The organism is Brevibacterium permense (genome assembly GCF_013280495.1).
In the GTDB taxonomy this organism is placed as follows: Bacteria; Actinomycetota; Actinomycetes; order Actinomycetales; family Brevibacteriaceae; genus Brevibacterium; species Brevibacterium permense.
Window position 1 is genome coordinate 113,724 of record NZ_JABSSX010000003.1, and the last position, 230,686, is coordinate 344,409.

The 230,686-nt window shown below is 64.1% G+C and carries 214 protein-coding genes, 5 tRNA genes, 1 pseudogene and 1 riboswitch (2 of these 221 only partly in view); of the genes and pseudogenes, 152 read left to right on the plus strand and 68 right to left on the minus strand.

Going from position 1 to position 230,686, the window contains the following annotated elements; all coding sequences use genetic code 11:
* A protein-coding gene (locus HK353_RS05485; protein WP_173153545.1) for an SDR family oxidoreductase crosses the window boundary here: on the plus strand, nt 1-112 show its final stretch. The gene continues 575 nt to the left of window position 1, outside the view; only the last 112 of its 687 coding nucleotides appear in the window; its start codon lies off the left edge, out of view; it ends in the stop codon at nt 110-112.
* A 137-nt stretch (nt 113-249) separates the two neighbouring features.
* Here HK353_RS05485 and HK353_RS05490 read toward each other — a convergent pair whose 3' ends face one another.
* Complete coding sequence (locus HK353_RS05490; RefSeq protein ID WP_025778123.1) at nt 250-888, minus strand: dihydrofolate reductase family protein; 639 nt, start codon at nt 886-888, stop codon at nt 250-252.
* 120 nt (nt 889-1,008) lie between these two features.
* On the opposite strand from HK353_RS05490, the gene HK353_RS05495 reads away from it, so the two are divergent.
* Nucleotides 1,009-1,521, plus strand: a complete 513-nt coding sequence (locus HK353_RS05495; protein ID WP_173153548.1) for a winged helix-turn-helix transcriptional regulator — start codon at nt 1,009-1,011, stop codon at nt 1,519-1,521.
* A gap of 11 nt (nt 1,522-1,532) precedes the next feature.
* On the opposite strand, the pseudogene HK353_RS05500 reads toward HK353_RS05495, so the two are convergent.
* Nucleotides 1,533-2,018 (minus strand): annotated as a pseudogene (locus HK353_RS05500) (sigma-70 family RNA polymerase sigma factor family protein); the annotation flags it as partial.
* Between the two features lie 74 nt (nt 2,019-2,092).
* Here HK353_RS05500 and HK353_RS17555 point away from each other — a divergent pair.
* From HK353_RS17555 to HK353_RS05510, 3 genes are all read left to right on the plus strand, one after another.
* Nucleotides 2,093-2,305, plus strand: coding sequence for a DoxX family protein (locus HK353_RS17555; RefSeq protein WP_425350538.1), 213 nt, complete (start codon nt 2,093-2,095; stop codon nt 2,303-2,305).
* A 98-nt stretch (nt 2,306-2,403) separates the two neighbouring features.
* The gene (locus tag HK353_RS05505) at nt 2,404-2,604 is read left to right on the plus strand and encodes a hypothetical protein (RefSeq protein ID WP_173153553.1); all 201 of its coding nucleotides are present in this window, start codon (nt 2,404-2,406) and stop codon (nt 2,602-2,604) included.
* A complete protein-coding gene (locus tag HK353_RS05510; RefSeq protein ID WP_173153569.1) occupies nt 2,601-3,071 on the plus strand; it encodes an SRPBCC domain-containing protein in 471 nt (156 codons plus the stop codon). The genes HK353_RS05505 and HK353_RS05510 overlap by 4 nt, the downstream gene beginning before the upstream one ends.
* Here HK353_RS05510 and HK353_RS05515 read toward each other — a convergent pair.
* Nucleotides 3,061-3,963: a carbohydrate kinase family protein gene (locus tag HK353_RS05515; protein WP_173153572.1), complete on the minus strand. Its 903-nt coding sequence runs from the start codon at nt 3,961-3,963 to the stop codon at nt 3,061-3,063. The two genes, HK353_RS05510 and HK353_RS05515, sit on opposite strands and share 11 nt — an antisense overlap.
* 119 nt (nt 3,964-4,082) lie before the next feature.
* Here HK353_RS05515 and HK353_RS05520 point away from each other — a divergent pair, with 119 nt between their 5' ends.
* From HK353_RS05520 to HK353_RS05540, 5 genes are read left to right on the plus strand one after another with little or no spacing between them, the layout of a single operon-like run.
* Nucleotides 4,083-4,541, plus strand: coding sequence for a DUF2695 domain-containing protein (locus HK353_RS05520; protein ID WP_173153575.1), 459 nt, complete (start codon nt 4,083-4,085; stop codon nt 4,539-4,541).
* Between the two features lie 27 nt (nt 4,542-4,568).
* On the plus strand, nt 4,569-5,729 hold the full coding sequence (locus tag HK353_RS05525; protein ID WP_173153578.1) for a nucleoside hydrolase: 1,161 nt from the start codon (nt 4,569-4,571) through the stop codon (nt 5,727-5,729).
* Entirely contained in the window at nt 5,726-6,604 is an 879-nt protein-coding gene (locus HK353_RS05530) for a histidine kinase (RefSeq protein ID WP_173153581.1), read from the plus strand. Before HK353_RS05525 ends, HK353_RS05530 begins: the two co-directional genes overlap by 4 nt.
* Entirely contained in the window at nt 6,601-7,440 is an 840-nt protein-coding gene (locus tag HK353_RS05535; RefSeq protein WP_173153584.1) for an energy-coupling factor transporter transmembrane component T family protein, read from the plus strand. The genes HK353_RS05530 and HK353_RS05535 overlap by 4 nt, the downstream gene beginning before the upstream one ends.
* A gap of 1 nt (nt 7,441) precedes the next feature.
* The gene (locus HK353_RS05540; protein WP_173153602.1) at nt 7,442-8,848 is read left to right on the plus strand and encodes an ATP-binding cassette domain-containing protein; all 1,407 of its coding nucleotides are present in this window, start codon (nt 7,442-7,444) and stop codon (nt 8,846-8,848) included.
* A 39-nt stretch (nt 8,849-8,887) separates the two neighbouring features.
* On the opposite strand, the gene HK353_RS05545 is transcribed toward HK353_RS05540, so the two are convergent.
* On the minus strand, nt 8,888-9,175 hold the full coding sequence (locus HK353_RS05545; protein ID WP_139466864.1) for a YrhK family protein: 288 nt from the start codon (nt 9,173-9,175) through the stop codon (nt 8,888-8,890).
* Between the two features lie 113 nt (nt 9,176-9,288).
* Between HK353_RS05545 and HK353_RS05550 the strand changes: the two genes are divergently transcribed.
* The 4 genes from HK353_RS05550 (at nt 9,289) to HK353_RS05565 (ending at nt 13,291) form a co-directional block, all read left to right on the plus strand.
* Nucleotides 9,289-9,930 (plus strand): hypothetical protein, encoded by a 642-nt coding sequence (locus HK353_RS05550; RefSeq protein ID WP_173153607.1) that lies wholly within the window; start codon nt 9,289-9,291, stop codon nt 9,928-9,930.
* Nucleotides 9,931-9,990: 60 nt separating this feature from the next.
* Complete coding sequence (locus HK353_RS05555) at nt 9,991-10,746, plus strand: PepSY domain-containing protein (protein WP_245395813.1); 756 nt, start codon at nt 9,991-9,993, stop codon at nt 10,744-10,746.
* A complete protein-coding gene (locus tag HK353_RS05560; RefSeq protein ID WP_173153610.1) occupies nt 10,739-11,398 on the plus strand; it encodes a thymidine kinase in 660 nt (219 codons plus the stop codon). The genes HK353_RS05555 and HK353_RS05560 overlap by 8 nt, the downstream gene beginning before the upstream one ends.
* A 102-nt stretch (nt 11,399-11,500) precedes the next feature.
* Nucleotides 11,501-13,291: a DUF222 domain-containing protein gene (locus HK353_RS05565; RefSeq protein WP_217278291.1), complete on the plus strand. Its 1,791-nt coding sequence runs from the start codon at nt 11,501-11,503 to the stop codon at nt 13,289-13,291.
* A 34-nt stretch (nt 13,292-13,325) separates the two neighbouring features.
* Here the strand turns inward: HK353_RS05565 and HK353_RS05570 are convergent, their stop codons facing one another.
* Complete coding sequence (locus tag HK353_RS05570) at nt 13,326-13,970, minus strand: uracil-DNA glycosylase family protein (protein ID WP_173153613.1); 645 nt, start codon at nt 13,968-13,970, stop codon at nt 13,326-13,328.
* A gap of 23 nt (nt 13,971-13,993) precedes the next feature.
* On the opposite strand from HK353_RS05570, the gene HK353_RS05575 reads away from it, so the two are divergent.
* The gene (locus HK353_RS05575) at nt 13,994-14,509 is read left to right on the plus strand and encodes an SRPBCC family protein (protein ID WP_173153616.1); all 516 of its coding nucleotides are present in this window, start codon (nt 13,994-13,996) and stop codon (nt 14,507-14,509) included.
* Nucleotides 14,510-14,545: 36 nt separating this feature from the next.
* Here the strand turns inward: HK353_RS05575 and moeB are convergent, their stop codons facing one another.
* The 4 genes from moeB to thiO all read right to left on the minus strand — a co-directional run bounded on the left by moeB (nt 14,546) and on the right by thiO (nt 17,937).
* Nucleotides 14,546-15,760: a molybdopterin-synthase adenylyltransferase MoeB gene (moeB, locus tag HK353_RS05580; protein WP_173153619.1), complete on the minus strand. Its 1,215-nt coding sequence runs from the start codon at nt 15,758-15,760 to the stop codon at nt 14,546-14,548.
* On the minus strand, nt 15,757-16,524 hold the full coding sequence (locus HK353_RS05585; protein ID WP_173153622.1) for a thiazole synthase: 768 nt from the start codon (nt 16,522-16,524) through the stop codon (nt 15,757-15,759). The genes moeB and HK353_RS05585 overlap by 4 nt, the downstream gene beginning before the upstream one ends.
* A gap of 1 nt (nt 16,525) precedes the next feature.
* Nucleotides 16,526-16,783 carry a sulfur carrier protein ThiS gene (gene thiS / locus HK353_RS05590; protein WP_173153625.1) on the minus strand — a complete coding sequence of 86 codons (258 nt, stop codon included), beginning with the start codon at nt 16,781-16,783 and terminating at the stop codon, nt 16,526-16,528.
* A complete protein-coding gene (gene thiO, locus HK353_RS05595; RefSeq protein ID WP_173153628.1) occupies nt 16,780-17,937 on the minus strand; it encodes a glycine oxidase ThiO in 1,158 nt (385 codons plus the stop codon). Before thiO ends, thiS begins: the two co-directional genes overlap by 4 nt.
* A riboswitch (TPP riboswitch) is annotated at nt 17,927-18,030 on the minus strand. (Overlaps the previous gene by 11 nt.)
* 11 nt (nt 18,031-18,041) lie before the next feature.
* Here thiO and thiE point away from each other — a divergent pair.
* Nucleotides 18,042-18,725, plus strand: coding sequence for a thiamine phosphate synthase (gene thiE / locus HK353_RS05600; protein WP_245395814.1), 684 nt, complete (start codon nt 18,042-18,044; stop codon nt 18,723-18,725).
* Nucleotides 18,722-19,687, plus strand: coding sequence for a ketopantoate reductase family protein (locus HK353_RS05605; RefSeq protein WP_173153633.1), 966 nt, complete (start codon nt 18,722-18,724; stop codon nt 19,685-19,687). The genes thiE and HK353_RS05605 overlap by 4 nt, the downstream gene beginning before the upstream one ends.
* Here HK353_RS05605 and HK353_RS05610 read toward each other — a convergent pair.
* Nucleotides 19,641-20,216, minus strand: a complete 576-nt coding sequence (locus HK353_RS05610) for a histone deacetylase (protein ID WP_173153636.1) — start codon at nt 20,214-20,216, stop codon at nt 19,641-19,643. The genes HK353_RS05605 and HK353_RS05610 overlap by 47 nt on opposite strands.
* A 192-nt stretch (nt 20,217-20,408) precedes the next feature.
* Between HK353_RS05610 and HK353_RS05615 the strand changes: the two genes are divergently transcribed.
* From HK353_RS05615 to HK353_RS05635, 5 genes are all read left to right on the plus strand, one after another.
* Nucleotides 20,409-20,618, plus strand: coding sequence for a response regulator transcription factor (locus tag HK353_RS05615; RefSeq protein WP_281063452.1), 210 nt, complete (start codon nt 20,409-20,411; stop codon nt 20,616-20,618).
* Complete coding sequence (locus HK353_RS05620) at nt 20,615-21,868, plus strand: alpha-hydroxy acid oxidase (RefSeq protein ID WP_173153639.1); 1,254 nt, start codon at nt 20,615-20,617, stop codon at nt 21,866-21,868. The genes HK353_RS05615 and HK353_RS05620 overlap by 4 nt, the downstream gene beginning before the upstream one ends.
* A 66-nt stretch (nt 21,869-21,934) precedes the next feature.
* Nucleotides 21,935-22,087: an NAD(P)-binding protein gene (locus tag HK353_RS17280; protein ID WP_173153642.1), complete on the plus strand. Its 153-nt coding sequence runs from the start codon at nt 21,935-21,937 to the stop codon at nt 22,085-22,087.
* A 312-nt stretch (nt 22,088-22,399) separates the two neighbouring features.
* A complete protein-coding gene (locus HK353_RS05630) occupies nt 22,400-23,878 on the plus strand; it encodes an amino acid permease (protein WP_281063450.1) in 1,479 nt (492 codons plus the stop codon).
* 121 nt (nt 23,879-23,999) lie between these two features.
* Nucleotides 24,000-24,935 (plus strand): ABC transporter substrate-binding protein, encoded by a 936-nt coding sequence (locus HK353_RS05635; RefSeq protein ID WP_342589825.1) that lies wholly within the window; start codon nt 24,000-24,002, stop codon nt 24,933-24,935.
* Nucleotides 24,936-24,971: 36 nt separating this feature from the next.
* On the opposite strand, the gene HK353_RS05640 is transcribed toward HK353_RS05635, so the two are convergent.
* Complete coding sequence (locus HK353_RS05640) at nt 24,972-25,430, minus strand: NUDIX hydrolase (RefSeq protein WP_173153647.1); 459 nt, start codon at nt 25,428-25,430, stop codon at nt 24,972-24,974.
* Nucleotides 25,431-25,521: 91 nt separating this feature from the next.
* Here HK353_RS05640 and HK353_RS05645 point away from each other — a divergent pair, with 91 nt between their 5' ends.
* The 6 genes from HK353_RS05645 (at nt 25,522) to HK353_RS05670 (ending at nt 30,864) form a co-directional block, all read left to right on the plus strand.
* Entirely contained in the window at nt 25,522-26,310 is a 789-nt protein-coding gene (locus tag HK353_RS05645; protein ID WP_173153650.1) for an alpha/beta fold hydrolase, read from the plus strand.
* A 72-nt stretch (nt 26,311-26,382) separates the two neighbouring features.
* The gene (locus HK353_RS05650) at nt 26,383-27,291 is read left to right on the plus strand and encodes a rhodanese-like domain-containing protein (protein WP_173153653.1); all 909 of its coding nucleotides are present in this window, start codon (nt 26,383-26,385) and stop codon (nt 27,289-27,291) included.
* Nucleotides 27,291-27,776 (plus strand): SufE family protein, encoded by a 486-nt coding sequence (locus tag HK353_RS05655; protein WP_173153656.1) that lies wholly within the window; start codon nt 27,291-27,293, stop codon nt 27,774-27,776. The genes HK353_RS05650 and HK353_RS05655 overlap by 1 nt, the downstream gene beginning before the upstream one ends.
* 96 nt (nt 27,777-27,872) lie before the next feature.
* Nucleotides 27,873-28,940: an iron chelate uptake ABC transporter family permease subunit gene (locus HK353_RS05660; RefSeq protein ID WP_173153659.1), complete on the plus strand. Its 1,068-nt coding sequence runs from the start codon at nt 27,873-27,875 to the stop codon at nt 28,938-28,940.
* Nucleotides 28,941-29,026: 86 nt separating this feature from the next.
* Nucleotides 29,027-30,040, plus strand: coding sequence for a FecCD family ABC transporter permease (locus tag HK353_RS05665; protein ID WP_173154396.1), 1,014 nt, complete (start codon nt 29,027-29,029; stop codon nt 30,038-30,040).
* Nucleotides 30,037-30,864, plus strand: coding sequence for an ABC transporter ATP-binding protein (locus tag HK353_RS05670; protein WP_173153662.1), 828 nt, complete (start codon nt 30,037-30,039; stop codon nt 30,862-30,864). The genes HK353_RS05665 and HK353_RS05670 overlap by 4 nt, the downstream gene beginning before the upstream one ends.
* A gap of 18 nt (nt 30,865-30,882) precedes the next feature.
* On the opposite strand, the gene HK353_RS05675 is transcribed toward HK353_RS05670, so the two are convergent.
* The 3 genes from HK353_RS05675 to HK353_RS05685 are packed head-to-tail and all read right to left on the minus strand — an operon-like array spanning nt 30,883 to nt 32,690.
* On the minus strand, nt 30,883-31,893 hold the full coding sequence (locus HK353_RS05675; protein WP_173153665.1) for a DUF808 domain-containing protein: 1,011 nt from the start codon (nt 31,891-31,893) through the stop codon (nt 30,883-30,885).
* On the minus strand, nt 31,894-32,214 hold the full coding sequence (locus HK353_RS05680) for an META domain-containing protein (protein ID WP_173153668.1): 321 nt from the start codon (nt 32,212-32,214) through the stop codon (nt 31,894-31,896).
* A complete protein-coding gene (locus HK353_RS05685; protein WP_245395816.1) occupies nt 32,211-32,690 on the minus strand; it encodes an META domain-containing protein in 480 nt (159 codons plus the stop codon). The genes HK353_RS05680 and HK353_RS05685 overlap by 4 nt, the downstream gene beginning before the upstream one ends.
* Nucleotides 32,691-32,936: 246 nt before the next feature.
* Between HK353_RS05685 and HK353_RS05690 the strand changes: the two genes are divergently transcribed.
* The gene (locus tag HK353_RS05690) at nt 32,937-34,901 is read left to right on the plus strand and encodes a S1 family peptidase (RefSeq protein ID WP_173153671.1); all 1,965 of its coding nucleotides are present in this window, start codon (nt 32,937-32,939) and stop codon (nt 34,899-34,901) included.
* Nucleotides 34,902-35,368: 467 nt separating this feature from the next.
* Here HK353_RS05690 and HK353_RS05695 read toward each other — a convergent pair whose 3' ends face one another.
* The gene (locus HK353_RS05695) at nt 35,369-35,809 is read right to left on the minus strand and encodes a hypothetical protein (RefSeq protein ID WP_173153674.1); all 441 of its coding nucleotides are present in this window, start codon (nt 35,807-35,809) and stop codon (nt 35,369-35,371) included.
* Between the two features lie 282 nt (nt 35,810-36,091).
* On the opposite strand from HK353_RS05695, the gene HK353_RS17420 reads away from it, so the two are divergent.
* The 7 genes from HK353_RS17420 (at nt 36,092) to tpx (ending at nt 41,415) form a co-directional block, all read left to right on the plus strand.
* Entirely contained in the window at nt 36,092-37,462 is a 1,371-nt protein-coding gene (locus HK353_RS17420; protein ID WP_342589827.1) for an LPXTG cell wall anchor domain-containing protein, read from the plus strand.
* A 135-nt stretch (nt 37,463-37,597) separates the two neighbouring features.
* Nucleotides 37,598-37,774 (plus strand): hypothetical protein, encoded by a 177-nt coding sequence (locus HK353_RS05705; RefSeq protein WP_245395817.1) that lies wholly within the window; start codon nt 37,598-37,600, stop codon nt 37,772-37,774.
* Nucleotides 37,775-37,856: 82 nt separating this feature from the next.
* On the plus strand, nt 37,857-38,675 hold the full coding sequence (locus HK353_RS05710) for a thioesterase family protein (protein WP_173153680.1): 819 nt from the start codon (nt 37,857-37,859) through the stop codon (nt 38,673-38,675).
* Nucleotides 38,676-38,782: 107 nt separating this feature from the next.
* Nucleotides 38,783-39,154, plus strand: a complete 372-nt coding sequence (locus HK353_RS05715) for a VOC family protein (RefSeq protein WP_173153698.1) — start codon at nt 38,783-38,785, stop codon at nt 39,152-39,154.
* Between the two features lie 55 nt (nt 39,155-39,209).
* On the plus strand, nt 39,210-39,728 hold the full coding sequence (locus tag HK353_RS05720) for a DinB family protein (protein ID WP_173153701.1): 519 nt from the start codon (nt 39,210-39,212) through the stop codon (nt 39,726-39,728).
* A 44-nt stretch (nt 39,729-39,772) separates the two neighbouring features.
* A complete protein-coding gene (locus HK353_RS05725) occupies nt 39,773-40,780 on the plus strand; it encodes a DUF368 domain-containing protein (protein WP_173153704.1) in 1,008 nt (335 codons plus the stop codon).
* A gap of 134 nt (nt 40,781-40,914) precedes the next feature.
* On the plus strand, nt 40,915-41,415 hold the full coding sequence (tpx, locus tag HK353_RS05730) for a thiol peroxidase (protein WP_173153706.1): 501 nt from the start codon (nt 40,915-40,917) through the stop codon (nt 41,413-41,415).
* Between the two features lie 147 nt (nt 41,416-41,562).
* Here the strand turns inward: tpx and HK353_RS05735 are convergent, their stop codons facing one another.
* Nucleotides 41,563-42,279 carry a PIG-L deacetylase family protein gene (locus tag HK353_RS05735; protein WP_173153710.1) on the minus strand — a complete coding sequence of 239 codons (717 nt, stop codon included), beginning with the start codon at nt 42,277-42,279 and terminating at the stop codon, nt 41,563-41,565.
* A 104-nt stretch (nt 42,280-42,383) separates the two neighbouring features.
* On the opposite strand from HK353_RS05735, the gene HK353_RS05740 reads away from it, so the two are divergent.
* Nucleotides 42,384-43,046: a hypothetical protein gene (locus HK353_RS05740; protein WP_173153713.1), complete on the plus strand. Its 663-nt coding sequence runs from the start codon at nt 42,384-42,386 to the stop codon at nt 43,044-43,046.
* Here HK353_RS05740 and HK353_RS05745 read toward each other — a convergent pair.
* The 4 genes from HK353_RS05745 to HK353_RS05760 form a co-directional block, all read right to left on the minus strand.
* A complete protein-coding gene (locus HK353_RS05745) occupies nt 43,016-44,251 on the minus strand; it encodes an NAD(P)-binding domain-containing protein (RefSeq protein WP_173153716.1) in 1,236 nt (411 codons plus the stop codon). The two genes, HK353_RS05740 and HK353_RS05745, sit on opposite strands and share 31 nt — an antisense overlap.
* A 91-nt stretch (nt 44,252-44,342) precedes the next feature.
* Nucleotides 44,343-44,696 (minus strand): hypothetical protein, encoded by a 354-nt coding sequence (locus HK353_RS05750; RefSeq protein ID WP_173153719.1) that lies wholly within the window; start codon nt 44,694-44,696, stop codon nt 44,343-44,345.
* A gap of 494 nt (nt 44,697-45,190) precedes the next feature.
* A complete protein-coding gene (locus HK353_RS05755) occupies nt 45,191-45,838 on the minus strand; it encodes a hypothetical protein (protein ID WP_173153722.1) in 648 nt (215 codons plus the stop codon).
* 159 nt (nt 45,839-45,997) lie between these two features.
* A complete protein-coding gene (locus tag HK353_RS05760) occupies nt 45,998-46,585 on the minus strand; it encodes an HhH-GPD-type base excision DNA repair protein (RefSeq protein WP_173153725.1) in 588 nt (195 codons plus the stop codon).
* Between the two features lie 53 nt (nt 46,586-46,638).
* Here HK353_RS05760 and HK353_RS05765 point away from each other — a divergent pair, with 53 nt between their 5' ends.
* The 6 genes from HK353_RS05765 to HK353_RS05790 all read left to right on the plus strand — a co-directional run bounded on the left by HK353_RS05765 (nt 46,639) and on the right by HK353_RS05790 (nt 51,831).
* Nucleotides 46,639-47,022: a YchJ family protein gene (locus tag HK353_RS05765; RefSeq protein WP_245395818.1), complete on the plus strand. Its 384-nt coding sequence runs from the start codon at nt 46,639-46,641 to the stop codon at nt 47,020-47,022.
* A 195-nt stretch (nt 47,023-47,217) separates the two neighbouring features.
* A complete protein-coding gene (locus tag HK353_RS05770) occupies nt 47,218-47,697 on the plus strand; it encodes a DUF2087 domain-containing protein (RefSeq protein ID WP_173153728.1) in 480 nt (159 codons plus the stop codon).
* Between the two features lie 59 nt (nt 47,698-47,756).
* A complete protein-coding gene (locus HK353_RS05775) occupies nt 47,757-48,260 on the plus strand; it encodes a phosphoribosyltransferase (RefSeq protein WP_025778180.1) in 504 nt (167 codons plus the stop codon).
* A gap of 9 nt (nt 48,261-48,269) precedes the next feature.
* Nucleotides 48,270-49,571, plus strand: a complete 1,302-nt coding sequence (locus HK353_RS05780) for a carboxylesterase family protein (RefSeq protein WP_173153731.1) — start codon at nt 48,270-48,272, stop codon at nt 49,569-49,571.
* Between the two features lie 101 nt (nt 49,572-49,672).
* On the plus strand, nt 49,673-50,782 hold the full coding sequence (locus HK353_RS05785) for a winged helix DNA-binding domain-containing protein (RefSeq protein WP_173153734.1): 1,110 nt from the start codon (nt 49,673-49,675) through the stop codon (nt 50,780-50,782).
* A gap of 35 nt (nt 50,783-50,817) precedes the next feature.
* Nucleotides 50,818-51,831 (plus strand): diacylglycerol/lipid kinase family protein, encoded by a 1,014-nt coding sequence (locus HK353_RS05790; protein WP_173153737.1) that lies wholly within the window; start codon nt 50,818-50,820, stop codon nt 51,829-51,831.
* On the opposite strand, the gene HK353_RS05795 is transcribed toward HK353_RS05790, so the two are convergent.
* From HK353_RS05795 to pdxS, 3 genes are read right to left on the minus strand one after another with little or no spacing between them, the layout of a single operon-like run.
* Entirely contained in the window at nt 51,814-53,415 is a 1,602-nt protein-coding gene (locus tag HK353_RS05795; protein ID WP_173153740.1) for a helicase HerA-like domain-containing protein, read from the minus strand. The genes HK353_RS05790 and HK353_RS05795 overlap by 18 nt on opposite strands.
* A gap of 10 nt (nt 53,416-53,425) precedes the next feature.
* Nucleotides 53,426-54,007 (minus strand): pyridoxal 5'-phosphate synthase glutaminase subunit PdxT, encoded by a 582-nt coding sequence (gene pdxT / locus HK353_RS05800; protein ID WP_342589828.1) that lies wholly within the window; start codon nt 54,005-54,007, stop codon nt 53,426-53,428.
* Nucleotides 54,004-54,885 (minus strand): pyridoxal 5'-phosphate synthase lyase subunit PdxS, encoded by an 882-nt coding sequence (pdxS, locus tag HK353_RS05805; protein WP_139466913.1) that lies wholly within the window; start codon nt 54,883-54,885, stop codon nt 54,004-54,006. Before pdxS ends, pdxT begins: the two co-directional genes overlap by 4 nt.
* A 218-nt stretch (nt 54,886-55,103) precedes the next feature.
* Between pdxS and pdxR the strand changes: the two genes are divergently transcribed.
* Together pdxR and HK353_RS05815 are read left to right on the plus strand one after the other, a co-directional pair.
* The gene (gene pdxR, locus HK353_RS05810; RefSeq protein WP_173153743.1) at nt 55,104-56,498 is read left to right on the plus strand and encodes a MocR-like pyridoxine biosynthesis transcription factor PdxR; all 1,395 of its coding nucleotides are present in this window, start codon (nt 55,104-55,106) and stop codon (nt 56,496-56,498) included.
* Nucleotides 56,495-56,884 (plus strand): hypothetical protein, encoded by a 390-nt coding sequence (locus tag HK353_RS05815; protein WP_173153746.1) that lies wholly within the window; start codon nt 56,495-56,497, stop codon nt 56,882-56,884. The genes pdxR and HK353_RS05815 overlap by 4 nt, the downstream gene beginning before the upstream one ends.
* 183 nt (nt 56,885-57,067) lie before the next feature.
* Here the strand turns inward: HK353_RS05815 and HK353_RS05820 are convergent, their stop codons facing one another.
* The 3 genes from HK353_RS05820 to HK353_RS05830 form a co-directional block, all read right to left on the minus strand.
* Complete coding sequence (locus HK353_RS05820) at nt 57,068-57,712, minus strand: 4'-phosphopantetheinyl transferase family protein (RefSeq protein WP_173153749.1); 645 nt, start codon at nt 57,710-57,712, stop codon at nt 57,068-57,070.
* 3 nt (nt 57,713-57,715) lie between these two features.
* Nucleotides 57,716-58,174 carry a LapA family protein gene (locus tag HK353_RS05825; protein ID WP_173153752.1) on the minus strand — a complete coding sequence of 153 codons (459 nt, stop codon included), beginning with the start codon at nt 58,172-58,174 and terminating at the stop codon, nt 57,716-57,718.
* 102 nt (nt 58,175-58,276) lie between these two features.
* The gene (locus HK353_RS05830; protein WP_173153755.1) at nt 58,277-60,505 is read right to left on the minus strand and encodes an NADP-dependent isocitrate dehydrogenase; all 2,229 of its coding nucleotides are present in this window, start codon (nt 60,503-60,505) and stop codon (nt 58,277-58,279) included.
* Nucleotides 60,506-60,662: 157 nt separating this feature from the next.
* On the opposite strand from HK353_RS05830, the gene HK353_RS05835 reads away from it, so the two are divergent.
* The 4 genes from HK353_RS05835 (at nt 60,663) to HK353_RS05850 (ending at nt 64,035) form a co-directional block, all read left to right on the plus strand.
* Nucleotides 60,663-61,304 carry a thymidine kinase gene (locus HK353_RS05835; protein WP_173153758.1) on the plus strand — a complete coding sequence of 214 codons (642 nt, stop codon included), beginning with the start codon at nt 60,663-60,665 and terminating at the stop codon, nt 61,302-61,304.
* A 95-nt stretch (nt 61,305-61,399) separates the two neighbouring features.
* A complete protein-coding gene (locus HK353_RS05840; RefSeq protein WP_173153761.1) occupies nt 61,400-62,179 on the plus strand; it encodes an alpha/beta fold hydrolase in 780 nt (259 codons plus the stop codon).
* An 82-nt stretch (nt 62,180-62,261) separates the two neighbouring features.
* Complete coding sequence (locus HK353_RS05845) at nt 62,262-63,332, plus strand: NADH:flavin oxidoreductase/NADH oxidase (protein ID WP_173153764.1); 1,071 nt, start codon at nt 62,262-62,264, stop codon at nt 63,330-63,332.
* Between the two features lie 49 nt (nt 63,333-63,381).
* Nucleotides 63,382-64,035 (plus strand): MBL fold metallo-hydrolase, encoded by a 654-nt coding sequence (locus HK353_RS05850; protein ID WP_173153767.1) that lies wholly within the window; start codon nt 63,382-63,384, stop codon nt 64,033-64,035.
* 14 nt (nt 64,036-64,049) lie between these two features.
* Here HK353_RS05850 and HK353_RS05855 read toward each other — a convergent pair whose 3' ends face one another.
* On the minus strand, nt 64,050-64,634 hold the full coding sequence (locus HK353_RS05855) for a hypothetical protein (RefSeq protein WP_173153770.1): 585 nt from the start codon (nt 64,632-64,634) through the stop codon (nt 64,050-64,052).
* Nucleotides 64,635-64,892: 258 nt separating this feature from the next.
* Between HK353_RS05855 and HK353_RS05860 the strand changes: the two genes are divergently transcribed.
* The 7 genes from HK353_RS05860 (at nt 64,893) to HK353_RS05890 (ending at nt 76,497) form a co-directional block, all read left to right on the plus strand.
* Nucleotides 64,893-66,701, plus strand: a complete 1,809-nt coding sequence (locus HK353_RS05860) for an ABC transporter substrate-binding protein (RefSeq protein ID WP_173153773.1) — start codon at nt 64,893-64,895, stop codon at nt 66,699-66,701.
* A gap of 103 nt (nt 66,702-66,804) precedes the next feature.
* Nucleotides 66,805-68,349, plus strand: a complete 1,545-nt coding sequence (locus tag HK353_RS05865) for an ABC transporter permease (protein ID WP_173153776.1) — start codon at nt 66,805-66,807, stop codon at nt 68,347-68,349.
* Nucleotides 68,346-69,377, plus strand: coding sequence for an ABC transporter permease (locus tag HK353_RS05870; RefSeq protein ID WP_173153779.1), 1,032 nt, complete (start codon nt 68,346-68,348; stop codon nt 69,375-69,377). Before HK353_RS05865 ends, HK353_RS05870 begins: the two co-directional genes overlap by 4 nt.
* On the plus strand, nt 69,377-71,299 hold the full coding sequence (locus HK353_RS05875; RefSeq protein ID WP_173153782.1) for an ABC transporter ATP-binding protein: 1,923 nt from the start codon (nt 69,377-69,379) through the stop codon (nt 71,297-71,299). The genes HK353_RS05870 and HK353_RS05875 overlap by 1 nt, the downstream gene beginning before the upstream one ends.
* A gap of 106 nt (nt 71,300-71,405) precedes the next feature.
* On the plus strand, nt 71,406-73,316 hold the full coding sequence (gene typA, locus HK353_RS05880) for a translational GTPase TypA (RefSeq protein ID WP_139466927.1): 1,911 nt from the start codon (nt 71,406-71,408) through the stop codon (nt 73,314-73,316).
* 52 nt (nt 73,317-73,368) lie between these two features.
* A complete protein-coding gene (locus tag HK353_RS05885) occupies nt 73,369-74,688 on the plus strand; it encodes a PIG-L family deacetylase (RefSeq protein WP_173153785.1) in 1,320 nt (439 codons plus the stop codon).
* Nucleotides 74,689-74,736: 48 nt separating this feature from the next.
* On the plus strand, nt 74,737-76,497 hold the full coding sequence (locus HK353_RS05890) for a VanW family protein (RefSeq protein ID WP_245395819.1): 1,761 nt from the start codon (nt 74,737-74,739) through the stop codon (nt 76,495-76,497).
* Nucleotides 76,498-76,530: 33 nt separating this feature from the next.
* On the opposite strand, the gene HK353_RS05895 is transcribed toward HK353_RS05890, so the two are convergent.
* The gene (locus tag HK353_RS05895; RefSeq protein ID WP_173153787.1) at nt 76,531-77,616 is read right to left on the minus strand and encodes a GNAT family N-acetyltransferase; all 1,086 of its coding nucleotides are present in this window, start codon (nt 77,614-77,616) and stop codon (nt 76,531-76,533) included.
* Nucleotides 77,617-77,806: 190 nt separating this feature from the next.
* Here HK353_RS05895 and fdxA point away from each other — a divergent pair, with 190 nt between their 5' ends.
* From fdxA to HK353_RS05910, 3 genes are all read left to right on the plus strand, one after another.
* Nucleotides 77,807-78,133: a ferredoxin gene (gene fdxA / locus HK353_RS05900; RefSeq protein WP_025776980.1), complete on the plus strand. Its 327-nt coding sequence runs from the start codon at nt 77,807-77,809 to the stop codon at nt 78,131-78,133.
* Between the two features lie 3 nt (nt 78,134-78,136).
* Entirely contained in the window at nt 78,137-79,258 is a 1,122-nt protein-coding gene (gene dapC, locus HK353_RS05905; protein WP_173153790.1) for a succinyldiaminopimelate transaminase, read from the plus strand.
* A gap of 234 nt (nt 79,259-79,492) precedes the next feature.
* The gene (locus HK353_RS05910) at nt 79,493-80,776 is read left to right on the plus strand and encodes a citrate synthase (RefSeq protein ID WP_101544913.1); all 1,284 of its coding nucleotides are present in this window, start codon (nt 79,493-79,495) and stop codon (nt 80,774-80,776) included.
* Between the two features lie 636 nt (nt 80,777-81,412).
* On the opposite strand, the gene dapD is transcribed toward HK353_RS05910, so the two are convergent.
* Nucleotides 81,413-82,357: a 2,3,4,5-tetrahydropyridine-2,6-dicarboxylate N-succinyltransferase gene (gene dapD / locus HK353_RS05915; protein ID WP_173153793.1), complete on the minus strand. Its 945-nt coding sequence runs from the start codon at nt 82,355-82,357 to the stop codon at nt 81,413-81,415.
* Between the two features lie 41 nt (nt 82,358-82,398).
* Here dapD and dapE point away from each other — a divergent pair, with 41 nt between their 5' ends.
* The 6 genes from dapE to HK353_RS05945 all read left to right on the plus strand — a co-directional run bounded on the left by dapE (nt 82,399) and on the right by HK353_RS05945 (nt 87,245).
* The gene (gene dapE, locus HK353_RS05920; RefSeq protein WP_173153796.1) at nt 82,399-83,565 is read left to right on the plus strand and encodes a succinyl-diaminopimelate desuccinylase; all 1,167 of its coding nucleotides are present in this window, start codon (nt 82,399-82,401) and stop codon (nt 83,563-83,565) included.
* Between the two features lie 5 nt (nt 83,566-83,570).
* On the plus strand, nt 83,571-84,434 hold the full coding sequence (locus tag HK353_RS05925; RefSeq protein ID WP_173153799.1) for an LOG family protein: 864 nt from the start codon (nt 83,571-83,573) through the stop codon (nt 84,432-84,434).
* Nucleotides 84,431-85,330: a dihydropteroate synthase gene (gene folP, locus HK353_RS05930; RefSeq protein ID WP_217278293.1), complete on the plus strand. Its 900-nt coding sequence runs from the start codon at nt 84,431-84,433 to the stop codon at nt 85,328-85,330. The genes HK353_RS05925 and folP overlap by 4 nt, the downstream gene beginning before the upstream one ends.
* A gap of 35 nt (nt 85,331-85,365) precedes the next feature.
* Nucleotides 85,366-85,701 carry a DivIVA domain-containing protein gene (locus HK353_RS05935; protein ID WP_173153802.1) on the plus strand — a complete coding sequence of 112 codons (336 nt, stop codon included), beginning with the start codon at nt 85,366-85,368 and terminating at the stop codon, nt 85,699-85,701.
* Nucleotides 85,698-86,933, plus strand: a complete 1,236-nt coding sequence (locus HK353_RS05940; RefSeq protein ID WP_173153805.1) for a hypothetical protein — start codon at nt 85,698-85,700, stop codon at nt 86,931-86,933. The genes HK353_RS05935 and HK353_RS05940 overlap by 4 nt, the downstream gene beginning before the upstream one ends.
* A 141-nt stretch (nt 86,934-87,074) precedes the next feature.
* Nucleotides 87,075-87,245: a DUF3117 domain-containing protein gene (locus HK353_RS05945; protein ID WP_064485784.1), complete on the plus strand. Its 171-nt coding sequence runs from the start codon at nt 87,075-87,077 to the stop codon at nt 87,243-87,245.
* Between the two features lie 78 nt (nt 87,246-87,323).
* On the opposite strand, the gene HK353_RS05950 is transcribed toward HK353_RS05945, so the two are convergent.
* Together HK353_RS05950 and HK353_RS05955 are read right to left on the minus strand one after the other, a co-directional pair.
* The gene (locus HK353_RS05950) at nt 87,324-87,959 is read right to left on the minus strand and encodes an O-methyltransferase (RefSeq protein WP_173153808.1); all 636 of its coding nucleotides are present in this window, start codon (nt 87,957-87,959) and stop codon (nt 87,324-87,326) included.
* A gap of 36 nt (nt 87,960-87,995) precedes the next feature.
* A complete protein-coding gene (locus tag HK353_RS05955; protein WP_173153811.1) occupies nt 87,996-88,328 on the minus strand; it encodes an MGMT family protein in 333 nt (110 codons plus the stop codon).
* A gap of 82 nt (nt 88,329-88,410) precedes the next feature.
* Here HK353_RS05955 and HK353_RS05960 point away from each other — a divergent pair, with 82 nt between their 5' ends.
* Nucleotides 88,411-88,866 carry a twin-arginine translocase TatA/TatE family subunit gene (locus HK353_RS05960; protein WP_173153814.1) on the plus strand — a complete coding sequence of 152 codons (456 nt, stop codon included), beginning with the start codon at nt 88,411-88,413 and terminating at the stop codon, nt 88,864-88,866.
* A gap of 85 nt (nt 88,867-88,951) precedes the next feature.
* Here the strand turns inward: HK353_RS05960 and HK353_RS05965 are convergent, their stop codons facing one another.
* The 4 genes from HK353_RS05965 to HK353_RS05980 all read right to left on the minus strand — a co-directional run bounded on the left by HK353_RS05965 (nt 88,952) and on the right by HK353_RS05980 (nt 93,394).
* Nucleotides 88,952-90,373, minus strand: a complete 1,422-nt coding sequence (locus tag HK353_RS05965) for a polysaccharide deacetylase family protein (protein ID WP_173153817.1) — start codon at nt 90,371-90,373, stop codon at nt 88,952-88,954.
* Nucleotides 90,374-90,377: 4 nt separating this feature from the next.
* Nucleotides 90,378-91,499 carry an Mrp/NBP35 family ATP-binding protein gene (locus HK353_RS05970; RefSeq protein ID WP_173153820.1) on the minus strand — a complete coding sequence of 374 codons (1,122 nt, stop codon included), beginning with the start codon at nt 91,497-91,499 and terminating at the stop codon, nt 90,378-90,380.
* Nucleotides 91,500-91,568: 69 nt separating this feature from the next.
* On the minus strand, nt 91,569-92,117 hold the full coding sequence (locus tag HK353_RS05975) for a DUF1003 domain-containing protein (RefSeq protein ID WP_229663902.1): 549 nt from the start codon (nt 92,115-92,117) through the stop codon (nt 91,569-91,571).
* Nucleotides 92,118-92,119: 2 nt separating this feature from the next.
* Nucleotides 92,120-93,394, minus strand: coding sequence for a magnesium transporter MgtE N-terminal domain-containing protein (locus HK353_RS05980; RefSeq protein ID WP_101544936.1), 1,275 nt, complete (start codon nt 93,392-93,394; stop codon nt 92,120-92,122).
* 216 nt (nt 93,395-93,610) lie between these two features.
* Here HK353_RS05980 and HK353_RS05985 point away from each other — a divergent pair, with 216 nt between their 5' ends.
* Nucleotides 93,611-95,536: a calcineurin-like phosphoesterase C-terminal domain-containing protein gene (locus HK353_RS05985; RefSeq protein ID WP_173153823.1), complete on the plus strand. Its 1,926-nt coding sequence runs from the start codon at nt 93,611-93,613 to the stop codon at nt 95,534-95,536.
* A 110-nt stretch (nt 95,537-95,646) separates the two neighbouring features.
* Here the strand turns inward: HK353_RS05985 and HK353_RS05990 are convergent, their stop codons facing one another.
* Nucleotides 95,647-96,738, minus strand: a complete 1,092-nt coding sequence (locus HK353_RS05990; protein ID WP_173153826.1) for a P1 family peptidase — start codon at nt 96,736-96,738, stop codon at nt 95,647-95,649.
* Nucleotides 96,738-98,264, minus strand: a complete 1,527-nt coding sequence (locus HK353_RS05995; protein WP_173153829.1) for an aminopeptidase P family protein — start codon at nt 98,262-98,264, stop codon at nt 96,738-96,740. Before HK353_RS05995 ends, HK353_RS05990 begins: the two co-directional genes overlap by 1 nt.
* 78 nt (nt 98,265-98,342) lie before the next feature.
* On the opposite strand from HK353_RS05995, the gene HK353_RS06000 reads away from it, so the two are divergent.
* Entirely contained in the window at nt 98,343-99,200 is an 858-nt protein-coding gene (locus HK353_RS06000; RefSeq protein ID WP_173153832.1) for a PHP domain-containing protein, read from the plus strand.
* A gap of 228 nt (nt 99,201-99,428) precedes the next feature.
* On the opposite strand, the gene HK353_RS06005 is transcribed toward HK353_RS06000, so the two are convergent.
* Nucleotides 99,429-100,961, minus strand: a complete 1,533-nt coding sequence (locus tag HK353_RS06005; RefSeq protein WP_173153835.1) for a DEAD/DEAH box helicase — start codon at nt 100,959-100,961, stop codon at nt 99,429-99,431.
* Between the two features lie 60 nt (nt 100,962-101,021).
* On the opposite strand from HK353_RS06005, the gene HK353_RS06010 reads away from it, so the two are divergent.
* Nucleotides 101,022-101,654 carry a ferritin-like fold-containing protein gene (locus HK353_RS06010; RefSeq protein WP_039210607.1) on the plus strand — a complete coding sequence of 211 codons (633 nt, stop codon included), beginning with the start codon at nt 101,022-101,024 and terminating at the stop codon, nt 101,652-101,654.
* 157 nt (nt 101,655-101,811) lie between these two features.
* Here the strand turns inward: HK353_RS06010 and HK353_RS06015 are convergent, their stop codons facing one another.
* Together HK353_RS06015 and HK353_RS06020 are read right to left on the minus strand one after the other, a co-directional pair.
* The gene (locus tag HK353_RS06015; RefSeq protein WP_173153838.1) at nt 101,812-102,033 is read right to left on the minus strand and encodes a DUF3107 domain-containing protein; all 222 of its coding nucleotides are present in this window, start codon (nt 102,031-102,033) and stop codon (nt 101,812-101,814) included.
* Between the two features lie 120 nt (nt 102,034-102,153).
* On the minus strand, nt 102,154-102,747 hold the full coding sequence (locus HK353_RS06020) for a TetR/AcrR family transcriptional regulator (protein ID WP_228281793.1): 594 nt from the start codon (nt 102,745-102,747) through the stop codon (nt 102,154-102,156).
* A gap of 115 nt (nt 102,748-102,862) precedes the next feature.
* Here HK353_RS06020 and HK353_RS06025 point away from each other — a divergent pair, with 115 nt between their 5' ends.
* Nucleotides 102,863-106,183 carry a PD-(D/E)XK nuclease family protein gene (locus HK353_RS06025; protein ID WP_173153841.1) on the plus strand — a complete coding sequence of 1,107 codons (3,321 nt, stop codon included), beginning with the start codon at nt 102,863-102,865 and terminating at the stop codon, nt 106,181-106,183.
* A complete protein-coding gene (locus HK353_RS06030; protein WP_173153844.1) occupies nt 106,183-109,362 on the plus strand; it encodes an ATP-dependent helicase in 3,180 nt (1,059 codons plus the stop codon). The genes HK353_RS06025 and HK353_RS06030 overlap by 1 nt, the downstream gene beginning before the upstream one ends.
* 2 nt (nt 109,363-109,364) lie before the next feature.
* Here the strand turns inward: HK353_RS06030 and HK353_RS06035 are convergent, their stop codons facing one another.
* Nucleotides 109,365-110,591 (minus strand): protein kinase family protein, encoded by a 1,227-nt coding sequence (locus HK353_RS06035; RefSeq protein WP_245395821.1) that lies wholly within the window; start codon nt 110,589-110,591, stop codon nt 109,365-109,367.
* A gap of 158 nt (nt 110,592-110,749) precedes the next feature.
* Between HK353_RS06035 and nudC the strand changes: the two genes are divergently transcribed.
* Entirely contained in the window at nt 110,750-111,727 is a 978-nt protein-coding gene (gene nudC, locus HK353_RS06040) for an NAD(+) diphosphatase (protein ID WP_173153847.1), read from the plus strand.
* Complete coding sequence (locus HK353_RS06045) at nt 111,724-113,763, plus strand: ATP-dependent DNA helicase UvrD2 (RefSeq protein ID WP_173153850.1); 2,040 nt, start codon at nt 111,724-111,726, stop codon at nt 113,761-113,763. Before nudC ends, HK353_RS06045 begins: the two co-directional genes overlap by 4 nt.
* On the opposite strand, the gene HK353_RS06050 is transcribed toward HK353_RS06045, so the two are convergent.
* Entirely contained in the window at nt 113,740-114,642 is a 903-nt protein-coding gene (locus tag HK353_RS06050) for a hypothetical protein (RefSeq protein WP_173153853.1), read from the minus strand. The two genes, HK353_RS06045 and HK353_RS06050, sit on opposite strands and share 24 nt — an antisense overlap.
* A 569-nt stretch (nt 114,643-115,211) precedes the next feature.
* Between HK353_RS06050 and HK353_RS06055 the strand changes: the two genes are divergently transcribed.
* A complete protein-coding gene (locus HK353_RS06055) occupies nt 115,212-115,763 on the plus strand; it encodes a YgjP-like metallopeptidase domain-containing protein (protein WP_173153856.1) in 552 nt (183 codons plus the stop codon).
* Here the strand turns inward: HK353_RS06055 and HK353_RS06060 are convergent.
* Nucleotides 115,747-116,301 carry an NUDIX hydrolase gene (locus tag HK353_RS06060; protein WP_173153859.1) on the minus strand — a complete coding sequence of 185 codons (555 nt, stop codon included), beginning with the start codon at nt 116,299-116,301 and terminating at the stop codon, nt 115,747-115,749. The genes HK353_RS06055 and HK353_RS06060 overlap by 17 nt on opposite strands.
* Entirely contained in the window at nt 116,302-117,738 is a 1,437-nt protein-coding gene (locus HK353_RS06065; RefSeq protein ID WP_173153862.1) for a zinc-dependent metalloprotease, read from the minus strand.
* A gap of 171 nt (nt 117,739-117,909) precedes the next feature.
* Here HK353_RS06065 and HK353_RS06070 point away from each other — a divergent pair, with 171 nt between their 5' ends.
* Nucleotides 117,910-119,049 (plus strand): YlbL family protein, encoded by a 1,140-nt coding sequence (locus HK353_RS06070; protein WP_173153865.1) that lies wholly within the window; start codon nt 117,910-117,912, stop codon nt 119,047-119,049.
* Complete coding sequence (locus HK353_RS06075) at nt 119,049-122,069, plus strand: UPF0182 family membrane protein (RefSeq protein ID WP_342589829.1); 3,021 nt, start codon at nt 119,049-119,051, stop codon at nt 122,067-122,069. Before HK353_RS06070 ends, HK353_RS06075 begins: the two co-directional genes overlap by 1 nt.
* 412 nt (nt 122,070-122,481) lie before the next feature.
* On the opposite strand, the gene HK353_RS06080 is transcribed toward HK353_RS06075, so the two are convergent.
* Nucleotides 122,482-122,555: transfer RNA gene (locus HK353_RS06080), tRNA-Met, on the minus strand.
* A 161-nt stretch (nt 122,556-122,716) separates the two neighbouring features.
* Here HK353_RS06080 and HK353_RS06085 point away from each other — a divergent pair.
* The gene (locus HK353_RS06085; protein WP_173153868.1) at nt 122,717-123,265 is read left to right on the plus strand and encodes a YceI family protein; all 549 of its coding nucleotides are present in this window, start codon (nt 122,717-122,719) and stop codon (nt 123,263-123,265) included.
* Between the two features lie 218 nt (nt 123,266-123,483).
* Here HK353_RS06085 and HK353_RS06090 read toward each other — a convergent pair whose 3' ends face one another.
* Genes HK353_RS06090 through HK353_RS06110 form a run of 5 tightly spaced genes read right to left on the minus strand, consistent with a single transcriptional unit; the run spans nt 123,484 to nt 128,488 of the window.
* Nucleotides 123,484-124,749, minus strand: a complete 1,266-nt coding sequence (locus tag HK353_RS06090; RefSeq protein WP_173153870.1) for an aminotransferase class I/II-fold pyridoxal phosphate-dependent enzyme — start codon at nt 124,747-124,749, stop codon at nt 123,484-123,486.
* Nucleotides 124,749-125,540, minus strand: a complete 792-nt coding sequence (gene hisN / locus HK353_RS06095) for a histidinol-phosphatase (RefSeq protein ID WP_173153873.1) — start codon at nt 125,538-125,540, stop codon at nt 124,749-124,751. The genes HK353_RS06090 and hisN overlap by 1 nt, the downstream gene beginning before the upstream one ends.
* A 9-nt stretch (nt 125,541-125,549) precedes the next feature.
* Nucleotides 125,550-126,653, minus strand: coding sequence for a ribosome small subunit-dependent GTPase A (gene rsgA / locus HK353_RS06100; RefSeq protein WP_173153876.1), 1,104 nt, complete (start codon nt 126,651-126,653; stop codon nt 125,550-125,552).
* Between the two features lies 1 nt (nt 126,654).
* The gene (aroA, locus tag HK353_RS06105; RefSeq protein ID WP_217278295.1) at nt 126,655-127,998 is read right to left on the minus strand and encodes a 3-phosphoshikimate 1-carboxyvinyltransferase; all 1,344 of its coding nucleotides are present in this window, start codon (nt 127,996-127,998) and stop codon (nt 126,655-126,657) included.
* Entirely contained in the window at nt 127,991-128,488 is a 498-nt protein-coding gene (locus HK353_RS06110) for a DoxX family protein (protein WP_173153879.1), read from the minus strand. The genes aroA and HK353_RS06110 overlap by 8 nt, the downstream gene beginning before the upstream one ends.
* A 144-nt stretch (nt 128,489-128,632) precedes the next feature.
* Here HK353_RS06110 and HK353_RS06115 point away from each other — a divergent pair, with 144 nt between their 5' ends.
* Nucleotides 128,633-129,289 carry a sigma-70 family RNA polymerase sigma factor gene (locus HK353_RS06115; protein ID WP_413774235.1) on the plus strand — a complete coding sequence of 219 codons (657 nt, stop codon included), beginning with the start codon at nt 128,633-128,635 and terminating at the stop codon, nt 129,287-129,289.
* Nucleotides 129,286-129,543 carry a mycothiol system anti-sigma-R factor gene (rsrA, locus tag HK353_RS06120; protein WP_039210641.1) on the plus strand — a complete coding sequence of 86 codons (258 nt, stop codon included), beginning with the start codon at nt 129,286-129,288 and terminating at the stop codon, nt 129,541-129,543. Before HK353_RS06115 ends, rsrA begins: the two co-directional genes overlap by 4 nt.
* A 97-nt stretch (nt 129,544-129,640) precedes the next feature.
* On the opposite strand, the gene HK353_RS17560 is transcribed toward rsrA, so the two are convergent.
* The 3 genes from HK353_RS17560 to HK353_RS06130 all read right to left on the minus strand — a co-directional run bounded on the left by HK353_RS17560 (nt 129,641) and on the right by HK353_RS06130 (nt 134,222).
* Nucleotides 129,641-129,715 carry a 50S ribosomal protein bL37 gene (locus HK353_RS17560; RefSeq protein ID WP_098731028.1) on the minus strand — a complete coding sequence of 25 codons (75 nt, stop codon included), beginning with the start codon at nt 129,713-129,715 and terminating at the stop codon, nt 129,641-129,643.
* Nucleotides 129,716-129,888: 173 nt separating this feature from the next.
* Complete coding sequence (locus HK353_RS06125; RefSeq protein WP_173153885.1) at nt 129,889-130,503, minus strand: GDSL-type esterase/lipase family protein; 615 nt, start codon at nt 130,501-130,503, stop codon at nt 129,889-129,891.
* Entirely contained in the window at nt 130,500-134,222 is a 3,723-nt protein-coding gene (locus HK353_RS06130; RefSeq protein WP_173153888.1) for a multifunctional oxoglutarate decarboxylase/oxoglutarate dehydrogenase thiamine pyrophosphate-binding subunit/dihydrolipoyllysine-residue succinyltransferase subunit, read from the minus strand. Before HK353_RS06130 ends, HK353_RS06125 begins: the two co-directional genes overlap by 4 nt.
* A gap of 102 nt (nt 134,223-134,324) precedes the next feature.
* Between HK353_RS06130 and guaB1 the strand changes: the two genes are divergently transcribed.
* The 29 genes from guaB1 (at nt 134,325) to murA (ending at nt 165,788) form a co-directional block, all read left to right on the plus strand.
* Nucleotides 134,325-135,782 (plus strand): GMP reductase, encoded by a 1,458-nt coding sequence (guaB1, locus tag HK353_RS06135; RefSeq protein ID WP_173153891.1) that lies wholly within the window; start codon nt 134,325-134,327, stop codon nt 135,780-135,782.
* 131 nt (nt 135,783-135,913) lie between these two features.
* Nucleotides 135,914-137,245, plus strand: coding sequence for a hemolysin family protein (locus HK353_RS06140; RefSeq protein WP_173153894.1), 1,332 nt, complete (start codon nt 135,914-135,916; stop codon nt 137,243-137,245).
* Nucleotides 137,242-138,303, plus strand: coding sequence for a hemolysin family protein (locus tag HK353_RS06145; RefSeq protein ID WP_173153897.1), 1,062 nt, complete (start codon nt 137,242-137,244; stop codon nt 138,301-138,303). Before HK353_RS06140 ends, HK353_RS06145 begins: the two co-directional genes overlap by 4 nt.
* A 416-nt stretch (nt 138,304-138,719) precedes the next feature.
* The gene (locus HK353_RS06150; protein ID WP_173153900.1) at nt 138,720-139,757 is read left to right on the plus strand and encodes a M15 family metallopeptidase; all 1,038 of its coding nucleotides are present in this window, start codon (nt 138,720-138,722) and stop codon (nt 139,755-139,757) included.
* Nucleotides 139,758-139,870: 113 nt separating this feature from the next.
* Nucleotides 139,871-139,946: transfer RNA gene (locus HK353_RS06155), tRNA-Arg, on the plus strand.
* A 122-nt stretch (nt 139,947-140,068) separates the two neighbouring features.
* Complete coding sequence (locus HK353_RS06160) at nt 140,069-140,842, plus strand: ABC transporter ATP-binding protein (RefSeq protein ID WP_173153903.1); 774 nt, start codon at nt 140,069-140,071, stop codon at nt 140,840-140,842.
* Nucleotides 140,839-143,388, plus strand: a complete 2,550-nt coding sequence (locus tag HK353_RS06165) for an FtsX-like permease family protein (protein WP_173153906.1) — start codon at nt 140,839-140,841, stop codon at nt 143,386-143,388. The genes HK353_RS06160 and HK353_RS06165 overlap by 4 nt, the downstream gene beginning before the upstream one ends.
* 49 nt (nt 143,389-143,437) lie before the next feature.
* On the plus strand, nt 143,438-144,613 hold the full coding sequence (locus tag HK353_RS06170) for an MFS transporter (protein WP_173153909.1): 1,176 nt from the start codon (nt 143,438-143,440) through the stop codon (nt 144,611-144,613).
* Between the two features lie 84 nt (nt 144,614-144,697).
* Nucleotides 144,698-145,525, plus strand: a complete 828-nt coding sequence (locus HK353_RS06175; protein ID WP_173153913.1) for a DALR anticodon-binding domain-containing protein — start codon at nt 144,698-144,700, stop codon at nt 145,523-145,525.
* On the plus strand, nt 145,525-146,964 hold the full coding sequence (lysA, locus tag HK353_RS06180; protein WP_173153916.1) for a diaminopimelate decarboxylase: 1,440 nt from the start codon (nt 145,525-145,527) through the stop codon (nt 146,962-146,964). The genes HK353_RS06175 and lysA overlap by 1 nt, the downstream gene beginning before the upstream one ends.
* 35 nt (nt 146,965-146,999) lie before the next feature.
* A complete protein-coding gene (locus HK353_RS06185) occupies nt 147,000-148,307 on the plus strand; it encodes a homoserine dehydrogenase (protein WP_173153919.1) in 1,308 nt (435 codons plus the stop codon).
* A gap of 2 nt (nt 148,308-148,309) precedes the next feature.
* The gene (gene thrC / locus HK353_RS06190) at nt 148,310-149,395 is read left to right on the plus strand and encodes a threonine synthase (protein WP_173153922.1); all 1,086 of its coding nucleotides are present in this window, start codon (nt 148,310-148,312) and stop codon (nt 149,393-149,395) included.
* Between the two features lie 2 nt (nt 149,396-149,397).
* Complete coding sequence (gene thrB, locus HK353_RS06195) at nt 149,398-150,300, plus strand: homoserine kinase (RefSeq protein ID WP_342589830.1); 903 nt, start codon at nt 149,398-149,400, stop codon at nt 150,298-150,300.
* A 224-nt stretch (nt 150,301-150,524) separates the two neighbouring features.
* On the plus strand, nt 150,525-152,519 hold the full coding sequence (gene rho / locus HK353_RS06200; protein ID WP_173153925.1) for a transcription termination factor Rho: 1,995 nt from the start codon (nt 150,525-150,527) through the stop codon (nt 152,517-152,519).
* 1 nt (nt 152,520) lies between these two features.
* Nucleotides 152,521-153,597, plus strand: a complete 1,077-nt coding sequence (prfA, locus tag HK353_RS06205) for a peptide chain release factor 1 (RefSeq protein ID WP_173153928.1) — start codon at nt 152,521-152,523, stop codon at nt 153,595-153,597.
* Nucleotide 153,598: 1 nt separating this feature from the next.
* Nucleotides 153,599-154,534 carry a peptide chain release factor N(5)-glutamine methyltransferase gene (gene prmC, locus HK353_RS06210; protein ID WP_173154423.1) on the plus strand — a complete coding sequence of 312 codons (936 nt, stop codon included), beginning with the start codon at nt 153,599-153,601 and terminating at the stop codon, nt 154,532-154,534.
* 74 nt (nt 154,535-154,608) lie between these two features.
* Complete coding sequence (locus HK353_RS06215; protein ID WP_173153931.1) at nt 154,609-155,259, plus strand: L-threonylcarbamoyladenylate synthase; 651 nt, start codon at nt 154,609-154,611, stop codon at nt 155,257-155,259.
* Nucleotides 155,260-156,369: an MraY family glycosyltransferase gene (locus HK353_RS06220; protein WP_139907914.1), complete on the plus strand. Its 1,110-nt coding sequence runs from the start codon at nt 155,260-155,262 to the stop codon at nt 156,367-156,369.
* Complete coding sequence (locus HK353_RS06225; protein WP_173153934.1) at nt 156,366-156,812, plus strand: Cg1360 family ATP-synthase-associated protein; 447 nt, start codon at nt 156,366-156,368, stop codon at nt 156,810-156,812. The genes HK353_RS06220 and HK353_RS06225 overlap by 4 nt, the downstream gene beginning before the upstream one ends.
* A gap of 329 nt (nt 156,813-157,141) precedes the next feature.
* Nucleotides 157,142-157,888 (plus strand): F0F1 ATP synthase subunit A, encoded by a 747-nt coding sequence (gene atpB, locus HK353_RS06230; RefSeq protein WP_039211199.1) that lies wholly within the window; start codon nt 157,142-157,144, stop codon nt 157,886-157,888.
* An 81-nt stretch (nt 157,889-157,969) separates the two neighbouring features.
* On the plus strand, nt 157,970-158,197 hold the full coding sequence (gene atpE, locus HK353_RS06235) for a F0F1 ATP synthase subunit C (protein WP_173153937.1): 228 nt from the start codon (nt 157,970-157,972) through the stop codon (nt 158,195-158,197).
* A gap of 11 nt (nt 158,198-158,208) precedes the next feature.
* Nucleotides 158,209-158,760, plus strand: coding sequence for a F0F1 ATP synthase subunit B (locus HK353_RS06240; protein ID WP_173153940.1), 552 nt, complete (start codon nt 158,209-158,211; stop codon nt 158,758-158,760).
* On the plus strand, nt 158,760-159,566 hold the full coding sequence (locus HK353_RS06245; protein ID WP_173153943.1) for a F0F1 ATP synthase subunit delta: 807 nt from the start codon (nt 158,760-158,762) through the stop codon (nt 159,564-159,566). Before HK353_RS06240 ends, HK353_RS06245 begins: the two co-directional genes overlap by 1 nt.
* An 81-nt stretch (nt 159,567-159,647) precedes the next feature.
* Entirely contained in the window at nt 159,648-161,282 is a 1,635-nt protein-coding gene (atpA, locus tag HK353_RS06250; RefSeq protein ID WP_173153946.1) for a F0F1 ATP synthase subunit alpha, read from the plus strand.
* A gap of 31 nt (nt 161,283-161,313) precedes the next feature.
* On the plus strand, nt 161,314-162,246 hold the full coding sequence (locus HK353_RS06255) for a F0F1 ATP synthase subunit gamma (protein ID WP_173153949.1): 933 nt from the start codon (nt 161,314-161,316) through the stop codon (nt 162,244-162,246).
* A 26-nt stretch (nt 162,247-162,272) separates the two neighbouring features.
* Entirely contained in the window at nt 162,273-163,721 is a 1,449-nt protein-coding gene (gene atpD, locus HK353_RS06260) for a F0F1 ATP synthase subunit beta (protein WP_101545512.1), read from the plus strand.
* 3 nt (nt 163,722-163,724) lie between these two features.
* Nucleotides 163,725-163,985 (plus strand): F0F1 ATP synthase subunit epsilon, encoded by a 261-nt coding sequence (locus tag HK353_RS06265; protein WP_173153952.1) that lies wholly within the window; start codon nt 163,725-163,727, stop codon nt 163,983-163,985.
* Between the two features lie 22 nt (nt 163,986-164,007).
* The gene (locus HK353_RS06270) at nt 164,008-164,475 is read left to right on the plus strand and encodes a DUF2550 domain-containing protein (RefSeq protein WP_025776910.1); all 468 of its coding nucleotides are present in this window, start codon (nt 164,008-164,010) and stop codon (nt 164,473-164,475) included.
* On the plus strand, nt 164,475-165,788 hold the full coding sequence (murA, locus tag HK353_RS06275; protein ID WP_173153955.1) for a UDP-N-acetylglucosamine 1-carboxyvinyltransferase: 1,314 nt from the start codon (nt 164,475-164,477) through the stop codon (nt 165,786-165,788). The genes HK353_RS06270 and murA overlap by 1 nt, the downstream gene beginning before the upstream one ends.
* A 778-nt stretch (nt 165,789-166,566) precedes the next feature.
* On the opposite strand, the gene nucS is transcribed toward murA, so the two are convergent.
* A complete protein-coding gene (gene nucS / locus HK353_RS06280) occupies nt 166,567-167,262 on the minus strand; it encodes an endonuclease NucS (protein ID WP_173153956.1) in 696 nt (231 codons plus the stop codon).
* Between the two features lie 30 nt (nt 167,263-167,292).
* On the opposite strand from nucS, the gene HK353_RS06285 reads away from it, so the two are divergent.
* A complete protein-coding gene (locus tag HK353_RS06285) occupies nt 167,293-167,589 on the plus strand; it encodes a hypothetical protein (protein ID WP_245395823.1) in 297 nt (98 codons plus the stop codon).
* A gap of 186 nt (nt 167,590-167,775) precedes the next feature.
* On the opposite strand, the gene HK353_RS06290 is transcribed toward HK353_RS06285, so the two are convergent.
* Nucleotides 167,776-169,404, minus strand: coding sequence for a coiled-coil domain-containing protein (locus HK353_RS06290; RefSeq protein ID WP_173153959.1), 1,629 nt, complete (start codon nt 169,402-169,404; stop codon nt 167,776-167,778).
* Between the two features lie 233 nt (nt 169,405-169,637).
* Here HK353_RS06290 and HK353_RS06295 point away from each other — a divergent pair, with 233 nt between their 5' ends.
* The 9 genes from HK353_RS06295 (at nt 169,638) to ettA (ending at nt 178,522) form a co-directional block, all read left to right on the plus strand.
* Nucleotides 169,638-170,828 carry an acetyl-CoA C-acetyltransferase gene (locus tag HK353_RS06295; protein ID WP_173153962.1) on the plus strand — a complete coding sequence of 397 codons (1,191 nt, stop codon included), beginning with the start codon at nt 169,638-169,640 and terminating at the stop codon, nt 170,826-170,828.
* A gap of 87 nt (nt 170,829-170,915) precedes the next feature.
* The gene (locus HK353_RS06300; protein WP_173153965.1) at nt 170,916-171,230 is read left to right on the plus strand and encodes a thiamine-binding protein; all 315 of its coding nucleotides are present in this window, start codon (nt 170,916-170,918) and stop codon (nt 171,228-171,230) included.
* Nucleotides 171,231-171,318: 88 nt separating this feature from the next.
* Nucleotides 171,319-171,525 carry a hypothetical protein gene (locus HK353_RS06305; protein WP_139466994.1) on the plus strand — a complete coding sequence of 69 codons (207 nt, stop codon included), beginning with the start codon at nt 171,319-171,321 and terminating at the stop codon, nt 171,523-171,525.
* A 121-nt stretch (nt 171,526-171,646) separates the two neighbouring features.
* Nucleotides 171,647-171,720: transfer RNA gene (locus tag HK353_RS06310), tRNA-Arg, on the plus strand.
* A 124-nt stretch (nt 171,721-171,844) separates the two neighbouring features.
* On the plus strand, nt 171,845-173,542 hold the full coding sequence (locus HK353_RS06315; RefSeq protein ID WP_173153968.1) for a dynamin family protein: 1,698 nt from the start codon (nt 171,845-171,847) through the stop codon (nt 173,540-173,542).
* Entirely contained in the window at nt 173,539-175,119 is a 1,581-nt protein-coding gene (locus HK353_RS06320; protein ID WP_173153983.1) for a GTPase, read from the plus strand. The genes HK353_RS06315 and HK353_RS06320 overlap by 4 nt, the downstream gene beginning before the upstream one ends.
* A gap of 190 nt (nt 175,120-175,309) precedes the next feature.
* Nucleotides 175,310-175,903: a single-stranded DNA-binding protein gene (locus HK353_RS06325; protein ID WP_173153986.1), complete on the plus strand. Its 594-nt coding sequence runs from the start codon at nt 175,310-175,312 to the stop codon at nt 175,901-175,903.
* A 101-nt stretch (nt 175,904-176,004) separates the two neighbouring features.
* On the plus strand, nt 176,005-176,730 hold the full coding sequence (locus tag HK353_RS06330; RefSeq protein ID WP_173153989.1) for a DUF6993 domain-containing protein: 726 nt from the start codon (nt 176,005-176,007) through the stop codon (nt 176,728-176,730).
* A 109-nt stretch (nt 176,731-176,839) separates the two neighbouring features.
* Complete coding sequence (ettA, locus tag HK353_RS06335) at nt 176,840-178,522, plus strand: energy-dependent translational throttle protein EttA (RefSeq protein ID WP_173153992.1); 1,683 nt, start codon at nt 176,840-176,842, stop codon at nt 178,520-178,522.
* Between the two features lie 168 nt (nt 178,523-178,690).
* Here ettA and HK353_RS06340 read toward each other — a convergent pair whose 3' ends face one another.
* Nucleotides 178,691-178,936: a hypothetical protein gene (locus HK353_RS06340; RefSeq protein ID WP_342589831.1), complete on the minus strand. Its 246-nt coding sequence runs from the start codon at nt 178,934-178,936 to the stop codon at nt 178,691-178,693.
* A complete protein-coding gene (locus tag HK353_RS06345) occupies nt 178,933-179,841 on the minus strand; it encodes an acyl-CoA thioesterase (protein ID WP_173153995.1) in 909 nt (302 codons plus the stop codon). Before HK353_RS06345 ends, HK353_RS06340 begins: the two co-directional genes overlap by 4 nt.
* Before the next feature lie 95 nt (nt 179,842-179,936).
* Here HK353_RS06345 and HK353_RS06350 point away from each other — a divergent pair, with 95 nt between their 5' ends.
* A complete protein-coding gene (locus HK353_RS06350; RefSeq protein WP_173153998.1) occupies nt 179,937-180,479 on the plus strand; it encodes an acyl-CoA thioesterase in 543 nt (180 codons plus the stop codon).
* Nucleotides 180,476-181,147, plus strand: a complete 672-nt coding sequence (locus HK353_RS06355) for a DUF8185 domain-containing protein (protein ID WP_173154001.1) — start codon at nt 180,476-180,478, stop codon at nt 181,145-181,147. The genes HK353_RS06350 and HK353_RS06355 overlap by 4 nt, the downstream gene beginning before the upstream one ends.
* A gap of 28 nt (nt 181,148-181,175) precedes the next feature.
* Here the strand turns inward: HK353_RS06355 and HK353_RS06360 are convergent, their stop codons facing one another.
* The 3 genes from HK353_RS06360 to pepN are packed head-to-tail and all read right to left on the minus strand — an operon-like array spanning nt 181,176 to nt 185,343.
* The gene (locus HK353_RS06360; protein ID WP_173154004.1) at nt 181,176-181,577 is read right to left on the minus strand and encodes a globin; all 402 of its coding nucleotides are present in this window, start codon (nt 181,575-181,577) and stop codon (nt 181,176-181,178) included.
* Complete coding sequence (locus tag HK353_RS06365; RefSeq protein WP_173154007.1) at nt 181,561-182,652, minus strand: mechanosensitive ion channel family protein; 1,092 nt, start codon at nt 182,650-182,652, stop codon at nt 181,561-181,563. Before HK353_RS06365 ends, HK353_RS06360 begins: the two co-directional genes overlap by 17 nt.
* Before the next feature lie 12 nt (nt 182,653-182,664).
* The gene (gene pepN / locus HK353_RS06370) at nt 182,665-185,343 is read right to left on the minus strand and encodes an aminopeptidase N (protein ID WP_173154010.1); all 2,679 of its coding nucleotides are present in this window, start codon (nt 185,341-185,343) and stop codon (nt 182,665-182,667) included.
* A gap of 193 nt (nt 185,344-185,536) precedes the next feature.
* Between pepN and HK353_RS06375 the strand changes: the two genes are divergently transcribed.
* The 3 genes from HK353_RS06375 (at nt 185,537) to HK353_RS06385 (ending at nt 187,835) form a co-directional block, all read left to right on the plus strand.
* The gene (locus HK353_RS06375; RefSeq protein ID WP_139467006.1) at nt 185,537-186,142 is read left to right on the plus strand and encodes a mycothiol-dependent nitroreductase Rv2466c family protein; all 606 of its coding nucleotides are present in this window, start codon (nt 185,537-185,539) and stop codon (nt 186,140-186,142) included.
* Between the two features lie 90 nt (nt 186,143-186,232).
* A complete protein-coding gene (locus HK353_RS06380; RefSeq protein ID WP_173154013.1) occupies nt 186,233-186,706 on the plus strand; it encodes a ribose-5-phosphate isomerase in 474 nt (157 codons plus the stop codon).
* Nucleotides 186,707-186,722: 16 nt separating this feature from the next.
* Nucleotides 186,723-187,835, plus strand: a complete 1,113-nt coding sequence (locus HK353_RS06385; RefSeq protein WP_173154016.1) for an alcohol dehydrogenase catalytic domain-containing protein — start codon at nt 186,723-186,725, stop codon at nt 187,833-187,835.
* A 153-nt stretch (nt 187,836-187,988) separates the two neighbouring features.
* On the opposite strand, the gene HK353_RS06390 is transcribed toward HK353_RS06385, so the two are convergent.
* Nucleotides 187,989-188,062: transfer RNA gene (locus HK353_RS06390), tRNA-Pro, on the minus strand.
* A gap of 165 nt (nt 188,063-188,227) precedes the next feature.
* Between HK353_RS06390 and HK353_RS06395 the strand changes: the two genes are divergently transcribed.
* The 7 genes from HK353_RS06395 (at nt 188,228) to HK353_RS06425 (ending at nt 195,607) form a co-directional block, all read left to right on the plus strand.
* Nucleotides 188,228-188,301: transfer RNA gene (locus HK353_RS06395), tRNA-Gly, on the plus strand.
* A gap of 62 nt (nt 188,302-188,363) precedes the next feature.
* On the plus strand, nt 188,364-189,782 hold the full coding sequence (locus HK353_RS06400) for a glycoside hydrolase family 15 protein (RefSeq protein ID WP_245395824.1): 1,419 nt from the start codon (nt 188,364-188,366) through the stop codon (nt 189,780-189,782).
* 212 nt (nt 189,783-189,994) lie between these two features.
* Nucleotides 189,995-191,356, plus strand: coding sequence for a trigger factor (gene tig, locus HK353_RS06405; protein ID WP_173154019.1), 1,362 nt, complete (start codon nt 189,995-189,997; stop codon nt 191,354-191,356).
* A 204-nt stretch (nt 191,357-191,560) separates the two neighbouring features.
* Complete coding sequence (locus tag HK353_RS06410; protein ID WP_101545567.1) at nt 191,561-192,157, plus strand: ATP-dependent Clp protease proteolytic subunit; 597 nt, start codon at nt 191,561-191,563, stop codon at nt 192,155-192,157.
* Nucleotides 192,158-192,183: 26 nt separating this feature from the next.
* Nucleotides 192,184-192,828, plus strand: a complete 645-nt coding sequence (locus tag HK353_RS06415; RefSeq protein ID WP_139467010.1) for an ATP-dependent Clp protease proteolytic subunit — start codon at nt 192,184-192,186, stop codon at nt 192,826-192,828.
* A 196-nt stretch (nt 192,829-193,024) separates the two neighbouring features.
* The gene (clpX, locus tag HK353_RS06420) at nt 193,025-194,308 is read left to right on the plus strand and encodes an ATP-dependent Clp protease ATP-binding subunit ClpX (RefSeq protein ID WP_173154022.1); all 1,284 of its coding nucleotides are present in this window, start codon (nt 193,025-193,027) and stop codon (nt 194,306-194,308) included.
* 12 nt (nt 194,309-194,320) lie between these two features.
* A complete protein-coding gene (locus tag HK353_RS06425; protein WP_173154025.1) occupies nt 194,321-195,607 on the plus strand; it encodes an MFS transporter in 1,287 nt (428 codons plus the stop codon).
* A 66-nt stretch (nt 195,608-195,673) separates the two neighbouring features.
* Here HK353_RS06425 and HK353_RS06430 read toward each other — a convergent pair whose 3' ends face one another.
* From HK353_RS06430 to valS, 4 genes are all read right to left on the minus strand, one after another.
* Nucleotides 195,674-196,078 carry an SRPBCC family protein gene (locus tag HK353_RS06430; RefSeq protein WP_173154028.1) on the minus strand — a complete coding sequence of 135 codons (405 nt, stop codon included), beginning with the start codon at nt 196,076-196,078 and terminating at the stop codon, nt 195,674-195,676.
* 10 nt (nt 196,079-196,088) lie between these two features.
* Nucleotides 196,089-196,430 (minus strand): ArsR/SmtB family transcription factor, encoded by a 342-nt coding sequence (locus HK353_RS06435; protein ID WP_342589832.1) that lies wholly within the window; start codon nt 196,428-196,430, stop codon nt 196,089-196,091.
* A gap of 379 nt (nt 196,431-196,809) precedes the next feature.
* Nucleotides 196,810-197,502 carry an AIM24 family protein gene (locus HK353_RS06440; RefSeq protein WP_173154033.1) on the minus strand — a complete coding sequence of 231 codons (693 nt, stop codon included), beginning with the start codon at nt 197,500-197,502 and terminating at the stop codon, nt 196,810-196,812.
* A gap of 257 nt (nt 197,503-197,759) precedes the next feature.
* Entirely contained in the window at nt 197,760-200,405 is a 2,646-nt protein-coding gene (valS, locus tag HK353_RS06445) for a valine--tRNA ligase (protein WP_173154036.1), read from the minus strand.
* 243 nt (nt 200,406-200,648) lie between these two features.
* Here valS and HK353_RS06450 point away from each other — a divergent pair, with 243 nt between their 5' ends.
* From HK353_RS06450 to ndk, 6 genes are all read left to right on the plus strand, one after another.
* The gene (locus HK353_RS06450; protein ID WP_245395825.1) at nt 200,649-201,824 is read left to right on the plus strand and encodes an acyltransferase; all 1,176 of its coding nucleotides are present in this window, start codon (nt 200,649-200,651) and stop codon (nt 201,822-201,824) included.
* Nucleotides 201,825-201,903: 79 nt separating this feature from the next.
* On the plus strand, nt 201,904-202,659 hold the full coding sequence (locus HK353_RS06455) for an SDR family oxidoreductase (RefSeq protein ID WP_173154042.1): 756 nt from the start codon (nt 201,904-201,906) through the stop codon (nt 202,657-202,659).
* A 311-nt stretch (nt 202,660-202,970) separates the two neighbouring features.
* Nucleotides 202,971-206,234, plus strand: coding sequence for an isoleucine--tRNA ligase (ileS, locus tag HK353_RS06460; RefSeq protein WP_173154045.1), 3,264 nt, complete (start codon nt 202,971-202,973; stop codon nt 206,232-206,234).
* Nucleotides 206,231-207,733 (plus strand): bifunctional folylpolyglutamate synthase/dihydrofolate synthase, encoded by a 1,503-nt coding sequence (locus HK353_RS06465; protein WP_173154048.1) that lies wholly within the window; start codon nt 206,231-206,233, stop codon nt 207,731-207,733. Before ileS ends, HK353_RS06465 begins: the two co-directional genes overlap by 4 nt.
* On the plus strand, nt 207,730-208,095 hold the full coding sequence (locus HK353_RS06470; protein WP_173154051.1) for a DUF4233 domain-containing protein: 366 nt from the start codon (nt 207,730-207,732) through the stop codon (nt 208,093-208,095). The genes HK353_RS06465 and HK353_RS06470 overlap by 4 nt, the downstream gene beginning before the upstream one ends.
* 82 nt (nt 208,096-208,177) lie before the next feature.
* Nucleotides 208,178-208,597, plus strand: coding sequence for a nucleoside-diphosphate kinase (gene ndk, locus HK353_RS06475; RefSeq protein ID WP_173154054.1), 420 nt, complete (start codon nt 208,178-208,180; stop codon nt 208,595-208,597).
* Between the two features lie 105 nt (nt 208,598-208,702).
* On the opposite strand, the gene HK353_RS06480 is transcribed toward ndk, so the two are convergent.
* Nucleotides 208,703-209,350: a vitamin K epoxide reductase family protein gene (locus HK353_RS06480; protein ID WP_173154057.1), complete on the minus strand. Its 648-nt coding sequence runs from the start codon at nt 209,348-209,350 to the stop codon at nt 208,703-208,705.
* A 301-nt stretch (nt 209,351-209,651) separates the two neighbouring features.
* Between HK353_RS06480 and HK353_RS06485 the strand changes: the two genes are divergently transcribed.
* A complete protein-coding gene (locus HK353_RS06485) occupies nt 209,652-212,642 on the plus strand; it encodes an Rne/Rng family ribonuclease (RefSeq protein WP_245395826.1) in 2,991 nt (996 codons plus the stop codon).
* 94 nt (nt 212,643-212,736) lie between these two features.
* On the opposite strand, the gene HK353_RS16955 is transcribed toward HK353_RS06485, so the two are convergent.
* Nucleotides 212,737-214,134, minus strand: coding sequence for an SPFH domain-containing protein (locus tag HK353_RS16955; RefSeq protein WP_245395827.1), 1,398 nt, complete (start codon nt 214,132-214,134; stop codon nt 212,737-212,739).
* Nucleotides 214,135-214,274: 140 nt separating this feature from the next.
* Here HK353_RS16955 and HK353_RS06495 point away from each other — a divergent pair, with 140 nt between their 5' ends.
* The 12 genes from HK353_RS06495 to HK353_RS06550 all read left to right on the plus strand — a co-directional run bounded on the left by HK353_RS06495 (nt 214,275) and on the right by HK353_RS06550 (nt 224,586).
* Nucleotides 214,275-215,804 carry an alanine/glycine:cation symporter family protein gene (locus HK353_RS06495; protein ID WP_173154063.1) on the plus strand — a complete coding sequence of 510 codons (1,530 nt, stop codon included), beginning with the start codon at nt 214,275-214,277 and terminating at the stop codon, nt 215,802-215,804.
* 112 nt (nt 215,805-215,916) lie between these two features.
* Entirely contained in the window at nt 215,917-216,234 is a 318-nt protein-coding gene (locus HK353_RS06500) for a chorismate mutase (protein ID WP_173154066.1), read from the plus strand.
* Nucleotides 216,235-216,482: 248 nt separating this feature from the next.
* Nucleotides 216,483-216,791, plus strand: a complete 309-nt coding sequence (gene rplU / locus HK353_RS06505) for a 50S ribosomal protein L21 (protein ID WP_025776790.1) — start codon at nt 216,483-216,485, stop codon at nt 216,789-216,791.
* Nucleotides 216,792-216,806: 15 nt separating this feature from the next.
* The gene (gene rpmA, locus HK353_RS06510) at nt 216,807-217,058 is read left to right on the plus strand and encodes a 50S ribosomal protein L27 (protein ID WP_025776788.1); all 252 of its coding nucleotides are present in this window, start codon (nt 216,807-216,809) and stop codon (nt 217,056-217,058) included.
* 100 nt (nt 217,059-217,158) lie between these two features.
* On the plus strand, nt 217,159-218,724 hold the full coding sequence (gene obgE / locus HK353_RS06515) for a GTPase ObgE (RefSeq protein ID WP_173154069.1): 1,566 nt from the start codon (nt 217,159-217,161) through the stop codon (nt 218,722-218,724).
* Nucleotides 218,721-219,887 (plus strand): glutamate 5-kinase, encoded by a 1,167-nt coding sequence (gene proB, locus HK353_RS06520; protein ID WP_173154072.1) that lies wholly within the window; start codon nt 218,721-218,723, stop codon nt 219,885-219,887. The genes obgE and proB overlap by 4 nt, the downstream gene beginning before the upstream one ends.
* 3 nt (nt 219,888-219,890) lie before the next feature.
* A complete protein-coding gene (locus HK353_RS06525) occupies nt 219,891-221,180 on the plus strand; it encodes a glutamate-5-semialdehyde dehydrogenase (RefSeq protein ID WP_173154075.1) in 1,290 nt (429 codons plus the stop codon).
* Between the two features lie 176 nt (nt 221,181-221,356).
* Nucleotides 221,357-221,518 carry a hypothetical protein gene (locus tag HK353_RS06530; protein WP_167443897.1) on the plus strand — a complete coding sequence of 54 codons (162 nt, stop codon included), beginning with the start codon at nt 221,357-221,359 and terminating at the stop codon, nt 221,516-221,518.
* Nucleotide 221,519: 1 nt separating this feature from the next.
* Entirely contained in the window at nt 221,520-222,125 is a 606-nt protein-coding gene (nadD, locus tag HK353_RS06535) for a nicotinate-nucleotide adenylyltransferase (protein ID WP_173154078.1), read from the plus strand.
* Complete coding sequence (locus tag HK353_RS06540) at nt 222,118-223,569, plus strand: hypothetical protein (protein ID WP_173154081.1); 1,452 nt, start codon at nt 222,118-222,120, stop codon at nt 223,567-223,569. Before nadD ends, HK353_RS06540 begins: the two co-directional genes overlap by 8 nt.
* Before the next feature lie 46 nt (nt 223,570-223,615).
* The gene (rsfS, locus tag HK353_RS06545; RefSeq protein WP_173154099.1) at nt 223,616-223,993 is read left to right on the plus strand and encodes a ribosome silencing factor; all 378 of its coding nucleotides are present in this window, start codon (nt 223,616-223,618) and stop codon (nt 223,991-223,993) included.
* On the plus strand, nt 223,990-224,586 hold the full coding sequence (locus HK353_RS06550; RefSeq protein WP_173154102.1) for a histidine phosphatase family protein: 597 nt from the start codon (nt 223,990-223,992) through the stop codon (nt 224,584-224,586). The genes rsfS and HK353_RS06550 overlap by 4 nt, the downstream gene beginning before the upstream one ends.
* 93 nt (nt 224,587-224,679) lie before the next feature.
* On the opposite strand, the gene HK353_RS06555 is transcribed toward HK353_RS06550, so the two are convergent.
* The gene (locus HK353_RS06555) at nt 224,680-225,819 is read right to left on the minus strand and encodes a glycosyltransferase family 4 protein (protein WP_173154105.1); all 1,140 of its coding nucleotides are present in this window, start codon (nt 225,817-225,819) and stop codon (nt 224,680-224,682) included.
* Nucleotides 225,820-225,941: 122 nt separating this feature from the next.
* Here HK353_RS06555 and HK353_RS06560 point away from each other — a divergent pair, with 122 nt between their 5' ends.
* The 3 genes in view from HK353_RS06560 to HK353_RS06570 are tightly spaced (each overlapping or abutting the next) and all read left to right on the plus strand, a layout consistent with a single transcriptional unit that may run on beyond the window.
* Nucleotides 225,942-228,980 (plus strand): DUF4040 family protein, encoded by a 3,039-nt coding sequence (locus tag HK353_RS06560; protein ID WP_173154108.1) that lies wholly within the window; start codon nt 225,942-225,944, stop codon nt 228,978-228,980.
* Nucleotides 228,977-229,309: a sodium:proton antiporter gene (locus HK353_RS06565; protein WP_139467048.1), complete on the plus strand. Its 333-nt coding sequence runs from the start codon at nt 228,977-228,979 to the stop codon at nt 229,307-229,309. The genes HK353_RS06560 and HK353_RS06565 overlap by 4 nt, the downstream gene beginning before the upstream one ends.
* Nucleotides 229,306-230,686 carry the 5' portion of a monovalent cation/H+ antiporter subunit D family protein gene (locus tag HK353_RS06570; RefSeq protein WP_173154111.1) on the plus strand. 137 nt of this gene lie beyond the right edge of the window, so only the first 1,381 of its 1,518 coding nucleotides appear in the window; the start codon lies at nt 229,306-229,308; its stop codon lies beyond the right edge, outside the window. Before HK353_RS06565 ends, HK353_RS06570 begins: the two co-directional genes overlap by 4 nt.

The window sequence follows — 230,686 nt, forward strand, 5'->3', positions numbered from 1 at the left end:
ACGCGACCTCGTCGCCGACGTCATCACCCACGTCATCGCCGAGTCCGCTGCGGTGCGCGAGACCGTGAACTTCTATGACGGGCAGACTCCCATCGCCGAGGCGATCCGCTGACCTGAGTCCGACCGCTCCGAGCCGTCACCCGGGTCCGAGCGGCCCACTGACCCGATGGCCCGCCGTTCCGATAGGGAACGGCGGGCCATCGGCATTGTCGCACCGGCAGGGACCGGACCCCTGAGTCCTCGGGCAGATCAGCCTCGGTGATTCCACAATTGATGGGTCAGGCCGCTGGCCGTGGTGAGGCTCTCGATCGTGAAATCCTTCTCAAGTCCCTCGAGGCCCTCCCAGAGCCAGACCCCGCGGCCGAGGGTGACCGGGACGATGACGAGGTGCATGAAGTCGACGAGGCCGTCCGCAAGGAACTGTCTGACCATTGAAGGACCGCCGCCGATGCGGACATTGCCGCCGTCAGCGGCAGCGCTCGCCTCGGCCAGTGCCTCCGCGGGCGAGGCGTCGATGAAGTGGAAACTCGTGCCGTTGTCGAACTCCATCGGCTCCCGCTGATGATGAGTGAGAACGAAGCACGGGGTCTTGAACGGCGGCTCCTCACCCCACCAGCCACGCCAGCCGTCGTCAGGCCACGGCCCAGTCTGGGGGCCGAACTTCTTCCGGCCCATGATCTCGGCTCCGATACCCTGCCCCCACATGGCGAACAGAGCGCGGTCTGCGGTCACCGGGGCGTCGACCTTGTCCACTCCCTCGATGCCGCGGCCGTCAAAGAAAGAGAACAGTGCTTGGGCTTCGCCGATCGGCTGATCGAAGGTGACGAACTCGCCGGCAGCGAATCCGTCGAGGGAGACGAAGAGGTTGTTGACACACGCTTTGGCCATGTGCACTCCAATGTGATGGTTCGGCTGATGTCGTCAGTCCGGCGAATTGCGTGGGTTCCGGGGAAGTGGACCCAGTGTAAGATTAAGTAGTTTCAGAATGCAATCACTGGAGGTGGGGCAATGCCTGCACAGCCGCGTTCAGGATGTGCGATCAATGCCGCCGTCGAGGTCCTCGGTGACAACTGGTCGCTCATCGTCCTGCGCGACATCATCTTCGGCAATCGTCGGCACTTCCGTGAGCTGCTCACCTGCAATGATGAGGGCATAGCCTCGAACGTGCTCGCCAGTCGTCTGAGGAAGCTCATCGACGAAGGGCTGCTGACAAAGGCGGAAGCCGCACGCGGGCAGCGAGCCCAGTACACCCTCACCGAGGCTGGAATCCAGACTCTGCCGGTCATGGTCGCCCTCGGAACGTGGGGGATGACCCACCGGGAGACCTCACCGGAGCTGACGATCCGATCCAGAACCATGGCCGATGACCCCCAAACCATGGCCGATGACCCCCAACTCGTCGCCGGTCTCATGGATGAGCTTCGAGAGACCCACCTCGGGGTGCCGCGCCCGAATCCTGACGAACCGCGTTCCTCGGAGCGACTGCAGGCCGCCTACGAGGCGGAGATCTCCGGAAGCTGATTCGGGTGGGGCTACTGCCCGGGCAGTCTCAGTCGCTCCAGCAGCTTCCTTGAGGTGATCGAGACGATGCCGACCAAGCTGCCGTCCGCCTCGGTGCATGCCATGAGTACCAAACGGTGACCGCATGCGGTCAGAACGAGCAGACCCGGCTCGCCGTTGACGTCGACCTTGCGAACTTCGATCCTGTCCGGATCGCCGCGCCGAATCGCTGCGAGCACTTCGTTCGCACCCATCCGGACCATGTGGCCGCGGGCGTTGCTGCGGTGCCACGTCAGTCCAGGGTTGAGAAGGTGCAGCAGAGCGTCGAAGTCTCCAAGCCGTGCGGCAGAGAGGAATGCGTCGACGACAACGCGACGCTGTGAGAGTTCTCCGGCCGGTGGTGGTGTGTCCTTGACCTTGCGCCGGGCCCGACTGGCGGCCATCTTCGCGGCGCCTTCCGAGGATCCGATGACGGCCGCGATTTCGGCAAAGGGCACTGAGAACATGTCGTGGAGGACGAACGCGACTCGCTACTCCGGGCGCAGGGTGCGTCTTCAGAGTGACAGTCCGCGCGGGCTCTTCCGGCAAAAGAGTGATCGGACTGATCGTGCCGCAGCCGGCGGGAATCCTCCCGGTTCTCTCGCCGATCGCGGCGTGTGGACTCATGCTGGTGATGGCAGGGGCGACGCCACGATTTCGGCGCAGCGAATGGGGCCTGATGGCGGGGAACACTGCATACCGGCTGGTGTTTGCGCTTCTCGCATGGGGCCGGTCTGCGTTGGCCCCGTTCGGGGGTTTGAGCTGAACATCGGTCTTGTTCCCAGGGCCGATATGTGGTTCCATGAAATAAGTGATTGCAGGCTGCAATCACTTAATCTCAAGACTGATCCCGAAGGAGCGATCATGATCACAGGACTCATGGCCAATATCGTTGTCACCGGTGAGAAGGAATCGACCGAATGGTATTCCCGACTCTTCGAAAGACAGCCGGATGACAAGCCCATGGCGGGGCTGGCCCAATGGCTCTTCGACGAGAGTTTCGGAATCCAGATCTGGGAGGACCCGCAGCGAGCCGGACGGAAATCAGGTGGTGTTCTTCGGTGAGTGAGGCAGCATCCGACCAGGGCGCGCCGGTGACCGCGAGGATCAGCCTCGGCGCTGATTTCGAGCATCCGGTCTCGAAGGTCTGGAACGCCTTCGCCGATTCGGATCAGCGCGTGCAGTGGGGAGTGCCCGAGGGAGAGGAGATGGTCTGCGACATCGACGAATTCCGTCCGGGCGGAGCGATCCGGGCCCGCTGCGGGCCACCGGGAGAACTCGATTTCGTCTCCACCGGGCAGTACTGCTCACTTGCGCCGGGACGTCACATCGCCACAACGGAGACTCTCACCAAAGACGATGAGATCCTCTCGACGGCCAACATCACCTGGACCCTGACCGCTATCCCGACAGGCACCCGGGTCGAGCTCGTCGACCAGGTCGTGTCCTTCGTCGGTCAGGGAATGATCGACGGACACCGCAACGGCCACGACATCTGCCTGCGACAGCTCTGCGACTTCCTCAGTTCCTGAGATCCGCGGCCCACGGCAGATCCGCACCCTCACAGCTGACCGTGATCGCCGCAAGCGCCGATGCACGATCTCCCAGGGCCGTGAGCTCTGCCGTGCTGAGATCGGACACAGCGTTCTCCTGAGCATTCAGGTCGTGGATGAGCGAGACCATGAACGTATCCCCGGCCCCGATTGTGTCTTTGACTTCCACCTTCCTTGAGGTCACCGATGCCAGCGCCGAAGCGGTCGCCACGATCGCACCCTCACCACCGCGAGTCATGGCGACCAGATTCGCCCCGAGGCTGAGAAGGCGGTCGACCTGTGCGGACTCGTCGAGATCGGGATAGAGCCAGTTCGCATCGACGTCGCTGAGTTTGAGAACGTCGACTCGACGAGCCAACTCCTCGAATCGCGGCAGCGCTTCTTCGCGGGAGCCGATGATCGACGGTCGGATATTCGGGTCGAAGGAGATGAGCGGACGAGGATGCGTACCGGAAGCCCTGGTCGCAGAGGCGAGGACATCATCGATGACTGCGGAGCCGGGCGAAAGGAATGCCGCAATCGATCCGAAATGCACAACGGAGCGAGGTGCGTCCGTGAGCAGGGAAGAGTCAGGATCCCACCGCAGGTGGAACTCGTACTCGGCCTCGCCGTCATCGGCGAGGCGAGCCAGAGCAGTGGACGTGGCGCCACGTGGTGAGGCGAGCACAGTGACCTGAGACTTCTGAAGATGAGCGAGGAGGAATCCGCCATGGAAGTCATCACCGACATCGGTGAGGAACTCGACATCGTCGCCGAGGCGGCCCAGCCCGAGAGCGACATTGGCTGGAGCTCCACCCGGTGCATATCGGTTTGGACTCCCGGGCGTGCTGACGATGTCGATGAGGGCCTCACCGATGACGAGAATGCTCATGGGCACGATTCTAAGGTGAAAAGTCTTCTCCATCTGTGACCTGCAGAAATAGGACGTAAATCGGAGAATTAAGCCAATCGAACGCGTTTCGTGTCAGTGCCGTCTGGAACCGTGTGGCCATGGACAAGAACACCATTGACGACGACGTCAGAACGATCATCGACGAGGAGACCGCCCGTGTCTTCGCCCCGCGCCCCGGCGAATGCCTGGCCTGCTACGTGTTCCGACAACTCGGAGAATTCGGCTGCAACGGCACCCACCGGTTCGTGGAAGGCTTCCGCGACCGTACGGCTCCACGCGCCACGGCACTGCTCGCGCGGCTGAGCCGCATGGGTGCCTGCTGCTGCGACTGTGAAATGTTCCTCAACGCCTTCACCTTCGCCGCCAAACCGTGGATCACCAGCATGCCGTTCGGTGAGGTCATCGGCACTCCCTTCGCCAGTGAGGAAGCCATCGACATGAGAGAAAGGTTCGGAATCGACGAACCTCCCTCGACGAAGCTCTACCTCTGCTGCCGACTGGTGACACGGGGATCCACCCAAGCCTGCGGAAACTGGGCCCGCATCCGACGGTGGTGACACAGCCGGATCCGGCAGAATAGAACCATGCCTGCCGCTCTGCCGCTCTTCCTCGACTGCGACCCCGGAATCGACGATGCTATTGCACTGGCCTACCTTTGCTGCCAAGACGACGTCGACGTAGTCGGCATCGCCGCATCCGGGGGCAACGTCGCCACCGCACAAGTCGTCGAGAACACCCGCGGGTGGCTGTCGCTGGCCGGACGCAGCGACATTCCCGTCCACGCCGGCCACAGCCTTCCGCTGGCACGGCGGGTCCTGCGGATGGATCCGCAGGCAGCGGAGACGGCAACGGGCGAAGCCCTGGAATATGCCGACCTCACCCATGGCGAGACTGGGCGGGGATATGCGCGGCTGCCGGCCCCGAGCACGCCGGTGAGTTCGGTGACGGCGGCTCAGGCCTGGGTCGATGCTGCCCACGCCCATCCCGGACAGCTCCTCGGTGTCGTCATCGGTCCAGCCACGAATCTCGCCCTGGCCCTCGAAATCGACCCGGAACTCCCGAGCCTGTTCAAACGTCTCTTCATCATGGGCGGAGCGTTCAACTACCGGGGCAACACCCGCCCGACGACGGAATGGAATGTCACCTTCGACCCCGAGTCCACCGCCCAGGTGCTCGCCGCTTTCGACCGCACCGAACAGGAGGAGAGACTGGCCCACCTTCCAGTCATCGCCCCGATCGAAGCGACCGAAGCCGTTGAGATGACACCCACGCGTCTCGCCACCATCCTCGACGGAGCCTCTGCCGATGGTGCCGATGACCGATGGCAATCAGTACTCGCACAACTGGCCGAGGCGCTTCGGTTCTACTTCGAATTCCACGAAACCGACGGGCTCGGCTACCTCGCCCACATCCACGACCCGTTCGTTCTCGCCTGCGCTTTGTCCTGGGCGCGAAAGCACACCACTGCGTCGACCGGAACAGGTCCCGAAGAATCGGACTCCGACGTCCGGGAAGCATCCGCCCCGGTGCCCGTGAGGGGAAGTGCGGGGGACCTGCCATGGGCGTCGACGCTGTGGGCACCTGTCGATGTCGAACTCACGGGTACACTCACACGAGGCGAAACCGTCGCCGACTGGCTGGGGCGGTGGGGCCGCCCCGTGAACGCAGAGATCATCCGCGCCATCAACGCTCCTGCCTTCCTCGACCACCTCAGCGCCACCCTGATGAAAGGACCACCCGCATGACCGCACACTCCAGACAGTCTGGGCAGGGGCCGACCACCACGGTCGGTCCCGAACAAAACCGCAACCGCACTCTTCCCCTCATCCTCACACTGCTCGGCACCCTCATCGTCATCGGCACCTACGTAGCCGTACTCCTCACCCAACCTGCCAACCTCGGCGTAGACCTCGGATACACCACTCTGTGGGTCATGCTCGGCTATCTCGGCGGAGGAGTTCTGCTCGCCGCAGGCACTCTCCCGCTCATTCCTCGCAGCGTTCTCGCGCTCATCCCGGTCGCCATCGCCCTCAACGTCGTCGTCGGCCAGATCATCGGCAACTACACACCCGTGCCCCTTTACCTCGACTCCATCGGAACCGTGCTCATCGGCGTCCTTGCGGGCCCAGCAGCAGGTGCCTTCACGGGAATCATCTCGAACCTCATCTGGGGCGTGGCTCTGAGCCCCAGCGTCATCGCCTTCAGCTCCGGTGCCGCCTTCATCGGCGCTGCCGCCGGCTGGGCAGCAAGGCTCGGAGTCTTCCGCACACCCTGGACCGCGATCATCGTCGGCGCCGTCGCCGGTGTTCCCGCCGGCGCCATCGGAGCACCCGTCGCCGCCTATGTCTTCGGCGGCGGGCTGGGTGCCGGCACCGGGGGAGTCGTCGCGATCCTCCAAGCGGCAGGACTCGAGATGTTCAACGCCACCTTCGCTCAGAGCATGGTCTCCGACATCGTCGACAAGGCGCTCATCTTCGCCCTCGCCTATGTCGTCATCCAGTCGCTGCCCAAACGCATCGTCGGTCGCTACGAGTTCGCCGCTCACAGTCGCCCCCGGACGAAGAAGACCGACGGCCCTGATCTGACCAAACAGGCCGAATCGGCACAGCCGGCGGAATGAGTCCCGCCTCTTCCGACACGCACACCGCCGTTGACGCTGCTGAGGCTCACCGCCCGAAGCGTCGTCTGCACCCTGCCACGGAATTGACCATCCTGGCCTGCAGCCTGCTGCTCGTCTTCGGAATCCCCTCTCCGATCGTGCCGGTCATCATCCTGACCGGCACGGTCGTGACCGTGACAGTCTCACCCGTCGTTCGACTGCGGGCATGGGCGATGACAGTAGGTCTCCTGTGCCTGCCGACTCTGGTTGTGCTCATCGTCGTGCAGGGGCTGTTCTACCCCGGAACCGATGTGCATGTGCTCAGGCAGGCCGGACCCGCTCGCCTCAGCGTCGAAGGACTGAGCATCGCCGTCCAGATCTGGCTGCGGGTGAGCGCCTTGATCGGGCTGTGCGCGCTGTTCGGTCTGGGTGCCGACTCCGCTCGCCTCTTCGACGGACTGCGTCGACTTCGTCTGCCCTCGGCAGTCGCCTATATGTGCGCCTCTGCCATCGGTCTCATCCCAATGATCGGCGCACGCACCCGACACATCATCGAAGCCAGACAGGCCCGCGGCTGGGCCACCGACTGCTGGCGGGTGCGCATCCGACTGCTGCCTGGAATCGTCACAGGACTCGTCACCGCGATCCTGCTGACCGTCGACCAACGTCACGACGTGCTCGAATCCAGCGGACTCAATGCGAACGCGACCGCGACTGCGCTCCAGGACCACACGGACGGGACAGGGCAGAGCCTCCTGCGGATACTGACTCCGCTCGTGACCATCGGACTCATCGTCGCCTCGGTGACGGGAGTCCTCCCGCTGCCGGGCGCCGCGCAGCTGATCGGCGGTGCCTGAGATGACCGTTGCGATCACGGACGCGTGGTTCACCTATCGTGGAGAGGACACTGCCGCGCTGAGCGGAATCACTTTCGACGCTGTCAGCGGCACCATGACCGCAGTGCTCGGACCGCTCGGATCGGGAACGTCGACTCTCTGCCGCCTGTTGGCCGGACAGCTCGTCTCCCGGGGAGCCCTGACCGGCACCATCGACCGGAACGGAACCGTGGCGCTGCTCGGCGATGACCCGGAAGCGCAGCTGAGCGGAATGACCAGCCACGTCGGTGACGAGTCCCAGCTGGCGTGTCGACTGCACGGGCATGATCCGGCCGATGCCCACCGCCGAGCCCGAAACCTGCTCGAGCTCCTCGGCATCGAAGACCTATGGAACCGACGGCTGGACACGCTCTCCGGAGGGCAGAGGCAACTGGTCGCGGTGGCACGGATCCTCGCACCCGGGCCCGACCTGCTCGTTCTCGACCAACCAGCACAGTCCTTGGATCCGCAGATGCGTGTGCGTCTGGCGACAGTGCTGCAGGAATTCTGTGATCGGGGAGGGGGTGTGCTCATCACCGGTCATCAGACCGACGAACTGACCCGGATCTGCGAAGAAGTCCGCTTCCTTGACGCCGGTCGGCTGCAGACGGCGACTCCCACGGTTCGATCCGTCGGGATCTGGGACAGCCGCCCGAACGATGATGCGACCCTCTCGACGGTGCCGAGGTCACAGGCAGATCCGCTGCTCACCGTTCGCGACCTCACCGTGGATCGGGGGAGCAGCCGAATCCTCGACGGCCTTGACTTCGATCTGCGGCCCGGCGAACTCACCTCTGTCACCGGAGCCAACGGGGCCGGCAAGTCCACGCTTCTGCGGGCCCTCCTCGGCCTGCTCGACCGGTCGGCGTCCGTGACGGGGTCGATCACGGTCAGCCGCCTCGGCGAGATGACCCGGTTGGACACCCTGCCCGCCCACGCGCGCAGTGCTCACCTCGGATGGGTGGGACAGGATGCGGGACTGCAGCTCTCCGCCGCCACAGTGGTACGCGAGCTGCTTCACGCCGCGCCGCTGCCGCCGCATCGACGGCGAGACCGAAAGCGAGTGCGCAGCCATCGCCTGTCGGACGCGGACAGCGTCCTCGCCGAGGCGGACCTGACCGGGGTCGCCGACGACCATCCCTTCGACCTCGATGTGGCCAGGCGCAAAGACATCGTCATCGCCTCGGCGCTGATGACCGAGGCGACGGTGCTGCTGCTCGACGAACCGACGATCGGGCGCGATCTCGCGGCGATGAATCAGCTGAACGCGATCATCGATTCGTTCCTCAACCGTGGCGGTGCTGTCCTGGCGACAACGCACGATGAGCGCTGGGCGAACGAGTTCGCGCACCGCAGACTGCGGCTTATCGAAGGGCGAGCCCGGTCATGATGGAATGGCGTAGGGATGCTTGCCAGCGGATGACAGCGGTCAGTAGTCGAAGGAGTCGTCTCCGGCGGCCGCGGGGCTGCGCAATCTCTGCAGGTGCAGATGCCTGATGAGGCGGATCACCGGGCGAATGAGCATCTCGACACTGCCGATGACGAACAGCCAGGTTCCCGAATAGGTCAGTGATTCGGAGAAGAACATGAAGCTGCCGATGAGGAACCACAGGCCGATGAGCACATCATTGGCGATGCTGATCACCTGGTAGCGCTGCCGGACGACGAGTTCCTCCCGTCCGATCCGCAGATGAAGATCCGGATTGTGCTCGGTCAACATTCCCTCATTTCCCGCTGAATCTGTCTCACTGCGAGCCTACCGTCGCCGCCCGGGTACGAACTCCGACCGGCGCCGAATCTCGTGTCAGGGGTTGCCTCTACCGTGAGGACATGGATCAGAAGTCGAAACTGTTCGATTCCCACGCTGCCGAGTCGCTTGACCGTCACTTTCCGATGTCATGGGACCAGCTGCTCGCCGCTGTTCGTCGATCCCCGCAGCTCTCCGCGGTCGAGGCGGCCCACACTGTGAGGCTACGGTCCGATCTCACGACCGATGGGCTCAGTCCTCTGCCGGCAGCCGGCACACCCACCTGGGACGGACTGCACACAGTCATCAACACGCTGCACCGGAAGAACCTGCTGCCGTACGACCTTCCGCACACACGCAGCCCCTCTGTCATGCTCACCCATCTCCTCACCGAACTCGCCCTCTGCCTCTCCGGCCACCGCGGGACAGGGTGCGACCTCGGTGCGGCGGCGGTCGAGCTGCGGGCTGAGGGTGCGCAGGAGCGTTTCGAAACCGAATGCATCACCTGGCTCATCACCGGGCGCCTCGGTGTGAGGGCCGCCGCGACAGGATCACTGAAGGGCTATCTCAAACACGGAGAGCTCATGCCTGAGTTCTCCCGGGACCGGGTGCTGCAGACCGTCGACACGATCGAGGGACTCTTCGGAGGTGCGCTCGCCTTCGGGATCGTGATCCGAGAGGAGATGCCGAGCCTGTTCGAACTCGATGACAGCTTGGCTGTCTGAACCCTGGCAAAGCGCCCTCGACCCTGGTGCCCAGCCGCCCACCGGAGCAGAATGACCATCATGTCCACCTCACCACAGCGCTGGAGCATTGCCACCGTCTACCCCGATATGACGAGGTTCCTTGCTAGCGTGGCAACCATGAAGACGAATCGCATGGCAATGAGTACAGTGGCAGGACTTGCGGCACTCACTCTCGGCCTGGCCGGGTGTGGCGGAAGTGATTCCGGAACCGATGAGACGCAGAACTCGCCCGCGGCAAGCGAATCGGCCCAGGCCAGCCCTGCCGGAGGCGACGAGCAGAGCGAGGACACCGACAACGTCAAGGATGATAAGAACGAATCGTCTCAGGATGCGTCGGGGGAGGGCCTGACCGCTGATGCCGACCTGAGCAAAGAATCGCCGTCCATCAGCGCCGAAGACGCGATCAAGACTGCCGAGGAGGAAGTCGGGAACGGAATCGTTCACGGCATCGAGCTCGACTGGGACGACAAAGAAGAGGCCTGGCAGTACGACGTCTCGATCCTCGACGGCGCCACCGACCACGACGTCGAGATCGACGCCGACTCCGGACAGATCGTCGAACACGAGCAGGATTCGACCGACGACAAAGAAGAGCCCATCGACCTCAACGACCCGATGACCGTCGACGACGCACTCAAACTCGCGCAGGAGAAGGCGTCCGGCAAGCTCGTCGGCTGGAAGCTCGAATACGACGACAGCATGCTGGAATACCAATTCGACTTCTCCGATGGCGGGGAGGAGACGGAAATCACCGTCGACACCGACACCAGACGCGTCACCGTCGACGATGCCTGACACCGGTCGCCTCATCGTCATCGCCGGGCCCATGTTCTCCGGCAAGTCCGAGGAGCTCATGCGCCGGGTGAGGAGGGCGACCATCGCCGGTGTCGCCGTCCTCGTGGTGTCCCATTCGCTCGACACCCGCTCGCCGCTCTCGACGATCACCTCACATATCGGAGCTCACATCCCCGCGGTGCCGCTGTCGGACGTGAACTCCCTCGCCGAGGCGGCCCGCTCTGCCGACTATGATCTCGTCGCCATCGATGAGGCGCAGTTCTTCGGACCCGAGCTCGTCCCCGTTGTCGAGGCGCTCCTTCGCGACGGGATCGACGTCATCGTCGAGGGGCTGTGCGTGACCTTCGACGGAGAGCCATTCGAACCGCTGCCGAGTCTCATGGCCGTGGCCGAAGAAGTGCTCAGGCTCACCGCGGTCTGCACGATCTGCGGCCGCGATGCCGTCTTTCATCAACGGCTCAAAGACTCGCAGCGCGGATCGGGTGCTGCAGAGGCATCGGAGGCGGCCTCGGATGAGGACCCACCGAGTGTTGCCGCCACCGCCATCGATGCCAGCCACGTCGGGGGCCTCGACACCTATGTCGCCCGCTGCCGCGAACATTTTAATCGAGGTCGTGCCACAACGTCAGCCGTCAGCAGTTCTCAGACATAGCCGGTGACAGGACTCTCGCCTTTGCCGGTGGGGTGTTGCTTCTGACATGGGAGAACGTCGGTCAGGATTCTCATGTCAGTGGCGATCGATAGTGTTTTGGGCATGGAAGCAGAGCAGGTTCCAGACGTTCTCACCGAGATCCGTCGGTGGCGTGTCAGTCTGTCCGAGCTGCCCCCGGCGAAGACCGAGGAAGAAGCCATCGATCGCATCACTGCACTCGAGGAACTCGCGTCGGCGAGTGCGGCCGCGCAGGCCCGTGAGACCCTGACGTTCGACATGCTCCGCCGCAATCGCGAAGCCGAAGACGGTGTCGCCAGCAAGAAGCAGGGACGTGGCCTAGGAGCCGAGGTGGCCCTGGCGAGGAAGGTCTCGCGCTCCCGCGGAGACGCACTGTTGAAGTTCTCCCGGACTCTGCTCATGGACCTGCCGAGGACGTTTGCGGCGATGAAGGGCGGTGACATCTCGGAAGAGAAAGCGCGGGTTGTTGCCAAGGAGTCCGACTGGCTGCCGAGGGCGAAGAAGCATGAGCTCGATGAGTGCATGGCCGAACGCCTTTCCGAGGTGGGTGTCAGGCGACTCGGCAACGAGGTGCGAGCGCTTGCGCAGAAGCTCGACCAGCAGGCCGCGGTCGACCACTTGGAACGCTGCATCGAAGAGCGTTCGGTGAGTGTGCGTCCGGCTCCGGGGAACATGGCCTACCTGACCGCGCTGCTGCCGATGCCGCAGGCGGTTGCCGCTTTTGCGAACCTGACGAAATCGGCACAGTCTGTCATCGCCACGGGTGAAGCCGACGGTCGCTCGCAGAGTCAGATCGCGGCAGACCTGCTGGTCGAACGCCTGACCGGGCAGGAATCGGCCAAAGCCGTGCCGACGGAGGTGCACCTGATCATGCAGGCGAGTAGTCTGTTCGCACCGGGGGAGGAATCGGCATGGTTCCCCGGAGTCGGACCGATCCCGGCCGAGGTTGCCAGAGATTTCGTGGCCGAGAATGATGCTCCGGTGTTCCTACGTCGCCTGTACACGCGGCCGGAGGACGGACAGCTTGTGCGGATGGATTCTCGCCGCAGGGAGTTTGCCGGACTGCTCCGGCGCATGATCGTTATGCGTGATGATGTGTGCCGCTCGCCCTGGTGCGACGCGCCGATCAAGCAGGCCGATCACGCGGTCTCCTTCGCCACCGGCGGAGACACCGAATGGGAGAACTCCTCCGGCCTGTGCGCGGCCTGCAATTATGCGAAGGAACTCGCGGGGTGGCGGCATAGGGCAACGCCGGATGCGCTCGAAGTGGTCACGCCTACGGGTCACCGCTACCGCTCGCGCACCAAACCGATCAGCGAGCCCGACCCGGGCCTGGTCGGCGGCGAGAGCGTCGCCGAGACGACTGCTCCGCCGGGTATCCTCGCAGGAACCGGTCCGCCGAACCCGGCAGTCGATTCCGACCCACCAACTGTTGAGGGCGGACCAAGACCACCGGCCGAGACGGCCGAAGACAGCACAGCTGCAGGTCCTGTAGCTGCAGACACCGCACCCGGTTCAGGTGCGCCTGCGTCGGGCGAGTCGTCTGCATCGGGCGAAGCGCCTGCATCAGGAGAGGTCGAGGGTGCTGACGAAGATCCCGACGACCAGCAGCGGCGGATCTTACTGCCGTGGCGGTTCATTCGCCGGGCCGAGCAGCCGCCACCGCTGAGAATCGGCAGCACCACCGTCAGCGTTGATGTCTACGACGCGGACTTCGAGCAGCTGAGCCCGGTCGAGGAGCTGCTGCTCACCGGCATCCGGGAGCATGTCGGATCCCGGCGAGCCGAGGCAGTGGCTGGAGGTCGTGGTGGCAGCCAACCTGCATTCAGCTACTTTTTCCACAATTCTGCTGGGCGGAAGTCCAAAGGCGATTGAACGTGCCCTCCATCCTCGACAACGGGTCTCCGTGTCAGTCGTCGATGCTCTCCCACACCTCGCGCCAGATGCGTGCGAGGTCTGGGATCTGATAGTGGGCGTTGAGGCCGCTCGGCTGCGGAACCACATGCAGCGCCACATCAGCCGGCCACCCGTCGATCAGCGTCGTATCCTGCCGGCCGAGCTGAGCTTTCGGCACCTGAAAGCCGGTGCGGAACGCTGTGATCCCGGCGATCGCGACCGCCCGGGGCCGGATATCGGCAAGACGCTCGATGAGGTGAGCCGCACCTTCACGCAGCTCCTGCCGGGAGAGTTCGTCGGCACGGACAGTGGCTCGCCCCACGAGGTTGGTCAGACCGATTCCATGACTGAGCAGCTGCAGCTCATCCGCAGGCTCGAGCCCGCACGAGGCATCGACTTGGTGATCGGTGAGACCCGCCTGATGCAGAGACGGCCAGAACCGGTTGCCGGGACGTGCGAACGGCGCATTCACCGCGGCCGTCCACAGCCCCGGGTTGATGCCGACGATGAGCAGCTTCAGCCCGGAGGAATCGGTCGGCAGAATATCGTCGATCGCATTCGGGTCGTCCGTGGCGAAAGCCGCGAGATCGTCCTTGGTCGGTTTGCGACCGCCCAGAGGGGATGGCCGACGATTGCTGACGAAGTTGTCCTCACTCACACCTTTCACACTACCGTCGTACCATGAGCCACGATCATGTGACCCCACAGCCCGGAGAGTCCGCACCCTTCCATTTCAACGACCGCTGGATCACCGACGCCGGATCCGAATCGGTGTGGGCGGTTCTGGAACAGGTCGACGAGTGGCCTGGGTGGTGGCCGGGACTGACCGCTGCCGAGAGGGTCGTGGACGCACAGGCCGACGTTGACGCCGCCGATCTGCCGGTGACCCCCGGCCGCCGAGCCCGCCTTCAGGTCCGGGCACCGATCGGGTGGTCTCTTCGGTTCTCCATCGAAGTCGACGAGGTCGCTGCACCCCATCACATCCGGTTCCGGGCGAGCGGTGATCTCCGCGGCGAAGGCCGATGGACTCTGACCGCTACCGAGGGGGTGACAACAATCGATTCTCTGTGGTGCGTGACGACGAGCAGACCGATCATCAGAGCGATGCGACCGCTGTCCGGACTCATGCACGGAGCAGTGATGAGAGCCGGCGAACGGGGGCTGCGATCACGACTGGCCGACCGGTCCGGCTCCTGAGCGAACCGGTACCCAGGTCCTCGAATCTGCCGGTCGCTAGTCTCTCTGGTCTGCCGAGGCCCGACCGGCGGCCTCCCACGCCTCGATGCCCCCGGCAAGAGAACGCAGACGGACTCCGGCCGGCACCGATCCGGACAGAATCCGGACGGCCTCGGCCGATCGGACCCCGGACTTGCAGTGGATGACGATATCGACCGGTGTCTCAGCCCGGCCGGTGGCACCGATCAGCGACTCAAGCACCTGCCACCCGCCGTCTCGGAGGCCGCTGAGGGGCAGGTGCACTGAGCCGGGGATGGCCGCCAGCTCACGTTCCCAGTCCTCCCGCACATCGACGACGGACACATTGTCTTCGACGGACAGGAATTCGGCGACGCCGATCTCATCGGCCGCAGGCTCTGCCATGCCGCCGGCGTCGAGGTCCGCAGCACAGGCGGCAGCCACCTCGGTGAGGTCGGTGACCGGGGGACGGTCGGGATCGGAGGAGAACCGCAGGGTCGAGTACTCCCCGGTCAGCGCCTCATAGCGCAGCAGTCGACCGATGTATGGGGCACCGATGCCGCAGATGAGCTTGATCGCCTCGGTCGCCATCGCCGAGCCCACGGTTCCGCACAGCACTCCGAGGACTCCGCCCTCGGCGCAGTTGGGCACCGAATCGGGTTCGGGGATATCCGGGAACAGGTCGCGCAGCATCGGCCCGTGACCGGGAACGAACGTGCTCACCTGACCGGCGAAGCGGAAGATCGTGCCCCACACCAGCGGGGTGCCGGTGAGTTCGGCGGCATCATTGGATAAGTACCGAGTGGCGAAGTTGTCCGCCCCGTCAACGACGACATCGTGTTCAGCGAAGAGACCGAGCGCATTCTCCGGACTCAGCCGTTCCTCGATCGTGCGCACCTCGAAGCTCGGATCGAGCCGGTGCACGGCATCGGCGGCAGAGACGACCTTCGGTCGGCCCACATCGGCGTCCCGGTGGATGATCTGGCGCTGCAGGTTCGAAGCTTCCACCACGTCATCGTCGATGATCGTGATCAACCCGACCCCGGCGGCCGCGAGGTAGCTGAGGACTGGAGCCCCGAGCCCGCCGGCGCCGATGACCAGCACCGAGGCGGCCCGCAGACGCCGTTGTCCCTCAAGTCCGAAGCTCGGCAGGCTCAGGTGCCGGGAGTAGCGTTCCAGCTCCGTCCGTGACAGAGATTCCACGGGGTCGACGAGAGGCGGCAGCGACGGAGGGTTGGCGGCAGCGGTGGTCATTGTGCTGCGACCATTCCATCGAACGGCGATGACGCCAATGCCAACGGTCGTTTGGGAATCCTCCCGGCTCCGGCCGCCAGATGACCGGCCTCGACAGCCAAAGCCATCGCCCGGGCCATGGCGTGAGCATCGTGGGCGCGGGTGACCGCCGAGGCCAGCAGCACCGCGGTGCACCCGAGCTCCATGGCCAGAGCGGCATCGGAGGCGGTGCCGACACCGGCGTCGAGGATGACGGGCACCTGAGCACGGGAGACGATGGTCTCGACGTTGTGAGGGTTGAGGATGCCCAGCCCGCTGCCGATCGGAGCACCGGCCGGCATCACCACAGCCACACCAGCGTCCTCCAGACGCTTCGCCAGGGCCGGATCGTCGTTCGTGTAGGCGAAGACCGTGAACCCGTCGAGGACGAGCTCCTCGGCTGCGGCGAACAGTTCGATGGGATCCGGCAGCAGGGTGTCCTCATCGGCGATGACCTCGAGCTTCACCCAATTCGTCTCCAGCGCCTCTCGGGCCAGTCGGGCGGTGAGCACGGCGTCTCGGGCCGTATAGCAGCCGGCGGTGTTCGGCAGCACCCGAATCCCCAGACGCTGGAGCATTGTGAACACCGAGTCCCGGGACTCGGCGTCGAACCGGCGCATCGCCACTGTGGTCAGCTCGGTTCCCGAAGCCACGAGTGCGTCTTCGAGGATGCTCAGGGAACTCGCCCCTCCTGTGCCCATCACGAGGCGAGACGCCATCTCCACATCATCGATCGTCCAGGTCATCTCAGCCTCCCTGCACGGCGGTGACGATGTCGACGGTGTGCCCGTCGGCCAGGGTGTAATCGGACCAGGCACCGCGACGGATGACTTCACCGTCGACGGCCAGGGCGATTCCCAAGCGGCCGCCGTCGGCAGGTGTTCCATCGGGGTTCAGTTTCCGTCCGGTGACCTCGGCAATGAGGTCGAGCGCCGAGGCGGCACCCGGCAGCTCATGGCGATCGCCGTTGAGGACGATGGTCGGTGAGTGGTCGTGGTCGGTCATGAGATGCTCCTCATCGGGTAGGCAGCGGTGTGGTCTGTGGTGAAGCGGTGTGGGGACACGGACTCGAGCGACCCGTCAGGAGGCCAGTCGGACACGGCTCCCAGTGCGAGTTCGGCGCCGAGCCTGCCGCCGAACGGGGCCAAGAGGATGCCGTGGCGGAAGTACCCGGTGCTCACGACGCAGCCGGGATCGATGCGCCCGATCATCGGCAGGTCATCGGGCGAGCCTGGCCGGGCACGGGTGGTGATATCGGTGATCTCCGCGTCGAGGATGCCCGGGACGAGTCGCTGCCCGTCGGCGAGCAGCCGGTGAATCGCCCCGGCCGGAGTGCCGAAGAGTCCGTCCTCACGGGAACTGGCACCGAGCACGATCTCGCCGTCGGGGCGGGGGACCAAGTAGACGGAGCGACCGTTGACCAGCCCGCGGATGGTGCGGCTCAGCAACGGAGTCGCCTCGGTGGGGGCACGCAGTCGCAGAACATCACCCCAGACCTCACGCAGAGGCAGAGCCGGGGCACCGACGATCGCGGACACAGCGCTGCCGGCGCAGATGATCACCTGATCGGCCTCCAACCGGCGGCCATCGCCCAGTGCGACTCCCACAGTCGTATCGCCGTCCTTGATCAGTTCGGCCGCCGGCTGCCGAACGAAGCGCCCTGAATCAGGGGACAGGACAGTCAGCAATGCGGCAGTGAGCCGACGGGGGTCGATCGAGTGATCGCCTGGAATGTGCACGGCCCCGGCGACGGCAGGCGACAACGACGGCTCAACCCGGCGGGCAGCACTGCCGGTGATGAGCTCGGTGGCGAATCCGGATCGCGATTGTGCATCGCGCAGCTCCCGCAGAGCCTGCAGATCTGCTCGGTCACCGGCGCATACCAATGTTCCGGCATCCGAAAAACCGAGATCGCTGCCGGCGGCGCTCGCCACCTCGCCGGAGAACTGAGGATACATCTGTGCGGAGGCCCGCATCAGCGGATACAGGGGAGTCTGCCCCCAGACCACCTCGGCGGCGGGAGCGAGCATCCCTGCGGCCGCATGACTCGCACCCTGGGCGGGCGCAGGATCGATGATGGTGACTTCGGCACCGAGGCGGCGCAGATACCAGGCCGTGGACAGGCCGATGATCCCGGCGCCGACGACAATGACTCTCATAGCTTCTCCCTCCGGCGGCATGATCCGCATCAGGTCTGACGGTCGGCTCTTACGCCCTCTCAGCCTCGTTGGGAGGCTCCCGCGAACTCCTCTACTCTATGACCATGACCACACAGATGCCACCGTGCACCGCAGCGCGGCAGACGAAGAGAGCCTGGAGAGAGGCCCGACTGGCAGAGGCGAAGCTCTACCTGTGCACCGATGCCCGGACCGTTCAAGGCGACCTCGCCGAGTTCCTCGACGCCGCCTACCGTGGGGGAGTCGACATCATCCAACTGAGAGACAAGAGCCTCGAAGCTCGCGCCGAGATCGCGGCATTGGAGATCCTCAAAGATGTTGCCGCCCGTCACGACAAGCTCTTCTCCGTCAACGACCGTGCCGACGTCGCACTGCTGACCGACGCCGATGTCTTCCACGTCGGTCAAGGCGACCTCACCAGTGCTCAGGCCAGGGCCGTGCTCGGACCCGATATCATCCTCGGCCGCTCGACCCATTCCCTCGAGCAGGCGCTCGCCGCCGAGGCGGACCCGGAGACCGACTATTTCTGTGTCGGGCCGGTGTGGGAGACCCCCACGAAGCCCGGACGTGCCGCTGTGGGGACGGCGATGCTGACCGCCGCCGCCGCCGAGGCGGCCAAACCGTGGTTCGCGATCGGTGGTATCGCGACAGCGGAGAGGCTGGACGCGATCCGTCAAGCGGGCGCGAGGCGTGCCGTCGTCGTCCGTGCGATAACCTCGGCTGAGGATCCCGCTGCGGCCGCGCGGGAGCTCAAGGAGGAGTTGGAATGACCCACGCAGCTGACAGCGCATCCGACGGAATCGGTGCTGGTGCCGACCTGTCGATTCTCATCGCCGGGGCGGGGGCCACCGGCGGAGCGTTCGGCACCTATCTGCAGGAGGCCGGACGCGATGTCACTTTCCTGCTCCGACAGGCACGGGCGGAGACGGTCCGCGCGGAGGGACTGCGCTTCACTGCACCCGGTGATGATCGGACGAATCAGGTCGATGTCATCACCGCTGAGGAGCTCGCAGCCGCACCACGAACTTTCGACCTCGTCCTCGTCGCGGTCAAAGCGGGTGGACTCGACTCGGTCATCGCCGACATCGGACCGGCTGTCGGCGAACAGACGACGATCATCCCGTTCCTCAACGGTATGGCTCAGATCGAGAAGCTGCAGAGCAGATACCCCGGACAGGTGCTCGGAGGGTTCGTCAAGATCGTCGGCACCATCAGGGGCGGAGCTGTCGTTCAGCTCACCGACTTGGCCGTGATGACCATCGGAGACCTCCACGGTGCCGAAGTGCCCACACGAATCGTCGAGGCGCTCGATGTGCCCGGATTCAAACTCCAGACCGTCGGTGGAATCATCGATGGGCTGTGGGAGAAATGGACTTTCATCGCCGCGGCGGGAGTCGTCACCTGCCTGTTCCGAGCCCCGGTCGGAGCGATCATGGAAGCCGGCGGCAGATCGCACGTGCATGCCATCGTCGATGAACTCGAAGCCGTAGCAGCTGCGGCCGGACACTCGGTGTCGGAGGCCTCCCACGCCACGACAATCAAGATGCTCACCGAGGACGGTTCGGCCTTCACCTCGTCCCTCTACCGGGACGTGACGGCAGGGCTGCCGAGCGAAACGGAGCACATCCTCGGCGACCTATCGCTCAAGGCAGAGGAACTGGGAGTGGCGACGCCGCTGCTCGACCTCACGCTTGTGCAGCTGCGGGCAGGGGAAGCCCAGAAGCAGCTCTGACTTCGGCAATGCCGGTGCGCAGCATCGCCAGATACGGCTCCTGCGGCTGAGTGTGTTCGACGTCGGACGAACCATGCGCGGCGGTGAACGTGACCATGGGGACGCCGTCGACATCGTCGAGGACGAGCAGCGTCTCGTAGCCGCCCGGACCCAGAGAGTGGGAGCTGCCGGCTGCCAGATCGAAGACGAGGCGTTCCAGCGGACTGTCTGGTTCGGGCGGTCGGTGCATCTCCTGTGCCGCCACATCGGCGAACTGTTCGGCAGTGATGAGGTAGGCCTTGGCGGGGGTCGGTCCGGGGACGAAATGATCGTAGAAGGCCATGCCGCCGCCCCACACCTTGGATTCGCCGGCGAAATAGATCGTTCCGGGCAGTTCGATTCCGGCTTCTGCGCGGGGCAGTGTTGCGTCCCTGGCACCTGGATAGGTGACCATCGCCCCGGGCGGTCGCCCGCCCTGCAGATAGCAGGCGAGCCGATCGCGAGCCATGTTCGATCCGTAGCTGACGTACCACACATATGTTTGAGACATCCGTGCCATCGTGACATCTCGGTCTTGGAATTCGGTGAATCGGTGCCGTGTGCGTCCTCTCCCGCGCCGGCGTAATCGGCGGACGAGCTCGGCGCTGCCGGTGATGGCCAGGGCGATGCCGATGCCCACGGCGACCCCGACGTCGTCCGGCAGCTGCTCACCACCTCGGAGAGGCAGAACACACTGCCGACCCTGACTTCGCGAGAGAGTGAAGTGCTCGAGGCGATGGCCGAAAGACTGTCGAACCAGGGAATCGGGGAACGGCTCTTCGTCTCGGTCAGCTCCGTCGAAAAGGCGATCAGCTCTATCTTCGATAAACTCGGCCTCCAGGCAGGGGAGACCACGAGCCGTGGTGTCGCGGCAGTGCTCGCCTGCCTCAGCCGAGAACGAGGAGAGAAATGAAGCGCCGACTGCCCGATCTGAGAGAACTCGCCCCCTTGCTGCAGTTCGACCTGCCCCGACTCGACCGGGTCGCAGCCAGGTTGGAGTCGGCCGCCGACATCTGGGACCTTCGCCGCATCGCCAAGCGCGTGACACCGACCGCGCCGTTCGACTATGTCGACGGTGCCGCTTTGGACGAACGGACCTTGACGAAGAACCGTGAAGCGCTCGGCAACGTTGAGCTCCGTCCGCGCATCCTCCACGGAGTCGACGCGCCGGACACGTCGACGACGATCGCCGGTGCCCGGACCCGGCTGCCCTTCGGCATCGCCCCGACCGGCTACACCCGCATGATGCACTCCGAAGGCGAGGCCGCCGGAGTGCGTGCCGCGGCGAAGGCCGGAATCCCGTTCTCACTGTCGACGATGGGCACGACCTCGGTCGAAGACGTCGCACAGGCGGCACCGGATTCCACCCGGTGGTTCCAGCTCTACCTGTGGAAGGACCGGCAGCGCAGCCTCGACCTGATCCAACGGGCCGCCGCCAGCGGTTACGAAACCTTGCTGGTCACCGTCGATACTCCGATCACCGGTCAGCGTCTGCGCGATCACCGCAACGGTCTGACGATCCCGCCCCGGCTGACGCTGGGTACAATTCTCGATGCCTCCTATCGTCCCGGCTGGTGGTTCAACTTCCTCACCACCGAACCGCCGAAATACGCATCGCTGTCGAACACCTCCCAGTCCCTGGCGGAGATGACGAAGACGATGTTCGATCCGACACTCGACCTCGATGACCTGCGGTGGATCCGTGAACAGTGGAATGGACGGCTGTTCGTCAAGGGGATCCTCACTGCCGAGGATGCTCGGCGTGCTCAATCCGTCGGAGCCGATGGACTCGTCGTCTCCAATCACGGTGGCCGACAGCTCGATCGGGCTCCGGACTCGCTGACCTCGCTGGCCGAAGTCCGTGCGGAGGTCGGACCGGAGATGGAGCTGATCTTCGATTCCGGGATCATGTCCGGCACCGACGTCGTCACCGCACTCTGCGCCGGAGCCGACTTCGTGCTCATCGGGCGGGCGTACCTGTACGGGCTCATGGCCGGAGGCCAACGCGGAGTCGAGAGGGCAATCGAGCTCATCGAACAGGAGATCCTCACCGCCATGGGACTCATGGGTGCCCGCAGCATCACCGATTTGGGTCCCGAGCTCGTCCGCGGGCTCCCTCAGGCACCGGCCGCCGACCGGGAGCTGCGGACCGACGCTGTCTGAGCCTCGGCCCGACGATGGAGTCCACGCAGGATCAGCGCGGCAACGGTCAACGAACAGCTGAAGCGCGTGGACTCGGACGAGCCGCGCATCCTCATCGTCGGAGCCGGAATCGCCGGAATAACCCTGGCGCAGCTGCTCCGGGGGCGCGGGATGCACCCGATCCTCATCGACCGATCGGCCGATTCCGGTCGGATGATCGGTGACAACCGAGCCGGATAAATGCTCGCCCTCACGCCCTTGGTCGATCCCATCATCGAAGAATTCGAGTGCCGGGAAGCCTACCTCGAGGCCAGCGTCGGCATCGATCGCTAGATTGCCCCGTCATCGCCGACGGAATGAATTCCCACACCCGCGGGCTCGTGACGCCCGAGCACCAGCCGCCGCAACAGTCGCGAGCTGCTCGAATCTCCGCCGAAGAGGATGTGACCCTCCTCCCACCCTGCCTCTTCGTCGGCCGCGGGCGCCCCCGTTGTGGTAGGAATGGCCAGGGTCCTCGTGCGCGGACCTGCCGAACCACGAACGAGGATGACCATGGGAATGCCAGCCGCCTCGGCGAACGAAGAACGCCGACTCCGACGGGGACTGAAGTCCCGTCACCTGCAGATGATCGCCATCGGCGGCGCCATCGGCACCGGGCTCTTCCTCGGCTCCGGCGGCACGATCTCTCAAGCCGGCCCCGGAGGTGCCCTGCTGGCCTACGCCGCGATCGGCATCATGGTCCTCTTCGTCATGCAGTCCCTCGGCGAGATGTCGACCCACCTGCCCGTCGCCGGATCGTTCCACACCTACGGAACCAAATACGTGAGTCCCTCGTTCGGCTTCGCCATGGGCTGGAACTACTGGTTCAACTGGGCGATCACCTTGGCCGCCGAACTCGTCGCCGCCGGCGTCATCATGTCCTTCTGGTTCCCCGACGTGCCGTCGTGGATCTGGGCGGCGGTCTTCCTCATCCTGCTGGCCGGGCTGAACTTCCTGTCGGCGAAGGCCTTCGGCGAAGGCGAATTCTGGTTCGCCGCCATCAAGGTCACGGCCGTGCTGGCGTTCCTCGTCCTCGGTGTGCTCATGATCGCCGGCATCCTCGGCGGAACCGCACCCGGGGTGAGCAATTGGACGACGGGAGAAGCTCCGTTCGTCGGTGGATGGATGTCTGTCATCAGTGTGTTCATGATCGCCGGGTTCTCGTTCCAGGGCACCGAGCTCGTCGGCGTCACCGCGGGGGAGTCGGAGAACCCGCGCACGGACATGCCGCGCGCCATCCGCACCGTGTTCTGGCGCATCATGCTCTTCTACATCGGCGCCATCGCCGTCATCGGCTTCCTGCTGCCCTATACCGATCCCTCGCTGCTGGCCTCGGCAAACAATGAGGACATCACGGCCTCACCGTTCACCCTCGTCTTCGAGCGCGCCGGAATCGCCGTGGCCGCCGGGATGATGAATGCCGTCATCCTCACCGCAATCCTCTCCGCCGGCAACTCCGGCCTCTACGCCTCCACCCGCATGCTCTACGCCATGGCCAAAGAGGGAACCGCGCCGAGGCTGTTCGCCCGACTCAATGAACGCGGAGTCCCCGTCATGGCGCTGCTGGCCACCGCCGTGATCGGACTGTTCGGATTCCTCACCGAGATCATGGGCGACGGCGGCGCCTACACCTGGCTGATGAACGTCTCCGGGCTCTCCGGCTTCATCGTCTGGGTCGGCATCGCTTGGTGCCACTTCCGGTTTCGCCGCGCCTATGTGCGGCAGGGGCATTCTGTTGCGGACCTGCCGTATCGGGCGCCGCTTTTCCCGATCGGCCCGATCATCGCACTCATCATGCTCATCGTCGTCATCATCGGCCAGAACGTGCAGGCCATCGTCAATGGGCAGCTGCTTCAGGTCGCCAGCGCGTATGCCGGGCTTCCGGCGTTCCTGCTGCTGTGGGTCATCCACCGCATCGTCACGGGTCGACGCTCACGCATGGTCGCCCTCGACGACATGGACGTCGAGGGACTCGAGATCAAGGCTCCCTGATCCCTCGGTTGATCCCTCGCCGAGGCGGCCGTGCGGTCGGATTCGAACCGCCGGAAAAATGGGTTAAGATAGGCTCGCCTAACTACTCAAGAAGGATTCCATGCGCCGTATTCTCGCCCCAGTGATTGCCTCAGTTCTCGTCCTCGCCGGCTGCGGCGGAGGAGCAGATTCAGCCGACGAGGCCTCGGGGCCCACAGTCGACACGAAGTTCGGCGCCGTCGAGGTGCCCGCCGACCCGCAGAAGGTCGTGGCGCTGGGATGGGGCGATGCCGAGACCGCTCTGGCGCTCGGAGTCCAGCCCGTCGGCGCCTCGGACTGGGTCGATTTCGGCGGCAAGGGAGTCGGCCCCTGGGCCGAACACCTCTACGACGAAGCCCCGGAGATCATCGCGACGATGGAACCCGACTACGAGGCCATTGCCGCACTCGAGCCCGATGTCATCCTCGACACGAACAGCTCCGGAGAGAAGGAGCGCTACGACCGTCTCTCCGAGATCGCTCCCACGGTCGGAGTGCCAGAAGGCGGCGACAACTACCTGACGACGATGGACCAGCAGGTCGACCTCGTCTCCCAGGCGCTCGGCAAGGAAGACGACGGGAAGAAGCTGCTCGACGACCTCGATGAGACCTACGCCGATGCGCGCGAAGCCCATCCGGAGTTCAAGGACAAGTCCGTGACCGTGGCAGCGAAGACCTCAGAGGGCTGGGGTGCCTACGTCGAGGAATCAGGTCGCGTGCAGGTCATGAAGCAGCTCGGCTTCAAGCAGTCTGAGACGATCGCCGGAATGAAGGCGGACGGCTTCTCCGTGCCGATCTCCGAGGAGAACCTCGATCAGCTCGATGCAGACCTGCTGCTGACGTTCCCGATCTACATCGAGGATTCCGATGTCACCGATGATCCTGCCTATAAGCGCGTTCCTGCCGTCAAAGACGGGCACGACCTCGTTCTGACCAAGGACAATGACGACATCCGAAAGGCATTCTCGCTCAATTCGATCCTCTCGGCGAAATACACCGCAGAAGAGCTCCCGGATCTCATCGCAGACAAAGTGAAGTAAACGGCGGTCGAGTGCAGCTGCGCCTCTGCGCAGAACTCACACAGCGGCGCGCCACGCATTCAGTCCGATGTCGATGATGCGGGCGTGCCGCACCTCTGGCAGGGAACTGATCGGCAGCCATTCCGCCCGATCCGTCGTCCCATCGACTTCGAGCGTGCCAAGGGTGCCGCCTGTGATTCGTGCCTCGTAGACGACCCGTACGCCCTTGAAGGGGCGATCCGTCGAATCGCTGAAGATCGGATTGCGACGTGGTTCGGTGAAGGAATGAGTGGTCAGAGGGCGGACGATCTCAGCGTCGAACCCGGTCTCCTCTTTGATCTCCCGGACCGTGCCGGCTTCGATGCTCTCGTCGAACTCGATTCCGCCGCCGGGCAGCGTCCAGATCGCGTGCAGCCGGTCCTTTCCGCCGTTGAACCAGCTGAGGAGGATTTCGTCGTCGTCATTGACGATGACCGCGTATCCGGCAAGTCGGGTGTCATATTCGGAGAAGTGCATGACCTCACCCTACCCGGGCCAGCAGTGACCGTCGCGGGAGAAACTCAATAGGGCTGCTGTTATGCAGTACGTCACGGGCTAGGCTGAGATCGTGACCACCATCAACAGCACTCGAATCGGCGAGTCCGGGCGCCTGGTCGTCTTCCTCCACGGCCTGTTCGGCCGAGGCAAGAACTTCACCCGCATCGCCAAGGACATCGAGCCCGAATTCTCCAGCCTTCTCATCGACCTGCCCAACCACGGCGAGTCCGAATGGACCGAGAGCTTCGACTATGTCGAGCTCGCCGATGCCGTGGCGGCCCATATCGCCGAGGCGGTCGACCCCGAAGATCAGCCTGTGCACCTGGTCGGACATTCCCTCGGTGGGAAGGTCGCCATGGTGCTCGCCCTGCGCCACCCGGAACTCATCGACCGCCTCGTCGTCGTCGACATCGGCCCCAATGCCGGTGGGTCCACCGGAGTCTTCGACCATCTGCTCTCCAGTCTCGCCGCCCTCGATCTCGACCGGATCGAATCGCGCACCGACGCGGATGAGGCGCTTCGGGACCCGATCCCCGAGGCCGCGATCAGGGGATTCCTGCTGCAGAACCTGCGCCCCACCTCGGCGGGGTATTCCTGGCAGCCCAACCTCGCACTGCTGCATTCTAGCCTTGACGTCATCGGGGACTTCCCGGACATGGGCGGTGCCGTCTTCGACCATCCGGTCCTCTGGGTCGCCGGTGAGAAATCGGACTACGTCGATCGTGACGACCTTCCGAAGATGCGCAGTCTGTTTCCCCGCACCACCCTTCTCACCGTCAAGGGTTCGGGGCATTGGGTGCATTCGGAGAAGCCGCGGGAGTTCGTCTCAGCACTGACGGCATTCCTCAGCCGCCCCTGAAAAGGAATATGCTGAACGCGCTCGACGTTGCCACAGCGAGCACAGTTGGACTCAAACCCTCAGGAGGAATGCGTGAGCACTTCGATCCCGGCCGATCCCGCAGAGAAGTTCGCTGAATACGCGGACGGAACCCGACTGGTCAGCACCGATTGGGTGGCTGAGCGTGCAGGCGATCCCGGACTCGTCATCGTCGAAAGCGACGAAGACGTGCTGCTCTACGAGACGGGGCATATTCCCGGAGCGGTCAAGGTCGATTGGCACACGGAACTCAACGACCCGGTCACCCGTGACTACGTCGACGGCGAAGGATTCGCCGCACTCATGTCCGCCAAGGGCATCTCGCGCGATGACACCATCGTCGTCTACGGCGACAAGTCCAACTGGTGGGCCGCCTACGCGCTGTGGGTCTTCACTCTCTTCGGCCACGAAGACGTTCGCCTCATGGACGGCGGTCGCTCGAAATGGCAGGCCGAGGGCCGCGAGATGACCACGGGCAAGCCGCGCCCCGAACCCACCGAATACCCCGTCGTCGAACGCGACGACTCGGTCATCCGCGCCTTCCTGCCCGAGGTCCGCGACAGCCTCGGCGACCTTCCGCTCATCGATGTGCGCAGCCCGGAAGAATACACCGGCGAACGTACCCACATGCCTGCCTATCCGGAGGAAGGCGCGCTGCGCGGCGGACATATCCCCGGCGCGAAGTCTATGCCCTGGGGCAAGGCGGCCAACGAAGACGGCACCTTCAAGTCCGCCGCCGAACTCAAGGAGCTCTACACCGAGCAGGCAGGGCTGGGCACCAGCGACGAGGTCATCGCCTACTGCCGGATCGGCGAACGCTCCAGCCACACCTGGTTCGTCCTCAAGCACCTCCTCGGATACGAGAACGTGCGCAACTACGACGGCTCCTGGACTGAATGGGGCAATGTCGTCGGCGTGCCGATCGTCACCGGAGCGGAGCCCGGAGAGGTGCCAGGACGCTGATGACCGAGACGACGACGCCCAAGACCGACGATCTGCCGGAGGCGCTGGCAGAGATCGTCACGGATTTCGCCGAAACCCCGGCCGATGACCGCCTCCAGGTGCTGTTGGAGTTCGCGACTGACCTTCCCGACCTTCCGGAGAAGTACACGGACCACCCGGAGCTGCTCGAGCCCGTGCCCGAATGCCAGTCGCCGATCTTCCTCGTCACCGAGGTGGCCGACCCCCAGGCGGGGGAGCGGGCGGAAGTGCGCCTGCACTTCTCCGCACCTCCGGAGGCGCCGACGACGCGAGGCTTCGCCGGGATCCTGCACGAAGGGCTCGACGGAGCCACCGCCGAGGCGATCCTCTCGGTTCCAGCCGACCTGCCCCTGCGGCTGTCGATGTCGGAGATCGTCAGCCCGCTGAGGCTGCGCGGAATGAGTGGAATGCTCTCGCGGATCCAGCGGCAGGTGTCCGAGAGGATCGGTAAGATCACAGCCGAGTGAGACGTCTCTCGCTTGGCTGAGGTGGTCCAGTGAGTTACAGTGTGGTTAGCCTGCCCTTAGTCACCTGACCACTACCTCACTCAAAGGACCACCTCGATGACCGGTTCCGCCACCTCTGCCGAGGCGAAACCGCATACCGACACCAGTCATCCGACCGGTGGGAGCCTGCGTATCAGAAGAGTGCTGGGACTGGTCGCAGCGATCATTGCGCTCATCGTCGTGATCGCAGCCTCCTTGGCGATCGGCGCCAGGGACATGCCGATCTCGGAAGTGCTCGCCGCCTTCTTCGCGCCTACCGGAAGCGACGATCAGCTCGTCGTCCTCGAACTGCGCCTGCCGCGGACCGTGCTCGGCATCCTCGTCGGAATGGGATTGGGCCTGGCCGGCGGTCTCATCCAAGCACTGACGCGCAACCCCCTGGCCGATCCGGGCATCCTCGGCGTCAACGCGGGTGCGTCCCTGGCGATCACTATCGGCGTCGCATTCTTCGGGATCTCCTCGATCACCGGTTACATCTGGTTCGCGTTCGCCGGCGCCCTCGTCGCCACTGTCGGCGTCTATGTCATCGGATCCGCAGGCCGCAGCCGCACGGTCGATCCGATCCGCCTGACTCTGGCCGGAGTCGCCGTCGCTGCCGTGCTCACCGGACTGACCAAAGCGATCCTGCTGACCAACGAACGCGCCTTCGACGCTTTCCGATCCTGGGACGTCGGCGCGATCGCCGGCCGCGATTTCGATACGATCACCGCGATCCTGCCGTTCATGGTCATCGGCACCGTGCTCGCACTGGCACTGTCCCACTCACTCAACGCCGTGGCCCTCGGCGACGATCTGGCCGCCAGCCTCGGCACCTCGGTCAACCGCACCCGAGTGCTCTCCATCCTCGCAGTGACCCTTCTTGCCGGAGCCGCTACGGCCGCTGCCGGACCGATCGGATTCATCGGCCTGATGATTCCGCACATCGCCCGATGGATCGTCGGTCCCGACCAGCGCTGGATCCTCGGCTACTCGCTCGTGCTGTCACCCATTCTGCTCCTGGCCTCGGATGTCATCGGCAGAGTCGTGATGAAACCCGGCGAACTCCAAGTCGGAGTCGTCACCGCGTTCGTCGGTGCTCCGGTGCTCATCGCCCTTGTCCGTCGAAAGAAGGCGAGCGGCCTGTGAAGACCACCAACCTCGCGGTCACCGACCGCAGCCTCACCGCGCACCCGCATGCACTGCCGGGGGAGAAAGTCGACTTCGGCCGGCCCATGCTGCGCGTCTTCGGGTTCCGCATCGACCTGCGGGTCGTCATCAGCGCCGGTATCATCACTCTTCTGGCATTGGCCTGCGGCTTCGCCGGTCTCATGCTCGGCAAGTTCTCGCTGACTCCGACCGAAGTGTTCCAGGGACTGTTCGGCGCCGCGGAGAAGCGCATCGTCAATACCGTCGTCGGGGAGTGGCGGGCACCGCGCATCATCGCCGGCATCGTCCTCGGCGCCGGACTCGGAGTCTCCGGAGCCGTGTTCCAATCGCTGACACGAAATCCTCTCGGCTCCCCGGACATCATCGGCTTCTCGACCGGTGCCTACACCGGCGGCATCGTCACGATCATCGTCTTCGGTACGAGTTTCGTCTCCACTGCAGCCGGTGCGATCATCGGCGGACTCCTCACCGCCGTGGTCGTCTACCTGCTCACGTGGAAAGGCGGGGTGCAGGGCTTCCGGCTCATCATCGTGGGTATCGCACTCACGGCGATGCTCAACGCCTTCAATACCTGGCTGATCATGCGCGCCGATCTCGAGCTCGCCATGGCCGCTGCCACCTGGGGTGCCGGAACCCTGAATGGAATGGGCTGGTCGACGATCGCACCGGCGGCTGTGGCCACCATAGTCCTCGCCCTGGCCTGCGGACTCTTCTCCCGTGATCTCGGCACACTGGAACTCGGCGACGATACGGCGAAGGCGCTGGGCGTACGCAATGAGCCCATCCGTGCCGTTCTCATCGTCATCGCCGTCGCCCTCGTCGCTGTGGTCACGGCCGCGGCCGGTCCGATCGCCTTCGTCGCCTTGGCCGCACCGCAGATCGGGCGGCGGATCGCGCGGGCGCAGGGCACCAGCCTGCTGACCTCCGCGGCTGTCGGAGCACTGCTCCTCGTCGCCGCCGACCTCATCGCCCAGCATGCGTTCGGCGACATCCAACTGCCCGTCGGCGTGATCACCGTGAGCATCGGCGGCATCTACCTCATCTGGCTACTCATCCAAGAAGCTCGGAAGGCATCATGAGCATTCCCCACTCTGCAGGCGCAGCCTCCCCGCTGATCGCCGAGAACCTCGATCTGGCCTATGACCAGCGCCAGATTGTCAGCGATCTCGACGTGAGCATTCCCGACGGAAAGTTCTCGATCATCGTCGGCCCCAACGCGTGCGGCAAATCAACCCTGCTGCGGGCCCTCGCGCGACTGCTGCCGCCGACGAAGGGAACTGTGCTTCTCGATGGGAACAACATCGAGAAGATGAAGACGAAGAAGATCGCCCAGCGGTTGGGTCTTCTCCCGCAGTCGTCCATCGCCCCGGACGGGATCACAGTCGCCGAGCTCGTCTCCCGCGGGCGGCACCCGCATCAGTCGTTCCTGCGCCAATGGACCGACGCTGATGAAGCAGCCGTGCTGTCGGCGCTGCGGGCGACGAACACCGAAGAGCTTTCCTCACGGCTCGTCGATGAGCTCTCCGGCGGTCAGCGCCAGCGCGTCTGGGTGGCCATGGTGCTCGCCCAGGAAACTTCCCTCCTGCTGCTCGACGAACCGACGACCTTCCTCGACGTTGCTTACCAGATCGAACTGCTCGACCTGTTCTCCCAGCTCAACCACGAATACGGACACACACTGGTCGCTGTCCTCCACGACCTCAACCAAGCCTGCCGGTACGCCGACGAGATCATCGCCATGAAGAACGGTGCGATCGTCGCGCAAGGGGCTCCGGAGACCATCATCACCTCAGAACTCGTCAACGAGGTCTTCGGCATTGACTGCACAGTCATCGACGATCCGGTCACGGATGCTCCGATGATCGTGGCGGGAGCACCGAAGAAGACCTTCGCTCAGCGCTGACCGGGGTCGACCGGAGGACTATGTTCGTGTCTGATCCGAATGCGGCCCCGCCTCGGCGGGCGTGTGCGTCCTATCGGAAGTGCTCTTGCCTTTGAAGAGCGCTTTGACGCCGAAGATCACGCCGACGACGATGCCTCCCCAGATCGCACCGAGGATGAGGGAGAAGAACGTGTTGACGAGCCATCCCAGGGAGCCGCCTATGACCGTGATCGCGGCGACGGGCTCTTCGAGGTGGTGGACGAAGCCGTAGAGGGCGTGGAAGCCGAGCTCATCGGTGCCGACGAGAATGATGTGACCTCCAACCCACAGCATGGCGAAGGTGCCCACCACAGAGAGCAGAGCGAGCAGCTTCGGCATGGCCTCGACGAGGAACCGTCCGAACTTCTGCTGCCCGGGCGAGTCCTTCTTCGCCATGTGCAGACCGATGTCATCCATCTTCACGATGAGCGCGACGACACCGTAGACGCCGACAGTGATCGCGACGCCGACGACGGCGAGGATGATTGCACGGCTGGTCAGGGACTCGCCGGCCACCTCGTTGAGGGCGATGACCATGATCTCGCAGCTGAGGACGAAATCGGTGGTGATGGCCGATCGCACGACCTTCTTCTCTGCCGCCTTGCCATCGGTCGACTGTTCGGCGGCCGGGGTCTCTTTCTCGTGGTGGGCGATCCACCCGAACTTCTCGAAGACCTTCTCCGCGCCCTCATAGCAGAGGTAGGTGCCGCCGAGCATGAGCAGCGGGGTGAGGAGCCAAGGCAGAAACTGGCTGAGAAGCAGAATGATCGGGAGAATGATGACGAGCTTATTGAACAGCGATCCCAAGGCGATGCGCTGGATGATCGGAAGCTCGCGTCTCGGGTCCACTCCTTCGACGAACTTCGGCGTCACCGCAGCATCGTCGATGACGACCCCAGTCGCTTTCGCACCGGCTCGCGATGCACCAGCGGCGACGTCGTCGAGGCTGGCTGCCGAAAGCTTGACGAGCGCGGCGACGTCGTCGAGAAGCGCGATCAGACCCCCGGCCATCTAACGACCGCCGAGCTTGTGAGTTGGGCCGGGCGGCTGACGATGAAGGTCGCCGAGGTGGTTCTCGGCCGCGTCGAAGAGGTGCAGACGGTCTCCGTCGGGTTCGACCCTCCTGGCTTTGGGAACCCAGGTGACCATTCCGGGCGCGGCCTTGAGCGTCATCATCGAAGACTTGATCATCAAACCTTCGGGTTCAGCCGACCATGAGGTCACAAGGTTGTTAGCACCGTCGCTGCCGCGCAGTGAGCCGTCCTCGGAGAACTCGAGGAAGGCCCGCTCGTTCGTCTCGGCCGTCCAGCGGTCGATGAGTTCCTGTGTCATTTGTCTTCCTTCTCCAGTCCGCCGATGACTTTCCCGTTGCTGTCTTTGACCTTCATGACATCGCCTTCGATGGTCGCCGTTGAGGCTTTGCTCAGCCAGGTGTCGACGCCTGCGCAGGCTTTCTGAGTCGACATGAAGGAATCGATGGTGATCTCGTCACCTTTGAGCTTCCAGGTTGTGACGATCGCGTTGCAGCCGTCAGAGCCTTCGAGCGAGCCGTCTTCAGCGAATTCGAGGAACGGGTCGCCCTTCTCCGGTGAGGTCCACTTACCGGTGGGATCGAGCCTGGAGGCGTCGTCACTGGGGGAGGCCGTTTCACTGGATTCGGTGGGGGACGGCGAGCCGGGGTTTCGGGGGTCGTTGCCGGTGTCGCAGGCGGCCAGCGGCAGCGTGAAAGCAAGGGCAGCGAGTCCGAGTGCGAGCCTTGAGGCAGGTTTCGCAGGGACCAGGGTGCGAAGCATTGTGTGGTTCGGCATGCCCCTGATCATAACGGCACCGGTTTGAAGCGACCTGGAAGAGCACAGGACAGCTTGTGTAGTCCGACTTCTGTAAGTTGTGTTCACCTGCGACATTGACGGTTTTTGCATTGCGTCGTGATCAAACCGTAACCTTTCACACGGTTGGAAATCTGACACCGGAAGCATGAACCGCCGAGTCGCGGCGAAGGCTGTTGACGGAGTCGGGCAATCGAAGCATCGACAACGATCAAGGGAATCAACCTTATGCAGAAGAAACTCGTGCAGAGTTCACTGGCGATCAGCGCCGCTGCGGCGCTGAGCCTGAGCGGCGCGCTCGTCGCCTCGCCGGCGATGGCTGACAACGCCCCGCAGAAGCTGGACCTCCAGAGTGAAGCTCACGTCCAGAAGGCACTGTCCGGCATCGAAGGCGTCAACGCCTACGGCACCGACGGCGGCGAGCTCAGCATCGGCGTTGCCAAGAAGACCGACGAGATCAAGAAGCTCGAAAAGAAGTACCAGAACATCAAGGTCACCGAGGGCGTCCAGGAACTGAAGCCCTACGCGAAGAACGACCTCGCCGGCGGTGCCGGCTACCTGGTCAAGGCCGGCGAGAGCGGCGGAGCCTGCTCGACCGGCTTCTCCGGTTGGGACGGAGACGGCAAGCCCGTCGTCCTCACCGCCGGACACTGCTCGAAGATCATCAACGAGCAGACCAACGAGTTCGACGGTGACACCACTGTCGACCAGACCGAGAAGCCCTCGGTCTCCCAGGCAAACGGCGGCGAAGGCTTCCAGGCCTCCGGCAGCGGCGTCATCGGCAAGTGGGGCTTCGCGAACTTCGGCGGCGACCTGCTCGAAGGTTCCGACCAGGACAAGTGGCCCGAGCCCAGCGAGTCCGACATCGACTTCGCAGTCATCGACGTCGACGAGTCGAAGTACAACGTCAAGAACGGCATCACCGACTGGTCGACCGCCGATTCGGACGATCTGGCCAAGTCGACCACTGAGATCACCGAGGTCGGTGCGCACAAGGACGGCGCTATCAGCAAGTCCGGTCGTACCACTGGTAAGACCGAGGGCAAGGTTCTGCCCCGTTCGGAGTACGACTTCGACTACCAGAACGTCGGCGGTCGTTGGGTCCACGGATTCGGTGTGACTGCACCGGCTGACAAGCCGTTCTCGCAGCCGGGCGACTCCGGCGGCGGCGTCTACCAGGGCAACACCGCTGTGGGTGTCATCTCCGGCGGCGGCGACCTCGATGCGAACACCTCGTTCACCTGGGTTGCCGATCTGGATCACTCGCTAGAGGAGTCCGGCACGGACTTCAACCTCGAGAAGCCGGGCGAGGAGACCCCTGAGGCTCCTGCCGCTCCGAAGGCCGAAGACCAGACCATCGAGCCCGAGGGCAAGATCAAGGGCAAGGCCGAGGCTGGCGCCATGGTCGAGGTCAAGTGGGAAGCCGTTGAAGGTGCTCAGGCAGCCAAGAACGGCTCCGAGACCGTCACGGCCGATGACAAGGGCAACTTCTCCGCCGAGGGCCCCAAGGCCGAAGGCAAGTACAAATCCACTGCGACTGCGACCGTCGATGGACAGGAGTCCAAGAAGACCGAATTCGACGTGACCGTTGAGAAGGACGAGTCCGAAACCCCCGCTCCTGCAGAGCGTGAGATCAGCATCGATCCCAAGGAGATCGCCGCTTCTGACTTTGTGCAGGAAGACGAAGGCGTGACCATCACCGTCAAGGGCTTCGACGAGGGCGAAAAGGTCAACCTCGAGGTTGCCAGCGGACCCGAAGGCGTCGAAGGCATCGAGCTGGAAGAGACCGCCAACGAGAACGGTGCTGCCGCATTCTCGATCTACGGAACCAGCGCCGAGAACCCAGAAGCGTACCTTGGAGACTATGACCTCGAAGTCACCGGTGCCAACGACACCGCTGAAGAAGAGGCCCTGACCGGTCAGTTCGACGTCCTTGCTGACGAAGACGGTACTGGCGGCGGCTCCGAAGGAAATGAGGACGGGAACGCTGACGGTGGAGACGCCGATGGCGGAAACGCCGACGGTGGTTCGGGCGATGGAAGCAACGATGACGGAAACGGTGACGGCGGATCGGATCTGCCTCGCACCGGTGCCGAGATGACCGGCCTGGCTGCCGGCGCTGGCCTGCTCCTCGTGGGCGGAACTGCGGTCGTTCTGACGATGCGTCGCAAGAACAACAACTGTGTGCAGTGATGCTGACCGTCTGACGGTCTGCTGAACTCTCACTGACGATGCCCCCGGTCTTCTGACCGGGGGCATCGTCTATTCAACGACGGCCGGCGCTGTCGGCTAAGCGCAAGGTGCTTTGTACATCTGCTGAAGTTTCGGTCATTAAGTTCACAGTTTTCGACCTACTTTTTTGGTAGTTCCTGAGTGTCGCCCGTAACCTTATCGTGACTTAGGTCATCAACTTGTGACATTGATCCCTCAGAACAGAGAGACAACAACTTATGCAGAAGAAACTCGTGCAGAGTTCGCTAGCCATGGCAGCGGCTGCGGCTCTAGGCTTGGGCGGAGCGTTTGCCGCTGCGCCCGCAAGCGCTGACCAGGTTAAGTCGGAGATGAGTGCGCAGGCGGCGAGCCAGGCGGCAAAGAAGATCGCCGTTGTGAACGCGTTTGGATTTGACGAGGTCACCAAGACTCTCAGCCTTGGAGTTGAGTCAGCTGACGAAGTTGACTCGAAGCAGATTGAAGAACTGAAGAACAAGTATGGTGCCGACAGTGTCAAGGTAACAGCTGGCGTACCTGAAGGTCAGGCATACGCAGGCAATGACGCTGTGGGTGGCATGGGCTACTTGGTGGATGACGATTCCGGATCTGAGCAACCAGCTGGAGCTTGCTCGACCGGGTTTGCTGGTTGGGACAAAGCTACAAAGAAGCCAATCGTCCTGAGCGCTGGCCACTGCGCGGAAGAGATTTTCTCTGATCCAGATGATCCCGAACATCCCGATACGGGCAAGCATCTTGGCTGGACAACCGTGCGCGATGCCGAAAAGCCTTCGACTGCACCCGGCGCTGGCAATGGCGGAGAGGGCTTCCAGGACAAGGGCATTGGATCGCTGGGTGAGTGGAAATACAAGAAGTTCGGTACTCTTGCTCAACCCGGTGAAACCACGGGTAACGACGGAGATATCGACCTCTCGGTTATCGACCTCGATACTACGAAGTACGGAGTCAAAGCTGGAGCCACTGACTGGACCAGTGCTTCAAGCGACGATCTGTCAACTAAGGTGAAGCCGATCGCTTCAGTTGGGTCGCATACTGACGGTGCAATTGAGAAGTCAGGTCGCACGACTGGCCTCACAAATGGCGAGGTCATTCCGAAAGAGCAGGCCAACTTCGACTTCATGGTAATCAGTGGTCGGTGGGTACACGGATTTGCAGTGAAATCGCCCGTTGATAACCCATTCTCCGAACCAGGAGACTCCGGCGGAGGAGTATTCCAGGGTGATACGGCTGTTGGTGTGATCTCCGGCGGTTCACCGAAGACCACGTTTGTTGACGAAGAGGGCAACCCCGTCGGTGATCCTTTTGCTCTGGGATGGGTCGCTGACCTCGACTATGCACTGGATGCAGCTGATGTCGACATCACCTTCGAAGATCCGAATGAAGAGCCTCCGGGCGAGGACGACAAGGACGCAGACGCTAATGCTGAAGCGGACGCCGGTGCTGAAGCCGATGGCGGTTCGGCAGCCGAGGGCGCAGAGGCTGAGAAGGACGGATCGGCCGGTGCCGACGGTGAGGACGCAGATGCTTCCGCCGCGGCCGAGGGCGACGATGCCAACGCTTCCGACAACGCTGACGCAGACGCCAAGGAAGCCGACGCTTCGTCCGCTGCAGAAGGCGACGACGCTGAAGCTTCGGCCGACGCAGACGGAGCAGAGGCAGACGCTTCAGCTGCCGCAGGCGGCAAGGATGACGAGGCAGATTCCGATGCTGACGGCAACGAGAAGCCCGTACAGCCCGACTTCAATAAGACTACTGTCGAAGAAGGCGGAACGATCACCGGAACGGCCGAGCCGAACGCTGAAGTTCAGCTGACTTGGAACTCCGCTGACGCCAACGCCGGTTCATCGCAGGTGGATTCCCAGGCTGTCCCGGCCAAGGGAAGCACAACTGTGAAGACCGACGCTAAGGGCAACTTCTCCTTCGAGGCTCCGGCTGAAGCTGGTGTCTACAACTACACTGCCGTCACTCACGCGAGCGGACAGTCCTCTGCTCCAGCAGAGTTCACCGTGACAGTGACGGAGAGGAAGACCGAGGCCCCTGCCGAGCGCAAGCTGACTGTCGAGCCTAAGGAGATCGCTGCTTCGGACTTCGTCCAGCAGGACAAGGGCGTGCAGATCACTGCCGAAGGCTTCGAAGAAGGCGAGGAAGTGACTCTCAAGGTCGTCAACGGTCCTGAAGGAGTCAAGGACTACCAGATGACAGAGACTGCCAAGGCTGACGGAGTCGTCGGATTCTCGATCTACGGCACCAGCGCTTCGAACCCCGAGGCGTACCTCGGTAAGTACGACCTCGAGGTCACCGGCGCCAACGACACCGAAGACGAGTCCGCTCTGACCGGTTCGTTCCAGGTCGTTGCCGATGAAGACGGCACCGGCGGCGGCAACGATGATGGAAACGGTGACGGCGGAGGATCCGATCTGCCTCGCACCGGTGCCGAGCTGACCGGCCTGGCCGCCGGAGCCGGACTGCTCCTCGTCGGTGGAGCCGCTGTTGTTCTGACTATGCGTCGCAAGAAGAACAACTGAAACACACTCTGACGGTCACTCGTTGACTGAATGAGCGAAGGTGCCCCTGACCGGCTGGTCAGGGGCACCTTTGCTGTACTTGAATCACCGTCGAAGTTAATTAGTCCCGAATCAATTGACGAAGGAGTCAAAACAGTGAGCCTTGAAGACGATCCATTCGACTACCAGGTCACCAAATCCGGAGTCCACCTCATTCGCCGAGGCGGCCGCACCGTCATGGAGCTGGGCGGAAAGAAGGCTGCCGCGCTCATCCCCAAACTCGGCCAAGATGATGACACCGACCCAGCAGCTGTTGGCACGGGCGACAGATAACTATCGCCACGGCAACGAACGACAGTCCGGTCGGGATTGAATCTGGCTGGACGTTCGTTCAGTTGTTGGTACTGTATGTGATATGAGTCAATCGACCGTCAGTGAGTTCTCACAAGCCACCGCAGTCACCCGTCAAGGCGACCACAGCTTCACCGCCGAGCTCGACGCCGGCTGGAAAGTCGCCGGAGCGATCAACGGTGGCTATCTCCTTGGCGTCGCCGGCCGGGCTCTTCGCGCCCTCCACCCGAGCACCCCGGACCCCCTCGTCATCTCCACCTTCTATCTCGGACCAAGCAAAGAAGGCCCGGTCGACATCACCACGCGCACGCTCCGCGAAGGTCGATCCACGGCGAGCTACGGCATCGAACTCTCCCAGAACGGGGCACCGACGATCTCGGCGATGGCCACGATGGGCAACCTCGGCGAGCTTCCCGACGACGTCGGCACGACAGCCACCCCGCCCCAACTTCCCCCACCGGAAGAATGTGTTGGTGTCGCCGAAGCCAGCGAGGACTTCAAGAAGGCGGCGCCGCTCATCGAACGCTTCGATATGCGCCTCGATCCGGCCACCGCAGGATTCGCGGTCGGCAAACCCAGCGGTCGCGGGGTGCTGCAAGGTTGGATTCGGTTCATCGACGGGACCGAACCGGACCCGCTGTCATTGCTGACTTTCCTCGACTCGTTTCCGCCGGTGATGTTCGACCTCGGTCGCTTCAACTGGGCGCCGACGATGGAACTGACCGCACACGTCCGCGCCCTGCCCGCCCCCGGCTGGATCAGCGCGCGACTGTCCACTCGGAACATCGCCGGCGGAATGTTCGAAGAGGACTGCGAACTGTGGGACTCGGCCGGTCGCCTCGTCGCTCAGTCGCGGCAGTTGGCGCGCCAACCCCGCGGGTGACGCGACGATGACGGCGGATAACCGACGATGACGCCTTCGATTGGTCATGTCTGTGGGGTGCCCTAGAGTCGGGTCAATACCTATCCGACTGCGAAAGGACCACGCTCATGGCGTCGCTGGCATCTTTGAGCATCACCTTCGACTGCCTCGATGTGGAAGCACAATCGATCTTCTGGGCAGACCTCCTCGGTGCCGACATCGATCCCGGCGCCAACGAGTTCGTTGCGAGCATCGGGGGAGTCCACAACAGCGAGTCACCGACCCCGGGAATGCTCTTCCTCAAGGTCGACGAACGGGCAGAGGGGAAGAACCCGCTACACATCGACCTCGACGATCCGCACTATCCGGCGGACGTCGACCGCGCGGTCTCCTTGGGCGCACATAAGCTCGCGTCTTTCGACGAATACGGGATCGAATGGACGACCTTGAGAGATCCCGAAGGAAATCTCTTCGACATCGGTCGGCGAAAACTAGACTGAGCCTCGTACACCTGGTTCGAACATCAGGCCGTCTGCATGATCAGAGAGGCTCAGCATGACCCTGCCATTGACCGATCCGAGCAATGCCCCGAACGAACGTCGTGGGCTCGAAGAATTCGTCGAGTACTTCCGACAGGTGGTCAGACGCAAGGTCGATGGGCTGACGCCCGAGCAGCTTGACCACACCGTGGCCTCATCGTCTCTGACGATCGGCGGCATCCTCCGCCATCTCACGCTCGTCGAGGAGAGCTGGTTCGTCGAAGTGCTGCAGGGCAGAGAGCTGGGGGAGCCATGGTCGAGCGTCGACTGGAACAGCGACCGTGATTGGGACTTCGAGTCGGCGTCAGGGATGACCGCGGACGAGCTCCTGGCTGACCACGAGCAGGCCTGTGAGAAGTCCCGTGAAATCCTCGCCGAGGTGGCCGACCTCGACACGCTCACCGAACGAGGAGACCGTGACGGAGAGAAGTTCAACGTCCGGTGGATACTCATCCATCTCATCGAAGAGTACGCTCGTCACGCAGGTCATGCGGACATCCTGCGCGAAGACGTCGATGGTGAGATCGGCGACTGAGCCGCGACTCATCTGCACGGGGTGGATCAAATAGGCTGGAAGGTATGACGAACCCCCCGCCGACCGATACCTACACTGCGCCGAAGAGATCCAAAGGGCTCCTCCCGCTCGACCTGATCCGCGGCTTTCTCATCGGCAGCGCGGAACTCGTTCCCGGGGTCTCCGGCGGAACCATCGCCTTGGTCACCGGCGTCTACGACCAGCTCATCGACTCCGCATCTCACGTCGTTTCGGCCGCGAAGACCCTCGTGACAGGACCGAACCGTGCCGAGGGGGCACTGGTGGAACTGCGGCGCACCGACTGGTTCCTCGTCATCCCTGTTCTGTTGGGCATGGCCGCGGCAGTGTTCACCATCGCCGGTGTCATGGAAGGCTTCGTCACCAGCAACCCCGAACTCTCCCGGGGTCTGTTCTTCGGTCTTGTCGCCGCCAGCATCGCAGTGCCGTTGAGAATGTTGCCGGCCCGCTCCTCACGGCAGCCCGTGCTCCTCGGCGTGCTTGCCTTCATCGCCGCCGCCGCACTCGCGTTCTGGATGACGAGTCTGGCGGGTGGGGCAGACGTGGAGAATCCACCGCTCATCGCCGTCTTCTTCGTCGCCTCGATCGCCATCTGCGCTCTCGTCGTGCCCGGAGTGTCCGGATCGTTCTTCCTGCTGGCAGTGGGTATGTACTCGACCACTCTGCGGGCCGTCGATTCCCGCGATTTCGGGTACCTCGGAATCTTCATGCTCGGCGCGATCCTCGGCCTGGCGGTCTTCGTCAACATTCTCAAATACTTCCTGCACAACCACCGGTGGTGGACCCTTATCGTCATGGCAGGACTGATGTTCGGTTCCCTCCGCGCGCTCTGGCCGTGGCAGTCATCTGCAGAGGTGGGCGCCGACGGCGAAGAACACGGAGCGGGCGGCCTGCTGGCCCCCGTCGATCCGGTACTCGGTCCGATCCTGCTTGCGGTCCTCGGCGCGGCCGTCGTCGTCATCCTCATCATCGTCGAGGCGAAATCTGCGTCTGCGAAGGATGAGGCCGGCGGCGCCGATTCCTCTGTCCCGTGAGCATCGGTAAACCGGCACTCAGTTGGTCGAAGGGCGGTCGAGCGTCCGGTCCATGTTCGTCGGGTTCGCCTCGGCACCGTCTCACGTAGAGTGAGGGTGACAGCAGTCAGCTCTGAAGAAGGAGAGAGTCAAGCATGGCCAACACAGCATTTCAGGGATCTCCGGTCAAGACCGTCGGCGAACTGCCCGCCAAGGGCGAACAGGCCCCGGCATTCAGCCTCGTCGGCACCGACCTCGGTGATGTGAACTCACAGGACTACGCGGGTAAACGAGTCGTGCTCAATATCTTCCCCAGCCTCGATACGGGAGTGTGTGCCGCCTCGGTGCGCAAGTTCAACGAACTCGCCTCCGGCCTGGAGAACACCACTGTTCTCTGCGTGTCCAACGACCTTCCGTTCGCCCAGGCTCGCTTCTGCGGCGCCGAAGGCATCGAGAACGTCGTGACGGCGTCCGGATTCCGCAGCTCGTTCGGCAAGGACTTCGGAGTGACTATGGTCGACGGTCCGCTCGCCGGTCTGCTCGCCCGATCCGTCGTCGTCCTCGACGAGAAGGGCACCGTGACGTACACGCAGCTCGTTGACGAGATCACCACCGAACCCGACTACGACTCGGCGATCGCAGCTCTGGGAGCCTGATCTTCTCCCGCGAGTCGAAGGTTCGACTCGTGAAGTACGAACCGGGTGGGAAGCACACGCGTCCCACCCGGTTGTTCTCTATCCGCAGCGCGCCGGTCGAAGTGGTTCGGAGCACCGGCTGCTGACAAGGCGCAATTGGCGAAGTGCTCACATACCGACGACTGTGATCGGCAAGGCGTAGTCGACGCCGGCGAGTTCTCCACCGCTCGTGGCGATGCCGGGGATCATGTCCTTCGGCGCAGGATGATCGCCGAGGGCGTCCAAATAGACCTTGTGCGCCTCAAGCGATCGCACACCACGGTCGACGTGCGCAGCAGTGAGCGCCACGGCGTGAGTGGGCTGGGCACCATTGATGAGCAGCCGATCAGCCTTCCACGCTTCAAGTCCCTCATCCTTGAGATCGGTGAAGACCCAAGGATTGTCCGCATCGCGAATAGCATCGACGGTGGCAATGCCGGCATGCCGATGGTCGACATGATTGAGTCCCCACTGCACTCGGAGGTCGAAGGTCGTCACGACAACTGCATTCGGGCGGAACTCGCGGATCTTCCGCGCGATTGCCCGACGCAACTCGTGCGTGGGTTCCAGCAGACCATCCGGGAAGTCGAGGATCTCCAGATCGTCGACGCCGACGATATTGCATGCCCGACGCTGTTCCTCTGCGCGCAGTGGTGCCACTTCCTCCGGGCTCATGTCCCGGATTCCTGCTTCCCCTCGGGTGAGCAGAAGATAGGCGACTTCTTTTCCCTCATCGGTCCATTTCGACACGGCTGCCGACCCCCCGTATTCCATATCGTCGGGGTGGGCGACCACGCAGAGCACGCGGTTGATATCGGAGTCATCGAAAATCGGGATCTCAGTCATGAGTCCAGGCTAGGCGGCAGTTGACGCTTGCGCCAGAGACCGGGGACGACCAGATGATTGGGTACGATGTGGAGGACCCACCGATCGAGTGAAGGCAGACGATGATGAACAGACCACTCGTAGCGGTGACGCTGGCCCTGGGTCTGACTCTCGGCGGATGTTCGGCAATCCGGGTCAGCAGCTCCGAAGATGCAGGATCCAAGCCGGCGAATGTGGGAATCGGCGACGGGCAGTCACCTTCGCCGACGGCAACCGGCCCGTCGATTCCCGAGGGGATGAGCGAGACCACTGTCGACCTGGGCGGACAATGTCCCATCGAAGTCAGTTTGGCTTTGGGCGCCGACTGGGCCAATGGCTCCGGCTACGACGGCTATCGGCTTTACGAAGCTGATTCTGGCGCGATCATCACTGTCAACTGCATTGATGACGACGAATCGTCTCCTCAAGAATTGGTGGACAAGGCGCGGGAAAGGATGTTCAGCACCTCGGGATCGTCCATGACCAGTGAGTCCACCGGATCACTCAGCGGTGGAGAGTACTGGGTCTTCCACGGCACCTTGGCAGCCGATGACATGCGAGCTGTCGACAAAGAGGACTCCGTGATGTTCGGTGCAGTTGCCGGAATATCTGTCGACGGTCGGCTCTTCAAGGTCAGCGTCGACATGCTTGCGCAAGCCGATGGCACAGAGGCTCAAGACCAGTTCCGACAGATGCTGCCGACGGTTCGCCTCGACAATCAGGTGCTCAAAGCCCCAGACCTGCGCTGAGGCTGCCGACTGCCAGACATGCGTTTGAGCAGTTCTCGGGCCGCTATCCTTCCGGCCCTGGTCGCGCCGACCGTAGAACTGGCCGATCCGTAGCCGACGAGGAACAGCCGTGGATCGTCCTTGACCGCGACCTCGGTTTCCATGGAGATTCCGCCATCAGGTGTGCGAAGACGCAGCGGTGCAAGGTGTTTGACTGCCGCTCGGAATCCGGTATTCCAGAAGATCACGTCGACCTCTTCGTCACGGGGTTCGTCGAACGGCGCCCATGATTCGGGCACTGCCAGGTGGTCGCTGGCCGAAGGACCCAAGCCTTCAGAAGTGGGCGGCAGCTCGGTGTCGCCGATTCCGGGGAAGTGGACGCCGTGGGGAAGGATGCGGTCGAACATGCCTCGAGACACCAGGACTCCCGAGTCGATTCCTTCCCGGAACTCCCGACGGATCGGCAGTCCGGTCGTGCGGACGACGCTGGCTGGGGCCAGACCGGACAGAGTTCGTTCGCGAACGGCTCGTTCGACCTCAAGTCCCCACTGGCCGTCGAACTCCCTGGACGTGAAGTTCGGGGGACGGCGTGTGGCCCAAAGAGTGTCGGTCACTTCGGCGAGTTCGAGGAGAAACTGCGTGGCGGAGATTCCGCCGCCTACGACGAGCGTGCGCAGTCCCCGGAAGTCCTCGACGTCACGGAAGTTCACGGTATGCAGCTGGTGGCCCTCGAACTCAGCGATGCCGGGGACGAAGGGGACGTAAGGCTGGGTCCAGGTGCCGGTTGCGTTGATGAGGTAGTCGCTGGAGAGCGTCACGTCTCCACGGTCAATGGTGGCAGTGATGGTGAACCGTCCCTGTCCGGGTTCTTCGGACCGGACGGTGTCCACTTCAGCCGGGCGGATGACGCAGAGTTCGAGTTCGCGTTCGAACCGGGAGTAGTAGTCGGACACGACCTCCGAGGCGGGGACGTTCGGGTCGGGCCGTCCGAGAGGAAACCCAGGCAGGTCAGAGATGTGGTTGGTGGTGCCCAGGGTCAATGAGTCCCACCGTTCTCGCCAGGCACCACCGGGGCCGTCTCCGGCGTCGAGGATGATGAAATCTTTGCCCGGGGCGAGGCCGTCGCGCCACAGGTAATGTGCTGCGGACAGTCCGGCTTGGCCCGCGCCGATGATGACGATAGGCCAATGAGAGTCGATCAGGAGCTCGTTGATTCGGCACACCATGGGGCCATTGTTTCAGGTTTCTCTCGTCAAGGGCTCACTGAACATGACCGGGCGATAAGATGACGGTTTCCTGCTGGAGATGGCTGCGGACTCACCGGGCTGATTGGGCGCAGTCGGGCCCGCGGGGATTTGAGTAGCAGTCTTCGTCGACAAGGTAGCGGTGGTATCGGTAGACCTCGATGCCGATGTCGTTGCTGGCGACGTGGGCGAATCCATCGATCGGAAGCCAGGGGCCGCCGTCGACCGAAAATTCTCCGCTGAATGTCGCGGTCATCGAAGCCGATACTTTGCCGGATTCTTGATATTCGTGTCCAATCTGGGGTGTGCCACCGGGCAGGGGCTTCGCACCCTTTGCAGTGGTGGTCGTGCCCGAGCCGTCTCCGAAGTCCCAGTTGAAACGCTCTGGAGTGACTTTGACCCTGACCGCATAGGTCAGCAGGGTCATGTCGATATAGCTGACGTCGACGTCCGTCCAGAAGGCGGCCGGTTTGCCGACGACAGCCCAATCCTTCGGCCAGGCGTAGATTGTGGGAGCCGGAATGTCGAAGTTCTGAAACTGTGATTCCGGGATGCGCGTCGGGGGATCGGGCCGAGCCGGAGCGTCGCCACCGCCCCCTCCGCCACCCGGGCCGGGCTCGCTCACACACAGGTAACCGACGTCTTCAGTGGGGCAGTCAGGCTGTCCGCCTCCTCCGCCCGCGCCACCGCCGCCGCCGTTGCCGCCTCCACCAGAGCCGCCACCTCCGGAGCCTCCATCACCGGAGCCCCCGCCGTCAGATCCCCCTCCGCCCGGAGGAGGTTGAGGAGCAGGGGGAGGTTTTACTACTCCACAGTCGCGAGCGTCCATAGAACCACAACTTGGACCGGAAGAATACGCTGGCCCCAAGCCGCCCAACATCAGGGCTAACGTGACAATCGCCAATAAAACGACAACAGATCTCAATCGGCCCCGCACGTCTTACTCCGTAAGAATTGATTAGCCACTTTCCAGTCGTTGTCGGCATGGGTGATGTCGTGCTGCATAGTTAGTCCTTTGGGCACCGTAGAGGGGAGTGGCTCGCCTTCCGGCACTACACTCCACTCTGAATCTTTGGTGCAAAACAGCACAGAGACCGTGCCTTGTTTTGGATTCGACTGATCCAAATCGACGCTTTCAACTACTAAGTCGTAAGCCTTGTACTCTCCCGCCATGTACTCATTCGACGCCCGCATGGTCTTTGCTTCCGAGTTCAATGACTTTAGCGATTCACCTCTCGCATAGGCGTCGGCCTTCTTTGTGTCTTTCCCGCCTGAAGAAAATACCCGATTGATTGTGTCGATGTATCCGACGAACGCAACCAGCGCGCCCTCGACGGCCTTCTTTTCCTCTTTGTCGAGGTCGAGGTCGGTTTCGTAGTCGGGGATGGCCACCTCGGCGGGATTATCGGACGACCCTCCGTCGGGCTGCTGCGCGGGCAGGGTCGACGTCGGCGCGGCTACCGGAGAATTGTCGGCGCAGCCGACGACCGAGACCAGACTCAGCGCGGATAAAACGGCAACGAATATTTGGGAAGGTCGACGATACGGTCGGGACGATCCAGTTCTCATTCCACGCCTCTGTGGTCTGCAACTGCGGCGCGACCCCGTCGGCCGACACCCGGATTCCCTACATTATTCGACAGGCGCGCCTTTTAGAACAGGCGAAGTCGAATCTGTGGATAACTTACGCCTGAGTGCGTGTGAGCACGGATCTATTGGCGACCACGTCTATTTGTTCGCAGCCTTCGCCGCCTTGGCCGCAGCCTTCTGCTGCTTCTTGAAGGCACGCACCTCTTGCAGAGTGACGTCATCGACGACGTCGGCGATCGATCGGCGGGCGTCTGCGTCACCGTAGTCACCGGCAGCCTCCTGCCAGCCTTCGGCCTGGAGTTCGAACTGCTTGCCGAGCAGAGCCAGGAAGATCTTGGCCTTCTGATCGCCGAATCCGGGCAGCTTCTTCAGCCGTTTGAGGACTTCGGCACCGCTGGGGTCACCCTCAGTCCAGATCGCCTCGGGATTACCGTCGTACTCGTCGACAATGGCCGCCGCCAGCTTCTGCACTCGGCCAGCCATCGACTTCGGGAACCGGTGAACCGCGGGAGTCCGCGCGAAGATGTCGAGGAAGTCATCCGGGTTCATCTCGGCGATCTCGTCGATGTCGAGCTTGCCCAGTCGATCTGCCAGCTTGGCCGGCCCGGCGAAGGCGCTCTCCATGGTCACCTGCTGGTCGAGCAGCATTCCGACGAGCAGAGCGAAGCGGTCTTCGGCCAAGAGTTCATCGGCCTTCGGATCTCCAGACAGGAACAGTGAAGTCATGACCCCATCTTCGCACGCCGCCTGCGGCTGTCCACTGCCGATATCATCGACTGATGATCTGCCCCTGCTCCGGAATGCCTCCCGGCACCGCCTACGACGACTGCTGCCGCCCAGCCCTCGACGGTGAGACCTGGCCCACCACCGCCGAGGCGCTCATGCGCTCCCGCTACACCGCCTTCGTCCGCGGCAACGAAGACCACCTCTTCCGCACCTGGCATGCCAAGACCCGACCCGACGATGTCGGCGTCGATGACGCCACCACGTGGCTCGGCCTCGAAATCGTGTCCACGATGGGTGGGGGAATCGACGATGCCACCGGCACCGTGCACTTCCGTGCGCGATTCCGGGACCACCTCGGCGATCACGTCCTCGAGGAGAACTCCTCCTTCGTCCGCCGAGCCGGACGGTGGATGTACCTCGAAGCGCTCGAGAGCTGACAACCGGCATCTGCTTCGAACGCTGACCACTGTGTCTATACTGGTGTTCGGCGCATCCAACGCCCAGCCGAGGTCGTGTTCCCAGCACACCGACCGCATGGCGAAGGGGAGAGAATCCTCGGACGAAACCGGCACGGTGATTTCCTGACCAGGTTTCGTGCTGGGGGAGACTTGGTCGTTTGAGGAAGTGACACCATGACCAAGGACAAGGATTTCAAGAAGCTCGTTCGCACGCGGATGACCGAAACCGGTGAGAACTACACCACGGCCCGCACCGCGCTGGTCGCCGCGAACCAGGGGCCAGGATCCAACAGAGATTCCCGCAGCGAATCCGTCATCGCCCCGGAGATCGCAGGGTTTCGGGCGAAGACTCTGAAGTCGTTCATGCCTAACGGTCGCATCGTCGCCATTCCGACGAAACGCCGCGCCCTCGTGCTCGTCCTCATCGAAGTCCTCGCCGCCTTCGACCCGGACCAGGTCTACGACGAGAAACGGCTCAACGGCATCCTCGGGGAATTCCATCCGGACTTCGCCCTGCTGCGTCGCGAACTCATCGACTACCGCCTGCTCGACCGCAATGCCCACACAGGGGAGTACTGGGTCAATCTGAACCCGCCCACCCATACCGGACCACAGGCGCAGGAGATGGCCGGACTCGAGGTATTTCTGCGCTGAACCGGCGACAGCGTATCCTTGAAGCTCGAACCACAAATGGGCAGACACGAGGAGCATCCATGGCCTATCACGCCGATTCGACCGATCTCGACGAAAAAGAGATTCTCAGCTGGGACATGTTCGGCCGATCGGCGCGTGAGATGGCGCAGACCATCGCGGATTCCGACTACGATCCCGAGATCGTCATCGCCGTGGCCCGCGGTGGACTGCTGCCCGCCGGAGCACTGGCCTATGCGCTGGGGCTCAAGCTCTCGGACGCCATCAACGTCGAGTTCTACACCGACGTCCATGAGACCCTGCCCGACCCCATCCTGCTCGCCCCGATGCTCGACATCGAAGCGATCAAGGGCAAGAAGCTGCTCGTCGTCGATGACGTCGCCGACTCCGGCCGCACCCTGGCCCTCGTCCTCGAACTGCTGCGCAAACACGGCGCGGAAGCCCAGTCGGCCGTCATCTACGCGAAGTCCGCATCGATCATCGACCCGGACTTCGTGTGGAAGCGCACCGATCAGTGGATCGTCTTCCCCTGGTCGGCCGAACCCCCGGTCGAACCCAGCAAGTAAGCTGACCAAATGGAGGAGACACGGGACATCGCCGCCCCGTGCGGACGCGTGCGTGCCTACGTCAGCGATGACGTGATCCGCGCTCGAGGCATCCGCTACGCTCGCGCAGGTCGCTTCCTCCCTCCCGTCGATGAACCTCCGGTGGACTTCATCGACGGCGGTCAACCCGGCCCGGCAAGCCCGCAGCTGCGCCGCGACCCGAACGCCGGAATGACCTTCGACCAGCTCGGCGGGCTGCCCATCAGCGAAGACTGTCTGCGCGTGAGCGTAACCATGCCGAAGGACACCACCACCGAGGCGGGGCTTCCCGTCCTCGTCTGGATCCACGGCGGAGCCTACGTCGCCGGTGCCGGGGACGCGGAGATCTACGATCCGCACGCCCTGGCCGCCGAGCAGAACATCATCGTCGTCTCCGTGACCTACCGCCTCGGCGTCCTCGGATACCTCGGAACTGGGCGAGACGCACACCTCAACCTCGGAGTGCTCGACCAGATCTCCGCCTTGCGTTGGGTGCAGACGAATATCTCCGCCTTCGGCGGCAACCCGGACAATGTCACGATCGCCGGGCAAAGCGCCGGGGCAGACGCCTGCGCCCACCTCATGATCGCCGAAGGCACCGCAGGACTCTTCCATCGTGTAGTCATGGCCTCAGCACCCTTGGGGCTCGCCGGCGGCACCGACGCAATGAACTGGGCGATGGGGAAAGTCGCTGCGAAGATCGACCCTCAAGCTGGCGTCGACGACATCCTCCGAGCGCAGGAGGAAGTGCACAAGGCCGCCCTCGTCGGGGGTCTGCATGCCGGAATGTGCTTCGGAGTCCGCTACGGTCAGTACCCGCTGCCATCACGAGCGAAAGCAGCCGAAGCCTGGGCCGCGGTCGCCCCGAAATTCGACGTGCTCATGACCCGCACGGAACGGGAGATGGCATTCTTCGCCGGTTTCGTTCCCGCACTGCGTCGCCTCCACGACCGCACCCTGACCTCCCCGATGCTCGAATCCCTCATCTCCGGCATCACCTCGGCGGTCTATACCCGGGCCGGACGCGAATTCTACGACCGCCACCGGATGTCCGGCGGTCAAGGCGCCCGCCTGCTCATCGTCTCCCGCGGAGACGGCAGCTTCTTCGACGCTGCCCACTCCGGAGATCTGCCGCTGATCTTCCCCGGCGAGATCTGGCACGATTCCTTCCTCGACTACGGTGCGACCACTGATATCGCCGGTCCCGAGCTGCGCCGGACCTGGGGTGAATTCGCCTCCTCGGGCACACTGCCGCGGGTGCGGGTGCCCGGGCTCATCGACATCATGGGCTGAACGGTCAACTGTACGATCGCCGTCTGCGATCCCAGTCTGCGAACCCAATGCTGTCGCCTTTTCACAACCGCCGTGTCACCGGCGTGCACTACCGTTGGAACATGGACGCTCATCAGATCTCGGCAGCCCGTCTGATCTCGCAGGGACTCATCGGACCTCCACCCGAGTCACCGACAGGAGCCGACCTCTCAACCGCCGGCGCAGTCGTCGAGCATCTCGGTTGTGTCCAAGCTCAAGCTCTCGGCGGTGCACTGGTCTCCATCGCCCTGCGCTTAGGACCGGATTTCACTGACGGTGTGGCCGCGGTCCGTGCCGCCATCGATTCCGGAGAGATCGTGCGTTCCTGGACCCAGCGCGGCACCATCCATCTGACCACGGCCAAGGACATCGGGTGGATCCTCGGCCTCACCGGGGCACGGATCATGAAATCCACGGCCAAGCGGCGCGAGTATTTCGGCATCACCGAGGCGATGCTCGATACTGCAGCGGAACTCGCCACAGCGGCCATCCGGGACCGGGGACCGCTGACGCGCGAAGAGCTGCTCGAAGCGTTCGCTCCCATCGGTGCCGGAGACGAATACGGCCACGCCCGTTACCTCATCACGTCCCTGGCGCTGCAGAACATCATCGTCCAAGCCCCCTTGATCGAGGGCAAAGATGACATGAAATACGTGCTCACCGCCGATTGGGTGCCCACACCTACAGACCTGGACGCCGAGGCGGCCGACCGCGAATGGATGAGACGCTTCGTCACCAGCCACGGACCGGTCACAGTCGATGACGCGACACGGTGGACTGGACTGCCGAAGACGAGAATGAGAAAGGCCATCCAGGCCGGAATCGATGCCGGAGAGATCGTGAGCACCGACATCGACGGTACCGACTACGTTCTCGCCCCGGATCTGGAGGACCGACTGGCCGAATGGGAGACGGCGGCGCAGGAGACCATGCTGCTGCCGGGATTCGACGAGATCATCCTCGGGTACAAGGACCGCAGCGCCACACTCGACCCTGCGAATGAGAAACTCGTTGTGCCCGGAGGCAACGGAATGTTCAAGAACACGGTGGTGACCGGCACCCGTGCACGCGCGACCTGGAAACGATCACCCCGCAAGACCGGTCCGCGAGTCAGCGTCGACACCTTCCCAGGGGAGAGAGTTGACCTGGCGGCCATTGAGTCGGTGAGTGCAACCCACCCGGCCTTCGTCTGAGCACGCAGAGACGACCGACGGTGGACGATCGCCATATGCCACTCGAACAGGTGTCCGGCCGGGTGGATGAGGACGACCGCCCGGCATCGCCGGCGGGCCGAGTTGCCGTCGGGATCGTCCTCAATCCCAAACATCCGGAGACCCTGCGATCGTATGCCGAGCTCGTGCCGGAACTGCGCAATGCCGGCGCGCGCTACCGAAGCATGACCACCAGCGTCGACCGTTCCGGTCGCTGGCAGGCCGAACAGCTCGTCAAATGGGGCGCCGACATCGTCATCATCCTCGGTGGCGACGGCACCATTCGAGCGACAGCGCCGGTACTCGCCGAGGCGGACATCCTGACGTTTCTCGTCCCGACCGGAACCGCGAACGTGCTCAGCCGCCATATCGGCCTCCGATCCTCCCGGCACGCCATTGACTATTGCAAGCGCACGATCGCATCGATCATCCGTGACGGCTATCCGCCGAACCTTTGGAACGTTCCGATCAATACTGCGGAGTACCAGACGGCCGACGGCGCTCGACATCGCACCGAGTTCATCGGTCTCGCAGGAATCGGGGGAGACGCCCGGGCCGTCGCCCACCACCGTGCCTCGCTCGGGCTGCTCGGCTACGCCAGGGGAGCCGCGCAGGCCCTCTTCGCCGCAGATTTCGCCGCGAGCTCGGGAGGCACAGCAAGCACAGGGGAGCGAACCGCCTCGACACCGGTATGGTCGGTGATGGCGTCGAAGGTGGCCCGTCCTGCAGGACCCATCGCCGTGTTCCCCGAAGCGCACATCGATGCTCCGGCCTTCTCCGTGCTCACCGTCGGCCCGTTTCCGCACTCACCCATGGCGCGGTGCCGAGCATGGGCCGGAATCGCCGCGGCATGCCTTCAGGGCAGACCGGATGTCCACCCGCTCATGAACTATCGCCGTACGACCGAGACGAGGGTCACCGTCGAATCTCCGGTACCAGCACAACTCGACGGAGACCTCATCGGCGACTGCCTGGAGCTGCGGGTGAGCGCCGGTGAGAAGACACTGCGGGTATCAGCGCCGGCGTCGTGAGGTGCCGAAGATTCCGCGTGCGATCTCGCGTGCCGCGGTCCTAGTGAACTGCTTGAACGCCGAGGACTTCACGACCTGGGACAACAGGTTCTCGTCGTCCTTCTTCGCCGACTTCTTCCCGGAGCCGCCGGACTCCTCCGGGAAATCGATCTTGTCCGCTGAAGCGTCGCGACCCTGACTCTCGGCGGGCGCATCGGCAGGAGCTGACTTCCGTTCCTCGGCGTGAGCTTCTGACCCGCCTTCGAGGCGCTTGGTGAGGATCTCGCGGGCAGATTCGTTGTCGATCGCGGTCCCGTACTTCTCATGCTGGGGCGACTTCGCCACAGCCGCTTTGATCTCGTCCTCGCTCATCGGCCCCATCTTCGACTCCGGGGCACGCATTCGCGTCGGTGCCACCGGGGTCGGAGCACCATCGGGGTCCATGACGGTGACCACGGCTTCGCCGATGCCGAGCGAGGTGAGCAGCTCTTCGAGGTCGTAGTCGGACTTCGGGAAGGTCTGCACGGTCGCTTTGAGCGCCTTCGCGTCGTTGGGTGTATGTGCCCGCAGCTGGTGCTGAATGCGCGAACCCAACTGTGCGAGCACATCTTCGGGAACATCCTTCGGCGTCTGAGTGACGAAGAAGATGCCGACGCCCTTCGAGCGGATGAGCCGCACGGTCTGCGTCACCGACTGGAGGAAGGCCTTCGACGCGCCGGCGAAGAGCAGGTGGGCTTCGTCGAAGAAGAACACAAGCGAGGGCTTGTCCGGGTCGCCGACCTCCGGCAGGTCCTGGAACAGGTCGGCCAGCAGCCACATGAGGAACGTGGAGAACAGGGCCGGCGACTGACTGAGTTTCTGCAGTTCGAGCACAGAGACGATTCCGGCACCGTTGTCGTCGGTGCGCAGCAGATCAGCGGTGTCGAATTCCGGTTCGCCGAAGAACACGTCGCCGCCCTGGGCAGCGAGTTCGGAGATCTTGCGCAGGATGACGCCGACGGTGGCCTTCGACGCCCCGCCGATGCCTTCGAGATCGGCCTTTCCTTCGTCAGAAGTGAGGAAGGTGAGGACGGCCTTGAGGTCGGAGAGGTCGAGCAGCGCCAACCCTGCCTGATCGGCATAGTGGAAGACCAGAGAGAGGACGGATTCCTGAGTGTCGTTGAGTTCGAGCACCTTTGCCAGCAGAATCGGCCCGAACGAGGTCACCGTCGCTCGCAGGGGAGTGCCGAGCCCCGAATCACCGAGAGTGTAGAACTCGGTCGGATTGGACCGCGACTGCCAGTCCTGACCGGCGGCATCGAGGCGCTTGCGCAGCTTGTCGGATTCGACGCCGGCAGCGCCGATGCCCGAGAGATCGCCCTTGATGTCCGAAGCGAACACCGGCACTCCGGCCCGTGACAGCTGCTCGGCGAGCACCTGCAGGGTCACGGTCTTACCGGTACCCGTGGCACCGGCGACGAGGCCATGCCGATTGAGCATGGACAACGGGATGGAGATCGGGGTCTCCTTCGAGGGTTCTTCACCGTTCAGGGCGACCCCAAGATCGAGTGTCTCGCCGTCGAAGGTGTATCCGTCTTTGAGTGTCTGCAACGCCTGCTCAGTCATGAGTCAATCTTTACACAGCGGCACCGAGGTGGTGGAGGAATTCTGCATGGATTCGTCCGTCGGTGCCCAATTCCGGGTGGAAGCTGGCACCCCAGACCGAGCCCTGCCGGACGAGGACGGGCACGTCGTCGTGACGGGAGAGTACCTCGGTGTCGGGTCCGAGCTCGAGGATCTGCGGGGCACGAATGAATGTGCCCTCGACCGGTTCGTCCAGTCCGCGTACGGTCAGCGGGGCGGTGAAGGACTCGCGCTGTCGACCGTAGGCGTTGCGGGCCACAGTGACATCGAGCCCGCCGAGGCGGTCGTACCCACCCAGCGAATCGTCGCTGAGCCGGTCGGCCAGGAGAATGAGTCCGGCACAGGTGCCGAAGACCGGCAGACCGCCGGCCATGCGTTCGCGCAGAGTCGCGAAGAGATCCGTGCCGGAGGCGATGCGCACCATGGCTGTGGACTCACCGCCGGGCAGAACGAGCGCATCGAGGTCCGCGAGGTGTTTTGATCTGGTGACTTTGAGGGTGTCGACCCCCAGGGAGCCGAGCATGAGCAGGTGCTCACGGAAGGCTCCCTGGAGGGCGAGGACGCCGACTCTCACCAGCCGCGCTCGGCCAGGCGGTGCGGTGCGGGGACGTCGGCGACGTTGATGCCGACCATCGCATCGCCGAGTCCGCGGGATGCCTCGGCCACGGCCTGCGGGTCATCGAAGTGCGTGGTCGCCTCGACGATGGCTTTCGCGCGGGCCTCCGGGTTGCCGGACTTGAAGATGCCGGAACCGACGAAGACACCGTCGGCACCGAGCTGCATCATCATCGCTGCGTCTGCCGGGGTGGCAATGCCGCCGGCGACGAAGGTCACGACGGGCAGACGGCCGAGGCTGGCGACCTGCTTGACCAGGTGGTACGGGGCGGCGATCTCCTTGGCCGCGACGTAGAGCTCGTCTTCGCTCTTCGCTCCCAGCGCACGGATCTCGGAGTTGATGGTCCGCAGGTGGCGCATCGCCTCGGAGACGTCGCCGGTTCCTGCCTCGCCTTTCGAGCGGATCATCGACGCGCCCTCCTGGATCCGGCGCAGAGCCTCACCGAGGTTGGTCGCACCACAGACGAACGGCACCTTGAAGACGGACTTGTCGATGTGGTTGACGTAGTCGGCGGGGGAGAGGACCTCTGATTCGTCGATGTAGTCGACACCGAGGGTCTCGAGGATCTGGGCCTCGACGAAATGGCCGATGCGGGCCTTAGCCATCACCGGGATGGACACGGCGCTGATGATCGAGTCGATGAGGTCGGGGTCGCTCATCCGGGCGACTCCACCCTGCGCGCGGATGTCGGCGGGGACGCGTTCGAGGGCCATGACTGCGGAAGCGCCGGCCGCCTCGGCGATGCGTGCCTGCTCTTCGTTGACGACGTCCATGATGACGCCGCCCTTGAGCATCTGAGCCAGTCCGGTGTTGAGCAGGGTCTGTGTTTCGGTCATTGTGGTGTAGATCCATTCACTGTCGCGGAGTCGATCCGGGTCGCCACGGGGAACAGAACAGAGGGATCTCTGTCTGCTGCCGGAGGTCGGAGGGATCGTGGTTCTTCGGGGTGAACGGCCGTTCCCGACCAGCCTAAGCCGATGAGTGGCTCATTGAGAGAGCCAGTAGTATGCAAGTATTTTAGGCCAGATGATCGTGATCGCTCTATGATCGACTGATGGTCACGAAGTCACAGAACGGCACTCAGGCCGAGGGCATCGCTCTGCCGGTGAACGTCGACAAGGGGCTGTCGACTCCACTGCCGGATCAGCTCACTCAGGAGCTGCGTCGTCTGATCGCGGACGGGACTCTGCGCCCGGGGGATGCTGTGCCCTCGAGCCGTCGGTTGGCCAAGCATCTTGGAATCTCTCGCGGCAGTGTGGAGACAGCGTATGCGCAGCTCGCTGTGGAGGGGTTCCTCATCGCCGCCGAACGATCGGCCACGCGGATCAATCCCGACCTGCCCGCCGCCTCGACGACGGTGCGTCCCAAGCACCGAGTTCCGGACTCGCCGAGGCGGCGTCTGCGCAACTATGTCGACCTGCGCCCGGGGTTCGGCGGTGACGATCCCCTGCGCGAGCCGGCCTTTCGGCGGGCCTGGAGAGAATCACTCGACCTCGACCCGGGTCCGATCGATCCCTTGGGCCAGCCCCGAGCCCGGTGGGCGATCGCCGACTATCTGCGACTGACTCGTGGGATGGCCGTCGACCCCGACGAGATCATCCTCACCAGCGGGTCTCGCGATGGTCTGCGACTGCTGCTGAGCCTCGGCGTCTCCGGATCCATCGCGGTGGAGAATCCCGGTTTCCCGGGTCTGCGCCAGGCGATGACCGACCAACACCTCGTGCCCCTGGACTTGGTCGGCTCCTCGCCGGCACGGGCCGATGTGGCTGCGGCCGTCGTGACACCGAATCACCAGTTCCCGCACGGAACACCGATGCCGGTCGACCAGCGTGCCCGCCTGCTGGACTGGGCAGCTCGAGGAAACGTCCTCATCGTCGAGGACGACTACGACAGTGAGGCCCGCTTCACCCGCACAGTGCTGCCGACCCTCTTCGACCTCGCATCATCCACCGGCAGCAGCGCTCAGGTCGTCCACATCGGCACCTTCTCCGCTCTGCTGACCTCGGCCGTATCGACCGGATACGTCATCGCTCGCGGACCGATCTCGGAGGAGCTCATGAGCCTGCGCGCGGCACTCGGACCGGCGTACTCTCCGATCCTGCAGATGGCCATCGCCTCCTACCTCGGCTCCGGTGGGCTGCGTCGTCGCATCTCCCGGGGACGGCGGCGACTCCGGGCCGCCGAGGAGGTCGTGTCCGAGATCGGCCCGATCCCCGGTCTCGTCCACGAGGGACGCACCCTCGTCATCGAAACGTCTCAGACCCAGGCCGCAAGGCTCCTGCGGGAGCTGGCCGAGCGCGGCATCCTCGTCGCCTCGTTGGCTCGCGGCTGGACCGGTGGTGACGAGATTCGACACGGTCTGGTCATCGCCCATTCGAACGTCGAGGCCCCTGTGCTGCGAGAGGCACTGGGAGAGGTGAAGACCCTGTTGAGTAGGATTCAGTCATGAGGAATTCCGGATTTGCAGTCGACGGCATCATCAAGCTGCTGCTGGCCGTGGTCGGCTTCATCTTCATCGGCGGGCTCGAGGACTTCTTCCTCGCCCCACGCTGGTTGGTCGTCACCGCACTGGTGCTTCTCTTCCTCAGCGCCGCCACCCAGATCTCCTATGCCGTGACCAAGGGGGAGAAGCGCTATCTGAAGTTCCCGATGGTCTTCGACGCGCTCCTCATCGTCGCGGTCGTCGTCGGCCTCATCCTCGCCGCTGCGAGCAACCCTGCTGGCGCATGGATCCTCTTCGGGTTGGTCGGAGTGGGCTCGCTGGGTATCGCCGTGGTCTTCACGACCGGTGAGAACGGCCCGTCCTTCAGCGAAGACGAGCCGCAGAGTTCCTGACCGCTCCCGCACGCGGCTTTCCACCGATCAAGCGTTCCCGCACGGCGTTCTCCATCGATCAAGCACTTCCGCAAGCCGCTTTCCGCCGATCAAGCGTTGCCACACATTCGTGGACGTCTACGGGTACATATCCGCGGCAGCGCTTGATCGGCGGGGAATTCTCGCTGTGGTGCGACGGGACGCTCAGCGGTTGAAGGCGATGGCCGCGATATGGCCGTCGGGAATACCGGTCTCGAGATCGTGGATGTCGACATCAGGATGCGGTGAGTTCGGTTCCGGCCCGGCGCCGATGTAGTCGAGACCCGGATCGCGAGCCAGGCCCGTGCTCAATGCCTTGAGGAAAGCTTCGGTGCGTGCCCACACACGGACGAAGCCGGCAGCGAAGTCATCATCGGGAAGCGCTTCGAGCTCCGCCCGTTCCCTCTCATGGAGCAGCTGCATCGCCTCGAGCGCGACCTCCCTTTCGGGGATCGCCTCGATGTCGAGCCCGACCGGATTGTCGGAGACAGCGACGAGGACGAGGCGACGAGACCTGGACACCGAGAACTCGCACTCGTCGTGACGCGGTTTGCCCGCCGAATCGAGACGGATCTCGATGGCAGCGGGATCCTGATCCAGATGGGCCCCGAGCACATGGCGGAGGACGACACGGCCCGCAGACCAGGTGGCGGCCGCCTCGGCGTCGAATTCCTTCGCATAGTTGCGTTCCTGCTCGGTGAGCACGGAACCGTCATCCCGCGCCCAGGCCGCTTCGGCCGAGGTATCGGCGAGGATGAGAGTGACGGGCAGTTCGGTGGGCAGTTCGGTGAAGCTGGGGTGGTGCGCCATCGATCAGCGGCCCAGGGCCTTGTTGATCTTCTTCAGCTTGCGGCCCAGCACGAAGATCCGCACCGAACCGATGATTCCGGCGATGAGGATGCCGCCGATCGCAGCGAAGAGCATCGCCACGCCCAGGGGCAGTTCGAACTGCCAGCCGAAGTACTTGAACTCGGCCGGGACATTGTTCTGCAGAATGAAGATGAGCAGCAGGACGACGATGACGGCCCCGAGAATGAGGGAGCCCCACATTCCCGCCGACATTCCGGATCCGGCCTTCGTCGACGGCAGTTCACCGGTGTGTCCCGACGGTGGCTGAGTCTGCTCATGCCTCTCCTGCGGGGACATCTCTCGGGTCTTGTCCACCGCAGCGGTCTCGCCCGTCGCGGGAGTATCGCTGCCGAGGACTGAATCGGTTTCGGCCAGGAGCTCTTCGGGCGTCTGCGAATCGCCACGCGGGTCTTGAGTACTCATGCGCCCCATCATAACTGCTGATGGGGCGCATAAGGCAGGTTTGCAGAAAGAGTCCCGGCAGCGGCTGCCGGGACTCTTTCCTAAGCGTTGTCGATCAGTTGATCAGACGGTCTTGCTCAGCGAGGAGATGATCTCATTGAGCGTGGCCGAAGGGCGCATGACGGCTTCGGTCTTCGCGTCGTTCGGGTAGTAGTAGCCACCCAGGTCGACCGGGCTGCCCTGAACCTCGAGGAGCTCGGTCACGATGGCGTCCTCCTTCTCAGCCAGTGCCTTCGCCACGGGGGAGATGGCCTCGGCCAGAGCTTCGTCCGCGGTCTGCTCGGCCAGCTGCTGCGCCCAGTACAGAGTGAGGTAGAAGTGGCTGCCGCGGTTGTCGATCTCGCCGACCTTGCGCGACGGCGACTTGTTCTCTTCGAGGAACTTGCCGGTCGCGGCGTCGAGGGTGTCGGCCAGCACGCCGGCCCGCTCGTTTCCGTGGACGTTGAACTCGTGACGGAAGGACTCTGCCAGAGCGAGGAACTCACCGAGGGAGTCCCAGCGCAGGTGGTTCTCCTCGACGAGCTGCTCGACGTGCTTCGGAGCCGAGCCGCCGGCACCGGTCTCGAACAGTCCGCCGCCCGCGATGAGGGGAACGACGGAGAGCATCTTCGCCGAGGTGCCGAGCTCGAGGATCGGGAACAGGTCGGTGTTGTAGTCGCGGAGGACGTTGCCGGTCACCGAGATGGTGTCCTTGCCCTCACGGATGCGGTCGATGGAGAACTGAGTGGCCTCCACCGGGTTCATGATGCGGATGTCCAGACCCTCGGTGTCGTGGTCCTTGAGGTATTCCTCGACCTTCGACATGATGTTGCGGTCGTGGGCGCGGGTCTCGTCGAGCCAGAACACGGCCGGAGTCTCGGACAGGCGGGCACGGGTGACGGCGAGCTTGACCCAGTCGCGGACGGGGATGTCCTTCGTCTGGCAAGCACGCCAGATGTCACCGGCAGCGACCTCGTGGCTCATGAGCACATCGCCGGCTGAGTTGACGACCTCGACGGTTCCGGCCTCCGGGATCTCGAAGGTCTTGTCGTGGCTGCCGTACTCTTCGGCCTTCTGCGCCATGAGACCGACGTTGGGCACGGTGCCCATGGTCCGCGGGTCGAAGGCGCCCTTGGCCTGGCAGTCCTCGATTACGGTCTGGTAGACGCCGGCATAGGAGGAGTCGGGGATGACGGCCAGGGTGTCCTGGGTCTGGTCATCCTTGTTCCACATCTTGCCGCCGACGCGGATCATCGCCGGCATCGAGGCATCGACGATGACGTCGGAGGGCACGTGGAGGTTCGTGATGCCCTTGTGCGAGTTGACCATGGCCAGGTCGGGCCCGTCGGCCAGACCCTTCTCGATTCCGGCTTTGACTCCGGCAGCTGCGTCGGCAGGCAGGGTGTCGAGCCCGGCGAGAATGGCGGCCAGTCCGTTGTCGGAGGTCAGTCCCGCCTCGGCGAGGACGTCACCGTACTCGGCGAAGACGTCGGGGAAGAAAGCTTCGATGACCTTGCCGAAGAGGATGGGGTCGGAGACCTTCATCATCGTGGCCTTGAGGTGGACGGAGAAGAGGACGCCGTCGGCCTTGGCCGCGGCGATCTGGTCCTTGACGAATTCGTCGAGGGCGGCGGCGTTCATCTTCGTCGAATCGACGATCTCGCCGGCCAGGACGGGCAGGGACTCCTTGAGGACCTTCGTCTCTCCCGCAGCGGTGCGCAGGCGGATCGACAGGGTGTCATCGGCCTCGATGATCACAGACTTCTCGTTGTCGCGGAAGTCGTCTGCGCCCATCGTGGCGACGCGGGTCTTCGAGTCCTTGGACCATTCGCCCATCGAATGCGGGTGGGCCTTGGCGAAGTTCTTCACTGCCTGCGGAGCGCGACGGTCGGAGTTGCCCTCACGCAGCACCGGGTTGACGGCCGAACCCTTGACCTTGTCGTAGCGTGCCCGAACGTCCTTCTCCTCATCGGTCGAAGGCTCTTCCGGGTAGGCGGGCAGGTCGTAGCCCTGGGACTGCAGTTCGGTGATCGTCGCCTTCAGCTGCGGGACGGAAGCCGAGATGTTGGGAAGCTTGATGATGTTGGCATCGGGGGTCTTGGCGAGATCGCCCAGCTCCGCGAGTGCGTCGCCGACCTGCTGGTCTTCAGGCAGACGGTCGTTGAACTGGGCCAGCACGCGTGCGGCGAGAGAGATGTCTCTGGTCTCAACCTCGACACCGGCCGACGTGGCGAAGGCTTCGATGATCGGCTTGAGCGAATACGTCGCCAGAAGCGGCGCTTCATCCGTGCGCGTGTAAATGATTTTAGCCATAGTTAAGGACCACTCCGCATCTTCTTGGGGTTTATCGCCCTCCATCCTACCTTCTGGGCCATTTCGGTAGGCGGCCGCGGCCGATGATGGTGCTCACATCCCCAGGTGGCACCCGGTAGTCTTCTGTGTCGGCACGGACAACAGAAAGAGGACGACAGTGGCCAAACTCTACTTCCGGTACGGGGCGATGAATTCCGGCAAGTCGACCGCTCTTCTGCAAGCGGCCTTCAACTACGAGGAACGCGGCCAGCGCGTTCTGCTGGCCAAGCCGCTGATCGACACCAAAGGCGCATCGCAGATCGTGTCCCGATTGGGCGTCACCCGTGAGGTCGACTTCGTCATCCCCGCCGACGGTGACGTGGAGCGGATCTATGCCGAACATGCCGACTACGTCGACCACGATGCCCTCATCGAATCCATCGACGCCCCGAAGATCCCGGTCGCGTGCCTGCTCATCGACGAAGCGCAGTTCCTCAGCCCCGTCCAAGTGGATTCGCTCATGCGGATCGCCACCACCGCCTCGGTGCCGGTGATGTGCTACGGAATCCGCACAGACTTCCAGACGAAGGCATTCCCCGGTTCAGCGCGACTGCTCGAGATCGCCCACACCCTCGAGGAACTCAAGACGATCTGCCGCTGCGGCCGCAAGGCGATGTTCAACGGCCGCCTTGTCGACGGAGCGTTCATCTTCGACGGCGATCAGGTTGCCATCGACGGCAATTCCGTGACCTATGAGTCACTGTGCCCGAGCTGTTATCTCGAGTACTCCGGCGGTAGGCTGTCAACGACAGACTCCTGACCGATCCCGACACAGCTTCCCCGTCGAATCCAGTTCGTCGATTTCCGTCGATCCAGTCGAAACTCCCTCGCATCCTCAGTTCTCAAGGAGCCTCCATGCGCATCGCCGTTCGTGCCTTCAACGACAATCCCGGTTCTCCCGTCCTCGTCTTCGGCAACGCCCTGGGCACTCGGATGCCTTTGTGGACCTCCGTGGCCGCGCGTCTGGCCGACGATTTCCAGATCTACCTCACCGACCTTCCCGGACATACCCTTCCTGCCGGCGACTCCCTCGCCGAGGCGGCCGCCCCGCTGACAGTCGAAGCGCTGGCTTCCGGTGTCGTCGAGTCCCTCGCCGAGCTCGGGGTGGAGTCCTTCGTCTACTGCGGAGTCTCGATCTCCGGCGGCGTCGGTCTGACCCTGGCGCTCAACCACCCCGAATCGCTGACCGGACTCGTCGCCTGTGCGACGGCCGAGAAGTTCGGCACTCCGGAATCCTGGGACGAACGCATCGGAGAAGTCCGCGCCGACGGCACCAAGGGACTTGTCGATGACACCGCCGATCGGTGGTTCGCCGCCGGGTTCCTCGGCGAGGACATCGCCACCGGTCACCTCATCCTGTCCGACCTCGCCCTGGTCGATGACGAGGCCTACATCACGGCCGCCTCGGCGCTGAAGACCTACGATCTGAGCGGAAAGCTCGGCTCGATCACCACCCCGACGCTCGTTATGGCCGGCGCCCAGGACCCCGGCTGCACCCCCGAAGCGATGTCGTCCTTGGCCGAGCAGATCGAGGACGCACGCTTCGTCACGATCCCGGACTCCGCTCACCTGCCGATGGTCGAACACCCCGAGATCGTCGTCGACCACATCCAGGAGTTCTGCGGCCAGCTCTAATGGGGCGCGGACCGCGGCATCTTCGCCGTTCCGGTATTCGGGACCGGTGTCTGATTCCGGGCGGAACTGGCAGACTGAAATCATGACTGAGCTATTCGAACCGCTGACCCTGCGCGGAACCGAGATTCCCAATCGCATCTGGCTCTCCCCGATGTGCCAGTACTCCTGCGAAGCTGAAGACGGCATGCCCGGCCCCTGGCATCTCGTCCATCTCGGTGCCCGGGCGCAGGGCGGATTCGGGCTCATCCTCACCGAAGCCTCCGCAGTCGTCCCCGAAGGTCGAATCTCACCACAGGACGCCGGAATCTGGAATGACGACCAGGCAGAGTCATGGTCGGCCGTCGTTGACTTCGTACACTCCCAGGGCAGTATCATCGGCATTCAGCTCGCCCATGCCGGCCGCAAGGCCAGCACCTATCGTCCTTTCACCGGTGAACCGAAGGGCAGCGTCCCCGAGTCCGAGGGCGGATGGTCGACACTCAGCGCCAGCCCCATCGCCTATCCGGAGCTGGCAGAGCCCGTGGAGATGACGAAGGACGACATCGCCGAGGTAGTCGCCGCCTTCGCAGCTGCTGCCCGCCGTGCGATCGACGCCGGGTTCGACCTCGTCGAACTCCACGCGGCCCACGGCTATCTGCTCCATTCCTTCCTGTCACCACTGTCGAACCAGCGCAGCGACGAATACGGCGGCGATCTCGCCGGCCGGTCCCGACTGCTCCATGAGATCTATACGGCCGTGCGCGCCGAAGTCGGTGACGAGGTGCCCGTCTTCGTGCGCATCTCGGCCAGCGAATGGACCGACGGAGGATTCGACATCGCCGAAGCCGCAGAGGTCAGTCGTGCGCTGTCGGAGGCCGGAGTCGACCTCATCGACGTCTCCTCGGGCGGCAACTATCCGGCGCGGATCCCCATCGGTCCCGGATACCAGGTGTCGCTGGCCGCCGCGATCCGCGCCAAGGGCGTGCCGACCGGCGCCGTCGGACTCATCACCGATCCGAAGCAGGCCGAGACCATCCTCAGCACGGGACAGGCCGATGCGATCTTCATGGCCCGAGCAGCCCTGCGTGAACCTTCCTGGCCGCAGCGGGCCGCCCATGTCCTCGGAGTCGAACCCGGACCCTACCCTCCGCAGTACACCCGCGGAGCCTGGTGACCTGTCCCTGAACAGTTCGCAGCATCAGCACAGATTGAGGAGTTTGGAAATGCACACGATCGAAACCGAGCACGTCATCATCCGCTCTATCGCGGTCTCCGAGATGGCGAACAACGTCTATCTGCTCACTGCCAAAGAGACCGGTTCCCAGGTGCTCATCGACGCCGCCGACGACGCCGAGGCGATCACCGAACTCATCGACTCGGGTGCCCAGGACACCGAGGCCGACTCGAAGCTCAGGGCGATCATCACCACCCACCAGCACTGGGATCATATTCGGGCACTGCCGGCCACCTCGGCGAACTATCCGGAGGCGATGACGATCGCCGGTGCCGCGGACGCGGCCGCCATCACCGAGGCGGAAGGAGTGGAGATCGCGCATTCTGTCGACCACCTCGACGTCGGGGACTTCGGCGGATTCGTCCTCCAGGCAATCGCTCTGCGCGGGCACACTCCCGGTTCGATCGCGCTGCTCCTGCGCGACGGGGGCCAGACGATCCTGTTCTCCGGTGACTCGCTGTTTCCGGGCGGGCCGGGCAAGACCTGGTCGGCGGAGGACTTCACTTCTCTCATGGACGACCTCGAGGAGCGGGTCTTCGGCGAACTTCCGGACGAGACTCTCGTTCTGCCCGGACACGGGGACTCGACGACCCTGGGCGAGGAACGTCCGAAACTGGGGGAATGGCGCGAACGCGGCTGGTGACCGCAGTTCGCCCGTCAGCGCGGCAGTGCTGCGAAGCCGAAGAGCGCCCAGACGATCGCGAGGAGACCCATGGCGATGATGCCGATGTTCCATCTCGTCTCGATGACACGCTGCCCACCGGGGTTGGCGAGTTCTGCGTCGCTGAGCGACGAATAGCGCTCGAGCACGGTGTCGACGGCCGGGCTCGGATTCTCGACGAGCCGGCGCATACCGTGCTCGTCTTTCTCCCACTTCTTGCCCTTGCCGGCCAGCGGCCATGATGCGAACTTCTTCTCATGGGTGCGCACGCTCAGACCGAAGTGGGTCTCGAAGCCGTCGACGAGGTTCCACGGAATCGTCACGGTCTGCAGCGGATTGACCAAGATGAGCTGCTGTCTGTGCAGCTCGACGCGGGGATGCCGATAGCAGACGAAGACCAAGGTGCCGACGGCCAGAGGGATGCCTGCGGCGGCCAGACCGCGCAGCGTGAAGTCGCCGAAGAGGATTGAGAGCACGCCTAAGGCGCAGAGCCCTCCGACGATGAAGAAGAGGGCCGTCGAGCTCGTCGTCCGTACGACGGTCGGCTCGGTCTCATTGCGATCTATCTCACTGTCAGCCACCTGATCATCCTATCCATTGAGACTGGGCAAAACTTGTCCGTTCCCTTGGTTTCGAAACGGTAACAATTCAGAATATTGCTCATTATGTGGACTCGGTCACAGTCTCGGGTGAATTAACTTTGATGCATTCCATGTGAAAAACATGAACGCGGTCACATGCGCTTCGGTCTCTGCCGAACCGTTTCACGTGACCGGAATGCACTCCGGTTTGGGGTGCAAGTACGAGGGTGACTCGCCCTAGAACAACAAGGAGAGAACGTGAACAAGCGCTTCCTCGCGGCCGGTGCCTCTGTGGCTGCCGCTGCAATGGTGCTCACCGCCTGCACACCCCCTGGTGGAGGCGACGACAGTGAATCGTCGAAGAACTCCCAGCTGAACATCGGTTGGAACGAATCGTTCCGATCGATGAACACACAGACTGCCAACGGCAACGCTGTGTCGAACGCCATTCTCACCTATATGATGAATGACAACTTCGGCTACTACGACGACAACCTCGAGGTCCAGGACGGCGCGCTTGGCAAGCTCGAGAAGGTTTCAGACGACCCGTTGAAGATCAAGTACACCTTCAACGACGATGCAAAGTGGTCGGACGGCACCCCTGTCGACGCAGCGGACCTCGCTCTGACCTGGGCGGCCACGTCGTCGAACTTCAACACCGTCGAATCGAACAACAAAGACGACGGATCGGTGAAGGAGAACGACGCGAAGACGGTCTATTTCGACTCGGCGTCTATCGGCCCTAAACTCGTCAAGGACTTCCCCGAGATCTCTGACGACGGTAAGGAAGCCACTTTCGAGTTCTCCAAGCCGTTCGCAGATTGGCAGACCGGATTCGCCGGCATCGGGCCCAACGGAGTGGGAGTTCCCTCCCATATTGTTGCGAAGAAGGCTCTCGGGATCGACGACCCGGAGAAGGGCAAGGAAGCGATCCTCAAGGCCATCAAGGACAAGGACACCGAGAAGCTCTCGAAGATCTCGAACACCTGGAACACGGGGTTCGACTTCACCTCGATGCCGGAGGACGAGGACCTGCTCGTCCATAACGGCCCGTACAAGATGACGAAGTTCGAAGAGGGCCAGTACGTCACCCTCGAACTCGATGACAAGTACACCGGCCCGACCAAGCCGAAGGTCAACACCGTGACCGTCCGTTACAACGGAGATCCGATGGCAATGGTTCAGGCGATCGAGAACGGCGAGGTCGACTTCACCCAGCCGCAGGCGACCGCGGACGTGCTCTCTGCCGCGGAAGACATCGACGGCGTCAACGTCGATTCTGCCGATGGTGCGACCTATGAGCATGTCGACTTCACTTTCGATAACAAGGGACCCTTCGACCCGGCCGCCAACGGCGGGGACGAGGACAAGGCGAAGAAGGTTCGTCAGGCCTTCCTCAGGACCGTCCCTCGTCAGGACATCGTCGACAAGATCATCAAGCCCCTCAATGACAAGGCCGTCACTCGTGACTCCTTCAATCAGGTCCCCGGCTCCCCAATGTACGACGAGATCGTCAAGGGCAACGGTATGGAAGACCTCAAGGAAGTCGACGTCGACGGTGCGAAGAAGCTGCTCAAGGAGGCCGGAGTCTCCAGCCCGACAGTTCGCGTCATGTACGACAATACGAACTCGCGTCGTCAGCAGGAGTTCCAGCTGATCAAGGAATCGGCCGAGAAGGCCGGCTTCAAGATCAAGGACGTCGGCGATGTCAACTGGGGCACCCGCCTCGGCGACGGTACCTACGACGTCTCGTTGTTCGGCTGGCAATCGGAGTCGACCGGTATCACTGATTCCGATGCGAACTACCGCACCGGAGCTCAGAACAACTACGGCGGCTACTCGAACAAGAAGACGGACAAAATTCTCGACAAGATCGTCGGAGCTCCCGAATCCGAGCACGCGAAGCTGTCCACCGAGTTGGAAAAGCAGCTGACCGAGGACGCTTTCGGCGCACCGCTGTTCCAGCATCCAGAGCTCGTCATTTACCGGGACAAGCTGAAGAATGCCAAGTCGACTACTGTTTCGCCGACAATTTTTTGGAACTACTGGGAGTGGGAAGTCAACTGATCCGCGTCTGACGCGATCGGTTCTTCTCCAGCCTTGCTGCTGTGGGGATCACTGTGTGGTCCCCACAGCGGCGTTTTCGGAAGATTGAAACGGAAGCCCCATTATGATCAGATTCATCCTCAGACGACTGCTGTCGACGGCACTCGTGCTGCTCGTCGTCACCTTCGTCCTCTACCTGCTGCTCAACGTCGCCCTCGACTTCTTCTGGGATCTGCGTTCGAGCACCTCACCGAACATCGAGGCTCTCTACGAGTCGCGTCGACGTCTCCTCGACCTCGACACTCCCGCCGTCGTCCGCTACTTCAAGTGGCTGGCAGGCGTCGGCGGCTGCGCCATCGGCCAATGTGACTTCGGCATCGCCTGGAAGTCCGGCCAAGAGGTCACCGACCAGCTGCAGGGCGCTATCGTCAACACGATCAAGCTCATCACCGCCTCGACGATCGTGGCCATCATCCTCGGCATCGCCGTCGGCATGATCTCGGCCATCCGCCAGTACTCGGGCTTCGACTACTTCATCACCTTCGTCTCGTTCCTCCTCTACTCGCTGCCCGTATTCTGGGTGGCGGTGCTGCTCAAGCAGTACGGAGCGATCGACATCAACAACTTCATCAACGATCCGACCTTGGAATCCTGGTGGCCGATCATCATCGGCTGTGTGGCCATGGGGCTGTTCTGGATGGGTGCGCTCGGCGGCAACGCGAAGCGTCGCATGATCACCTTCGTCGCCGCAGCGGTCATCACCTTCGGAACCATCTACTACATCCTCGCCAGCGGCTGGATGCAGCACCCGACGATCGGCCTCCTCGGCGTGGTCGTCATCGGCGCCGGTGCGGCCATCGTCATGACGTACCTGTCGACGGGCCTGAAGAACCGCCGCGTCCTCTACGCAACGCTGACCACAGTCGTCGTCGGCGCGCTGCTGTACTGGCCGCTGATGAACCTCTTCTACTACGTCGACATGAACTGGCTGTGGATGTTCGGGCTCTTCATCGTTGCGATCGCCGTCGCCGTCGGCATCGGTCTGGCATTCCGTGGCCCGGATCCCTGGGATACCGCGCGCACGACGAGCTTCACGGCCATCATCGTGGCAGTGCTCATCTTCGCCGACAAAGTGCTGCAGGGCTGGCAGGAGTATTCGGACGACCCGGCCATCAACAATCGTCCGATCGCGACGATCGGTGCATCGGCGCCGAATATCGACGGCGACTTCTGGATCACGAACCTAGACTCGTTCACTCACCTGCTGCTGCCGTCGATCGCCCTCGTCCTCATCTCCTTCGCCTCGTACACCCGCTATACCCGCGGCTCGATGCTCGAGGTCCTGGGCCAGGACTACATCCGCACGGCACGAGCCAAAGGTCTCAACGAACGTACGGTGATCATGCGGCACGCTATGCGCAATGCGCTGCTGCCATTGGCCTCCGTCGTTCCCGTCGACATTATCACGATGATCGGCGGCGCCGTCATCACGGAGACGATCTTCGGCTGGAACGGCATGGGCAAGCTCTTCATCGACTCGCTGAGACAGGCAGAGCTCGACCCGGTCATGGCCTACATCCTCATCACCGGCCTGCTCGCCATCATCGCCAACCTGGTCGCGGACTTCCTCTACGCCGTCCTCGACCCGAGAATCCGAGTGAACGCATGAGTACCAACAACGACAAACAGAACGCTCTCGCCCTCGACGAAGTCGGGGACAATGCGATCGAGTCGAAGGAGACCGAAGGTCTCTCCCAGGGCAAGATCGTCCTGCGCAAGTTCCTTCGCCACAAAGGCGCGATGATCTCGATCGTCGTCCTCGTGCTGGTGGCGATCTTCGCCTTCAGCGCACAGGGATTTGCGGGAATTCCCGGTTGGTGGAAGTTCAGCCATACGGCGTCCGGGCCCGTGGTCAATCCTGGCGGAGCCCCGACCTGGTCGTTCGCGAACTTCTTCTCTCTCGGCGATCACCCGTTCGGTCAGGACGAGATCGGTCGTGACAACTTCGCCCGAGTGATGAAGGGGACGCAGATCTCGCTGGTCGTCATGTTCATCATCGGCATCGTCTGCCTGATCATCGGCACGGTCATCGGTGCCGTTGCGGGCTACTACCGCGGTTGGGTCGACTCGGTGCTCATGCGCATCACCGACGGCTTCGTCATCCTGCCGGTCATCGTGGTCGGATCGATCCTCGGTGTGCTCGTCGGCGGAGCGAACGGCCCGCTGCTCGGTGTGGCGCTGGGCTGCATCCTCTGGGTGGGTCTTGCACGTCTCGTCCGCGGTGACTTCATGTCGCTGCGCGAACGCGAGTTCGTCGACTCGGCTCGCGTGGCCGGCGCCAGCGACTTCCGGATCATGTTCAAGCACATGCTGCCCAATGCCATGGGCGTCATCATCGTCAACACGACGCTGATCATGAGTCAGGCGATCGTGCTCGAAGCCTCGCTGAGCTACCTCGGCTTCGGCATCAAACCGCCCGGCATCTCGTTGGGACAGCTCATCAGCGAATACCAGACCTCCTTCGCCACTCGTCCGTGGCTGTTCTGGTGGCCCGGCCTGTTCATCATCGTCATCGCTCTGTGTGTGAACTTCATCGGCGACGGTCTGCGCGACGCGTTCGATCCGCGGATGAAGACCATCCCGAGCTGGAGGAAGATGAAGAAGGCCGAGCGCATGGCACAGAAGGAGGCCAAGTGATGGCCGAGAAGAAAGCACACAACCAGCCGAAGAAGGGCTCCCCGATCCTCGAGGTCAATGACCTCGGAGTCCAGTTCTGGGTCAGTGACGAATGGTGGATGGCCGCCGAACACCTCGACTACACGGTCAATGCCGGCGAGGTGCTGGCGATCGTCGGCGAGTCCGGTTCGGGCAAGTCGCAGTCGAGCATGTCCCTGCTCGGTCTCCTGCCGAGCAACGGCCGTGCGACCGGCTCAGCGAAGCTGGGCGGACGTGAACTCATCGGCATGCCGCGGGAGAAGATGCAGGCCGTGCGCGGCAACGACATCTCCGTGATCTTCCAGGAGCCGATGACTGCGCTCAACCCGGTCTACACCGCCGGATACCAGATCGTGGAGACGCTTCGCGTACACCTCGACATCGGTCCCAGTGAGGCGAAGCAACGGGCGCTCGAGCTCATGCGGCTGGTGGAGATCCCTGATCCGGAGGATCGGTTCCATTCGTTCCCGCACCAGCTCTCCGGCGGTCAGCGTCAGCGCATCATGATCGCGCAGGCTCTGGCCTGTCAGCCGAAGCTGCTCATCGCCGATGAGCCGACCACGGCGCTCGACGTCACGGTGCAGGCCGAGATCCTCAAGCTCATGCGCGAACTGAAGTCGAAGCTCGATGCGGGCATCATCCTCATCACGCACGATATGGGTGTGGTGGCGGATATGGCCGATCGCATCATCGTCATGCGCGCCGGCAAGGTGGTCGAGTCGGGTACTGCGGAGGAGATCTTCTACAACCCGCAGCATCCGTATACGAAGCAGCTGCTCGAGGCTGTGCCCCACCTCGGTGCGGGTACCGACAGCGAAGCATTCGGCGGCAGCATCGACGATGTCGAAGCCTCGCTGTCCGATATCACCTCCGATCAGGCGTCGCACGCCGATGACCCGGTCGGCCAGCCGGACGCCGGGGCCGGCGGCGACGGTCTCTCCGAGGCAGGGGCCGCCGATATGGCCGTGGCCGAGGCGCGTGCTCAGGTGACGGCACAGGACCGCCCCGATATCGAGATGGACTCCACGGAGACGTACTACCATCCAGGTTCGCAGGCGGACTTCTCGAAGCCCTCCGCCCTGCAGCTGCGTGATGCCGCGATCGAGTACCCCGCAATCGGACGGAAGAAGGCCTTCCGCGCCGCTCACCACATCAATCTCATGATCGCCCCCGGTGAAGTCGTGGGCCTGGTGGGGGAGTCGGGGTCGGGTAAGACCACGATCGGACGCGCAGCTCTCGGACTGCTGCCCACCGTCGAAGGCGACATGGTCGTCAACGGCACGAGCATCAAGGGCCTGAGCAATAAGCAGATGAGGCCCCTGCGCAAGGAAGTCGGGATCGTGTTCCAGGATCCCGGTTCCTCGCTCAATCCGCGACTGCCGGTCGGAGAGTCGATCGGTGAGCCGCTCTACCTCCACGAGGGGATGAAAGGGCCGGCGCTGAGCAAGCGGGTCGAGGAGCTGCTGACCGCGGTCGAACTGCCGACCTCGATGCGCAACCGCTATCCGCATGAGCTCTCCGGCGGTCAGCGTCAGCGTATCGGTATCGCCCGTGCCCTGACCCTGAGACCGAAGCTGCTCATCGCCGATGAGCCGACCTCGGCGCTCGACGTGTCCGTGCAGGCGAAGGTCCTCGACCTGTTCGAAGGCCTGCAGAAGGAATACGGCTTCGCGTGTCTGTTCATCAGCCACGACCTGGCCGTGGTCGAGCGCATCGCCGAGCGCATCGCGGTGATGCGCCACGGCTACCTCGTCGAGATCGGCAAGTCCTCACAGGTCGTGTCGAACCCCGTCCACCCGTACACACAGCGTCTGCTGTCTGCGGTTCCGGTTCCGGATCCGAAGGAGCAGCGCAAGCGTCGGGAGGCCAGGGATGCGGTCCTCGAAGCCACGATGAACGCCTGAGTCCGCCCAAGCTGACGGCCACCTGCACGCGAGAGCGTGCGGGTGGCCGTATAATTGTCTGTTGGGTCCGGGCTGGACCGATCTCTCTATCTCAAAAAGGTTCTTGATGACTGAAGCCATCACACGACGGGAAAACCGCCGAAACGTAGCAATCGTCGCACACGTCGACCACGGCAAGACCACGCTGGTCGATGCCATGCTCCGGCAGACCGGTGTGTTCAGCGAACACGGCGACTTCGCCGAACGCGTCATGGATTCAGGCGACCTCGAACGCGAGAAGGGCATCACCATTCTCGCGAAGAACACCTCGGTCCTCTACAACGGCCCCTCGGCCGGCGAGGACCCCATCGTCATCAACGTCATCGACACCCCCGGCCACGCCGACTTCGGCGGTGAGGTCGAGCGCGGACTGTCCATGGTCGACGGAGTCGTCCTCCTCGTCGACGCTTCCGAAGGTCCGCTGCCTCAGACCCGCTTCGTCCTGCGCAAGACGCTGGCCGCGAAGCTGCCCGTCATCCTCGTGATCAACAAGACCGACCGTGCCGATGCCCGCATCGACGGAGTCGTCGAGGAAGCTCAGGACCTGCTCCTGGGTCTGGCCTCCGACCTCGCCGACGAAGTCCCCGACCTCGACGTCGACTCCGTCCTCGACGTGCCCGTCGTCTTCGCCGCCGCGAAGGCAGGTGCCGCCTCCCTCGAACAGCCCGCCGATGGAGCGGTCCCGGACAACCCCGACCTCGAACCGCTGTTCAAGACCATCCTCGAGACGATCCCGGCACCGGAGATCAACTCCGACGGCATCCTCCAGGCACACGTCACGAACCTCGACGCCTCGCCGTTCCTCGGCCGTCTGGCTCTGCTGCGCATCTTCGGCGGCACGCTGAAGAAGGGCCAGCAGGTCGCCTGGGCCCGCGGTGACGAGATCAGCTCGGTGAAGATCACCGAACTGCTCGAGACCCAGGGTCTCGACCGGGTGCCCGCCACGGAGGCCTCGGCCGGTGACATCGTCGCAGTGGCCGGCATTCCCGACATCATGATCGGTGACACGCTCACCGACATCAACAATCCGAAGCCGATGCCGGCGATCGTCATCGACGATCCGGCGATCTCGATGACCGTGGGTATCAACACCTCCCCGCTGGCCGGCCGTGAGAAGAACACGAAGGTCACCGCCCGCATGGTCAAGGACCGCCTTGACCAGGAGCTCGTCGGCAACGTCTCGCTCAAGGTCGTCCCGACCGAACGCCCTGACGCCTGGGAGGTCCAGGGTCGCGGTGAGCTGGCCCTGGCCATCCTCGTCGAGCAGATGCGCCGTGAAGGATTCGAACTCACGGTCGGCAAACCTCAGGTCGTGACCAAGCAGGTCGACGGCAAGGTCCACGAGCCCTTCGAAGAGCTCACGGTCGACGTGCCGGAGGACTACCTCGGCGCCGTGACTCAGCTGCTGGCTGCCCGCAAGGGCGTCATGTCGACCATGACGAACCACGGTACCGGCTGGGTGCGGATGGAGTTCAAGGTTCCCGCCCGCGGCCTCATCGGCTTCCGCACTCGGTTCCTCACCGAGACCCGCGGCACCGGAATCGCGAACACGATCTCGGCCGGATACGGACCGTGGGCCGGCAATATCGAGTTCCGCATCAACGGCTCTCTCGTGGCCGACCGAGCGGGAACAGTGACCCCGTACGCGATGATCAACCTGCAGGACCGGGGAACCTTCTTCGTCGAACCGACCTCCGAGGTCTATGAGGGCCAGATCGTCGGCGAGAACTCGCGCGCCGACGATATGGACGTCAACATCACGAAGGAGAAGAAGCTGACGAACATGCGTTCGGCTTCTGCCGACAGCTTCGAGAACCTCACTCCGCCGCGCAAGCTGACCCTCGAGGAGAGCCTCGAGTTCGCTCGTGAGGACGAGTGCGTCGAGGTCACCCCGGGTGCCATCCGCATCCGCAAGGTCGAACTCGATCAGAAGGAACGCGCAAAGCTCTACGCGAAGATGCGCCGCCAGAACGCCTGAGCCGGAATCCTTGATCCGGCAGCACCGAATGACCTCGAGCACCCAGGAACCAATGACTGTTACGCCACGCGTCCTCTTCGTGCACGCTCATCCCGACGATGAGACGATCACGACGGGCGGCACGATCGCCGAATTGGTCTCCGAGGGTGCCGAGGTCATGGTGCTCACCGCCACCCGCGGTGAGGGCGGCGAGGTCATCCCCGCAGAGCTGAAGCAGCTCGAGGGCGATCGGGGCGGTCTCGCCCGGGTCCGGGAGCAGGAGATCGCCGAGGCGATGCGTGCTCTCGGTGTGCGCATGCACACCTTCCTCGGCGGGACCACGCGCACCTTCGAGGATTCGGGAATGGAATGGGGGCCGGACGGTCATGCCCGGCCCGCGTCATCGATGACCGACAACGCCCTGTGCGCAGCTGACATCACGACCGTGGCCAGACACATCGCTGCCGTCATCGATGCCTTCGAACCGCATGCGATCATCACCTACGCCGCCAACGGGGGCTATGGTCACCCCGACCACGTGCGGGTGCATGAGGCCACGACCGCGGCGGTCGACTTCGCCGAATGGCGGACCGGTCGACTGCTCTACGTCGACACCCCCACCGAGGTTGCCCGTCGTTCGTTCGACCCGCACCAGGCAGGCTTCGCAGGCACCGGCTTCGCCCCCGCCGAGACGATCCCGGCCAAACCGCCGGTCGGTCAGCTCGTCATCGACCAGGACGTCAGCGCGGTGCTGTCGGCCAAACGGGCGGCACTCGAGGCTCATCGCACCCAGGTGAGCGTGTCCGGCGGCTTCTTCGCCCTGTCGAACGGTGTCGGTCAGAAGATCGGCGACCGCGAATACTTCTCGATCGGGGCAGGCACTCCGATCCCGTCCGAGATCCTCAACACCGGACCGGCCCCGCACGTGCTCACCGGCCTCGACATCGCAGCGGTCGAAGCTCAGGAGAATACAGCGGCTCAGCCCCTGCGACGGAGTCGCGCACCGCGGAAGCCGGGAATCTTCGCCTACCTCCACTCCGCTGTGCTCGGACTGCTCATCGCCTTCCTCGGCACCATGCAGCACCTCAACGTCACGGTCGTCAGCCTCGGCGGCACCCCGATCATCCTGCCATGGGGACTCGCGCTGGCCCTGGCTCTGGCCGCTGCGGGGCTGTGGCACCTGAAGACGATGTATCGCAGCAGCGCCCCTATGCTGGTCGCCGCCGTGATCATTGCCGTACTGTCCTTCGTCTTCGGCCAGCCCAAGTGGCTGCCCGGCGCCGATATGATCGTCACCGGACTGCTTCGTTCAGTTGTGTGGCTGCTCGGACCGATGGTCCTGGCTGCTGTCTTCTCCTTCATCAACGTGCGCGGGCGCGATCGCACTCGCTAGACTCGTGCGAACCGCACCGAATCAGTCGTTATCGACACCCTCGGGAGAATGATGCCGACCAATACCCTGTCCGATGGAACCTCAAACGCAGGCGGGCCCGATCCGTCCGGCAGCGCTGCCCGGAAGAAGTCGGTCTGGCCCTTCATCCTCATGGCCGTCGTCGTGCTGGCCGCCATCTATGTGGTGATCGGCTTCTTCAGCGGGCGTATGCTCGCACCGGGGACGACCGTGGCCGGAATCGACATCGGCGGCAAGTCCGCGACAGACGCCGAGAACACCCTGCGCAACGACCTGCGCGATGACGCGGAACAGGACATCGTCCTCAAGGCCGGAGAGCCGACGGCGAAGCTCAACCCGGAGAAGGCCGGAATCACCTTAGACGCGGAAGCGACAGTCGAGCGCATCACCGGCTTCAGCCTCGACCCCACCGTCATCTGGGACCGCCTGTTCGGCGAAGATGAGGTCGACCCAGTCATCAAGGTCGACGAGGAGAAGTTCGACAAGGAAACCGCGAAGGTCACCGAGTCACTGGCCGTCGAACCCAAAGACGCCGAACTCGAGTACGACAAGACCACACCGAAGGTCAAGGACGGCAAGAACGGCCAGACCGTCGACACCGCCGCCGTGCGCGCCGCCGTCGACGATCATTGGCTGCGCACCGAGGATACTCTCCCGGTCAGTCCGACGAGTATCGATCCCGATATCACCACGTCCGAAGCCGAAGACATGGCTGACGGATTCGCGAAAGACGCCGTGAGCAAGGACCTCACGATCACGGCGAAGCCTGCGAAGGATGCGGACTCGGAGGTCAAAGGCGGCGACCTCACCGTGTCCCCGAAGACCGTCGCGAAGACTCTGACGTTCAAAGCCGAGGACTCGAAGCTCAAGCCTGTCTTCGATCAGGAGGCTCTCCAGAAGGCCGTGCTGGCCGCCAACAAGGACATCGGACGACCGGCCGAAGACGCGAGCTTCGAGATCAAGGACGGCAAGCCCGAGGTCGTGCCATCCCGCAATGGAATCGGAATCAAGGCCAAGGAACTGACCGGGGCGGTCACCGACGCCATCAACGGCAAGGAGGACAAGCCCACGGTCACACTGGCCTCGGTCAAACCCGAGTTCACGACGAAGGATGCGAAGAAGGCCGATGTCTCCGACACCGTGTCACACTTCTCCACCGGCTACAGCTCGGAACCCAACCGCGATACGAACCTACGGGTGGCCGCGAAGAGGGTCTCCGGCACGGTTCTCAAGCCCGGTGAGCAGTTCTCCCTCAATGAAGCTCTGGGCCAGCGCAACGCCGCAAACGGCTACAAACCTGCCGGCGTGATCTCCGAAGGGCAGATGAAGGAAGACTACGGAGGCGGCGTCTCACAGGTGTCGACGACCCTGTTCAATGCGGCGTTCTTCGCCGGCTTCGAACTCGACGAACACCAGGCGCATTCGCGCTATATCTCCCGCTACCCGGAGGGCCGCGAGTCGACCCTCGACTGGTCGTCGATCGATATGAAGTTCACGAACAACTCGAAGACTCCGGTCGTCCTCGACATGTACCTCAAAGACGGAGAGGTCCACGCTAAGGTCTTCGGCGTCAAGAAGTACGATGTGTCGGCAGACGCCTCGGACCGGTTCAACCACACCTCACCGGGGTCGGTCACCGAGAGCGGGCCATCGTGCTCTCCGCAGTCACCTAAGGGCGGATGGTCGATCCGGATCACCCGAACAATGAAGGACATCGCTTCGGGCAAGACCACGAAGGACGGCTTCACCACGGTCTACCGGCCGGTGAACAAGGTCGAGTGCAAGGGCTGAGCCCTCCTCACAGGATTCCGTCTGGCTGACCGTTCAGCGTGTTTCGGCGAACCAGGACCGGTGACGCACTGTCGCACCGAGAGAGGCGAAGAGGCCCAGCGACGCCTCATTGCTCGACTCGACGTCGACGAGGTAGGACCTGACCCCCCGCTGAGCGAGCAGCGCCGCCGAGGCAGCGACCACCGAACGCCCGGCACCGCGTCGTCGCAGATCGGGACGAGTGATGAGGTTGGTGATGACACCCCATTTGCTGCGCTCGACCACCCTGCAGGCCGCCACCATAGTCCGGGATCCATCGGGATGCTCGGCATAGGCGGTGACGAACTCACACGGCTGATCGGCTTCGATGAGTGTCTTGAACGCCTGAGCCGAACCCGAATCCTCACCGGGGCTGCGCTGTGACGTCCATGCGGCGAAATGCTCGGAGGTCGGCGCATCGGAGACGTCGATGATCAGACCTGACGCGGCCGCCCCAGCGGGGGAGGAGGCACCGCCGGCTGCCTCCGCCGTGGCACCGGTGAGCAGAAGGGTGGCCTCGGAAGGGATGTAGCCGCGAGCTGAGAGCAGGGGAGCGAGCCCCTCACATTCTGGTGCCAGCGTCGAGGAATCGTCAGCGGAATAGATCTGGACGCGGCTCGGCTTGCCTCGGGCCCGATACCACTCCTCGACGGCATCGAGTCCCTGTTCCCACCCGAGTCCGGTGTCGGTCACGGGCAGGCAGGAATTGGCGCGCCGGGTCGCGGATTCCGAATGCCGCAGCAGCCAGCCCTTCTGCAGCAGGCTGACCTCGGCGGCCGCCTCGGTGCCTTCGTTGCGCAGATTCTCCACGTGCAGCCAGGACACGTCGTGGGGAAGCCAGGCGGCGGCCGAGATGCGCCGCAGATCCACGGCGGAGACGATCTCATGCGTGCGCCCGGCCTTCGTCGGAGCCGGGGGCACCTCGTGGACGAGGAGGATCTGGTCGCGAGCGATGCGCAGGGGCCCGCGCTTCGTATCGATCTCGAGTCCCGCCTCGTCGACGGCTGTGACGACGCCGAGGGCGTCCGACGTCGAATGGGTGTCACCGGGTGCGAGCGAATACCGCACGACCACTCGTCTGCCGGGCTGCAGATCGTCCACTTCTGGCCTTCCTCCGCGAAATTGATGCCCTCCCACCCTATGACACGCACGCCCCGGTCCGGTGCAGGCGTGGGTCGGGATCTCAGATGCAATGCGAATCACTTGAGACCGGTGGTCACGGGAATCGGGCGAAGGCGTATTGTGGGATGTATATGCGCACCATCTGTGAGTCTTTCGAGGAGTCAGCCCAGTGACGTACATCATTGCCCAGCCCTGTGTCGACCTCAAGGACAAGGCCTGCATCGACGAATGCCCCGTCGACTGCATCTACGAGGGCGAACGCAGCCTGTACATCCACCCCGACGAATGCGTCGACTGCGGTGCATGCGAACCGGTGTGCCCCGTCGAGGCCATCTTCTATGAGGACGATGTGCCCGATGAGTGGGAAGAGTACTACAAGGCCAACGTCGAATTCTTCGACGACCTCGGTTCGCCCGGCGGTGCCGCGAAGCTCGGAAACACAGGCAAGGACCACCCGATCATCTCCGCCCTGCCGCCGCAGAACCACGACGACTGACCGATGACGAACGCCTTCGGACTCAACCTCCCGGACTACCCCTGGGACCGGCTCACGGAATACCGCGACCGGGCCGCAGAGCATCCCGACGGAGTGTGTGACCTCTCCATCGGCACTCCGGTGGACCCCACCCCCGAGGTGATCCGGCGTGCTCTGTCGGACGCAGGGGATGCGCACGGCTACCCGACGACCGCGGGAACCGCACAGCTTCGTGAAGCCATCGCCTGGTGGTACGAGAACTGGCATTCGGTTCAGCTCGATCCCGCCACCGAGATCCTGCCGACTGTGGGTTCCAAGGAGCTCGTAGCCTGGCTGCCGACCCTGTTGGGGCTGCGTGAGCGGGGACTGGCCGTCGCCTGTCCCTCCGCCGCCTACCCGACCTACGAGATGGGTGCGACGATCGCGGGTGTCGAATGCCGCCGTCTCGACGCCGCGCAGATCGTCGACGGGGAGTCATTGGACGGTGTCGGTCTGCTGTGGATCAACACACCGAGCAACCCGACCGGGGAGGTTCTCGACGTCGACACCCTCGCCGAGGTGGTTCGCCGTGCTCGTGCCGCCGGAGTCGTCGTCGCATCGGACGAATGCTACGGACTGCTCAATTGGGCATCCGATGCGCCGGCGCCGAGCGTACTTGCAGCTGCGGGGGAGTCGAATGCCGGTGTGCTGAGTGTGTACTCGATGTCGAAGCAGTCGAACCTCGCCGGCTACCGCGCGGCGTTCGTCGCCGGTGATGCCGAGCTCATCTCCGATCTCACCCGCTCACGCAAGCACGCGGGAATGATCGTGCCGTTCCCGATTCAGGAAGCCATGGTCGCCGGACTCCGCGACACCGAGCACGTGCTGGCGCAGAAGGAGACCTACCGGTCACGGCGCGAGCAGCTGCGAACTGGTCTCGAAGAGTACGGATTCCGCATCGACCATTCGACCGCCGGTCTCTACCTGTGGTCGACCGTGGACAAGAACTGCTGGGAGTCCCTGGCCGACCTTGCCGAACTCGGCATCGTGGCGGGTCCCGGCGAGTTCTACGGAGCGGCGGCTGCAGACCATGTGCGGATTGCGCTGACCGCCACCGACGAACGCATTCGCGCCGCGGCCGAGCGTCTTCGGGCCGCCGCGAGATGATTGCGGGGGTGGGACACCGTGCGCGGAAGTTGCCGGTTTCCGAGCGTCCGCTAAGTTCCTGCTCAGACTTCATGCAGGGCGAAAAACTGTTATCTGCCCTGTTCAGACGTATTACCAGCCAGTAAATGAAGCGTGCAGCGATTTTTTGATTCCCGCAGTTGTCGGTAGTCTTTGAAAGAACTGTGCAAAACACCTCAGGAAGTTCTTGGGGTCGGTCAACGGTGAGGAGATCGAATGACTTCGGAGGCGAACCTCAGGATCGCTGATACGGAGCTGACACTGCCCGAGGTGTCAGCAACAGCGGGCAACAACGGATACCGTATCGGTTCTCTGCTCAAAGAGACCGGCGCGGTCACATACGATCCCGGGTTTGCCAACACTGCAACCACCTCGTCGTCCATCACCTACATCGATGGTGACAACGGTGAGCTGCAGTACCGCGGTTACCCGATCGAACAGCTCGCGGAACAGTCGAACTTCGTCGAAGTCTGCTACCTCCTCATCTACGGTGAGCTGCCGACTCAGGAACAGTACGATGCCTTCGACGCTCGCCTGCGCGGACACACCATCGTCCACGAGGACCTGCGGCGCTTCTTCCGTGCGTTCCCGTACGACGCTCATCCGATGCCTATGGTTGCAGCTGCCGTCGCGGCTTTGTCGACGTTCTACCAAGATGACCTCGATGTCTTTGACGAAGACCAGATCGACACCTCGTCGTTCCGTCTGCTCGCGAAGATGCCGACCATCGCGGCACTTGCGCATCGGAAGAACATGGGCCTGCCGGTCATCCACCCGGACAACTCGCTGAGCCTCGTGGAGAACTTCCTGCGGGTGAACTTCGGTGTTCCTGCTGAGGAATACGAACCGGATCCGCTGGCGGTCAAGGCCATGGATCAGCTGTTCATCCTCCACGCCGATCACGAGCAGAACTGCTCGACCTCGACGGTTCGCCTCGTCGGCTCGTCGCAGGCCAACGTGTTCCAGTCGATCTCAGCTGGCGTCAACGCTCTGGCCGGACCGCTGCACGGCGGCGCGAATTCCGCAGTGCTCGAGATGCTCGAGCAGATCGCGGCCTCCGATGACGGACCGAAGAAGTTCATGGAGCGCGTGAAGAACAAGGAAGACGGCGTTCGTCTCATGGGCTTCGGCCACCGCGTGTACAAGAACTACGATCCGCGCGCGAAGATCATCAAGAAGACGGCTGACGAGGTTCTCGCCCGGTCCGGCGGCGACCCGCTGCTCGAATTGGCTCAGCAGCTCGAAGAGATCGCACTGGCCGACGACTACTTCGTCGAGCGCAAGCTCTACCCGAACGTCGACTTCTACACGGGCCTCATCTACAAGGCTCTCGGATTCCCGACGAATATGTTCACCGTGCTCTTCTCGGTCGGCCGGCTACCCGGCTGGATCGCCCAGTGGCGCGAGATGATCAAGGACCCCGAGACGAAGATCGGCCGTCCCCGCCAGATCTACACGGGCGAATACAACCGTAACTACAAGGACATCAGCGAACGCTGAGCCCCCGCAGACGCAACGGCGTCGGAGCAGAATCTTCTGCCCGGCGCCGTTGTGCATTGACCGGCCCGGCACAGTCGTAACTTCCCAGGTCCGTCCCGCGCCGCTGCTCTTTTCCCCTCCCGCACCGGCTGCGCCGTCCCGCGCCGCTGCCCTTTCCCCGCACCGGCTGCGCTGTTCCGCGCTGCCTTTTTCGCAGGTGCATTTCTCCGGCAGGCCTCCCGCCGCCATCACGTCCTCGCCGTGGGCCTTCGTTCGCCATCACGCATCGGTAGAGCCACTGTGCGTTGGTGGTGGCTTCTCCTACACGCACCTGGGCATGCGTCACCGTTGGTGCCACAACCTCCTGCAGGAACGGGGCGTTATGGCACGCGCAACGTGTTTTGCCACCAGCAGGGTGACTCGCAGCGAAGAGCGTGGGGTGGCTCAGGCGAAGCCGCAGAAGTGGTGGATTGGGATTGACTCGGAGGGTGAACGCACGGGCGTGAATGCGCTGAGGGCGCGTCCACATGATGTGAACGCGCCCTCGGCTGCTCACCGCAGGCGATTCGGCTACAGCCAACTCGCCAGCTCAGCGCTACAACGACGTAGCGCCGCAGCGCCGCGGCGCGGTGTCGCTGCGAACGGCCAGCCTGCCGATCAGTGGAGGTCGGGGTTGAGCTCGATGCCCTTTGAGTCGCGAGCGATCGCCTCGACGGTGCCGGTGACCGAATTGCGGCGGAAGAGGATGTTGTTCTTCCCGCTGAGCTCGGCGGCCTTGACCACGGCATCGTCTTCGCCGGGGACCGTCACGCGAGTGCCTGCAGTGATGTAGAGACCGGCTTCGACGACGCAGTCATCGCCGATGGAGATGCCGACACCGGCGTTCGCGCCGAGGAGGCTGCCCGAGCCGATGGAGATGCGGTGCGTGCCGCCGCCGGAGAGGGTACCCATGATCGAGGCTCCGCCGCCGATATCCGATCCGTCTCCGACGACGACGCCCTGGGAGATGCGGCCTTCGACCATGGCCGAACCGAGCGTCCCGGCATTGAAGTTCACGAAGCCTTCGTGCATGACGGTGGTGCCGGGAGCCAGGTGAGCGCCGAGGCGGACACGGTCGGCGTCGGCGATGCGCACACCGGAGGGGATGACGAAGTCCGTCATCCGCGGGAACTTGTCGAGCCCGTACACGGCAACAGGGCCGCGGGCGAGGAGCTTGGCGCGAGTGGCCTCGAAGTCCTCGGGGGAGCAGGCGCCGAAGGAGGTCCACACGACATTGGCGATATGGCCGAAGATTCCGTCGAGGTTGACGTCGTTGGGGGCCACGACGCGGTGGGACAGTGCGTGCAGACGCAGGTAGGCGTCGGCCGCCGAGGCGGGACCGGCGTCGAGATCGATCGTGGTGGTGACGACCTCTGAGCGGGTGCCGCGAGCTTCATCGGTGCCCACAAGGGCGTCGAGACCGTCGTCGGCGGCGCGAGCGGTGGCGGCCGCCTCGGCGGTGTCGTGGGTATCGCCGGTGCTCAGTACCGGGTACCAGACGGAGAGGACGGTGTCGGAATGGATCGTGGCGAGTCCACGTGCGGAAACGATGCGTTCTGTCATGCCTTAAGCCTAGACGGTGGCACCGTACTAGGCTAAGAGACATGACTGTCGATCCATCTGCTGAGACTGATGCCATGTTCGCGCCCGTCGGCGACCTCGGCGAGTACTTGTTCGCCGTGGTGGGTGACCCGGCCGAACTCACCGGCCGACTGTGCGCCATCGAATCCGTGTCCGGGAACGAAACCGTCCTCGCCGATGCCGTCGTCGCTGTCCTGGAGAGGATCAGCGCGGGTCCGGGACCGGACCTGGAGATCCTCCGCGACGGAGACACCGTCATCGCTCGCACGAACCTGGGGCTGGCCGAGCGCATCGTCGTCGCCGGCCACCTCGACACCGTTCCCGTCGAAGACAACCTTCCGCCCGTGCGCACCCACATGTCCGGAGACGAGTACCCCGATGATGAGGTCATCTGGGGGCGGGGCGCCTGCGATATGAAGGCCGGAGTGGCGATGCAGCTGTCCACCGCGGCCGCGCTGACCAATCCGAACCGCGATGTCACCTGGGTCTTCTACGACCATGAGGAGGTCGATGCCTCACTCAACGGACTCGGCCGCGTCTCCCGCGACCATCCTGATTGGCTGGCCGGTGACTTCGCGATCCTCGGCGAACCCTCGAACGCCTCGGTCGAAGGCGGCTGCAACGGAACCATCCGCGTCGACGTCACCACCACCGGAGTCCGCGCCCACTCGGCCCGTGCTTTCATGGGCGTCAACGCCATCCACGCCGCCGCCGAGATCCTCACCCGGCTCGCCGAATTCGAGACCGGCACCGTCACGGTCGATGGGCTCGACTACCGCGAATCCCTGTCCGCCGTGAACATCCGCGGGGGAGTCGCCGGCAACGTCGTGCCCGACGAGTGCGTGGTGTCCGTGAACTACCGCTTCGCTCCGAGCAAGTCGGCTGCCGAGGCGGAATCCTTTCTGCGCGAGCTGTTCACCGGTTTCGACGTCGTCGTCACCGATGCCGCCGAGGGGGCCCGCCCCGGACTCGACAGGGCGATCGCCCAGGACTTCATCGACACACTCGGACTGTCCCCGGCACCGAAGCTCGGCTGGACGGATGTGTCCCGATTCAGCGCACTCGGCGTTCCGGCGGTGAATTTCGGTCCCGGCAACCCTCTGTACGCCCATAAGTCGGATGAGCATGTGAGAGTCACCGAGGTGGACCAGGCCACCGCAACTCTGCGCAGCTACCTTCAGGGCCGGTGAACGAGGTGACCAGAGCGACAGACGACGTCGATGGCGAGCCTTCGAGTGCTCCCGGGCGCCATTCTGCCGACGATCCGACAGACGACCGGGGAGACGACCCAACAGGTGACTCTGGCTTCTACAGCAAGGGCCCGCTGCGGCTGAGCGGTGACCAGGTGCCGGCGACGACGACGGACCAGCGCCTCCTCGAATCGAAGTCGGGCACCGACTGGGTGCATGAGGACCCGTGGCGTGTCATGCGCATCCAGGCCGAGTTCGTCGAAGGATTCGGCTCGCTGGCCGAGATCGGACCGGCAGTGTCGATCTTCGGCTCAGCTCGTCTGACAGCCGGTACCCAGGCTTATTCGGACACCCGCGAGATCGCTCGCCGCATCGCCGAGAACGGCAATGCGATCATCACCGGCGGGGGCCCCGGAATCATGGAGGCCGGCAACCTCGGTGCCTGCGAGGGCGGGGGAGTGTCCATCGGGCTGGGCATCGAGCTGCCCTTCGAGACCGGACTCAACAAGCATGTCGAACTCGGCGTGAATTTCCGCTACTTCTTCGTCCGCAAGACCATGTTCCTCAAATACTCGCGCGCATTCGTCGTCATGCCCGGCGGCCTGGGTACTCTGGACGAACTGTTCGAGGCCTTCACCATGGTCCAGACCGGCAAGATCACCTCATTCCCGATCGTGCTGTTCGGGACCGACTACTGGGGCGGGCTCGTCGACTGGATGCAGAACACTCTGCTGGCCGCGGGGACGATCAGCGAAGCAGACCTGAACATGTTCACCCTCACCGATGACATCGACGAAGTCGTCGCCGCGATCGGACCGGGAGACGGCCGGGATTCGGTCGTGGCCAATGCTGCGAACCGTCGACCATGAGGGGCGACATCTCATCAGTGCCGGAGGGCGAACGGTTCGATCTCGCCCGGGCTCGGCCCGGAACCCCGGCGATCATGGCCGTGATCAACCGCACCACAGATTCGTTCTACGAATCCGTCGCCACTCTCGAGGAGGCGATCACGGCAGTGGAGGCGGCCGCCTCGGCGGGTGCTCAGATCGTCGATATCGGGGGAGTGCGCGCCGGCCGCGGACGGGAGATCTCCGTGGCCGAGGAGATCGACCGCGTGTGCCCGACCGTCGAGGCCGTCGCAAGGTCCCACCCGCACGTGCTCATCAGCGTCGACACGTGGCGTCATGAAGTGGCCGAGGCCGCCTGCCGGGCCGGTGCGGGACTGCTCAACGACACCTGGGCCGGGATCGACCCGAAGCTCGCCGAGGTGGCCGCCCGGCATGATGTCGGCATCGTCTGCTCCCACACAGGGGGATTGGATCCGCGCACCGACGCCCACCGCAACCGCTATGGCCTGCAGGCCGGTGACGTCGTCGATTCCACCTTGGCAGGCGTCATCGACCTCGCCGAGGCGGCGCGTGCAGCAGGGGTGCGCGAAGACCGGATCATCATCGATCCCACTCCCGACTTCGGGAAGAACACGTACCACTCGCTTCGTCTGCTGCGCGAACTCGACCGGTTCGCCGCGACCGGCTATCCGGTGCTGCTGGCGATCTCACGCAAGGATTTCGTCGGTGAGGCCATCGGTGAGGTCGCCCCGTCGGACCGGCTGTACGGAACGATCGCCGCGACCGCGCTGGCCATCGAGAAGGGAGCGGCGATGATCCGCACCCACGATGTCAAGGCTACTGCCGACGCCATCGACGTGACCGTGGCGATCACCGGTGAAGCGGCGCCGAGACACACCGTGCGCGGACTGCGCTGAGCATTCCGTGCAGGCGCCTATGTGAAAATGGGGGCATGCCTCTGTGGATTGTCATCGGTGTCGCAGCTGCGGTCTTCGTCCTCGTATTCGTCGTCGCAGCGACCTTCAACGCCTTCTCTTCCGAAACCGTCGACGAGGCCGAAGAGAGCTGGACCGGGCTGCCGGCGGAGTTCACCGGCAAGGACCTGGAATCGGTGCGGTTCCGGCCCGCTCTGCGCGGCTATCGGATGGAAGACGTCGACGCGGCCATGGCGATGCTGCGCACACGCCTGAGCGAACTCGAGACCGCAGCCGCCCCCGCCGAGGCGGCTCCGCCCACCAGCCCGACAACCGCACCTGACGGACCGGAAACGGCTGCCGGACCACGATGAGCCGCCCCGCAGACCTCCCCGGAATCACCCTCGCACCCGAAGTCTTCGACTCCTCCCGTTTCAGCCGCCTCGGCGCTCTGTTCATGGCTCTGCCGGTATGGCTGCAGGCCGTGGCAGTGTACTTCGCCTCCCGTGTCGTGAGTATGTCGATCTTCGCCGCAGTCCTCAAACGGCAGGACCCGGCGAACTGGTCGTCGTCGCCTGTGACGACGACGCTCAATGACTTCCTCAACTTCTGGGACGGCGGCTGGTACGGGCGCGTCGCCGATGAGGGCTATCCCCGCATCCTGCCCGTGGACGACTCCGGAGCGGTCGCGGAGAACCAGTGGGCGTTCTACCCGCTGCACCCCTCGATCGTGTCCACCCTGGCCGACCTCACGGGGCTGAGCTACGAGGTCATCTCGCCGATCGTGTCCACGATCGCCGCCGGTCTGGCCTCGATCGTCATCCTCCACCTCTTCCGTAAGTACGTCGACGACGGTCAGGCGCTGATGGGCCTGGCGCTCGTGATGTTCTTCCCGCCGGCCGCGATCTTCTCCACCGGCTATGCCGAATCACTGACCCTCCTGCTGCAGGCGACGGCGCTGTTCCTCGTCGTCGAGCGTCGCTACCTCACCGCGATCCCGGTCGTCGTCTTCATGGATCTGTCGCGGCCGATCGGCGTGGCGTTCTCGTTCTTCATGCTCTTCCACCTCATCGACCGCTTCCTCCGTCGCCGCAGCGATCCGTATCCCACCGGCGAGGTGATCCGGTCCTGGACCCTGGGCGTGCTCTCCTGCGCAGCGGCCCTCATCCACCCGATCCATGCCTGGTGGTCAACGGGGTCGCTGACGGCCTATACCGACACCGAGGCGGCCTGGCACACCGGCGAGACCACGTTCGTCGTCCAGTGGGTGGCTCGGTCGATCAGCCTCATCGGTCCGCTCGGTCCGGTGCTGCTCGTCATCGTCGTCGCCGGAATGCTCGCGTTGATCTTCTCCCCGGCGGGAGCGCATATGGGACGGACGCTGCAGCTGTTCTGCCTCGGGTACGGCCTGTACCTGCTCATGTTCTTCAATCCGCAGACCTCCACCCTGCGTCTGCTGCTGCCGCTGTTCCCGCTGGCCCTGACGTTGTCGCTGGTGCGCTCACGAGGCTACCGGGCCGCGATGCTGGTGGCCTATATCCTGCTTCAGATCGTGTGGGTCGCCTACCTGTGGCACTTCACTCCGCCTGCCGATCTGCCGCCGTGATCGCCAGCTGATCCCTCGGGGTGACCGTCCATTGGGCGGGAGAGTTACCGGGAACGCGCGGATCATGGAATAATCGTAGGTACATCATTCGGTCCACCTGGTGTGAACCGTCTTTGAATGACAACGGAAGGAAGAGCCCATATGGCAGCCCAGAAACCCCGCACCGGCGACGGACCTCTGGAAGTGACCGAAGAAGGCCGAAGCATGGTGATGCGGCTTCCAGTCGAAGGCGGAGGCCGTCTGGTGATCGAACTCAGCAGAGATGAAGCCACCGGACTCCACGACACTCTCGCCCAGACCTTGGGGCTCTGAGCCGACGGCCGCAGAACACAGCCGGACGGAGACACACGAACAGCAGAGACTTACCTGTAAGTCTCTGCTGTGCTCGTTTCACCGGGTCTTCTGCAGCAGCAGCAGCCCTTCTCCGATGGGCAGCAGCACGCGCTCGAGGTGCTCCTGTTCGGCGATGCGGTTGAGCATGCTCCGTGCCGCCTGGGTCCGGGGACTGCGATCGACGGGATCGGCGACGGCGCCCTTGAGCAGAGTCTTGTGGATGACCAGTAGGCCCTGGGCATCGAGCAGTCGGAGAGAGGGTTGGATCATTCTCTCCAGGCTGCCCGGCTCCACGTCGATGAAGACCATGTCATAGGCCGAAGGCGCAAGGCGTTTGAGAACCTCTTCGGCTCGACCGCTCATCAGCCGCAATCGCCCCGGCCGGATTCCGGCCATGTCGACGAGGTCACGCGCTGCGCTCTGGGTCGTCGAATTCGTGTCGATCGACGTCAGTATCCCGGCGGTCGGCATCCCGCGCAGAAGTGACAGCGTCGACGTTCCCACACCGGTGCCGACCTCGACGGCCGCGACCGGGGTGAGCAGTCGGGCCAGCAGCGTCAGCGTCCTCGCCGTGGTTTGGGACACCGGTGCGATCCCGAACTCATGCGAGTGGGTGCGAGCGGCGTCGAGCAGCGGATCGGGACCGTTGTACTGTTCCGAGAAGGTGAGATCACCTGCATTTTCGCGTGCCAACCGGCCCCTCCCTTCTGGTGCTGAGTTCTCCCAAGTCTAACCGCAATCGGGGTCGATTCCGTGGCTGCGCCACAGCCGATCGAGTTCGTCGACTTCGAGGAATGCCGCGCGTTCGACCCGCTCATGAGAATGCGGTGTGCACTCCTCTTCCCAGTGGATGCTGGCGCGGGCGAAGATCTCGGGCGGCAGGATCCCGGCCGCGTTGACGACTCGCCACCAAGTGACGTTCGATCCGAATTCCCTCATCACCCGTCCGACATAGCGGGGTGAGCAGTCGGCAACGGCGCCGACTGTCCCGTAGGCGACGACGCGTGCGGCGGGTACGAGTTCGATGATGCGCAGCACCCGTTCGACTGCTATCTCGTCCACTGCACCTCCCGGCAGGATCGGGATGTCGAACCTGAGCTGACCATGAGTCGATGCTACCGCCGTCCACGGTAGACTTGAGGCCATGTTCGGTATCAACGGCACCGAAATGGTGATTCTGGTCGTTGTGGCGTTGGTCGTCATCGGACCCAAACGCCTGCCCGAATACGCTCAGAAGCTGCGTGACTTCGTGCGGCAGATGCGTCGCATGGCCGAAGGCGCGAAGGACAGCGTCCGACGCGATTTCGGCGAGGACTTCAAGGATGTGGACTGGCAGAAGCTCGATCCGCGCCAGTACGATCCGCGCCGCATCGTACGTGAGGCACTGGTCGAAGAGGATGCGGCCATCCGCGAGTCCAAACGTCAGGAACTGGCCTCGCAGGAATCGTCATCGGCTGAGTCCTCCGGTGCTGCCCTGTCCACTCAGACCGACACCGAGGCGGCCCCCACCCGGGAGCAGTCACCCATCGAACGGTTCCAAGCTCAGGTCGGCCTGCGCGACCGTTCCGCCGCGGCACCGTTCGACCCCGAAGCCACCTGAGCCACCCCGGAAGCCACCTGGGGTTGAGGCAGACGGCGTCTGTCGGGCCATGTTGCATTCCCGCCTCAGCGCGGGCGTCAGCCGCTCAGTTCTTCATCACCGCGGGATGTTCGGGATTCGAGCACAGCTCATCGCCGTAGCCGCGGCAGAAATACGACCCGCCGTTCTTCCACTCGATCCCGGAGAAGAGCTCGCGCACGGTCACTGCGTAGAGGCCTTTGTCCGCCACGGCCGAGAACACCTGCGGGGCAGCCTTCGCGGTCGACGGATGGATGGAATGCATGAGCACGATCGATCCGGGGCGAGTCAGTGACTGCACGCGTCGGACCGTCTTCTTCGCATCTCTGTGCTGCCAGTCTCCGGTATCGACGTCCCAGATGATCGCAGGACCGCCCAGAGCGTGTGCTGCGCGTTTGTCGAGGGCACCATAGGGCGGACGGACGAGGGGCTCGTCCTTCACTCCGACCGATCGCAGCGATCTGTCCGTCCGGTCGAGCTCTCTGCGGAGCGTCGCCGATGCGGTCTTGTCCATCTGCACATGCGAGAACGTGTGATCGTCGACTTCATGGCCGGCGGAGATGATCCGCTCGGCCACTTCGGGGAAGGCATCTGTGTTCTTCCCGAGAAAGAAGTATGTCAGACGGATGTTCGCCTCATCGGCTGCGTCGAGGATCGTCTGTTCGGTCTTCGCCTCTCCGGGACCGTCGTCATAGGTCAGTGCCACACAGGGCAGCAGCGCACAGGAGAAGTCGGGGGAGCGCAGATCGAACGGCTGCGGCAGTTCGAGACTGCTGTGCAGCGCCTTCTGGACTCGGTCGCCGATCGAGGACAGATCGGTGTCGGAGGCCGCAGCGTCATTGATCGTCAGCGTGCCGGTGTCATCGGCTCCGACAGCTGCCGGGTCGACCGGTGCGGCGAAGAGCCGGCGGGCATTGACTGTGCTGTCGTGGGCGAGATCGGTCAGCAGCAGTCTTGTCTGCGGATGCGGCGACTGAATATCGACTGCGGTGACGACGAATTTCCCACCGCTTGCCAGCACCCTGGTGCTGATGTCGATGGCACGCGGGTCTACTCGAGACGCTGGCGCGTCAGCGATGCTGGTCTGTGCTGGTGTGAAAGCCGTCGTCGGCCATCTGTGGACGGGTGCCGTCTGAACGGGATCGAAAGCGGCGCGATCGGCGAAGCCTCCTGAACCGTCGATCAGGGACAGCACATGTTCTTCGATCGCGGCATTCAACGAGGCGGCCGCGGGCAGTCCGAAGGTGTGGACGTCGAGACGAGGAGCGCGTTCGTCCGAAACCACTGCGTAGCTGCGCAGCTCTGCGGAGAGAGCGTCCCGGTTCTCGGCGGCGATCGTTCGCTGCGCGGGTTCCACCGACCGTCCGGGCGCGGGGTCATCTCGAATCGCAGTGACGACAGCGCCGGCCAAGAGGACGAGAGCGGTCAGAGCGCTGAGGCCGGCGAAGACAGAGTAGACGAGGGTATCGCGAGGGGAGAGAGGAGACACCGCCTCAGACCGGGCTCAGTCCCAAGGATCTGCCGGACAGGCCGCGACTGCGTCGCCGCAGCGACTCCGCAAGGGTGTCGAAAGCCCTCGCCGCAGGCGAATCGGGATTGCCGAGCACGACCGGGGTACCCGCGTCCGAACCTTCCCGCAGACGAGTGTCCAAGGGGATCTGGGCGAGCAGCGGAACCTCCTGGTCGAGGGTGGCGGCGAGGTTCTCGGCCACGCTGGCGCCTCCGCCGGAGCCGAACACCTCCATCCGGGTGCCGTCGGGCATCTCCATCCATGACATGTTCTCGATGACTCCCGCCAAGGTCTGCTTCGTCTGTGTGGCGATGGACCCCGCGCGTTCGGCTACCTGGGCGGCCGCCGATTGCGGTGTGGTGACGACGAGGAGTTCGGATTCGGGCAGCAGCTGAGCCACGGAGATCGCGATATCGCCCGTGCCGGGAGGCAGATCGAGCAGGAGCACGTCGAGGTCGCCCCAGAACACATCGGTGAGGAACTGCTGCAGAGCGCGATGGAGCATGGGACCGCGCCAGACGACGGCCTGGCTCGGCGGGACGAACATGCCGATGCTCATCACCTTCACGTCGTGGGCGACCTGGGGCAGGATCATCTCATCGACTCGGGTCGGCTTGCCGGAGAGACCGAGCATGCCGGGGATGGAGAAGCCGTAGATATCGGCATCGACGATGCCGACGCGCAGGCCCTTGTCCGCCAGGGACACGGCAAGGTTCGCGGTCACCGACGATTTTCCGACTCCGCCTTTTCCGGACGCGACGGCATAGACCTTCGTCAGCGATTCCGGGCGATTGAAGGGGATATCGCGGGTGCCGGAGCCCTGCAGCTTCTCCTTCATCTCCTTGCGCTGTTCGGGCGTCATCGTGCCCAGAACGACAGCCACCTCGGCGACCCCGTCGACACCGGCCACCGCAGCCTTGGTGTCTTTGGTGATCGTGTCCTTCAGCGGGCACCCGGCGATCGTGAGGAGAACTGTGACGGTGACCTTGCCGCCTTCGATCACGATCGATTCGACCATATCGAGTTCGATGATGCTGCGGCGGATCTCAGGGTCGATGACCCCGGTCAGCGCCTCTCTCACGGCGTCCTCAGAGGGACCAGTCATGCCCACGTCCTTTCCTTCCCGGAACAGTGCTCCCGGGCCATCAACACTACCGCTTCGGCGGGCGTCTCGTCATCCGCCTCGAGGGCCGCCTCGGCGCTTTTCGGAGGCCCGGGGATCGACCTTGTCGGTCCCGTTCTCGTCCTGTCTTTCCTCCTCGAGCTCCTTGAGCAGATCCTTGAGCTCGGAGCGGATGAAGTCACGAGTGGCGACCTCACGCATGGCGATACGCAGCGCCGCCACCTCTCGTGCGAGGTACTCGGTGTCGGCCAGGTTGCGTTCGGCGCGCTGCCGATCGTGTTCGAACTCGACGCGGTCCCGGTCGGTGCTGCGGTTCTCCGCGAGCAGGATCAGCGGAGCGGCATAGGAGGCCTGAAGGGACAGGATGAGGGTCAACAGGGTGAAGTTGAGCGACCGCGGGTCGAACTGCCACGATTCCGGCAGCAGGGTGTTCCACAGCAGCCACACCGCACAGAAGACCGTCATCCCGACGAGGAACGCGGGAGTGCCCATGAACCGGGCGAAGGCTTCGGCTCCGCGTCCGAAGGTCTCGGGGGAGACGGTGAAGCTCGGCAGTCGGCGCTTGCTCGACCGCGGGATCTCGAAATCATCGACGGCCATATCTACCCCCTGCTGCGATCGTCTCGACCGGTGGTTCGCCAGTCCTCGGGCAACAGCTCGTCGAGGACGTCATCGACGGTGACCACACCGACGAGGCGATCGTTGTCGTCGGTGATCGGCACCGACACCAGATTGTACGCGGCCAGCAGCTTCGCCACCTCGCCGAGCGGAGTCTCCGGCGACAGCGGCTCGACCTCGGTGTCGAGCATGATGCCCACGGCCTCGTGCGGCGGATGACGCAGCATCTCCTGGATGTGGACGAGACCCAGATATTTGCCAGTCGGGGTCTCCACCGGCTGCCTGCAGACGAAGACCGCGGCTGCCAGCGCCGCCGGCAGGTCTTCCCGTCGGACATGGGCCAGCGCCTCGGCGACAGTGGCTTCCGGAGTGAGGATGACCGGTTCGGTCGTCATCAGACCGCCGGCTGTGTCATCGTCGTACGCCAGAAGCGTACGCACATCTTCGGCCTCATCCGGTTCCATCAGAGTCAGGAATCGTTCGGCCTGTTCATCACTGAGCTCGCCGAGGAGGTCGGCCGCATCGTCTGGAGCCATCTCTTCGAGCACGGTCACGGCTCGTTCGGTTTCGAGTCCGGTGAGGATCTCGATCTGGGTCTCTGCCGGCAGCTCCTCGACGACATCGGCAAGGCGTTCGTCATCGAGGGCTCGGGCCACCTGGAGGCGGCGAGCGGCGTTCATCTCGAAGAGCACATCGGCGAGGTCGGCAGGCTTCGTGTCCTGATAGGCGGCGATGAGCTGCGTGGCTTCCTGATCGACCTCGGAATCCACCGGATGGTCGGCATCCGTCCAGTCGATCTGCTTGGTCTCGCCGCGGCGGCGGAACGCGGCGAAGGCGCTGCGTTCGGGCACACGACGCACGAACAGCCTGGTGACCTCCCAGTCCTTGTTCACCTGCTGTTCGATGCCGACGTCCTCGACGAGCACCGGTGAGTTGTCCTCGCGCAGACGCAGCCGTCGGTCGAGCAGGTCATTCATCACCAGGGTCTCGGATTCACGCTGTTCGAAGCGGCGCATATTCACCAGGCCGGTCGTGATGACCTGGCCGGAGTCGATCGCGGTGACCCGGCCCATCGGCACGAATACACGGCGGCGGCCCGGCACTTCGACGACGAGACCGATGACTCGCGGGAACTGCCGCATCGTCGCACGATAGACGACGACGGCGTCACGGACACGGCCCACCTGATCGCCGAGAGGGTCGAACACGGGGGCGGAGACGAGTCGGGCGACGAAGACTCTTTTCGGTGGACCACTCATGTTCTCAGACTACGTGGTGCATGGAGTTTTCAGTGATCACCTCCACGAATTGAATCGAGATCACATTCGCGGGCGGTGAACGCAGTGGGCGTCGGGTTCCACTCGGCCTCTTTTCCTATTCATCAAGCCGTCCTGCCTGCTTCATCTCGTTGTCGCCCCGTCTCCCTAGGGTCAGTTCTCGGCAGAACCCGCCATAGTCGAATACAGGAGAAATCCATGCAGACACGACGAATCCGCCCGCGCACCGCTGCCGCAGGCCTGGGAGCCTGTGCCGCGCTCTCGCTCTTCGCCCCGCTTCTCTCGCCGACCTCGGCGACGGCCGCGGACGCACCGGCTGAACTCTACGAAGGCCACGTCCAGGTCGACCGCGGCAAGGCCGACGATCCGAAGAAGTTCACCGGTCAGGTCTTCGACGACGTCAACGAGAACTCGAAGCTCGATGGTGATGAGAAGGGCATCTCCGGTGTTGCGGTGAGCAACGGAGTCGACGTCGTCCAGACGGACGGAGACGGACGCTACAAGCTGCCCGTGCGAGACAATATGACCGTCTCGATCACTCAGCCCTCCGGCTGGCAGGTTCCCGTCGATGAGGACAAGGTCGCACAGTTCAGCTACAACCACCTGCCCGAAGGCTCCGGCGACCTCGAATTCGGAGGAATCGAACCGACCGGGGACACGCCGAAGGCCGTCAACTTCCCGATGATCGAATCGCAGGCCTCGGCAAAGGGCGAGCAGAACTGCCCGATCGCCTCCGACACCCAGGCCTATGACAAGACAGAGATGGGCTACGCCCGCGACGGAGCCGTCGGAGACCTCGCCGACCGCAATGACTACGGCGCCTGCGGAGTGCTGCTGCTCGGGGACAACGTCGGTGATGACCTCAGCCTCAACGATGAACTGCGCGATGTCTACTCCCAGATGAACGGACCCGTGCGCGTGGCCCCGGGCAACCATGACCAGGACTACGACGCGGTCGACGACGCTCACGCCCTCGACACGTTCCGTGACCAGTTCGGTCCCTCGTACTTCTCCTACGACGTGGGCAAAACCCACTTCGTCGTCCTCGACAGCATCGAATACGAGGGCAAGGCGAACAGGAAGAAGTACAAGGAGAAGATCAGTCAGGATCAGCTGACCTGGCTGGAGAACGATCTGAAGAACGTGCCGAAGAACGCGCAGGTCGTCGTCGCCACCCACGCGCCGATCCTCACGCACAAAGAGGTCGTCGTCGACAATGCGAAGGACTTCTACGATGTCATCGCCGACTACCCGAACGCCGTGACCGTCGGCGGACACACGCACACTCAGGAGAACCTCGTCGCTGGCGAGACGAGGAAGGAATGGGCTGCAGCCGGGATCGAGAAGCTGCCGAATACGCAGATCGTCGCCGGTGCCGTCTCCGGCGACTGGTACTCCGGCGGCCTCAACGCCGACGGGCTGCCGTACTCGTTCACTCAGGACGCTTCGGAACCGGGCGTGCTCACCCTCGAATACGACGGTGCTTCGCGCAGCGAACGCTACACCGTGCGCAACGAATCCGACGACCACCAGCTGCTGCTCGGCGTGAACTCGCCCGAGTGGCGTGACTGGGCGCAGAAAGCCCAGGACTGGCAGGACGCGGACAAGGATGGCACTGCTCCGAAGGAGATCTCCGAACGCGTCGTCACCCGCGAGGACCTCAAACAGGGCGAGACCTGGCTGACCTCGAGTTTCCTCGCCGGCACCTCGGACGCACGAGTGGAGGTCAGCTTCGACGGCAAAGCACCGAAGCAGTCCGAGCACACTCAGCCGGGCAAAGGCGAAGCTCTGGCCAAGGGCTGGGAGTACACCGATCCGTACACGGCATCTCAGAACCTGCGCACCTCCGGCAATGTGGGCCAGTCGAGCTCGCACCTGTGGCGGACCGAGATCCCCTCGAACCTCGACCTGGGCACCCACACCGCCGAGGTGACCGGAACCGACCGCTACGGTCGTGACTTCACCGAGTCGGTCCGGTTCACCGTGGTCGAGGATGAGGCCGCCGCGAAGACCGAATCGCAGAAGCTGCTGCGTCAGGATGGCTTCGATGCTCAGCAGAAGAAGGAAGTCCGAGACCCGAAGGGTCTCGACTCCGAAGAGGCTCAGTCGGCTCGCAACGACTGACAGCTGAAGAAGGAGCTGCAGCTCCGCGCGGGTGTCGGATGATGGCGCTTGGAAGCTGCGGAGAACTGCGAGGAGCGGGGCCCGCCGAACGGCGGGCCCCGTCTCCGTGATCAGAGAGTGTTGAACTCCGAGGTGAAATCCGGTGCGATCTGGCTCAGCGTCGGCGGCTGCCCCCAAGCACTGTCGACGGGTGTCGCCGAAGCATGGGCGTCGAGGATTGCCAAGCTCAGCGCATCGGCCGCCGCCGCGGAGATCATCACGAGCTCTCGGGTGGCGGCGTCACGATCGGCGGGCAGATCCTGCGCTCCGGTGGCGATGCCGAAGACCGTGTCGCCGTCGAAGAGGGTGTGCGAGGGCTGCACAGCTCGGGAGATGCCCGCGTGCGCACCCGATGCCATCCGTGTGGTCTGCGCCGAGTCGAGGCGTGCGTCGGTTGCGACGATCGCAATCGTCGTGTTCTTCGCGGCAGTCCCCGGGACCGGCGGCGGAGTGGCGGGGAGACTCAGCACCTTCGGCAGATCGAGACCGATCGAGCGCAGCAGCGGGTCCAACCACAGACCGCCCGACGGCGTGCCGATCGTTCCCAGCGAATTCGCCACGACGAGCGCCGCGACTGTGGTTCCGCTGGGCAGCCGGACGGCATAGGATCCGAGCCCTCCGCGCACACTCTGGAACCCGGACCGGGCTCCGATGCCTGCCCCGATGCTGCCTCGGACGTCGTCCGTCCGTCCGGACAGCGCTGCTCGTGTGGCCTCGGCGCCTTCGTCCGGTCTCGGCGGTGCCACGGAACCGTTTCCGCGGCCGAGGTCGAAGATCGCGGCGGCGGGAACGAGCGGAATGACCGCATCGGCAAGTCCGGGCGCAGGGAATCCGAGCCCCGCCTCGGCGAGGGTATCGACGACTCCGGAGACTGCACCCAGCCCGAACGCGGATCCGCCGGTGAGGACGATGGCATCGGCACCATAGGAATGTGTTCCCGGCGCGATGACATCGGTCTCACGGGTGGCGGGGCCGCCCCCGCGGACATCGACGCCGATGGTCGAACCAATCGGGGGCAGCACGGTGGTGATCCCGGTCAGTCGGCTGTCGGTGAACTCACCTGCATGGCCGAGGCGGATACCGGGGATCTCGAGGACTCCGCGCCCGCGGAACGGGCCGAGTCGTGCCTCGGGGCCCGAACCGCGCGCGGTCTCCGAGGTCATCAGCGGTCCTGGGGCCGGCTCTGCAGCCAGGCCTCGATCTCGGCGCGGGTGCGGGGGAAGTCGGCCGAGAGATTCTCCACTCCGTCGGCGGTGACGAGGACGTCGTCCTCGATGCGGACACCGTTGCCGCGGAACTCCTCGGGCAGGAGCAGGTCGTCCGACTTGAAGTACAGTCCGGGTTCGATGGTGAAGACCATTCCCGGTTCGATGGTTGCGTCCAAGTACATCTCCGCTCTCGCCTGCGCACAATCATGGACGTCGAGGCCGAGGTGATGACTGGTGCCGTGGACCATCCACCGACGGTGCTGCTGTCCTTCCGGTGACAGCGAAACGGCGGCGGAGACCGGCAGCACACCGAACTCTTCGAGACGCTTCGCGATGACCTCCATGGCTGCCTCGTGGACCTCACGGAACTTCACAGGACGGTTGGGGTGCTCTGCGGCCACAGCGAACGCGGCATCGGAGGCATCGAGCACGGCATCGTAGATCTTCGCCTGCACCGGAGTGAAGGTGCCCGAAACGGGCAGGGTGCGGGTGATGTCCGCGGTGTAGAGCGAATCGGCTTCGGCTCCGGCATCGACGAGGATGAGGTCACCGTCCCGGACCTGACCGTCGTTGCGAATCCAGTGCAGGGTGCAGGCATTATTGCCCGAGGCGGCGATCGTATCGTAGCCGACCCCGTTGCCGTCGGAGCGAGCGGCGGTCTCGAACGCGGTCTCGACGACACGCTCACCTCGACGGTGTCCGAGTGCCTTCGGCAGCGCTGCCACCACGTTGTCGAAACCGGCGCGGGTGATGGCGACGGCTTCGCGCAGCTGCGCGATCTCGTGGTCGTCCTTGATCAGGCGCAGCTCGGAGAGCAGCTGGGCCAGTTCGGCGTCTCCTGCCTCGGACGTCTCGAGATCGGCCTGGACCTGGGTGCGAGCCAGGTCGATGACTCCGTCGATGCGGGCGTCGGCCTGTCGGACGAGGCGCACGGAGATGGCCCCGAGATCCTTCGTGACGGCGTCGTCGACGGTGGCGGAGCTCTCCGTTGCGATGCCGGTCATGGTGGACATCGCCTCGAGATCGGCACGCGGCCCGACCCAGTACTCTCCATAGCGGGAATCGGAGAAGAACTCTTCCGTATCGGCACCGGCGCGGGGACGGAAGTACAGCGTCACATCGTGGCCGTCGCCCTCGGGTTCGAAGACGAGCACAGCGTCGGGTTCGGAGTCGGCTTCCAGACCCGTGAGGTGGATGAACCCGGAATGAGCGCGGAAGCGATAATCGGTGTCGTTCGAGCGGACCTTGAGTCCGCCGGCTGGAACGACGAGCCGTTCGCCGGGGAATGCCGCCGAGACCGCGTCTCGACGGGCCGGGGTGAAACCGGCGGCGGCGAGAGCCTCGGCGTTGAGGGGAGTGCGATCCCAACCGGAGGCGACGAAGTCGCGGAAGGCAGCGGAATTCGGGCGATGCGAGCGGTTGTTGACGCGGTCTGCGAGGTCCTGAGTTGAGTCTGGGGTATCTGAGTTCTGCTCTGTCATGCCGCCAGTCTAGACGGGCGGAGTGACATGTTGTGTACACGTGGAAGTCGGAACGACAGATGCAGATAGACTGTGACCATGGTCATCGATCTCCACGTGCACACCGCATTTTCGGACGGGACCCAAACCCCGTCCGAACTCATTTCAGAAGCCTCGATGGAGGGCATCGACGTCGTCGGACTCACCGACCACGACACCACCGCAGGTTGGACCCTTGCCGAAGATGCCGCCCGCGTCTACGGGCTCGGCCTGGTGAGGGGAATGGAGATCTCCTGTCGCTACGAGGGCATCAGCGTGCACCTGCTCTCCTACCTCCACGACCCGTACGATACGGGGCTGGCCGAGGTCGTGCAGGAGACGAGGCGGGCGAGACTCGATCGCACTCACCTCATCATCGAACGATTGGCCGAAGACTATCCGATCGACATGGATGCGGTCCTCTCCGTCTCGGGAGAGGACGCCACGATCGGACGTCCGCATATCGCCGATGCGCTGGTCGCGGCCGGCGTCGTCGAGTCCCGCACCGAAGCGTTCTCGTCGATTCTGTCCAGCCAGGGAAAATATCATGTGTCCCTGCCGACGATCGATCCGATCACCGCGATCGGGCTGATTCGGGAGGCCGGGGGAGTCTCGGTCTTCGCCCATCCGCGCGCGGCCATGCGCGGTCGGGTCGTGCCCGATTCGGCGATGACCGAATTCATCGCCGCCGGTCTCGACGGGCTCGAGGTCGACCATAGGGACAACCCTCCGCAGGAGCGAGAGGCGATGCGACGTCTGGCGCATGAGCACGACCTCATCGTCACCGGCTCCAGCGATTATCACGGCACGGGCAAACCCAACCGCCTCGGCGAGCACGTCACTTCCGACCATATGCTCGCGAAGCTTCTCGAGCGTGCGGCTTCACGGCCCGGCGGGGTCGACTACATCCAGAGCTGAGCCCGGCTCCGAGCTGTGCCAGCCTTCATCTGGCGGCTGAGATCAGCCGAGGATTCGGCGGACGCAGCGCATGCGCGTGATGGATGATGAAGCGTGCGAACATCATCGGTCACAGAATCGAACGCGATCAGGGCTCGAGTCGAATACAGGATGCACGTAGGGCCCCGACCGAGTGGTCGGGGCCCTACGTGCAGACGTTACGGAGAATAGGTCTCGCCAGCGGAGAGGTCAGTCCTCGCTGGAGTCGGTGGCCGGGTGACCGCCCTGACCCGCCTGGCCGCCCTGCGCGCGGTTGATCGGCTTGCCGCCGCGGGTGCGGCGCCGTGAGCGCTGGCGGCGCGGCTTGCGGCTCTCCTCGCCGGATGCGGACGAGGCGTCACGACGGTCGGATGAGCCGCCTCGGCGAGAATCCGAACGGCCACGGCCGGAACCGCGACGATCGGACCCACGGGCCTGGCGCTCACCGGTGGACTTCTCGTCCTCGCCTTCGGGGTGCTGGCGCGGCAGCCGGCCCTTGGTGCCCTTCGGGATGCCGAGGTCGGAGAAGAAGTGCGGGGACGTCGAATAGGTTTCGACTGGTTCGTCGAAATCGAGTCCGAGGGCCTTGTTGATGAGACGCCAGCGGGGCATGTCATCCCAGTCGACCAGGGTCATGGCGACACCGGAGTTGCCGGCTCGACCGGTACGTCCGATGCGATGGACGTAGGTCTTCTCGTCCTCAGGGCACTGGTAGTTCACGACATGGGTGACATCGTCGATGTCGATTCCGCGGGCCGCGACATCCGTGGCCACGAGCACGTCGACCTTTCCGTCGCGGAAGGACTTCAGAGCCTTCTCGCGCTGTGACTGACCGAGATCGCCGTGGAGAGCCTTGACCGCGAAACCGCGATCCTCGAGTTCGGCGGCGAGTTTGTCGGCGGTGCGCTTGGTGCGGGTGAAGATGATCGTGCGGCCACGGCCCTCGGCCTGGAGCATGCGGGCGACGAGCTCGGATTTGTCCATCGAATGGGCGCGGTAGACGAACTGCGTCGTGTTCTTGCCCGTCAGCGACAGGTCCTCATGGTCCTGGGCGCGGATGTGGGTGGGCTGGTTCATGTAGCGGCGGGCGAGGGTGATGACCGCCCCCGGCATCGTCGCGGAGAACAGCATCGTCTGCCGGTGGGCGGGTACCGCGTTGATGATCTTCTCGACGTCGGGCAGGAAGCCGAGGTCGAGCATCTCATCGGCTTCGTCGAGGACGACGGTGCGGACGCGGTGGAGCTTGAGGATCTTGCGACCGTAGAGATCGAGGAGGCGGCCGGGGGTGCCGACGACGACGTCGACGCCGGACTTCAGCCGGTTGATCTGCGGATCGAAGTCCATGCCGCCGTAGATGGTCATGATGTCTATGTCACGCTGCACCGAGGCGGTGACGAGGTCGGCCGCGACCTGCTTGGCCAGCTCACGGGTGGGAACGACCACGAGGGCCTGCGGCAGCCGCGGCTCCTTGGCATCGCCCACGCTGTCGGGAGTCGAATCGGGGTCAGAGGTGACCGACGAGTCCTCGGTCTTGCCGACGACACGCTGGAGCAGGGGGATTCCGAATCCCAGGGTCTTCCCGGTACCCGTCTTCGCCTGCCCGATGATGTCGGCGCCCGACAGTGCTACGGGCAGTGTCAGTGCCTGAATGGGGAAGGGGTGGGTGATTCCTGCCGAGGCCAGCGAGGCCACGATCGGTCCGGCGACTCCCAGCTCCGCGAAATCCGCTTCTGTCTCCGCCATATTCCAAACTCCTTTTAGCGCGTACGCGCTTGTCATGGTGCGAACCGGTAGTCTTGAACTATGCCCGATTCTGTCCCATTGGCCGGTAATGATGCTGCAACGCTCGCACTTCTGGCGTTCGGCGAGCTGACCGGTTTCGAACGTATGGCCACAAACGCGACGACCGCAGCGGATCTGGATGACAAGGTCATCCTGGCGCGGCTGGCCTCTCAGTCATTCGCGAACTTCGAACAGCTCTCACAGCACATCGATCAGATGGGCCAGGATGTGATCGAGCTCTGTCAGCATTTCGAACCGACCTTCAGCACTCTGGCTGAAAGGACTCGTCCTCGCGACTGGTACGAAAGCCTCATGAAGGGATTCGTCTTCGACGGAATCATGAATGATTTCTACCGCACGGCGGTGGACGAACTCGCGGAGCCCGGATACAGCCTGGCTATTGCAATTCTCGATGATACACGTGCCAGCGAATATGCGCGCAATCGTCTGACATCCGAAGTGGCCGTCGACACACAGCTGGCCTCGCGGCTGGCCCTGTGGGGCCGCAAGCTCGTCGCCGAGACCCTGGGACGGGCACGCAGTCTGCTCACCGATCCGTTCCTCGGCCTCGACGAAGATCTCGTCGTCGAACTGATCCCGGCGGTGACGTCGAATCACTCGAAGCGGATGTCGGCGCTCGGTCTCGTCGCCTGATCACAGGATAGACGCCTGCACCGGCAGCGGACCACGATTCCGCGTCGGCAGCACGAATCTGCGACGGACTCACGATCCCGCGACGGACTCACGGTTCCGCCGCGAACGCGGAAGGGCCCCGGTCGTTGCGACCGGGGCCCTTCCGCTCAGGCGCAGCTCAGGCGCTGAAGCCTACGCGACGTGAAGTCTCGGCACCGATTTCGAGGTAGCCGAGCGAGGCGGAGGGAACGTAGACCTGACGGCCCTTCGTATCGGTGAAGGTCAGCAGCCCATCGGACTGGATCTTCTCTTCGATGCGGGCGGCGAGAGCCTTCGCATCCTCGTCCGTTTCGAGGGTGATCTCGCGCTGAGTCTGCTTGACGCCGATCTTGATTTCCATGCTGCTCCTTGTGCCGATGCTCGGTGATCGATGACGGATTGGACTGTGTTCAGCTTAACGTCCGCAGGCTTGGGTTTCTTCCCCATGGATTCCGCTGAAGGCTGAGCGGCCGGTGGAACGTCAGCGATCCGCGAACGACCGCAGTCCGCCCCAACTCATCTGGGTGAGCAGTTCGACGGCTGTGTCGACGTCGACACCGCGATGAGAGTCGATCTGCTTGACGACGACCTCGGCGGTGCCGATGAGAGCCCGGCACAGCAGCTGTGCCTCATCGTCGCTGAGGCGGGCGAAGTTCTTCAGCGCCGACACGACCCGTGTAGCCGAACTCTCCCGCAGCGCGCGCAGCTTCTGTTCGGCTTTCGGCTCGTAGACGTCCGAATTGAAGATGATGACGAACTCTTCGCGGTGTGAGACCACGAAGTCGAAATACGCGCGATAGGTCGCGTGGACCTGCTCATGCGGATCGGTGGTCGATCCCAGAGCTTCGGCGAGCCGAGAGTCGAGCAGCGCCGCCGAGGAATCGATGAGCGCCAGGTAGAGGTCCTGCTTCGAATCGAAGTGCTGATAGAGCACGGGCTTGGACACACCGGCTGCCTCGGCGATCATGTCCATTGAGGTCGTCCGATATCCACGGGTGGCGAAAACGGAGCGTGCGACTCCCACTAATTGGTCGCGGCGCTGGTCACGGGGCAATCTCTGTTGTGGACTCGACATTCTTCAATGCTACGCGAAGACAGGCTGTGCACCGGGCATCCGCGCTGTCACATTGACGACGCGCCGGTCAGGGGCTCGGAAGTCTCATGTCAGCGGGCCGTGATGGAATACGAGTATGGATGAGATGACGCAGCGGATGGGCAGCACCCTGCTCTCCGGCGGCTGCCTGAATATCATCGGGCGGCCGGGAACCGGGAAGACGACTCTGCTCGAGTCGCTCTATGCACAGCTGGTGTCGACGATCGACCCCGCCTCGGTCCTCGTTCTCACACCCGACCGTGATCACGCCGATGTGCTGCGCAATCGTCTCGAGCTGCCCGCTGACGCGGTTCTCTCCTCCGCCCCGGCCCGCAGTCTGGCGTCGTTCGCGTACGGGATCGCCCGTGCCGCACATACGACGCGGACCGGGGAGGACCTCGAATTCATCTCCGGTGCCGATCAGGATGTGTTCCTCGCCGACCTCCTCGCCGGTCACGAACTCGGTCGTTCCCGCGGCCCGGCGTGGCCATCGGAGATCACCGCCGAGGTGCGCTCGACCTCGGCATTCCGAACCGAGGTCCGCGATGCGCTCAACCGAGTGATGGAGTTCGATTTCGGAATGCGCACGCCCGACACGTCGCCGGAGATCGCGGAGCACGTGTTCGACTTCGGTCGCAGCGCCTTGGATCGTGCCCTTGCCGACAACCCCGACCCTCGGTGGGAGGCCGTGGCTGAGATCCTCGACGAATATCTGGGCATCATGTCCATGCCCGGATACGGGGGCGTCGACTCCGCGACCGTTCTCGCCCTCGCCGCTTTCGAGATCCTCCGCGAACCCGCCGAGGTGACGGCCGGACGTTCGTGGACGTTCGCCCCCGACCGATTGCCCACAGTGGTTCTGGCCGACGGGGTCCAGGACTTCCCTGCCGCCAGTTGGGGAATCCTCGAACAACTGCGCGCCAGGGGGAGTGCCATCGCTATGTTCGGCTCGCCCGAGACGGTGACCGGACGTTTCCACGGAGCCGACGCGTCGATCATCGATCGGGCGACGGCCGAGGCCGGCTTCGCAACGGTCGTGCTCGATCGTCAGTGGGATGTCGACCCTGCATTGGCGACAACCATCGACGGCTTCGGAGCCAGGATCACCACGCGCTGGTCGACCGGTCATATGCCGCGCCCACGTCCCCTCGAGGATGCTGTTGATTCTGCGGCTTCCGCTGAGGCATCAGCGAGCGTGCCGCAATCAGCTCCGACAGCGGCACCTGTTGAAGGGCTGTCTCCCGTGTCGTCCGAGCCTGCCGTGGAGACGCACGTATTCGAGGGCAGTGCGTCCGGACACCGATATCTGGCCCGTCGGATCATGAACTTCGTCGAACAGGGGCACAGCTGGTCCGATGTCGCACTCATCTGCCGCAATTCGTCGAGTGCTCGCGCGATCGCCAATGAGCTGAGAGCCTCAGGGGTCTCGATCGCCACTCTCATGCAGCCGCTCAATGTCGACCCCGCGACCGCACCGTTGTTGGACCTGCTTTCGACCGCCCCTGATTTCGACGATGACGAGTCGATCGCCGACCTCGCTCTGTCCCTGGCCGGCAGCATCTACGTCCGTCTCGACCCCGTGCAGATCCGCCGGTTCCGACGAGCAGTGCGCAGACAGTTCCCTGCATCCAGCAGCACGGCGTCGCTGGCTCAGGCACTGCGCAGCCCGATCGACGATTCGTCCCCACAGGGACTGGCCACGATCTCACGGATGCTCCACGCCGCTGCTGAGGTCGGCACCACCGACCCCCACCAAGCGCTCTGGAGCATCTGGGACGCGGCCGGAGTCGCTGAGAGATGGCAGATCGAAGCCCTGCGCGACCCGGAATCGGTGACCAACGGCTATCTCGATTCGGTGCTCCGGCTGTTCGCGCTGGCCGAGAAGATCGCCGACCGCGGCGGTTTCACCGCTCGCTCGTTCGCCGGCATCGTCGCCGAACAGGACATCGCCCAGGACTCCCTGGCCGATACCGCAGGATTCGCCGATCACGTGCTGGTGGGCACCCCGTCCTCACTGGCCCATGTGCGTGTGCCTCTGGTGATCATCGCCGAAGTCAACGAAGGCGTCTGGCCGAACCCGAAGCTGCGCGGCGGAATCCTCGGCCTCACCGATCTCACAGCGGTGCTCGCCACAGGCGAGACGGTCACCGGTGACCCCGGATACCACGCGCATGCGAAACGGACGAATCTGCGCGAAGAGGGCGAGCTGTTCTTCACCGCGCTCAGCCGAGCCCAGGAGCACGTGATCGTCACCGCCGTCACCGATGCGGAGACAGAACCGTCCCCGTTCTTCGATGTGCTCGCCGCAGGCTCCGCCAAAGGCACCGAAGCGGCCGACGGCTATGCGATCACCCACGAGGATGAGCTGCCTCCGCTGACGGTGCCGGAGATGGCAGCACATGCCCGCGCTCATCTGCTGCAAACGGCTGCCGCGGCCGATGTCGAAGCTGCGGGGTCATCGTCGGCGCTTGTGGACGCCACCACGACTCACAGCTCCGAAAGCTCCGCGATTCCGGACGCGGACACGCAGTCATGGGCGGCGCTGATGCGGGCGCTCTCAGCTGGCGGTGGGGCGGTGGGGTCACCGACGCAGTGGCGGGAGGCTGAGGACATCACCACGAATGAGCCGCTCTTCACCGACTCCGATACGGTTCGCGTGTCACCCTCCCAGGTCGAAGCATTCACCGACTGCTCTCTGCGGTGGTTCCTCACCCGTAACGGCGGTGACCGCCCGATGTCGACAGCCCAAAGTCTCGGAACCATCATCCACGCCGCCGCCGAGAACTATCCGGAGGGCCCCACCTCCGCGATCCGCAGCTTCGTGGAAACTGAGTTCGAGTCCTTGGAATTCGACGCAGAATGGGAACGCGAACGGGAATTCGACGTGGCGATGAGCATGGCCGACCGCCTCGGCGAATACATCAAGAAGACTCCTGGCCGCCTCGTCGGAGTCGAAGCACAGGTCTATGCGGTCGGTGTCGACTCGAACGGACGCGAGTGGAAGGTCACCGGACGCCTCGACCGAGTGGAGGAAGTCGAGGGCGGGCTGCGCATCGTCGACTTCAAGACCGGCAGGAACGTCGTCGCCGGCAAGGAGATGGACCGGCATGCGCAGCTGGGTGTGTATCAGGAAGCCATCAATTCCGGGACCATCAGGATCGGAGAGGACCAGGAGCTCGACGCACACGCTTTCGGCGCTGAACTCGTCTTCCTGCGCAAGTCGGCTCGCACTGTTCGGGAGCAGTCGGCGCTCGACGTCGATGAGAATCCCGACTGGGCGCGTGAACTCATCGACGACGTGTCCGGCAGGATGCGTGCCGCGAGCTTCCCTGCACGGGTGGACCCGCAGAAGTGCAAGTCGTGCCCCGTCCGATCATCGTGCCCGGCGATCGGCCCGAAGATGTTGGAGGAGAACTGATGCGCTTCACCGCCGAGCGGCTTGCCGAGCTCACGGCCGCCGACCCTGCCCAGGCCTTCCCCCCGAGCCCGGAGCAGAAAGTGATCATCGAGGCCGACCCGGCACAGTCGATGAAAGTCACCGCCGGGGCCGGATCGGGAAAGACCACAGTCATCTCGCAGCGCGTGGTGTGGCTGGTCGCCAACGAGTTCGTCTCTCCCGAAGAGATCCTCGGCCTGACCTTCACCCGCAAAGCCGTCGGAGAACTCGGCGGACGCATCCGAGTGCTTCTGTCGCGTCTGCGGCACAACCTCGGCCGGGGTCAGGACCTTTCCCTGCCCGGTCTCGACAATCCGACCGTGTCCACATACAACTCCTACGCCGCGTCCATCGTCAGCGAACACGGGGTGAGCATCGGCATCGAACCCGAAACGGTCCTCCTCGATGACGCCGCGGCACACACAATCGCCGGGAGTCTCATCGATTCGACGGCACCCGATGAGATCCCCGGCGATTTCTCCCGCGAGACGATGATCGCCGACGTCATCGCCCTGGCGGGGCAGATGAATGATCACGGTCGTGATGTCGACGACGTCACGGACTATCTCGAGCAGTGCCTGTCTGCCCTGGTGTCCAGCAAGGGCAAGCCTGTCGATCCCAATGGACGACGGGCGAAACTCGAAGCGAAGATCCGAACGGCCCGACTGGCTGATGCCTATATGCGCGCGAAACGGCGCAATCTGGCCATGGACTTCTCCGACCAGGTGCGTTTCGCCCAACGCATCCTCGACGAGGTGCCCGCCGCGGCCGAGGCCGAGAGAGCCAGGTGGAAGATCGTCCTCCTCGACGAGTTCCAAGACACCTCGGTGGCTCAGCTGAAGCTCTTGCGCGACCTCTTCCACTCCACCGCAGTGACCGCAGTCGGTGATCCCCGCCAGGCCATCTACGGTTGGCGCGGCGCCAGCGCCGACAACATGGTGCGTTTCTCATCGGACTTCCGCGACGTCGAATCCCTGTCGCTGAGCACCAGCTGGCGCAACGATCGCTCGATCCTGCAGGTGGCCAACCGCATCGCCGCCGGACTCGCTGACAGCAACGAGTCCCCGCTGTCGGCCCGCGACGGTGCCGGTGAGGGCGAAGTCAGTGTCGAAATCAGCTCGGGTGCCCACGATCCCGATTTCCTCACCGTCGGCCTGCGCGCACTCACGGATTGGTTCCACACGGTCCCCGCAGGTTCCTCGAAAGCCGTGCTGTGCCGCAAACGTGCCCACTTCGCGCCGGTCGCGGCGGCGCTGGAAGCCGCCGGATTCGCTGTGCATGTTCACGGTTCCTCCGGGCTGCTGACCGACCCCTTCGTCGCAGATCTGCGCGCGGTGCTCACCGCTGCGGTCGATCCGATGGCCGGCGACGAGATCATGAGGCTCGTCAGCGGACGCATGCTCGGCCTCGGCGCAGGCGACATCGCGGGGCTGCAGGCCTTCACCCGTCGTCAGACCGAGAGGCGAGCGTCCGAGCGAGCCGAACCGGCCGCCGAGGAGGTCATCGCCGAAGCCATCGACCAGGCGACGATCGTCGAAGGCATCGATGAGCTCATCGAAGTGCAGCGCGTCCTCGACCAAGGAGCGCGGACAGCTGCCGACAGGGGACTCATCGCCGACTATCAGCAGTCCGGTCTGAGCTTGGAGGCGCTGCATCGTCTGGTCCGGGTGGCTCGCGCGCTGCGGGCCACCCGGTCGGGAACCGGCACCGTGGCTTCGATCATCCGCACCGCGATGTCCGAGACCGGAATCGATTCGGATATCTGGGGCCTCAGCGATTCGCTGCGCAATCTGCACAGAGCCTCCGTCGACTCATTCCTCTCCGCAGCCAGCCAGTACTCGGCCACCGATGACAAACCCTCGATCACAGGCTTCCTGTCCTGGCTCAGTCTCATGGAAGCTCATGATGCGCTGAGCGTCGCCGAGCCGACGACGGCAGCCGATGCGATCAACATCATGACCGTCCATGCCTCGAAGGGTCTGGAGTTCGACGCCGTCGCCGTTCCGTCTCTGGTGGTAAAAGACTTTCCCACCGAGCCGCGGGACAAGGAAGGGTGGATGGATCGCACGGCTCTGCCGTACCCGTTGCGCGGTGACCGCGCACACCTCGTCGACTTCGACCTGCGGGAGGCCGAATTCGAGACGAAGAAGGCCCTGGATGAGTGGATCGGAGACTTCATCCGTCCACGGATCGCCGACGCGCACGAGGGGGAGGAGCGACGCCTCGCCTACGTGGCGTTCACCCGTGCGAAGAGGCATCTGTGGCTCGGGGCGGAACTGATGGGTTCGCGTGCGGTTCCCGACGACCCCTCGCCCTTCCTCACCGAAGCGATCGACGCCTTGGGCCTCGAATTGGAGATTCCGGAGCCTGCCGACGACACGGCGGAGGACCGCATCGAGACCACTCCATGGCCGGTGCCGCGCACGAAGCAGGTCGCCGCCGCACAGCGAGCAGCCGGTTGGGTCGAAGCGAGCCCGGACGTCAGCTTGGAGACCTTGGCCGAGAACCCGGGAACGATCGGGCGCTTCGCCGCTCAGGCTCTGCGCATCGGGGACCGACCCGAAGCGGTGTCCGCTGCGGGCATGCCCGACCGTCTGTCGGCAACGGCCCTGGTCGCATGGAGGAGGGACCCGCAGGGTTTCCGGACGCAGACCCTGCGTCCGATCCCGGCTCCGCCCAGCCGGGCGGCCGAGATCGGAACGACCTTCCATTCCTGGGTGGAACAGCACTTCGGCCAGTCGAGCATCGATATCGGCGAAGACGAATCGGTGAGACCGATCGACGCCGCGACGGTCGAACGGCTGCAGGCGACGTTCTCAGCCTCCGAGTTCGCGACGCGTCGGGCCGACCATGTGGAGATGTCCTTCGAACTCGTCCTCGGCAGATTCCGGGTGCCGGGGAAGATCGATGCGGTCTTCATCACCGGGGACCATGCCGAGGTTGTGGATTGGAAGACCTCGAAGAAGCCCGATGCGGCAGTGCTCGAAGTGATGAAATGGCAGCTGGCGCTCTACCGGTTCGCGATTCTCAGGGTGCATCCGGAGATCGCCGAGGTGACAGGGACGTTCTATTTCGTCGGCAGTGACGACATCGTGCAGTTCACCGATCTGCCTGACGAGGCCGAAGTCGTCGAATGGCTGGAAGCCAACGACATGGGCTGAGATCAGCGGATCCGGCCGGTCTCTTCCCCGTCCCGGCCGGTCTCTTCCCCGTCATCAGTTTCGTCGGTGTCTCGATTCGGCTCGGTCCGCACCTGCGATCCCGGCTCGGAGTCGAACTCCGAATCGTCATCCGAGGGCGCCGACGGAGGCTGAGCTCCGGGAATGAACACATCGTGGGCTGCGGTCTCCGTGATCGCGGCTTCCACGTCGGGAGCATCAGCCGCTGCCGGAGCAGAGGAATTCGGGGCCGCTCCGCGAGTGTCTCCACGGTCTTCAGGTTCGGTCGCGGACTCAGAAGTCGGTTCCTCGGCAGAGGCGGCTGCATCGGCGGAAGAACCGAACAGGACCTCATTGAACGAGCTGAGAAGCCCGGCGGCATCCTCGACGGCGGTCTCATCCCCGGAGTCGACTGCCTCGAGCAGCCAGTCGAGCACCGCGAATTCGGCCAACAGCTCGGCGCGGGCAATGACATGTTCATCGGCGCGGGGCCGGGAGTTGCGGTACTCGTCGTAGAAGGTCGGCAGGGCGGCAGGATCGATCAGCGCGGAGGCCGCCGCCAGATCGATGGCCGGATCTGCGACGCGCAGACGACCGATCTCGGCGAGTGCGAGCACTCGCTCCTGATCGGTATAGACGCTCGTCTCATCGAGAGAGCCGTGGATGGGCGTGGCGAGGAAATGCCAGAGCGCCACCTTCTCGAACTCCTCCTCCCAATGCTGCAGCAGAGACGACGGAACTCGTCCGGTGCTCGCCGCCTGATCGAGGCGCTCAAGGATGAGGAACTGTGATCGAGAGGGATCCTCCACCGGAAAACCGGCATCGGAGACGGGCTCGGGCGCAGCCGAATGCAGAGTCGCCAGCGCTTGGGCCAGCGAACTGGCCCGCGCAGTGTCGGAGATGGGCACATCTCCCAGAGGCGCACCTGGCAGCGGATCGGCCAGTGTCACAGTCGTCGGGGACGACGTGTCGAAATAGTCGGCGTCCACCTCGGTGATGGCCCGCAGACGCGGCCATACGAAGTCAGCGTGTGGATACATGGACTCGTAGATTCGTCCCGCCTCGGCTGCTGAGCCGATGTCCGCGGTCCGATCGAGCTGGGTCTGAGCCGTTGCGACGAGCTGCTGATCGTCATTGCCGAGCAGGACTCTGACTCCGGCATCCAGCGGCGGCAGGGGTGTCCATGTCGTCGGGACGAAGCCGTCGAGCATCGTCGCCGCGATCGCAGTCAACTTGAGCGCCTTGGTATCCACCTTCCCCAATCTACCGTCTGGGTTCGGCTGAGACACGGGACTCGCCGTCGAGCGTGTCTGCCGAGGGGACATTCGGGCCCTGTCAGGCATTCACGGCCGCGGTCGTCGTGTCAGGACGCTGAGATATCGTGGAGGGCATGAAACCATTGCCTCCAGTGCAGCCGATCAGCCTCGCCCGACACGGAATCGATCGGGACCATCTGACTCGGGGCCAAGACGGAGAACTCAGCGAGATCTGGGCCTCAGGGGCCCTCGCCGTCTTCGAACATCGCGGATCGCTGCTCGTCGCCGGTGGTGGGCTCTTCCTGACCGACCGCGAAGCTGTGCCGGCGGGCCAGACGGAGGTCTACCTCGGACAAGACCCACAGGGCACCCGCTACATCGGAGTGTCCTTGGACGACGACGGTCGCAGCCACGTCGATTCCCGATTGGACGCCTCGCGCGCCCGGGACGCCACCGATCTGCTGACTGCGCCAGGAGAGGGGATCGACAGTTCCGAACCCGTCTGGCTCACCCTGGGTCATCTCGCCGAAGCCCTTGACGATGTGCAGGTATCCCTGGCCTGCGAGATCGTCGGTTTGGGAAACTGGCATCGTGCACACCGGTTCTCCCCGCGCACCGGCACCCCGACCACTCCGATCATGGGCGGATGGGTGCGCCGCGATCCGGAGACCGGAAGCGAACACTTTCCCCGCACCGATCCGGCGGTCATCGTCGTCATCGTCAACACCGATGAGGACGGAGTCGAACGTGTCCTGTTGGGAAACAACGCCGCCTGGGAGTCCGACCGGTATTCGCTCCTGGCCGGATTCGTCGAACCGGGTGAGACGCTCGAGCACGCGGTGATCCGCGAGATCTGGGAAGAAGCTCATCTCGAAGTCACTGACCCTCGGTATCTGGGCTCTCAGCCGTGGCCGTTTCCCTGCTCGCTCATGCTCGGCTTCTCGGCCGTCGCTCCCAGCCGAGACTTCGCCGCCGACGAGGCGGAGATCGCCTCGCTGCGCTGGTTCACCCGGGTGGAGCTGCGCGCTGCCATTGCGAACGGCGAGGTGCGCGCTCCATCGACGATCTCCATCGCCGGTCAGCTACTGTGCAGCTGGTTGGACAACGCATGAACGCTTCGGCCACGGCCCTGCTCGAGGCCTTGGACGAGGAACAGCGCGCCGTCGCCACCCACTTCGACTCAACGGTGATCGTCCTCGCCGGTGCCGGCACCGGTAAGACCCGCGCCATGACGCACCGGATCGCCTTTGGAATTGCGTCCGAGGTGTTCCCTGCCAACCATGTCCTCGCGCTGACATTCACCGCCAAGGCGGCGGGGGAGATGCGCTCACGTCTGCGCGGACTCGGAGTCCCCGCGGTCCAAGCCCGCACGTTCCACTCCGCAGCGCTGCGCCAGCTGCGATTCTTCTGGGACCGGTTCGCCGAAGGAGACTTTCCGCGGATCATCGAGAACAAGGCGGGCATCATCGGCTCGGTCATGCAGAGCCTCGGGTTGGAGACCAGTCGGGAACTGACCAGAGACGTCGCGTCGGAGATCGAGTTCGCGGCGTCGTCCCTGCTCGGCGTCGACGACTATGCGACGAAGGCAGCGGCCCGGGACCTCCCCGGTCAGCTGAGCGTCGACGACATGGTGCGGATCTTCGAAGCCTACGGGGAGGCGAAGACACGGGGACGGCTGCTCGATTTCGACGATGTGCTCCTCGTGCTCTCGGGAGTTCTCGCCGAGTATCCGGCGATCGCGGCCGAGATCCGTGAACAATACAGGCATTTCGTCGTCGACGAATTCCAAGACGTCTCGCCGCTCCAATACGATGTTCTCTCCCGGTGGCTGGGCCCCCGTGACAATCTCTGCGTCGTCGGTGATCCCGCTCAGACCATCTACACCTTCGCGGGAGCCGATGCGAGCCTGCTCGGTTCGCTCAGCACGTCGATGCCCGAGGCCAGAACGATCCGCCTGGTGCGCAACTACCGTTCGTCCCAGGCCATTGTGTCCACGGCGAACAATCTGCTGCGACACACCTCTCGGACCGCGCTGACCCTGCGGACCGACAACCCGATGGGCCGGCAGCCGCGCATGGTGGAGTATCCGACCGACGAAGCCGAGGCCACCGGGGTCGTCCAGGCCATCTCGGCGGAGATCCAGGCCGGACGGCGTCCGCGCAACATCGCAGTTCTCTTCCGCACGAACGGACAGAGTCCCTCCTACGAACAGGCACTGGCCGCAGCCGGAATTCCCTATGTGCTGCGCGGCGGAGAGCGCTTCTTCGCACGGAAAGAGGTCAAGGAGGCCGTTCTCATGCTCAAGGCCGCACGCGCGACCTCGAGCGGACAGCGTCTGACCGAAGCCGTGACAGAGGTTCTCGGCTCTCTCGGATTCACCCGAGAGCCGCCGGCCGCCGGAGCCGGCAGACAGCGTTGGGAATCTCTCAAAGCCCTCGTCGACCTCGCCGAGGAGCATCAGCACGGTCAGGAACTTCCTGTGCCGATGGAGGTCTTCCTCAGCGACCTGGCGGATCGTGCCGAGCACCAGTTCGCTCCGGACATCGAAGGCGTCACTCTGGCGTCGTTCCACGCTGCGAAAGGCCTGGAATGGGACAGCGTGCACCTGGTGGGTCTCAGCGAAGGCCTGCTGCCCATCAGCTATGCCCAGACGCCTCGAGCCATCGCTGAGGAACGCCGCCTGTTCTACGTGGCGCTGACGCGTGCAGGCACAGACCTGCGGATGAGCTGGTCGCTGGCACGGTTCGACTCCAAACAGAAACCGAGAAGGTCATCACGCTTCCTCGCCGAACTCGGTCAGTCCGGACCGACGATGGGAGATGGCCGCACAGCGTCGAACTCCGCGGCACTCAACCGCTGCCGCGGCTGTGGGAGGCCATTGGTCTCGCACATCGACCGCGCAGTCGGACGATGTTCGGACTGTCCCGCCGACATCGATCTCGAGCTGCTGGACCGTCTGCGCCGCTGGCGGGTCCGCACCGGGATGGAGCAGGGACTGCCGCCTTACCTCGTGCTCACGGACACCTCGCTGTCAGTCATCGCGGAGGTCCGTCCCCGCACACTCGACGAACTTGCGCGGGTCCCCGGCATCGGTGCGACGAAGCTCGAACTCTACGGAACTCACCTACTGGGTCTGCTCGGCGACTGACCCGAAATCCGGGACCGGCGTGCGACACTGGCAGCGATCGTGGAAGGTCATCCCACTATCCGTGACCTCGCCGGCATCCAAGGTGACCACGCGTCGGATCGGTGGTGTTTCGGGGCGCAGCAGCGCCTGACGAAGCATCTGAACAACATGCGCCGAACCGAGGAAGCGTGCGGCGGGATCGCTCAGGCTCTCACGCTCCGGCAGGGCACGCAGACGCGGATGCTGATCGAGCCAACCGGCATCGCTGTCCTTCCGATGCAGGCAGGAACACACAGAGCACGGTGTCGAACCGGGCCGGATGAGTCCCGTGATCTCCACAGACTGCTCACCGAGGACGACCTGACAGTGGTCGACTTCGCGATCACTGAGCCACATGGCGGAATTGAGATCCGGAACCAGGTGAGAACTCGCGACCACCACCGGTGAACCCATGAGATCGAGCTCCTCGACACGGCGAGCCGCGGCGACGGCGAATCCGAGAGCCGCCAGCTGCCCTTCGACATGGGAGCGCAATGGACCCGTGACCAGTACGGGCCGGGACCCGAGGACCTGGGAGACCCGATCCGGCGACAGATTGAATATGCGCGCCGCGGCGAAAACCGGGGACCCCTTCGGCACGGCGCCGCCGTCGCCGTCGGCCGGAATGAGGACGCCCGCCTCGCCGAGGAGGGTGATGAGGGAGCTCGCCCTACTGAGGTCGACCCCGAGCTCCTGAGCGCGTGAATAGAACTGGGCCGAGCCGATCCCGAGACGGAGATCTTCGATGAGACTGGCGTCACCGAGCAGCAGCCCATCGATGAGCACAGGATCATCCGCGCCGAACTGGATGCACGAGGACGAACGCCATGTGATGGGAACACTCGGAAAGATTCTGAACATCTCGGCCCCTTCGCCTCGCCATCGTGGAGACTTCCACAGTAGTGAACGAGAGACAGAATGGCCACGGCAGGAGAAAAGCTGTGGACAACCCTGTGGAAAAACGGCTGAGGACAGACCGGAAACGCGTCCCGGCATGCCCTCAGCCGCATAGTGCCCCAGGCGCTCGCGAGGACTCGTGCGGCTTCCCCTTCCGCACGCATCCTCGGGTTTTCCGGGGTCAGCATAGAACTTATTCCGCAAAAGCCTCCGCGTCAATGCACCGTCATGCACAGACACGTCAACAGCCTGTGGATAACCTGTGGGAATCGCCGCGGAGTCTGTGGAGGAAAGGCGCCTTGGGTGTCGATATGGCTGTTGATAAACACGCTCCCGGGTCGGATCAGCTCCTGTTCTGCGGGGAGTGCGATCTCCGAGGCGGCTGTGGACGGGGGATTCGACCCCCAACTTTTCGGCAGACTCAGGAAACTCACAAACTCCGAAGGCTGTTCGTCTTCAGAACCGCTGCAGAGACGCCGCCACGGTGCCAGTGGCGCTGTCACCGTGTCAGTGCGGTTTCCTATGATGGTCCAGTGAGCAGAGCACAGCGGTGGAGTGAAGAAGAGGTGCTGCGGGCGATTGCCCGGGGTGAGATCGAAGTGCGTCGATCGGCGCGGCGGAAGAAGACCGTCGCTGTCTCGAAAGAGGTCGAGACCTACGTGCTGCGCACTCCCGTTCGCTACAGCGTGGAGCGCAACATCCGTTCGCTGACGGATCTGTTCAATCGCCTCTCCGCCCGTGATCATTCGTCGGATGCCGACCTCGCCGAGCTGGCTGAGGAGATGAGCCGTCGTTTCTTCGGCGGCAGGCTGCGACCGACGTCGATCCGCTGGGTGACGAATCAGAATGTCAGCAGATGGGCGTCAACGACGACGTCGACGGGTGACATCCGCGTCTCCCATCGCCTGCAGGCCGTGCCGCGGTGGGTGCTGGAGACGGTCGTCGTCCATGAACTCGTCCATCTCCAGATCGGTCCCCACTCGAAGGAATTCCATGCATTGGCCGATCGCCATCCGCGGCAGACCGACGCAAAGATCTATCTCGAAGGATTCAGTGATGGGGAGCGTTTCAGGCGTGGGGGCTGAGCGCTGACACAGCGGAGCTGAAGAGACCCGGCAGCCGGTCCGGCAGGTCGGGCATGAGGTCAGCGGGCAGTCGGTCCAGGGGAAACCATGCGACATCGAAGGACTCGTCCGACACATTCGGCGAATCGTCAGTCGAAGCCTGGGCTGCGAAGACGACGTCGAAGTGTCGGGTGCAGGTCCCGAATGCGGCCGAGAGGTCATGCACATGCACGTCGATGGGATCTGCAGAGACTCGTGTGAGCGGGTGCAGACCGCTTTCCTCTTCGGCCTCTCTGCGAGCGGCATCACGGAGCGAGGCGTCGGCGGATTCGAGGTGTCCGCCGAACTGACCCCACAGCCCGGCCTTCCGGTGGTGGTTGAGCAGAACCGCCTCGGTGACCGGATCGATGACCAGACAGCTGGCTGTGAGGTGGTGCTCACCCGCGGACCGCTGCAGGGAATCGATGCCCTGCCGGTTGAAGAGCTCCTCGAAGGATTCGGAGAATGAGTTCCGCGGTCCGCGCTCGACTTCCTGCCGGGCGGTTTCGAGATCGATCATTCAGCGATCGTCGCGATCGTCCGAGCTGTCGTCGTCGGGGCTGCTGTCGTCGGTCGGCGCAGTGTCGTTGCGATCCGTCTCTTCGGACTCTGCTCTTGGATCGCTGCCGCCGGCTCCTTCGAGTCCCTCGGCGAGGATGCGGGACAGGGCCTCATCGATGCTCGATTCGTTGGTCCATTCGGCCTGACGCCGCTCGGAATAGCCCAGTGGGTCGTCCAGATCCTGCGTGGTCGGCAGCAGATCCGGATGAGAGAACACGCGGTCGCGGGCTTCGGCGCCGCCCTGAGTCTCAAGGTACGCGAAGAGCGCGGCCGCATCGCGGAGGCGACGTGGGTTGAACTCGAGGCCCACAAGGGTTGAGAAGGTCTTCTCGGCCGGTCCCGCGGTTGCCCGCCGACGGCGCAGCGCTTCGCGGACCTGATCGCGGCCGGGCAGATGCTTGCAGGCCTCATAGACGACGACGTCGACCCACCCTGCGATGACGGCGAGGAGGTTCTCCAACGACGTCAGGGCCTTCTTCTGGTCGTCGGTCGTCGGCGGGTTGAACAGTCCCTGGCGGATATTGTCGCTGAGGTCGGAGATATTCGAAGGATCGATGTTCGACGCCATGTCCTCGATCTGCGAGGTGTCGACCTTCAGCCCCTGCGCATAACGAGTCAGGGCGGTCTCGACCTGGGCGCTCAGCCACGGTGCACGCTCGAACAGAGCGAGGTGGGCGAGCTCCTGAGCCGCGAGGTAAATGCGAACCTCGGAGACGTCGACGTCGATCTCGGAGGCGAACGTTTCGACATTCTGCTCGATGACCACGGCGGTGTCGTGGGGGAGCAGCGGCAGTCCTACCTCGGTGCCGGTGAGGACGCTTTCGGAGAGCGCGCCGACGGCCTGTCCGATCTGCATGGCGAACATCGAATCGCTCATCGATCCGAACATCGACGATGCACCCGCGAGGATGCCCTTCATCTCGGCCGGGACCTGGGACTCGAGCGTGTCGGTCAGGGCCGAGGACATGTTCTCCTTGATGGGCAGCACGAACTTCTGCCAGCCGGGCATCGTCTCCTTGACCCAGTCAGCGCGGCGCAGCGGACGGGCGGAGCGGTTGGCGACGGAGAAGTCAGTGGCCTCTGCGAGCCAGAGCTCGGCCAGGCGGAACGCATCGGTCGTCGCCCGCTCGGCGTCCTCGGACACGGAGGGGTCGGGAGTCGGAACGGCCTTCTGCGCGATCGACACTGCCTGGGCCTGCGGGTCGGCACCCTGGCCGAAGAGTCCCTGCATCTGGCTCATGATCGTGGACATCATCGCCGGATCGATCGAGAAGCCCTGCGGCATGCCCGAGCTGTTCTTGTCGTCTCCCTGACCGGATCCGGGACCATTGGCGCCGAAGAGCATTCCGAAGATCTGCTCGAACGGATTCTGCTCGTTGTTGTTGTCATCGGTCATTGTTCTACAGCCCCCAAGAATCGGTTTGACATCAACGTTAACGGTTCCGAATGTGCGAAGCTTCCCAATTCCGGGAGGTTTCGCAGGATGTTCGCACCGGGCGAAAGGAGTCTGTGAAACGGACGCTGAGGTTTCAACTAGACTGGTGGGGCGGTGCAGCGAAAGGATTACATGACAGAGAACGCCCCTCGGGCCGTGCCGGCGTCACCGGCATCGACACGCGGCACCAAACGACGACGGACTCCACGTCTGGCCACGACCTCGGGCGTCCTCACCTACGTCTTCATCGCGCTGGCCGTGCTTCTGCCGGTTCCGTATATGCTTCAGCTGCCGGGACCGGTTTTCAACACCCTCGGCGACTACCAGGGCGACCCTATGATCAGCGTCTCAGGAGCCAAGACCTATCCGACCGCCGGTCGCATCGACATGCTCACCGTCGCCGTCAGCGGCGGACCCGGCCGCGACATCTTTGCCTCTCAGGCACTCGGCGCACTCATCAACGGCGAACAGACCGTCGTCCCCACTGAGGCGTACTACCCGCTGGACACCACTCGCGACGACGTGACCGAGTCGAATGCGGTCGAGATGTCCTCGAGTCAGGATGTCGCCATCGCCGCCGCCATGGGCCAGATGGACAAGTCGTATTCTGTGCATCTGTCGGTCGATGACGTCGTCGCCGATGCTCCGGCACAGGGCAAGCTGCGCAAGGGAGACCGACTCATGTCGGTCAACGGCAAGAAGCTCGATTCGGACCCCGTTGCAGCGCAGATCATGAGCAGGACCGTGCAGGAGTCGGACTCCGTCGAGCTCGGCATCGAACGCGACGGGAAGTCCAAGACGATCACCCTGACTCCCGCGAAGGTCGACGACCGCAAGGCGATCGGCATCACGATGAAGCAGGACTTCGAATTCCCCGTCGACGTGAAGTTCAACGTCGACGGCGTCGGCGGTCCCTCAGCGGGGACGATGTTCGCCCTGGCCATCATCGATGAGCTCACTCCCGGTGCGATGACTGGCGGCAAGCATGTGGCGGGCACGGGGGAGATCACCCCTGACGGAACGGTCGGCCCGATCGGCGGTGCTCGCCAGAAGGTGGCCGCCGCCACCGAGAAGGGAGCGACGCTGTTCCTCTCGCCTGCCGACAACTGTGCGGAGGTCATGGCCGCCGCAGACCAATCCAAGATCACGGTGGCACGCATCGACACACTCGATGACGCGCAGACCACCGTGGAGCAGTACGCCGCCGGCAACACTTCGGACCTGCCGAAATGTCCCGCCGATGGTGCCGACAACAATGAGAAAGGGCAGTAGTGAGCACCTCGTCCTCACCCACCTCCGCACGCATGCCGGCGAATCGGCCAAGACGTTCGCCGCTGCTGCTCACCCTCGTGTCTGTGGCGATCCTGCTGATCGCCTTCATCGCCTTCACCCAGGTCTACACCGAGGTGCTGTGGTTCCGCCAGATCGACGCAGCGAACGTCTTCCGGACCATGTGGCTCACCCGCGGACTGACATTCCTCGGCGGATTCATCCTCATGGCCGTCCCGGTCTGGCTGAGCCTTCATCTGGCCTACCGCCATCGTCCGGTCTACGCACCGACGACTCCGCGACAGGAGAACCTCGACCGTTATCGTGAGGCCATCGAGCCACTGCGTCGGGTCGCGACGATCGCGATTCCCGCGGTCATGGGTGTCCTCGCCGGCATCACCGCCTCGGCGAATTGGAACACGATCCTCGAATGGATCAACTCGACGTCCTTCGGCTCGAAGGATCCTCAGTTCGGTCTCGACAAGTCGTTCTTCGTCTTCGTCCTACCTGGCCTGCGCCTCATCGGCAACCAGCTGGGCATGGCTCTGCTTCTGGCGCTCATCGCCGCCCTCGTCGCCCATTATCTCTACGGCGGAATCCGTCCGGGCGAGCAGAAGGGCGTCATCCTGACGAAGGCCGCTCAGTGGCAGCTGGGCATCACCGTGGCGGTTCTCGTCATCGTTCAGGCTGGCCGGCTGTGGCTCTCCCGCTACGATCGGATGACCGCTGCCGGCGGGATCGTCCCCGGCGTCACCTACGTCGATGATCATGCCGCGCTGCCGGCCATGGCGATCGTTGCCATCGCCGCCGTGCTGGTCGCACTGCTGTTCGTCTATACCGCGTGGAAGGGCAACTGGCGGATCTCGATCATCGCCACGCTCACCCTCATCGTGCTCGGCGGCGTTTCGATCATCGCGTACCCGGCCCTGCTCCAGCAGTTCCAGGTCAATCCGTCGCAGCAGAGCAAGGAATCCGATTACATCCAGCACAACATCGACGCCACGCGCGATGCGTTCGACTTCGATGACATCGAGGTGACTCCGTATTCGCCGAGCACCACTGGCAAGGAGGGTGACCTGCGCAAGGACGCAGAGACCGCGGCGTCGATCCGCCTCCTGGATCCGAACCTCGTCTCGGATACCTTCCGGCAGCTGCAGCAGGTTCGACCGTACTACTCGTTCCCGCAGAAGCTCGACGTCGATCGCTACAACATCGACGGGGACATGCGCGACACTGTCATCTCGGTGCGTGAACTCGCCCCGAGTTCGGTGAACAACCAGAGCTGGTTCAACCGGGCGATCGTCTACACTCACGGATTCGGTGTGGTCGCAGCCAACGGCAACCAGCGCAACCCGGACGGCGAGCCGCTGTTCATGGAGTCGGATATTCCGCCGAAGGGCGAGTTCCCCGACTACGAACCGCGTGTGTACTTCGGAGAGTCATCTCCGGACTACTCGATCGTCGGCGCACCCAAGGGTGCGACTCCGCGTGAGCTCGACTACCCCTCCGATGAGAAGAGCGGTTCCGGTCAGGTCAACAGCACCTTCTCCGGTGACGGCGGACCGTCGGTGGGCAATGTCTTCAACCGTCTCGCCTACGCCCTGAAGTTCCAGGACGAGCAGATCCTTCTCTCGGACGCGCTGAACGACGAGTCCCAGATCCTCTACGATCGTCACCCGCGTGAGCGTGTGGAGAAGCTCGCACCCTTCCTCAAGGTCGACGGCGATCCGTACCCGGCCGTCGTGGACGGGAAGATCAAGTGGATCCTCGACGGCTACACCACTGCCGAGGACTACCCGTATTCGACACCGCAGCCGCTCCAGCAGGCCACCGAGGATTCGACCACGGCGTCGGCTCCGAATTCGGTGGCGACTCTGCCGGACGATGAGGTCAACTACATCAGGAACTCGGTGAAGATCACCGTCGATGCCTACGACGGTTCTGTCGACATGTACCAGTGGGACAAGGACGATCCGGTCCTGAAGACTTGGATGAAGGTGTTCCCCGGACTCATCAAGTCGTCCTCGGAGATGTCCGGTGACCTGATGAGCCACGTCCGGTACCCGGAGGACATGTTCAAGGTCCAGCGCGACCTGCTCACGAAGTACCATGTCACCTCCGCCAGTGAGTTCTACTCCGGTCAGGACTTCTGGACCCTGCCGACCGATCCGACGACGAAGGCGAGCAGCGGACTGACGCAGCCGCCGTTCTACATGACCCTGCAGATGCCGGGCCAGCAGTCGCCGTCGTTCTCGCTGACGAGCTCGTATATCCCGGCTCGATCGTCCGAGGGGCAGTCGAGAAACAACCTCACCGGGTTCCTCTCTGCCGATGCCGATGCCGGCAATAAGAAGGGCGAGACAGCCGAGGGCTACGGCAAGCTGCGGCTGCTGCAGCTTCCGCGCAACACCACTGTTCCCGGACCTGGTCAGGCGCAGAACAACTTCAATACCGCACCCGATGTGCAGCGCAGTCTGAACCTGCTGCGTCAGGGTGAGTCCGAAGTCGAGAACGGCAACCTGCTGACTCTGCCGATCGGCGGCGGTCTGCTGTACGTCCAGCCGGTCTATGTCCGGTCCGCCGGTGAGACCTCCTATCCGCTGCTGCAGCACGTGCTCGTGGCCTTCGGTGAGGACATCGGGTTCGCTCCGACCCTCGACGAGGCGCTCGACCAGGTGTTCGGCGGAGACTCCGGAGCCTCGGCTGGCGACGCGGGAACCGAGGACAGCGGAGACGGCGAATCGGGATCGACCTCCGGCGGAGAGGACACGGATTCGAAGTCCGGCTCGCCGGACAAGGCTCTCAACGACGCTCTGCAGGAGGCGAAGAAGGCCATGGAGGACTCCGATGCCGCGCTGAAGGACGGCGATTTCGCGGAGTACGGAAAGGCTCAGGACCGTCTGAAGAAGGCGCTCGAGGATGCCGTCGCGGCTGACCCGTCGCTGGCAGAGGACGCGGCGGGCCAGGATTCCTCCGCTCCCGCCTCGGAGCCGGCTGACGGAGGCGGCGACTCGGGCAACTGAGTCTGAAGCGAACCGGTACGGCGCTGTGAGGCCGTGCCGACCGAGTTCGGGCTTTCCGCGACGAACGCCCCTGGGACACCCCAGGGGCGTTCGTCGTTCTCGTTGGAGTATTCGAGACTCGGCATTCGCGCCCTTTGCTCCGAACGCAAGGTACAGACATCGTTCGCGGCGCGGCCCACCTGAGGCTCGGCTTCTGCCGGGACACGAAAGGCAAGCCGCTCCGCCAATCCGGCTAATTGCTACCTGACGGCGGCTCAGCAACCTCGCGCAAGGTTGCTGAGCCGCCGTCAGGTAGGACTAGGACGCTGAGCCGAGCGGTCGGCAGTAATCGGCTCAAAAAGGTCGGTCGGAAACGGGATTGAATGAGAAGAACCCCCAGTCAGAGAACTGACTGGGGGTTCTGCCGCTATCGTGGCGGGGGAGGGATTTGAACCCCCGACCTCCGGGTTATGAGCCCGGCGAGCTACCGAACTGCTCCACCCCGCGGCGTGTTCTTAACTCTACACGAGGGGTCACCTGGCGGCCAAACCGAATACAGGTGACCTCCGCCACATGGTCACTTGCCGTTCATCTGCAGCGGTTGCATCTGGTTGAAAGTTGAACTATAGTCATTCTCGTACTTCAAATTTCAACCAAAAGGAGAAATCATGACTGCTCTGCCTCAGGGACTCACCGCCGGAACCTGGAACATCGACCCCATCCACTCGGAGTTCACCTTCACCGCTCGGCACGCGGGCGTCTCGAAGGTCCGCGGCAACTTCGAAGAGATCGCCGGCAGCGTGAACGTCGGTGAGACCCTCGAAGACAGCGCCGTGTCCGCCGAGGCCTCAGCGAACTCGATCAACACCCGCAACGAACAGCGCGACGGTCACCTCAAGAGCGGTGACTTCTTCCTCGCCGAGGAACACCCGAAGCTGAGCTTCAAGTCGACCGCGATCAAGGCCGACGGCGCCGATGAGTTCGAGACCGTCGGTGAGCTGACGATGCGCGGCGTGACCAAGGAAGTCGCCTTCGCCACCGAATTCGCAGGTGTTGCCACCGACCCGAACGGCAACCAGGTCGCCGGCCTCTCGGCCACCTCCACGGTCAACCGCAAGGACTTCGGAATGTCCTTCGAAGCCGTCCTCGGCGGAGGAGAGCTTCTCGTCTCCGACAAGATCAAGATCGAACTCGAACTCGAACTCGTCAAGGCCTGATGTGCCCTGAGCTTGGCTGCTGATCGGCGCGTGCGCCGACACGGAGCCAGACTCAGCGGGCAGCGTCGCTGCCCGATGCAGAAGGGGCGAACCGCCTATGCGGTTCGCCCCTTCTGGCGTCTTTGGGCGCGGCTATTCATGTCCCTCGGCGCGGCGCGTCCCGTGCCGTCCCTCGGATCAGGAACTCAATCTGCCTCGGCCACGAAAGGTAGTGATACTCAGTTGCTCCGATGCAGCGCGTCCGGGTGCTCCCGCAGATGGCCTCCGAGTGCGTTGAACAGCTGTGCGCCCTTGGCGACATCGGCAACGGACTTGCAGAACGAATATCGGATCGAGGACCTATAGGCCTCGTATGCCGGGCTGCCCGGCCTGCACAGAGCCGGTACGGGAATTCCGACCAAGGAGAATTCTCTGGCCAGCAGCTCGTTGAGCTCGAAGGCATCGCGATCCGTCAGCGCAGAGAAGTCCACCACAGTGAAATAGCCGGCGCGCGGAGTGGACACTTCAGCGCCCGGCACCGAGCGACAGGCGGGGACGAGAACCTCGGCGCGTGCCCGCAGCGAAGCTCGGTTCTCGGCGACGAACTGAGAATCGCCGACCAGCATATCGGCCATTCCGATCTGCATCGGACCGCCGGCCGTGAACGACAGGAACTGCTTGACGGTCTGAATGGCCTGGCGAACCTCGGGAGAGGCGATGACCCAGCCGATCTTCCATCCCGTCGTATTCCATGATTTACCCGCCGAGGAGACCGTGACGACGCGTGCAGAATCCTCGATGGCAACGGCGGGAGGGACATGCCCCAGATCAGTGAGGACGAGCTGCTCGTAGACCTCATCGGAGAGCACCCAGGCGTCGACCTCCTCAGCGGCTCGTCCGATGCGGGCGAGATCAGCGGCAGAGAAGATGAAACCGGTGGGATTGTGCGGAGTGTTGACGAGGATGATCGCCGGATCGACTTCGGCGATGACTCGGTCGAAAGCCTCCCAGTCCGGGGCGAAGTCACCGTGGCCATCGGGGAGGATCGGCACCGTGTGCAGAGTTCCGCCGGCGGCAGCGATCGCCGCCGGATACGAGTCGTAGAACGGTTCGAAGGCGACGAGGGAGCCGCCGCGCGGCAGCAGTGCGAGGATCGCAGCGGTGAGGCCCTCCGTGGCGCCTGCAGTGTAGAGCACCTCGTCAGGATCGACGTGCTGGCCGAAATCGCGTCCGCGTTGAGCGGCCACAGCCTCGAGCAGCTGCGGGTATCCCTGACCGGGGGCGTACTGATTGAATCCGGCCCGCATCGCCTCATACGTAGCGGCGATGAGCTCGTCCGGGGGCTCCGTGCCTGGAGCGCCCTGCCCCAGGTTGACGGCTCCGACCTCGGCGGCGAACTTCGTCATCTGCCCGTAGATCGTCTCACCGATCGACCCATCCGGATTTGTCAGACCGGCGGCCTCGGCCATCTCATGCCACAGCGGGGCTCCCATGATGCCCGGCATCAGGAGACCTCCGCGGGAGCGACCCGACCGAGTCGATCGAGCGCGGCTTCATGGAGGCGAGAATTGCTGGCCAGCGCATTGCCGCCGAACGGCCCCGGAACACCGGCCGTGTTCGTGAAGGTGCCTCCGGCTTCGAGGACGATGGGTACGAGCGCTCCCATATCGTAGAGCGCGAGCTCGGGTTCGCAGGCGAGGTCGACAGCGCCCTCGGCGAGCAGCATATAGGAGTAGAAGTCGCCGTATCCGCGAGTGCGCCACAGCGAATCGCAGAGATCGAGGAACGCATCGAGGATGCCGAGTTCCTTCCAGCCCGACAGCGACGAATACGACAGGGACGCATCGGCGAGTGAATCGACGGATGACACAGCGATGCGTTCGGCCGGGGACCCGAGCTCGGTCGCGTAGGCGCCCTGGCCCGTCTCCGCCCACCATCGGCGACCGAGCGCGGGAGCGGAGACGACTCCCAGCAGCGGCTGATCACCGTCGTAGAGGGAGATCAGCGTCGCCCACACCGGCACCCCGCGCACAAAGTTCTTCGTTCCGTCGATGGGATCGATGATCCACCGTCGCGATGACTGCCCGTGTGCACCGAATTCCTCACCGAGCACGCTGTCATCGGGTCGAACCTCTGTGAGGTGATCCATGATCGCCTTCTCCACCGCACGGTCGCATTCGGTGACCGGAGTGAGATCGGGTTTGGTTTCGACGGCGAAGTCCTGTGCCCGGAAGTGCGGGTGGCTGATGGCATCGGCGAGATCGGCGAGTTCGATCGCCAGGTCGAGGTCGTTCATGCCTCCAGCCTATCCAGTCGAGGGCAGCAGCCGGCGCAGAGACTCCAGCCGTGAGACTCCTCCCGGTCCGGCCTTGCCGGCGGCCACCCATTCATCGAGTCGGCATCCGGGAGAGTCCGCGAGGTGAGTGCATCCGCGGGGGCAATCGGCCGTGGCCTCGACGAGTTCGGGGAAGGCGGAGAGCAGGGTCTCCCGGTCCACATGGGCCAGGCCGAAGCTGCGCACTCCCGGGGTGTCGATGAGCCATCCGCCGCGTTCCAACGGCAGGCACACGGCCGAGGACGAGGTGTGACGCCCGCGTCCGGTCACGTCGTTTACCTGGCCCGTCGCGCGCTCGGCGGCGGGAACGAGAACGTTGGTCAGCGTGGATTTGCCTACTCCGGAATGGCCGACGAGGACGCTGATGCGTCCGCGGAGACGTTCGGCCACCTCGGCGTGGGGTTCTGCCGCGTCGCGGGCCGCATCGTTCGCGGAGACTCTCGTATCGGTCGGCTCGGCGTCGGGATCGATGGAGGATTCGACGATGTCGATCCCGGACGCGGAGAAGCGTTCCTTCAGCTCCGTCGCCGGGCGCAGATCGGTCTTCGTGACGATGAGCAGGGGAGTGATCCCTGCGTCGAAGGCTGCGACGAGCGCGCGATCGATGAGACCGAACGAGGGATCCGGGTCCACGGTGGCCGTGACGATGCCCATGACGTCGACGTTGGCGACGAGGACGCGCTCGGTCGGGTCGGTGTCATCGGCGCTGCGGCGCAGCAGGGTCTGCCGCTCGGTGATCTCAACGAGCCTGGCCAGGGTGCCCTCGGTACCGGATGTGTCGCCGACGAGGCGGACGACGTCTCCGGGAACGATTGCCTGTTTGCGCAGGTGCGAGGCGCGCACCGCCGTCACCGAGGTGGCCCCACGTGACCGTTTCCCCTTCTTCCGAATCGGGGGGCTCGACGGGAAGTTCCCGTCGTCGTCAGCGAGGATGACCCGGTACCGGCCCCGATCCACCGCGGTGACCAGACCCGAAACAGCGTTCTTGTGGTCAGGGCGGTTCTTCGTCCGCGGTCGGGAACCGCGTCGGTTCGGCCGGGGGCGGTAGTCCTCATCGCGAAAGATCTTCGCCATATCAGGCTCCGGGGGTGAGCATGGCTTCCCACAGCTGAGTGAAGGCAGGCAGGGTCTTGGCCACAGTGCCGGCGTTCTCGATGACCATACCGTCATTGCGCAGGGCGAGGACGGCACCGGCCATCACCATGCGGTGGTCGTGGTAGGTATGCCACAGCGCCGGACGAAGGTGCGTGGTGCCGGTGATCGTCAGCGCCTCGGCATGTTCGACGACATCGACGCCGATGGCACCGTACTCTCTGGTCAGAGCCGCCAGTCGGTCGGTCTCGTGCCCGCGCAGATGCCCGATACCGCGCAGCTGCGACGTTCCCTCGGCCAAAGCTGCGAGAGCCGAGACCACGGGGGTGAGTTCGCCGACGGCCGACAGGTCGAGATCGACCGGGGTGAGCTGGTCCGGGCCCTGCACATGCAGTCCTTCCCTATCGAGGCGCACCGTGGCCCCGAAAGCCTCGGCGATCTCGCGGAAACCGTCACCTGCCTGCGTGGTGTGCACGGGCCAGTCGGCGATGGTCACGGATCCGGCGGTCGCTACGGCCGCCGCTGCGAAGGCTGCGGCATTGGACAGGTCGGGTTCGACCTGCACGTCGAGACCGCGCGGAAGTCCTGGTTCGACGATCCAGCGCTCGGGTTCGGGCTCGCTGATGTCGACGCCCGCGTCGCGGAGGACTTCGATCGTCATATCCACATGCGTTCGGCTGGGCACCGAGTCTGCAGTGTTGGTGAGTTCGAGTCCCAAAGGCATGACGGGAGCGGCGAGGAGCAGACCAGAGACGAATTGGCTGGAGGCGCTGGCGTCGATGCTGAGGTGGCCGCCGCGCAGCTGAGAGTCGGCGTGGATCGTCATCGGCAATGTGCTCGCGGCGGAGGTGATCGACGCACCGAGCTCCCGCAGCGACTCGATCGTCACCGACATCGGCCGCACCCGGGCCTGTTCGTCGCCGTCGAGGACGACCTCACGGCCTGTGAGCGCGGCAAGTGGGGGGATGAAGCGCATCACGGTTCCGGCGAGACCACAGTCGATGGTGATCGGTGCGGAATCCTGCGCAGCTGCGTCTGTGGGCGCGTGTCCGACTGGGAAAGGGATCGGCTCGATGTGGAGCTCATCGCCGTCTTCGTCGATCACGGCGCCGAGGCGACGCAGGGCGTCGACCATGAGAAGGGTGTCGCGGCTGCGCAGCCATCCTTTGAGATCGGATCCGGAACGGGCGAGAGCCGCAAGGATGAGATAGCGGTTCGTCAGGGACTTGGAACCGGGAACGGTCACAGTGGCAGAGACGGCGGAACCGGCGACCGGCGGCTGCCAGTCGCCGGTCGCCGGGGGAGTGCGCGTGGAGATGTCAGTCAACTCCGAGTGCGCTCAGAGCCTGCTTCGAGGTGTCTTCCACGCTCGACCACAGATCTTCGGCCGCGTGCTGAGTCCGCCACCACAGGCCGGGGCGTCCAGCAGTGTCGACGGCGGCGAGCAGGGCACCGCCGAGCATCGAGGTGCGCAGCAGAGTGCGTTCGTTGCGGGCCTTCTTCTCCTCCTTCGACTTCGTCTTGTCAGCAGACAGACGCTCACCGACGGTGTCGAGCAGGTAGGTGCCGACGAGGATCGATGCGCTGAGGCGGGGGAAGCGTCCGATGGCGAGCATCGAACCGGCAGCGACCTGTGCAACACCGGTGGCTCGGGCGAGCGTCACTGCTTCGACGGGGACGTCGACCTGCTTGCGAGCCTGATTGAGAAGCGGGCCGACCGATGCGGCCGCTGCCTCCGGCTTGCGCAGTCGTTCGACGCCGTTGAGTATGTAGCCGGCGGCCAGCATGGGCCGTGCGATAAGACGAATGGGAGACACAGTGGTCCTTCCTACGTGGCGGTCATCTCACTGGCAAGCATAACTGCTGAGGTGGGAATAGTGGGAGGTCGATCCGATGTTGTACGGGGTGAAGCCATTCGACGGTGCACCCGTCGGGAAGTCGACAGGCAGAAGGAGAAGTCTATGAGCGCCACTGCCGTCCTGGAGAGAACGGGCGTACCATTGACTGCGATGACCGAATCAGTCAAAGAAGCCCCCGAAACCGACGCCGAGAGGTCGGCGCGTTTCGAACGGGATGCTCTGGAATATGTCAACCAGCTCTACGCAGCTGCTCTGCGTATGACCCGAAATCCGGCCGACGCCGAAGACCTCGTCCAGGAAGCCTATGCGAAGGCGTATGCCGCCTTCCACCAGTACAAGCCCGGAACCAACCTCAAAGCCTGGTTGTATCGGATCCTGACGAACACCTTCATCAACAACTACCGCAAGAAGCAGCGTCAGCCGCAGGAACACGGCAGCGAAGACATCGAGGACTGGCAGATCGCACAGGCGAACAGCCACTCGTCCTCCGGCGGTCGTTCCGCCGAACTCGAAGTCCTCGACCACCTTCCCGACTCCGACGTCAAGGAAGCGCTCTCGGCACTGCCCGAAGACTTCCGCATGGTCGTCTACTATGCCGATGTCGAAGGACTGCCGTACAAGGAGATCGCCGAGATTATGGAGACGCCGATCGGCACTGTGATGTCTCGACTGCACCGCGGTCGCCGACAGCTGCGGGAGATGCTGGCCGACTACGCCGCCGAGCGCGGTTTCGTGAGTCCTGAGGGAGGTGCGAAATGAGCGACGAAGGATGCTGCGAAAGCGTCAGGACCGAGTCACTGATGCGCATCTATCACTACCTGGACGGAGAACTGACGACAACGGAGATCCGCGAGATCTCGATCCACCTCGAACAGTGCCCGTCGTGTCATGACGAGTACGAGATCGAAGCGCTGCTCAAAGAGCTCGTGCGTCGTTCGTGCAGCCACGACCGTGCCCCGATGGGACTGCGAGAGAAGATCCGGCAGCGGATAGCGCTCGAACAGAACTCCTGACCGGCGCCCAGACACAGGGGAGTCCAGGGACACAACGAAGGCGGGAAGAGATTCGAATCTCTTCCCGCCTTCGTCATTCACCGAACGTATCAGCGAATCATGCGTTTGGACGCTTGCCGTGGTTTGCTTTCTTACGGCGGCGATCGCGACGCTTACGGCCACGCTTGCTCATTGTGCCCTCCTTTGATAGACGCTCAATTGTCTCATGATGACCCGAGCAGAGCAAAGTCGGACCAGGTCACCCACCTTGCCGAATCGGTCTGACAAGATGATGCGACTGTCACCGCTGAGCTCTTCGTCGGCCGGGCATCGCAGAGATCTTCGGTCGGGCACCCCACCGACGGCTCAGCTGTCGCCGAGGACGTCCTGGATTCCCAGCCAGTTGAACCAGCCGCGATGGAGAACCAACCAGGCCAGCAGACCGTATCCTTCCTGCGCCGGCAGATGGTCCCGCGACGATGCGACCTCGCGCTGCCATACAGGATGGCCGAGTAGGGGCGTGAAGGTGTCGACATAGGTGATGCCTCGCCGCTTCGCCACATCGGAGAAGCTGGCATTGAGCTCGGCGATGCGACGGTTGCGATCACCGTCGTGTTCAGGCGGTGGGCCCAGCACGAACGTCGAGACCTTCCGAGCCAACGCCTCGTCGAGGATGTTGGCCACATCGAGGCGGGCCCTGGCCACCGAACGCCCCGAATCGAGATCCCCGGATCCCAGAGCCAACACCAGACGATTGTCCCCGTCCCGAGTGAACCGCAGGGACGCCTCGGCGATGGTCCGACCGTGAAGACCAGCGGAATCCTCGGCCGGCACGGCCAGGGGATACACCTTGAGTTCAGGCAGACTCGGCAGAGTCCTCGCCGTCACCCGACCGACCCACCCGAGGCCACGGCCATCGCCGTGGCCGGCGACCAAAGGGCCTCCGACCACGGCGATGGTTGTGGTGACGTCGCTGCTCACCGGCTGAAGATCCGGTCGACGAGTTCCTTCTGCTGGGCTTCGTGGAAGTGCTTGAGCCCAGTTGAGGTGGCTGCGGAAGCGGCACGAGAGATGACCTTGACCTCACGTCCGCCGAGGAGCTCGGGCAGGTGCAGTGCCATGAACGGCCATGCACCCTGGTTCTCCGGCTCTTCCTGGGCCCAGACGATCTCGGCATCGGCCGGGAAGCGGTCGAGCACGGCGGTGATGGCCGCCTCGTCGAGCGGGTAGAGCTGCTCGAGGCGGACGAGCGCCATCTTCGTGTCGTTGTCCTTCTCCCGCTTGGCCTTGAGCTCCCAGTAGAGCTTGCCGGAGACGAGGACGACGCGCTCGACCTGCGAGGCATCGACATCCGTATCGTCGATGACGGCCTGGAACTTGCCTGAGGTGAAGTCCTCCGGCGAGTTCGCTGCAGCCTTGAGGCGCAGCATCGACTTCGGGGTGAAGACGATGAGCGGACGCTTGTTCGTCGTCGAGGCGTGGCGACGCAGCAGGTGGAAGTACGAGGCACCCGAGGACGGGTGGGCCACCGTCATGTTGTTCTCCGCGCACAGCTGGAGGTAACGCTCGATGCGGCCCGAGGAATGGTCGGGTCCCTGACCCTCGTAGCCGTGGGGCAGGAGCATGACGACACCGGAGTTCTGCTGCCACTTCTGTTCGGAGGAGGAGATGAACTCGTCGATGACGGTCTGCGCACCCTGTGCGAAGTCACCGAACTGAGCCTCCCACGCCACGAGGGCGTCCTTGCGTTCGACGGAGTAGCCGTATTCGAAGCCGACGGCGGCGTACTCGCTGAGCAGGGAGTCGTAGACCCAGAATCGAGCCTGCTCCTCGGTGAGGTTCTGCAGCGGCGTCCATTCGTTGCCGTTGACCGAGTCGATGAGCACCGAGTGGCGCTGGACGAAGGTCCCGCGACGGGAGTCCTGGCCCGCCAGCCGCACCGGCACGCCGTCCATGAGCAGCGAACCGAAGGCCAGCAGCTCGGCGAAGCCCCAGTCGATTCCGCCCGACAGCGACATCTCCTTGCGCTTCTCGAGCAGCGCCCTCAGCTTCTTGTGAACCGTGAAGCCCTCGGGGATCTCGGTGAAGGCCTCGCCGATGCGCTGCAGCGTCTCGGTACTGATGGCCGTCTCGGCATCGTTGAACGTCTCGATGTCGCTGGGCTCGTAGGGAGCGTTGAACGCTTCTCCGTCGTAGGAACCGGTCTCGGCTTCCTTGGTCTCGGCGAAGGCCGATTCCAGCTTGGACTGGTAGTCCTTGAGCGCCTCGGCGGCTTCTTCGTCGGTGATGCACTTCCTGCCGACGAGGGATTCGGTGTAGAGCTTGCGCACCGAGCCCTTCTTCTCGATGAGGGAGTACATCGTCGGCTGGGTCATCGACGGATCGTCGCCCTCGTTGTGGCCGCGGCGGCGGTAGCACACGAGGTCGATGACGACGTCCCGGTTGAATTCCTGGCGGTATTCGAAAGCCAGGCGGGCCGCCCGGACGACGGCCTCGGGATCATCGCCGTTGACGTGGAAGATCGGGGCGTTGATCGACTTGGCGACGTCCGTGCAGTAGAACGAGGACCGCGCCGAGGCGGGGGGAGTGGTGAACCCGACCTGGTTGTTGATGATGACGTGAACCGTTCCGCCGGTGCGGTAGCCCCGCAGCTCGGAAAGGTTGAGCGTTTCGGTGACCACGCCCTGTCCGGCGAATGCGGCATCGCCGTGGACGAGGACCGGCAGCACGGTGAAACCGGACTCGCCCTGGTCGACGAGATCCTGCTTGGCGCGCACGATGCCCTCGAGGACCGGATCGACGGTCTCGAGGTGGCTGGGGTTGGCCGCGACGTAGACACCGGTGGTGTTGCCTGCCGGAGAGGTGAACGAACCCTTGGTGCCCAGGTGGTACTTCACATCGCCGGAGCCCTGGACGCTGTCCGGGGACATGGTTCCGTCGAACTCACGGAAGATCTGCGCATAGGACTTGCCGGCGATGTTCGTCAGCACGTTGAGGCGACCACGGTGGGCCATGCCGATGGCGACCTCATCGAGGCCGGTGTCGGCGGACTGGTTGAGGATCTCGTCGAGCAGGACGATCGCGGACTCTCCGCCTTCGAGGCTGAAGCGCTTCTGTCCGATGTACTTCGTCTGGAGGAAGGTCTCGAAGGCCTCGGCGGCGTTGAGACGGCCGAGGATGTGTCCCTGCTCCGAACGGGTGAGCTCCTGATGCGGAACCTCGATCTTCGACTGGAACCAGCGGCGCTGGACCGGGTCGGCGATGTGCATGTATTCGAAGCCGGTGGTCCGGCAGTAGCTCTCACGCAACAGTCCGAGGATGCTGCGGAAGGGCATCATCGGCTTCGATCCGAACCCGCCGGTGGGGAACTCGCGTTCGAGATCCCACAGAGTCAGACCGTGCTGATTGATATCGAGATCCGGGTGGGACCGCTGACGATAGACCAGAGGATCGATATTGGCCATGAGGTGACCGCGCGTGCGGTAGGCATCGATGAGTTCGATGACGCGTGCGGTCTTGTTGACGTCGTCCTGGTCTTCGGCCGAGACGTCCGGAACCCAGCGCACCGGTTCATAGGGCAGGCGCAGGGACTCGAAGACATCGTCGTAGAAGCCGTCTTCGCCGAGCAGGTAGCTGTGGACGAGCTTGAGGAACTCACCCGAACCGGCTCCCTGGATCACGCGGTGATCGTAGGTCGAGGTCATGGTCAGCACCTTGGACACGGCCAGAGAGTTGATGGTCTGCTGGCTGGCACCCTGGAACTCGGCGGGGTAGTCGAGCGCGCCGACGCCGATGATGCAGCCCTGGCCCTTGGTCAGACGCGGAACGGAGTGGACAGTGCCGATTCCGCCGGGGTTCGTCAGCGAGACGGTGGTGCCGGCGAAGTCGTCGGCGGTGAGCTTGCCCTGTCGTGCCTTGTCGACGAGGCCGTCGTAGGCGTCGACGAACTGGCGGAAGGTCAGCGTCTCGGCCTTCTTGACGTTGGGCACCAGCAGGGTGCGGGATCCGTCCTTCTTGGGCACGTCGATGGCGAGGCCGAAGTTGATGTGGGCGGGGGAGACCATCACAGGTTTGCCGTCGCGGACGTCGTAGGAGACGTTCTGCGAGGGGAAGTTCTGCAGGGCGCGGATCACGGCGAAGCCGATGAGGTGGGTGAAGGAGACCTTCCCGCCACGGGTGCGCTTGAGGTGCGAGTTGATGACGATCCGGTTGTCGATGAGCGCCTTGGCAGGCAGAGCCCGGACCGATGTGGCGGTCGGGACTTCGAGCGACTCATCCATGTTCTTGGCGATGAGCTTCGCGGGGCCGCGCAGGGGAGTGATCGTCTCCTCCGGCGCGGGCTTCGGTGCGGCTTCCTTCGCGGTGACCTTCGGCACGGACTTGGTCTCGGCCTTCAGCGTCTCGGACTCAGCCGAGGACGGGGAGACGCCGCGAGAGGTCTCACGGGAGGTCGCCGGGGATGAAGCTGAGGCAGGGGCTTTGGCATCCGACTTCTTAGCGGCCGGCTTCGCCTCCTGCTCGGCAGCGGACTCGGCAGCGGACTGAGCGCCTCCGCCGTTCTTCTCGTACTTGTCGAAGAAGGGCCACCAGGACTGGTCGACCGAATTCTTATCTGACTTGTACTGCTCATACAATTCCTCGACCAGCCACTCATTCGACCCGAAGTCTTCAACGGTGGGGTTCGGAGTATTGACGGACACGGCGTTGATCGCCTACTTCCTGATTCAAGACTTGCTGCTTAACGACATCTCCAAGCCTAACGTGATGTGCCATCGAATGTGCAGTTAATGGACAATAGTGTTATGCGTTTCATCTCGAACGACCCGAACACCGATCTCACCTACTCCGATGTCTTCCTCGTGCCGAATTCGTCTGCGCTGACTTCGCGCTTCGACGTCGACCTCACGACGACCGATCCGACCTGGTCGACGACGCCGCTCGTGGCAGCGAATATGACCGCAGTGTCCGGTCGACGGATGGCGGAGACGATGGCACGTCGAGGCGGACTGGCGGTACTGCCCCAGGACATTCCGCTGACCGCCGCGCAGGAGACCATCGCCTGGGTCAAGAGCCGCGACCGGATCTTCGAATCCGCACTGCGCTTCTCGCCTGAGGACACAGTGCTCAACGCCCTGCACGTGCTGGCCAAGCGTCCGCACGGCTTCGGCGTCGTCGCCGACGACGCGGGACGGCTCGAGGGCATCATCAATGCCGCGGATCTGCGCGGAGTCGATCGCTTCACCTCGGTGGCGGAGCTGTTGAACTCCTCACCGCATGTCATCCGCGCCTCCGAGGTCTACTGGGAGGACGCTGCGCAGCTGGAGTCCCTCTTCGAATCGATGACGGAATCACGAGCCGAGTTCGCCGCCGTCGTCGACGATGAGAACACGGTGCTCGGCAGCCTGACTCCGAAGTCGCTGCTGCGCTCGTCCATCTACACCCCCAATGTCGACGATCGGGGACGGCTGAAGATCGCCGTGGCCATCGGCGTCAACGGTGCCGCGGTCGAACGTGCCGCTGCGCTGGTCGAAGCCGGTGCGGACGTCCTCGTCGTCGACACCGCCCATGGTCACCAGGTGAAGATGCTCGACACGCTGTCGGCGATCGCCGATGCCGAGCTCGGGGTGCCGATCGTGGCCGGAAACGTCGTCACCGCCGAAGGAGTCCGCGACCTCGTCACTGCCGGCGCCGACATCGTCAAGGTCGGAGTCGGCCCGGGCGCCATGTGCACGACCCGGATGATGACCGCGGTCGGTCGTCCACAGTTCTCCGCAGTGCTCGAATGCGCCGAGGCGGCTCGCGAGCTGGGTGCCTACGTGTGGGCCGACGGCGGAGTCCGCTACCCCCGCGATGTCGCTCTGGCCCTGGCCGCCGGGGCCTCTCAGGTGATGGTCGGATCCTGGTTCGCCGGGACCCACGAGTCGCCCGGGGACCTGCTCGTCGACGGAGAGGGCCGGAAGTACAAGGAGAGCTTCGGCATGGCTTCGGCTCGGGCCGTGGCCAACCGGACCAGAGCGGAATCGGCCTTTGCGCGTGCTCGGAAGGGACTGTTCGAAGAGGGCATCTCTTCGTCGACCATGTACATCGACCCTGAATCTCCTGGGGTCGAGGACCTGATCGACGGCATCACTTCGGGCGTCCGCAGCTCCTGCACCTATGCCGGGGCCGGTGATCTCGGAGAATTCGCGCGTCTGGCCGCGGTCGGTGTCCAGAGCGCCGCCGGCTACGAAGAGGGCCGACCGCTGTCGGGAAGTTGGTAAGATCTCCTCATGCACAGTGACAGTCCCGGCCGGCGGGAAGCCGGCGCCCCAGATGACGACCCTCACCCCGCGAGGGTCTCAGACCTCACCTGCTCTGCTGAGCAGACAGCGAACGGCGGGGACAGTCACTGATGGAATGGATACTCCTCGCCCTCGCACTGCTGCTCATCCTCGGCACCGGAGTCTTCGTCGCAGCCGAATTCTCGCTGCTGACGCTTGACCGCCATACAGCCGATAAGGCGGTTGAAGAAGGTGTCGTCGGCGCGAAGACGCTTCGGCGTTCGATGACCCACCTGTCCACCCAGCTCTCGGCAGCGCAGGTGGGCATCACGATCACCACTCTGCTCACCGGTTACCTCATGGAACCGTCCTTGGGCAGGCTGCTGGCGCCGCTGTTCGAGGCCTGGGGCGTCGGCCCCGGCCTCGCGGCCCCGCTGGCGCTGACCATCGCCCTCATCGTCTCCACCGTGGGATCGATGATCTTCGGAGAGCTCGTGCCGAAGAACCTCGCCATCGCTGTGCCGCTGGCGACCGGTCGCATCGCCGCACCGATCCAGTACGTCTTCTCGCTCGTCTTCAAACCCGTCATCGCCGTCCTCAACGGCACGGCGAACAAGATCCTGATGTCGATGGGCATCGAGCCGCAGGAAGAAGGTTCGGTGGGGCGTTCCCCGGAGGAGCTGACCTCACTCGTGAGGCACTCCGCCGAAGAGGGCGTGCTCGATGAGCAGACAGCAGGTCTGCTGGAGAGGACTCTGAGCTTCTCCGAACGCACCGCGGAAGACGTGATGACTCCGCGCACGCGCATGTCCACGGTGGACAAGGACACCACGGCTCGACAGATCATCGAACAGGCCCGGGACACCGGATTCTCCCGGTTTCCCGTGGCTGACGAGGACAAGGACCACATCGTCGGAGTCGTTCACGTCAAACAGGCCTTCGCCGTGCCTCCGAGCAACCGCGACGACGCCTACGCAGGAGGGCTGATGACCGAGGTTCGTGAGATCCCGGAGACGCAGCGCCTCGACCCGCTGCTCTTGGAGCTGCGCGCCACCGGCCTGCAGATGGCTGTGGTCGTCGATGAGTTCGGCGGCACAGCCGGAGTGGTCACTCTCGAGGATGTCGTCGAGGAGCTCGTGGGCGAGGTCGCCGATGAGCATGATCGGATGCGCGTCGCGGCACGACCGGCTCGCGACGGCTCCTGGATAGTGCCCGGTCAGCTGCGACCCGATGAGATCTCGTCGACGATCGGGGTCAACATCCCGGAGGACTCGGACTACGAGACTATGGCCGGATTCGTCCTCAAGGAGCTCGGAAGGATCCCCGAACCGGGTGACGAGGTCTGCATGGAGGATGCCCGCATCGTGGTCGAACGGATGCATGGACGACGCATCGAACGCCTCCGGGTGGTGCTGCGCGCCGCCGACGCGGGGGGTTTCGAAACCGGAGGTGAGACTCGATGAGCGCCGATTGGTTCGGACTGGTCTGGCTGGTCGTTCTCCTGCTGGGCAACTCCTTCTTCGTCGCCGCCGAATTCGCGGTGGTCGCTGCCAAGCGATCACAGATCGAGCCGCGAGCGGCAGAAGGCTCCGCGGCGGCCAAGACCGCTCTCTATGCGATGGAGCACGTGTCACTGATGCTGGCGATCTGCCAGCTCGGCATCACTGTGTGCTCCCTGCTTCTGGGCAATGTGGCCGAACCGGCCATCCACCACCTGCTCGCCGGTCCCCTCGAGGGCCTGGGCATTCCCGCCGGACTGTCCTCGACGATCTCCTTCGTCCTGGCGCTCGGCGTCGTCACCTACCTGCACGTGGTCATCGGTGAGATGGTGCCGAAGAACCTGGCGCTGGCCGCCTCCGGCCAGGCCGTGATGCTGCTGGCGACACCGCTGGTGTTCCTGGCGCGGGTCTTCGGTTTCGTCATCCGCCCCCTCAACGGCCTGGCCAATGGGGTCCTCCACCTGTTCAAGATCGAGGCCCGTGACGAGGTCAATGAGGCCTATACGATCGAGCAGGTCGAATCGATCGTGGCCGAGTCGAAGCGCGAAGGACTGCTCAGTGATGACACAGGGCTGCTCAAGGGGGCCATCGAGTTCAGCGACAAGACTGCGTCCGACATCATGGTCCCGATGTCCGAACTCGTCACGATCTCGGACAAGGTGACCCCGAACGAGCTTGTGACCTTGGTCGGCAAGACAGGCTTCTCCCGCTACTTCGTCGTCGGTGACGACGGGTATCCGCAGGACTACCTCCACATCAAGGATGTCCTCTACGCGGACACCGAAGAGGCCTTCGACGCTCCGGTGCAGAGCAAGCGCTTCCGCCCCCTGTTCACGGTCACTGCCGATGACGAGGTCGAAGAGGCGCTGGCGCAGATGCAGAAGGCCGGAATCCATGTCGCCCGCGTCATCGACTCGCAGGCGCAGGTCCTCGGCGTGCTGTTCCTCGAGGACGTGCTCGAAGAGCTCGTCGGCGAAGTCCAGGACGCGATGCAGCGGGGACGATTCGACTTCCGCCGCTGAGCATTCTGCGCCGGCCGATCCGCCCGGCTCACCCTTTCGCCTCGACGGCGGTCTCCTGATTGCGGGGAGGCCGCCGTCGAGGCGTCGCGTCCGCTCCCGGCGCTGTGGCGGTGTGCGGGGCCATGTGTTCGGCTGTCGGACAGCGTCTGTGCTCGTGGGAAGTGCCGCTCGATGCGGACTCCCAAAGGTGACCGACTGTGTAATGGTTCGTAACGAAACGGTGATTCAGGACACCTGGAGTAGGGCGCCTGTAGTGATCTGTGACCATGCATCGTCAGGAAATGTCCTGGTCACACGCTGTGAATGAACTGAAGGTGACATTCTGTAACAATGTCGTTATAGTGTTGTGACATCAGCTTTCGGGCGCCCGGCAGAGGGCTTCCACCGCACAATCTTCACCAACAGTATGGAGCACTATGTCGAGTGAGCTCTCGACCGTCGAGGCGCCGCAGGTCCGCCGACGTGATCTGCGGAAGCAGAACGCCTCTTCGCAGGTTTCGACGATCAACTCTTCGCATCCCGTGACATCGCAGTCGCGGAACAGCGCATCCGCAGTCCTTTCACCTCGTCGCGCGGCGATGGCAGCCGAGGCCCGCGCAGCAGCGGGCTCACCGCGACGGGCAGCGATGGCCAAAGAGGCTTCTCGGCCGATGACCCCTGCGGGTCATACGTCGACGCTGGCCGCGGCTGAGCTCGGCAACCGCGGTTCCGACGGTTCGCTGCTGCGCTCGGTCCGCCGCCGTCAGGTCACCACATTCTCCGCTCTGGCCACCGTCTCGGTCACCGGTACCGCCATCGCTGCCGTGATGGTCGCCGGCAACATGAGCGGCAACCAGGAAGTCAAGGTCGACGACACGGCCGCACAGTCCCAGCCACGTGCGATCAACGCCGAATCGGTCTCCGCCGACATCAAGGTCGACGACGATGACAAGACCTCGATGACCATCGGCGCCCCGAGCGCCAAGCAGACCAAGGTCGACGCGGCATCTCGCGCGATCACGAAGACCGTTCTGCCCGGCTGTGACGAAGCAGCGCCGAAGGGCGAGGCGAGCAACGGCGAGCTGCCCGACGGATGGCTGTGTGAGATCGGCGTGGGCAACCACAAGCTGCGCTCCGATGCGGCTGTGTCGTTCGCGAAGATGAACGCTGCCTTCAAGAAGGACACCGGCAAAGACCTCGCAGTCACCGACTCCTACCGGTCGCTGGAATCACAGGTCTCCGTCGCCGCACGCAAGCCCGGCTTCGCAGCTCGTCCCGGAACCTCCAACCACGGTTGGGGCCTGGCACTGGACCTCGGCGCGGGAACGCAGAACGGAACCGGCCAGCAGTACGAATGGCTCGTCGCCAACGCTGAGAAGTTCGGGTGGGAGAATCCGGACTGGGCCAAGCGCAATTCCTATGAGCTCTGGCACTGGGAATATGTGCCCGGCCGCAAGGCTATGAAGGGTGCCTGATCTGCTCGAATATCGCTGATCACAGCCCCACGACACCGCGGGCAGTCCTCGGAGGACTGCTCGCGGTGTCGTTTTGGGAGGTGGTGCCCAACGGTGATAGAGTTGCAACCGTTGCCCGCGTAGCTCAGTGGATAGAGCGTCTGCCTCCGGAGCAGAAGGTCGTAGGTTCGAATCCTGTCGCGGGCACCACGATGCCGCCCATCTCAACTTCTGAGGTGGGCGGTTCTGCATAGGCGGTCCGAGTGGTCGGTGGTGCAGCCAGGATCTAAGGTAGTCGGAGTCGAGACCCAGACCGCGATGTGAGGCATACGATGTCGGAACCTGCTGAAGAACCCGTCCAGACCAGCGCGGGGGACGATGAGATCGTCCTCCGAGCGCAGGGACTGCGCAAGAGCTTCGGTCGCGGTGATACGGCAGTCGACGCTCTCGACGACATCAGCGTCGACTTCGAATCGGGACGCTTCACCGCCATCATGGGGCCCTCCGGGTCCGGAAAATCGACGTTCATGCATGTGCTTGCCGGGCTCGACCGTGTCGATTCGGGTTCGATCATCATGCGGGGCCAGGACATCACCCGTCTCAACGACCGGCAGCTGACTCAGCTGCGGCGTGACCGCGTGGGCTTCATCTTCCAGGCCTTCAACCTCGTCCCGACGCTGAGCGCTGAACAGAACATCGAACTGCCGGTCTCACTGGCCCGGAAGAAGATCGATCGCCAGTGGAAGGCCGAAGTGGTCGAACGCCTCGAACTCGGCGATCGTCTGCAGCATCGTCCGCACGAGCTCTCCGGCGGTCAGCAGCAGAGAGTCGCCGTGGCCCGGGCTCTGCTGACGCGGCCGGATGTCATCTTCGCCGACGAGCCCACAGGAAACCTCGACTCCCACGCCGGAGCGGAGGTCCTGTCCCTGCTCGGTCGGGCCACGACCCTGTACGGGCAGACGATCATCATGGTCACCCACGACCCCGTCGCGGCATCTCACGCCGGGCGGGTCGTCCTGCTCAAGGACGGGCGAGCCACGGGTGAAGTCCGTCAGCCGACGCGAGAGAGCGTGGTCACGGCGCTGAGTGAACTGAGTTCTCTGTGATCGCTGTCGCCCTCGCGCAGATTCGGATCCACTGGGCCCGATTCCTCGCAATCGGCCTCGGCATCGCATTGGCTTCCGGATTCGTCGCAACAACCCTGATCATCAACTCCTCGCTGCAGGACAGCCTCGAACACGCCGTCGGCCGATCTTTCGAGAACGCCGACCTCACCGTCGTCCCGGACCGAGACGTCTTCGTCGGGGGAGACGAGGCGTCTCCGCTGCTGCGCCCCTTGGCTGAAGTCGACGGGGTGGCCACCGCGTCGCTGTCGGCCCGCACAGTGACCACGGGCCGAGGATCCGCATTCTCCGAAAGCTCTTTTGCGCTGTCTCCGGTGCCTGCCGACGAACGGCTCGACACGTTCGAAATGGTCTCCGGTCAGCGACCAGAAGCAACGACGGACCTCGTGCTCGACACGCGCACGGCCAGCGATCTCAACCTCGGAGTCGGCGATGAGATTCGCTTCACCGTCGATGCGGTCCCGGTGGAGAGCGGAAACGATGACATGCCGATCTACCGGGGTTCGAGTCAGAGCAGCGTCACCTTCTCCGTCGTGGGCATCGCCGAAATGGGGCAGGATCCGGCCCTGCCCGGTGCCACTCGAGCGCTGACGACAGCATCGGGCTATCAGGAGTATTTCGCCCAGCAGGGCGATGTCATCGCCATTCAGATCGCCCTCGAGAGCGGCGCGGACCCAGAGGCTGTGCGTACACAGCTGCAGAGGGTCATCGACGGTTCGGAACTGAACGGCAGCCTCGAAGCGCTCTCCGTGGACGATGCCGTAAAAGCGAAGACCGACCGCCTCTCCGGCGGCAACGCCGTCGTGACCGGTCTCCTGCTCGTCTTCGCCGGAATCTCCGTCATCGTCGCCATCCTCGTCGTCTCCAACACCTTCTCGGTCATCGTCGCCGGACGCCGTCGGGAATTCGCTCTGCTGCGCTGCCTCGGCGCCACCCGCGTGCAGATGTACGGCTCGGTCGTGGCCGAAGGGCTCTTCGTCGGATTGCTCGGGTCGATCTTCGGTGTGCTCACCGGGGTCGTCGGCAGTCGCGGACTGATGGCTGTGGCGGTGCGCTACTGGCCGCAGGAGTTCCCCTACGACACTCTCACCGTTCCCGTCTCCGCCCTGGTCAGCGGTGTCGTCGTCGGTGCCCTGCTGACGATTGTGGCCACCATCCGACCGGCTCGCAGTGCCATCGCTGTGACGCCGCTCGAAGCACTCCAGCCCTTCGACGCTTCCATCTCGCCGAGCACCCGCGCTCGTCCACGGCACCTCGTGGGTTTCGGCTGCATCGGGCTGGGTGTGGTTCTCGTCATCGTCTCGGTCTATGCGGTGTCGGCCTCTCAGCTCTGGATCCTCGGCGGAGCGCTGGGTGGGGGACTCGTGGTCACGGGGCTGGTCATCAGCGCGGCGAAGATCATCCCGCCCGTCGTCGCGTGGACGGGGGAGGTGCTGTTCAGCCCTTGGGGCGTTCCCGGTCAGCTGGCGACCCTGAACACATTGCGCAATCCGCGTCGCACCGCGGCCACAGCCACGGCGCTCATCATCGGTGTGACCTTGGTGGCGACGATCCTCGTGGGCGGCATGTCGACGAAGGCGACGCTCAGCCACGGACTCGACCAGCGTTATCCCGTCGACATCTCCGTGCCGCTGTCGGGCCTCGTCGATGATGACCAACTCGAGGATGTGCGCGGGATCCGCGGCGTGTCCACCGCGGTCCTCGCCCACCGCGCCGAGGCGGTCGAAGACTTCAAGGGCTCCCGTCCCGAGATCTTCGTCATCGACCCGGACAGCGCCGAGACCGTACTCGGAGGCGCGGCCGCGAATATCGTGTCCGGACGGGTCACGGTCCCCGAAGACTATCCTTCACCGACAGTGCGGGTGAAAGGGCTCAACGAGATGAGCGTGCCCGTGCACAGGGACGGCCTCTCCAGCCTCGCTTTCTTCACCACCCCCGACGTCGGCAACGATCTCGGCATCTCGGCGACGACGACGGCCGTGCTCGTCCGCCTCGACGAGGATGTCGACGTCGACGAGATCACCCGCATCCGCCAGTCCGTGGCCGAGACGCTCGACGTCTCCAGCGACGAGGTCGGCGGCTCGGCCGTCGCCCGGGGGGCCTATTCCGAACTCATCGATGTCTTGCTCGCCGGGGCGGTGGCTCTGCTCTTCGTCTCTGTGGTCATCGCGCTCATCGGCGTCTCGAACACGGTCAGCCTCTCCGTCATCGAGCGCCGCCGGGAGAACGCGCTGATGCGGGCGCTGGGGCTGAGCATCGCGCAGCTGCGGACTCTTCTGGCGCTCGAGGCGGTGCTCATCTCATCGGTGGCTGCACTGCTGGGACTCGTGCTCGGCGGTGCCCTGGGCATCGTCGGCACACGGTTGGTCACCCACGACTACTCCACCGACCTCATCGTCGACTTCTCTGCCCCGTCCTTCCTCGGCATCCTCGGCGTGGCGGTCGTCGCCGGCATCCTCTCCGCTCTGGCACCGGCCAGGCGAGCGTCCCGACTCTCACCGGTCGAAGGTCTCAAACTCGACTTCTGATGGGCCCCGGCCACCGAACCGGACGTCGGTGTCTGATAGGAAAGAGCTCATGAACTCCGCGCGCATCCGCTTTCTGATCGTCCTCGGAATCGTCTTCGCTGCCTTCAATCTGCGCCCGGGAGTCACCGGGCTCTCGCCTCTGCTCGACACGATGGGCGAAGAGATCGACCTGAGCGCGGTGTTCCTGGCCGTCATCGGCATGCTGCCGCCGCTGCTCTACGGCATCAGCGGCTTCATCACCCCGCGGCTCTATGCCCGCTTCTCCGGACTCGGCCTGACCTTGGCCGCCATGGTGATGGTCATGATCGGACTGGGTGTCCGCGCGGTCATCGATTCGCCGTCGCTGTTCCTGGCGCTGAGCGTGTTGGCCCTGCTGGGAATGGGCATCGGCAACGTCATCCTCCCGCCCCTGGTGAAATCGTATTTCCCCGACAGAGTGGCCCTCATGTCGACCGTGCACGTCGGGCTCCTCCAGTTCGGGACATTCATTCCGCCGCTCGTGGCGGTTCCCCTCGCCTCCGGTGTCGGTTGGAGAGGCTCACTGCTCGTCTGGGCCGCTTTCGCGGCTCTGGGGGCGGCCGTGTGGATCGTCATCCGCATCGTCAGGCCCGCACCCGCCGCCGAGGTGGCCGTCGCCGTCGTCGGCGGCAGTGAGCTCTCGCGCCTTCTGCGCAGCCCACGGGCGTGGGCGCTGATGACGATGACGGGTCTGACGTCGTTCAACAACTTCATCCTCTTCACCTGGCTGCCGGGCCTGCTCACCCGCTCCGGGTTCGATGCTGCCTTCGGCGGGGCGATGCTCGCGCTGGTCACCGCCATCCCTCTCGTCCTCGGATTCGTCCTGCCGACGCTGGCTCAGAAGATGACCTCGGCCTATCCCATCGTCGTCGGCTTCTGCCTCAGCCTGGCCGTGGGGTACCTGGGTCTGTGGCTGCTGCCGACAGCGGCTCCCGTGCTGTGGACAGTGCTGCTGGGCATCGGCATCTCCACGTTCCCACTCGCACTGACACTCATCACCCTCCGGGCGCGAAACGCCGAGGCGGCGGCTTCCCTGTCCGGCTTCGTCCAGGGCGGCGGGTACCTGCTCGCAGCCACCGGCCCGCTGATCTTCGCCTTTCTCCTCCAGAGCTTCGACAGCATGTGGCCGGCATTCGTCGTGGTGCTCGCCTCGGTGGCCGTCAAATTCTTCGTCAGCCACGCCGCCTGCCGACCCGGCGTCATCTGAGGCCCAGCGGGCATCCGTCTCGTCATGAGAGCGAAGATGACATCGGATTCGTCCCCGTCGTCCGGGCCCGAGTACTCTGTTCGAGTGACCCCGGAAGACTTGCAGACTGCACTCGCGCGCGCCTTGGCGACGGCCGAGGCGGGCCTCGTCGAACCGGGGTTCGCCATGCAGATCGACGTCCTGGCTCCGAACCGTTCCGAACTCGGTGACTGGACAACGCCCGTGGCGCTGCGCGCCGCCGCTGCACCCGAGCAGCGGACCGAGCTCGCCGCACATCTGTGCACCGAACTGTGTGCCCTCCCCGAGGTGGCGGATGCCGTCATCGCCGGGCCCGGCTTCGTCAACGTGACCCTCACTCCCGCTGGCAGAGCACATGTGCTCAGCGACATCATCACCGCAGCGGGGGAGACCGATTCGATCGAGGGAGCGGAACAGGACGGGTCGCCTCTGCGCACGCTGCTCGCCGCTGCGGACCGGGAATCGGCACAGGCGCCTGTCGCCGGCGACCACGACCGTGACGTCGACCCGGTCGCGGTGAACAGCCTGCAGCGCGGCCATGCCGCCGCCTGCCGGGAGCAGCGGCGGGCGCACCGGGCGGGAATCCCGTCCGAGGCCGTCGACACGGCGAGACTCGAGGATCCGAGTGAGACGCGAATGCTCAACGCCGTGGCGGGACTGCCGTCAGCGCTGGAACGCTCGCGCCGCCTCGGCGAGAACGATCTGTTCGTCAACGCTCTCCTCGACCTCGCCGATGCCGTCGAGGACTGGATCCGCCGCTGTCCGGTCACTCCGACGGTCGATGAGGACATCACCGTCACCCATGCCTCCCGGCTCTTCGCTCTGAGAGCCGTCATCATCGTCCTCGCCGCAGGACTACGACACTTGGGCGCTTCGGCCCCGGAGAGGATCTGATGCCCGCACATATCGCAGGGACCCTGCACGCGACACCGGCCCCGGTGTGGCTGCCCTATCCCGATGACGTCAATGCGCTGCTGCCGAGTCTGTGGTCGGACAACGTCACGAAGACCGACGACGGTGTGCTCACGATCGCCGGTCATTCCGTGACGGACCTGGCCGAACGCTACGGAACCCCCACTCTCGTCATGGACGTCGCTGACTTCCGCAGCCGTGCCGAGGCCTACCTGAGCACGTTCTCCAACGCCTTCTCCGTGGAGAAGGGACTGGCCGGCGCCGATGTGTTCTACGCCGGGAAGGCATTCCTGTGCACAGCTGTGGCCCGCTGGGTGCATAAGGCCGGGCTGGGCCTCGACACCTGCTCCCTGGGCGAGATGATGATCGCCCGCGCCGCCGGTGTCCCCGGCGACCGCGTCGGGCTGCACGGAAACAGCAAATCGGCGGCGGAGCTCGAATACGCCCTCGACTACGGCGTGGCCAGGATCTTCGTCGACAGCCTCGATGAGGTCGCACGTCTGGAATCCATCGCTGCGGCCAGGGGAACGGTCGCCCCGGTCATGCTGCGAGTCACGGTCGGCGTCGAAGCGCACACCCACGACTTCATCGCCACGGCTCACGAAGACCAGAAGTTCGGGCTCTCTCTCGCCGACGGCACCGCCGCCCGGGCCGCTCGTCTGGTCGCCGAATCCGAACATCTGCGTCTCGACGGTCTCCACTCCCACATCGGTTCGCAGATCTTCGACATCTCCGGATTCCAGGTCGCCGCCGCCCGCGTACTCGCCTTCCGAGCCGAGATCATGGGCGAACACGGCATCGACCTGCCCGATGTCGACCTCGGCGGCGGCTTCGGCATCCGCTACACCTCCCAGGACACACCGATCCCGGTCGCGGAGATGGCTGCAGAGCTCGCTGCCGTCGTGGCCAAGGAATGCCGGGGCCTGGGCACGAGCGTCCCCAGGATCTCCATCGAACCCGGTCGCGCCATCGTCTCCCCGGCGGTGTTCACTCTCTACGAGGTCGGCACCGTCAAACAGGTGAGCACGGACAGCGGAACTCGCACGTATGTCGCTGTCAACGGGGGAATGAGCGACAACATCCGCACGGCACTCTACGATGCGGACTATTCGTGCACCCTGGCCAACCGGAACTCGAACGCCGAGCCTGCGATCGTGCGGGTCGTCGGCAAGCACTGCGAATCCGGTGACATCATCGTCCGCGACGAATACATGGGGGCAGACGTCACCGCAGGCGACCTCGTCGCGGTCCCCACCACCGGGGCGTACTGCCGCTCGCTGGCCAACAACTACAACCATCTGCCCCGGCCGGGCGTGCTGGCGGTCGAGGCCGATAGAGTTGAGTGGATCGTGACCCCCGAAGACCACACGCAGATGTTCGCCACGGACCCGGGAATGGCCGGGGGAGAGGCGTCGAACTGATGAGCGTGAGAGACAAGTGCGGAAAAGGTGAGGAAATGCAGGCACTGAAGGTTGCCATGCTCGGATGCGGAGTCGTCGGCACGGAGGTCGCCGCCCGAATCCAGGATCGCGCGGAGGGCCTGGCCGAGCGCATCGGCGCTCCGCTGGAGCTGAGCGCCATCGTCGTCCGCGATGCATCGAAGGCCCGTGCGGGAATCGACGAGAAGCTGCTGACGACCGACGCCGAGGCGGCCATCGCCGGAGCCGATATCGTCGTCGAGCTGATGGGCGGAATCGAACCCGCCCGCTCGCTCATCACCGCAGCGCTGCGCCAGGGGTCATCGGTCGTGACCGCGAACAAGGCTCTGCTGGCCGCCAGCTACGGCGAGCTCATGTCCGCTGCCGACGCCGCTGGTGTGCGTCTCGAACACGAAGCGGCGGTGGCAGGGGCCATCCCGATCATCCGACCCGTCGGCGATTCGCTGGCCGGCGACCGGATCGAACGCATCATGGGCATCGTCAACGGCACGACGAACTACATCCTCGATCAGATGGACTCCGAGGGCTGGGATTTCGACCAGGCGCTCACCGCCGCCCAAGGGCTCGGATACGCAGAGGCCGATCCGACCGCTGACATCGGCGGACACGATGCGGCGGCGAAGGCTGCGATCCTGTCCTCTCTGGCATTCCACGCCCCCGTGTCGATCGATGACGTCCACGTCGAAGGCATCGAAGGCGTCACCGCCGAGATGGTCGAGACCGCCCGGGACCAGGGCTTCGTCATCAAACTCCTCGCCGTGTGCGAACGTGTGGCCTCATCACCGGCGGGTGCCGGACTCTCGGCGCGCGTCTATCCGGCGCTTCTCGACCGAGGACACGCACTGGCATCCGTCCGCGGTGCCTTCAACGCCGTGTTCATCGAGGCCGAAGCCGCCGGCGAGCTGATGTTCTACGGACAGGGCGCCGGGGGAGCACCGACCGCATCCGCGGTGCTCGGTGACCTCGTGTCCGTGGCCAGGCGCAAGGTGCTCGGCGGACGCGGACAGTACGAACGCCCCTTCCACGAGGACTACCCGATCCTGCCGATCTCGGCGATTACGACCAGGTACCACATCACCCTCGACGTGGTCGACCGTCCCGGTGTGCTCGCCGCGGTCTCCGAGGTCTTCGCCGATGAAGGGGCATCCATCGAACTGATGCGACAGACGATCGGGGACATCGACGACAACGGCGTCCAGCACGCGAAGCTCGTGCTGGCCACCCACTCGAACACCGACTCGACTCTGCAGAAGACGGTCGATCGACTCGTCGATCTGCCTGTCGTCCACACCGTCAAATCCGTGATCCGCGTAGAAGGACAGTGACTATGAACTACCCCAGACACCAGTGGCAGGGCGTCGTCGAGGAATACCGCAGCCTGCTCGACATCTCCGCTGACACTCCTGCCGTCACACTCGGTGAAGGCGGGACCCCGCTGATCAGGGCGGAGAAGCTCAGCTCACGCACCGGTGCCCAGGTGTGGGTGAAGTACGAGGGCCTCAATCCGACTGCGTCGTTCAAAGACCGCGGTATGACGATGGCGATCACCAAGGCTGTGGCCCATGGTGCCAAAGCCGTCATCTGCGCCTCGACGGGCAATACCTCGGCCTCTGCCGCCGCCTATGCCACGAAGGCCGGGCTGACCTGCGCTGTGCTCGTGCCCACCGGCAAGATCGCGCCGGGGAAGATGAGCCAGGCCATCGCCCACGGAGCGACCCTGCTCGAAGTCGACGGGAACTTCGACGACTGCCTGACGCTGTGCCGCAAGCTCTCGGAGTCCTACCCGGTCCACCTCGTCAACTCGGTCAATCCCGATCGCATCGAAGGTCAGAAGACCGCGGCCTTCGAAATCGTCGACGTCCTCGGCGACGCTCCCGACATCCATGTTCTGCCTGTCGGCAACGCCGGCAACATCACGGCGTACTGGAAGGGCTACAAGGAATACCGCGAACACGGGATCTCCAAGCAGCTGCCGCAGATGTGGGGCTTCCAGGCCGCCGGTGCCGCACCGCTGGTGCTCGGTCACCCCGTCGACGAACCGGACACGGTGGCGACCGCCATCCGCATCGGCAACCCCGCCAGCTGGACGCAGGCCGAAGCGGCGCGTGACGACTCGGGCGGTCTCATCGATTCGGTCACCGACGACGAGATCCTCGCCGCCCACAAGATCCTGTCCAGCGAAGAGGGCATCTTCGTCGAACCCGGTTCGGCCGCCTCGGTGGCGGGTCTGCTGAAGATGGCCGACGCCGGTCGGGTCCCTGCCGATGCGACGATCGCGGCCACTGTGACCGGTCACGGACTCAAGGACCCCAGCTGGGCACTGCACACCGCCGACGGGTCCGATATCGAGACCAAGCGGGTCTCCGTCGACGCCGTCAGCGCCGCACGCGCCCTGGGACTCGAGGACAGCTGAGGGTGCGCGTCCGACTCGAGGTCCCGGCCACCTCGGCGAATCTGGGACCCGGCTACGACTCGTACGGGCTGGCCCTCGACATCGTCGACACCCTCAGCCTCACCGTCCACGACGCAGCGGTCGACCCTCACCGCTGCGTCGAGGTCACGGGGGAGGGCGCCGAGGTGCTGCCCCGGGACGGCTCGCACCTGATCATGCGCATCATCGGTGAGGTGCTCGACTCGGAGTTTCCCGCCGTCGCGGCGGAGTTGAGGCCGCGTCTGTCGCTGGAGTGCGACAACCGGATTCCCCATTCCCGCGGACTGGGCTCCTCGGCCGCGGCCGTCGTGGCCGGCATCGGCCTCGCAGCGGAGCTCGGAGCCTGGTCGACCGGAGTCGAGCTGAGCCGGGACCGGATCCTCGAGATCGCCACCGCCGTCGAGGGGCATCCGGACAATGCCGCCCCCGCGATCTTCGGCGGACTCACCGTCTCTCTGTCGGAGCCCGTGAAGTCGTGGCAGGTGCCAGTGCGCACCATCGAGGCGGTCACCGTGCTCGTGCCCTCGTTCCGCCTTGACACCGAGGTCGCCCGTGGGCTCATTCCCGCCGGCATCGATCACGCGATCGCGGCCGACAATTCGGCTCGGGCAGGCCTGCTCGTCCACGGGATGAGCAATGACTCCCAGGTGCTGTACGAAGCCACCCGCGACCAGCTCCATCAGGAATTCCGCCGCGGCGCCTATCCGGAGTCGATGGCGCTGGTCGACGCACTGCGCGCCGATGGTCTCCCGGCCGTCGTCTCCGGCGCCGGACCGACGGTGCTCGTCCTCGCCGAGGCGGTTCCCGACGCCCTCGTGGCAGAAGGCTTCGTCGCTCAGCGAACCGCGATTGACCTCGGTGGTTACCGGGTGAGCCGAGAAATCTGAGGAAACGATTCGCCAGATCGTCTCCGAACAAGTAGACTGTGGGTGTTCCGACAGGGCACGGCTTCCCGCTGTTCTACACAGGTCCGTCGCCGATGTCATACATTCTGGAACATCTCCTGCTCATTCTTTAGCAGGTTTTCTTTCACAACGCACCGTCAATGGTGTTTCCGTCGCCGTGAGCAAACGGCACATGCCGCACGGCCGAAAGAGGGAGAAGGACCTTCGTGTCTGAAACCACCACTCAGGATTCCACCCCGCGCACAGGCAGCCTCACAGCGCTGCGGCTGCCTCAGCTCCAAGAAATGGCTGCCGGGCTGGGAATCAAGGGTTACCGTCGCCTTCGCAAGAGCGAACTGATCGACGCCATCAACAGCCACTCGGGCGGATCCGCTGAGAAGAAGTCCGCCCCCAGCGAGAAGAAGTCCGCCGCAGAACCGGCCGCCAAGACCGAGAAGCCCGCGGAGAAGCAGGACGAGAAGAAGCCGGAGTCGACGAACCGTCGCTCCTCGCGTCGCTCTGCCGCTTCCGCGTCCGAGGACGCTCCGGCACTCATCATCGAACCGAACTCCGAGGCCTCGTCGTCTTCGACGGCGAACGAGACCGGTGCGGATCGATCGGGAGGAGCACCCTCCGAGGAGAACAGCGGCGACCAGGATCGTCAGCGCTCTCGCCGCAGCCGTTCTCGCTCCCGGGGCTCCGAGTCCCAGACCGAGGGCCGCAACGGCAGCGGTGAGGAAGCAGCCGACCGCGGCGGCCAGGATCGCTCCGGCGACCAGGACCGCTCCGACCGAGACCACCGCGGCGGGCGCGACAACGACCGTCGCAGCCGGAACAACGACCGCTCCGACGACAACCGAGGCGGCAATGACCGCGGCAACAACGACCGGGACGGCGGCAACGATCGCGGCCACCGCAACGACCGGGGCGGCAACAACGATCGCAACGATCGTCGCAACCGCGGCAACGACGATGACGATCGCGGCAACAACCGCCGCGGACGGGGTCGTGACCGGAAGCGCCGCGGCCGCGGCAACGACGAGCCGGACATCCGCAACGACGATGTGCTCATCCCCGTCGGCGGCATCCTCGATGTCCACGACAACTACGCCTTCCTCCGCACCTCCGGCTACCTGCCGGGACCGAACGACGTCTATCTTTCGGCATCCATGGTGCGCAAGAACGGTCTGCGCAAGGGCGACGCTGTCGCCGGTGCGATCCGTCAGCCGCGTGAGAACGAACAGCGGAACAACAAGCGCGAGAAGTTCGATGCTCTCGTCCGCCTCGATTCCGTCAACGGGCTCACCGTCGACGATGCCCGCAGCCGTGTCGAGTTCTCCAAGCTGACTCCGCTCTACCCTCAGGATCGTCTGCGCCTCGAGACCACCTCGAAGCTGCACTCGACTCGTCTCATCGATCTCATCACCCCCATCGGCAAGGGCCAGCGTGGACTCATCGTCGCGCCTCCGAAGGCCGGCAAGACGACGATCATGCAGCAGATCGCCAACGCGATCACGGAGAACAACCCCGAAGCGCACCTCATGGTCGTCCTCGTCGACGAACGTCCCGAGGAAGTCACGGACATGCAGCGTGCGGTCAAGGGCGAGGTCATCGCCTCGACCTTCGACCGTCCGGCCGACGACCACACCACGATCGCCGAACTCGCCATCGAACGCGCCAAGCGTCTCGTCGAGATGGGTTCTGATGTCGTCGTGCTGCTTGACAACATCACACGCCTGGGACGTGCCTACAACATCGCCCAGCCGGCATCCGGACGGATCCTCTCCGGCGGTGTCGACGCCAATGCGCTCTACCCGCCGAAGAAATTCTTCGGTGCTGCACGCAATATCGAAGGCGGCGGCTCGCTGACCATCCTCGCCACCGCTCTCGTCGAGACCGGCTCCAAGATGGACGAAGTCATCTTCGAGGAGTTCAAGGGCACCGGCAATATGGAGCTGCGTCTGAGCCGTCAGCTTGCCGACAAGCGCATCTTCCCGGCCATCGACGTCAACTCCTCGAGCACCCGCCGCGAAGAGATGCTCATGACCCAGGAAGAGACGAAGGTCATGTGGCAGCTGCGCAGACTGCTCTCGGGACTCGAGCAGCAGCAGGCAGTCGAACTGCTCATGTCGAAGCTCAAGGAGACCGGCTCGAACGTCGAGTTCCTCATGCAGGTGCAGAAGACGACCCCACTGCCGAAGTCGTCGACCGACAACAGCTGAGATGGTCGACGACACCCTCACGGCCAGCGTCAGTGCACTGCTCGATGAGCACGCCCGGGTGCAGGAGGAACTCTCCGACCCCGCGGTCCACGCTGACGCCGGCCGGGCCAAGAAGCTGACCAGACGGTACGCGGAACTCGACAAGGTCGCCGCGGCCGCCCGTCACTTCGCCCAACTCGAAGCCGACCACGCAGCCGCCGTGGAACTGGCCGAGGACGACGCCGATTTCGCCGCCGAGGCCAAGCGTCTGTCCGCAGAGATGGACACGGCCGAGGGTGAGCTCAAGGATCTCCTGGTACCCAGCGACCCGGATGACTCCCGAGACGCCATCATCGAGATCAAAGCCGGCGAAGGCGGGGATGAATCCGCGCTGTTCGCCGGTGACCTGCTGCGGATGTACCAGCGGTGGATCGACTCGCGCGGCTGGTCGAGCCAGATCCTCGACGCCACGCATTCGGATCTCGGCGGATACAAGGACGTCACCCTGGCCGTCAAGGCGAAGAACGACGGCGCCTACGGCTGGGTGAAGTACGAAGGCGGAGTGCACCGTGTTCAAAGGGTGCCGGTCACCGAATCGCAGGGACGCATCCACACCTCGGCAGCCGGTGTGCTCGTCTTCCCCGAGGTCGATGAACCCGAAGAGATCCAGTTGGACGAACACGATCTGCGCATCGACGTCTACCGCTCGTCCGGACCCGGCGGCCAGTCAGTGAACACCACGGACTCCGCTGTGCGCATCACGCACCTGCCGACCGGAATCACAGCGAGCTGCCAGAACGAGAAGTCCCAGCTGCAGAACAAAGACGCAGCGATGCGCATGCTCCGTGCTCGGATCCTGGCCAAACAGGCCGAAGAGGCCGCAGCGGAAGCCGCCGACATCCGTCGTTCGCAGGTGCGCACCGTCGATCGCTCGGAACGCATCCGCACCTACAATTTTCCGGAGAACCGGATCACCGATCACCGCACCGGATACAAGGCCTACAATCTCGATCAGGTGCTCGCTGGAGACCTCGATCCGGTCATCGGATCCTGCCGGGACGCCGACAAGGCCGCACGCCTCGACGCACTGGGGGACTGACCTGGACACCGTCAGGCCGACTCTCGTCTCCGACCTCCTTCGCGGGGCGACCACGCTCTTCACAGAAGCAGGCATAGCGAGTCCCGAAGCCGATGCGCTCGAACTGCTCGCCCACGCATGGTCGATCGACAGGGCAGCTCTGAGCCGCCGCCGTCTCTTCGACGAACCCGTGCCGGAGTCGGTGAGCGCTCGATTCGCCGAACTCTGTGACCAGCGGCGGCGGCGGACACCGCTGCAGCATCTCACCGGCATCGCCCACTTCCGGCATCTGCAGCTGCAGGTGGGCCCCGGAGTCTTCGTGCCCCGTCCGGAGACGGAGCTGCTCGCCGGAGCCGTTCTGACCGAACTGTCCGAACTGTCCGAACTCGCCGACACTGACTCGACGACGAAGAACGACAAGGCTCGGCGTCCCTTCGTCATCGACCTGTGTTCCGGTTCGGGAGCGATCTCCCTCTCCGTTGCCACCGAATTCGACCGCGTCGACGTCCTCGGCGTCGAACGCGAATCCGCGGCCCTAGAATGGTCGCTGAAGAACCTCGAGCAGTGCCGCCTCGGCGAGTCGACGGTCGAGTTCATCTCCGAGGATGCGACGACGATCGCGAAGGCTCGGCCCGACCTGTGCGGGCGTGCCGACATCGTGGTGACGAACCCGCCCTATGTTCCCGATTCCGCCGTGCCGCGGGACCCGGAGGTCGCCGAACACGATCCCGCGGCCGCGCTCTACGGCGGGGATTCAGGCTTGGAGATTCCGGGACTCATCATCAGTCAAGCCGAGCAGCTGCTGCGGCCAGGCGGACTTTTCCTGATGGAACACAGTGAGGAACAGGGCGAAGGGGCACGGGAACTGCTGGCGGCCACGGCCAGTCTGAGGCACGCCGCCACATTCCAGGACTACACTGGACGCGACCGCTATACGGCGGCACGCCGTGAGGCGTAGGGGATCTCGGAGACGAATTCCCCCGTGTACGGCCCAGTACCGAGACCACACCGAACATTTGAAACGGAGAACTCGTGTCGAGACGATTCGACGTCAGCCAAGAAGAGATCCGTGAACTCGTCTTCGACGAGTGCGCGCGAGTCGTCGACACAGGCAACCTGCTCGTCATCCCCACCGATACGGTCTACGGGATCGCCGCCGATGCCTTCAGCGCATCGGCCGTTGCGGCTCTGCTCGCGGCCAAGGGCCGGGGACGGGACATGCCGCCTCCGGTTCTCGTTCCACGCGCGGAGACCATCTTCGGTCTCGTCGACGGGGTCGACGAGGCCGTGCTGGCGCTGACCGCGAAGTTCTGGCCCGGACCGCTGACGATCATCGCGAACGCTCAGCCCTCCCTCGACTGGGACCTCGGTGATACCCACGGCACCGTGGCCGTGCGCATGCCCGACGACGAGTCGGCGCTGGCCCTGCTCGGCCGCACCGGGCCGCTGGCCGTGTCGAGTGCGAACATCTCCGGACAGCCCGCCGCCCGGACCGCCGACGAAGCGCAGGAGATGCTCGGCGACGATGTCGACATCTACGTCGACGGGGGAGTGCGGGAGTCGGGGATTTCTTCGACGATCATCGACCTCAGCGGCGACGTGCCCCGCATCCTGCGCCGCGGCCCGATCACCGCCGATGACCTGCGCGAGATCGTCCCCGAACTCGTCGACCTGGACGGCTGAGTGCGCGCCTACCTCTTCATCCTCGTCGTCTCCGCCCTCGTGGCGTACCTGCTGACTCCAATGGTCAAGCGGGTGGCCGAACGAGGAAAGATCTTCTCACCGCTGCGTGACCGCGATGTCCATTCCATTCCGACGCCGAGGCTGGGCGGAGTCGCGATGTTCGGCGGGCTTCTGGCCGGCCTCATCTTCGCCTCCCAGATGCCCTTCCTCAATCGGATCTTCGTCGAATTGGGTCCGATCATCGGAATCGCCGGAGCCGCCGGCCTGCTGTGTCTGCTCGGAGTCATCGACGACATCTGGGACCTGCACTGGATGGCGAAGCTCGCCGGCCAGGCTCTCGCCGCAGGTTTCATGGCGATCAAGGGCGTGGCGCTGCTGTCGATTCCCTTCGGCGGAGTCATCATCGGCTCCCCGCGGATGTCGATCATCGTCACGGTCCTCGTCGTCCTCGTGACCATCAACGCGGTGAACTTCGTCGACGGCCTCGACGGTCTCGCCGCGGGCGTCGTCGCCATCGGCGGCAGCGCCTTCTTCATCTACTCCTACTGGCTCGCTCGTGACGCTTCACCGGAGTCGTATGCGAACCTCGCCTCGCTCATCATTGCGATCCTCGTCGGCGCCTGCCTCGGTTTCCTCCCGCACAATTTCAATCCGGCGAGGATCTTCATGGGCGACTCCGGGTCGATGCTCATCGGCCTGCTGCTCGCCGCCTCGACGATCAGGGTCACCGGCCAGGTCGACCCGGCGCTGATCGGCCAAGAGCGAGCGTTCGCCACATTCATGCCGATCATCCTGCCTGTGGCCGTGATGTTCCTGCCGCTGCTCGACCTCGGACTGGCCGTGGTGCGCAGGCTGCGTGCCGGACAGTCTCCGTTCTCCGCCGATGCCAAACATCTCCACCACCGGATGCTGCGTCTGGGGCATTCCCATGCGCGTGCGGTGCTCATCCTCTACACCTGGACGGCGCTCATCGCCTTCGGATCGGTGCTGCTCCTGTTCAAGGGCTGGCTGTTCTCGGCCTGCGTCATCGGCGGCCTCGCTGCCATCACCCTGATCTTCACCTTCTATCCCCTTCGCATGCGTCAGAAAGCCAGAGAGGAAATCTCGTGACCGACCCGACACCGCGCCGAGAGACCGAAGTCGAAGCAGCTTGGACCCGCGTCTGGAGGACGCTGCTCATCCGGGGCATCATCTTCGTCCTCGTCGTCGCGGTCCTCGGCATGGGCATCGGCTGGCTGGTCTCGGGGATGACTGGACTCGTCGGTGGGGCCGTCGGCGGAGGACTGGCCGCGGTCTTCATCATCATCACCCTCGTCGTCATGTACCTCGGACGGAACATGGGACTGACCGCAATCGCCGGGTTCCTCGGCATCGGATTCCTCTTCAAGGCCTTCATCTTTATGATCGTCATCTGGCGCATCAAGGATGCGGCCTGGCTCGACGGCACCGTCGCCTTTTTCACGATCGTCGTCGCGGTCATCGGCTCCTCGCTCGTCGAGGCGATCACCGTGGTCAAAGGGCGCGTGCCCTACGTCGATCCGGAAGCGCGATAGACGAGCAGAAGTTCTTTTGCGCACCCATCCGAGACACGTCATGGGGCGTCGCACCAGAGGAATGACGTGTCGTATAAAATCGTTGACAGAAATTGCACAGAGAAGCCTGATGAATTTGTCGGTCGCTCTCTACAGTTGGTAGAGTAGACCCGGTGCTTGGGCGGATCTTCGCCCTTTGTCGCTCCTGAACCTCAAGCCTCGCCATCAGCGCGGGGCCAAGGCCAGGCCATCAGGGCCCTTGACCATGGGAGAGTAGTAAAAACGTGGGAACACTCAACGCCGCGAACACAACAGTCAGTGCTGCAGAAGGCGGCTTCCACGCACCGTCGATGGCTGAATTCTTTCCAGCCTCGTTCCTGTTTGAGGGCACACCGTTCGAAATGAACCGCGTGATGCTCATCCGCATCATCGCCACCGTCGCTGTCGTTGTGCTGCTGGCTGTCTGGGCCAAGCGCATGAAGCTCATTCCGTCCCGCTTCCAGTCGAGCATGGAGCTCGCCATGGAATTCGTGACCGTCGGCATCGCCGAGGACACGATGGGCAAGGAGAAGGCCAAGAAGTTCATGCCGCTCATTGTGGCGATCTTCTTCGGCATCCTCTTCTGGAACGTCACGAAGCTCATCCCGTTCCTCAACATGCCGGGCACCGGTGTCATCGGCATGCCGATCGTGCTGACCCTCGTCGTCTATGTGACCTACCACTGGGCCGGCATCGCAGAGAAGGGCCTCGGCCGCTACCTCAAGGATTCGCTCATCCTGCCCGGCGTTCCGCCGGCCATGCACATTCTGCTCATCCCGATCGAGTTCATCACGAAGTTCGTCACCCAGCCGTTCACTCTGGCGATCCGACTCTTCGCGAACATGATGGTCGGCCACCTCCTGCTCGTCCTCTGCTTCTCCGCCACGAGCTTCTTCCTCTTCGACGCTGCGAACGGATTCCAGTTCTTCGGCATCGTCACCTTCGCCGGCGGCATGTTCGTCTTCATCCTGGAGATGCTCATCGTCGTGCTGCAGGCCTACATCTTCGCTCTTCTGTCGTGTGTGTACATCAATGCCGCGATCTCTGACGAACACTGAGATCGCGCCCCAAGAACCGTAACTCTCGAGTTGCACGGTCGGGCCAACCACCCGGCTTCATTATGAAAGGAAAAGCATCCTATGGATATGCTCGCCGAAGTGACAGGTAGCGTTTCGACCCTCGGCTACGGCCTTGCCGCCATCGGTCCCGGTATTGGTGTCGGAATCGTTATCGGCAAGACCATCGAGGGAACCGCTCGTCAGCCCGAAATGGCCGGCGCCCTGCGCGGAAACATGTTCCTCGGTATCGCTCTGATCGAGGCCCTGGCCCTCATCGGTATCGCCACCCCGTTCTTCCTTACTCAGTGAGGCAGTGAGACATGACTCCGGTAAACATCGTCGCCTCCGCGGAGAACCCGCTTCTCCCGGCGCTGTACGACATCGTCTGGAGTGCCGTCTGCCTGCTGATCGTCTTCCTGGTCGTCTGGAAGTACGTCCTCCCGGCTTTCAATAAGACTCTGGACGAGCGCGCCGAGCGCATCCAGGGTGGCATTGAGAAGGCTGAGAAGGTGCAGGCCGAAGCCGATCAGGCTCTGGCCGAATATCAGAAGCAGCTCGCCGACGGTCGTGCAGAGGCTGCACGACTCCGCGCCGAGGCTCAGGAAGAAGGCGCTCAGATTATCGCCGATACGAAGGCGCAGGCTCACTCCGAGGCTGACCGCATCATCACATCGGCTCAGAACCAGATCGACGCTGAACGCCAGGCCGCCATGGTGCAGCTGCGTTCGGAGGTCGGTTCGCTGGCCACGGATCTGGCTTCGCGCATCGTCGGCGAGTCCCTCACCGATGATCAGCGTTCGGCCAATGTGGTCGATCGCTTCATCTCCGATCTCGAGTCCGAATCGTCCGGCCAGCCGGTCAAGGGGGCGTGATGCTCCAGTCGAGCAGGTTGTCCCTGCAGGCCGTCCTGGAGACCGCGAACTCCGAGATCTCCGGGGGAGACCCCCGACAGATCGGTGAGGAGACTCTGGCGCTCGTCGGCGTCCTTGCCGAGAATGTCGGACTGCGCAAGGCTCTGGCAGACTCCTCCGAGTCGGCCGAGAGGAAGCAGCAGCTGCTGCGGACTCTGTTCTCGACTCGGATCACGGATGCGGTTCTGCGCATCAGCGACGAGGCCGTCGGCCGTCGCTGGGCGCGGACTCAGGACCTGGTCACCAGCCTGGAGGTCGCCGGAGTCACGGCGATCGCCGCGGCCGCTCAGAGCAGCGGCCAGCTCGGCCAGGTCGAAGAGGAGATCTTCCGCTTCGCGCGTCTGCTGGAATCCAACCACGAGCTGTCCCGGGCACTCGATTCTCAGGCTGACGCCGAGAGCAAACGCGCTCTCGTCTCCGACCTGCTGTCGGGCAAGGCTCAGCCTGACACCATCCGACTGGTCGAGCAGGCCGCACTGCACCCGCGCGGACTCCGCGTGGCGAAGGCTCTCGACCAGTACAGCGACATCCTCGCAGCCCGGCAGCAGCGCTCGGTTGCAGACGTCACCGTGGCCAACCCGCTGAGCGAGTCCCAGACCGAACGGCTGCAGGCAGCACTGTCGGCCAGCTACGGCCGTGAACTCGTCCTCAATGTCCAGGTCGATCCCGAGGTTATCGGGGGAGTCCGGGTGCAGGTCGGCGACGAGATGATGAACTCGACCGTGGCCGATCGACTGGCCGATGTGCAGCGCAAGCTCGCAGGTTGACACTAGTGGCCGGCTTCTCCGGCATCGGCGGCCCACCGGTCGTCGGACGCAAGATTTGAGAAAAGGAAGCAGGGAAACCAGATGGCGGAACTGACAATTCGCCCGGAAGAGATCCGGGACGCTCTCGGGAAGTTCGTTGACTCGTACAACCCCGAGAGCTCGGAAAAGGCCGAGGTCGGCAAGGTCGTCACCGCTGGTGACGGAATTGCCCACGTCTCGGGTCTGCCTGGCACCATGGCCAATGAGCTCCTGCGGTTCGAAGACGGAACCCTGGGCCTCGCACAGAACCTCGACGAGCGCGAAATCGGCGTCGTCATCCTCGGTGAGTTCTCCGGAATCGCCGAAGAGCAGAACGTGTACCGCACCGGCGAGGTCCTCTCCATCCCCGTCGGCGACGGCTACCTCGGCCGCGTCGTCGATCCGCTGGGTCGTCCCGTGGACGGACTCGGCGACATCGAGACCGTCGGCCGTCGTGAGCTCGAGCTCCAGGCCGCAGGTGTGATGGACCGCCAGGAGGTGCGCGAGCCCCTTCAGACCGGCTACAAGAGCATCGACGCGATGATCCCGGTCGGCCGTGGACAGCGTCAGCTGGTCATCGGCGACCGCAAGACCGGTAAGACCGCTCTGGCGATCGACACGATCATCAACCAGAAGGCCAACTGGGAGACCGGCGACCCGAAGAAGCAGGTCCGCTGTATCTACGTCGCCGTCGGCCAGAAGGGCTCGACCATCGCGGGTGTCCGCCGCTCGCTCGAAGAGGCCGGTGCTCTCGAATACACGACCATCGTGTCTTCACCCGCTTCCGATCCCGCCGGCTTCAAGTACCTGGCTCCCTACTCGGGTTCCGCCATCGGTCAGCACTGGATGTACGACGGCAAGCACGTCCTCATCGTGTTCGACGATCTGTCGAAGCAGGCCGAGGCCTACCGTGCGGTTTCGCTGCTGCTGCGTCGCCCGCCGGGCCGTGAAGCCTACCCGGGTGACGTCTTCTACCTGCACTCGCGTCTCCTCGAGCGCTGTGCGAAGCTCTCCGACGAGCTCGGCGGCGGTTCGATGACCGGTCTGCCCATCATTGAGACCAAGGCGAACGACGTCGGTGCCTTCATTCCGACCAACGTCATCTCGATCACGGACGGTCAGATCTTCCTGCAGTCGGATCTCTTCAACGCCGGTCAGCGCCCCGCTGTCGACGTCGGTGTGTCCGTGTCGCGAGTCGGTGGTGCCGCTCAGACGAAGGCTCTCAAGGGAGTCTCGGGCACGCTGAAGATCTCGCTGGCTCAGTATCGTTCACTCGAGGCGTTCGCGATGTTCGCCTCCGACCTCGACGATGCGACGAAGCGCGATCTGGCCCGTGGTGCACGCCTGACCGAGCTGCTCAAGCAGGGTCAGTACACGCCGATGCCGTTCGAGAAGCAGACTGTGTCGATCTTTGCCGGCACCAACGGCTACCTCGACGAGATCCCGGTCGAAGACGTGCTGCGCTTCGAGTCCGAGCTGCATGACCACATCGAACGCAAGACGGGCATCTTCACAACCATCCGTGAGACGCTCAAGCTCGATGACGACACCACTGCAGAGCTGAAGAACGTGCTCGACGAGTTCTCGCGCAACTTCGCCAGCTCTGACCACGGCGGATCGAAGGCCGGCAGCGAAGACACAGCCACCGCCTCCTCTGACGAGGTCGAGCAGGAGCAGATCGTTCGGCAGAAGCGTTGAACCTGTTCCGTAACGGCGAAAGGAAGAACTGATGGGAGCCCAGCAGAGGGTCTTCAAACAGAAGATCCGCTCGACTCAGTCCTTGAGGAAGATCTTCAAGGCGATGGAACTCATCGCTGCTTCGCGGATTCAGAAGGCCATTGCCCGCTCGCAGGCCGCCAGCCCGTACGCGAACGCCCTCACCCGGGCCGTGTCGGCGGTGGCCAGCGAGTCGAACGTCGACCACGTGCTCACCACCGAGTCGGACAACGTCAAGCGAGCCGCAGTGCTCGTGATCGGTCCGGACCGCGGCTTCGCCGGTGCCTACTCGGCGAACCTGCTGCGTGAGGCCGAGGAGCTCGTTCGGCTCCTGAAGGACGAAGGCAAGCAGGTGGAGCTCTTTACGGTCGGAGGCAAGGCCAAGAACTACTACACCTTCCGCGATCGCAAGATCGAGAAGTCTTGGACAGGAATCTCCGAGAATCCGACGGCTGAGGTCGCCCGAGAGATCGGCGCAGCTCTGTTGGAGAACTTCGATCCGGAGTCCGAGGACTCGGGTGTCGATGAGATCTACATCGTGTTCACGAAGTTCGTCTCCAGCGTCACACACGATCCGGAATACCGGAGACTGCTGCCGCTGGAGGTCGTCGACGCCGATGAGGCGACGACAGGCGGACAGTCCGCAGGTTCGACCGATGCGTCCGCGTTCCCTCTCTATGAGTTCGAACCGAGTGCAGAGGCTGTCCTCGACGCACTGCTGCCGCGGTACATCGATTCGCGCATCCTGTCGGCCCTGCTGAGCGCTTCGGCCTCGGAGCAGGCATCACGTCAGGCAGCGATGAAGACGGCCACGGACAACGCGGATGATCTCATCAAGACCTACACCCGGTTGGCCAATACGGCTCGCCAGGCGGAAATCACCCAGGAACTCACCGAGATCGTCGGTGGGGCGGATGCCCTCGCGGCATCGGCAGCCGGCGACTGACCGGCGAGAGCAGAGAGAAAGAGACCATGACTGCCACAGCAACGGAAACCTCTCCGGCACAGGGCACTGCCCTCGGCCGGATTTCCCGAGTCATCGGCCCGGTTGTCGACATCGAGTTCCCGCTCGACTCCGTGCCCCAGATCTACAACGCACTGACCACGTCAGTGGACCTGTCCGAGGGAACCAGGAAGCTGACCTTCGAGGTCGGACTGCACCTGGGCAACGGACTCGTCCGCGCCGTGTCGCTGCAGCCCACCGACGGACTCGTCCGCGGCCAGGAAGTCGTCGACACCGGCGCACCGATCTCCGTTCCCGTCGGAGACGTGACCAAGCACCACGTGTGGAACACCACCGGTGACTGCCTCAACCTCGCCGACGGCGAGGAGCTGGAGATCTCCGAGCGGTGGCCCATCCACCGTCAGGCTCCGGCCTTCGACGAACTCGAGTCCAAGACCGAGATCCTCGAAGTCGGCATCAAGAGCATCGACCTCCTGACGCCCTATGTCCAGGGTGGAAAGATCGGTCTGTTCGGTGGCGCCGGTGTCGGCAAGACCGTCCTCATCCAGGAGATGATCTTCCGTATCGCGCACAACCACTCGGGAACCTCGGTGTTCGCCGGTGTGGGCGAGCGGACCCGTGAGGGCAACGACCTCATCATGGAGATGGACGAGGCCGGCGTCTTCAAGGACACCGCGCTCGTGTTCGGTCAGATGGATGAGCCGCCAGGCACCCGTCTGCGCGTGGCGCTGTCGGCGCTGACCATGGCGGAGTACTTCCGCGATGTGCAGAACCAGGACGTGCTGCTGTTCATCGACAACATCTTCCGCTTCACCCAGGCCGGTTCCGAGGTCTCGACCCTGTTGGGTCGCATGCCCTCGGCCGTGGGCTACCAGCCCAACCTGGCTGACGAGATGGGTCTGCTGCAGGAACGCATCACCTCGACTCGTGGTCACTCGATCACGTCGATGCAGGCGATCTACGTTCCGGCCGATGACTACACCGACCCGGCTCCGGCGACGACCTTCGCCCACCTCGACGCGACCACCGAGCTCAGCCGCGACATCGCCTCGCGCGGTCTCTACCCGGCTATCGACCCGCTGGCCTCGTCCTCGCGCATCCTCGATCCGCTGATCGTCGGTGACGAGCACTACCGCGTCGCCAACGAGGTCAAGGCGATTCTGCAGAAGAACAAGGAGCTGCAGGACATCATCGCGATCCTCGGCGTCGACGAACTCGGTGAAGAGGACAAGCTCGTCGTCCACCGTGCGCGTCGCATCGAGCAGTTCCTCTCGCAGAACACCTACACCGCTGAGAAGTTCACTCAGGTTCCCGGTTCGACCGTGCCGCTGGCCGACACGATCGAAGGCTTCTCGAAGATCTGCTCCGGCGAAGTCGACCACATCCCGGAGCAGGCATTCTTCAACGTCGGTGGCCTTGACGATGTCATGCGCAACTACGAAGAGATGCAGAAGTAAGCCATGGCGGCACTCGAAGTGAATGTCGTGGCTGCTGATCGCGAGGTATGGGTCGGTGAGGCCAAGCGCGTCATCGCCCGTACCCTCGACGGCGAGATCGGCATCCTGCCGGGCCACGAGCCCGTGCTGGGTGTCATCGCCGACGGCGAAGCACGGATTCTCACCCCGGGAGAGGACACCATCAGAGTCAAAGCCGATGGCGGATTCCTCTCGATGGAGAACAACCGTGTGATCATTGCCGCTGATCAGGCCGAACTTCTCTGATCCGCAGGTTACACTGGCAACCGTGAACCCTTCTGTCCTGCTGATCGTTCTGCTCTCGTTGGTAGGACTTGCGCTTGCTCTGATCGTGGTCGTCACGATCCGACGCAGGTCGATCTCGAAGCTCTCGGGTGCCTTTGACTGTTCCATCAACGTGGGCGAGGAGTATTCTTCTCGCCCACGTTGGCGTTTGGGCGTGGCCGTGTTCTCAGTCACTTCCCTGGACTGGTATCCGGTCTTCGCACTGACGCGGCGCGCCGCGTTCCGATTGCCGCGCGCGGATCTCGACATCCTCGTCCGGCGCAAGCCCACCTCCGGTGAGCAGTACTCGGTCCTTCCCGAAGCGGTCGTCGTCGACTGTTCGTACGGCAAGGCGGACGGTCGTCCGCGTTCCGTGTCTCTGGCAATGGACACCGAATCCCTGTCCACGATGGCTTCGTGGCTCGAATCATCACCTCCTGGCTTCAATCCGACGATGGGACGTTTCACTTAATGGATGTCTTCCGCTTGACCGGGCCCGCACAGTTGGCGGGAACCATCGATGTCAGAGGGGCCAAGAACAGCGTCCTCAAACTCATGGCTGCGAGTTTGCTCGCCGTGGGACGCACCACCATCACCAACGTCCCGGCCATCCTCGACGTGCGGATCATGGTCGAACTGCTCGTCCGCCTCGGCTGCGAGGTCGACTACGACGCCGAAGCCGGCGCCGTGAGCATCGACGTCCCCGCCGAAGTCGGCATCCAAGCCGACTACGAACTCGTCCGCGCAATGCGTGCTTCGATCTCCGTCCTCGGCCCGCTGACCGCACGGATGCGAGCCGCACATGTGGCTCTTCCCGGCGGTGACGCCATCGGATCCCGGGGACTCGACATGCATCAGGCCGGTCTCGAAGCCCTGGGCGCTGTCGTCCACCTCGACCACGGCTATTTCATCGCCGAGGCTCCGAACGGTCTGCGCGGCACCGAGATCGTCCTCGAATTCCCTTCCGTCGGAGCCACCGAAAACCTCGTTATGGCGGCGACTCTCGCCCATGGCACCACTACCATCGCCAATGCCGCGCGCGAACCGGAGATCGTCGACATCTGCACGATGCTCGTCGAGATGGGCGCGCAGATCGAGGGGATCGGCACCTCTGACCTCACCATCACCGGTGTCGAATCGCTGCAGCCGGTCACCCACCGCACCGTCGGTGATCGCATCGTCGCCGGAACCTTCGCCTTCGGCGCTGCTCTGAGCGCGGGCGATGTGACCGTGCGCGGGGTCGGGCTCGACATCATGCCCAATATCGGGATGAAGCTTCGGGATTCGGGCGCCACGGTGGAAGATCTTGGTGAGATCATCCTCGGTGACGGTACGCAGGGCAAGGGATTCCGTGTCATCGGCGCCTCGCGTCCTCATGCCATCCGGGTGGCCACCATGCCGTTCCCGGGCTTCCCGACGGATCTGCAGCCGTTCGTCATCGCATTGAACTCGGTGTCCGACGGAATCGGTCTGCTGTCTGAGAACCTGTTCGAAGCGCGCTGGCGCTTCGTCCAGGAGATCGCCCGCCTCGGTGCGAAGGTCCGCATCGACGGAAACCATGCGCTCGTCACCGGCAGCGAGAGTCTATCCGGTGCTGAAGTCGAAGCCTCCGACATCCGCGCGGGAGCGGGCCTGGTGATGGCCGCTCTGCGCGCCGGGGGAGTGACCGAGGTATCGGGAATCGATCACATCGAACGCGGCTACGAGAATTTCGTCGATAATCTTCGCGCACTCGGTGTCGGCATCGAACGCGTCGAGAAGCGCGACGTCCTCAGCTTCGACTAGATCTCTCTCGACGAACTTCGCGGACCCTGGCTGTCAGGAGTTGCCTCGTTCTTGCAAGTCGGCCCTCGGTTCTCTGTCGTCTTCGCGCTCGTTCAAGCCGGCTCCCGTCTGTCCGAGGTTCGCGCTCTCGTTCAAGCCCGCCCTCCTCTGTCGACAGGTGAACGGCGCGGAATTCGCGCTTCGCCTTGAACGGCGACTGCTACCGACCGCCGTTCGAGGGCTTGCGCGGTGGTTCCGCTGTCCTGCATATCGGTCGATCCTCATGACGATGCGGTCTGTGTGGAGGAGTCGAGCGTTGTCCACAGCCTGACTTCTCATTCTGGTTCTCCAGCGTCTCGTCACCCATGCTTGAAGGCATGTATGGATGTCTGTCGACTGCCGCACTGCTCGAGGCCGGGTGGGACTGTCATCGGATCAGAGCCGCCGAACGATGCTGTCTGCGACGATTGGAACGAGGGCGATATGTTGTCACCGCAGAATGTTCTGATCCGGCGCACAGTTTCGCCAGTGCGATAGCGGCGGCTCCCACAACCACACTGCCGATAGAGTCGACGGGCCTGCGCAAACGCGTGGAAGATCTGAGAATCCTCGTCCGGTCGTACGTCGATCGCCTGCCTCCGGACGCAGTATTCTCTCACCGCAGCGCACTCATCGTTCACGGCCTTCCAATTCCTTACGTCGAGCGAGACGACGTCTTCGTTGATCGGCGAGGCTGGAGTGGGTGGCCGGCTAACCCGCGGATTGACCGTGGGCCCGTCCGCCGCTTGACCCTGGGTGATCAGAAGAGGCGCGTCTCGGGGTCGTCCATTCCGCGGAGGGCATCGTAGTCGAGAACGACGCAACGGATGCCGCGGTCCTCAGCGAGAGTGCGTGCCTGCGGTTTGATCTCCTGAGCGGCGAAGACTCCGTTGACTGGGCTCAGCAGCGGATCGCGATTCATCAGCTCGAGATAGCGGGTCAGCTGTTCGACACCGTCGATATCGCCGCGGCGCTTGATCTCCACCGCCACAGACTTCTGTCCGTCGTCACGAGCCAAGATGTCCACCGGGCCGATCGCGGTCATGTATTCTCGGCGCACCAGACTGTAGCCCTCGCCGAGGGTCTCGATATGCTCAGCAAGCAGTTCCTGCAGATGCGCTTCGACCCCGTCCTTGACCAGCCCCGGATCGACCCCGAACTCATAGGAGTCGTCAGCGAGGACTTCGGCGATGGAGATGACGAGACGGTCACCGGTCTTCGTCTGCGAAACCTCCCACAGCTCCGTCAGGCCGGCCTCTTCCTGCTCGGCGTCGGGCTCGATATGCCGAACCGTACACGGGGGAGTCATCCAGTTCAGCGGCTTATAGGAACCACCGTCGGAATGGATGAGCACCGAGCCGTCAGACTTGAGCATAATGAGGCGGGTGGCCATCGGAAGGTGGGCGGTCAGACGACCGGCATAATCAACGGAGCATTGGGCAATGACTAGACGCACGCGCTTCAGCCTACGTGAGACAATGACTCTATGCCACGATCTTCATCCTCGCGTCGCAAGAACAAATGGCAGCAGGCTCCCCGCGATCTGTCCGACTCTGTGGCAGGCATGAGAACAAGCCGTTCATTGCCGGACGGAACCTGGTCCGTGCAGACCGTGAAGGGGAACGAATCCGGCAAGATCTATGTCTGCCCTGGCTGCGGCCGCGATGTCAGTGCCGCCACGAGCCATATCGTTGCGTGGCGTCAGGATGCTCCCCACGGAATCGAGATCGGGGTCGAAAGCAGGCGGCACTGGCACCAGCACTGCTTCGACCGCTTCCGGTGACGGTTAAGGTGAGATCAGATGATCTCCGGGCTGTCGTAAACTGGGCTGGAGTCGACTGAGACCTCAGTCAGCCAACGTGCCTCACAATGACGAAGGGACCCGCATCAGCGGGTCCCTTCGTCATAGTCGATTCTGCCGGTCTCAGATCAATCGGTCTCGACCCAGCCGGACTCGACTCAATCGGTCTCAGCGCAGCGAGTTGCGCGAGCGCGAAGTCTTCGAGTTGTCCTTCGAGCCGGAGACCTGAGCGTTGATCGAGATAGTGTCCTCGTCGGTGGCGCCGTTGGGCAGATCCTCGCCAGCCGTGTCCTTCTCATCAGCGGCAGAGTCAGCGTTCGACTCTGAAGCGTTCTTCGAAGCAGGAGTCGACTTCGAGCTTTCGGCCGACTCGTCGGATGCCTTCGCCGGGCCATTGCCCTTGGCTCCGGCACTATCGCTCTTCGCTGGCCCGGTCGACTTCGAACCCCCGCCCGAGGCGGACCCGGACTTCGAGGAGTCGGCATCGGAGTCGTTCGCCGCAGCGTCATCGGTCGACTTCGCGGAGTCCTCGGACCTCGGCGAATCCTCTGAGGAGTCATCGTCGGCCAGCAGGTCTTCGAGCTCCTGACCGTCGGCGATCTGCTCGGTGGCTTGAGACGCCGATTCGGCCTTCGCCGGATCCACTGAGTCGCCGCCCATGACCCCGGGCATAGCGAACAGCGAACGGAGCTGATCGAGCTGAGCAGTGATCGTCTTGCGCTGCTTCGTGAGCAGATCGACCTGCGACTGTGCGGAGGCGACATTGCGCTTGGCCTCTGCCGCGGATTCCTCGATGGTCGCCTCGGCGGTGGCGCGAGCTTCCGCAATAAGCGTCTGCGCGCGGGACTTTCCGTCGGCGATGATCTCGTCGGCCTTCTTCACCGCGTCGGTGCGAGTCTGCTCCGCACGCTCGGCAGCTTCTTTGGCCTCGGTGTCGGCCTTCGCCGCACGTGCCTGAGCCTCTTCGACGAGCTTCTTGTTCTCGACCTGCGCCTCTTCGTAGCGCTTCTTGCGTTCGGTCTCGGCTTCCTTGCGCTTGTTTGCGAGCTCGACGTCGAAGTCGTTTCCGGCCTTCTTCGAAGCCTCGTCGCGAGCCTTCGCGGACTTGAGCAGCTCGTCGGCCTGTGCCTGAGCAGCCGCCACCGTCTCCTCTGCCTCGGTCTTGGCCTCGGCACGCAGATCCGCGGCTTCCTTCTCAGCGGTCGCCCGCAGTTCGGAGAGCTCGAGATCAAGGCTCTCGCGAGCCTCCTTTGCGGAAGCGGCATTCGCCTCCTTGGCCTGCTTGGTCTCGCGTTCGGTGGTTGCGCTGAGCTCGGCTGCGCGCTTCTCCGCGGCTTTGATCGTCTCTTCGGCGCGCAGCTCAGCCGAGGAAGTGATCGCATCGGCTTCCGAGCGCGCATTGGACAGTGTGTCGTTGCTCTCGGTGTGCATCCGAGCGCGAGCGGATGCCGCCTCGGCGCGGGCCTTGTTCCGGATCGTCTCAGCATCGGAATTGGCCTGAGCCAGGGTCTCGCGAGCCTGCGACTCGGCGATCTTGAGAAGATGGTCGATGCGGCTTCCGGGAGGCCCTGCCGCCTCCGCATTGTCGTTGGCAGCCTTCTTCAGCTGTGCCTTGGCCTCGGAGAGCTCACCTGCGATCTGCAGCTTCGCCCGATCTGCATTGATGACCTGACTGCGTGCATCGGCCAGGGCCTTGCGGACCGACTCGACCTCGGTGCGCAGCTGCTGCAGTCGCGCATCGACTTCACTCTTCTCGTAGCCGCGCATCGCTGTGCGGAATTCTTCGGTGGGCGTCACTGAAGCGAACTCCTGTCATCTTGGAAAAGGGGTGTTCTTAAGCTGTCCTCGTCCTACTCTAACGGAGACTCCATGAGTGTTGGGTGCGAATGCGAGAGCGTGGACGAGGGGTTGATCCACGGCTGCGCGGACCCCGTGATGCAGGCCACATGGGCCTCGACTAGGCTGGTGGATGTCGAAATGCATACGTGTTGCGGACCCGAGTGCGCAACGCGGATATCCGAGGAGGAAATATGGCTGATGCAGTGATCGTCGCCGGAGCGCGCACACCGTTCGGGCGACTGCAGGGAGAGTTGTCGAAACTCAGTGCCGTCGAGCTCGGCGCGGAAGCCATCGCCGGGGCACTCGATCGTGCCGGCATTCAGGGCTCCGACGTCGACTATGTGATCATGGGTCAGGTTCTGCAGGCCGGCAACAGTCAGGGTCCCGGTCGTCAGGCGGCGGTCAAAGCCGGCATCCCAATGTCCGTTCCGGCCGTGTCGGTCAACAAGCTGTGCCTGTCGGGCATCAACACGATCACCCAGGCAGCCCAGCTGATCCGGGCCGGCGAGTACGACGTCGTCGTGGCGGGCGGTCAGGAATCGATGAGCCAGGCGCCGCACATGCTCATGAAGTCGCGTTCGGGGTACAAATACGGCGATGTCGTCGCCAAGGACCATATGGACTATGACGGCCTCTGGGACGCATTCACCGATCAGGCTATGGGCGGACTGACCGAAGAGGCCAATGCCGGTGACCGCGAGTTCCCCCGCGCCGAGCAGGATGAGTTCTCCGCGCGTTCGCACCAGCGCGCCGCGGCGGCACAGAAGACCGGTGCCTTCGAGAACGAGATCGTGCCAGTGACTATCAGCTCGCGAAAGGGCGATGTCACCATCTCCGCAGACGAGGGTGTGCGTCCTGACACGACAGCCGAGTCCCTGTCCAAGCTGCGGCCGTCCTTCCGGAAGGACGGAACGATCACCGCCGGCAACGCTTCGCAGATCTCCGACGGAGCCTGCGCCGTCGTTGTCATGTCGCGTGAGAAGGCCGAAGAGCTCGGAGCTCCGATCCTCGCCGAGATCCGCTCGCACGCCTGGACCGCCGGACCGGACTCGACTCTCCAGCACCAGCCGTCACAGGCGATCAAGGTCGCTGCCGAGCGTGAAGGCGTCGCAGCCGATTCCTTCGACCTCTATGAGATCAACGAAGCCTTCGCCGCCGTCGGCCTGGCCAGCGCCAAGGACCTCGGCATCGACGAGGACAAGGTCAACGTCAACGGCGGCGCCGTCGCACTGGGCCACCCGATCGGTGCCTCGGGAGCCCGGGTCGTCCTCACCCTTGCCCTCGAACTCCAGCGCCGAGGCGGCGGCACGGGTATCGCCGCACTCTGCGGAGGCGGCGGGCAGGGTGACTCGCTCATCGTGACAGTGCCCGCTCAGGCCTGAGCCGAGTCGTTCGGCCGCAAGCCAGACAGATGAACCGGTGGGGAGCCGATCGGCTCCCCACCGGACCGAACAGAAGGGACCACCATCATGCTCGCAGCTTTCTCAGTCGCTCCCAGTGGGGGAGAAGGGGCCGACGCCTCGGTCCACGATGCCGTGGCAGCGGCTGTCGAGATCGTCCGCAATTCCGGTCTGCCGCACCGGACGGACTCGATGTTCACGACCATCGAAGGGGAATGGGACGACGTCTTCGCGGTCATCAAAGAGGCCACCGAGGCTGTCGGCGAGTTCGGCACTCGAGTGTCCCTGGTGGTCAAGGCCGATATCCGCCCCGGTTACTCCGGCGAGATCGACGGCAAACTCGAGCGTCTGGAGAAAGCGATCGACGCTCGCGGCGAAGGCTGAGACGAATTCTTCCGAAATTCTCAGTGACGTGAGTCTCATCTGGCGTTAGTCTTTCTCCATCGGATGCATCGATCGAAGGAGATGGACAATGAATGGTGCAAAGCTCTTCTCCGTTGCCACGGCACTCACGCTTGTCGCGTTGCTGGGCTTCATGCTCGCAGGATTCTTCCCGATCATCGTCGACTTCGCCTTCGGGATCGAAGCCGTGGCAGTCATTCTTGCGATGACGGGGGTGGTGGCCGTGTCATTCGTGACGGTGAGGAAGTCGATGGAGAACGCAGCCCGTCACTACTGAGATGTTCCTGCCCTGCTTTCACGGCAGCGCGTTGGCCCCGGTACGAGGTGACGGATGAGACAGTCCGCACCGACCCGGGGCCGCTTTCTGTTCACATCCGAGCATCGGTTAGGATATTTGAGCCTCCGTAGCTCAGTCGGATAGAGCAACCGCCTTCTAAGCGGTAGGTCGCGGGTTCGAGCCCCGCCGGGGGCGCTTCTCATGCCCGCATCCGTTGATCGGGCGGGTCCGTCTGATCCCTGCTGTCGCTGAGCAATTCCGCGCCGATACGGCGTGGCAGTTGGTGCCGAGCTGGGAAAACATAGAGAGTGGAGGCGTGATGACTGAGAGCAAGAGCGCCGTGACGCCGCCGGTCGGCCAAGCGTTGAACGATATCGTCAAGCGAGTGTCGGAGACGCGCTTCACCCTGCGCAGCGAAGACTTCGCCGACGCTGGCACAGCACACTCGACACTGACTGCGGAACTCAACGACTACGTGCTGCCGCGGATCAACCGTTCGCGGACTCCGTTCCTCATCGCCGTGGGAGGATCGACAGGTGCCGGCAAATCTACACTGGTCAACTCCCTCGTAGGGCGCAACGTCAGTCCTGCCGGCGTGCGTCGACCGACGACGGGCAACCCGGTCGTCATCTTCAACCCCGCCGATGCGAAGTTCTTCGAATCAGAGCATTACCTGCCTGACCTGCCGCGCAGCTCCGACCCTCAGTCGGCCATGCCCGGAGTCGTGCTCATCGCTGATGAGCACATCGAAGCGGGCACGGCAATCCTCGACTGTCCGGATATCGACTCCGTCTCGGAGACGAACCGTGCGCTCTCGCGCAGGGTTCTGCTCAGCGCCGACCTGTGGCTCTTCGTGACGACGGCGAACCGATATGCCGACGCCGCTCCGTGGGCTCTGTTGAAGACGGCGGCCGCGCGAAGCACTTCGGTGGCCATCGTTCTCGATCGGGTACCACCCGAAGCCAACCGCGAAGTCAGGCATCACCTGTCGAGTCTGCTCGCCGATGCGGGGCTGGCGAACTCACCGATCTTCTCCGTCGCAGAGCTCGAGCTGGAAGACGGTCTGCTGCCTCATGCGGCGATCTATCCGATTCGCTCCTGGATCTCTCAGGTCGGCACGGAGGGCACCTCACTCGAACGCATCCGCAATCGCACGCTGACGGGTGCGATCGCTGCGCTGCCCGCACGGGTCAGGGAGCTCGCCGACTTCGCCGAAACGCAGGAACAGGCTCACATCGCCCTGGTCGGCTCAGTGGAGAAGAGCTTCCGATCGGCTCAATCCGGGCTCGCCGAAGTCTTCTCCGACGGACGGGTCCTGCACGGAGAGGTCAATGCCCGCTGGCAGGACTTCGTGGGCACAGGTCAGCTCTTCCGGGGACTGGAGCCGACGATGGCTCGTATGCGAGATCGCATCTCCGCTGCGGTGACCGGCAAACATGACGCGGCCACTCCATTGCATGTCGCCATCCTGCGCAGCGCGGCCGTGTCCCTGCGCGAACAGGCCATCGACGTGGTCGATGAAGTCAATGCCGAGTGGCGAAACACAGCTGCCGGTGCCGCCCTCATCGAAGATCAGCCTGAACTGCGCACGGTGGGCGCGGGGCTCGAGGACTCAGTGAAGTCGGCGGTAAGTACCTGGTCGGACGAAGTCAACGCGCTTGTGCGCGATATCGGTCAGGGAAAGAAGTCCAAGGCCCGAATCCTCTCCTTCGGCGTTGCAGGAGTCTGCGCCGTCGTCGAATACGCTGCCTTCTGGGATCCGCGAAGCGCCAGCGATGGCGGGCAGAGCACCCGACAAGGTGCAGGAGTCGCGCTCAATCTCGCGGAGACGATCTTCGGAGCCGACGAAGCGGCCAGGCTCATCGCATCGATCCGACAGCGCTTCCTCGACGCGGCTGTGGGCATCGTGGCGGGCTGCCGTACTCCTTTCGACAACGCATTGAGACTATCCGCGGTACCGGCGCGGCAAGCGGGCGCCCTGCGCGCCTCCGGTGAACGACTTGAGGTGGCATTGTGAACAGTTCCGCACAGACCGAGATCCGGCGCCTCGCCGAGGGTATCCGACATGCCCTGTCGCTGAGTGACGACAAGCTCGGCGGAGACGTTCGCACCGATGCGCAGAATCTGCTCGATCGGGCGGAAGACCGTCTGGGCCTGGGAGAGGACTTCACCGTCGTGGCATTCGCCGGGTCGACGGGCTCCGGCAAATCATCACTGTTCAACGCAGTGGCCGGCCTCGAAATCGCCCGTGTCGGTGTGCGCAGGCCGACGACTTCACGACCGACCGCATGCGTCTGGGGCGAGGGCGGAAACGATGTCCTCGACTGGCTGCATGTTCCCGAACGCAGCCGCACCTGGCGCGAGTCCGCGCTCGACGGCGACGATCAGAGGCGACTGCACGGTCTGATCCTGCTCGACCTGCCCGACCACGACTCCACGGCAGTCGAACACCGTGTCGAGTCGGATCGTCTGGTGGGACTCGTCGATGTCGTGTTCTGGGTCGTCGACCCACAGAAATACGCCGACTTCTCACTGCACTCCGAGTACCTGACCAAACTCGCGGAGAACAGCGCGAACATGGTCGTCGTCCTCAACCAGATCGACAAACTCAGTCCGGAGGAGCAGAAGGCCGCAACCGACCATCTGCGCCAGCTGCTCAACGAGGATGGGCTGAGCGAGACGAATGTGCGCATCTCCTCGGCCGTGACTCGAGAGGGCATCCCGGAGATCCGCAGCATCCTCGCCGACACCGTCGACTCGAACGACGCAGCGGCCGAGAGGCTGTTGGCCGATATGCAGGCGATGGCCAATCGGATCCGGAAGGAACTCGGAGAACCGGTCTCCTCGCCGGACGAACTTGCCGGCGCATCCCGACTGGTCGAGACGATGTCGGAAGCCGCCGGTGTCGAAGCCGTGGCACAGACCGTGCACGATGATTACATCCGTCGTTCCTACCGCAAGACCGGGTACCCCATCCTCGCATGGGCCCAGCGCAATGCGCCCGATCCGCTGGGTGCCAAGCACGGTCAGGACAGGGACGAGCTCGTCCGCGCTTCGGTGCCGGCGACGACGAAGGCACAGAGCTCCCACGTCCGGCTCATGGCGCACGAACTCTTCGCAGAATCCGTGTCGACCATGCCGCAGGCATGGCAGAACGAGGCCGCGGAAGCAGAGAAGAAGAGCACCGACGAGCTGTCGGAGAATCTCGACTCGGCCGTCACGGCTGTGGATATCACTCGCCAGAGCCCTGGTTGGTGGTCGCTGGCACACACCCTGCAGATCATCTTCTTCGTCGCCTCGATCATCGGTCTCCTCGGCATCATCGTCTCCGCCCTCGTCGCCGTAATCGGTTCGGGTGCCCTGCCGACGTGGTGTTGGATCCTCAGCATCGGGTTGTTCCTGATCGGCTGCATCGGTTCATTCGTGACTTCTCTGGTGGCGAAGTCTGCGCGGGCCAAGGGCGCCAAGGAGGCGGCCTCCGAGGTCGACGGCAAGCTGCGAGACGCGGTCGGCCGCGTCGCCCAGAGCTCGTATCTCAACTCGGTGAAGAGCGTCATCGGAGAACACCGACGGGCATACGAGATGCTCGGCTGAGACGCAGACACGCATTTCCGACTCGAACACACCCCGTGGGCGACTCGGACAGTGACGCCCTGTGGACGGAGAACCTCTGTCCACAGGGCAGTTCATGTTTCTGGACACTGGTGCGAAGGACCGGGCTGACTGGAGATCCATGCGGACGCAGATGACCGTATGGTTTCATCACACCGATTTGGAGACACCGATGTCCGCAATCCCGATCACCGTCACCGGTACCATCGCCACCGCGCCGAGCGCACGTACGCTGCCGTCCGGGCGAGCCTGCGCCTCGTTCAGGCTGGCCGTCAACCACTGGCGAGTCGACAAGAACACCGGTGAATTCGTCACAGACGGCACCTCGTGGTTCGGCGTCGACTGCTACGGCGACCTGGCGAGCAATTCCGCGATGTCGCTCAACACCGGCGCCGCGGTGATCGTATCGGGCAGCCTGAGGAATCGAGAATGGGCCACCGAGGAGCGCAGCGGAATCTCGCCGACGGTGGTAGCGGAGCATATCGGTCCCGACCTGAGGTACGGAACCGCTCATTACAAGCGCGCCAAAGCAGCCGACCGCTCACAGTCGACGGCCGGAGAGACGACCTCTGATTCATCCGGATCGAACGATTCGGGTTGGAGCGCATTGAGCCCTGCCGAAACGCCGCCGGAGTCCGAATCCGACGCCGACACCGCTCATGGCGACATCGTCGATACCGCGAGCAGCGACGATGCCGACATCGACACCGGTGCCGAAGATGATCCGATCGCACAGGAGACCGCAAAAATCGCGGCACCCTTCTGATCGCGTGAATTCCTTGCCTTCCTGTCGAATCGTTGCGCCTCGCGGCTCGTGTCATCCGCTAGAGTGAGACTGTCAATCGTCCCCTCTCGCCGAGGTTGCAGATGCGTCTTGTTCCTGTGCTGAGTGCTGCGGCACTGACACTGGCATTGTCGGGCTGTTCGCTGCTCGGCTTCGGTGCCGATGATTCGCAGCCGCAGCCGAAGCAGACCCAGGCGAAGCCCGTTGCCGAAGTCGACAAGGTGCTCAAGGCACTCAAACCACTGACGGGTGACAAGGAATCGGTGCCGTCGACGAAGAAGTTCTTCTCCACGATGCTCGACGCCGGCTATGAGCCCGAGCAGCTCGAGGCCACGATCGACGAATCGCCGCTCGGCAATGAGGTTCCTTCGAAGATGTTCGGAGTCAAGACCGACAAGGGCTGCGTCGTCGGCGAGATCCGGAAGGGCAAAGCCACCGCCGACCTCGTCCAGCCCACCGAATCGACGGGCTCCTGCCTGTTCGGCGAAGTGGAACGGCCGAAAGGTGTCAAAGCACCGAAGGGCGAGAAGCGCGACGAAGACGGCGACTCGAACGGTGCCGGCCACCTGCCCGGTGAGGACATCAACGGCAAGGACGGTGAAACCGAGAGCCCCGCGCCGAGTGAAGACGACTCCGCGTCGGCAAGCACCGGGGGAGTCGAAGGGACTGAGGGCTCCGAAGGCAACGACAGTTCCCAAGGAACCGATGGTTCTCAGGGCACCGATGGATCCTCCGGTGAGGGCGGGTCCGAGGAGACCTCGAACGAGGGCGACACTTCGGGTGAAGCCCCGTCACTCGGCGGCGGCTGAGCGCTCGTCAACGCAGGTCTGGTCGCCTCGGCGGAAGTTCAGACAACCCCGGCGGATGCCGAGCGTCAAGTGGCGCTGGGGTGCGCCGAACCGATAGCCTGAGTGCACTATGGCCGAATTCATCTACACCATGCACAAGGCGCGCAAAGCGCACGGTGACAAAGTCATCCTCGACGATGTATCGATGTCGTTCTACCCCGGAGCGAAGATCGGTATGGTCGGCCCCAACGGCGCCGGCAAATCTACGATTCTCAAGATCATGGCGGGTATCGAGCAGCCCTCCAACGGTGAAGCTCGACTCAGCCCCGGGTACTCGGTGGGCATCCTCATGCAGGAGCCGCCCCTGAATGAAGAGAAGACCGTCCTCGGAAACGTCGAAGAAGGCGTCGGCGAGATCAAAGCAAAGGTCGATCGTTTCAATGCCATCTCCGAGGAGATGGCCGATCCCGATGCGGACTTCGACGCCCTCATGGAAGAGATGGGCAAGCTGCAGGAGGCCATCGACGCCGCTGACGCTTGGGATCTCGACTCCCAGCTCGAACAGGCGATGGACGCTCTGCGGTGCCCGCCGCCGGACGCGGACGTCTCTGTGCTCTCCGGTGGTGAACGACGCCGTGTGGCACTGTGCAAGCTTCTGCTGGAGAAGCCCGATCTGCTGCTCCTCGACGAGCCGACGAACCACCTCGATGCGGAATCGGTGCTGTGGCTCGAGCAGCACCTGAAGACCTACCCGGGCGCTGTCATCGCGATCACCCATGATAGGTACTTCCTCGACCACGTGGCCGAATGGATCGCCGAAGTCGACCGTGGGCATCTCTACCCCTATGAGGGCAACTACTCGACTTACCTCGCGAAGAAGCAGGAGCGCCTTCAGGTCCAGGGCAAGAAGGACGCGAAGCTCGCTAAGCGGTTGAAAGACGAACTCGAATGGGTGCGTTCGAACCCGAAGGCGAAGCAGACGAAGTCGAAGGCCCGACTGGCCCGCTACGAAGAGATGGCGGCCGAGGCGGAGAAGACGCAGAAGCTCGACTTCGAAGAGATTCAGATTCCAGCCGGCCCCCGCCTCGGTGATGTCGTCATCGAAGCGGACAAGATCGAAAAGGGCTTCGATGGGCGCAAACTCATCGACGGCCTGAGCTTCTCCCTGCCCCGCAACGGCATCGTCGGCGTCATCGGACCCAACGGCGTCGGAAAGTCGACGCTGTTCAAGACGATCGTCGGTATGGAAGAGCTCGACGGCGGAGATCTCAAGGTCGGAGAGACCGTGAAGATCTCCTATGTCGACCAGTCCCGCGGCGGAATCGATCCGGACAAGAACCTGTGGGAGGTCGTCTCCGACGGACTCGACTTCATCCAGGTCGGCAAGGTGGAGATGCCCTCTCGTGCCTATGTCTCTGCGTTCGGATTCAAAGGCCCGGACCAGCAGAAGAAGGCCGGAGTCCTCTCCGGCGGTGAGCGCAACCGCCTCAACCTCGCACTCACCCTCAAACAGGGCGGAAACCTGCTCCTGCTCGATGAGCCGACGAACGACCTCGATGTCGAAACCCTCGGCTCGCTGGAGAACGCCCTGCTCGAGTTCCCCGGCTGCGCCGTGGTCGTCTCGCACGATCGCTGGTTCCTCGACCGTGTGGCCACGCACATCCTCGCGTGGGAAGGCACAGAGGAGAACCCTGCGAACTGGTACTGGTTCGAAGGCAACTTCGAAGCCTATGAGAAGAACAAGGTCGAGCGACTCGGCGAAAACGCGGCCCGCCCGCACCGAGTCACCCACCGTCGTCTCACCCGAGACTGAGCTCAGTTCGGTCTGAGCCGAACCGGTTCCGACTCTTCTTTCGCATCTTTCGGATACAGGTGGACGATGAACGCGCCCGCACAGAATCGGTGGGAGATGTGCGCTGCGTCCGCTGGCGGAGCGTCCAAAACGAGCCAGCCCGAAGCCTCGACCGAATGAGGAGCAGAGTCAGTCCTCTGATCGGCGGGTGAGTCCGCCGAGGTTCGCGATCCCTCTGAACAGCAGCCGGACGAGAATCGTGCCGACGACTCCACATACGACTGCCAACAGCCCGCAGACCGCCACATGCAGATCCGTGCGTCCCATGAACGCCACGAGGCTGAGCAGCCCGATGACGAGAAAAAGCGCCACGTTGACCAGCCGGCTGAGGATGGTGCCGATGATGTCCATCATCGTCGGGTCCTTGCTCGTCACTGAACCTCCTTGACCCGGACCATGCCTTCCTGGGCCACAGTGGCCAGCAGGGTCCCGTCCTGAGCGAAGATGCGGCCGTAGCCGAGACCGCGCCCACCCTGTGCGGCAGGAGACTCCTGCACATAGAGCATCCAGTCGTCGACGCGCACCCTGTGGTGCCACCACATCGCATGGTCGAGGCTGGCCACCCGCAGCCCCGGGGTTCGCCACGTCAGTTCGTGATGACGAAGGACAGGTTCGAGCAGGTTGAAGTCACTGGCATAGGCCAGAGCCGCGGCATTGAGCACCGGATCGTCGCCGAACGTCGAACTGGCTCGGAACCAGGAATGCTGTTCGGTGATCGAGGGATCCGAGACGCCCGAGGTGTGCAGAGACGGCTCGACAGGACGGACTTCGAAGGGACGCTTCCTCAGCCAGTCGCTGACGACCGGAGAATCCTCGTCACCGATATAGTCAAGCAGTTCCGGGCAGTCATCGGGAGCCGGCAGACCTGTAGGCATCTGCTCGGCATGGCTGAGACCCGGCTGGTCGTCCTGGAACGAAGCGCTCAATGAAAGGATCGGCGCGCCCTTCTGATAAGCGTGGACGCGACGGGCCGAGAACGAACGGCCGTCGCGCAGCCGCTCGACGCCGAATTCGATGGGCTCACTGACATCGCCGGCGCGCAGGAAATATCCGTGGAGGGAATGGATCAGGCGGTCACTGGGAAGTGTGGCAGCTGCTGCGACGACACACTGTGCGAGCACCTGCCCGCCGAAGACCCGACCGTCGGGTTTGTACTGGCTGTGCCCGATGAAGAAGTCCGTTTCGCTGGACGCCGCAGTGAACTCGAGCCGGCGCAGATCGAGGATCTCGTGCAGCCGAGCTACGTTCGCCTCCGCTTCGGAGGATGCTTCGTCGGTCATGGGCTTCTCCCTCGGATGACTGGGCCAATCGTGCGTACGAGTCACGATCCTATCGCGTGCGGCACCGTCGTGAGGAAGGTGGCATGATGGGAGGCATGCACTCTGGCGCCACCAACCCCCTTCTCGACGAATTCACCCGCGTACTGTTGGAACTGAGATGGGGTGATATGGACGCCTACGGCCACGTGAACAACGTCACCCAGCTCAAACTGCTGGAAGAGGCTCGCGTCCGTGCTCTCGGCTCTCCCACCCACAGCTCCGATGCACCGACCACGCCGGGAGAGCACGGGGTGACCGAGACGGTCAGCGGGGTCGAGATGCCGACGATCTTCGCCGACGCCTCTGCCACCACCGAGCTGCTCGTGGCCTCCCACGCCATCGAATACCGTGCCCCGATTCCCTATCGGACCGGACCCATCGCCGTCGATCTCGTCATCAGCGAAGTCCGACCCGCCTCGGTGACGGTGGGCTATGTCATCTGCGAACCGGACGGTTCGCGCACCTACACGGTCGCCGAGACCGTCATCGTCTTCATCGACATCGACAGCGGCCGGCCGCGACGCCTCAGGGAAGCCGAGACCGGCGCCATGGAATCGGTGCTCGGTACACCCGTGCCGCTGCGGAGGGCCCGACGATGACGGATCTGCATATCAGCGACCCGCTGGCGATGCGGGATCTCTCCGCCTTCGCCACTCTGGCCCACAGGGCAGATGCTGACGGAGCGATGCGACTGCAGGTCGCCTCCGACGTCCTGGCCGCCACCGTGGCACCGCTGTTCCCGCACGGACTCGGCGATTCGACACCGCTGGTGCTGGCCATGCGGATGCTGCGCCTGGACGATCACGAACAAGACGGATTCGACGAGGCGGTGCCGCTGTCGAATCTGCTCGACCGTTTCGCCCGAGACGAGAATGGAACCAATCTGCCGGTGCCGCCGAACTCGGTGCTCGTGTCGTGGACCGGGATCGCGCCTCCGCGCGGAGGCTGGTCCGAGTACGACACGATCAGCGTCGGGCGGCTCCACGAGACTGCGGAGTCAGGGATCGCCGAGATCAGCACCGGTGCGCCCGAGGGTTCCGGGGGACACGCGGTCAAGGCTCTGCGTTCACGCGTGTGGTCACGTCCGATGGCGGGCGAGCAGGGAACCGGGATGCCAGGAGGATTGGCCTTCGCCGCCGCTGCGCTGCGCTTCATTCCACCCGCGGGACGCGACGACGACCGTCAGCTGCGCATCATGGAATCCGGAGGCTGGCTGCGTCTTGTGGCCCCAGGCGGTCACCTGCTCACGCGTGCCCGCGGACTGTGATCAGCGGTCTATGCTCACCGGAGAGTGATCACCGGATGTTCGGGTTCGTATTCACCATCGCGGTCGCTGCCCGCTGAAAGTAGTCCCAGAACATCTCGTCGTACAGCGGCGGCAGGCTCACATCGTCGAGAGCCGCACGCATGCACCGCAGCCAGCGGTCCCGGGCATCGAAATCGATCGGATAGTCGAAATGCCGCATCCGCAGTCGCGGATGACCTCGCTGCTCCTGGTAGGTCGACGGACCCCCGAAGTACTGCTCAAGGAACATCTGCAGACGTTGCTTCGCGCCCTCCAGCTCATGGCCGTCGGGATACATCGCAATGAGCTGAGCATCCGCATCGACATGCTGGTAGAACACGTCGACGAGGCGGGTGAACGTGTCATGCCCGCCGACGGCCTCGAAGATGGAACCGTCAGTCGTCTGCGACATCGCTCGATCCTTCACTGGGGGAGTCCTCCTGCACGGTGCTGCGGATCTCCTGGTCACCGGGCAGAGGCGAGGGATTCTCGGAATCCTCGGCGATTGCCGGAGCCATCGCCTTCTCCTGAGCGGGCAGAGTGCGCAGAACCGTCTCCTGGACCATACCGATCTGTCCGCCGCGCTTGGCCAGCTGGGTCATCAGTTCGGCACGGAAGGCACGCTCGACCATCCACTGCAGGTTCGGCTTGGTCTTGACCATGGTGCGGATGACCCGGTGGGAGCCCGACAACGACTGGACGCCGGCGATCTCGGGATCCTCGAGCATCGCGTTGGACAGCTCGGGATCCTTCCGCAGAGTGCGCGTGATGTCCGCGGTGATCTCGCGGTACTCCTCCATCGAGGTCCGGTAGTCGAGCGGGATGTCGAGCACGGCGCGCGCCCACCCCTGGGACAAGTTGCCCACTCGCAGGATCTCGCCGTTGCGCACATGCCACAGGGTGCCGGTGAGGTCACGGATCTGGGTGCGGCGCAGGCCGACGTCCTCGACTTCGCCGACGGCTTCGCCGAGGTCGACGGTGTCGCCGATTCCGTACTGGTCTTCGATGACGATGAAGAATCCCGACAGGTAGTCGCGGACGAGCTCCTGAGCACCGAAGGCGATGGCAACACCAGCGATACCGGCAGAAGCGAGGATCGGGGCGATGTTGAAGCTCAGCGCATCGAGGATCATGAGGACCGCGATGACACTGACGAGGATCGTCGTCACCGACGACAGCATGCGCCCTACGGTCTTCGCCCGCTGGGCTCGGCGCTGCTTGATCGTCTGCTCATCGATCCCGGTCCGCTGGGCCTCAAGCGCAGTGGCTGAGAACTTCGCTCGGCCCGCGCTTTCGGCCTTCTCGCTGCCCACCGTGCCCTTGGCCACAGCGGTGGTGAACCGGCGGATGAAGAGCCGGATGATGAGGTTGACGACGATGGCGCCGATGATGATCACGGTGATCTTCAGCGGAGCGCCGAGGAGGAACGTTGCCCAATCGAAGTCACTTGCGTTCTGAACAGTGGAATCTATTGCATCGGTTGTCATGATCTTTCGAGACTAACTGTGAAGGTTCAATGATCCCTTGGAAGCGCTGGACACACGCTGAACCTGCAGCGCCCGCTTCGCATCGGCGAGGTTCTCCCGCATCAGCCGCACCAGGCCCTTCGGCGCTGAGGGGTGATCGTCGAGCCACTGTGACGTGGCGTCGACTGTGGCAGAACTCACCGGTGGGTACAGCCGCAGAGTCATCGTCTGCGCCATCTCCAGGGTGCGCGTCTCCCACCAGCCTGCCACCCGTGCGAAGTATTCGTCGGCGAACGTCCGCAGCGGTGACTCGGCGGCGATGGAATCTCCGGAGCTCGTCTGCAGCCCGGTTCCGAAGCCGAGAGCGAGCGCCCCGAGTTCCGAGTTCGGCAGATCTGCATCGTCGACCATTCGTGTGAAGGTCTGCGATTTCGACGCCGAGGTGGGGCGGCTGGCCCGTGCTGTCGCGGCGTGGCGGACGCCGGTGGCGCTGGGGTCTCTGCGGCTCATCTCCTCGACTGTCGAATCATCGACGGCGTCGTTCGCGCACAGGCCGATGATGATCTCCCATGTGAGATCAGTGTCCAGGGCGATCCCATAGACACGTTCGGTCTCCGGTCGCAGCCAGGCTTTCAGCCGATCCAGCTGCACGGGTGTGGTCGCGTGACGGATGAATCCGCGCACGAACTGGAAGGCCTGGTCCGATCCTTCCTCGGTCGCCTCGAGGACCTCGATGAAACGGTCAGCCACCTCGGCGTGCATCCTCTCGCGCTCCTGCGGCGGCAGGTAGGAGCCGACCGCGGTGTCGAGCTGGCCCATCTGCGTGAGCAGTCCGGAGGAATGGGTGACGGCGCCCAGGTGGGTGAGCACAGTGTTGATGTAGTCGTGAACGGGCCGTTCGCCGTCCCGGACCTCATCCCACAGCGTTGCCAGCACAAGGAGCTGGGTGAGCGAATCATCGAAGTCGCCCAGTCTGTTCGCCGCCGTGTCCATGCTGCGGGCGTCGAAGCGGACCTTCGCATAGCTGAGATCGGCGTCGTTGACGACGACGACATCGGGCAGAGCCAGGCCTCGGGCCTCGTCCACCTCTGCGGATTCTCCGTCGATGTCGAGGGGGAACGAATAGGTGCGTTGCAGACGTCCCTGTCCGTTGTCCGAATAGAAGCCGACGGCCAACCTGTGCGGACGCAGGGATGGGGTCGGCTGACCCGGAATCGACCAAGGCTTCTGAGTCACGTGCAGGCTCGAGATCGTCTGCTCGTCCGTTCCCGATGCCTCTGCCGTGCCGTCACCGGCCTCGGTGGTGACGACGGCTTCGAGGAGGTTGACCCCGGATTCCTCAAGCCACAGCTTCGACCAGCTCTCCAGATCCCTGCCCGAGGTGGCCTCGAGCTCGGTGAGGAGATCGGAGAGTTCGGTGTTCGACCACGCATGTTTGTCGAAGTAGCTCTTGAGGCCGGAGAAGAACTCCTCGCGACCGACCCAGGCCACGAGCTGTTTGAGCACGGAAGCGCCCTTGGCGTAGGTGATCCCGTCGAAGTTGACCTCGACATCGGCGAGGTCGTCGATCGGGGCGACGATCGGATGCGTGCTCGGCAGCTGATCCTGCCGGTAGGCCCACGACTTCTCGATCGTGGCGAAGGTCGTCCACGCATCGGCGAATTCGGTGGCCTCGGCCGTCGCCAGCGTCGACATGAACTCGGCGAAGGACTCGTTGAGCCACAGATCGTTCCACCAGCGCATGGTGACGAGATCGCCGAACCACATATGGGCGAGCTCGTGGAGGATCGTGACGGTCCGGCGTTCGACAAGAGCCTCTGTGGGACGTGACCGGAACACATAGTTCTCGAGGATCGTCACGGCACCGGCGTTCTCCATCGCTCCGGCATTGAACTCGGGCACGAAGAGCTGATCGTACTTCTCGAACGGGTAGGAGACACCGAATTCGCGCTCGAAGAACTCGAAACCGGCCTTCGTGATCCGGAACAGCTTCGTCGCATCGAGATGTTCGAGCAGGGACGCGCGGCAGTATAGGCCCAGAGGAACAATCGAACCGTCGGAGGAAGTCAGCTGCGAATGCACGGACTCGTACGGGCCGGCGATGATCGCGGTGATATACGACGAGATCGGCGTGGTCGGGGCGAACTGCCACACCGCCATGCCCTTCTGCGGTTCCTCTCCGATCTCGGCGAAGGTCTCCTTCGGATCGCTCGGAGTCGGAGTGGGGGAGTTCGAGACGACGGTCCACTTCTCGGGTGCGATCACGGTGAAGGAGTACGGAGATTTGATATCGGGCTGCTCGAACACGGGGAAGACCCGGCGTGCGTCAGGGACTTCGAACTGAGAGTAGAGGTAGACCTCGTCATCGATCGGGTCGACGAATCGGTGCAGACCCTCTCCGGTGTTCATATAGGTGAAATGTGCATCGACGATGAGTTCGTTCTCAGCGGCGAGGCCGGGAAGGGTGATGCGGGCCGGTGCGACCACCTCGGCGAGGTCGAGGTCGGTGCCGTTGAGGCGGACGCGCTCGACACTGGAGGTGATGGCGTCGATGAACGTCGTCGAGTCCGCTGTCGCAGTGAACCGGATACGTGAACGGACGCGGAAACTCTCACCAACTCCTGTGAGGATCAGGGTGTGCTCGTAGCTCGAGACGTCCACGATGCCTGAACGTTCGCGTGCTTCGTCGCGGGTGAGATTGTATTGCGGCACAGTGAGGTGACCTTCGCTTCGGGAACCGGGTGTACTCGATCATTCTTTCATGGACACGCTTCACTGCGGCGGTGTCGGTGCGACGGATCGCGATTCGGCCACCGTCACCGAAGGTTGCGGGTCTTGATAGATTGAGCACTGACACGATGGGTGCCCGGCACGGGACCCGCAAGCGTTTGACGGAGGAGAGACAGTGAGCAAGGAAACACTCGATCTGTGGTTCGACACGGCCTGCCCGTGGGCATGGATGACCTCACGCTGGGGGCTCGAAGTCGCGAAGGTCCGCGACGTCGAGGTGAAGTTCCACCCGATGAGCCTGAACTTCCTCAATCGTGACAAGGACATTCCCGAGGACTACCGGGCACTGATGAACCGGGCCCTGGCCCCGATGCGCATCGTCACCGCTGCGATCGCCGAGCACGGTGAAGAGATCGCCGAACCTCTCTACACCGCGATCGGCACAAGGATCCATCCGGGTGGAGAGAAGGACTTCGAAAAGGCAGTGTCTGAGGCCCTCGCCGAACTGCAGCTGCCCGCCGATCTCATGAAGTACGGCGAGACCGATGACTACGACGCACAGCTCCAGGCCTCCCACGACGAGGCACTGAGTCTGGTCGGCGACGATGTCGGCACACCGATCTGCCGCGTCGCCGGAACCGCGTTCTTCGGCCCCGTCGTCACCCCCGCTCCGAAGGGAGAAGACGCCGGGCGGCTCTTCGACGGAGTCCTCGCGGTCGCCTCGACGCCGGGATTCTTCGAACTCAAGCGCACACGTGACCAGGGCCCGAACTTCGACTGAGTCAATCGGGCCGAACCAACGGCCGCGACTCAACAGCCCGTTCACTCAGCGGACTCGATCGATCAAGAGATCCCACCGAAAGGCAGACATATGAAGGTTCACCTCGGCACCGACCACGCCGGATTCGAATTCAAGGAGGTGCTCAAGGCGCACCTCGAGTCAGCCGGGCACGACGTCGTCGACCACGGCGCCCACGAGTACGACGCTCTCGATGACTACCCGGCATTCTGCATCGCCGCGGCACAGAGCGTCGTCCATGACCAGGCAGCCGGCGTCGACGCTCTCGGAGTCGTGATCGGCGGATCGGGCAACGGCGAACAGATGGCCGCCAACCTCGTCAAGGGTGCACGCACCGCTCTGGCCTGGAACCCGGAGATCTCGAAGCTGGCCCGTCAGCACAACAATGCCCAGATCGTCGCCGTCGGTGCCCGCCAGCACCCGGAAGACGAGGCCATCGCCATCGTCGACGCCTTCTTGGCCGAGCCGTTCTCCGGCGATGGCCGCCACGAACGCCGCATCAGCATCATGTCGAAGTATGAGGAGCAGGGCCAGCAGGCTCTGTAAGAAGGAGAACACTGTGATGAAGATTCACGGCGCTGTACTGCGCGAGATGAAGCGCCCCCGGCCCTTCGCCGAGTCGCAGCCGATTGCGATCGAGACCCTCGAGCTCGATGAACCGGGCCCCGGTGAGGTGCTCATCCGAATGACGGCTGCCGGAGTCTGCCACTCGGATCTGTCCGTCGTCGACGGAAACCGCCCCCGGCCGCTGCCGATGCTGCTCGGTCACGAAGGGGCAGGCGTCGTCGAAAAGCTCGGTGAGGGTGTCGACGACCTCGAGATCGGGCAGCAGGTCGTCACAGTGTTCCTGCCGCGCTGCGGGGAATGCGCGAACTGCCGCACTGACGGCAAACTGCCCTGCACTCCAGGCAGTGCGACGAACGCTGCCGGAACGTTGCCGTTCGACGGGCACAAGGTGCGTCTCCACGACGATACCGGCGCCGAGGTGCTCCACCACCTCGGTGCGTCCGTGTTCGCCACTCATGCCGTGGTCAACCGGGCATCCGTGGTTCCCGTCGACGACGATGTTCCCGCCTCCATCGCTGCGGTGCTCGGCTGCGCCGTGCTCACCGGCGGGGGAGCGGTGCTCAACGCGGGACGGCCGGGACCGGATGACGAGGTGATGATCGTCGGCCTCGGCGGAGTCGGAATGGCCGCGCTCATTACGGCTCTGTCGATCGAGACCGCCGGAGTCATCGGCGTCGACGCGAACCCCGACAAGCTGGTGCGGGCGAAGGAACTCGGCGCCGTCGAGGTCTACACCCCCGAGCAGCTCGGCCAGAGGACAGCGTCGATCGCCATCGAATGCGTCGGGCATGCTCGGGCCTTCGAAACCGCGTTCACGGCCACAGCTGTCGGCGGGACGACTGTGACGGTGGGGTTGCCCGCACCGGATGCGCAGTCTCACATCACCCCGGTGACCCTGACAGCCGAGGCCCGGACCGTGATCGGCTCCTATCTGGGGTCGGCAGTGCCGAGTCGGGATATCCCCGTCTATGCCCAGCTGTGGAGGGAAGGCAAGCTGCCCGTCGAGGAGCTCATCTCCGACACGATCGGCCTGAACGAGCTCAACGAGGCCTTCGACGCGCTCTCCGACGGGACGGTCGTCAGGCAGGTCATCGACTTCGAGGCGTGAGCCTCACCTGAGATGTCTCCTTTGGTACTACCTGACGGCGGCTGAGCAACCTAGCGCCAGGTATCTGGGCCGCCCTCAGGTAGTAATTGGGGGCCAGCGTAGTTGGGCACGAGAAAGCCGCCCGGACCGATCGGTCCGGGCGGCTTAAGTCTGTCGGGATGACAGGATTTGAACCTGCGACCCTCTGTTCCCAAAACAGATGCGCTACCAAGCTGCGCCACATCCCGCGACGGCTCCTATCTAACCACAGGCGGGTCGCGACGTGCACCTTGCGAATCGCGCAAACACGTCAATGCGACACACCTCACAGTGAGATCGCAGGAGTGACGCAGGTCACCGAATGTCGATTTGGCGCTCGGAGAAGTTCTCGACTATAGTCGAACTCGCAACACGGGGATGTAGCTCAATGGTAGAGCCTCAGTCTTCCAAACTGATGGTGCGGGTTCGATTCCCGTCATCCCCTCCACAAGCCGGTCTGACCTGATGGTCAGACCGGTTTCTTCGTTCCCGGGCGGGTAAGATCCTCAGATGACCACAGTCGATCAGTCGCCGCAGAGCACGCGCTTGCGCGATGAGCGTGACACTGCCTCGACGATCGCACGGCCCAGCCGGCGAACGATGCTCACCGGAGCGGTCGCCGGGATCGGTGCGATCGGTCTCGGTTCGGCGATCACCGCAGCCCTCGCCGAGGCGGCCCAACCGGATCCCGTCCGTTCGGTCACCGCCGCCTACACCGGATCAGGTCGGCGCGAAGCCCTCGATGCCGTCGCCTCGCGACGCCTGCCCGCACAGTCACGAGTCATGCCGGATCTGGCCGATCCGGGCCCGGCGGCGCGGCAGCGGGAATTCCTCGACAGCTGCGAATCGTGGCTGGGATCTCTGCCTGCCCACCGCCGCGACCTCGCTGTCTCCGCCCTGCTCGACCTATGGGTCCTCAGCGACGAACTGCCCGCGCCGGTCGCCGGATGGGCCGATGCCTGGCGCTATGTCTGGCCACGGGACACGGCCTTCTCTGCAGTGGCTCTGGCGCGGGTCGGGTTGTCGGAACTGTCATGGAGCCATCTGCGCTGCCTGCAGTCCGTGCAGGCGGTCGACGGGTCGTTCGCAGCCCGCGTCGACCCGTCGACCGGACTGGCTCCGGACGATCGCGAGTCGCAGTTCGACTCCCTCGGTCTCGTCCTCTGGGCGGTCTCCGAAGTGCATGCCGTCTCCACGGAGACGACTGGCCCGTCCGCCCTCGGGGAACTCGATGTCCTCCTGCGACGGACCAGTCGGCGCCTGTTCGACCTCACCGACCGCGGTCGCAGCCTGCCTCCGGTCGGCCCGGACTATTGGGAGGTCGGAGAATCACAGGTCACCCTCGGCTTGGCGGGACCGACTCTGGTCGGGATGAACTCACTGGTCGCACTGACCAAGGCCGATGGGGATCTGTGGAGCCGCCTCGGCGACGATTCGGCAGCAGTCCTGCGCGCAGCGGAAGATTTTCGTGCGACCTTCACGCGAACCTTCGGTGCCAATGGGATGCAGCGCTACCCGACCTCGGGCGGATCGGATTCGGCTATTGCCTATCTGCCGGCAGCCGGGCTCGTGCCGGAGCGTTCAGAGGGGATCTACGCGCTCGAACCCGAGCTTCTCGACGGAGTCTGGGACCACCTCGAACAGCCGGCCGGAGGGATCAAACCCGGACACGGCTGGATCATCGACCGCTCCAGCTGGACGCCGTCGACGTCGCTCATGGCGCTCGGCTTCGCGCGCCTCGGGCTCCGCGACCGAGCCGAATCGATCCTCGACTGGCTGGCAGAACACCGCACGAGCGCAGGGTCTCTGCCGGAGAAGATCAGCGGGGACGGCGATCCGGTCTCAGTGGCGCCGCTGTCGTGGACTGCGGCCAACGTCATCATCACCCTCGACGAACTCTACGGGCACCGAGGTGGAGCGAGCTCGTGAAATCACCCCGGTTTCGCGAATCGGGCGGGGTTTCGCGTAACATAGGGGATTGCGTCTTGCGGACGTGCGCGAACTATTCGTGGACTTTCGCTCCCTCTAAGGTCACGAGATGACCGATCAGGCTGTGAGATGGCCGTTTGCGGTCACGAACCCGGATGATCAGGTCGGAGATGACCGAAAATGCATGACTGTCGAATTTGAAAGGTCACCCTGTGAAGAGCTCCGTCGAGCAACTCGACCCCACCCGGGTCAAGATCAGCGTGGAAGTCCCATACGCCGAACTCAAACCGAGCGTCGACGAGGCATACAAGACCATCGGGGCTCAGGTCACAGTCCCCGGGTTCCGTAAGGGCAAGGTCCCCGCGCGCATCATCGACCAGCGCATCGGCCGTCCTGCTGTGATCCAGGAAGCCATCAACAACGGACTTGACGACTTCTACCGCAACGCGGTCGAAGAGCATGACCTCAAGCCGATGGGCCAGCCCGAGGTCGAGATCTCCGAGGTTCCCGGTCTCGACGGAACCGAAGACGGCGAACTCGGCTTCACCGTCGAGGTCGACGTGCGCCCCGAGGTCGAACTGCCTGCCTACGACACGATCTCCATCGAGGTCGACCCCATCGAGGTCACCGACGCCGATGTGGACGCGGAGCTCGAGCAGCTGCGCACCCGCTTCGGAACCCTCGTCGCCGTGGACCGCCCCGCGGCCAAGGACGACTTCGTCACCCTCGACCTCGTCGCCACCATCGGCGACGAAGAGATCGACACCGCCTCCGACATCTCCTACCAGGTCGGTGCCGGAACGATGCTCGAAGGCATGGACGAAGCGCTCGACGGCCTCTCGGCCGGAGAGAACACGACCTTCGAGACCACCTTCGCAGGCGGCGAGCACGCCGGTGAACAGGGCACCGTGAAGATCACCCTGGGCGCTGTGAAGGAACGCGAACTGCCCGAGGCCGACGACGACTTCGCTCAGCTGGCCAGCGAGTTCGACACGATCGACGAACTGCGGGAGGACCTGCGCGTCCAGGCCGGCAAGGCCAAGGAGACCGAGCAGGGCGTCCAGGCACGGGACAAGGTCCTCGAACATCTCATCGAGACCCTCGACGTCCCGGTTCCGGCCAAGATCGTCACCGACGAGGTCGAGCGTCACCTCGAGTCCGAGAACCGTTCGGACGACGACGAGCACCGCAAGGAGGTCACCGAGGAGACCGAGCGAAACCTGCGCACGCAGTTCATCCTCGATGCGGTCTCCGAAGCCGAGAACGTCGAGGTCAGCCAGCCCGAACTCATCGAGTACCTGATCTCCGCTTCGCAGCAGTACGGAATGAACCCCAACGAGTTCGCCCAGATGCTCGACAGCTCCGGCCAGGTCAATGCGCTGGTCGGCGAGGTCTCGCGCCGCAAGGCCCTGGCCGCCGTCCTTGCCGGCGCCACGGTCAAGGACACCGCCGGAAACGTCGTCGACATGGAGGCCTTCACCTCCGCCGGTGACGACGCCGAGGATGCCGACGCGACCGCGCAGAGCGCGGAAACCGCGGACGAGGCACCTGCAGAGGCCGCCGAAGAGAACTGAGGACGAGCCGCCTCGGCGGTGGAACCCTGATGAGACGGTGGGTACGGATCGTGATCCGTACCCACCGTCTTCGCATCTGCGCAGGTCCCGATCACGCTGAGGGCGAACACAGGCCTCGCCGCGGACTAAAACCCGGGGGAGAGAGGTTAGAGTCCATAACAAGCCATCCACAGAACACAGGAGTGAAACGTGAGCGCATACGACATGACAGCTCCCGTCGGCCTCGACGCCGGTGGGGGAATGGGTCTGGATGACCACATCTTCAATCGTCTTCTCAAGGAGCGCATCATCTGGCTCGGTTCGGAAGTGCGTGACGACAACGCCAACGCCATCTGCGCGCAGATGATGCTGCTGGCCGCCGAAGATCCCGAAGCGGACATCTCGCTCTACATCAACTCGCCCGGCGGCTCCGTCACCGCCGGAATGGCCATCTACGACACGATGCAGTACATCAAGCCCGATGTCTCCACCGTGGCCATGGGAATGGCCGCCTCTATGGGACAGTTCCTGCTCTCCTCGGGCACCCCGGGCAAGCGCTACGCCACCCCGCACGCCCGCATCCTCATGCACCAGCCGCTGGGCGGCATCGGGGGAACCGCCACGGACATCAAGATCCAGGCCGAACTGATCCTGCACATGAAGAAGCAGATGGCCGAACTGACTGCTCAGCAGACCGGGAAGTCGCTCGAGCAGATCCTTCAGGACAACGACCGGGACCACTGGTTCACCGCCGAAGAGGCGCTCGAATACGGCTTCATCGACAAGATGGTCACCCGCGCGTCCGACGTCGAGAACAACTGAGCAGGAGTGAGGGAAGAATGAATTCAATGAACTTTATGCCGGGTTCGACGGCGTCGAACATGCCGCAGTCGCGTTATGTCATGCCGCAGTTCGAAGAGCGCACACCCTATGGCTTCAAGCGCCAGGATCCCTACACGAAGCTCTTCGACGACCGCGTCGTGTTCCTCGGCGCACAGGTGGATGACACCTCCGCCGACGATGTCATGGCTCAGCTGCTCGTCCTCGAATCGCAGGATCCCGACCGCGACATCACGCTCTACATCAACTCGCCGGGTGGGTCGTTCACGGCGATGACGGCCATCTACGACACGATGCAGTACATCAAGCCGGAGATCCAGACCGTCTGCCTCGGTCAGGCCGCCTCCGCAGCCGCCGTGCTGCTGGCCGCTGGCACTCCCGGCAAGCGTCTGGCCCTGCCGAACGCGCGAGTGCTCATCCACCAGCCCGCGATGCAGGGACAGGGACAGGGTCAGGCGTCTGACCTCGAGATCCAGGCCGCTGAGGTGCTGCGGATGCGCGAATGGCTCGAGGGAACTCTGGCCAAGCACTCGAACAAGGAGGCCGCTCAGGTCTCGAACGACATCGAACGCGACCTCTTCCTCACGGCCGAGCAGGCCAAGGACTACGGTCTCGTCGACCAGGTGCTCTCTTCGCGCAAGAACGCGAGCTGATCACCTGTCGGAGGACAGGGAAACACTGAGAACGGGTTCGTGCGATTGCGATCGGACGGACCCGTTCTCAGTTCCTTCCGCCGACACACCGAGTCGTGGCTGGGGGCTCGTGTCAGCCACGTATGGGAAGCTATTGAGGTACAGGAAACACGAGCGGTAGAGTTGGGGCCAAGCGTCCTGGCGAAAGGTTGTGACAGTGGCTCGCAGTGCGGACGGAGCAGACCTGCTCAAATGCAACTTCTGTGGGAAGTCTCAGAAGCAGGTTCGGAAACTCATCGCCGGACCTGGTGTTTACATCTGCGATGAATGCATCGGATTGTGCAATGAGATCATCGAAGAGGAGCTCAGCGAATCCAGTCCGGAGCAGGCCGAAATCGAGTTGCCCAAGCCTCGTGAGATCTTCGACTTCCTCCAGGAGTACGTAGTCGGTCAGGAACCGGCGAAGAAGGCACTGTCGGTAGCCGTGTACAACCACTACAAGCGCATCCGATCGCTGCAGTCCGGCGATGAGAAGACCCTCGGCTCCAACGACTCCGAGGTTGAGATCGCGAAGTCGAACATCCTGCTCGTCGGTCCCACCGGCTCCGGAAAGACCTACCTCGCCCAGTCCCTGGCCAAGCGTCTCAATGTCCCATTCGCGGTGGCCGATGCCACCGCGCTGACCGAAGCCGGCTACGTCGGCGAGGACGTCGAGAACATCCTGCTCAAACTCATTCAGGCCGCGGATTTCGATATCCAGCGTGCCGAGCACGGAATCATCTATATCGACGAGATCGATAAGATCGCTCGCAAGTCGGAGAACCCGTCGATCACCCGTGACGTGTCCGGTGAGGGCGTGCAGCAGGCACTGCTGAAGATCCTCGAAGGCACTCAGGCGTCGGTGCCGCCGCAGGGCGGGCGCAAACACCCGCACCAGGACTTCCTGCAGATCGACACGACCAATGTGCTCTTCATCGTCGCCGGCGCTTTCGCCGGGATGGAGGAGATCGTCGCCGGCCGCAAGGGCAAGCACGGCATCGGCTTCGGCGCCCTGCTCCAGTCGAAGAACGACGAAGAGGACCTCTACGCGGACATCCTTCCCGAAGATCTGCTCAAGTTCGGCCTCATCCCGGAGTTCATCGGCCGCCTGCCGGTGCTGGCCACCGTGTCCAACCTCGACCGAGCCGCGCTGATGTCGATCCTCACAGAACCGAAGAACGCCTTGGTCAAGCAGTACCAGCGGATGTTCGAGTTCGACAATGTCTCCCTGACATTCGAGACCGAGGCACTTGAGGCCATCGCCGATCTCGCTCTGCTGCGCGGCACGGGCGCTCGAGGCCTGCGCTCGATCATGGAAGAGGTTCTGCAGCCGGTCATGTTCGATGTCCCTTCACGCGAAGACATCGCCGAAGTGGTCGTGACCAAGGACGTCGTCGAATCCAATGTCGCCCCGACCCTCGTGCCGAAGTCACGGAACAGGACGAATAAGAAGTCTGCCTGAGTCTCTTTTCGCATGAGACTCCTGGCCGACACACGCCCACTGCGCTACGCGTCGTTCCGACGACTGTGGGTGGCCAATATCGTCACCGTCATCGGTGCGCAGATGACTGTTGTGGCGATACCCGCACAGATCTTCCATATCACCGGGTCGTCCGGGTACGTCGGGCTCGCCGGTGCATTCGGGCTGGTTCCGCTCATCGTCTTCGGACTGTGGGGCGGGTCGTTGGCCGATGTCATCGATCGACGCAGGCTGCTCGTGATCTCGACGGTCGGTCTGATCGTCACGAGCGCGATACTCGCCCTCATTGCGGTGCTCAGCATCGACAATGTCTGGCTGCTGCTGTCGGTGTTCTCGATGCAGCAGGCATTCTTCGGCTTGAACCAACCGGCGCGGGGAGCTCTGCTGCCGTCGATCATCCCGCTCGGCCTGCTGCCCGCGGCGAACTCTCTGAACATGACCGTGATGACATTGGGCGCCGTCGTCGGCCCTGTCGTCGGCGGAGCGCTGATCCCTCTGTTCGGGTACCAGCTGCTCTACGTCATCGACGCCGTGTTCCTGTTCGCTACGCTCTACGCAGTGATCCGACTGCCGTCGCTGCCGCCGCAGAAACAGCCCGATACTCGGTCGGGATTCAAAGGCATCGTCGACGGGTTCCGATATTTGCGGACGAACACCGTCGTCATGGTCTCTCTGCTGGTGGACATCATTGCGATGGTATTCGGAATGCCGCGGGCACTGTTCCCGCAGATCGCCGCTGAGACCTTCGACGGTCCGCCCGAGGGCGGCATCGTCTTCTCGCTGCTCTTCGCTGCGCTGGCCGGCGGAAGTGCATTGGCGGGGATCTTCTCCGGGTGGGTCTCACGTGTGGAGCGTCAGGGACTGGCCGTCATCGTCGCCATCGTCGTCTGGGGTGCGGCAATGACGGTGTTCGGACTGTCGCTTGAACTGGCGGCAGGGTTCTGGCTGACCGCGCTCGTCGTCGCATTGGCTGCGATGGCGGTCGGCGGAGGAGCCGATATCGTGTCCGGCGCTTTTCGCCAGACGATGCTCCAGGAAGCCGCAACCGATGCGATGCACGGTCGGATGCAGGGAGTGTTCATCGTGGTTGTCGCGGGCGGACCTCGTATCGCGGACGTCCTCCACGGCTCCGTCGCGGCCGTCACGGACACCACGGTCGCCTCGGCGGGTGGCGGCGTCGCCGTCATCGTACTCGTGCTCGCCTGTGCGGTGGCCTTTCCGACCTTCCGGAACTACCGGGTCGAACGCGGCGGGCACGAGCACACTGTCCCGACTGCCTGATCCATCGAGCAGACCTGACGTTCGACCGTGCTCGTACTACGAGTCGTCGCAGAATCAGCGCGAGTCTTAGTCCTGGAGGGTCTGCTCCATCCCGGCCAGTATTCCCGGCCACCCCGATCCCATGCCCTTGAATGCCTGACGGCCCAGCGGAGAGTCGACGTCGAGTCCCGAATGAGTCAAGAAGAGTCGGGTCCCCGTGCCCTCGGGCACGAGCTTCCACGTCAGCGTCGAATCCAGTGTGCCCTCTGAGAACGTATAGGCGAGGAGGCGCTGCGGATCGACCCGGGTGACCGTGCACGGCTGCTTCCCGAACCCGCCCATGTCGAGAGTGAAGGAATGTCCGACGACAGGGGCGATGTCACCGGCTGCCCACCACCGCGCCATGACGTCCGGCTCGGTGAGCGCCCGCCAGACGGTGGCAGGGGAGTGGGAGAGGAACTGGTCGACTTCGATCGTTCGTTCGTCGGTCATGAGCTGTGTCCTAGTCTGTGACGGGGTTGTCTGCGGATTCCGATTCCTCGAGTTCGTGCAGTGCCTGGGACAGGTCGCCGAGGCGGTCGCGCCAGTAGCGTTCGAAAGGGTGGAGCCAGTCCGCCAGTTCCGCGAACGGAGCGGCCTCGAGGTGATAGATGCGCTTCTGACCCTGTGGCTCCTCACGGACCAAACCGGTGCGTCGGAGCACTCGCAGGTGCTCGGAGACCGCTGGACGACTGAGCTCGAACAGGGCGGTCAGCTCGGACACCGAACGTGGTTTGGTGCGGACCGCCTCGAGGATCGATCGCCGGGTGTCGTTGGCTACGGCCGAGAAGACATTCGAAATCACACGATCGAGCATATGTCGGGTTTCTCCTACATGTCAATAGAATCCGACATATCTGCGTCTTCGGGTATTGTCGCTCAGTTTGCCTCGTGGCCCTCACCCCGGACTACAAGCGGCATGACGTCCCGGTACATTCGCATCCCTCACCGTTGCCCTTAATCCACCGCTCCAGTTTCATAACGCCCCGGTGCTGGCGCATCCCTCATCCGTCCTGTCGAAACACCGTTGTGCATCAAGTTGTTGAGTGACGACGGGTGAGGGGCGCCCGATGCGGCGACATTGGGGAGATGCGCGGAAGAGACGACGACACCCCGACCCGCTGCCGAAGCAGCGGGTCGGGGGTGCGTCAGCGTGGTGATGCTGCGGACGGCCGCCAGGTGCGTCAGCTGGTGGTGGCCGAGTAGACGGCGTTCTCTGCGGGCTGGACGACGACGAAGCCGGGGCCGTGGAATGCCAGCTGCACGGACTCGCCGGAGCCGCGACCGAAGAAGGTTCCGACGCTGACGTCGGTCTTGATCTGCGGGGCCAGTGCCGACGACCAGCAGACGGCGGCCTGCGGATCGACGAAGGTCGGCTGCTGCGAGCAGTCGAGGACCATGGGCTCACCCTTGCAGCAGATGGCGGCAGTGCCCTGGCCTGCAAGTTCGAGGTTGAATAGTCCCGAACCGCTGACCATCGCACCGACACCGCCCTTGATGCGTTTGATCTCCCAGCTGAGCGCGTCGTCGAAGGCGAGCAGATTCGCGGTGTTGACGGTCAGTGCGTCCTGCGGACCTTCGAGCGCCATCATGAAGATGTTCGAGGCCTCCCTGGCGAAGAACACCTCTCCGTGTCCCTCGACGCGCATGACGTTTCCGCCCTCGCCGGTGGCTGCCTTCTTCATGAACTGGCCGACCGACTTCGACCCCTGGTGGGTGAAGCGGACATCTCCCTGATAGGCGACCATCGCACCCTTGGTGGCGATCATCGGCGCGTTCGGTGTGATCACCGAACGCAGCATCTTGTTCGACTGGAGCGTCCACCGCTCTTGGTTCTGGACCTCGGCGTTGCGCTTGGAAAAGAGTTCGCTTCTCACGGTTCTGGGGACCTTTCGTTCAGGGAGGACTTCGGTGTTTCTTCAGTGGTCGATAACCATAGTACGGGCGAGAGTGCGCAGAACCCGGTCATTTCGTGTATCCGTTCCGGAACATGCACAGAACCCCACGGCATCCGCTGCTCCGACGCTGCGGAGGAACGGATGCCGCGGGGCTCTGCGGGACCAGTTCGGGTCTCGGTCAGCCGGCGGGGCCGGAGGGTGCGCCGGCTGACCGTCAGGGCCGGCTGGTGTTCTGCTCAGTCCTGGTCGACGAAGTCGATCGAGTCGATGGTGATCTCCTCGCCGGCTTCCTCGGTGCTCAGGGACTTGATACGGCCCGCGGCCCTGAGGTCGCCTTCTGCCGCCGTGATCGCGGAGACGACGGCGGCCGGCGCCTGAATGGTCACGGAAGCGACCTCGGTCTTCTGCGACACCTTGGCCTCGGTCTTCGTGCGGCGGATCTCGGTCAGTGCGGCTGCCACGAAGGCCAGCAGCTCGGGATCGACGGACGATTCCGGATGGCTCAGCGCCTCATCTGCCGGCCACGGCGCACGGTGGACCGAACCGGTGCGCCACCAGGACCAGACCTCTTCGGTGACGAACGGAGTGAACGGAGCGAACAGACGCAGCAGGACATCCAGAGCAGTGGCCAAGGTGACGTGCGCCGACAGCTGATCGTCAGATCCCGATGAGCCGTAGGAACGGTCCTTGACGAGCTCGACATAGTCATCGGTGAACTCCCAGAAGAAGCTCTCGGTCACACGCAGTGCATGAGCATAGTCGTAAGCGGCCATATGCTTCCCGGCCTGCTCGACAACCTCGGCAAGCTTTGCCAGCAGGGCCCGATCGAGATCGTGGGTGACGGCGCCGAGCTGACCGATGAGACCGGCATGCACACCCTGTGCCAGAGCAAACTTCGAGGCGTTGAGCAGCTTCATCGCCAGCCGGCGGCCGATCTGCATCTGTGTGACGTCATAGGCGGTGTCCGCGCCGAGTTTCGCGCTGGCCGCCCAGTAGCGGACCGCGTCGGGACCGAATCCCGGCTTCGCCTCGCCGAGGATGTCCGACGGAACCACGACATTGCCCTTGGACTTCGACATCTTCTTCCGGTCCGGATCGAGGATCCACCCCGACAGGCCGGCATGCTTCCACGGTGCCGCATCGTTGAGCGAGTTCGCCCGGACCACGGTGGAGAACAGCCAGGTGCGGATGATGTCGTGTCCCTGCGGACGCAGGTCGAAGGGGAAGACCTTGTCGAAGAACTCCTCGTCACGCGACCAGCCGCCGAGCAGCTGCGGCGTCAGCGACGACGTCGCCCAGGTGTCGAGGACATCCGGGTCTGCGGTGAACCCGCCGGGCACATCACGCTGGTCGTCGGTGAAGCCGGCAGGAGCCTCGGCAATGGGGTCGCACGGAAGCGACTCGGGCACGATCGGATCATCGTAATCGGGCTGGCCATCAGCGTCGAGGCGGTACCACAGCGGAATCGGGACACCGAAGAACCGCTGCCTGGAGACCAGCCAGTCGCCGTTGAGGTTCTCCACCCAGTTCTCGTAGCGGGAGCGCATGTACGCCGGGTGCCATTCGATCTCGCGCCCGCGGGCGATGAGCGCATCCCGCAGCTCGGCCGACCGTCCGCCGTTGCGGATGTACCACTGACGGCTGGTGACGACCTCGAGCGGCTTGTCGCCCTTTTCGTAGAACGGGACCGGATGGGTGATCGGCTCGATCTCGCCGATGAGGTCACCGGAGTCGGTGAGCATCTGCGCAATGTCCTTGCGCGCAGAGAACGTCGTCTTTCCCGCCAGTGCCTCATAGTTGGCCACAGCATCGGACTTCGGTGAGCTCGCGATCCACTCGGGCACCTCGAGGTTGAGGCGGCCGCCGCGGTTGATCACCGCACGGGTCGGCAGATCGAGTTCACGCCACCACGTGACGTCGGTGAGGTCGCCGAAGGTGCAGACCATGGCGATGCCTGTGCCCTTATCGGACTTCGCGAGCTCATGGGCGCGGATCTCGACGCTGACTCCGAAGAGCGGCGAAACGACCTTCGTGCCGAACAGGGAGGCGTAGCGTTCGTCATCGGGATGGGCGACGAGTGCCACGACAGCGGGAATGAGCTCCGGACGCGAGGTGAGGATGATGATCGGTTCCGCCGAGGTGTCGGCCAGGCCATCAGCGCCCTCGGGGAAGAACTTCACCTTGTGGTAGGCGCCTTCGCGCTCACGATCCTCGAGTTCGGCCTGAGCCACAGCAGTGCCGAAGGTGACGTCCCACATGGTCGGGGCATCCTGCGAATAGGCATGCCCGTTCTTCAGATCGGTGAGGAAGGCCCGCTGGCTCACCGCACGCGAATCGTCATCGATCGTGCGGTATGTGTACTTCCAATCCACAGACAGTCCGGTGGAGCGGAAGAGATCTTCGAACACCTTCTCGTCCTCGGCGGAGAGCTTCTCGCACAGTTCGATGAAGTTCTGGCGAGAGACCTTGACGTAGTCGCGCGAATTCTTCGGCGCCTTCTCCGGCGGCTGGAAGTCCGGGTCGTAAGGCCGGCCGGGGTCACAGGTGACTCCGTAGTAGTTCTGCACACGCCGTTCGGTCGGCAGGCCGTTGTCGTCCCAGCCGAGGGGATAGAACACGTTCTTGCCGGTCATCCGCTGATAGCGGGCGATGATGTCGGTCTGGGTGTAGGAGAACACGTGTCCCACATGCAGCGACCCCGAGGCGGTCGGCGGGGGAGTGTCGATCGAGTAGACCTGCTCGCGATCGGTGTCGACGTCGAAGGCGTAGACGTTCTGCTCGCTCCACGCGGCGTCCCATTTGTCCCGCAGCCCCTCGAGGGCCGGCTTGTCAGGAAGGTTCACTGACTCGTGCGTCGAGTCCGAAAAGGCAGGTGTGTTCATAATTGCTGATTTTCTCACCCGGTTCGCGATCGGCCAAACCGGTTCGCGCCCGTGGCCGCGCGAAGCCCCACCCCGGCTTGAGTGCAGCACTCCCGCCTCGGCCGCCCCAGCTCGACGACGTGGGACGGCTCACACCCTGAAGGCGAAGTGAGTCGCCTGCGCCGCGGGCAATGACATCATGGACACATGGCGCCCTTGGACCGAATTCCGACAGAGAATCCGCCGCCCACGTCGACCGCGTGGATGAATCCGGCACGTGCGATCGCGATCATCGCCGTCGTAGCCATCCATTCCCTGGGCACCGTCGTCGAAGAGAACTTCGCAAGTATGGGGCCCGACTGGTGGCTGGCCAACACCATCGACTCCGCCTGCCGGTGGTCGGTGCCCGTATTCATCATGATCTCCGGGGCGTTGGCCCTGGACCCCGACCGGGGCGCCAAACCGCGGAAATTCCTGTCCAAACGAGTCTGGCGAATCGGCATCCCCCTCGTGTTCTGGACAGTCGTGTACGTTCTGTTCCGCCGCTACTACCTGCAGCCCGACGATGACACCTGGAATCCGGGCATTGCGATCCTCACCGGATCGCCCTTCGTCCAGCTCTACTTCCTCTACGTCCTTGCCGGTCTGATCCTGCTCACCCCGTTCTTCCGCCTGCTGAGCGTCCACGGCTCCCGCCGTCTGCAGTGGGGGACCGGTCTGATCTTCCTCGGCATCGGCATGACTGACCAGTGGGTGTCGATGGTATTCGACGTCGGCGAAGCCAATATCGCCACCCGGTTCCTGCCGATGGCCGGTTTCTACATCCTCGGTTGGGTGCTGCGCGATATCGTGCTCTCGGCCAGAGGGGCAGTCCTGGCGTGGCTCAGCTTCATCATCGCGGTCACCGGAACTGCGGTCTGGGCCGGTCTGGGTCCCGGTGAGAAGCCGTGGTTGTTCCCGTACGAATATCTCGCCCCAGGAGTCGTCCTCGCCTCCATGGCCGCCTACCTCCTCCTGCATTTCCATCTGCGCGAAGGCTTCGGACTGCTGCACCGGTTCTACCCGTATTCCTTCGGTGTGTTCCTCCTCCATCCGCTGCTGGTCTACCCTGTCCGAAATGCCATGGGCCTGCCTGACACCGTGCCAGGCGTTCTTCTCCATGCCGTGATCATGCCGATCGCCTATGCGATCATCTGCGCCGCCATCACCTGGGTGGCAGTGAAGATCCCCGGCTTCCGTGCCGTCTTCGGCGAAGGCGGACCCCGCAACCCGCACACCCGACCAAACGTGAAGAAACTCCGACCGGGCGCGAAGGGCCCCCCACCCGTCGCGTCGACGACCCCGGAAGAAACGACGCCACCTGAGCTTGCCGGGAGCAGCGCTTTCGAGACCGATCTCGGCTCAGAAGAAACTACTCGCGGCAGAGAGCCGACTCCGTAGACTGAGATCCGATAAGGAGAACCCCGCTTCCGGAATCCAGACTCAAACCCGCCGACAGACCCGACAGAGGAGAACCCAGATGGAAAAGCTCAGAGCAGTAGTCACAGGAGCCAGTTCCGGAATCGGTGCGGCCACGGTCCGACAGCTGCGCGAGCAGGGCTGGGACGTCGTCGCCGTGGCCCGTCGTGAGGACAAGCTCAAGGCCCTCGCCGAGGAGACCGGAGCCGGCTACATCGTCGCCGACCTCACCGATGACGCCGCCGTGGCGTCCATGGCCGAACAGGTGCTCGCCGGGGGAGTCGTCCACTCCCTCGTGGCCAACGCGGGTGCCGCCTTCGGAACCGACACCGTCGCCGAGGCATCGGTCGACGGGTGGCGGGACATGTTCGACATCAACGTCCTCGGCGTCCTGCGCGTCGTCAAGGCACTGCTTCCCGCCCTCATCGACTCCGGCCGCGGGGACATCGTCGTCATGTCCTCGACCGCGGGCCATCAGGCCTATGAAGGCGGCGGTGGCTACGTCGCTGCGAAACACGGCACCCATTCGATGGCAGCGACCCTGCGCCTCGAGCTCGCCGGCGAACCCGTGCGCGTCATCGAGATCGCACCAGGAATGGTCGCCACCGACGAGTTCACCTTCAAGCGTGTCGGCGGCGATGAGACGAAGGCCGCGAAGGTCTACGAAGGCGTCGAGAACCCGCTGACCGCGGATGACGTCGCCGACGCCGTCGTCTACACGCTCACCCGGCCGCACCACTTCAACGTCGATCTCATGGTCATCCGACCGATCGCCCAGGCCGCTCAGCACAAAGTCGCCCGCAACCGGGGACTGTGAGCACCCACGGCTCCAGCCCGGGGCGCCTCGGCGAGGGAGAAACCCCGCGCCGCCGAGTGGTCTCGGGCGGAGTCGACGGTATAGGATTGTCTTGCGTCGATCCGGCTATCACCGGGGAGCATCCGGAAGAACGGAACCAGCGTTCCAAACGCCGCGTTCTCAGTAGACCCGGACGGGTGGACCCGTCATCGTCTGAGTGAATGAGCGATCCGCTGACCGACCTGAACCGGTCGGACTGCGGATAAGCGAGGTGGTACCGCGGCAGACTGTCGTCCTCGTGACAGTGACCGCAGTGACCCAGAAGGACGCTCATGACTCAGCCTCTCTATCCCAAGGTTTCGACCTCGACCTTCGGACTCTCGTCGTCCCCGAACTTCCCTGCCATCGAAGACGCTGTGCTGCGCTACTGGCAGGAGGACGACACCTTCAAGGCATCGATCGCCCAGCGCGATGCCGGCGAAAACGGCGAGAACGAATTCGTCTTCTACGACGGACCTCCCTTCGCCAACGGCCTGCCCCACTACGGTCACCTGCTCACCGGCTACGTCAAGGACGTCGTCCCGCGCTTCCAGACGATGCGCGGCAAGAAGGTCGACCGCCGCTTCGGCTGGGACACCCACGGACTGCCGGCCGAGCTCGAAGCCGAGCGTCAGCTGGGCATCACCGACAAATCCGAGATCGGCCGCATGGGACTGGCCGCATTCAACGACGCCTGCCGCTCCTCGGTCCTTCGGTACACCCAGGAATGGGAAGAATATGTGACCCGACAGGGCCGGTGGGTCGACTTCGACAACGACTACAAGACGCTCAACGTCGAATACATGGAAAGCGTCATCTGGGCGTTCAAGCAGCTCTGGGACAAAGGTCTCGTCTACGAGGGCTACCGCGTGCTTCCTTACTGCTGGAAGGACGAGACGCCGCTGTCGAACCATGAGCTGCGCATGGACGACGACGTGTACAAGATGCGTCAGGATCCGGCCGTGACCCTCGGATACAAACTCAAGGACTCAGACGAGTGGGTCCTCATCTGGACGACGACTCCGTGGACGGTTCCGTCGAACCAGGCCGTGGCCGTCAACCCGGAGATCCCACTCGTCGCAGTGATCCCCGGTGAAGACGGTGCCGAAGAACTTCAGGGCAAGACCCTCATCCTCGCCGAGGCGCGCCTGGGAGCCTATGCTCGTGAACTCGGTGCCGAACCGCAGGTTGTCCGCACCTTCCCAGGCAGCGAGCTCGTCGGCGCCTCCTACGAACCTCCCTTCCCGTACTTCGAAGGCCGTCAGGAGGAGTTCGGCGAGAACATGCACACGATCCTCGCCGCGGATTTCGTCACCGTCGAAGACGGCACCGGAATCGTCCACCAGTCACCCGCCTTCGGTGAAGAGGACAAGGAACTCACGGACTCCTACGGAATCACCGCCGCCCGCCCCGTCGACGACGCCGGTCGTTTCGATACGACAGTGCCCGACTACGCCGGCCAGCAGGTCTTCGACGCCAACAAGGCGATCATCAAGGACCTGCGCAACCACACGGGTCCGATGGAATCGCGGGGTGCTCTGCTGATCCGCCACGAATCCTACGAGCACTCCTACCCGCACTGCTGGCGCTGCCGGAACCCGCTGATCTACCGTGCGGTGTCCTCCTGGTTCGTCCGCGTCACCGAGTTCAAGGACCGCATGGTCGAACTCAACGAGCAGATCAACTGGGTGCCCGACAACGTCAAACACGGACAGTTCGGCAAATGGCTGGAAAACGCCCGCGACTGGTCGATCTCGCGCAACCGCTTCTGGGGTTCGCCGATCCCCGTGTGGATCTCCTCCGATCCGGCCTACCCGCGCACCGATGTCTACGGCTCCCTGGCAGAGATCGAAGCCGACTTCGGACGTCTTCCGCGCAACGACTCCGGAGAAGTCGACCTCCACCGCCCGTGGGTCGATGACCTCACCCGCCCGAACCCGGACGATCCGACCGGCAATTCCGTGATGCGGCGCATCCCAGAGATCTTCGACGTCTGGTTCGACTCCGGTTCGATGAGCTACGCCCAGGTGCACTATCCGTTCGAGAACTCCGAATGGTTCGACAACCACTTCCCGGCCGACTTCATCGTCGAATACGTGGGACAGACCCGCGGCTGGTTCTACCTGCTGCACGTTCTGGCCACAGCGATCTTCGACCGACCCGCATTCACGAACTGCATCTCCCACGGCATCGTGCTCGGTTCCGACGGGCAGAAGATGTCGAAGTCCCTGCGCAACTACCCCGATGTCAACGAGGTCTTCAACCGCGACGGCTCTGATGCCATGCGCTGGTTCCTCATGGCTTCGTCCATCCTGCGCGGCGGCAACCTCGTCGTCACCGAACAGGGCATTCGCGACGGTGTCCGCCAGGTCGTGCTCCCGCTGTGGAACACCTGGCAGTTCTTCGCGACCTATTCCAACGCGGCCGGCGGTCCGGCGGGGGAGAAGACCGGCTACCAGGCACAGTCCCGCTACGACTCGTCCCAGGTCCTCGACCGATACCTCCTGGCCAAGACGCACGACCTCATCACCGAGTTCGCTGAGGCGATGGAGGGCCTCGACATCTGGGCGGCATGCGAACTCGTGCGCAGCTACCTCGATATGCTCACGAACTGGTACGTGCGTCGTTCGCGTCGCCGGTTCTGGGACGGCGGCACCCACACGCATGAGTCCTTCGACGTCTTCTATACCTGTCTGGAGGCATTCTGCCGTGTGGCCGCGCCCCTGCTGCCGTTCACGGTCGAAGAGATCTATCGCGGACTGACCGGGCAGCGGTCGGTGCACCTGGCCGACTACCCGGATGCCGAAGCATTCCCTGCCGACGCCGATCTCGTCGCGGCGATGGACCTCACCCGCGATATCTGCTCGACGGCCTCCTCGGTGCGCAAGGCCAACCAGCTGCGGGTGCGCCTGCCGCTGTCGCAGCTGACCGTCGCCACCGACACGGACCTGAGCTCTGACTTCACCGAAATCATCGCCGATGAGCTCAATGTGCGTACCGTCGAGGTCCTCGACGTCGCCGAGGCGGAGGCCGCCGGATTCTCCCTGTCACAGAATCTCGTCGTCAACGCCCGTGCCGCCGGACCCCGTCTGGGCAAACAGGTCCAGCAGGTCATCAAGGCTTCGAAGTCCGGCGACTGGTCCGTCACCGACGGCACCGTCGTCAGCGGCGGAATCGAACTCGTCGACGGCGAGTTCACCCTCGAATCCGTGGCCGAATCCGGTACCGAGGGCATGGAGCTCGCGGCTCTCGACTCCGGCTTCCTCGCCCTCGACACGCGGGTCACACCCGAGCTCGAGGCCGAGGGCATGGCACGTGATGCCGTGCGTGCCATCCAAGGCATCCGCAAGCAGCTCGATCTCGACATCTCCGACCGGATCGCCGTCACCATCGAAGCCGGCACCGAGGTGGTCGCCGCGCTCCAGCCTCACGTCGACCTCATCGCCGGTGAGACCCTGACGACCACTCTGGACTTCGGCCCGGTCGACGCCGGTGCCGAGGTCTTCAGCCCCGAAGAGCTCCCCGGCGGCACCCGTCTGGCGGTGAAGCGGGCATGAGCGAGGACAACACCCCAGCCGAGGATCCGGTGGCAGCAGCCGAGGAGCTGCTGGCCGCTGTCGAAGATCCGCAGACCGCAGAACAAGACGCGGATTCGGAACCTCTGCCCGAACCGGTCGTCGATGAGGCCACTCGGGCCGAGCTCGCCCGGGTCTATGCCCTGCTGCTTGCCCGGGCGGGGGAGACGCAGGTCGAGCTGCGCCTCGACGCGACTCGGCGGGCGTGTGAGATCCTCGGCGATATCCACACTGCGGCCCCGACGATCACGATCACGGGCACGAATGGGAAGACGTCGACGGCACGGATGATCGATTCGCTCATCTCCGCTCATGAGCTCCGGGTCGGTCGTTTCACCAGTCCGCACCTGCATTCGGTGACCGAACGGATCTCCGTGGACGGCGCCCCCGTGTCCGCTCACACCTTCGTGCGCATCTATGACGAGATCGCACCGTACCTCGAGATCGTCGATGCCCAGCTCGAAGCCGAAGGGCGCGCGAAGCTCACCTATTTCGAAGCGCTGACAGTGCTGGCCTTCGCAGTGTTCGCCGATGCTCCGGTCGATGTCGTCGTCACCGAGGTCGGCATGGGCGGTCAATGGGATTCGACGAACGTCGCCGATGCCCAGGTGTGCGTGTTCACGAAGATCGGTCTCGATCATCAGGCGTTCCTCGGCGACACCATCGAGGAGATCGCCGCGACCAAGGCTGGGATCCTCGACCGCAGCGTCGAAGACAGCCCGGCTCCCGAACCTGTTGCCGTGTCTGCTGTCCAGGACGAGGCCGCCCAGGCGGTCCTCGACGAGGAAGCCGCCCGCCGTGAGGTTCCGCTGGCCGCTGAGGAACGGGACTTCCGTCTCCTCGAACGACAGCGGGCCGTCGACGGTCAGCTCATCACGGTCCAGGGCCGCAGAGACGTCTACTCCGACCTGTTCCTGCCGCTGCACGGAATTCACCAGGCCCACAATGCCGCGGTTGCGATCGTCGCGGCCGAGACCTTCCTGGGAGCCGAAGACAAGCCGCTCAATCAGGAGACGGTGGCCGAGGGGCTGGCCCGCGTGACGTCACCGGGCCGCGCGGAACTCCTGCGCACGGGACCGAGCGTGGTCGTCGACGGCGCCCATAACCCGGATGCCGCGCATGTGCTGGCCGAGACGCTCGCCGAGGCGTTCGACTTCGACTATGTCGTCATCGTGCTGGCGATGCTGGCGGACAAGGACAGCGACGGTGTCATCGAAGAGCTTCATCGCAGCGCAGATGTGTTCGTCGTCAGCGAGAATCTCAACTCCCGTGCGCTGCCGGCAGACGACCTCGCCGAGGCGGCGCGGGAATGGGTCGACGAGGATTCCGTCATCGTCGCCTCCGATCTCAACGCCGCTCTGATGAAAGCCATCGACCTGGCCAACAGCGTCGATGCGAAGAGTCCGGGGATCGTCGTCACCGGCTCCATCTACACCGTGGCCGAAGCGCGCCTGCTGCTCGGACGAGGGGAGGAAGGATGAAATCGAAGTACCCCGTTCTCTGCGGATCGATCCTCATCTGCGAGCTCGTCGTCGTCTACTTCGCCGTGCTCACGACATTCGGCTTGTCGGTGAAATCAGCCCAGACCCTGACCCTGGCACAGCTGCTCATCGGCGCCTCGGTCATCGCAGTGTTGGCGATCATCGCCGTCATCCTGCTGCCGCGGCGCATCGGTGAGAAGCGTCCCGGTGTGATCATCGGCTGGGTCGTGCAGGGGCTGCTGCTGGCCTCCGGCTTCGTGCTCACCTCGATGTTCTTCGTCGCAGCGCTGTTCATCGCCTTGTGGGCCGTGGCCGTGTACTGGTCGGCTCGCATCGATCGTGAGGTCGCCGCGCGCGACTGAACCGTGAGAACACCGAGGCGGGAGCGCCTCGGTGCCCGGGTAGACTGTGGACCGACGTCCACACGACATTGGAAGGACCGGAATGGAACGTACGCTCATCCTCATCAAGCCCGACGGAGTCGCTCGCGGACTCGTCGGACAGATCGTGGCCCGAATCGAAGCCAAGGGCTATGCGATCGACGCCTTGGATCTCCGTTCGGCCACCGCCGCCGAACTGGCAGCCCATTACGCCGAGCACGAAGGCAAGCCCTTCTACCAGCCGCTGGTCGACTTCATGTCCGAAGGGCCGATCGTTTCGATCATCGCCTCCGGACAGGGCGTCATCCCCGGCTTCCGGTTCCTGGCCGGCGCCACCGACCCGACGGCAGCTGCTCCCGGCACGATTCGCGGCGATCTCGGTCGCGACTGGGGAGAGAAGGTGCAGAAGAACCTCGTCCACGGATCCGATTCCACCGAATCGGCCGAACGCGAGATCGGAATCTGGTACCCGGCCGAAGGCTGATGACAGGCAGAAGACCGAATGCGGCCGACGTCAGAGCCGAGCCGGTCGAATAAGTGAGGGTGCCCCACCGTTTGGTGGGGCACCCTCACTGCATCTGTTTCACGATCAGAGCAGATTGGAGAAGAATGCCCAGAACTGCACGACGATGCAGGCGAAGATGATGAGCATCCACAGCACCGACAGGGCGATGTTCTCCTTTGCCAGAACCCTCAGCGCGGCGTTGTCGGCGGCGCGCCGACCGAAGGCACCGGTGAGCAGATTGCGGGCGGTGACGGCCATGAACATCGGAATCGTCACGGTCCACACGATGATGCACCACGGGCATCCGACCCCGATCTTGTAGATCGAGACGTAGAACAGGAACATCACCAGCGCCACGCCGCATCCGAGTCCGATATTCAGTCCCACCATCACCCAGCGGGGCAGCCGGGTGCCGGACAGGATGAGCACACCGAGCAGCAGCGGGATGATGAAGGCTGCCACGCCCATGAGCTGATTTGGAAAGCCAAGGAGCTCGGCTTCGGGATGTTCCATGACCGAACCGCACGAGAAGAACGGGTTGAGGTCGCAGGAGAGCACGACGTCCGGGTTCGCCAGCTTCTCGTACTTCTCCGCCGACAGGGAGAACGAGGCGAGGAAGCCGATGGCAGAGGCGATGATGAGGAAGATCCCGAACGGCACCGATCTGAGCACCCACGACGAGGTGGTGTCGGTGGACTCGAGATCGTCGGATTGAGTCAGTGTGTTGTTCACTCCTCAAGAATGCCTGGCCATGTCCCGTGCGGCAAACCCCGGCCCCATCTAAACCAAAGCGCAGAGACACTTCTGTGACATAATGGTCGGACGGATACCTGTTCTCACACCGAGCAGGAGAAGTGCCTCCACCGAGCCGAGGGTATGACCTCGCAGGTCGACAACAAGATGAGGCAGCACGGAAGGCCTACGCGCTGAGCGCGAGCCGGATGTGCCATCCACAGGTTTCGGTCCATTGAGGACCATGCAAGGATCCGAAGATCCGTACGGTGTGGACGGCGTCTTCGGACTGGGAGATACGATGAACGATAACGACGGCACAGAGTCGACAGATCCGACCGAAGGCATTCTCGCGGACCTCGCGAATCTGCAGCAGTCGGCGGGTGGCAAGAACGCCGAACACGAGGATGTCGACGACCGAGTGCGTGCGCGCCTCGATGACATCGCTGAGGCGGCCGAGTCGCTGCGTATCGGCGATGCCGATGACAGCAACGATGATGAGGACGAAGAGCCGACCCCTCGCAGAGTCGGGCAGAAGTCCGCACGCGATGCCGTGGCCAATCGGGGACTCGTCTTCGAGGAGTTCGTCCGCGGAGACTCGGACGACGATGACGATGATCACAACGACGATGATGCCGATGCCGATGGTGACGACGACGGGGACGACGAGTCCGATGCTGCGTCGCAGGCATCGCCGAGCTTCGACCCGCGCAATCCCTTCGCGGCCCCGGCTGCTCCGGCTGCCGCACCCGAACCCCGCACCACTCCAGCTGTGCCCTATGACGGGGGCCTGATCTTCCAGGTGCCGAAGGCCGAATACGCCGAGGCCATCACGATCGAAGACGATGACTGGGATGATTCACAGGACTCCGATGACGACACGTCGTCCTCGCAGGAGAGCCGTCAGAACGACCGTGGTGAGGACGATTCCTCCAGCGGTCCACGTCGGCGTCGAGGCGGTCGCGGTCGCCGATCGCGGGGTCGCGATGACTCCCACGACGATTCCTCGGACTCGGACGACGACTCCAAGGACTCCGAGGACGACTCCTCGGACTCTGCCGGCAACCAGGATGCGAGGTCGTCGAAGCGGGGATCTCGGTCGAGCAATCGCGGTTCGAAGCACTCCGATTCGGACGCCGAGAACTCACATTCGAAGTCGGATCGCAAGGACACTGATCACAAGGAGTCCGACGACAGGGACTCCGACGATTCGGAATCGGACGATGGCGACGACGACTCCGACGGCGGTTCGCGTCGTCGCCGTCGCCGGTCGCGCACCCGCACCACCGACCGCGACGAGGTCACCTCGCTCAAGGGTTCGACTCGCCTCGAGGCAAAGCGCCAGCGTCGCAAGGAGGGTCGCGAAGCCGGACGTCGCCGGCCGATCATCACCGAAGCCGAATTCCTCGCTCGACGTGAGTCCGTCGACCGGACCATGCTGGTGCGTGAGAGCGGCGATCAGACTCAGCTCGTCGTCGTCGAAGACGGGATCGCTGTCGAGCACTACCTCAAGGAGAACCGTCAGCAGTCTTCGCTCATCGGCAACGTCTACCTGGGCAAGGTCCAGAACGTTCTGCCGAGCATGGAAGCGGCATTCATCGACATCGGCAAGGGCCGCAATGCCGTACTCTACGCCGGTGAAGTCAATTGGGACGCCCTCGGCATGGACGGCAAGGCACGTCGCATCGAAACCGCGCTGAGTCCCGGCGATGCCGTGCTCGTGCAGGTGACGAAGGACCCGATCGGACACAAGGGCGCCCGCCTGACCAGCCAGATCTCTCTGCCCGGGCGGTTCCTCGTCTACGTTCCGGGCAATTCGATGACCGGAATCTCGCGGAAGCTGCCCGACAACGAACGCGCACGCCTGAAGAAGCTGCTCAAGCAGCTCGTCGGCGATTCGAACGGCGTCATCGTGCGCACCGCTGCCGAAGGTGCCACCGACTCCGATCTGTCCCGTGATGTCGAACGTCTCGCCAAGCGGTGGGAGACGATCGAGAAGAAGTCGAAGTCGACGAAGGTGCTGGCCCCGCAGCTGCTCTACAGCGAGCCGGACATGATCGTGCGCATCATCCGTGATGTCTTCAACGAGGACTTCAGCTCGCTCGTCATCGACGGCGACGGAGCGTGGAACACTATCCATGAGTACGTCGAATCCGTCGCCCCGGACCTGCTCGATCGCGTCCACAGCTACAACGAGGACGAAGACATCTTCGACCACTACAGGATCGAAGAGCAGGTCCAGAAGGCGCTGCAGCGCACCGTGAATCTGCCCTCGGGCGGGTCACTCGTCATCGACCGCACCGAAGCGATGACGGTCGTAGACGTCAACACCGGCAAGTTCACCGGCTCCGGGGGCAACCTCGAGGAGACGGTGACCCGCAACAACCTCGAAGCCGCCGAGGAAGTCATTCGGCAGATCCGTCTGCGCGACATCGGCGGAATCATCGTCGTCGACTTCATCGACATGGTGCTCGAATCCAATCGAGACCTCGTGGTGCGCCGCCTCGTCGAGTGCCTCGGTCGCGACCGGACGAAGCATCAGGTCGCCGAGGTGACATCGCTGGGACTCGTGCAGATGACGCGCAAGCGCATCGGCACCGGACTCGCCGAATCCCTGGTCAGCGCCGGCGAGGACCTCACCGGCCGGGGTCTGCTGCTGCCGGGTTCGGAAGAAGACGGGTCGAAGGCCCACCGCGGCAACCGCTCGTCGAACCACGACAACCGCCGTGATCGCAAGCGGCGGGGCGACTCAGGCTCGAAGTCCAAGCACAATGAGTCCGAATCGACTGATGAGACAGTGTCCTCGGATGCTTCTCGGTCGGCTGTCGCCGCGATCGCGAAAGCCACCCTGAAGAAGGATGATGCCGATTCGACCGAATCGTCGTCCGATGCTCGGACTCAGTCCGATGACTCGTCGAACGACGGCGAGAACGCCAAGTCCCGCCCGCGTTCGCGCAACGGACGCCGCCGCTCCCGCTCGAACCGCAGCGATGACTCGCAGACCGAGGCGCGCGACGAGAAGTCGAGTGACAGGGAGAAATCAAACGGCAACGCGAAGACGAGCAGCAACGAGCAGGAGTCGGCAGAAGCGAAGTCCGCAGCCGAGCAGAAGCCGGTCGCCGAAGAACCGAAGGACCTGCCGCTGATGATCGGCGCGGACAGCGAGACGAAGGTCGCCGCCGCCGAACCGGTCAAGAGCACTCCGGCGAAGAAGCGCGAACCGGCGAAGAAGGCCCCTGCCCCCAAGCAGGAGCAGCTGCCCACCTCGTTCGTCATCATCGGTGAGGACTGAGCGCCTCTCCTGAGCTGAGACAGACGACAGCGCCCCGCCGACGGATGACGTCGACGGGGCGCAGTCGTGTGCGGTGAACTCCGGGTACTGGCGGTCAGCCTGCCGACTGCTGATTGCGGGTGGTGCTGATCGTCGGCTGTGCGGCCTGGTCACCGCAGAGGACGATCATCAGGTTCGATACGAGGTCGCTGCGTTCGGTCTGACCGAGCCTGACGATCTGCCGTCCTTCGATCTCCTCGATCGCCGTCTCCACCATGCCCACAGCTCCTTCGACGATGAGCTGACGGGCGGCGACGACGGCCGTGGCCTGTTGGCGCTGGAGCATGGCACGGGCGATCTCCGGGGCGTAGGCCAGTTGGGTGATGCGCGACTCGATGATCGTGACTCCCGCAGCCATGACCCGGGCAGCGATCTCGTCGGAGAGCCGCGAGGTGATCTCGTCGGCGTTGTCACGCAGCGACATACGGCCGGGATCCGAGGAATCATAGGCATAGGAGTTGGCGATGTGACGAACCGCGGTCTCTGCCTGGATGGCGACGAACTCTTCGAAATCATCGACCTCGAACATCGCCTGTGCGGTATCGCGGACCTGCCAGACCACCACGGCGCCGATTTCGATCGGATTCCCGTCGAGGTCATTGACTTTCAGCGTCGAGGTCTCATGGTTGCGGATGCGAGTCGAGATCTGATCTTTCGTATAGAAGGGATTGACGAATCGCAGACCCGACTGCCTGACCGTTCCGACGTACTTGCCGTAGAGCTGGAGGACGACGGCATGTCCGGGCGCCACCGAGGTGCAGCCCTTGAACAGGAACATCGAAGCGATAAAGCTGAGGACGGCCACGATGAAGAGGACGACACCGACCGCGACCTGGGCGAAGGTCATGACGAACCCGATGATGCCCAGGAGCACGGCGAGGAGCAGCAGAACGATGGCGCCGACGATGGCGAAGTAGCCTGAGACCCCGCCTGCCGGCTTCTCTCGGACACGTTCTCCATCGGGGGAGACGATGCGCGTGGGGGCAGAATTCCCCTGCCCCGAGGCGGATGGGCCGCGGTGGGAATTCGGCGTCTGCGCAGCGGACCGTCGGGCCCCAGGGTGCGGTGCCTGCGATGAGACAGGTGCGGACCCGGTGGCCGGGACCGGACCTGAACCGGCAGACTGTCCGTCCGTGCGACGACTCTGCGGTGCCGGTGGCAGCGGTGTGCCTTCACGGTGGTGCGGCGGCGCACCGGTGTTCGCTTGGGCGCCGGCGGGCGGACCATACGGTGCCGTCGCCCCCGAGCCGCCGATCGACCCGGACTGAGCACCCTGAGAACCATAGTGGCCATTGGGATTCGTCACTGCTTCGGCCCCGGGATAGGACGCGGGCTGACTGTGTCCAGCCTGGATATGTGTGCTCTGATCTCCGCTGGGGACGGGGCCGCGATCGGGGGTCGGATTCGATGAACGATTCGGTCGCTGACCTGGTTGCTGGGTGTTCTGAGTCATGCTCCCAGTCTAGGTCAGGTAATGAGACGGGAATCTCAAACAGCCGTGGAACGGTCAGTTTCGTAACGGTTCGATAACTGAACGTGTCCCATTAGGTGGAACGCTTGAATGTGACGCAGGTCTCAGTAAATTGTCACACTATGAACAATTTCTTAATTTCAGCAGCCCCGGCCTCGCCGGTCGACGATGCCATCAACTCTTGGTTCGACCCGATCGCGACATGGTTCGGCAGCATCATCTTCTTCCCGATCACCATCGGATCGATCTCGTTTCCCTTCGTCGTCCTGTGGCTCATCTTCGCAGCCGGGGTCTTCACCCTCTACTTCGGCTTCATCCAAGCTCGAGGGGCGAAACTGTCGCTCGAGGTCATCCGCGGAAAATTCTCCTCGAAGTCCGATCCGGGTGAGGTCAGCCATTTCCAAGCCCTGGCCTCTGCGCTGTCGGGTACCGTCGGCCTCGGCAACATCGCCGGTGTCGGCGTGGCCATCGCTCTCGGCGGCCCCGGAGCGACCTTCTGGATGATCATCGCCGGTCTCCTCGGCATGTGCACCAAGTTCGTCGAATGCACCCTCGGAGTGAAATACCGTGAGATCGACGAGAACGGCGTGGTCCACGGCGGACCATTCAAGTACCTCCCCGTTGCCTTCCGTCGCTTCTCCAAGCCGGTGGCAACGGTGCTCACCGGACTGTTCGCCATCGCCATCCTCATCTTCGGCATCGTCGGCGGCGGAATGTTCCAGGCCAACCAGACCTTCGCCCAGGTCCGCACCGCCACCGGCGGCGATGACGGGTTCCTGGCCGGCCCCTTCGCCTCGCTCGTCTTCGGAATCATCTTCGCGGCCCTCGTCGCCCTGGTCATCCTCGGCGGCATCCGCTCCATCGCGAAGGTCACCGACAAGCTCGTTCCCGGAATGGCCATCTTCTATGTCGTCTCGTGCCTCCTCGTGTTGGGTCTCAACTTCTCGAACATCCCCAATGCGATCGGCGAGATCTTCGCCGGCGCGTTCAACCCGCAGGGTGTGGCCGGCGGCATCGTCGGAGTCATGATCATCGGCTTCCAGCGTTCGGCCTTCTCGAATGAGGCAGGAATCGGATCAGCTGCGATCGCCCACTCGGCGGTCAAGACTCGTCGTCCTATCTCCGAGGGATTCGTTGCACTCCTCGAGCCCTTCATCGATACGGTCGTCGTCTGCACCATGACGGCGCTGACCATCATCGTCGCCAATCAGGCCTCCTACCGAGAGGACCTCGGCGCCGGTGAGATCGGTGGAGTTGCGCTGACCTCGGATGCCTTCTCCACGGTCGCCTCGTGGTACCCGATCCTGCTGGCCATCGCCGTCGCACTGTTTGCCTTCTCCACCCTCATCACTTGGGCGTACTACGGTGAGCAGGCATGGAGCTACCTGTTCGGCAATGCGAAGGCCAGTGTCACCGTCTTCCGCACGCTGGTCTGCCTCTTCGTCGTCGTCGGCTGTGTGGCGACCTTCTCCAAGGTCGTGGAGTTCGCGGATGCGGCCCTGTTCATGTGTGCCTTCATCAACATCCTCGGCCTCTACATGCTGATGCCGGTGGTCAAGAAGGAGATGAAGAAGTACCTCGCCGACCGCAAGGCCGGCACGCTCAACGATCCGGACACCGCCGACGCCGTCCCGGTCGACCAGCCCGCCTGATTGCCGACCTCCGTGTCTGACGGAGGAGGACTCACCCGACTTAGGTTGCCTGTGCGCCGCGCCCAAACGGATGCGGCGCACAGGCATGTCCGGGCATCGATAGACTGGGGGCGTGGATGAGAACAGAGACGACAGGACACATGCAGTCGAACGGCTGCAGGAGCTGCGAGGCAGCATCGACAACATCGATGCCTCCCTCGTTCACCTCCTCGCCGAGCGCTTCAAGCTCACCGAGCGCGTCGGTGAACTCAAAGCCGACCACGGTCTGCCCCCGGCCGACGAGTCTCGGGAAGCCAGGCAGGTCGCCCGACTCCGAGAACTCGCCGAGGAGTCCCATCTCGATCCGGAGTTCGCAGAGAAGTTCCTCGCGTTCATCGTCGCCGAGGTCATCCGCCGGCACGAGCGCATCGCGGAGTCGCGCGAAAGCTGAGTCGAAGTGCCGGGGGAGCCGCCTGCCTCCGGGAGTGGACGAGAGATGGCTCACATCGGGCAGGTCTTCCACTCGAGCAAGGGCGGCGGGTTTGCCGTTGCTGTGCACTCTCGACTAGAATTGATCGTCGGTGCGCGTGACGCGCCACGGCTGGTGATTCCTCTCAATGGGATGTCTGCAGGACTGGTTCTGCTGCAGCCAAGGGACAACCGCCGTTCGTTTGTTTTCAACAGAAAGAGGGTTCGACCATGGTCTATGCCATCGTCCGCGCCGGAGGCCACCAGGAAAAGGTGAGCGTCGGCGATATCATCACAGTCAACCGAATGAAGGCGAAGGCTGGAGACAGCGTCGAACTCGATGCCGTACTTCTTGTCGACGGTGAAACGGTCACGACCGATCCCGACGCTCTGGCGAAAGTCTCGGTCAGCGCCGAGGTCGCCGGTGAACTCCGCGGTCCCAAGATTGTGATCCAGAAGTACAAGAACAAGACCGGGTACAAGAAGCGTCAGGGCCACCGCCAGGACCTCACCCGTCTGAAGATCACGAACATCAAGTAAGAGGAGACTTCTCACATGGCAAGCAAAAAGGGAGTCAGCTCGACCCGCAACGGTCGCGACTCGAACCCACAGTACCTCGGCGTGAAGCGCTTCGGCGGCCAGGCCGTCAAGGCCGGCGAGATCATCGTCCGCCAGCGCGGAACCAAGTTCCATCCCGGAGCCAATGTCGGCCGTGGAGGAGACGATACCCTCTTCGCTCTGACCGCCGGTGCCGTGGAATTCGGAACCCGCAACGGTCGTAAGATCGTCAACATCGTCGGAGCCTGATCCTTCCCGGATCCGTTCCGTCGTCAATATGATCTCTCCCTGAAAAGGGAGCATGAAGGGTGAGTCGAACGACTCACCCTTCATCTGATATAAGGACATTATGGCCACCGAGTTCGTAGACCGTGTCACCGTTCACCTCGCCGCAGGCGCTGGTGGGAACGGGTGTGCCTCGATCAGGCGCGAGAAATTCAAACCGCTCGGCGGCCCCGACGGCGCCGATGGCGGCAACGGCGGCAACATCATCTTCCGCGTCGACCGTCAGACCACCACCCTGCTTCCCCTGCACCACCGTCCGCACGTGCGCGCCGACGACGGCGGGATCGGCAAAGGCGATCTGCGCCACGGTGCCGACGGCAGAGACCTCATCGTCGACGTCCCCGAGGGCACCGTGGTGAAGAACACCAACGGCGACGTCATCGCCGACCTCGTCGAGGAGGGCACCGAATTCACCGCAGCAGCCGGTGGCCGCGGCGGGCTCGGCAATGCCGCGCTGGCCTCGACGAAGCGCAAGGCCCCCGGCTTCGCGCTCCTCGGAGAGCCCGGGCAGACGCTCAGCCTCGTGCTCGAACTCAAGACGATCGCCGATATCGCCCTCGTGGGATACCCATCGGCGGGCAAGTCGAGCCTGATCGCTGCGCTGTCGGCCGCCAAACCGAAGATCGCCGACTACCCATTCACGACACTCGTGCCCAACCTCGGGGTCGTCCAGGCCGGCGACACCCGCTACACGGTCGCCGACGTTCCAGGACTCATCCCCGGCGCATCTGAGGGCAAGGGACTCGGCCTCGAGTTCCTCCGCCACGTCGAGCGCTGTGCCGGGCTCGTCCATGTCATCGACATGGCCACCTGGGAGCCCGGACGCGATCCCGTATCCGACCTCACGATCATCGAATCCGAACTCGCCGCCTATGCCGTCGACCTCGACGACGGGAGCGGACTCCTGCCGCTCTCACAGCGCCCGAAGCTCGTGGCGCTGAACAAGGTCGACATCCCCGACGGTCGCGACCTCGCCGATATCGTCCGGCCTGATCTCGAAGCCGCCGGATACCGGGTCTTCGAGATTTCGGCAGTCAGCCATGCCGGTCTGCGGGAACTCTCGTTCGCCATGGCCGAGCTCGTGCTCGCCGAACGGGAACGTCGTGCCGAGATCGAAGCGACACCGCAGCGCGTGGTCATCCGTCCGAAGGCCGTCGACGATCGCGGATTCGAAGTCCGTTCCGAACGCACCTCCGACGGACCGCTGTTCCGCGTCCTCGGTGACAAGCCTCGTCGCTGGGTGCAGCAGACGGACTTCGGAAACGACGAAGCCGTCGGCTACCTCGCCGACCGCCTCGAGCACCTCGGCGTCGAAGAGGCTCTTTTCAAGGCTGGAGCGAAACCCGGCGACACCATCGTCGTCGGCGGAGACGACGGCGTCGTCTTCGACTGGGATCCCACAACTGTCGGTGGAGCAGAACTGCTCGGCTCCCGCGGATCGGACGCCCGACTGGACGAGGAAACGCGCTCCACACGCAAGGAACGCAAGGCCGCTTATCACGAGAAGATGGACGCGAAGGCCGCCACGCGGGCCGAGTTCGAACAGGAGCGGTTGGCCGAACGCGCCCACCGCGAGAGCCGCCTCGGTGCACCTGCGACAGAGTCTGGTGAGGGAGCCGGCGAGGAGTGACCGCCGCAGCTCAGGCGGATTCTTCCGCAGGATCGTTCCGTGACGACATCGCCCGAGCCCGTCGCATCGTCGTCAAGGTCGGATCGTCCTCGCTGACGACGATCGACGGCGGACTCGACGAAGCCAAACTCATCGCGCTCACCGATGTCATCGGCGCTCACCGGTCTGCCGGTCATGAGGTCATCCTCGTCTCCTCCGGCGCGATCGCAGCCGGGCTGGAGCCGATGGGGCTGAAGAAGCGCCCTCGAGACCTCGCCAGCCAGCAGGCGGCTGCCGGGGTCGGTCAGGGACTGCTCATGGCCGCATACACGCGGGCGCTGGGACGCTACGACCTCGTTCCCGGCCAGGTGCTGCTCACCGCCGATGACCTGATCCGACGCACCCAGTACAAGAACGCCCAGCGCGCCATCGACAAACTCCTGGCCCTGGGCACGCTGCCCATCGTCAACGAGAACGACGCCGTGGCCACCGAGGAGATCCGCTTCGGAGACAACGACCGGCTGGCAGCTCTCGTCGCTCACCTGGCTCACGCCGATGCGCTCGTGCTGCTGTCCGATGTCGATGCGCTCTACTCGGGACCCCCGGACCGGCCCGGCTCCCGCCTGATCGGCCGCGTGCACGGACCCAGCGACCTCGGCGACCTCGCCATCGGCGGAGTCGGGACAGCCGGAATCGGCACGGGCGGAATGGCCACGAAGGTTGACGCCGCCATCATGGTCGCCGATTCGGGGATCCCGGCCGTGCTGACCTCGGCACCGCAGGCAGCCTCGGCGCTGGCGGGGGAGCCCGTGGGCACATACTTCGCCGTCACCCACAGACGACGGGGCACCCGCCTGCTGTGGCTGCGCCACCTCGCCCGGACCTTCGGATCGGTCACGATCGACAGAGGAGCCGAAACGGCCGTGCTCTCGAGGGGCACGTCCCTGCTCGCCGCGGGAGTCACCTCCTGCAGCGGGGACTTCGAAGCAGGGGATCCGGTCGAGATCCGCAATCTCGACGACGAGGTCATCGCCCGCGGTATGTCGAACTTCTCCTCGGACGAGCTGCCGCTGATGTTTCGTTCCACAACCGAGGAACTTGGCACCCGTCTGGGAAATGACTACCGTAAAGAGGTCATCCATCGAAACGATCTTGTTCTCACACAGGTGAGCGGGGGGAGATAGCCCATGACAGCAGCAGCCGAGATCCACCCGAAGACCGTGCGCGGAGTGACCCGCATCGTCCGCAACGCCAAGACCGCCTCGAGCCTGTTGGCAACGACCTCGACCGCCGAGAAGGATGCTGCTCTCGGAGCTATCGCAGAGGCGCTGCGCAGCAGCACCGATCGCATCGTCAAAGCCAATGACGCCGACATCGCCGCCGGCACCGAGAACGGAATGAGTGAGTCCCTGCTCGACCGGCTGCGCCTCGATGCCGATCGCATCGCCGCGATCGCGGACTCCGTGGAGGACGTCATCGACCTCGCGGATCCCGTCGGCGACGTCGTCGTCGGACGCACCCTGCCCAACGGCATTCGCCTCACCCAGAACCGTGTGCCCATGGGTGTCATCGGCGCGATCTATGAAGCCCGCCCGAACGTCACCGTCGACATCGCCGTCCTCGCACTCAAGTCCGGAAACGCCTCGGTTCTGCGCGGAGGATCGGCTGCACAGAACTCGAACACTGAGATCATCTCCATCCTCCGCCGCGCCGTCGAATCGGCAGGACTGCCGGCCGACTCGATCAGCGGCATCGACCAGTACGGGCGCGAGGGCGCGAACGTGCTCATGCACGCGCGCGACTACGTCGATCTGCTCATTCCCCGAGGCGGCGCCGACCTCATCAACATGGTCGTGCAGGAATCGATCGTGCCCGTCATCGAAACGGGCGTGGGCAATGTGCACATGTTCATCGACTCCACCGCCACGGTGAAGACCTCAGTCGACCTCGTCCTCAACTCGAAGACGCATCGACCCAGCGTGTGCAACTCGCTGGAGACCCTCCTCGTCCATGAGAAGGCTGCGAAGCGAGTGCTGCCGAAGATCCTCGAACGGCTCGACGGCGCCGGAGTCATCGTCCACGCCGACTCGGACGTCTCAGCATTGGCACCGGCCGGGATGAAGGTCCGACGCGTGTCGAGACGTGACTGGGCCAAGGAGTATCTGGGGCTGGAGATCGCCATCAAACTCGTCTCCGGAATCGAAGAGGCCATCGACCACATCCGCGCCTACAGCTCCGGCCACACCGAGGTGATCGTGACGAAGGACCTCGACAACGCAGATACCTTCGTCACCGCCATCGACGCAGCGGCGGTGGGAGTCAACGTCTCTACGCGATTCACCGACGGGGGAGAGCTCGGCTTCGGTGCGGAGGTGGGCATCTCCACCCAGAAGCTGCATGCTCGCGGCCCCATGGGACTTGAGCAGCTGACGACCACGAAATGGGTGATGATGGGCAACGGCCAGGTCCGTTCCTGAGCCCCAATCGACTCCGACACTCCGCGATCAGGGTCCTCACCGCCCGACCGGGGGAGACATCGGAGGGGGAAGAAGTCATGTCGATGCCGGATTCCCCGATGGTTCATGAGAAACTGAGAAGGTAACGACCCCGAAGCGCTCTGCGCGCGACGGATCACTGAGTAAGGAGAAATGACGTGAACGCAGCCATTATGGCCGCCGCGGCCGAAGGCGGGGAGCACGCAGCTCACGTGGAGCTGCCGATGGATCCGATCTGGTACGGACTCATCACCCTGGCGATCTTCATCACGATGGGCATTGTGTCCCGGTCGTGGAAGGGCATCTCGCACCGCCACTGATATGGCAGAGCACAGACGCAGAGTCGGTGTCATGGGCGGCACCTTCGACCCCGTCCACAACGGCCACCTCGTCGCGGCAAGTGAGGTCCAGGCGACCTTCGACCTCGACGAGGTGGTTTTCGTCCCCACGGGACGGCCGTATCAGAAGGACGTCGAAGAGGTCACCAGCGCCGAGCACCGGTACCTGATGACCGTCATCGCCACGGCATCGAATCCGCGGTTCACCGTCTCCCGGGCCGACGTCGACAGACCGGGTCCGACCTACACGATCGACACGCTGCGCGACGTCGCCAGCAGCTACGGTCCCGACACCGAGTTGTTCTTCATCACCGGCGCGGACGCTTTGGCTCAGATCTTGACGTGGAAGAATGTGGATGAGCTGTTTTCCCTGGCACACTTCGTCGGGGTCAGCCGGCCCGGGCACGAACTCCACGGTGAGGGGCTGCCGGTCGACCGGCTGAGTCTCGTGCAGATCCCTGCGCTGGCGATATCGTCCACGGATTGCAGACAACGGGTGATGGATGGTGCACCCGTCTGGTACCTCGTACCGGACGGCGTAGTGCAGTACATCGCGAAATACGAGTTGTACAGGAGTGAGAATGGCTGAGGAGCAGTTCACGTCACGTCGAGCACGGCGAGAAGCCGAAAGGCTGGCGGCGGAACAGGCGTTCGAAGCACGAGAGGTTCCTGAGCAGCCGAAGGAGGCTCCGAACTCTCGCGCCGGACTCCTCAGCCCGCTGCCCCCGAAGAAGCCCGGTGCGAAACCCGCCGCCGAGACCAGCGACGACACCGCCTCGCGCATCGACCCCGAGCCCTCGCCGCGGACCAGCCACGAACGTGGCGCCCTGGCATCGGACCACCCGCAGGAGTCCCGGCCGCCGGTGCAAGCCGAAGACCGTCTCGACCCGACGCGGACCCCGTTGCCGCACTTCCAATCGCGTGCGGAGAAGAAGCGATACCTACGCGAACACGGACTTTCGCTGTACGGCGATCTGTCCACCGGTGCGATGCCCGTTGTGGCTGACGAGAAGGAACTGGCAGAACGCCAGGCCGCAGCCGAAGGTCGACTGACCGGACCGATCCCGGAGGCCACACAGTCGGAAGCCACCGGCTCGGACGCCGTCGAGTCAGACGCAGCCGACACGGACGCCGCAGCCGACCCTGCAGATGCCTCGCCCGTGTCGAGCCCGGATGCGGATGCGGGCACCGAGCACGAATCCTATGACACCGCCGGTTTCGGGGGAGCAACTGATGAGGTCGCCGCCCGCGACTTCGAAGCCCCTGTCACTTCTGCCTCGGCTCCGCGGCCGACGACCGTGGAGAGCAAATCCTTCGACGCGCTGTCGATGCCGTATTCGGCTCTCGACGGCGACGCTCCTGCACTCGGCCCCGAGGACGAGGGCGAGAAGCCTGCCGAGACCTCGGACGAGCCGGACTCAGAGGATCAGAACGCCTCAACCGACAAGCGAGCCACGGGTGTTGCCGCTGCAGCAGTTCCCGCAGTTGAGCCTGCCACCGAAGACAAGTCGGCGGCGAAGCCCGAGGCCGATGGCGAGGACGAGTCCGAGCCTTCGTCTCGGTCGCGACGGATGCCGATCGTGCAGCCGCCTTCGACCTCCGGAGTCCGCGTCGTCACAGCCGCCTCGGCGCAGATCCCCGAGGTCGATGAACCCCGCAAGAGCGATGCTCGCGGACCGCAGACGCCGGTGCCCGGTCGTGCCGACGAGTCGCAGTCCGGCTCAGCCTCCGAGCGGGCCGACGAATCGGCCGGCGACGCAGGCTCCGATGACGCGGCACGCGCCCTGGCGGCCAATCCGGAGACCCGGCCGATGGACGCTGTGCCCGAAGCCTGGTCGCTGCCGAATGCCGACTACGAAGACGAAGAGACCGTCAACCCTCCCGGCTCACGCATCCGTGCCAGCTCGGTGACCGGGCAGGACGGTCAGATCCTCATGGGCGAAGAGCCTTCGAAGATGCCCTATATCGTCCTCGGCGTGGCCGCCTTCTTCGCGCTGGCACTCATCGTCATCGCCCTCGTCATGTTCCTCTGAGCAACACCCGGGACAACTGGAAACCGAATCCATGTGAAAGGATCTTGTGAGCGAGATCGCCGAATCCACCCAGCTGCTTCGAACCGCGGCCAAAGCCGCGGACGAGAAGCTCGGAACCGACATCATCGGCCTCGATGTGAGCTCCACGCTCTACATCACCGACGCGTTCCTCATCGTCTCCGCCGACAACGAACGCCAAATCGGTGCGGTCATCGACGCGATCGAACAGGAAGTGCAGCTCGTCCACGACCGCACCCCGCTGCGGCGTGAAGGCCGGGGAGGGGACTGGGTGCTGCTCGACTTCGGCGAGATCGTCGTCCATGTCTTCTCAGCCGAGCAGCGTGAATACTACGCGCTCGAGCGGTTGTGGAAGGACGTTCCGGTCATTGATCTGCAGCTGCCGGAAACCGGCTCGGACACATGACGAAGACCGTTCTGTTCTGGCGTCACGGACAGACGGACTTCAACGTCGCCGGTCGGTTCCAGGGGCAGTCCGACGTCCCCCTCAACGACACCGGCCGAGCGCAGGCCGATCAGGTCGCCAGGCGGCTCGCCGAACTCGGACCGGAGCTCATCGTCTCCTCCGACCTCTCGCGCGCCGCTGCGACCGCCGACAGCTTGGCAACACTCGTCGCTCTCGAACCCGTTCGCGATGAGCGGCTGCGCGAGACCGCCTTCGGCGAATGGGAAGGCTCCACCCGCGCCGAGGTGGCGGAGACCTGGCCGGACGAACTCGCCGAATGGGCCTCCGGCGCCGATATCGCGCCTCCCGGAGGAGAATCGCGTAGCCAGTCGGGCCGCCGCGTCGCCGACGCCATCACCGATATCGTGCAGTCCGCTGAAGCCTCGACGATCGCTGTCGTCGCCCACGGTGCTGTGCTGCGCGCCGCCGCCGAAATCCTGCTGGAGATGAACGGGACCGGTCGGCTCGGGGTACTCCGAAACTGCGGTCACGGAGAGTTCGGGTACACCGGCGACCAATGGGTTCTGCGCAGTTGGGGCACGGTCTCCGACTGAGTCGTTCGGTCATACCGCGGCGGGCTCGGCCATCGGCTTCTGCGCCACTGCCGAACCAGAGGCGGTCGTCCTTGCATCAGTGCCCGCGCGGACTCAGCCCTCTGTCTTGCGGTTGGCAGCGACTGATCTGATGAGGTCGACCAGTGAGTCTGCCGACTTTTCCCAATCGAAGACCTGGGACTGACGCCTGCCGGCCGCGGACTGCTCCGCCCACCTGCCTGCATCGGTGAGCCGGTCGATCGCGTTCGCGATCGACTGCGGGTCTTCCGGGTCGAAGTATTCGGCCGCCTCGGCGGCGATCTCCCGGAAGATCGGAATATCCGACACGGCCACGGGCACTCCTTTGGCCATCGCCTCGATCACGGGCAGGCCGAACCCCTCCTCCCGCGAAGCCGTGACCAGGGCAGTCGACTCGTCGAGCAGACGCGCATACTCCTCATCGCTGATTCCCCGATGGAAGACGACCCTCGCCCGGTCGGGAATGAGGGCTCGCAGCTGAGCTTCCCTCCGGCCATCGATGCGGCTGGCGATGTGCAGGGTCCACCCCGGCAGGTGCTCGAGCGCGCGAATGAGGGATTCGACGTTTTTGTACGGCAGGAACGCACCCATGTAGATCAGCGTCTTCGCATCGTGTCGGTTCACTGTCCGAGCCGGCATAGCGACCGCCTCGGCGGCATTGGACACCACCTGTACCGGACGATCCGTCAGCCGGTGGACGGCGATGAGATCTTTCGTCGTCTCTGAGACAGCCGCCACGGCATCGGCACGATTGAGCAGCAGCCGCTGCGGGAGGAAGCTCAAGTGATACGCCCGCCACAGCAGCCTCACTGGCAGCGGCAGGTCACCCGGCGGTTTGGGATGCGAGTAGTAGATGAGGTCGTGGATGGTCAGGATGAGGCCGTAGCGGCGTCCGAACGATCCCATCGTCTGCATCGTCGAGAACACGACATCGGCGCCCAGTGCATTGAGCTTTCCGGCTATGGCCACCTCGGCGGGGGAGGTGGGATCGCTCAGCTGCACCCATGAGCATTCGGGAAGCAGAGCCAACTGAGCCTCATCGCTGATGATCACGGTCACCTCGATCTCCGTGCCTTCGACGGCCGACAGCAGGGCCGAAAGCAGACACGAACCGTACCGGGAGATCCCGTCGTGATGAGTCGTGCGGGTGAAGCGCGCGTCGAAGTAGACCGACAGCGACGGGGAAGGGTCGAGGCTCTTTGTGCTTTTGCTCATGGAACTCCGAGTCGATAGTCTGAATGTTCGAAAGTCTGTGTTTTGCAGAACGCGCACCTTGCGATGAAGGATCAGTGAGTGAACGAACGATCACCTGTGCCTGCGGCCTTTGAGGCCCGGTCATGATCCTAACGCCAATCGCTCTGGCAGTCCTCGTGGTGCTCACTCCCGTCCTCACCCGTTTCGCGGGACGCGAGAGCGGCTGGCCGTTGGCGATCGCCTATCTCGGCGTGGCAGCCCTGTTCACTCCCACCGCCGCCGAGGTGATGGCCGGGCGGAATCCGGAAGTGTCCTACCCCTGGATTCCCAGCTTCGGGGTGGACCTGGCGCTGCGCGCCGACGGAATCGGTGTCGTGTTCACCTATATCGCACTGATCATCGGTGCGGTCGTGTTCATCTATTCGACGCGCTACCTCAGCCCTGGACGCAATACGAGCTTCTATTGGCTGATGGTGATCTTCACCTTCTCCATGGTCGCCCTTGTGCTCACCAACGATGTGCTCGTGCTGTTCGTGTGCTGGGAGCTGACGTCCCTGGCGTCGTTCTTCCTCATCGCCCGGTCCGGACCCCCCGGGCAGGCGCCGGCCCTGCGGACGATGTTCTTCACCTTCATCGGCGGCCTCAGCCTGCTGGTGGCCACCGGAGTGATCATCGCCGTGACGGGGACGACGAACCTCGCCGAGGCGATCAGCTCCCCGGTGTGGGCGGGCCAGCCCGAAGTCACGACGCTCGTCGCTCTGCTCGTGGGCGTCGCAGCCATGACGAAGTCGGCTCAGTTCCCGTTCCACCCATGGCTGCCCGACGCGATGGCCGCGGCCACCCCTGTTTCGGCCTATCTGCATGCCGCAGCCGTCGTCAAGGCCGGCATCTTCCTCATGCTCCGGTTCTCACCGACCTTCCACGCCATACCGGCATGGAACATCCTGCTCGTGACGGCAGGCCTCCTCACCGCCTGCCTGGGCGGCTGGTTCGCGCTCAACCAACATGACGTGAAGAAGCTCATGGCCTATTCGACCGTGTCCCAACTCGGTCTCATCACCGCGGTCATCGGGGTCGGCACCGAGGCAGCGATCGCCGCCGCCACCCTCCACGTCATCGCGCACGCACTGTTCAAGTCCGGCCTGTTCATGATGGTCGGCGTGGTCGACCACCTCGCCGGCACCAGAGACCTCGCACGGATTCCGAAACTCATGCGCACCGCCCCGGCGGCGTTCACGGTGATGATCATCGGCTGTGCGTCCATGGCCGGGATTCCGCCGCTGTTGGGATTCGTGTCCAAGGAGGCTCTGTTCACTGCGCTGGGGGAGACCCCGGGCGGACCCTGGGCCGGTTGGGTGGCTCTCTTCGTCGCCGTGGGCGCCTCGGTGCTCACCTTCGCCTACTGTGCGAAGACGGTCTGGGGCAGCTTCATCGACGGCCGAGAACCCGAGGAGCGCCGCAGCCACCGCGGTTCACCCGTCATGCTCATCGCAGCGGCCCTGCCGATCCTGGCGTCGGTGCCGCTGAGCTTCGTCCTGTTCCTCCTCGACACCCCGCTCGACCAGGTGGTGCGGGCAGCGGTGCCGACAGCCTCTGAACACGTGCACCTGGCGCTGTGGCACGGATTCAACATCGAACTGCTCGCCTCTGGACTCATCATCGTCATCGGCGTGTTCATCATCTTCCGGCGGTCACGAGTCTTCGTCTTCTTCCACAGGGCCACGCTGCCCTTCGACGGTTCCGATGCCATCGATTCGCTGACAAATACTCTCAAACGCCTGGGATATGGGCTCTCCGTCTTCGTCCGTCCCATGAACTCAGGGCCCTATCTCGCTCTGTCGCTGGGCGGACTGAGCGTGCTCGCCATCGGGGCCCTCCCCGTCGTCTTCGCCGAACTGCCGCCGCTGCAGGAGCACCTCAGCCGTCCCGTGGACGTCATTCTGCTCATCCTCATCACCGTGGCGGTGCTCGTTCTGTGCACCTCGCATTCGCGGCTGACCACCGTTGTGGCGCTCTCGGCCATCGGCATCCTCGCCACCGTGCAGATCCTCGCTCTCGGCGCCCCCGACGTCACCCTGACACAGCTGCTCGTCGAAGCGATGACGATCATCGTCATCATGCTCGTGCTGCAGAAGCTGCCGCGCTCATTCTGGAAGTACCCGAAGCGCAAGCAGACACCGCGTCTGCTCCTGGCGATCATCGTCGGCGCGAGCGTTGCCGGGCTGACTCTGGCGCTCAACGGCCGTCGGGAGCGTTCCGCCCTCGGACTGTACTATCTCGACAAGGCTCCAGACATCAGCGGCGGAGACAACATCGTCAATACGATTCTCGTCGAATTCCGTGCTCTCGACACCCTCGGTGAGCTGACCGTCCTCGGCATGGCCGGAATCGCGATCGTCGCGGTGATGTCGACGGTCAAGGACAAGTTCATCGACCCGCCGGCAGAGAACATCCCGGAACCGCCCAGGCCCCCGTGGGTGTCGATCCGGCCCAAGGGCACCACCGCATATCGTGCTGTTCACGAGGCGTGGCCGAACGTCATTCCGCTGCAATTGACCCTGAAGGTTCTCGGGCCGCTGCTGGCGCTGAGCTCCCTGCTCATCTTCTGGCGCGGTCACAATTCTCCGGGAGGCGGATTCATCGCCGCCCTCGTCGGTTCCGCCGTCATCGGTCTGGCCTACCTGTCCACGCCGAAGGACCGGGCGCTCGGCCCCCCGCGTGCGCCCCTCTACCTCATCGGCTCCGGAGTCGCGACTGCGGTGGTCACCGGAATCATCGGACTGCTGTTCGCCGGTTCGTTCCTCCAGCCCCTGCACACGGAATTCGCCGGTCAGCACTGGACGACGTCGATGCTCTTCGACGTCGGGGTCTACCTGGCGGTGCTCGGCCTCATGCTGCTCTCGTTCAACCTCCTCGGTGTCTCGGACTCCGCGGCCACGCCGGCCGGAGACGATGTGCTGACAAACGGCATCATCCGCCGAGACGTCGAAGGCACACGCGAACGTGCCGATGAGCTGCTCTACGGTGAGCTGAGCGGTCCGATGGAGGCCATCCGCGGTGAACGCCCCGAACGCAGCCGTCGCCGTGGGGGCGAAGAGTCCGAAGAGGCGAAGGTGCGTGCGAACTCGACCCATATTCTCCACGGGGATCCACCAGCCGACGGAGATGAGGAGGAAGCATGATCCTGGCACTGACGATCGGCGTCCTCACCACAGGCGGCGTCTACCTCATGATGCAGCGCTCCATGGTCCGGGGAGTCTTCGGTCTCACCCTCATCTCCCATGCCGCGAACTTCATCCTGCTCTCGGCCGGCGTCGGCGCGTGGAGAGGGGAACCTCTGGCCGGGCGCGGTGACCTCGCCGAGGCGGCCGATCCGCTGCCTCAGGCCTTCGTCCTCACCGCCATCGTCATCACCTTGGCGGTGACCATCTTCATGCTCGCACTGGCTGTGCTCGGCCACGACGACGACCAGAAACGCAATCCTGAGACAGGGGAGGAGCGCGACTCATGAACTCCGCACTGCTTCTGCTGCTCATCGGTATCCCGCTTCTGGCCTCCGCGCTGAGCGTGCTCATCACCTCACGCACCTTCGACCGGCTGCTCCTGCTCGCCGTTCCCGTGCTCGTCGGCGGCAGCGGCACAGTCCTGCTCGGCGTGCATGCTTCGACCCCGGTGATCGCCCATTCGGTCGGCGACTATGTGCCCGGCCTGGCGATCGTGTTCGTCTCGGACACGTTCACCGCGCTCATGCTGGTGCTCACCTCGCTGGTCGCGTTCGTCAGCAGCCTGTTCCTGGTCTCCACCGGTGAGGACCAGTACAGATTCGTCCCGGCGCTCATCCTGATGATGCTCACCGGTGTCTACGGTGCGCTGCTGACCGGTGATCTGTTCAACTTCTTCGTCTTCGTCGAAGTGATGATGCTGCCCGCCTACGCACTCATCGCCGTCACCGGCACCTGGCGCAGGCTCGGCATCGGACGTCTCTACGTCATGGTCAACCTGCTGACCTCGACGATGCTGCTCATCGGTGTCGGGTTCGTCTACGGAGCCACCGGAACCGTCAACCTCGCCGTCCTGGCAGATCAGGGACGTCCGACCGGACAGGCCGCGATCGCTCTGGGCGTGGTGCTGCTCTCTCTGCTCATCAAGGCCGGCGGCGCGCCCTTCCACGGGTGGCTCGTCCGCTCCTATCCGAACACCTCGGCGGGCATGATGTCGCTGTTCTCCGGACTGCACTCGAAAGTCGGGCTATATGCGATCTACCGCATCTACACCACTGTCTACGGTGAGCCTGCACCGTGGGCGACCGCCATTCTCATCGTCGCGGTGGCGAGCATCCTCATCGGTGCGATCTCCGGATTCGGGCAGGTGCGGGTGCGCAATGTGCTCGGGTTCCAGATGACGGCCGGTGTGGGCCATATCCTCATCGGCGTCACACTGCTGACTTCGGCGGCTCTCGGTGCCGGTGCCTTCTACATGATGCACCACATGATCACGATGGCAGGCCTGCTGCTCATCATGGGTGCCGTCGAACAGACTTACGGCACCGGTTCCTTCCGCAAGCTCTCGGGGCTCGCCTCGCGGGAGCGGTGGGCGACCATCCTCATGGTCCTCGGCCTCTTCTCACTCGTCGGTCTGCCGCCGACCTCCGGGTTGTGGGGCAAGGTCGGACTCATCAGGGCCTCCACGGACACCGGCGGCGGCTTCGGATGGGTCCTCGTCGCCGTCGTCGTCGCGGGCGCACTGATCAGTCTGCTGGCGCTTCAGCGCACCTGGCGCAACACCTTCTGGGGACCGCCGATGCAGACGTACCGTCCGGACTCGGCTGAGACCGGGCGTGCTCCGGCCGAACCGATCACGCGCAGCGTGCGCATCCCGGGCCGACTGC

Excerpts from the sequence above, each read along its gene's own strand:
- HK353_RS05490 (WP_025778123.1), bottom strand. The coding sequence starts at position 888 with ATGGCCAAAGCGTGTGTCAACAACCTCTTCGTCTCCCTCGACGGATTC.
- HK353_RS05495 (WP_173153548.1), top strand. The coding sequence starts at position 1,009 with ATGCCTGCACAGCCGCGTTCAGGATGTGCGATCAATGCCGCCGTCGAG.
- HK353_RS05505 (WP_173153553.1), top strand. The coding sequence starts at position 2,404 with ATGATCACAGGACTCATGGCCAATATCGTTGTCACCGGTGAGAAGGAA.
- HK353_RS05515 (WP_173153572.1), bottom strand. The coding sequence starts at position 3,963 with ATGAGCATTCTCGTCATCGGTGAGGCCCTCATCGACATCGTCAGCACG.
- HK353_RS05520 (WP_173153575.1), top strand. The coding sequence starts at position 4,083 with ATGGACAAGAACACCATTGACGACGACGTCAGAACGATCATCGACGAG.
- HK353_RS05525 (WP_173153578.1), top strand. The coding sequence starts at position 4,569 with ATGCCTGCCGCTCTGCCGCTCTTCCTCGACTGCGACCCCGGAATCGAC.
- HK353_RS05530 (WP_173153581.1), top strand. The coding sequence starts at position 5,726 with ATGACCGCACACTCCAGACAGTCTGGGCAGGGGCCGACCACCACGGTC.
- HK353_RS05535 (WP_173153584.1), top strand. The coding sequence starts at position 6,601 with ATGAGTCCCGCCTCTTCCGACACGCACACCGCCGTTGACGCTGCTGAG.
- HK353_RS05540 (WP_173153602.1), top strand. The coding sequence starts at position 7,442 with ATGACCGTTGCGATCACGGACGCGTGGTTCACCTATCGTGGAGAGGAC.
- HK353_RS05550 (WP_173153607.1), top strand. The coding sequence starts at position 9,289 with ATGGATCAGAAGTCGAAACTGTTCGATTCCCACGCTGCCGAGTCGCTT.
- HK353_RS05555 (WP_245395813.1), top strand. The coding sequence starts at position 9,991 with ATGTCCACCTCACCACAGCGCTGGAGCATTGCCACCGTCTACCCCGAT.
- HK353_RS05560 (WP_173153610.1), top strand. The coding sequence starts at position 10,739 with ATGCCTGACACCGGTCGCCTCATCGTCATCGCCGGGCCCATGTTCTCC.
- HK353_RS05565 (WP_217278291.1), top strand. The coding sequence starts at position 11,501 with ATGGAAGCAGAGCAGGTTCCAGACGTTCTCACCGAGATCCGTCGGTGG.
- HK353_RS05575 (WP_173153616.1), top strand. The coding sequence starts at position 13,994 with ATGAGCCACGATCATGTGACCCCACAGCCCGGAGAGTCCGCACCCTTC.
- moeB (WP_173153619.1), bottom strand. The coding sequence starts at position 15,760 with ATGACCACCGCTGCCGCCAACCCTCCGTCGCTGCCGCCTCTCGTCGAC.
- HK353_RS05585 (WP_173153622.1), bottom strand. The coding sequence starts at position 16,524 with ATGACCTGGACGATCGATGATGTGGAGATGGCGTCTCGCCTCGTGATG.
- thiS (WP_173153625.1), bottom strand. The coding sequence starts at position 16,783 with ATGACCGACCACGACCACTCACCGACCATCGTCCTCAACGGCGATCGC.
- thiO (WP_173153628.1), bottom strand. The coding sequence starts at position 17,937 with ATGAGAGTCATTGTCGTCGGCGCCGGGATCATCGGCCTGTCCACGGCC.
- thiE (WP_245395814.1), top strand. The coding sequence starts at position 18,042 with ATGACCACACAGATGCCACCGTGCACCGCAGCGCGGCAGACGAAGAGA.
- HK353_RS05605 (WP_173153633.1), top strand. The coding sequence starts at position 18,722 with ATGACCCACGCAGCTGACAGCGCATCCGACGGAATCGGTGCTGGTGCC.
- HK353_RS05610 (WP_173153636.1), bottom strand. The coding sequence starts at position 20,216 with ATGTCTCAAACATATGTGTGGTACGTCAGCTACGGATCGAACATGGCT.
- HK353_RS05620 (WP_173153639.1), top strand. The coding sequence starts at position 20,615 with ATGAAGCGCCGACTGCCCGATCTGAGAGAACTCGCCCCCTTGCTGCAG.
- HK353_RS05630 (WP_281063450.1), top strand. The coding sequence starts at position 22,400 with ATGGGAATGCCAGCCGCCTCGGCGAACGAAGAACGCCGACTCCGACGG.
- HK353_RS05640 (WP_173153647.1), bottom strand. The coding sequence starts at position 25,430 with ATGCACTTCTCCGAATATGACACCCGACTTGCCGGATACGCGGTCATC.
- HK353_RS05655 (WP_173153656.1), top strand. The coding sequence starts at position 27,291 with ATGACCGAGACGACGACGCCCAAGACCGACGATCTGCCGGAGGCGCTG.
- HK353_RS05660 (WP_173153659.1), top strand. The coding sequence starts at position 27,873 with ATGACCGGTTCCGCCACCTCTGCCGAGGCGAAACCGCATACCGACACC.
- HK353_RS05665 (WP_173154396.1), top strand. The coding sequence starts at position 29,027 with ATGCTGCGCGTCTTCGGGTTCCGCATCGACCTGCGGGTCGTCATCAGC.
- HK353_RS05670 (WP_173153662.1), top strand. The coding sequence starts at position 30,037 with ATGAGCATTCCCCACTCTGCAGGCGCAGCCTCCCCGCTGATCGCCGAG.
- HK353_RS05675 (WP_173153665.1), bottom strand. The coding sequence starts at position 31,893 with ATGGCCGGGGGTCTGATCGCGCTTCTCGACGACGTCGCCGCGCTCGTC.
- HK353_RS05680 (WP_173153668.1), bottom strand. The coding sequence starts at position 32,214 with ATGACACAGGAACTCATCGACCGCTGGACGGCCGAGACGAACGAGCGG.
- HK353_RS05685 (WP_245395816.1), bottom strand. The coding sequence starts at position 32,690 with ATGCCGAACCACACAATGCTTCGCACCCTGGTCCCTGCGAAACCTGCC.
- HK353_RS05690 (WP_173153671.1), top strand. The coding sequence starts at position 32,937 with ATGCAGAAGAAACTCGTGCAGAGTTCACTGGCGATCAGCGCCGCTGCG.
- HK353_RS05710 (WP_173153680.1), top strand. The coding sequence starts at position 37,857 with ATGAGTCAATCGACCGTCAGTGAGTTCTCACAAGCCACCGCAGTCACC.
- HK353_RS05715 (WP_173153698.1), top strand. The coding sequence starts at position 38,783 with ATGGCGTCGCTGGCATCTTTGAGCATCACCTTCGACTGCCTCGATGTG.
- HK353_RS05720 (WP_173153701.1), top strand. The coding sequence starts at position 39,210 with ATGACCCTGCCATTGACCGATCCGAGCAATGCCCCGAACGAACGTCGT.
- HK353_RS05725 (WP_173153704.1), top strand. The coding sequence starts at position 39,773 with ATGACGAACCCCCCGCCGACCGATACCTACACTGCGCCGAAGAGATCC.
- tpx (WP_173153706.1), top strand. The coding sequence starts at position 40,915 with ATGGCCAACACAGCATTTCAGGGATCTCCGGTCAAGACCGTCGGCGAA.
- HK353_RS05735 (WP_173153710.1), bottom strand. The coding sequence starts at position 42,279 with ATGACTGAGATCCCGATTTTCGATGACTCCGATATCAACCGCGTGCTC.
- HK353_RS05740 (WP_173153713.1), top strand. The coding sequence starts at position 42,384 with ATGAACAGACCACTCGTAGCGGTGACGCTGGCCCTGGGTCTGACTCTC.
- HK353_RS05745 (WP_173153716.1), bottom strand. The coding sequence starts at position 44,251 with ATGGTGTGCCGAATCAACGAGCTCCTGATCGACTCTCATTGGCCTATC.
- HK353_RS05750 (WP_173153719.1), bottom strand. The coding sequence starts at position 44,696 with ATGACCCTGCTGACCTATGCGGTCAGGGTCAAAGTCACTCCAGAGCGT.
- HK353_RS05755 (WP_173153722.1), bottom strand. The coding sequence starts at position 45,838 with ATGAGAACTGGATCGTCCCGACCGTATCGTCGACCTTCCCAAATATTC.
- HK353_RS05760 (WP_173153725.1), bottom strand. The coding sequence starts at position 46,585 with ATGACTTCACTGTTCCTGTCTGGAGATCCGAAGGCCGATGAACTCTTG.
- HK353_RS05765 (WP_245395818.1), top strand. The coding sequence starts at position 46,639 with ATGATCTGCCCCTGCTCCGGAATGCCTCCCGGCACCGCCTACGACGAC.
- HK353_RS05770 (WP_173153728.1), top strand. The coding sequence starts at position 47,218 with ATGACCAAGGACAAGGATTTCAAGAAGCTCGTTCGCACGCGGATGACC.
- HK353_RS05775 (WP_025778180.1), top strand. The coding sequence starts at position 47,757 with ATGGCCTATCACGCCGATTCGACCGATCTCGACGAAAAAGAGATTCTC.
- HK353_RS05780 (WP_173153731.1), top strand. The coding sequence starts at position 48,270 with ATGGAGGAGACACGGGACATCGCCGCCCCGTGCGGACGCGTGCGTGCC.
- HK353_RS05785 (WP_173153734.1), top strand. The coding sequence starts at position 49,673 with ATGGACGCTCATCAGATCTCGGCAGCCCGTCTGATCTCGCAGGGACTC.
- HK353_RS05790 (WP_173153737.1), top strand. The coding sequence starts at position 50,818 with ATGCCACTCGAACAGGTGTCCGGCCGGGTGGATGAGGACGACCGCCCG.
- HK353_RS05795 (WP_173153740.1), bottom strand. The coding sequence starts at position 53,415 with ATGACTGAGCAGGCGTTGCAGACACTCAAAGACGGATACACCTTCGAC.
- pdxS (WP_139466913.1), bottom strand. The coding sequence starts at position 54,885 with ATGACCGAAACACAGACCCTGCTCAACACCGGACTGGCTCAGATGCTC.
- pdxR (WP_173153743.1), top strand. The coding sequence starts at position 55,104 with ATGGTCACGAAGTCACAGAACGGCACTCAGGCCGAGGGCATCGCTCTG.
- HK353_RS05815 (WP_173153746.1), top strand. The coding sequence starts at position 56,495 with ATGAGGAATTCCGGATTTGCAGTCGACGGCATCATCAAGCTGCTGCTG.
- HK353_RS05820 (WP_173153749.1), bottom strand. The coding sequence starts at position 57,712 with ATGGCGCACCACCCCAGCTTCACCGAACTGCCCACCGAACTGCCCGTC.
- HK353_RS05825 (WP_173153752.1), bottom strand. The coding sequence starts at position 58,174 with ATGAGTACTCAAGACCCGCGTGGCGATTCGCAGACGCCCGAAGAGCTC.
- HK353_RS05830 (WP_173153755.1), bottom strand. The coding sequence starts at position 60,505 with ATGGCTAAAATCATTTACACGCGCACGGATGAAGCGCCGCTTCTGGCG.
- HK353_RS05840 (WP_173153761.1), top strand. The coding sequence starts at position 61,400 with ATGCGCATCGCCGTTCGTGCCTTCAACGACAATCCCGGTTCTCCCGTC.
- HK353_RS05845 (WP_173153764.1), top strand. The coding sequence starts at position 62,262 with ATGACTGAGCTATTCGAACCGCTGACCCTGCGCGGAACCGAGATTCCC.
- HK353_RS05850 (WP_173153767.1), top strand. The coding sequence starts at position 63,382 with ATGCACACGATCGAAACCGAGCACGTCATCATCCGCTCTATCGCGGTC.
- HK353_RS05865 (WP_173153776.1), top strand. The coding sequence starts at position 66,805 with ATGATCAGATTCATCCTCAGACGACTGCTGTCGACGGCACTCGTGCTG.
- HK353_RS05870 (WP_173153779.1), top strand. The coding sequence starts at position 68,346 with ATGAGTACCAACAACGACAAACAGAACGCTCTCGCCCTCGACGAAGTC.
- HK353_RS05875 (WP_173153782.1), top strand. The coding sequence starts at position 69,377 with ATGGCCGAGAAGAAAGCACACAACCAGCCGAAGAAGGGCTCCCCGATC.
- typA (WP_139466927.1), top strand. The coding sequence starts at position 71,406 with ATGACTGAAGCCATCACACGACGGGAAAACCGCCGAAACGTAGCAATC.
- HK353_RS05885 (WP_173153785.1), top strand. The coding sequence starts at position 73,369 with ATGACTGTTACGCCACGCGTCCTCTTCGTGCACGCTCATCCCGACGAT.
- HK353_RS05890 (WP_245395819.1), top strand. The coding sequence starts at position 74,737 with ATGATGCCGACCAATACCCTGTCCGATGGAACCTCAAACGCAGGCGGG.
- dapC (WP_173153790.1), top strand. The coding sequence starts at position 78,137 with ATGACGAACGCCTTCGGACTCAACCTCCCGGACTACCCCTGGGACCGG.
- HK353_RS05910 (WP_101544913.1), top strand. The coding sequence starts at position 79,493 with ATGACTTCGGAGGCGAACCTCAGGATCGCTGATACGGAGCTGACACTG.
- dapD (WP_173153793.1), bottom strand. The coding sequence starts at position 82,357 with ATGACAGAACGCATCGTTTCCGCACGTGGACTCGCCACGATCCATTCC.
- dapE (WP_173153796.1), top strand. The coding sequence starts at position 82,399 with ATGACTGTCGATCCATCTGCTGAGACTGATGCCATGTTCGCGCCCGTC.
- folP (WP_217278293.1), top strand. The coding sequence starts at position 84,431 with ATGAGGGGCGACATCTCATCAGTGCCGGAGGGCGAACGGTTCGATCTC.
- HK353_RS05935 (WP_173153802.1), top strand. The coding sequence starts at position 85,366 with ATGCCTCTGTGGATTGTCATCGGTGTCGCAGCTGCGGTCTTCGTCCTC.
- HK353_RS05940 (WP_173153805.1), top strand. The coding sequence starts at position 85,698 with ATGAGCCGCCCCGCAGACCTCCCCGGAATCACCCTCGCACCCGAAGTC.
- HK353_RS05945 (WP_064485784.1), top strand. The coding sequence starts at position 87,075 with ATGGCAGCCCAGAAACCCCGCACCGGCGACGGACCTCTGGAAGTGACC.
- HK353_RS05960 (WP_173153814.1), top strand. The coding sequence starts at position 88,411 with ATGTTCGGTATCAACGGCACCGAAATGGTGATTCTGGTCGTTGTGGCG.
- HK353_RS05970 (WP_173153820.1), bottom strand. The coding sequence starts at position 91,499 with ATGACTGGTCCCTCTGAGGACGCCGTGAGAGAGGCGCTGACCGGGGTC.
- HK353_RS05975 (WP_229663902.1), bottom strand. The coding sequence starts at position 92,117 with ATGGCCGTCGATGATTTCGAGATCCCGCGGTCGAGCAAGCGCCGACTG.
- HK353_RS05980 (WP_101544936.1), bottom strand. The coding sequence starts at position 93,394 with ATGAGTGGTCCACCGAAAAGAGTCTTCGTCGCCCGACTCGTCTCCGCC.
- HK353_RS05985 (WP_173153823.1), top strand. The coding sequence starts at position 93,611 with ATGCAGACACGACGAATCCGCCCGCGCACCGCTGCCGCAGGCCTGGGA.
- HK353_RS05990 (WP_173153826.1), bottom strand. The coding sequence starts at position 96,738 with ATGACCTCGGAGACCGCGCGCGGTTCGGGCCCCGAGGCACGACTCGGC.
- HK353_RS05995 (WP_173153829.1), bottom strand. The coding sequence starts at position 98,264 with ATGACAGAGCAGAACTCAGATACCCCAGACTCAACTCAGGACCTCGCA.
- HK353_RS06000 (WP_173153832.1), top strand. The coding sequence starts at position 98,343 with ATGGTCATCGATCTCCACGTGCACACCGCATTTTCGGACGGGACCCAA.
- HK353_RS06005 (WP_173153835.1), bottom strand. The coding sequence starts at position 100,961 with ATGGCGGAGACAGAAGCGGATTTCGCGGAGCTGGGAGTCGCCGGACCG.
- HK353_RS06010 (WP_039210607.1), top strand. The coding sequence starts at position 101,022 with ATGCCCGATTCTGTCCCATTGGCCGGTAATGATGCTGCAACGCTCGCA.
- HK353_RS06015 (WP_173153838.1), bottom strand. The coding sequence starts at position 102,033 with ATGGAAATCAAGATCGGCGTCAAGCAGACTCAGCGCGAGATCACCCTC.
- HK353_RS06020 (WP_228281793.1), bottom strand. The coding sequence starts at position 102,747 with ATGTCGAGTCCACAACAGAGATTGCCCCGTGACCAGCGCCGCGACCAA.
- HK353_RS06025 (WP_173153841.1), top strand. The coding sequence starts at position 102,863 with ATGGATGAGATGACGCAGCGGATGGGCAGCACCCTGCTCTCCGGCGGC.
- HK353_RS06030 (WP_173153844.1), top strand. The coding sequence starts at position 106,183 with ATGCGCTTCACCGCCGAGCGGCTTGCCGAGCTCACGGCCGCCGACCCT.
- nudC (WP_173153847.1), top strand. The coding sequence starts at position 110,750 with ATGAAACCATTGCCTCCAGTGCAGCCGATCAGCCTCGCCCGACACGGA.
- HK353_RS06045 (WP_173153850.1), top strand. The coding sequence starts at position 111,724 with ATGAACGCTTCGGCCACGGCCCTGCTCGAGGCCTTGGACGAGGAACAG.
- HK353_RS06050 (WP_173153853.1), bottom strand. The coding sequence starts at position 114,642 with ATGTTCAGAATCTTTCCGAGTGTTCCCATCACATGGCGTTCGTCCTCG.
- HK353_RS06060 (WP_173153859.1), bottom strand. The coding sequence starts at position 116,301 with ATGATCGATCTCGAAACCGCCCGGCAGGAAGTCGAGCGCGGACCGCGG.
- HK353_RS06065 (WP_173153862.1), bottom strand. The coding sequence starts at position 117,738 with ATGACCGATGACAACAACAACGAGCAGAATCCGTTCGAGCAGATCTTC.
- HK353_RS06070 (WP_173153865.1), top strand. The coding sequence starts at position 117,910 with ATGACAGAGAACGCCCCTCGGGCCGTGCCGGCGTCACCGGCATCGACA.
- HK353_RS06085 (WP_173153868.1), top strand. The coding sequence starts at position 122,717 with ATGACTGCTCTGCCTCAGGGACTCACCGCCGGAACCTGGAACATCGAC.
- HK353_RS06090 (WP_173153870.1), bottom strand. The coding sequence starts at position 124,749 with ATGCCGGGCATCATGGGAGCCCCGCTGTGGCATGAGATGGCCGAGGCC.
- hisN (WP_173153873.1), bottom strand. The coding sequence starts at position 125,540 with ATGAACGACCTCGACCTGGCGATCGAACTCGCCGATCTCGCCGATGCC.
- rsgA (WP_173153876.1), bottom strand. The coding sequence starts at position 126,653 with ATGGCGAAGATCTTTCGCGATGAGGACTACCGCCCCCGGCCGAACCGA.
- HK353_RS06115 (WP_413774235.1), top strand. The coding sequence starts at position 128,633 with ATGAGCGCCACTGCCGTCCTGGAGAGAACGGGCGTACCATTGACTGCG.
- rsrA (WP_039210641.1), top strand. The coding sequence starts at position 129,286 with ATGAGCGACGAAGGATGCTGCGAAAGCGTCAGGACCGAGTCACTGATG.
- guaB1 (WP_173153891.1), top strand. The coding sequence starts at position 134,325 with ATGCGTTTCATCTCGAACGACCCGAACACCGATCTCACCTACTCCGAT.
- HK353_RS06140 (WP_173153894.1), top strand. The coding sequence starts at position 135,914 with ATGGAATGGATACTCCTCGCCCTCGCACTGCTGCTCATCCTCGGCACC.
- HK353_RS06145 (WP_173153897.1), top strand. The coding sequence starts at position 137,242 with ATGAGCGCCGATTGGTTCGGACTGGTCTGGCTGGTCGTTCTCCTGCTG.
- HK353_RS06150 (WP_173153900.1), top strand. The coding sequence starts at position 138,720 with ATGTCGAGTGAGCTCTCGACCGTCGAGGCGCCGCAGGTCCGCCGACGT.
- HK353_RS06160 (WP_173153903.1), top strand. The coding sequence starts at position 140,069 with ATGTCGGAACCTGCTGAAGAACCCGTCCAGACCAGCGCGGGGGACGAT.
- HK353_RS06170 (WP_173153909.1), top strand. The coding sequence starts at position 143,438 with ATGAACTCCGCGCGCATCCGCTTTCTGATCGTCCTCGGAATCGTCTTC.
- lysA (WP_173153916.1), top strand. The coding sequence starts at position 145,525 with ATGCCCGCACATATCGCAGGGACCCTGCACGCGACACCGGCCCCGGTG.
- HK353_RS06185 (WP_173153919.1), top strand. The coding sequence starts at position 147,000 with ATGCAGGCACTGAAGGTTGCCATGCTCGGATGCGGAGTCGTCGGCACG.
- thrC (WP_173153922.1), top strand. The coding sequence starts at position 148,310 with ATGAACTACCCCAGACACCAGTGGCAGGGCGTCGTCGAGGAATACCGC.
- prfA (WP_173153928.1), top strand. The coding sequence starts at position 152,521 with ATGGTCGACGACACCCTCACGGCCAGCGTCAGTGCACTGCTCGATGAG.
- atpB (WP_039211199.1), top strand. The coding sequence starts at position 157,142 with ATGGCTGAATTCTTTCCAGCCTCGTTCCTGTTTGAGGGCACACCGTTC.
- atpE (WP_173153937.1), top strand. The coding sequence starts at position 157,970 with ATGGATATGCTCGCCGAAGTGACAGGTAGCGTTTCGACCCTCGGCTAC.
- HK353_RS06240 (WP_173153940.1), top strand. The coding sequence starts at position 158,209 with ATGACTCCGGTAAACATCGTCGCCTCCGCGGAGAACCCGCTTCTCCCG.
- HK353_RS06245 (WP_173153943.1), top strand. The coding sequence starts at position 158,760 with ATGCTCCAGTCGAGCAGGTTGTCCCTGCAGGCCGTCCTGGAGACCGCG.
- atpA (WP_173153946.1), top strand. The coding sequence starts at position 159,648 with ATGGCGGAACTGACAATTCGCCCGGAAGAGATCCGGGACGCTCTCGGG.
- HK353_RS06255 (WP_173153949.1), top strand. The coding sequence starts at position 161,314 with ATGGGAGCCCAGCAGAGGGTCTTCAAACAGAAGATCCGCTCGACTCAG.
- atpD (WP_101545512.1), top strand. The coding sequence starts at position 162,273 with ATGACTGCCACAGCAACGGAAACCTCTCCGGCACAGGGCACTGCCCTC.
- HK353_RS06265 (WP_173153952.1), top strand. The coding sequence starts at position 163,725 with ATGGCGGCACTCGAAGTGAATGTCGTGGCTGCTGATCGCGAGGTATGG.
- murA (WP_173153955.1), top strand. The coding sequence starts at position 164,475 with ATGGATGTCTTCCGCTTGACCGGGCCCGCACAGTTGGCGGGAACCATC.
- HK353_RS06285 (WP_245395823.1), top strand. The coding sequence starts at position 167,293 with ATGCCACGATCTTCATCCTCGCGTCGCAAGAACAAATGGCAGCAGGCT.
- HK353_RS06295 (WP_173153962.1), top strand. The coding sequence starts at position 169,638 with ATGGCTGATGCAGTGATCGTCGCCGGAGCGCGCACACCGTTCGGGCGA.
- HK353_RS06300 (WP_173153965.1), top strand. The coding sequence starts at position 170,916 with ATGCTCGCAGCTTTCTCAGTCGCTCCCAGTGGGGGAGAAGGGGCCGAC.
- HK353_RS06305 (WP_139466994.1), top strand. The coding sequence starts at position 171,319 with ATGAATGGTGCAAAGCTCTTCTCCGTTGCCACGGCACTCACGCTTGTC.
- HK353_RS06315 (WP_173153968.1), top strand. The coding sequence starts at position 171,845 with ATGACTGAGAGCAAGAGCGCCGTGACGCCGCCGGTCGGCCAAGCGTTG.
- HK353_RS06325 (WP_173153986.1), top strand. The coding sequence starts at position 175,310 with ATGTCCGCAATCCCGATCACCGTCACCGGTACCATCGCCACCGCGCCG.
- HK353_RS06330 (WP_173153989.1), top strand. The coding sequence starts at position 176,005 with ATGCGTCTTGTTCCTGTGCTGAGTGCTGCGGCACTGACACTGGCATTG.
- ettA (WP_173153992.1), top strand. The coding sequence starts at position 176,840 with ATGGCCGAATTCATCTACACCATGCACAAGGCGCGCAAAGCGCACGGT.
- HK353_RS06345 (WP_173153995.1), bottom strand. The coding sequence starts at position 179,841 with ATGACCGACGAAGCATCCTCCGAAGCGGAGGCGAACGTAGCTCGGCTG.
- HK353_RS06350 (WP_173153998.1), top strand. The coding sequence starts at position 179,937 with ATGCACTCTGGCGCCACCAACCCCCTTCTCGACGAATTCACCCGCGTA.
- HK353_RS06355 (WP_173154001.1), top strand. The coding sequence starts at position 180,476 with ATGACGGATCTGCATATCAGCGACCCGCTGGCGATGCGGGATCTCTCC.
- HK353_RS06360 (WP_173154004.1), bottom strand. The coding sequence starts at position 181,577 with ATGTCGCAGACGACTGACGGTTCCATCTTCGAGGCCGTCGGCGGGCAT.
- HK353_RS06365 (WP_173154007.1), bottom strand. The coding sequence starts at position 182,652 with ATGACAACCGATGCAATAGATTCCACTGTTCAGAACGCAAGTGACTTC.
- HK353_RS06380 (WP_173154013.1), top strand. The coding sequence starts at position 186,233 with ATGAAGGTTCACCTCGGCACCGACCACGCCGGATTCGAATTCAAGGAG.
- HK353_RS06385 (WP_173154016.1), top strand. The coding sequence starts at position 186,723 with ATGAAGATTCACGGCGCTGTACTGCGCGAGATGAAGCGCCCCCGGCCC.
- HK353_RS06400 (WP_245395824.1), top strand. The coding sequence starts at position 188,364 with ATGACCACAGTCGATCAGTCGCCGCAGAGCACGCGCTTGCGCGATGAG.
- HK353_RS06410 (WP_101545567.1), top strand. The coding sequence starts at position 191,561 with ATGACAGCTCCCGTCGGCCTCGACGCCGGTGGGGGAATGGGTCTGGAT.
- HK353_RS06415 (WP_139467010.1), top strand. The coding sequence starts at position 192,184 with ATGAACTTTATGCCGGGTTCGACGGCGTCGAACATGCCGCAGTCGCGT.
- HK353_RS06425 (WP_173154025.1), top strand. The coding sequence starts at position 194,321 with ATGAGACTCCTGGCCGACACACGCCCACTGCGCTACGCGTCGTTCCGA.
- HK353_RS06430 (WP_173154028.1), bottom strand. The coding sequence starts at position 196,078 with ATGACCGACGAACGAACGATCGAAGTCGACCAGTTCCTCTCCCACTCC.
- valS (WP_173154036.1), bottom strand. The coding sequence starts at position 200,405 with ATGAACACACCTGCCTTTTCGGACTCGACGCACGAGTCAGTGAACCTT.
- HK353_RS06450 (WP_245395825.1), top strand. The coding sequence starts at position 200,649 with ATGAATCCGGCACGTGCGATCGCGATCATCGCCGTCGTAGCCATCCAT.
- HK353_RS06455 (WP_173154042.1), top strand. The coding sequence starts at position 201,904 with ATGGAAAAGCTCAGAGCAGTAGTCACAGGAGCCAGTTCCGGAATCGGT.
- ileS (WP_173154045.1), top strand. The coding sequence starts at position 202,971 with ATGACTCAGCCTCTCTATCCCAAGGTTTCGACCTCGACCTTCGGACTC.
- HK353_RS06465 (WP_173154048.1), top strand. The coding sequence starts at position 206,231 with ATGAGCGAGGACAACACCCCAGCCGAGGATCCGGTGGCAGCAGCCGAG.
- HK353_RS06470 (WP_173154051.1), top strand. The coding sequence starts at position 207,730 with ATGAAATCGAAGTACCCCGTTCTCTGCGGATCGATCCTCATCTGCGAG.
- ndk (WP_173154054.1), top strand. The coding sequence starts at position 208,178 with ATGGAACGTACGCTCATCCTCATCAAGCCCGACGGAGTCGCTCGCGGA.
- HK353_RS06485 (WP_245395826.1), top strand. The coding sequence starts at position 209,652 with ATGAACGATAACGACGGCACAGAGTCGACAGATCCGACCGAAGGCATT.
- HK353_RS16955 (WP_245395827.1), bottom strand. The coding sequence starts at position 214,134 with ATGACTCAGAACACCCAGCAACCAGGTCAGCGACCGAATCGTTCATCG.
- HK353_RS06495 (WP_173154063.1), top strand. The coding sequence starts at position 214,275 with ATGAACAATTTCTTAATTTCAGCAGCCCCGGCCTCGCCGGTCGACGAT.
- rplU (WP_025776790.1), top strand. The coding sequence starts at position 216,483 with ATGGTCTATGCCATCGTCCGCGCCGGAGGCCACCAGGAAAAGGTGAGC.
- rpmA (WP_025776788.1), top strand. The coding sequence starts at position 216,807 with ATGGCAAGCAAAAAGGGAGTCAGCTCGACCCGCAACGGTCGCGACTCG.
- obgE (WP_173154069.1), top strand. The coding sequence starts at position 217,159 with ATGGCCACCGAGTTCGTAGACCGTGTCACCGTTCACCTCGCCGCAGGC.
- HK353_RS06525 (WP_173154075.1), top strand. The coding sequence starts at position 219,891 with ATGACAGCAGCAGCCGAGATCCACCCGAAGACCGTGCGCGGAGTGACC.
- nadD (WP_173154078.1), top strand. The coding sequence starts at position 221,520 with ATGGCAGAGCACAGACGCAGAGTCGGTGTCATGGGCGGCACCTTCGAC.
- HK353_RS06540 (WP_173154081.1), top strand. The coding sequence starts at position 222,118 with ATGGCTGAGGAGCAGTTCACGTCACGTCGAGCACGGCGAGAAGCCGAA.
- HK353_RS06550 (WP_173154102.1), top strand. The coding sequence starts at position 223,990 with ATGACGAAGACCGTTCTGTTCTGGCGTCACGGACAGACGGACTTCAAC.
- HK353_RS06555 (WP_173154105.1), bottom strand. The coding sequence starts at position 225,819 with ATGAGCAAAAGCACAAAGAGCCTCGACCCTTCCCCGTCGCTGTCGGTC.
- HK353_RS06560 (WP_173154108.1), top strand. The coding sequence starts at position 225,942 with ATGATCCTAACGCCAATCGCTCTGGCAGTCCTCGTGGTGCTCACTCCC.
- HK353_RS06565 (WP_139467048.1), top strand. The coding sequence starts at position 228,977 with ATGATCCTGGCACTGACGATCGGCGTCCTCACCACAGGCGGCGTCTAC.